A 230,686-nucleotide genomic window follows, 5' to 3' on the forward strand; every position below is an offset into this window, starting at 1 on the left:
CTGCTCTCGGCGGCATTAACCTGGCAGTAAGTCTGGAAACAGCGTATAAATTTCATTTTTTAAAATCCCGCTTCCGCCACCATAATGGGTAATCAGGCCGATGGAATAAGGGAGTTGCGATAGATAATCCGTTATTTCTTGTTCTTCCTGCAGCGAGAGCCCCGAGCTTAACAATAATACATCTACAGGATAATCAATCAGATGCTCTTTACAACTATCCAACTCTTGCAGTAACGTTGCGTTCCACGTAGGGGTGCTCTCAATGATTCTTTTTAGCGTAAGCAAAATTTCTTCATTTTTGCCAAATAAGAGAAATGTTAAGGTCTTCATAATGAACAAAAGTAAACATGAACCGATTCATTTCCATTGATGTAGTTTAATAAATACAGCAAGATGCTCTCCACATCTTTTCATCATGAAAGGAACGCCGCTGAGCGATTTGGATCGATGCGCGACATGTCAACAGAAAAAGAAAGGCTTGAAATAAGTACAATCACATAAATTTTCTTACTTTTAGTGATCGGATATATATAATTTTTTAGCGATTTTAATTATCATTTAGTTTATGATGAAGAGACTTTTACTTGTCGGGCTCTTTGCTGGTGTAACTCATTTTATGGCCTTCTCCCAAACGCACGAACTTCGTGTGGGTGTGACTTCTGGGGTGTCCAACTTTACAGGAGCAGGGAGTGAGGCCAAGAGCTTGTTGATTGGTTCCACCCAGCAGGACTTTTATACCAGTAATCCCTATGGAAAAAAATATGGAATAAACATAGGTGGGGCTTTAGACTACCGTTATATTTTTGCAAACAATCTGATATTAGGTCTCGAAGGCGCCTACGAAAGATTGCAGACAAAGATTGATTTAGCGGGAAGCGAATTTATGAATGGAAGCCGTGGTCAAACCCAACTTAATCAACAGTTTATCAATTTTAATCCGTTTGTCGGCTATCGCGTCTTTTTTGAACCCATGACGATGGATATTCAGTTGGGTATGGATATTGCCAAAATATTGAGCATCAAGGAAAAAGGTAGTATTGAGGACAAGCAGGGAAACAAGACAGATTTTGATCGTGACAGAGGGAAAATAATTGATATGGATCTGCGGCCACGTTTACAATTTAATGTAAATTATGACCGCTATACCGTGTTTGCTGGTTATTCATGGGGATTAAAGGATTATACTGGACAGATGCTGGGTAGCGACCCTGGTGCAGCGAGACTAAATGTATTCCGATTGGGCCTACAATATCAGTTAATAAGACCGATATTTAAAAATGACTAAAGTTTATTCCCACGTTTGCTTTCGATTATAGGTCATTTTTGTAAATAACAGATGGTGGCGCGAAGATATTAGTTGTATTGTTTGGCAATTTTCTTCTCGGGTTCGATATAAAGCATATATAAGAAAAGCAGAAATATATATTCTAAGGGTTTCATTAAAATATAAGTCATATTTGATGCACCGGTTGAATTGATTTTGATGGAGATGTTGAAACCATATTTATCATAGCAATACCGCACAAACCGGTGTATCGAAGGGGATAGATCACTCAGAATTTCTTCAAACGCATTGGCAATCTGAAGCTGTCTATTGACGATAATGGTATTGCCGTGCCTTTTGCCTAATCTCAACGGTTTAACAAGGGCAGGATTACCTTTCGCGGCGACTGTGCATAAATAGTGTCCTTTATGATCCAAAATGGGAGGATGCATTTTTTGTGAAAATGCCCAAGTAGTTGTCTCCGTGAATACTTTCACCATTGAATCGTGATCCTGCCCCAATAAGATGAGAATGATGGTCAGTACCACAAAGACCGGAAAAAGTAATATAATAGCCCATAAAGGATAATTCAGCTTGGAAGAAAGTAAGGTATTGATCTTTTTGAGGGTGGGATTGCTATAAGTTCTGCGCATGGCGTATCCCTTTTCTTCTAAGATAACTCTACGGATTAATCCGACACCGATAATCAAGCTGCAAATTGGTGTAAAAATAAAGTATAAAGTTCCTTCATTACCAACATACATATCCAGTGTAGATGTGTCGTGGTGACTGACCTGGATAAGTACAAATACACTCATCACGCTGCCTATCAATAACATCACCAGCATCATAACAAGAGGTAGGGGTGGGATTTTTCGTCCTTTTATCCAGATGGTTACTGCTGAAATATTGAATGCAACGAAATAGATAAACAGCGATAGGATGTGTTTGCCGCCGAAGGGAATATAGCAGTCTCCATCCACAGGGTCCACCGGTTGATTATATTGGCTCGAATGGAATACAAAGCCAATCCCTGCAAGTAGCAGTGCTAAAAGGTAAGCAGTCACAACGGTATATTCAACAAAGGATACATGCCGCTGTTGATTTTTGATGAGCGCGCGCAGCAGATATAAAATTCCGAAAAGCGTGAGTATAATGAAAAAAAGAATTAAAATCATAATATAATGAGCAGTTCTAATGCGAAAAAGAATATAGGCAAATCATTGTACCAGATTTAGATTCAGCGTGTAAATATATATACCGGAAATTATACGAGCCGATGAAATGCGGATATTTCCTTAAGCTTTTCAGTATTTTGGCGTAAATCAAAACACCAGGTTTCTATTTGTTTTTCTGAAATGGGGTGGTAACCGATATAATAGCCCATAATGACTTTTTTTTAACCTCTTTTATATTACTTACTAAGTTATTAAAAATTAAGATTTTGTACAATATGTACCGTTCTTATATCTCCCTTTATCATCGAAAAAGGGCAATGGAAGGAAAGGATATACGAAAGCCAGAGGGCGACGTGTTTTGCCCGTTTCATAAATATTAATTATTTTGTGAACAAACAATATGTATATATGAAGCAGTTACTCATTATTATTCTTATGCTGTCGAGCTTGTTTTTTACGGCTTGTCAATCCCCCAGTCCGGATAAGTTTTTCGGAAAAGTTGTTTTAAATACCAATCTTATTGCAGATTTTGTGCCTGAGCGCTACGGCAAGCACCTCGAGCAGGAGACTGTGGAATTTGCGGACATGCCTTCCACTAAGAAAGTAGGCGATGAAGCTCAAAAGTCAGTCGAGATTAAGATTCAGGTTGTCGAAAAGGCCTTGAAGGATATCAAAGAGCTGAATGTTTCCGAGGCGGAAGCGAAAGCATTGAAAGAACAGTCTATTGCATTATTCGAGAAAGTCCTGCCCGTTTATAAAAATGAATATACGGCCTATGCAAAGTTATGTGATCGTAAGGGTTCGGCTGAAGAAAAGCAGGCTTTACTTCAAAAGATTGAGAAGAATGACATGCCCGAGATCAACAGTGCTTTTGACAATGTATATACCTTAGGTAAAGCTTACGCGGAAAAGCACAACCTAAATGTGAATTGGGGAAACTAACACATGAATGAAACACATCTTTACAGAAATAAGCGAAAAACAACGCAATTGCTGCTAATTTCAGCAGCATTTTGTTTGCTACTCTTCATCATATTACTTTATAGTATTGGATTGTTTGATGGAGTTTTTAAAGCTAAGCCCACGATCTTTTCTGCCGGAGTATTGTTGGTACTTCTCATCTTGTTGATTGTAAACTTGCTGAGCCTTCGGGATAAATCAGCACAGATTGTTCTTAGTGAAAAGTGTTTTCTCGGAAAAACTACACCATTGGCAAAAGCTTTTGGTCAAGGGGAATGGAAAGATGTAAAGTCTATTGATTTGGAGAAAGTGGGTGGGGATACCATGATCATTGTTACCTTAGAAAATCCAGTTAAATATAAAGATAGACTCCCATCACTCCTTTGGAAGATGGCCTACCAGGAATCTGCTCAAGAATTGAATATCATGTATTCGGCGTCAACCATTGATCTGGAGCCTTCAGCATTGCATCAACTGTTTTTATCTTATTGGAACAAGCAAAAGTAATGGCTCGTTTTTTTTGTTAATTTTAGCCAAATTACACCAATGAAACTTAAAATATATATCCTTGCGATCGCTGGACTCGGGCTGATGGCTTCCTGTGGATCAGGAGCTCACAACAGTCAAACTGTTGCTGATACCGCTAAGAATGAAAAGTTTAAATCGTATGAAGACCGTTTTATGCTGCAGCTTTGGAAAGAAAATCCAGAATGGGCTACCCAAGTGGGTTTTCATCAGTATGATTCTTTGTTAGCCATACCAGATGCGCATGCCAGAAAGCGACGGTTAGAATTTTCAAAAAACCAGTTGGACAGCCTGAAAAGCTTTGATTTGAATTCTTTGAATTTATCGCAACAGACAGATTATCATTTGATTCAAAATTATCTTGAATCAAATATTTGGTCGATAGAGCAAGAGCGTGCCTATGAATGGAACCCGTCGTCTTACAACGTTGGAGGAACCATCGCTTTTATGCTTGCAGAGCGTTATGCACCGTTATCGACGCGGCTTAAAGCCATTCAACAGCGTTTAATAAAAATTCCGGCCTATTATGAGGCTGCAAAGAAACAGCTTAAAAACCCGGCTCAGGTATTGACCGATTTGGCCATTCAACAGAATCTGGGTGGTTTATCTGTTTTTGAAAGTGACTTACTGGATTCATTGAAAAAATCAGATCTATCAATTGCGGAAAAAGAAGCCATTGGGAAGGCATGCCAGGAAGCTGTTGCGGCGATAAACGGGTATGTACAGTTTTTAAAAGTAACGCCTAATCCTTCGCCACGGAGTTTTAGATTGGGGAAAGCGCTTTACGACAAAAAATTCGATTTTGATATACAGTCTGGATCCACTGCCGAACAGGTTTATCAGGCTGCGCTTGCACGGAAAACCTATCTGCATGGCGAAATGTATAACATCAGCAAGGAACTTTGGCCAAAGTATTTTGGGAAATCAGCTGTGCCTGCAGATAGTTTGGCTGTCATCCGAAAAATGATCGATACCCTTTCGGTAAATCATGTCAAAGCAGAAGACTTTCAGTCGGCTATCGAAGCGCAGATACCTAAATTGGTCGCTTTTGTCAAACAGAAAGATTTACTGTATATCGACGAGAGTAAACCGCTGGTGGTGCGTAAAGAGCCCGCCTATATGGCTGGTGTCGCGGGCGCATCAATCAGTGCGCCGGGGCCATATGATAAAGGAGGTAACACCTATTATAATGTCGGTAGTCTAAGTGGCTGGACGAAGGAGGATAAGGAGAGTTATCTGAGAGAGTATAACCATTACATCCTGCAGATACTTAATATCCACGAAGCTATTCCGGGGCATTACACCCAATTGGTCTATGCCAACCAATCGCCAAGTCTCATCAAGAGTATTTTAGGAAATGGTGCTATGATTGAAGGTTGGGCAGTGTATACCGAGCAGATGATGTTGGAAAACGGTTACGGTGACAATGCGCCCGAAATGTGGTTGATGTGGTATAAATGGCATCTGCGTGCTGTTTGCAATGCCATATTGGACTACAGTGTACATGTGAAGAATATGAGCGAGAAAGACGCCATGCATCTGTTGGTGGATGAAGCCTTTCAACAGCAGGCCGAAGCAGCGGGTAAATGGAAGAGAGTGTCGGTAAGCAGTGTTCAGCTGACTTCTTATTACACTGGGTATAAAGAAATCTATGAACTTCGGGAGGCTGTTAAGCAAAAAGAAGGTAAACAGTTCAATTTGAAAAAGTTCCATGAGACGTTCCTGAGTTTTGGAAACTCGCCAGTGAAGTATATCCGCGAGATGATGCTAAAATAGCCATCGCGACCAATGACTGAGCCACTCCCCCAGAGTGGCTCAGTTGTTTTTAGGCAGGGTGGGTGTGGGTATTTTGGTCTTTCCTTTTCGTTTGTTTTTAACTTTTACTATATTCATGTAACATATCATTGTTTTGGTATACTAACCTACTATTAACAGTTAAAATTAATTATGAATTTATCCATAGAAACCCTTAGTAAGACCTATTCGAATGGGGTCAAAGCGTTAGACAATGTAGACTTAGAAATCAGACCCGGAATGTTTGGTTTGCTGGGGCCGAATGGTGCGGGTAAGTCTTCTTTAATGCGGACGATCGCTACGCTTCAGAAACCCGACAGTGGCCGTATTACTTTTGGCGATATCGATGTGTTAAAAAATCAGCTGGATTTGAGGAAAGTTTTGGGTTACCTGCCCCAGGAATTTGGTGTTTATCCCAACCTCTCGGCTTCCGATCTGCTGCAATACTTTGCTAAACTCAAAGGAATCAAATCCAAGGCGGACCGCAATGCTATTATCAACCGCGTCCTTGAAGTGACTAATCTTTGGGACGTGCGCAATAAAAATGTAAGCGGTTATTCGGGGGGTATGAAACAACGTTTTGGTATTGCCCAGTTGTTGCTGAATGATCCAAAATTGATTATTGTAGATGAGCCAACCGCGGGACTTGACCCAGCGGAAAGACATCGCTTTTTAAATGTCCTACGGGAAATAGGTACAGATCATACGGTTATTTTTTCTACCCATATTGTCGATGATGTACGCGAATTATGTCATGAGTTAGCTATTCTAAATGGTGGTAAGATCCTTTTGAGAGGTACTCCGAAAGAATCGATCGACCAATTGGAGGGAAAGATCTGGGTACGTATCATCAGTAGAGATCAATTGGACGAGTATACTCAAAAGTTTAACGTCATTTCGACCAATTACAATCAGGACAATACGCTCAACATTAGGGTGCACAGTGATGAGCGTCCGGATGAGTCATTTGTGAATGCCCAAGGTCAATTGGAAGATGTCTATTTTGTTGCGCTAAAAAATGATCAACGCCATGTTTAAAGCTATCTTTAATTTTGAATTTACGCGCTGGTTTAAAAGTTCGGCTGTCTATATCTACATGGCGCTGTTCTTTGCACTCTCGCTGTTTATTATGCTTTCATCGCTGGGCATCTTTGACGGTGTAACGGCGACCACTTCATCCAACACCATCCGAAACTCTCCTTGGGCAATTAATGGTATGGTCAATGGGATGTCAACAATTATTTATTTTTTGATTCCCTCCATTGTTGGAGCCTGTGTCTATCGTGATTTTCAGTATCAGGTGCATACGATACTGTTCAGTTACCCCTTTTCAAAAACGGATTACCTGTTGGGCAAATTCTTTGGGTCGGTAGCCGTGGTATTGGTTATTGTATTGGCGTCAACCGTTGGTATTGTTGTGGCACAATTTGTACCAGGCATCAATCAATCCTTATTGGGTCCAGTGGATATTTGGGCTTATCTACAGACTTATATCGTACAGGTTATTCCCAATCTGGTTATTTTTAGTGCCATTATCTTCGTACTCGTAACGTTGACGAGAAACGTATACGTTGGTTTTGTTGCCGTGCTGATCCTTATTATTCTTCAGGTGCTTGTTCAGAGTCTGGCAAACAACATGGACAATCGTTTTGTCGGTGCATTGATCGATCCTTTTGGCGATAGTGCCATCTCGTATTATACCCAGTACTGGTCGCCAGAGGAGAAGAATGTCAACAATCTGCCCTTTACGGGAGCAGTTATTTATAACCGCCTCATTTGGCTCGCTGTCGCAGCCTTATTCATTGGTGGGTTTTACATGTTATTTTCATTCTCCCAACATTCGATTTCCTTTAAATCGACAAAAAAAGGAGCTCGTTTAACAAAGAATAACTTTGACAGTATCTTCCGGATCAATTTGCCTAAGGTCAGCTATGATTTTTCGACATTTCATTATTTGAAAACAACATGGACAATGGCACGATACGACTATCGGTATATTGTTAAAAATCCCGTTTTTTTAATATTGACGCTCGTCGGGGTATTGTTCATTATTTTGATGGCAAGTACCATCGGATCGATCTTCGGAACGTCGACATATCCCGTCACCTGGAAAATGCTAATGATCCCGGGGAGTACGTTTAAGTTTTTCCTGCTGATCCTGACTTTTCTTTTTATAGGACTTTTAGTCCACCGTGGAACCATTACGCGGATGGGAGGGCTACTGGATACTACAGCAGCTCCCAACTGGGCTTTTATGGGATCTAAAATTATCGCCGTCCTGCTGATGCAGTTGACCCTGTTGGGCGTTGTGATCTTAACTTGTATGGCTTTTCAGGTTTACCATCGTTATTACAATTTTGAAATCAAACAATATGTGCTGCATTTGATGGTCTATGGTATGCTGTCTGATGTGGTATGGCTTTTTACATCACTGTTTGTCCATACGGTTTTCAAAAATTACCTGGCTGGATTCTTTGTGCTACTGACCTTATTTATTGGATTGCCATTTTTGTCTATGGTCGGAGTTGAACAGGAAATCTATCAGTTTAATCAGGGGCCAGGTCTTGACTACTCCGATATGGACGGGTTTGGTTATGTACTTCCCTTTTTGACGTATCGGATCTATTGGCTGCTCTTCGCGGTTGTTTTTGCTACGCTCGCACTAGTATTGTGGCGGAGAGGTAGTTTTTCGGGCTTCAGGGAGCGCTGGGCTATTCTTAGGGCCAACTGGAGCCCGACGGCAGGTGCGATAGTGGTGATCGCTTTCTTAGGTTTTGTTGGTATCGGCAGTGCAATATACTACGAAAACCACGTCAAAAACCCCTATTATACAAGTTTGGATCGTGAAAAACAGGCCGTCGAATGGGAAAAGAAATATAAGAAATATCAATATCGTCCGCAGCCACGCGTCGTGGATATTCAGTTTAATCTCGATATTTTTCCGGATACGCGTAGTTTTAAAGCAACAGCAGCCTATGTACTGAAAAATAAGACCAATATCGCTATCGATTCTATTTTTGTCAATTATAATGATTACGACTATCAATTTTCTTTCAATGTGCCAAATAAGCTGCTTTCTGCCGACGATGTATATAATTTTAATATTTATAAGCTCGATAAGCCCATGGCTCCGGGAGATTCCATTGTGTTAAAATTTAGTACGGAAAGTCCAGCCAATACCTGGATAAATGAAAAGTCACCAGTGAAAGGAAATGGTACGTTTATCAATAATATGCTTTTTCCGAATATAGGCTATCTGGACCGGGGCGAGCTGGTGGATAATGATGTGCGCAAGAAGTATGGTCTACCGTTTCGAAATCGGATGGCCCCGCAGAGTGATCGAAGAGCACTGCAAGATAATTATATCTCCAACGATGCGGATTGGATCCGTTTCGAAGCGACCGTAAGCACCGCTAAAGATCAGTTGGCTATTGCCCCGGGATATCTGACGAAGGAGTGGGAAAAAGATGGCCGCAAGTATTATCAGTACAAAATGGATTCAGAGATCCTCAACTTTTTTGCTTTTAATTCGGCGCAGTATGAAGTCAAAAAAGATAAGTGGAATGGTGTTAATTTGGAGATTTATTACCATAAGGGGCATATCTACAACCTCGATCGGATGATGGCTTCCAGCAAGTCTTCTTTGGCTTACTATACCAAAGAATACAGTGCTTATCCGCATCGACAATTGCGTATTATTGAATTTCCGCGTACAGCGGGAACTTTCGCGCAGTCTTTTGCCAATACCATTCCTTTTTCTGAGGCAATCGGTTTTATTGCCGATGTCGATGAGAAGAAGGAAGATGCCGTCGATTATCCCTACGCGGTAACAGCCCATGAGATAGCCCATCAATGGTGGGCCCATCAAGTGGTAGGGGCTAATGTGCAAGGCGCGACCTTAATGTCCGAAAGTATGTCTGAATATTCATCGCTTAAGGTGTTGGAAAAAAGATATGGCAAAGGGCAAATGCGTAAGTTTTTTAAAGATGCACTTGACGGCTATTTGCAAGGGCGAAGTGCCGAAAAGCTCGGGGAGAAGCCATTGATGTACAATGAGAATCAAATGTATATCCATTACCAAAAAGGGTCTTTGGTGCTGTACGCATTGAGTGATTATTTGGGTGAGGATCTTTTTAACAAGACTGCGCGAGCTTATTTGCAACGCACAGCTTTTCAAAATCCGCCATACACAACCTCAACCGAGTTTGTGGATAGCTTTAGGCAGGCAACTCCAGACTCCCTACGCTACCTGATCAAAGATATGTTTGAAACGATTACTTTGTATAATAATAAAATTGACAAAGTGAGCGCTAAGAAACTAAAGAATGGTAAGTATCAGGTCGATATCCAGTTTGAAGTAGCTAAATATCGTGTTGATGGCAATGGAAAAAAAAGCTATAGTGACGCAGGGGAGCAGGCGCTCTCATTTAAAAAATCGGATCGGCTGACAATAAAGTCTTTGCCTCTTGCAGATTATATTGAAGTTGGCGTTTTCTCCGGTAAAAAAGCCAAAGATGGAAATAACCGGCAGGAACTTTATTTAAAAAAGCATAGAATTGATCGGATCAATAATACCCTGACGCTAGTTGTTGATCAAAAGCCCGAACAGGTAGGCATAGATCCTTACAATAAACTGATTGATATTGAATCCGATGATAATAGGAAGGAGCTATAGAAAAGGTTGTGAAATAGAAAAGGGTATGAAAATCCTCATCGCAAGATGAGGATTTTTTTATTCGGGCAATTTAGGAGTCATCATACGTTGTTGTGTACTACTACTGATTGCTCCCAGAAATTTGAGCACAGCATTAATCTCTTCATTGCTAAGGTTTAGCTTTTTGAGCTTTGGCGAATGTATAGGCCTTGTTTTTGGGTCTATCGTCACGCTGCGTTGTATTGGTTCGGGATTACCGAGGTTATAGAGCTGTACGACATCTAATAACGATGGAAAATTACCGTGGTGCATCCACGGGCCAGTTAGCGTAATCTCACGCAACGAAGGCGTTCGGAATGCGCCTATATCTTCCTGTTTACCACTAATATGGTAATGGCCGAAATCCTGCTGCTTGGTACCATATAACGTCTGTCCATCGTTGTGGAACTGATTATCTGAAAATAGAGGCGTATTGTGACAGTTGATACAACGTGCTTTTGTCCGAAAAAGATGCAGCCCCCATACCTCTTCATCCGTCATCGCATTCTTATTTCCCTGGACAAAGCGGTCAAACTTGCTGTTATAACTACGAATGCCCCTTTCAAAAGTTGCAATCGACTGTTGAATGCGCAAGATATTGACCGTACTGTCTCCAAAGGCCGATTGGAACAAAGGGGCGTAACCAGCGATCTCCTGAATATGGCGAACAGCTACTTGGTGATCGGTGTTCATCTCCACACTGTCGGTTAGCGGAAACAATACCTGCGCTTCCAATGAAGACGACCGTCCATCCCAGAAGAAGGAACGGTAGTAGCCGACATTGTAGAGGGTCATGGCATTTCGCTTTCCTACTCGTCGACTATGTCCATGGGCCACACTCTTGCCGTCGCCCCAGCCCAGTTGTGGATCGTGACAGCTCACACAGGCCAACTGTTTTGTAGCCGAAAGCCTGGGGTCGAAAAATAGTATTTTCCCCAGCGCCGACTTTTCCTTGCTAAACGGGTTATCGGCAGGATACTGAACATGGGGCAAGGTGCCAATATCGACAAAGTTTGCCTTTACATCATCATCCAGATGTGGTTTCGGCCATCGCCTGCTATCGCCTGAGGAATATAGTTTGCGCCATAAGGCGATATCAGGAATATCTTGATCCTGCACAAAAGACAGTAAGATCACGACGACGCCCAATAAACCAAATACAAGTAATCTTCGTATCATTTGTTATTTACAATTCTAACGCTTTGGTACTTAATTTATATTTACGGGTAACTTTATTGGATCCACCGATCGCTGTCTCGTTAAAATTAACCTCCAGGTCGATTAATCCCTGTTTTAAATCGTAGGTTCCCGCACCACTGATACTGATTTCGAAAAATTCCATATCTTTCCGTTCTGTGGCAGCTTCGGTTTTCTTGTAGATTTTTACCTGTTGCTCCTTTACAGTCACTTTACCGAGCTGGCTGTTATGCTGATCGGGTAAGAATTGCAATACCTGGTCTACATTGATACCTGCCGTTTTGATGTTTGTCGTACCGATCTTATCGCTGTATAGTGTGACCATCTGGAAAAGATTGACTCCACTATCGGTTACATAGGGATTGGTAAAGCCCATGTATGTGGTGTCCGTTTTAGACACTGTGGGATAATGTGCGCGGATACGTTTTCCCCAGGTTTCTGTGGCCTCATCAAAACGGTAGATATATAGTTCAAAATAAGGATCCGAACTCGTAAAGGTAGCGATAGCATTATTGTCTGGCTTAGGAACATATTCTGGCTCCGGAGCCACGGTACTATCTTTACTACAGGAGATGGTGGAAAATAGGATACTGCAGATAGTGACGAATTTGGATAACTTAAGGATTGCTTTTAAACTGTTCATGTCGTATTTTATTAATTTGTATTTTAGTGTTGCTGATTAATATTAATAGCCAGGATTCTGTATCATGCGCTTATTGGAAAGCACCGACTGCTTTGGGATGGGCAATACCATATGATCATTTGGAAAAGTGACGTTACAGTTTGTCCCTGTACAGTCATTGCGCTTAACAGATAGCCCCCTGCGCATCAAATCAAGGTATAAAAGTCCTTCAAGACAGAGCTCGCGGCGACGTTCGTCAAGGATCTCATTGATCAACAGATTTTTTGTATTGAAAACGTAAGCTCCGAGCTTCGGATTACCGCGGAGTCGGATGGCATTCAAACTCAAAACAGCCTCATCGGTATAGCCTAGTTCAGCTGCTGCCTCCGCGTGAATCAAGTACATTTCCGAGAGGCGGATCAACTTGACACTAGTTACTGCCGTTTGTAGTGTTGGATATTTAAATATCCCACCGGCTGCTCTTACATCATCTTGGCCAAACAGTCCGAGGAGATCCTGACTTGGCCTAAACTGATAATAGGAATTACTGGCCTCCTTGACATAGTAACTACCGATTGAGTTGCCGGAATAATTGCTCGGAACGGCCAGCTCAAGAATAGATTCTTTGGTATTGGCCTGTTTCCAGCTGTCGATGTACTCAGCATGGTTATAAAGGGAATAGTTTGCTTTGAGCAGTTCGGCGCTGAAGGCATAAGCCTTTTGCCAATCGTTGCGATTGAGGGCCAGCCTTGCCTGAAGCGCTTTACTTGCCTGTAGGCTCATGTATATTTTGGCATTGCCCTCAAATACGGTTTTGCTATTGGCAAATAACGAATCAGCCAGATTCAGATCACTTTCGATATGTTGGTATACTTCTGCCACGGTAGAACGTGCTATTTGTGCATCTTTGGGGAGAATTGTGCTTTTGGCAAGTATGATACCCATATGCGAAGCATCCTTTGTATAAAGATAGGGCTGCGCATAGAACTGTACGAGATCAAAATGAACCAATGCCCGCAAGCCATACGCCTGCGCCATGATATGGTTGCGTTCAAGTGTACTGATATTGGTTATTGCCGGGACGCGTTTGATGATATTATTGATGGCATTGAGCAGCGTGTACTGATAGCTGTATAGTTTGTTCATCGTATCATTGTCAGCATCAGTCTCAAATGAATAGACATCTAACAGCGTTGTTCTACCCGCTGCGGCAAATGTCAAATTGCCACCGAGTAGATCGGGGTAAACCATGCGTACACCATTGTAGTAGTCCGACTGAAATAGGTTGTTGTACACCCCTGCAAGGGCTGATTTTGCTCCCTGCATATCGGAGAAAATAAGGTCTACCGAAACCTCGTTTTCCGGTTCTTTATCTAAGAATTTTGAGCAGCTCATTGTGCTCCAGGCCAAAAGGAAAGCAACACTTAGTGTCTTTATGTTCATAACTCGAATTATTGAAAGATTAAAGTGTGGTTCGTAAACCAATCGAAAAGTTACGTGTCTCAGGATAGATAAATCGGTATTCGCGGATGCCGTTTCTGCCCGCCGGACTTTTGTCTTTGAACCAATAGAATACATTGGTTACATTGAAGCTCAATGCTGTCTGTCCTATACCCATCCGTTTCATTAAACGATCGGCCAAACGATAGCTTAAGGAAGCGTTGCTTAGCTTGATATAGGTCATGCTGTACAAATAGCGGGAAGAGTTATTAACTGGTGAGCTGGAGTTTAGCTTTGGAATTGCCGTGATATCGCCCACCTGCTGCCATCGATCCAGCAAATTGACCGACATATTGGAGTTTGACAGACTATTTCCATCCCGTAAATAGGTTGTGGCTACAAACTTGTTGCCACCAAGATTATATTGTAAATTGAGCGTAAGCTGAAATCCCTTCCATCCCAAATTGTTAATAAGACTACCCTGAAAATCGGGCATCGCATTCCCCAGCAATTGGTAGGCGCTCTGCCCCATAGCCCGTATTTCGGTTCTGTTGACCACATCACCATTGGGGGTGTAGAAACCTTCCTCCCCGGTATTGGGATCTACGCCGGCCCATCTGATCCCCCACAATGATGTAGCGCTGTATCCTACCCGCTGGCCTGCACCTATGTTATCTGAGGAGTTTGCAGCATACAGCTCAATCAATGGATTATTAAACGAAGTCACCTTGTTTTTATTCCAGCCACCGATAAGTGTACTGTTCCATGTGACCTTGGACTGTTTTAACCATTGGTAGGCAACGCTCAAATCCAGTCCTTGATTGTACATGTTTCCTGAATTGAGCGGCATACCACCATAACCTGTTTCCAGTGGCACACTGATATTTGCGATCAGATTGCGGATATTGTTTCGGTATAAATCCAGTGCCACACGTAACCTATTGAAAGCATTCAGGTCAACGCCAACATTAAACTTGATATTCGTTTCCCAGCCTAAGTCCGGATTTTCCGCCGCAGAAGAAGATGGGCTTGCACTTATCTGTCCGCCATAGGTCACATTGTTGAATTTGTATAAACCTCTCGACGCATAGGATCCAATCCGCGAATTGCCTGTCGTTCCGAAGCTACCGCGTAAACGCAAAAAGTCTATTGCCTGAATGGCTTGCATAAATTTTTCATTGCTGATATTCCATCCCAATCCAAGCGCTCCATTCAGCGCCACCTGTTTGTCGCCACCAAACATAGACGACTGATCTGCACGGCCACTGAGAGAAGCATAAAATCGCTTGTCATAGTCGTAGTTCATCTGGACATAGTTGGATACTGTCGCGTCCGAGATTTTCGACGAAGAAGACGTCTTGGTGCTTGCGAGCCCGATTGCGATGACGCGGTCGTAGGTAAATCCGCTACCCTGCCCAACTAGTAAATTGCTGTATTGATCTTTTAGCTCCATCCCCGCAATTCCGACAAAGCGGTGTCCACTTCGCCATTTTGGACTGTAGGTAAGCTGTAGCATGGAAGTCCAGCTGTATGTCGTTCGGTCATTGATGCGCAGACGCCCATCTTTGGCAATGGAGGCGCCGGCGATACCCGAAAGAAAAGTTTCCTGCTTGGACTGCAGCATATTTCCGCCTATCGCTCCGCGCAAGCTTAGAAAAGGTAAAAGTGCATATTGCAGTTCGATCCGTGCGGTCCCTGTAAAAGCCAACGCTTTATCCGTATTTTCGGCTAATGCTGCGACTGGATTGACGAGGCCTAAGAAGGTGCTGTAACTTCCATCTTCCTGATAGGGGGTTATATTGGGCGGCATATAAGCGGCATTGGCGAATTGGTCGAGACCTTCCCGCCGCATCAGTGCCGGCGATATGGTGGTGGTCATTTGAAGCCTGTCGCTAAACTGATTATAATAACGTATAGAGCTTGTGTATTGCTTCAAACCATTTCCAGGACTGGCGTTTTGCTGATTACGGTAGCCCATGGAAAGATAATATGTATCTTTACCTTTCCCGCCCGAAAGAGACAGATTGATATTATCATAACGTGCATTACGTGACGTCAGTCCAAACCAGTCGGTATCGATGGTGTTGCTACCTGCCTTTTTTGAGGCATCAGTTGCCGTTGAGCCCGTATTTATATAAAACTCTCGCAGTAATTCGTAGTATTGCGGTCCGGAGAGTAATTTCATTTGGTTGATAAACGTGGAGACCCCGGTATTGTAAGAGGCTGTTAGCTGTGCCTTGCCACTGCGACCAGATTTGGTCGTGATCAAAATAACACCATTTGCCGCGTTTGCGCCATAGATTGCTGTTGCGGCAGCATCCTTAAGTACTGAAATGGATTCAATATCCAATGGGTTGATTCCTGCGATCGGATTCAGCAAGGTCTCCCCCGTGAATAGTGAATTGGCATCGCCTATTTCCTGTTCTTGTACAACAACACCATCAACAACGTACAGCGGCTGCGAAGAGGTCGATCGTCCGGTATTGCTTGTTAGGTTTGTCAGTGTTCCCTGGCCGCGAATATGAAGCTTAACAGGGGTGCCTAGGGAAGTGCTGGGTTCGACATATAATCCCGGCACTAGTCCTTCCAGCATTTTATCTACGCTTTCTATTGGCCGGTCGGCTTGCAAATCCTTGGCGCTGATCGTATACACACTCCCAATCATCTCTTCGCGTAGTTTCGGTGCTTCGTAGGTGCTGCTGACAAATACTTCCTCAAGTTGTTGATCTAATGGAACCAGTTTGATCCGCTGAAATGCGGTATCCACCTTAATGTCGTAATTTTGATAGCCCAAGTAACGTATTCCAATTTCCTGGCCGCGATTTTCAGCTGCGGTCAGTATGCGATATCGTCCTAAACTATCAGTGCGATAGGTTTTGTTTTCTTTCCTAAGTATTAGCGTCGCTCCGGCCAATGGCAAGCCTTTTTTTGCATCTGTCACTACACCGTTGAGCAATATGGGCTTAGCTGCCTTGCTGACGGCAATAACGTTAGAGCGTTTGATTCGCTGAAAGCGCAGCTGATGTGTCGATGCTAGCCTAGACAAATACGTGTCTATGTTCTCTTTGGCCGTGGGAAGAGGAACACGGCGCTGCAGTCCGATGGAAGCGTCGTAGGAAAAATGTACGGCGTGCTGCTGGGTCAATAATTTAAAAGCAGTTTCCAAGGTTCCTTGCCCGGGCGTGCTTTGTGCGGAAACGGCCCCAGCGGATAGTAGGAAAATGGTGTTCAATAAGAAGGTTCGTCTTACTGTTTCTTTAATAAAGCACATACGTATCTTTTGCTATTTTTTTTGATGACAATTCTTTTGAAAAACAAATCGCGGCGAGTGCAGCCTCAACAGGCAGCTTCTCAAAATGCCCGGTATATCTCCATCGCGCATCGGGTTTGCGTAGGGAGAGGTGGATGCCATAATATTGCGTCATTTTCCGGGCGACTTCAGCGAAAGGAGCATTTTGAAAATGTAAAATACCTTCCGGAAAATTATTGATCTGTGTGGGCGCAAATTTATCGAGATGGATATTCGTAGTGGTGACATACCCCTGTTGCCCAGGATTGAGCAGAATTTGTTTTTTATTGTTGCGGTTGGTCAGTTTAATCTTTCCGGAAAACAAACTTACACGGGTGTTTTTTGAATCAACTTGCTCCACCAAAAATTGTGTCCCCAATACCGTCACTAAGGCATTATCTGTTTTTACTGCAAATGTGCGGCCTGCGTTTTTTGAAATATTAAAGTGTGCATCACCGTTCAGCAGAACACACATGGTATCCTTACTGAAATGTTTTGGATAATGTAGTGTACTTCCACCCATCAACGTAATCTGGCTTCCATCACTGAGGTTAACCTTGATCATTCTGCCATTTTTGGTAGCGACATGAAGCCATTCTTCAGTAGAGGTAGGATGTAAGGCGAGCGTAGGTTGAGTCGTGCCTTTAAGAAAAATCTGATGGAATGAAAATGCACCGATGAGTAGGATAGAAGCTGCAGCAATCCATCGCCATTTTCCTCCTAGCTGATGTGTTTTTGCAGTTGCTTTGCTTTCCAGCTTTGCAAATAGTTTATCTTTTTCAACTTGCAATTCCCCTTCGCTGATATGCACGTTTAGGGCATCCAACATCGTCCTTGCTTCAGTAACAAGATGTAATTTATCTGGATTTTCTGCAATCCATGTCGTCCAAAAATGAATTTCCGCTCGTTTTGCGTTTCCATTGTGATAAGACACAAAACTCTCATCGGTTACTAAATCAACGCTATCGTTGTAAATTTTTTTCATGTATATATGAGTGTAGAGGAGAGAAATCCAGTTTTTTACCGGATTATTTTTCATTTTTTTTCTTTAAAACCTTAATGGCTTCATAAACAAGGTTATAGATTGTTCGTTGACTATTTCCAGTTTCAGATGCAATTTGTTCATAAGACTTGTTTTGAAAAAACCTGAGATCAATCACCTGTCTTTGTTTCGGGGTGAGGGATTCCAAAGCTTGAATTAAACGGGTACTCGCTTCGCGAATGGATTCCTGTTGTATGAGGACCGTCTCGTGTGAAGGAGCATTGTCATTGGACCGATAATTTGTTATCGCCAATTTTTCATCCAATAACCGACGGTCATTCAGAATACGGCGCAACCATGTCATCAAATATGATTTGATATTATCGACAGGAGGCAGGCGGTCACGTTTTTCCCATAATTCTAAAAATAGATGTTGTATACCATCTTTTACGGCTTCACGCGAATATCCTAGCATCATGCCATAGGCAAAAAGCTCTCTGTATACTAAGTCATATAAGGATTCAAAGGCCTCACTCGACCCTTTCAATGTAGCTATCCAATGTTGTCTCATGGTGTGAATGGCGCAAATCTACATTTTTATTTAGAATAATTACAAATAAGATTGATGTTTGGATCGCGCTTGAATGGATATATTAGCCTCTTGCTGTTGATATCACCTAGCTTAGATCAAACGTATTTCTCATTCTTCCCGTCGATTAAATTTTGACTATTGTTAAAAAGTTGCCGCAAAAGCCTTAAAGGTCAATAGCGTATGATTGGCGGTTGGTGCGTTCAAAGACGATTGCTAGTTAAGCAGGTTGAATGGTCGGTTCCGATGGTTCTTTTGAGATCGTTTGCGTAGAAAAAATAGTAGAATACATTCGTAAAAAGCTATTTTTAACTGGTAACCAATTTTTAAAAAGTAGCAGATAAACCTAAGGCGTCATTTCATAGCATGCTGGCTATAGAAATGAGCTTAAGAATTTAAATGAATATTTTATGCTCGAATTTTATGATAAGAATTGAAAATAAAACGATTGGAATGAGTTGCCTGATCGCTTATATGACCTTGACTAGCTGTTTATTGGCATTCGGACAGAATTACACTTCTGAGGTGTGGCGTCCGGATCTTGGAAATGGAAAATTTAAAAATCCTATTATCCATGCTGATTATTCCGATCCGGACGCGATCCGTGTAGGGAAAGATTATTATATGGTTGCCTCCAGTTTTCATCACAGTCCAGGCCTTCCTATTCTACATTCCAGAGATATGATCAACTGGACGATTGTAGGTCATGCGCTGCAGCGGCAAGTGCCCGAAGCGGTATTCCGTAGCGTGCAACATGGCGGAGGAGTATGGGCACCTTCAATTCGATACCACAATGGCGAATTTTATATTTATTATCCCGATCCGGATTTTGGAATCTATCAGATAAAAACAAAGGATATCCGGGGAACATGGTCAGCACCAACGTTGGTTTTCCCAGGAAAGGGATTGATCGATCCATGCCCGTTTTGGGATGAAGATGGTCGTGCTTATTTAGCTTATGCCTATGCGGGGAGCCGTGCAGGCTTGAAAAGTGTTCTGGCAATAGCAACGATGAGTACTGACGGAACTCGTGTATTGGATCGCGGTACAATTGTTTATGATGGGCATGAATTGGACCCTACAATTGAGGGGCCCAAAGTATATAAGAGGAATGGATACTATTTTTTGTTTGCACCAGCGGGTGGGGTTTCCACGGGCTGGCAATTGGTTTTGCGTTCGAAAAATATCTATGGGCCCTATGAGCGTAAGGTGGTTATGGCGCAGAACAAGTCGGCAGTTAATGGTCCGCACCAGGGTGCGTGGGTAGATACTCCTTCTGGGGAGGACTGGTTTTTCCACTTTCAGGATAAAGAAGCCCTGGGACGTGTGGTGCATCTTCAGCCGATGGTCTGGAAAGAGAATTGGCCCATCATCGGCGAGGATAGCGATGGAAATGGCATAGGTACCCCCGTGACTACCTATAGGAAACCTAACGTCGGAAAGCAGGTCTCTGCTCCGGTCAATCCTCGGGAATCGGACGAGTTTGAGTCTCCTCATTTAGGATTGCAGTGGCAATGGCAGGCTAATCCGGATGGTACTTGGCTTATGCCATCACATGAGGGTAAGCTCCGGCTCTATAGCCAACAAGAGCCTCAAGGCAGTAAAAACCTAATGTCGGCGCCTTATATTATGACGCAAAAGTTTCCTGCAGAAAATTTCAATGCGACAGCAAAAATACGACTGCGTCCCAATGAGAAGGAACTTGGTGAAAAAGCAGGACTGGTGGTGGTCGGTGAAGATTATTCCCAGCTTTTTATACGTAAAGATAAAGGTCAATTTCAACTTTACTCTGGTCGTTGTTCAGGAGCCTATGCTGGTCATTCGGAAAATGTGCAGTCCGTTTCTTCTTTGCCGGATGACTTTGTGTATATCCGTGTAGTAGTCAAAGATGGAAATTCCTGTCAATGGTCATATAGTTTGGATGGCAAAAGATATATACCCGTGGGAGGTCAATTTCAGGCTAAGCCAGGGAAGTGGGTTGGTGCAGCATTAGGCCTCTATGCAAGTAGAGAAAAGCACAGCAATGATAGTGGTTATGCTGAAGTAGACTGGTTTAGAATAGAAAAATAAGGATGATGCTATCCTACTTTAGCCTTATTGACTATTTAGGGTAGTTGAAATTGTATGATAATATAATAAGCTCAGCAATAGGGTTTATGCTAAAAACACACTCATGAAGAGAAAAATAAATGTATTTAAGATGCTGCCTGTCGGCGTACTGTTGGGTATACTGTTCACCGTGCTAGGTGGGCGGGCTGCTCCTCCCGAATTGATTACAGTAGACCAACAGGGAAAGGGTGATTTTACAAGTATACAAGCTGCAGTAAATTCAGTTCGTGCTTTTCGCGGTGAACAGGCCGTTCGGATTTGGATCAGGAAAGGAATTTATCATGAAAAAATAGTGATCCCAACGTATATCGAAAATATTGAGCTTATAGGTGAGGATGCTATCGATACCAAGATTGTATTTAATGATTATGCGGGTAAGAAGGTTGACTGTCCAGATGAGCGAGGGGATCTTACGCTTGGGACATTCAGTAGTTATACCTTATTGGTTCGTGGGAGTAGGGTGCTCATCAAGGATTTAACGATCGAAAATGCAGCTGGTCCAGTGGGGCAGGCGGTGGCACTTCATCTGGAAGGTGACCAGATAGCATTGGTCAACTGCCGTCTTTTGGGTTTTCAGGATACTTTATATCTGGGTAAAAGCGGTGCAAGGAGCTATTTTTTCGATTGCAGTATCAGCGGAACAACAGATTTTATTTTCGGGCCGGGCATTGCATTTTTTCAGCAATGCCGGATTCTATCCCTGCGAAATTCGTATGTCACAGCTGCTGCTACACCTCAGGGGCAAAAGTACGGTTATGTCTTTGAGCAGTGTGATTTTGTCGCTGCAGATGCAGCTGTCGATAAAGTATTTCTCGGCAGACCATGGCGTCCCTACGCCAATACGGTGTTGGTAGATTGTACTTTGGGAGCTCATATTGTTCCTGAAGGGTGGAATGAATGGAAGGGTGATAGCTTGTTTCCAGATAAGCATAAAACCGTGTTTTACGCCGAATTGGGATCGAAAGGAGCCGGGGCATTGAATCTCTCCAAGCGTGTGGAATGGTCACATCAGCTTCCGGAAAAAAAACGGGATATATATAAGCTGGATCGTGTACTGGGCGATTGGAACGTTAAAAAGATGATCACGCCGTAGCTGTTGCACCAAAAAGGCGGTCGGTATGATAAAGCAAAAAAGCGGATTTTCTAGCTAGAAAATCCGCTTTTTTGCTTTGTGCTCCCACCTGGGCTCGAACCAGGGACCAAAAGATTATGAGTCTTCTACTCTAACCGACTGAGCTATAGGAGCAGGTCTGTAATTTTGTCAATTTAAACAGCTGTTGTGCACTTTTGACGATGCAATTATCGATATTTGTATCGATATTTCAAAATAATTCGATGGAAAAAATTAAAAATATTGTTCTTGATTATGGGAATGTGATCTTTATGATCGACTTTGTGAATTTGAAAGATGCTTTTACTCAGTTAGGTATAGGGAATGTAGATGCTGTATTTGCACATCATGGTCAAAGTGCACTTTTTGATAATTTTGATAAAGGAAAAATTGATTCGGCTCAATTTCGGGATGGAATAAGAGAATTGGCGCAAAATTCGGCATTGGCGGACGACGAGATAGACGCTGCCTGGAATAGCCTGCTGATTGGTGTACCAAAAGGTAATCATGAAATTTTACTTCAGTTGAAAGATCGATATCGGACCTTCTTATTAAGCAATAACAATGCTATTCACTATGCCTATTGTATGAATGATATCCAGCAGAAATATGGCGTTGCAGACAATGAAGTTTTTTTTGAAAAGACCTATTACTCTCATTTGGTGGGAATGCGTAAACCTGATGCGGAGATTTTTGAGTTGGTTATGACAGAACAACAATTGGACCCTGCAGAAACTTTGTTCATCGATGATAGTCCGCAGCACTTGGCAACAGCTAATCAGTTGGGATGGCATACGGCATTGTGTACCAAAGAGAAACCCCTTCAGATTTTACTGGAAGAATTCAAATTGTTATAAAAAAACAATTTTGTTTCCCTTTTTAAAAATAATAGCTTACCTTTGTCCCACTTTAAATTTAAAAGCGGCGAAAGGAGGTATATATAACGCATGATTATCGTAAATGTAAAAGAAGGAGAATCTTTAGATAGAGCATTGAAACGTTTCAAAAAGAAATTCGAAAAAACTGGAGTTTTAAGAGAGTTGCGTTCACGTCAAGCTTACGAAAAGAGATCTGTAACTCGTCGCATTCAAGTGAAAAAAGCGATTTACAAACAATCTTTGAATCAAGATCTAGCTAACTAGTTGATTCGTTGATAATTTCAAAATATAAAGGGAAAAGCAATGCTTTTCCCTTTTTTTTGTGCTTTTAAGTTTGTAATTTAAGCCATATAGCAAGGGAAAAATGTTGGAAAAGGAGTTTATTCGGTTTTTGCAAATTGAAAAAAGATATTCAGAACACACAGTTGTCGCTTATAAGCATGAGCTGGATCTGTTTCATTCTTTTTTGGGTCGGGAAGGACTGATGGTGCAGGATATCGTGTACCGTGATTTGCGGCATTATTTTGCGCAAATGGTGGAATCTGGAAAGAATGCCAGCTCCGTAAACCGAAGCATGTCTGCATTGCGAACATATTTTAAATTTTTGCAACGTGAGGAATGTATTGCCAAAAATCCCATGACACTTATTAAAGCGTTAAAGACTCCTAAAAAATTACCGGTAGTTGTCGAAAAGGAAAAATTGGTGCGCTTATTGGATCAGATGGAGCAGGAGCAGGATGGATTTGAATCCTGCCGTGATTATATGGTGATGGAATTATTGTTTGGTACAGGCATCCGATTAGCGGAACTGTTGAAAATTAAAGAACAGGATATTGATTTTTTTAATAAAAACATTCTTATATTAGGTAAAAGGAACAAAGAACGCCTCGTTCCGATCAATAATCTTTTATTGAAAGAATTGAAAAACTATTTACAACAAAAAGCGACACAATTTGTTGATACTAATAATAGCTTACTGATCGTTACTAAAGAGGGGAAGCCGGCATACGCCAAGCTGATCTACGATATCGTACATCGGCAGTTGACACTGATTTCCACACAAGGTAAGCGAAGTCCTCATATTTTGAGGCATACGTTCGCAACAGCCCTATTGGATAATGGGGCAGATTTAAATGCAATTAAAGAGCTGCTGGGGCATGCAGGACTTGCGGCAACACAAGTATACACGCATAACTCAGCAGAACGATTGAAGTCAATTTATAAACAAGCTCATCCAAAAGCTTAAAAAAAGGAGGAAAAATGAACATTACTGTGCAATCTATTCGATTTACTGCTGATCAAAAGCTAATCGATTTTATTAAAAAGAAAACAGGAAAATTGGAGCAGTTTTTGGATTCCATTATTGGTGGCGAATGCTATCTGCGATTGGAAAATGTCGATGATGAGGCAAACAAAATTTCGGAAATTAAATTGAATATCCCAGGAAGTCAGCTATTTGCAAAGGGGCAGGCAAAAAGTTTTGAAGAGGCAACAGATATTGCCGTGGAATCTCTTCGTAGACAGATAAATAAGCATAAAACAAAAACAAAAAATACCGTAATTAATAGTCGTAATGACGTTCTTGTAGTGGAGGAAGAAGAGGAAGAAGAATACGATTAAAAACGATAAAATAAAGTTATTCATGTAAGAGGTCAGTATCAACTGGCCTCTTTTTTTATGGATAATGAAGGATTAAAAGGCTTATTTATATTAAATCAAAATAATCTACAGTTTTACTTGGATTGATTATAAATAATATTTATTTTTGATCGATTTAAATGATAAGCGAAATAAAAATGTCAGAATTGGTTTGTCCGTTAGCACAGGTGGAGGAAGTTTTTTCAACTACAACAGGTAAAGTCTATCAATGTAGCCGCAAAAATTGTTTCTGGTTGGAATATAATAAGGAGACTACTTCTTTCTCGGTATCTGATTTTTTAATGTTCAAAAAACGTATAGATGCCATTGATGTCGAACATATGCTTCATGACACTACCCGTTCGTCGGATTTCGAAATCATCATGCCCTTCCGTACGGAAAGATGCTTCATCTTAGCGGTAGAAGATGTGCTTCAGTTACGTGAATTATTAGACGGAGCTAAATTTATGATCGAGCTGAATAGCGTAATCAGAACGTGTCTTCAGGTTTCGCCATTTGCAGTTTTTGCGTAGTCAATACATCAGACGAATCGTATTAAGTCAATTTTTATTTTAAACAAGCAGTTCATACTGCTGTCCTTTCTCTTTTGTTGCCATAGACTATTTTCAACAATAATGTCTCCAATCGTTTTAATTGATCGCTTATCGAAAGTATTGATGAGCCGTATTTGTAATTGTATTGATTCTAAACAAGTTGTGCTCGCCTGGCCTAATTTAGACTGAATTCGTATTACATATTCTTGATACAAATTTTAAAGTTCTGCTGTATCTTTGTGATACAATCAGGTGAGGATGTGTTTCACCTGTGCATGTTTTAGAATTTAAACTTAAGGTAAATATGAAAGATTTATTGAAATTAAAATCTTCTTTGAAAGAAGAGATCGAAAATATATTGAATGCGCAAATTAAAGTTGAAGCTCACTCTTCTGCATTATATTTGGCTATGTCATCTTGGTGTGATGATCAAGGTTTGGAAAACGCTTCAGAATTTTTTGCAAAGCAATCCAACGAAGAGCGTGAACACATGTTGAAGCTTTTCAATTATATCAACAATCGTGGTGGACGTGCAATTTCTCCAGAGGTGATCGGTATTCCTCAAGATTTTGAGTCGTTCCGTGGCGTGTTTGAACAAACACTGGAGCAGGAAATGTTTGTTACTGAACAATTCAATAACATCGCTGATAGATGTGCGAAAGCAAAAGATTATGTTACCTTTAATTTTGTTCAATGGTTCTTGGCAGAGCAGGTGGAAGAAGAGTATGTAGCAAGACGCATTCTTGAATTATTCGATGTAATCGGTGAAGAAGGTACTGGCCGTTGGGAAATTGACAAACACCTTCTTAAAGTTAGTTTTCCAGGTGAATAGTAATTTTTAAGAATAGGTATAAAAAAAACGAGCTGTTTATCCGACAGCTCGTTTTTTTATATACAAAATCACAACTTTTTACGTTAATAGCTTAAGAATTCTTATATTGAATTGTATTATCGCAAAGTCTGTTTGATGGAACTAAGGGACGGGAATATTATCCGGTTAGTACTTTTTTTAGCTATAACGAACTTGTTTTTTTTACCTAAAAGCGCCTTAGGGCAGGTGTCAAAAAAAGAGGTGTATGGTATTGTTGTAGATACAGCAGGAAAACCGTTAAATGGTGTGAGTGTCCATCTGACAAGCTCTCGCGATACCTTGTTCTCATCAACGTCCAATACAGGTTATTTTCATTTCAGCCGTGTGCAAGGTAATGATATTCGTATCAGTTGTAGTCAACTGGGCCTAAGTATATTGGAACGTAGCTATCCCTTGTACAATAGTACAACAGCGACATTGGATGTCGGAAAATTAACGATGTTCCCCCATGTATCCCTGCTGAAAGAGGTTATTGTACTGAAATATAAACCTATCGTCTATAAGCAGGATACCGTTCAATTTAATCTGGATGCCTTCCAATTCGATCACCGCGCGCTGTTGGAGGAGGCTCTCAAAGCGTTGCCAAATGTTCAGGTTTCAAGGGATGGTTCTGTCTATGCCTTTGGCAAACCTATATCCTCCGTTAAGGTCGATGGAAAAAAATTCTTTGGCGGCGATGTGCTCACAGCAACACGCAATCTACCGGCAGATTTTGTAAAAAGTGTTCAGGTGATCGATTTCTATGGGGATGAGGCTACAGCAAAAGGAATTAAAAGTGCTGAATCTGAAAAGATCCTCAATATCGTCCTCAAAGATGATAAGAAGAAAATTACTTTTGGACAGGCCACATTGGGCGGTGGTTCGGTCGATCGTTATCTGGGCAGTGCTGGGCTGAACCGCTTTAATGATGGAAGAGAATATTCTATTATCACATCAGTAAACAATACCAACACAAACCTCTTTTCTTTCGGTTCCCCCAATGGTGGAGAGCGGGAGCGGGAAATGGGCGAACTTGCTGACTTTGCAGACCCTACAGATGGACTGAATAAAATCGGATCTGTAGGAGGCAGTTTTTCCAGTCCGCTTTCTAAAAACGTGACCGCCAGTGGTAAATATTCTTTTACGCAGCGGAATAATTACATCCAGGGAAATTCTTTGTTGCAGTCCATATACGGATATGGGAAAGGGGGGAATAATTTGATCAGCAATTCTGAAAACTACAGCATAAAATCGATTGATCGTACACACAAAATGGACTGGGACTTTGATATCAAGCTGTCTCCCAAAGATCAGCTTAAAATATCGCCCAAATTATCTTATACCAATGCTACAAGCAATACGTTGAAAGATAGGAGGATACAAAATAATTTATTGAGTAGTACGGGTAACTATGATGCGGGCAGTATTACGGAAAGTCCGGCAGCAGCTTTAGATCTTTTTTATGTCAGAAGTTTTACCAAACCGGGGCGGAAAGTGCTTTATACGTTGCATACTGACTTTAATTCTTTGGATAAAGACGAGGAAGTCCGCGACTTTAATAAAGCAATCGATAGTAGCTCAAATTTGCCCAGAATAACGGAGACGTATCTCAATCAAGGCGTCCGTTCCAGCAGTGAAAATAAAAATATCCAAAGTCGCCTGTCCCTGGTCGAACCCGTTGATTTAGGAGGGACTTTGGAAATCAATTACGATTTTGACTATACCAAGATTGATGCTAGACGTTCCACTTTTGACAACAACTTTGACAATGGACCTCTCTTGGTGGATTCGCTGAGTTTGAAGTACGACTATGCTTTTGCAAGCAATAAAGTCGGTATGGTTTATCGGCAAGATCTGAGTGACAAAGTGAAAGTGAGTTTCGGCTTTGCGGTTCAGCCTTCGGAACTGACAGGAAGTTCAACAGACAAGCTGATAAAAACCTCCTATTCCAATGTGAACCTTGTACCTTCTGCCGGACTGAAATGGAAATTCAGCAAAGAGGAGGACCTTTCGATGGATTATTATGGGCGTAATAATCAACCTAGTTTCTATCAAATACAACCTGTGGTGGACAATACCAACACACAAAATATTGTGGTCGGAAATAAAGATCTAAAATCGGAATTTGCACATAGTTTTGTTTCAAAATACCGGAAATCAATTACACGCAGTGGTCAGTACTTAGAAGCTAGTCTTGCTCTTAATCTGGTGAATGATAAGATTGTTGCCAACCGTACAATTGATCCCAATTCGACCATACAAAAAACGACCTATCGCAACACAGAAGGATATTATGATGTTAAGAGTTATTACCTGTTTACAGCCTCGTTGTTGTCCGATAACCTGCAGATGAGCTTGAACGGAAATGCCGATTATTATAACAATATCTCGTATGTAAACGATAAGAAGAGCTTTGGTGGACACTTCTTGTTTACTCAAGCGATTCAGTTTCGCTATACCTGGAGTGATATCTTCGAAGCCGAATTAAATGGTAACTATTCCTTGAACAGGGCGACATTTGATTGGCCTGTGCAAGATAATATCACCGTGCATTCGGGTATTGTTGGACTGGGATCTAAAGCATATTTGGGTACACATTTTACGATGGGACTTGAGCTTTCTCAAAAGTTTAACGCAGGATATTCAAGCTCGTGGAACAATATTAGCCCGACGATAATCAATGCGTATATGGAATATACTTTTGGACGGAATAACCTCGGTATGCTGCGTTTTCAGGGATTCGATTTAATGAACCAGAATACCGGGATTTCGCGTGTCGTCTTAGGAAATGACATTTTGGATGTCCGTAATAATCGACTGGCGCGTTATTTTATGCTTTCCCTTAATATAAGATTACAAAAATACCCTAAAAAATCATGATGAAAGCTGTTATTATTACTGCACCCGGTGGGCCGGAAGTTTTGCAAGTTAGCGATGAGGAAATGCCGCAGCCCGGACAATACGAAGTTTTAGTGGAAGTAAAAGCGGCAGGAGTCAATAGACCTGATGTGTTCCAACGTAAAGGGAGTTATCCTGCGCCAGCCGGAGTAAATCCTCGGATACCTGGCTTGGAGATTGCTGGTATTGTCGTTGAGAAAGGAAAGGATGTCACCGACTGGAATATCGGCGATCGCGTCTGTGCACTCGTAGCGGGCGGAGGCTATGCCACCTATGCCAAAGTCTATCAAGGGCATTGTTTGCCTATTCCAGATCATCTGGACTTTGCCGAGGCAGCCTCACTTCCAGAAACCGTTTTTACGGTATGGGACAATGTTTTCCGACGGGGGAAATTGCAGACAGGTGAGCACTTTTTGGTACATGGTGGTGCTGGTGGGATTGGTAGTACAGCAATTCAGCTCGCGTCCTTGTTTGGTGCGGAAGTATATACGACAGTCAGCTCACCCGAGAAAGCCAGTTTTTGCGCATCATTGGGAGCCGTCAAAACTATAAATTATAAAACAGAAGATTTCGAGCAGCTGCTCGAGGGGCTGGGCGTGGATGTTATTTTAGACAGCATTGGTGGCTCATATTTTGAGAAAAATATCCGTCTCTTGAACCCCGATGGCCGACTGGTGTATATTAACGCGATGGAAAACGCAAAAGTTGAATTGAATTTGCTGCAATTGATGCAAAAACGCATCCTTTTAACTGGAAGTACACTGCGTTCGCGAGACCGCGAATTTAAGCAAATACTACGTGACGAGATCTGGTCTCAGGTATGGCCCAAGCTCAGTGCTGGACATTTTAAACCTTCTATATACCAAGTGCTTCCTTTTGCTATGGCCCCTGAGGCTCATCGGCTGATGGAAGACTCAAGCTTATTGGGTAAGATCGTCTTAAGCTTTTGATCGCTGAAAGTTGAGGGGAGTAGTGCCGGTTACGGTTTTGAAGTACTTGTGAAAGCTGGAGAAGTTTTGAAAACCGGCTTCAAAACAGATTTGCTTCACCGTCTGTTTGTTTTCTATTAATAAATTGCAGGCTGTCTTCACGCGCATTTCGATCAGAAATTGAAAGAGTGTTTTTCCGGTCTGTGACTTGAAAAAGCGACAGAATGAATTTGGTGTCATACCCGTTAGCGAAGCAAGGTCATGCAGCCGTATTTGGTCGCGGTAATTTTCACCTATAAAGTGCATCGCAACCTGCATACGGTTGGCATCCTGATCTTGCAGTTGGATGGTAAAAGTGGCGCTGGTCAATAAATCATGTTTTTCTTCGGCCGAAATGCACGTTAAGATCTCCAGTAAATGAATAATACGTGGTGTGCCGGTTGTCGTCAAAATAGCATCAATTAATTGCATAGTTTTTAATCGGCTATGCGCTGCTAATGAAATGCCTCTCTTGGATACGCGAATAAGCTCTTTGATGGCTTTATTTTCAGGTAAATTGATAAAATCATTTCCCCAGAAGTTCTCTTTGAAATGAAGTACACGGATATCTGCGCATTCTGCTTTTTCCTGCTGCAGATAAATGGCATCAAACAGCCAGTAATGAGGTAAATTTGAACCCACCAGTGTGATGTCGCCCGATTCAAAACGCCTAACGCTATCGCCAATAAATTGAGTACCCGAGCCTTTAGCAAAATAAATCAATTCCAGTTCTTCGTGATAATGCCAAAGGTTGTGGTATTGCGGGGTATTGTCTCTTCTGGCATTGAATGAATGCTCAGGGTTACTGTTTAAATGAAGCAGCTGTGCTTTCATAATTGTGAAATATATGCTGTAAAGTTACCAATTTGAGTTTGGCTATGGTAATATAGCTTAATAATTTGATAATATACTTGAATGTTGTCTAGGATTTTTAAGCTTATTTTACATAAATAACTACTTATAACCATTTGAAAGATATGACGAATAAAAAGAGTTACACATTTGCCTTGATTTTGGTGACATCCTTATTCTTTTTTTGGGGATTTATTCATAACCTAGATCCAATCTTAATTCCGCATTTGAGAAATGCGTTTAGTTTAACGCACTTTCAAGCTTCATTGGTCGATTCTGCCGTATTCATCGCTTATTTTGTGATGGCCATTCCTGCAGGTATTATTATGAAACGATACGGCTATAAAGCTGGCATTTTGATCGGATTGATCTTTTTTGCGATTGGCTGTTTTCTTTTTGTACCTGCTGCCAACACGATCAGTTATGTTTTCTTTTTAGGAGCCTTATTTGTTGTGGCCTGTGGTCTTACGATTCTGGAAACCGCTGCCAATCCTTACGTTGCTATATTGGGGGATCCGGCTTCATCGGCGCAGCGACTTAATTTTGCACAGTCCTTTAACGGTCTGGCAGCCTTTGTGGCTCCGATCTTTGGTGGGAAATTTATTTTATCTCATGAGCCTAAATCGCAGGAGGAACTGGCACAATTGGCTGAACAGGCAAAAATGGCTTATATCCAGTCCGAAACAGCTTCTGTAAAATTGCCTTATGTGGTATTGGGTATATTGATTTTATTGATCGCAGCCTTGTTTTTCTTTACAAAATTGCCTGATATCAAAGATGCGGAAGAAGAAGGTAAGGCAGGTTTTTTTCATGCTTTTCGTCACACAAATGTTCGATGGGCAGTGGTGGCTCAGTTCTTTTATGTCGGAGCCCAGGTTTGTGTTTTAAGTTTTCTGGTATTGTTTGCTACGGAAGTTGCCGGCATATCGGGTAAAGAGGGGGCTGACTACGCCGGATTTGCCGGACTGGCTTTTATGCTAGGACGATTTATAGGTACATTTTTTATGCGTTTTGTATCCGCTTCCAAACTGCTGATTATTTATTCCTTTATCGCCATCCTTTTATCCCTATTCGTCATCTTCGGATCAGGCATTCAAACCTTATATGCGCTAATTGGTATCGCTTTCTTTATGTCAATTATGTTCCCAACGATTTTTGCGTTTGGTGTACAGGGGATCGGAGCAGATACGAAGTCGGCTTCCAGTCTGATCGTCATGTCAATTGTGGGCGGTGCTTTGTTACCTCCAATTTTGGGTTTTATCTCTGATAAAACAGGAAATTTCCAATATGGTTATTTTGTGCCTTTGGTTTGTTTTATTGTTGTTCTGTTGTTTGCCTTTCAAAATAGAAGGGTCAGTATTGTGGAAACTGAAAGTCTAAAATCACATTAAATTAGTTAAAATGAAAAGATATGTTATGGCATTGGATCTCGTGAATGATCCGCAATTGATCCGGGAGTATGAGGATTATCACCGTGAGGTATGGCCAGAAATAAAACGTTCTATTCTGGATGCCGGCGTTCTGCAGATGGAAATCTATCGTTTTGAAAATAGATTGTTTATGAATATGGAAGTGGGCGACGATTTTTCATTTGAGCGAAAAGCAGCTATGGATGAAGCCAATGAAAAGGTGCAGGAATGGGAGCAGCTGATGTGGAAATATCAGGCTGCAATTCCGGGGACAAAGCCAGGGGAGAAATGGGTAATGATGACTAAAATTTTTGAATTAGTATAATGATGGCTATACAGCGCTATTTACAGATCCATCCAATGGATAATGTCCTCGTCGCTTTACAAGACTTGGACGAGGGAACAACGATTGTTTTTAATGGTAAAGAATTTCCATTAAAGCAAGCTGTTGCTGCCAAACATAAATTTACCATCCAGCCCATGGAGCAAGATGCTGAAGTATTGATGTACGGAGTGTTAGTTGGAAAATTGAATACCCCTTTAACTGCAGGTGAACTTATTACCACTGAAAACTTGCGTCATGCTTCGGAAGATTTTAGAATGGGTAACCGGAAGACTTCTTGGACAAAACCTGATGTTTCGGCCTTTAAGGATAAAACTTTTAATGGTTTTTACCGTTCCAATGGTACTGTGGGGACGGCAAATTACTGGTTGGTTATTCCGTTAGTGTTCTGTGAAAACAGGAATGTAATGACTTTAAAAACTGCTTTTGAGGAGAAACTCGGCTATAAAGTAAAAGCAAATAATTATGTTTCCGAGGTAGAGGATTTGATTGAGCGCTATAAGTCTGGTGTGGATATTAACGACATTCTTAACCACGAGCTACTGGCGAATTCGAGTGGGGGAGAGCACGACCGTCTGTTCAAAAATGTTGACGGAATCAAGTTTTTAAATCACGAGATGGGATGCGGTGGAACGCGTATGGATTCGGATGCGCTATGTGGCCTTTTGGCTGGCTATATCACGCATCCAAATGTGGCAGGGGCAACCGTGTTGAGTTTAGGATGTCAGCATGCGCAGGCGTCAATTTTGAAGGCGGAGATCGAAAAACGAAGTCCTGGTTTCGATCGGCCTTTATATATTTTCGAGCAGCAGAAAGAGGGAACCGAAAGGGAACTTATGCAAAAGGCGATCAAAGCAACTTTTGCAGGGATGATGCAAGCCGATCAAAATGAACGCAGACCTGCTCCGCTGGACAAATTGTGTATCGGCTTGGAATGCGGCGGCTCAGATGGCTTTTCGGGCATCTCTGCCAATCCAGCACTAGGTTTTGTGTCGGATATTTTGGTGACTTTAGGCGGTTCTGTGATTTTGGCGGAATTTCCAGAGTTATGTGGTGTAGAACAAGAGTTGAGTGATCGTTGTATCGATGAGCCTACAGCAGATCGTTTTATGTCGTTGATGCGTATATATAATGCAAAAGCCGAAGCGGACGGCTCAGGTTTCTATATGAATCCTTCGCCAGGCAATATCCGTGACGGTTTGATAACTGATGCCATTAAGTCTGCCGGAGCTGCAAAAAAAGGAGGAACATCACCTGTTATGGCGGTGGTCGATTATCCTGAACTCGCTAACCGCCCGGGATTAAACCTATTATGTACTCCTGGTAATGATGTAGAAAGTACCACTGCAGAGGTGGCAGCTGGCGCCAATATTGTCCTGTTTACAACAGGGCTGGGTACACCGACAGGAAACCCAATCGCTCCAGTAGTAAAGCTTTCGACCAATACTAAGACTTTTGAGAAAATGCCGGATATACTGGATCTAAACTGTGGTACGATCATCGAAGGAACAGAAACTATTGAGGAAGCCGCACACCGCATTTTGGATTATGTGATTGAAGTTGCTTCTGGCAGAATACAGCCAAAGGCCGTGTTGTTGGGGCAAGATGATTTCATCCCTTGGCGTCGAGGTGTTTCTTTGTAGCGATAAAATACCACAGGGCTTGCGCGGAAGCACCTGATGTTGGAAAAAATCGGTAAAGGAAGTACTTGCCGATAAATGAAAAAGTCAGGTGAAAAAGTACATGCCTTTATTGGAAAGTAAAACGATTGAATAGTCATAAAAAGAAAAGTCAACGCGAGAAATTTGCTGCATCGACAGATTAAGGAAATTTGGGGTTGACGCTAATAAGTAAATAGAAAATGGGAAAATTAGAACAAAAAGTAGCTGTTATCACAGGGGGTGGTAGTGGGATAGGCCGTGCGATCAGTTTGCAATTTGCTGCAGAAGGAGCAAAAGTTCATATTTTGGATTTAAATGAAGACGGGGGCAAGGCTGTAGTTACCGAGATCTTGGCTTCGGGAGGACAAGCTGTGCTTCATCGGTGCAATGTGACTGATCAGCAAGAAATTACTTCTATAGCACAAAATATCGGAAAAATTGATATTTTAGTAAATAATGCTGGCATTGCTCATGTTGGTAATTTAGAAAATTGTCAATCAGAAGATTTTGACCGTGTTTTTAACGTGAATGTCAAAGGCGCTTATAATGCATTGTCTGCTGTGGTGCCTTTGATGAAAGCGCAAGGTTCAGGAGCAATCCTTAATCTCGCTTCAATTGCTGCATGGGTGGGTATCACCGACCGTTTCGCGTATTCGATGAGCAAGGGCGCTATCCATGCGATGTCGATGTCTGTTGCTCGAGATTACATGGCCTATGGGATTCGTTGCAATAGTATTTCGCCAGCGCGTGTACATACACCGTTTGTGGATGGATTTATTGCAAAAAATTATCCAGGCAAAGAGGACGAGATGTTTGAAAAGTTATCGGCAAGCCAGCCAATAGGCCGTATGGCACAACCGGAAGAAATTGCGAAATTAGCCCTTTTCTTGTGCAGTGATGATGCAGCCTTTATTACCGGAAATGACTACCCGATTGATGGTGGTTTTATTAAATTGAATAATTAATAAGCTAAAAATAAATATCTATTATCTCAATACTATAAACATGAAATTAATACGTTTTGGAGCTCAAGGCAAAGAGAATATCGGTGTTCAGATCGATGGCGTAAATTACGATGTAAGCGCATTTGGTGGTGACTATGATGAACAATTCTTTGCAGAGAATGGTATAGCCCGTTTAGAAGAATTTGTAAAAGCAAATGATGGTAAGTTAATTGAAGTTCCCCAGAGCGAACGTATAGGAGCACCATTTGCCCGCCCATCCAAAATTGTTTGTATTGGATTAAATTATTTAGATCATGCCAAGGAAACAAATGCTCCTATTCCGGCCGAACCAATCATCTTCATGAAATCGACCACATCGTTGATTGGTCCATATGACGACGTAATGATTCCAAAAGACTCATTAAAGACCGATTGGGAAGTCGAATTTTGTATTGTCATAGGTAAGAAAGCATCGTATGTAGAAGAAGGTGAAGCGTTGGACTATGTAGCCGGTTATGTATTGCACAACGATGTTTCTGAGCGTGAATATCAGCTGGAACGCGGTGGTACATGGGATAAAGGAAAAGGATGTGATACTTTTGCACCTATGGGACCTTTTATGGCGACAAAAGAGGAGATCAAAGATATCAACAACGTACGTCTATGGTTAAAGGTAAACGGAAAAACCTATCAAGATGGAAATACGAAGGATCTGATCTTTTCGGTAGCACATGTTGTATCGTATGTGTCTAAATTTATGACCCTGTTGCCTGGCGACGTTATATCAACCGGCACACCTGCGGGAGTAGGTTTAGGGTTTAATCCCCCTATTTATTTGAAGCCTGGCGATGTGATCGAATTAGGAGCCGATGGTCTTGGTGAATCCCGTCAGACTGTTGTCGCCTATTCAAAAAACTAATTGCTCACAAGTTTTCTTTTCATTATGCGTATAGATACCCATCAGCATTTCTGGAAATTCGATCCAATTAGATATAGTTGGATTACAGAAGAAATGCAAGTTATAAAACGTGATTTTACCCCTTTAGATATTCAGTTCTTGCTGGAGCGGAATGGATTTGGAGGAAGTATTGCTGTTCAGGCGCAAGAATCTGACGAGGAAACCGCTTATTTGGTTCAATTGGCACACGAGTACTCTTTTATAAAAGGGGTTGTGGGCTGGATAGATCTTCAGGCTCAAGATATCCGCCAACAATTGGACGCGTATCAGTCGACTGCAATCATCAAAGGATTTCGTCATGTTGTTGAAGGGGAAGCGGATCCCGATTTTCTCATTCGTCCGGCAGTTTTAAATGGGCTGAAAGCTTTGGCGGACTACGGTTACACATATGATCTGCTTATTCGCCCACGTCATTACGCGTCAACGCTGGCTTGTGTAAGACAAAATCCAGAACTTCAGTTTGTGTTGGATCATATTGCAAAGCCTCCCATCAAATCAAAGGAATTTGATGAGTGGGCAGTATTTATTGATGCACTTGCCGCTTTTCCGAATGTGGTATGCAAAGTTTCGGGACTAGCTACAGAGGCCGATTGGGAGGGGTGGAAGCTGGATGATTTCAAACAATATGTGGAACACATATTTTTATGTTTTGGGAAGAAACGTATCATGTACGGGTCAGATTGGCCGGTATGCCTCCTAGCGGCATCTTACGAAGAGAGTATTGCCATCGTCGAAAATAAATTAGGGCAATTTACAACTGCAGAAAAGAATGCCTTTTGGGCAGAGAACGCTATACGGGTGTATAATCTTTAAAAAAGAAAAGCTTCAGCATGTTATGAAAACAAAAAATAGCATGTTGAAGCTTTTGTTGGTCATGAAGCTAGATAATAGGCATAATGACTTTAATATAAATTAATCAATAACCAGTGAAACATGTTCATTGTTGTTAACCACAATCAATGAAACAAACCATTCAATAAAAGTATTATGGATCTTCATTTAAAAGATAAAGTTATTATTGTTACCGGTGGAGCAAAAGGCATCGGACGCGCAGTAGTCCATGCTTTGGCTAAAGAACAGGCTATTCCGGTCATTGTTGGCCGTAAACAGGCCGATAATGAAAAAGTAAAGGCAGAAATCCAACAGTTTGGTATTGAGGCACTCTGTATTGAAGCAGAGTTGTCTAGGCCCGAAGATTGTGAAAGAGCGGTCCAAAAGACATTGGAAGTATACGGTCGCATTGATGGTTTGGTGAACAATGCCGGACAGAATGACGGTGTTGGACTAGCTTCTGGAAATTACGAGAAATTTGTTGCTTCTCTACACAAAAACTTAATTCACTATTACCTAATGGCCCATCATGCTTTGGATGCATTGAAAGCATCGAAAGGCAGTATCGTGAATATTTCTTCCAAAACTGGCGAAACAGGGCAGGGGAATACCTCAGCTTATGCGGCATCTAATGGCGGACGTAATGCGCTTACACGGGAATGGGCCGTAGAATTGTTGCCTTATTCGATTCGTGTAAATGCTATTATCGTAGCAGAATGCGCAACACCCCAATACGATACCTGGATCCAAACTTTAGCAAATCCAGAAGAGACATTGAAAAAAATAACGGATCGCATTCCGTTAGGGCATCGGATGACAACAGCTGCGGAAATTGCCGATACAACAGTCTTTCTGCTTTCCGATAAGTCAAGCCATACAACAGGACAGTTGATTCATGTCGATGGTGGATATGTGCATCTAGACCGTTCGATTATCGCTGAATCGTAGTAAACAGCGATTGGATGTTGGAAATTGGACTTTAGCATAAGTGAGACTTTCGTTCAATTTCCAAAATTTATGCAGTAGTGTATTATTAAAACAAAAAAAGCCTGTTCATTTGAACAGGCTTTTTTTGTGGTGCCACCTGGGTTCGAACCAGGGACACAAGGATTTTCAGTCCTTTGCTCTACCAGCTGAGCTATGGCACCAGTTGACCTTTTATTTAAATCTGTGATCATCAGATTGAAGCGTGGTGCCACCTGGGTTCGAACCAGGGACACAAGGATTTTCAGTCCTTTGCTCTACCAGCTGAGCTATGGCACCGCTTTTTGCTATGGGTTTGTTCCCCTATTGCGATGCAAATATAGTCTGATAATTTGAATTCTAAAACTTTTATGCAGATTATTTTCGTACTTTTTTCGAACATGTTGATTTTGATTGAGATAAAATTACAAGAAACTAACATACAGAAAAAGGAATAAGCTGTATCTTTGCACTTCAATAAATAGAGATGAGTAAAAGAGGAAGAGTTTTAGTTGCAATGAGTGGGGGGGTAGATAGCTCCGTTGCTTCTGTTATGCTCCACGAACAAGGATATGAGGTTATCGGTATCACGATGAAGACGTGGGATTATGCATCCGCAGGTGGTTCGTCTAAAGAGACCGGATGTTGTAGCCTTGATAGTATCAATGACGCTCGTACATTAGCCGTAAACTATGGTTTCCCGCATTATATATTGGATATACGCGATGAGTTTGGGGACTTTGTAATTGATAATTTTGTTGAAGAATATATTGCTGGTCGCACGCCGAACCCATGTGTATTGTGTAATACCCATATCAAGTGGGAGGCTTTAATGAAACGTGCCGACAAATTGGACTGTGAATTTATCGCTACAGGACACTACGCAAATATTCGCATGCACGACAATGGCCGCTATGTGATCTCCAAAGGTAAGGATGAGAATAAAGATCAATCCTACGTTTTATGGGGCGTTTCACAAGAAAACCTTGCGCGGACGCAGTTCCCTTTAGGATCTTTCACGAAAAAAGAGATTCGCCAAATGGCCTTAGATATGGGACAAAAGGAACTGGCCAATAAGTCAGAGAGTTATGAAATCTGTTTCGTTCCCGACAACGATTACCGTGCGTTTCTGAGACACAAAGTACCTACCTTGGATCAACAGATCGGTCCTGGTAATTTTATTCTTTCTGATGGTACTGTAGTCGGCAAACATATTGGTTACCCTTATTTCACCATCGGTCAACGTAAAGGCTTAGGTATTGCTTTGGGTAAACCCATGTTTGTGATTGAGATCCTTCCGGAAAGTAATACGGTGGTCTTGGGTGAAGAACATGAACTTGAAAAGTCACACGCTTACGTTCGTAATGTAAACTTTGTCAAATATGCAGGACTGGATCAACCGATGGAAGCTATCTCAAAAGTGCGTTATAAAGATTCAGGTGCTTTGTCGACCATTTCGCAAGAAGATGATAAAGTCCGTATCGACTTTGTGCATAATGTAAAAGGTATTGCTCCAGGGCAATCTGCCGTTTTCTATGAAGGGAATGATCTACTCGGTGGTGGTTTCTTAATGAAATAACAGGCATCCGTACGAGATTCAGAAGAAGAGTTTTAATCCCTATGCTGTAGATACAGTATAGGGATTTTTTATTCATTCTATATACTATCCATTTAAATTTACTATAGAGTAGACGAGTTTGATCGACCTATTTAATAGCAATTTTTAGCTTTACACCTTAAGGTTAAAAGTTAATATAATTATTACCTGTTTTGTTTTTACTAAAATAATTAGTAATTTTAACCTATGAATTCGTCGGAATATTTCAAGGGTAGAGGGGCACAGATTAATCCCAATAACAAGTTTTTTGTGAACCAATATGTGCAGGAGCATGTCGAGGGGCTGGATGAGGAATTTTTGGGTACTGCAAAAACGCAGTTTATTTCGACACATCCGAAATCGATTATATCCAAATCCAATAGTCCTGACCTGCGTTTCGAAAGGTCTATTAATCCTTATCAGGGCTGTGAGCATGGCTGTATTTATTGCTACGCGCGCAATTCACACGAGTATTGGGGGTTCAGTGCAGGACTGGATTTTGAACGGAAGATCTTGGTAAAGCATAATGCGGCGCAGCTGCTCGAACAGGAATTCAGGAAAGCGAGCTATCAGCCTGATTTGATTATGCTTTCTGGGAATACAGATTGTTATCAACCTATCGAACGAAAATTGGGCATCACTCGATCGATCTTAGAATTGATGGTTAAATACCAGCATCCTGTTTCTATCATCAGTAAAAATGTACTGATGCGACGGGATTTTGATCTCTTGCGCGAACTTGCGGCACTAAATCTGGTTTCCGTTGCCGTGACCATCAATTCGTTGCGGGAGGAGGTACGCCAGAAAATGGAACCACGTACGGCTACGGCATCGGCCCGGTTGAAACTGATCGAGGGATTGACAGGGATAGGTGTACCCGTCATGCTAATGATGGCGCCCATCGTTCCGGGGATCAATAGTGATGAGATTTCAGATTTGATTCGTGCGGGAGCAGATGCGGGGGCAATAACAGCCTCTTATACCATCGTGAGGCTCAATGGACAGATCGGCGGTATCTTTAAGGACTGGCTCTATCAGAACTATCCTGACCGAGCTGAAAAGGTATTACATTGGATTGAAGCCTGTCATGGTGGAAAAATTAATGATACCGATTTTGGACGGAGGATAAAAGGGGATGGCCATATGGCCGAAAGCTTACAGCATTTATTCAAGCTTTCCGTCAAGAAATATATGAATAATGGGACGCTTCCATCCTTAAGAAGGGATCTTTTTCGCTTACCAGATGCAGGCGCGCAGCTGGGATTGTTTTAGATGGTTGGAGCGGCAATTATGAATTTGCTATTCTCGAGAAGGAATATCTACATTAAATTTTAGCAAAAAAAAGCCTGATTCATGCAATGAATCAGGCTTTTTTTATTGATAAGATCGAAGTTCAGTGAACTAAGATCTCTTTCTTTTGATTAATACATAACTCACATAAAGTAATATAAGCCAAGCAGGAATCAGTTCTACCGGTAGTTTCATCCCCGTTAGCCACATAATGCCGAGCACTGCAATTAAAAAGATTAAACAGATGTAATTACTCAATGGATATAGAAAAGATGGGAATTTGGTTCGTAAATGCGCGTCGAGTTTATTTTTTCTAAAGTACAAATGTGTAATGGAAATCATGACCCAGTTGATAATCAGTGAAGACACCACCAGTGACATCAAAATCTCCAAGGCATTTTTTGGTGCGACATAGTTGACAAATACACAGACCGCTGCAAACAATGCCGAAACCAAAATCGCATTGATAGGAGCATGGTTTTTGTTGAGTTTTGATAGAAAACGAGGAGCATTACCCTGTTCTGCCAATCCATACAACATTCTACTGTTGCTATACACACTACTGTTATAGACAGACAATGCTGCTGTAAGGACAATAAGATTTAACGCATTTGCGATAATTTTAGTGAAATAAAAAGTCTTTCCAAAGAGGGCAAATTCGAATCCATTGAGTTTGTCAAACACCAGTACAAAGGGACTTGTATCGGCGGTGATGTTTGTCCATGGCGTCAAAGAGAAAAGAATGATCAAAGCGCCGACATAAAAGATCAGAATCCGATAGATCACTTGGTTGGTTGCTTTCGGGATATTTTTTTCCGGATTTTCGGCTTCAGCGGCGGTGATACCAACCAATTCCAGTCCGCCAAAAGAAAACATAATCAAGGCCATGGCAGAAAGGAGTCCTTCAAAATTGCCGTCCGTTGTTTCGCTAAACCAGCCTTTGGGGAAGAAACCGCCATGTGAAGTCAGGTTGCTGAAGCTTGCCTGCTCACCTCCCGTACCGCTTAGAAGCAGGTAAACACCAAAAACAATCATTGCAATAATGGCGACTACTTTAATAATGGAAAACCAAAATTCCGTCTCCCCATATATTTTTACGGAAGCCAGATTCAGGGCGTTGATCGCAAAGAAGAAAAATAGGCTTGATGCCCATAACGGTATTTCGGGCCACCAAAACTGTACATAAACACCTATTGCGGTCAGTTCGGCCATGCTTACCAAAATATAAAGGACCCAATAGTTCCAGCCCGAAGCATAACCGGCAAAAGAGCCCCAGTATTTATTGGCGAAGTAGCTAAAGCTTCCTGAAACAGGTTCCTCGACCACCATCTCGCCCAATTGTCGCATTATAAAAAAAGCAATAATCCCAGCAAATGCATAACCAAGGATAACGGCGGGTCCGGCCAATGTAGCTGCTTTTCCAATGCCTAAAAATAAGCCAGTTCCGATTGCACCGCCGAGGGCAATCAATTGAATGTGTCTATTTTGAAGACCTCTCTTTAACTCTTCCTTATTGTTCTGTTTCTCCATATGAATGGTTAATACGGTAACTAATCTGTTTTGATCTGGTTCTTGGTTCGGAAAGCCTCCAACCATAGCGGTAGCGTTCAGCCAGAATCAGGTTGTCCAAAATGAATACTGTCGAGCGAAATTGCGTTTGAATAACTTGGCTCCTCAGCCCATATTTTGTCCTAAGCGCATAAAGTTAATAAAACACTTAGGTATTTGTGCACATTATTGCTAAGAAACAGCAAGCGCCGTAATTTTCTTAAAAAAAACGGCGCTTTACTTTATAGTAGCTAGTGTGATTTTTGGCCACTCTAACTAATAACGAAATCTTATTTGCAAATGCTACTTAAAAGGACAAATTAATTTGCTTTTGAAGCTTTTTCAGCACTGCAGTCACATCCGCAACCTTTGGAACAGCTCGACTTGCCCTTTAATGATTTTCGGACATTTTTAACGACATACCATATAGCCGCCAAAACGAGAATTCCCACGATGATATATTGTACGGTTACATTATCCATAGCTCTTTTATTTTAAAAGTTGATAAGCGATTAATGCACTGAGGTAGGCTACGCCCGTCATAAAACCAAGTTGTATTAAAGTCCATTTCCAAGATCCTGTTTCCCTTTTTACCGCCGCGATCGTACTCATACATTGCATAGCGAATGCGTAAAACAATAGTAAGGATACACCTGACGCCAAATTGTAAGCGGGTAAACCGGTATTTCGGTTAATTTCACTTTTCATTTTGCCTAATACCGTTGTTTTAGACGCTTCATCTTCGATATCCACTTCATCTCCGAGACTATATACCGTAGCCATTGTGCCAACAAATACTTCACGTGCAGCAAAAGAAGAAATTAGACCGATGCCCATCTTCCAATCGTACCCCAATGGTTCAACTACAGGTTCAATAGCCATGCCAAGATAGCCCAGGAAAGAGTGCTCCAGTCGATAAGATGAAACTTCATGTTCTAAATCTGCTTCGGGTAAATTCGGGTTATTCTTTGTTACATATTCTTCTGCCCGGCTAAATTTGTCATTCGGTCCAAAGCTGCCCAATGCCCATAGTATAATGGAAATCGCCAAAATGATTTTACCAGCACCAAAGACAAAACTGGACGCTTTTTCCCATACATTTAAGGCAACGTTTTTCCAATCCGGAGTCTTATAAGTGGGAAGTTCAAAGATGAGAAATGATTTGTGCTTCGATTTAATCACTTTGGTAAGGATAATAGCAGATAGCAGGACTGCAAATATCCCGAGGAGATACATGACAAACAATACAATCCCTTGAATTTGAAATCCACCTAATCGCGTATCTGGTATCACCAGTCCGATCAGCACAATATAAATAGGCAGACGTGCAGAACAGGTCATAAAAGGTGTCACTAGAATAGTCACTAATCTCTCTTTGCTATTTTCGATGTTACGTGCAGACATCACTGCAGGAACAGCGCAGGCAACTCCGGAAATCAATGGAATGACTGATTTTCCACTCAACCCGAAGGGACGAAGCCAGCGGTCCATCAGAAAAACGACACGGCTCATATAGCCCGTTTCTTCCATAATCGAAATAAAGACATACAAGATGACGATCTGCGGAATGAAGATGACGATCCCGCCGATTCCCTTAATAATACCGTTACTCAACAAGTCTGTCAATGGTCCCGCAGGAAGTGCCGACTGTGTATAGGCCGCAAGATCGCCAAAAAGACCGTCTATAAAATCCATCGCAGGTCCAGACCACGTGTAAATTGCTTGGAAAATAAGAAATAAGATTCCAAAAAAGATCACATAACCAAAAATCGGGTGAAGCAGAATGCTATCAATCGCATTTGTTTTATTCTTATTTGAAGCCTCATCTTTTACATAGATTTCTCCAAGGCTATTATCTAATGATTTGCTGCGTAATATGGCCTCCTCTTTCTGTAGTTTATCAGCCCTTAATTGATATTTCTCGCGGATTTGCTGAATAGCCTGATTCTTTTCCTTCGACAAAAACGATACTTCGCCCTTAGCTAAATATTGCCAGGTATGGTATTCAGTCTCTAACGGGAAGAGACGTTTCGTTTCTTCCAATGCAGCATCCGCTTCCTTTGGTAGGCTAAACGTACTGATATACATTGGTGGAATAGCATCAAAGTTTTTGATTAACTGATCTACACCTTGCCCTGTACGTGCATTGGTTTGGTAGACCTTGGTATTTAACAAATGCTCAAGTTTTTGAACATCTATGGTAATACCTTTTTCCCTGGCTTCGTCGATCATATTGATGACAAAGATAGCCGGTAGGCCAAGCTCGCGAGCTTGCTGATAAAGGATGATCGACCGTTTTAGATTGGTGGGTTCGGCAACGACAACGACAAGGTTTGGTCTGAAACTACTATCTTTATTGACTAAAGTGTTGAAAACAACCTCTTCGTCCATCGAACTTGGAAACAACGTATAGGTTCCGGGTAAATCAATGATACGATACGTTTTACTGTTGGCTTTTACTTGCCCCTCACGTTTCTCGACCGTAATTCCAGGATAATTTCCTACTTTCTGATTTAATTTTGTAATCCGGTTAAATAGAGATGTTTTACCCACATTTGGATTCCCCAAAAGTGCAATAATCGGGTTATTCATTATTTCTGATCAATAAGGATGACTTTAGCTTCTGATTTGCGGATAGCAATTAGGGCATTATTAGCACGGATGTTTAAGCATATCGGCCCATCCAGTGGAGCGATATGTTTTACCTCGACCTCAGTACCGGGTATAAATCCCAATTCGAAAAATTTAGCTGGAATATCGTGTGATTCAAAATCAATAATTACCGCCTTTTCCCCTTTTTTTAGCTTATCTAAGCTAGTTCTATTACGCATCTGCCTGTTTTTTTTGAATTCCTCAAATATACAGAATTTCCGTCATTTAGAATGATTCTAATGTCATAGTTATGTATTTACTAAAAAACAGTTATCTTTATGCTATAAAACGATTAATTATCAACCAGAATGAAGATTGAGGACGAAATCAAAGTAAATAAATTCAGCAATGAATGGCACCGTTGTACAGTAAATATTCTCTACACCTACAATCGTATTAGTAATGCGCTCGAACAGCGAGCTGCTAAAGAAGGAATCACTTTGAAACAATTTAATGTCCTGCGTATATTAAGAGGACGATATCCTAAGCCTTCAACCAATAGTCTCATTAAGTCAAGAATGCTGAGTTTTACACCAGACATCTCGCGCATGATAGACCGTATGGTTTCAAAAGAACTGGTTTCGCGCTGTCAATCGGGAGCGGATAAAAGGGCCGTGGATCTGTTTATAACAAAAAAGGGCCAGGAAATTCTAAAAAGACTTGATGAGGATATGCTGATGATGGATATTTTGCCCAGCCGAATTAGTGAAGAAGAAGCTATTGCATTAAATGCGCTGCTGGATAAACTTCGTGGCTAAAATATTAGTGCGCATGATCATGATGCTCATGATCATGCGTTTGGTGATGCTGATCATGCCCATGGTCATGTTCTCCAACAAATAAGAAGCTTCCCAGTGCAATGGCAACTCCTGCTATCACAGCAATCATTTTCTTTTTATTGAATTTGTGATGGTCAATTGAGCCCGATTCAAACAATATAGTCGTGGATATGTGTAAGAAAATACCAATAACCACTGCCATAATTTTATCGAAATATTGTTGGATATTGCCCACTTCTCCGGCACTGATGGCTTTACTCAGTAAAAAACCAAAAGGGGTCATTGCCGCAAATAAAGCGAGCGTAATCAAGATGGTATTTTTCTTTAAATGCGTACTCAGTAAAATACTTCCCAATGCAAATGCTGCTGGAATATGGTGGATGGATATCCCCAGTGCAAGCTCTGTCTGGTGTGTTGCAGCCAAGGGCATACCTTCTAGGAATGCATGGAGGCATAGACTGAACATAATACCGATTGGGAAACGGTGGTTATGGTGGTCGTGATCATTGTCCGCATGAATATGACCATGTTCGATCCCCTGGGAAAACTGTTCAAGAAAAAGCTGAAAAAGAAATCCAGCTAAGACATAGATACCCAATACTTCGGGTGAGGTATTGGTCGACTGGTAAACATGGGGCATGAGGTGAAGTACGGTAATGGAGAATAAATAGGCTCCACTGAAAGAAAGGATTAGTTTTAGAAAATTAGTCCCTTTCTTTTGTACAAAAAATACGGCAATTCCACTTGCAAATGCAGGTACGAATAAAATTAAAATCAATAAAATTGAATTCATTATACTTGTTCAGTTTTAAAAAAGCTTGGTACAAATCGTTTGAATAAATAACCTGTTGCCAAGCCAACCAAGATGCCTAAAACGGCACCACAGAGGATATCAAAAGGGTAATGAACACCGACATAAATTTGAGCGACTGAAATCAACGTTGCCCAGGTAATACAAAGCCAAAGCACATGTTTCCACCTTCTCCGAAAGAGCACAATCCAGAAGAAAGCTAGGGAAAAATGATTGGCAGCATGCGAGGAAGTAAAGCTAAAGCCAGAGCCACAGCGCACCCGGATGTTAATATTTTCCTTAAACTCCACATCGTTACAAGGTCGAATACGTTTGACAGTTTTTTTGATCAAATGTGAAGACAGACCATCGGAAATTCCAAAAGTGGCCAGGGTTACGGCAACAATGAGTATACCTGTTTTACCGTAGGTTTTAATGAAAAATATGATCAGAAACAAATACAAAGGTGCCCATGTATATGGATTGCGCAATATAGGCAATAACCAATCAAACACAGGGTTGCTCAAGCCTTGATTGATGGCTAGAAAAATCTCTTGATCGATGTGTATTAACTGTTGAATCATAAATGTTGCTGATGACAATGAAATTCCCAAACTTTAAAAACTCGTTTTTCAAAAGTAAAAATAATTTCATTGCGAAGAACTGTTTCTTTTAAAAACAACTTTGTTGCAACAAATATACGGTAAATATTTATTATTTATAATTTTAATTCGAGATTTTATTGCCATTGTGCTAAATTTACGCGTTAATCAATTCAAAAGAAATGACTTTAATTAAATCAATATCAGGGATACGAGGTACGATAGGCGGGCGTGCTGGAGAGGCGCTTACCCCCATAGATATCGTTAAGTTTACAGCAGCTTATGGCAAAATTATTGTCAAGCAGAGCGGTATCAAAAAAATTGTAATCGGTAGAGATGCGCGTGTTTCCGGTGAGATGGTGAGTAATCTGGTGATCGGAACCTTGCAGAGCATCGGTGTCGATGTGGTCGATCTGGGCTTGTCCACGACACCAACAGTAGAGATTGCTGTACCGATGGAAAAGGCAGCTGGTGGTATTATTTTGACTGCTTCACATAATCCAGGCCAATGGAATGCGCTGAAACTGTTAAATGCAAAGGGTGAATTTATTTCAGATGCCGAAGGACAGGAAGTATTGGCACTTGGGGAATCTTTGGACTTCGATTTTTCAGAAGTGGGCGAATTAGGGCAGCTTCATAAAGACTATTCTTACATGCAGAAACATGTAGAGGCTGTTTTGGCTTTGGAATATGTCGATAAAGAAGCCATTAAAGCCGCTAATTTTAAGGTCGCTTTAGATGCAGTCAACAGTACTGGCGGTACCTTTATCCCTGCGTTGCTGGATGCGTTGGGGGTACAGACCATTTATAAGATCCATTGTGAACCCAATGGTCAATTTCCGCATAATCCCGAACCGTTGAAAGAACATCTTACAGATCTGTCTGCAGCAGTGGTCGAGAACAAGGCTGATTTAGGGATTGCTGTAGACCCAGACGTTGATCGGTTAGTCTTTATGATGGAAGACGGCGAATTATTCGGTGAAGAATATACACTGGTTGCCGTAGCAGACTACCTATTGCAGCATAAAAAAGGAAATACCGTTTCTAACTTATCTTCTACACGTGCACTGCGTGATGTGACTAAAGCACATGGAGGCGAATATTATGCAGCGGCCGTGGGTGAAGTCAACGTGGTTACCAAGATGAAAGAAGTCGATGCGGTCATCGGTGGAGAGGGAAATGGTGGCGTAATTTATCCGGCATCTCACTATGGCCGTGATGCGCTGGTCGGAGTAGCGATCTTCTTGACGCATTTGGCAAAACTTGGTAAAAAAGCCTCAGCATACCGTGCTTCTTTACCGCAATACTTTATGTCAAAAAATAAGATTACCCTAACTCCGGAATTGGACATTGACAACCTATTGGCGAAAATGCAGGAGAAATATAAACATGAAGACCATTCCACCATTGATGGACTGAAAATAGACTTCGAAAATGAATGGGTGCATCTACGCAAGTCGAATACTGAACCGATCATCCGCATCTATTCTGAGGGCCCGACGCCCGAAGCTGCTGAGCAGATCGCGCAGAAGATTATCCGTGAAATTGAAGAAATAATTAAATAAAAACAAAAAGCTGCATCTGCAGCTTTTTGTTTTAGGACTAATTTGACGAATACAAAATAGGCGTAGATAGAAAGATGTTTTAGAATTTATGATTAGAAAAATCATTTTAAGTATCTGTTGTTTTCTTCATGTAGTGTTATTTGCCTTGCCAACACGTGCCCAGCAAACTGTAGAAGAAATCAATAGGGTGTTAGACCAATGGCACAAGTCTTCGGGTGAGGTAAAGTATGGCCCATTTTTGAATGTTATTGCTTCCGATGGAATCATTATGGGTACCGATCATGATGAAAGGTGGGATAAAGCACATGCAAAGAAGTTCACTGATCAATATTTCAATCCCAAGAATGCATGGACATACACATATGACACTAGGCATATCAGCTTCAACGCAGATAGTACCATTGCTTGGTTTGATGAATCTTTTAAGATCAATACCAAGTCTTTTCGTGGTGTAGGCGTATTGAGCAAGCTGGATAATGCGTGGAAGATCCGCCAATACAGTATGTCGGTTTCGGCTCCCTATTCGGATGTGAAAGCTGCAGTAGGTGGAAAGGCTGGCCAGAAAATTCATAGCAATCTCTTATTGGTGATGCTGCTCTTTTTCTTTATGGCCATGTTATTTGTGCTCAGTCAACGCTTAAAGATCTCTTATCCAATTTTGTTAGTGATTGGAGGACTCGTGATTTCCTTGATTCCGGGTGTTCCCGTCATTAGTGTAGACCCTGATATTGTGTTTATGGTCTTTTTGCCGCCTTTACTTTTTGAAGCCGCCTGGTATACCAATTGGGGTAATTTTTTAAAGTGGCGCAGGTCTATTTTTATCATGGGCTTCGGTCTGGTTTTCTTCACATCCTTGGCCATTGCGTACTTTTCAGTGAGTATTATTCCCGGGTTTACCTTAGCACTGGGTTTTTTGCTGGGTGGGATCATCTCGCCTCCCGATGCTGTTGCGGCGAGTTCAGTATTGAAAGGTATCAGTCTTCCTAAACGGGGAATAGCGATATTGGAAGGAGAAAGTCTGGTCAACGATGCTGCATCACTCACTGTATTTCGATTTGCATCGATTGCCATCCTTACGGGCCAGTTTGTAATGACCAATGCGGCGACGCAATTTCTTGTATTATCGGTGATGGGCGTTGTGGTTGGCCTGGTCATCGGCCACATCCTGTATGTCTTTTTAAGATATGTGGCGAAATCGTCCAGCATATCAACACCTATTACGCTCATCGCACCCTACTTAATGTATATTGTCGCAGAACATTTTGAATGGTCGGGCGTTTTGGCAGTGGTAAGTGGTGGATTGTTTCTTTCTTTTCGGGCAGGGGATTATCTCAACTATCATACCCGTATTCAAACGAAAGAAGTATGGGCAACGGTAGGCTTTCTCTTAAATGGATTCGTTTTCATTTTGATTGGGCTTGAGTTACCCGTAATCATTAATGGATTGGGCGAATATTCGATGTCAGAGGCCATTGATTATGCGTTGGCGATCGCCGTGATCGTCATTATTTTGCGATTGATCGCAGTTTATCTTTCGGCTTTTGTTCCTAGAATATTATTCAAGCGGATTCGGATAAAGGAAAAAAGCCCGGGATGGAAACTGCCCTTGGTTATTGGCTGGGCAGGAATGAGAGGGGTGGTTTCGTTGGCATCAGCATTAGCGATTCCGTTGACGTTATATGATGGCACAGCTTTCCCACACCGTAATCTGATTTTGTTCATTACGTTTGTCGTCATTTTGGTGACGCTTGTCTTTCAGGGGCTAACATTACCCTTTTTAATTAAGTTGATAAAGATGGAAGATGTCGACGAGCAAGTTTCCATGGAAGAGCAGATTGATGAGATTCGCTTACGCCTTGGTAAAGAATCTATCGCCTATTTGGATAAGCACTATGCACAGGAAATGTTGGAGTATGAGACCATCGCCCGCGTTAAAGAGCAGATCATCCGAAGTGTAAATGCATCCGAACGTGCAAAAGAAGAAGATACACGTGCACAGCTTTCGGCAGTGAGAGGACTGTATAATAAAATAATGTTGGAACTTCTGGCCTTACGTCGTGATGGATTGTATAAGATCAAAGAAAGTAAGGCTTACGATAGCGATGTCATCAGAGAAATGGAGTATTCGCTTGACTTGGAAGAATCCCGTTTATCGCGTAAATAACCGGTATTAATACCATATCATCGGCGTATGCCCAACAGGGTAAGATCACGATGTGGCGAGCAATAGCGAAGTTAACTTACCATGTTAACTTCGCTATTTTTCCTTTATCTCCGGCCAGATATATGGCGCTGCCTCCTTTGGCTTTTTGAACGGCATTGAAGCTTTCCTTTCCGATCGCTATCCAGTTTTTACCACCGTCATTCGACAAGTCTGTGCCCGAAGTACCCGTGCTGATGAGTTGTTTTTTTGAGCGATAAACAACCGCGGATTTAAATCCAGCGGGTGCTGTGTGTGGTGCAAACCAAGTTTTACCGCCATCGTTGGTCAGAAAGCTGTTTCTGTCCTTGTTGGTGTCCTCTTTGTAATCTCCGCCAACGACAATTCCAGTCGTTGATGAATAGAAAGCAATTGAAAAGGGACCGGTGCTATTTTTTCCCTGCAGGATCGGGCAGCTGTAACGTGACCATGTGTCGCCTTCGTCGTCGCTGCGATAGATATTGGACACTGTACCCCCAGTGGCAATCCAGTATGTTCCATTGTTGTTGCAGTATATGGATGTTCCGCTAGCAGCAAAACCAGCTTCTCCATCAGTTATTAAAAAGGGCATATGTGCCGTGATATCCTTCCAAGACGCTCCAAAATCGACAGTTTTTAACAGCGGCATTTTACCTTGAATGGCATCGCCGAAAGCAATACCCACACCTTCTGATGTAAATGCCACACCGTCATAAAATATTTCTGGTCGCTTGTCACTGAAAACCTCCTTCCAGCTTCGGCCGCCGTCGCCGGTACGTAAGATGATGGCTGGTGAACCCGCGGAAATAACGATGGCTTCATTTTCATCAAATGCTTCAATATCTCTAAAATCTGTTTTTTCATAGCCAATCGGATTGACCCACTGCCAGTTTTTACCAGCATCGGTACTAAGCCCAACGGTACCGTTGCTACCACTCACCCATACGGTCTCATCGTCGACCACGCTTAGGCCTCTGTAGCTGCTGTTACGTTCTTGATTTACGATGTTAATTTTTGCTTGTTGAGCACTAAGCTGGCTCAGTAGGAAGGTTTGGATAATAAAGACCAGAAATAATGGTTTCATGTGGTTATGCTTTTTATTTAAACAAATCTACTCGTCTTTTTGAAATTTTTCCCTGTTTTTTTAAGATTGTTTTGCGGAGCTGAAGAAACCCGACGGTCATTTTCCGTGGTGATTTAAAATAAGGAATGCTCAATACGACCAACAGCGCGATGCAGGCAGAAGTGCCGAGGGCTCCACCATAACCAGTAAAAAATGTACTGGTATTGAGCAGAATTGTCGTAAAGATAACACCGGCAAGAGACAAACCGAAATAGGTTGATAACTGGCTTTTGGAGACCATCCCTATAAATGAGGCCCCAATAAAAACCGGAGGAATATATTGAGCCAGATAAGGGGTAACAGTTTGTGGAAAAAAATGAAGAAAGCCGGCAACAAGCAATGTCAGCAATGCCGAGGAACGTACCGCACCCTGGTGAAATTTGGTATTGACATAGTATGTCGCCGTGCTCGCGATAACACCAACGAGGTATAAAATGAATGTTTCCATATTACTTAAAAATATATAACAGCAGGTAAGTCAATGAAACCCCAAGAAAGGCCAATGTGCCTAATTTACCGCCGACCCCATTCAATAGACTTTTCGATACAATCAGAAAGATCGCTGTAAAAATACTGGCGGCCAGAACAAACGAGAAGCCATGAGCTACCTGGGCATTGGACATGCCTACAAATGCACCGCAATAAATTGCCGCGGGAAGATGAGGGAGATACGTTGAATCTTTATTGATATTGGGTATGAAGGAGCCCAGTGTACCTGTGAGTGCAGCACCCAAGACCGGACCTAACCCAAATGTATGATTGAAATAGTAAGAAATAATCGCTCCTACAGGCACCCAAACGGCAATTCGGATGGACTCATATTCATGTTTATGATGATGAATAGGCGAACGAAGGTAACTGTATAAAATAAGTAAGGAGAGTAGACCTATAAAAGCCAGTATAAGATAAGAACTTCTATTTTCTACAAAGATGGCCAATAAAAAAAGGGCCTGAATGACAAATAATAAGCAGATGCTTGCTGTCCTAAATTTGTGCCGGGCTTGCATTTAAAAATAATTTAGGCAAAGGTAGGCATTATTTGTCTATTCTATGGGTAGATTTTCTTTTTATCAAGACAGGATCAAGAACAATTTGCTCGATCGTGTCATAAGGACTTTTTTGTTTGACCATTTTCAAAAATAACTTTGCGCATTCTTCGCCCATTTTGTTGGCCTGTTGGTCTATACTGGATAGTGTGGGGGTAATGAAGGAGGAAAAGGTCTGGTTTGCAAAACCGATAACACCCGTTGCTGGAATATCAATATGGGCAGCTTTTAAAGCTTGGATAATCCCTACAGCTGTAAAGTCATCGCCTCCAATGAAGGCATCCGGTTGGATGGCAGATTGTAGAATCTGTTCCGTGCCTTTGATGCCGGCTTCAATGGATAAGTCGCCGCGGATAATAAAATCTTTGCGCGGTGAAATGTTCGCATCTTTTAATGCGGCTTCGAAACCGAGGTACCGATCCTGGAAAATTGCGATATCTTTGTCTGTTGTAATAAAGGCTATATTTTTGTAACCCTCTTCCAGTAGATGCTGTGTTGCAAGATAACCCGCTTTATAATCGTCGAGTTTTACGACGGGTGCAGGAATATTTTTGTGGGTACGGTCAAACACAACAAGGCATTTGCGCTGATTGATCACTTCCTGAAAGTGCTGTGTTTCTTGAGTTTCCAGAGACAAAGACGCAATGATCCCAGCTACTTGCGCTTCCAGTAAAGTTTTTACGCCATTGACCTCGTCGGCAAAAGATTCATTCGATTGATAGAGCAACAAACTATAATTGTGTTTCTTTAGTTCTTTTTCAATGCTGTGTACGGCTTCCGCGAAAAAATGAATTTGCATCGTTGGTACAATGACACCGATGGTATTGGACTTGCCCGAAGAAAGGGAAGAGGCCAGCTTATTGACACTATAATTTAATTCCTTTGCCTTTTCCAGCACTATTTTTCGTGTTGACTCACTGATCGTAGGCACATTGTTCAATGCGCGGGATACAGTGGAAACTGTTACTCCTAGCTCACGGGCGATATCGTAAATGGTTGTTTTTTTATTCACGCTCCAAAGTAAATAATTTTATTTAATATTTTGAATATTCAGAAACATGTCCTACTTTTATGCAACCGGTTGCAAAACGGACGCCGCCGGCGTTTTTTATAACCAATTAGAATTAATTACCATGTATTTGTTAGGTATAGATGTAGGTACTTCTTCTGTGAAAGTTTCAATTGTTGAAGCATCTTCGCAACGCAAAGTGTGCTCGGTGCAATATCCAGATGTAGAAGCTCCAATAATTACTGTCGAACCCAATTGGGCTGAACAAAATCCGCTCGACTGGTGGGATTACTTCAAACAGGCTCTATTGAAAGCTAATGCGCTGGGACTTTACGATCCTAAAGCAATCTCGGCCATTGGAATTGCTTACCAGATGCACGGATTGGTCGTCGTTGATAAAGAGCAGCAGGTGCTACGCAATGCAATTATTTGGTGCGACAGTAGGGCTGTGGAATTGGGTAATATCGCTTTTGAAGAAATTGGTCGGTCTTTTAATTTAAGCCATCATTTGAATTCTCCAGGTAATTTTACGGCGTCAAAGTTGGCCTGGGTCAAAGCAAATGAGCCTGCCGTTTATGAAAAGATAGACAAGATTATGTTGCCGGGAGATTTTATAGCGATGAAGTTGTCGGGACAAGTGACAACCTCCATATCGGCGCTTTCGGAAGGTATATTCTGGGATTTTAAAGATAATGCTTTGTCGCGGACAATCATGGACTATTATGGTTTTGATGATCATCTGATTCCAGAGATCTTACCTGTCTTTTCAACCCATGGTCAGATTAAAGCTGCTGTGGCCGAGGAACTCGGGCTGTCTGCTGCTGTGACCATCAATTATAAAGCCGGTGATCAACCCAATAACGCGTTTTCGCTCAATGTGCTACAGCCTGGAGAAGTTGCTGCGACCGCAGGTACTTCCGGTGTGATCTATGGGGTCAGCGACCAGCTGATCGCTGACCGCGAATCACGCGTCAATACATTTGCACACGTGAATTATCGCGAGCACGATATCCGAACAGGGGTATTGCTCTGTATCAACGGAACAGGTATTATGAACAGTTGGGGCAGAAAGATGCTAGGGCGTGATTTATCGTATGAACAGATCAATGCGATGGCCGGAGCTTCTCCTATCGGCAGCAAAGGACTACAGGTTATCCCATTTGGCAATGGTGCCGAACGCATGCTCAATAACCAAACCGTTGGCGCTTCAATTTCAGCGATAGACCTGAACAGACATGAGACCAGCGATATCTTGCGCGCGATACAAGAAGGAATTGCCTACGCCTTTCGCTACGGCCTGGATATCATGCGCGAGAACAATTTGTATCCAAATATGATTCGTGCAGGTTATGCCAATTTGTTTTTGAGCTCTGTTTTCAGAGAGTCATTTGTGGGGGCTACAAACGTTCCTGTAGAGATTTTCAATCACGATGGAAGTATAGGAGCCGCCCTCGGAGCAGGGATAGGAAGTGGGTATTATGCAGATTTTAAAGAAGCTTTTCGTTCATTGCAGCCTGTATATACCGTGGAACCCCAGTTTGTGGCGCAATATGAGGAGCATTATCAACTATGGAAAGAATTATTAAACAAACAAATAAATAGCAATTAAGATGAATGTTATCAAAGGGAAAAAAGAATTTTTCAAAGGCGTAGGCCAAATTCAATTCGAAGGGAAAGACAGCACAAATCCATTGGCTTTCCGTTATTACAACCCTAAGCAGCTTGTAGGGGGAAAGACGATGGAAGAGTATTTTAAATTTGCCTGTTCGTACTGGCATTCGTTCAACGGAAACGGATCCGATCCATTTGGCGGACCGACACATCAATTTCCTTGGGATGAAAGCAGCGACGTAATCACCAGAGCAAAAGATAAAATGGATGCGGCCTTCGAATTTATCAGTAAAATTAATATACCTTATTACTGCTTCCACGACGTCGATTTAGTGGATTATTCGGATAATGTGGTTGAAAATGAAAAACGCCTGTCCACTATTGTTGATTATGCAAAGGAGAAACAACAGGAAAGCGGTATCAAATTGCTTTGGGGAACAGCCAACCTTTTTAGCCATAAACGCTATATGAATGGTGCCGCAACAAATCCTGATTTTCATGTTCTAGCACATGGTGGCGCTCAGGTTAAGGCAGCATTGGATGCAACAATTGCCCTCGGCGGTGAAAACTATGTGTTCTGGGGCGGAAGAGAGGGTTATATGAGCCTTTTAAATACCAATATGAAACGCGAGCAGGAACATCTTGCGCAGTTTTTGCACATGGCCAAAGATTATGCCCGCAAAAACGGCTTTAAAGGGACTTTCTTTATCGAACCCAAACCATGTGAACCGACAAAACATCAGTATGATTACGATGCGGCTACCGTACTTGGATTCTTACGTCAGTATAATCTTTTGGACGATTTTAAATTAAATTTAGAAGTCAACCACGCGACATTGGCCGGACATACTTTTCAACACGAGTTACAGGTCGCTGTAGATGCCGGTAAATTGGGTTCCATTGATGCCAACCGTGGTGATTATCAAAATGGATGGGATACGGATCAATTTCCAAATGATATCAATGAGTTGACCGAAGCGATGTTGATTATTTTAGAAGGTGGCGGACTCCAAGGTGGAGGTGTGAATTTTGATGCCAAAATCCGTCGGAATTCGACAGATCCCGAAGATTTATTTTATGCGCATATCGGTGGGATGGATATTTTTGCCCGCGCATTGCTTACAGCAGATCGTATCCTGCAAGACTCGGAGTACAAAAAAATAAGGGCAGAGCGTTATGCCTCTTTTGATACCGGTCATGGCGCATCATTCGAAGGACAGGCATTGACATTGGAGAACTTAAGAGATTTAGCAGTAGAATTGGGAGAACCAAAAACGATTAGTGGTAAGCAAGAGTATTTAGAAAATTTGATCAACAGATATATATAGTTCTAAAAATATTTCTATATTAGGCGATCGAATTAAACCAATTACCATTACATGAATAATTATTTAAGCACAAAAGATTACATCGTTTTCCTGATCTACTTTGTCATTGTAGCCGGTTACGGATTATGGGTGTATTATCGCAAGAAATCTGAATCTGTAGGATCTAAAGATTATTTTCTGGCTGAGGGGTCATTGACCTGGTGGGCTATTGGGGCATCACTGATTGCATCCAATATATCTGCAGAGCAATTTATCGGTATGAGCGGTTCCGGATTTAAGATGGGATTGGCTATTGCGACGTATGAGTGGATGGCGGCCATCACGCTGATTGTTGTTGCCGTATTTTTTATACCGGTATATCTAAAGAATAAGATTTTTACGATGCCACAGTTTCTCCATAAACGTTATAATGGAACTGTTGCGATGATTATGGCCGTGTTCTGGTTACTGTTGTATGTGGTCGTCAATTTGACTTCTATCCTTTATTTGGGCGCAATTGCAGTAAGCAGTATCTCGGGTATCAGTCTTGAAGCGTGTATGTATGCCATAGCAATTTTTGCGGTTATCATTACCTTAGGTGGTATGAAGGTGATTGGCTATACGGATATTATTCAGGTTTTCTTTTTGGTATTGGGAGGTTTGGCGACAACTTATCTCGCCCTCAACCTTGTTTCGGAGCACTATGGTGGCTCAGGCGTATTGGAAGGTTATCACTTGATGACCGAAAAGGCTTCTGACCACTTCCATATGATTCTGGATCGTAAAAACGAGAACTATCTCGATTTACCGGGGCTAACTGTATTGATCGGGGGGATGTGGATCGTTAATTTGAACTACTGGGGATGTAATCAATACATCACGCAACGCGCACTTGGAGCAGATTTGAAAACCGCGAGAAACGGTATCTTGTTTGCCGCATTTCTGAAGTTATTAATGCCTATTATTGTGGTGTTGCCAGGTATTGCAGCTTATGTCATGTGGAAAGATGGCTTGTTTCAAAATGAAATGATGCAACATGGTGAGGTCAACCCGGATCATGCTTACCCAGTTTTGTTGAATTTGTTGCCGGCTGGTCTGAAGGGTTTGTCTTTTGCAGCCTTGACAGCGGCGGTGGTTGCTTCTTTGGCGGGTAAGGCAAACAGTATTGCAACAATCTTCTCCTTGGATATTTACAAGAAAGTATTCAATACAGAAGCTTCGGACAAGAAATTGGTCAACATCGGCAAGCTAACTGTTGTGGTTGCCATGATTTTGGGCGTACTGATTGCGCCACATCTAGGTATTGATAAAAAAGGTGGATTCCAATATATTCAGGAATATACAGGTTTTGTATCTCCAGGTATTTTTGCGATGTTCATTTTAGGATTCTTCTGGAAGAAAGCAACTTCAAATGCGGCTTTGTTTGCAACAATTGGAGGTTTTATTTTCTCCATCATCTTCAAAAAATTGCCGGATTGGGTCGATCTGTCATTCTTGTCATCAACAGGTTTCTCCGTTCCAAATCCAACAACAGGAGTGTACGAAATTCCATTTTTGGATCGTATGGGATTTGTCTTCATTATCTGTATTATCGGTATGATTCTCATTAGTATCATCGACAATAAGCGTGGTGTCGTGCCTGCTGGATTGGAAGTTGATACCACGATGTTTAAACCACACCGGGCGTTTTTGGTCATCGCATTGATCGTAGCGCTATTGGTTACAGCCTTATATTCTATTTATTGGTAATCCAATAGCAAATAAGATTTTAAAAACTCCTGTCAACCTCGGTTGATGGGAGTTTTTTGTTTGTTTTAAAAATACCTATCTTGGTTTTACTAAAACCTTTGCTTAACGAAAGATTACTTAACGAAAGATTGCTGCTATGAAAAGAACATCCTCCTTGCTAATGACGACGCTGTTTGGATTGCTTACTACCGGTACGCCGATGCTGAGTTCAGCTCAGCGCACACAGAAACCGCCTTTACATGGAAAACATTGGATGGCAATTACCGGTAAGCCCTTGGCGGCAACAGCGGGTGCCCAGCTATTCCAACAAGGCGGAAATGCGGTGGACGCTGCTTGTGCCATGCTCGCAGCAACTTGCACCATGTGGGATGTACTGAGTTGGGGCGGAGAGATGCAAGCGTTAATTTATCATCCGAAACTAAAGAAGGTCATTGCGATAAATGCCTTGGGCGTAGCACCCAGTGGAGCGACAGTCGATTTTTTTAGGTCAAAGGGCTACGAATTTCCACCAGAATATGGTCCTCTTGCTGCTGTCACGCCAGGTACACCCGGCGGATTGTGCTATATGTTGGCTCATTATGGAACGAAAAGTTTAGCAGAAGTATTAGCTCCTGCTCTTGAAATGGCTGCAGGGTACCCGATTGACGCGCAAACTGCAACGAGTATTGAACGTGGCAAAGAGCGCATTAAAGAATGGCCATACAGTAAAAAGGTATTTTTAGTACATGAAGGGAAATCCTGGGAAGCTCCCGAAGCGGGAGAGGTTTTTGTGCAGCAGGATCTGCATAAGACCCTGTCCAAATTGATAGAAGCGGAAAAGAAGGCTCTTGCAGCGGGTAAAGATCGGAAGGCAGCAATCATGGCTGCTTATGATCGGTTTTACACCGGCGATATTGCAGATGAATTTGTCCGTGGCAGTAAGGAGCAAGGAGGCTTAATCACGAAAGCAGACCTAGCCAATTGGAAACCTATTGAGGAGGAACCATTGCATGTCAATTATAAGGGCGTTGACGTGTATAAATTACAAGAATGGACGCAAGGTCCAGCCATGCTGCAGAGTCTGCAGATGCTGAAAAACTTTGATCTAAAGGCAATGGGCTATAATTCTGCTTCTTATATTCATACACTCTATCAGGTGATGAACTTGGCCTTTGCTGATCGGGATTTTTATTACGGTGATCCCTACGGTAAACCTAAGACACCAATTCAAGGCCTTTTGAATGAGTCCTATGCTAAGACTAGGGCCGCAACCATTGATCTTAAGCAAAATAACCCGAATGTACTTCCCGGAGACCCTTATCCATACGAAGGTAAGCAGAATCCGTATCTTTCGTTACTGGAGCAGCGTAAGAAAGAGTTTACGCCACATACGGAGCTGAAAAATGATTTTGTCCCTAAACATGACGCACGCTCAAGTTCGTCTGTGAAGGACTTGTCGGCGGCGGCGCTTATGGCTTCGCTATCCGTTGATAGTGCATATATGGACCGCTTATTACGGGGAACCACCAGCGTTGAAGCTGCGGATGAAGAGGGTTGGGTCGTTTCCATTACGCCAAGTGGCGGCTGGCTACCCGCCTGTATCGCAGGTAATACCGGAGTGGGTATGAGTCAGCGTTTGCAGAGTTTTGTCTTAGATTCACTGATTAACCCGTTCAATGTGGTCGAGCCCGGCAAAAGACCGCGTGTAACGCTTACACCTTCGATGGCGTTGAAAAACGGAAAATCTTACCTTTCTTTTGCCGTGCAGGGCGGAGATACACAAGATCAAAACCAACTGCAGTTTTTCTTGAATATGGTTGAGTTTGGTATGACGCCACAACAAGCCAGCGAGGCGGCCAATATCAATAGCAATCAGCTTTGGCTGTCGCTGGGTGGAACCAAGACCGATGATCGAAAACCGCGCTCAGGAAGCCTGCTATTGGATAAAAATACAGCACCAGCAATTATTGAGCAATTGAAGAGCATGGGCTACAGTATTCAGCTAGGCGAGCGTACCAGCGGACCTATCAACGCGATTTATTTCGACCAGCAACACCATACGCTTTGGGGCGGTAGTAGCAATAATGGAGAGGATTACGGCATCGGTTGGTAAGCTGTACTGTTGTTTAAAAGGCTAGCCTTAAGTTTTGTTATCTGCACGGTATTTGTTATCTTACCTACTGATCGAAAATTGATTTTTGTTATGGAGGGTAGTGTCAATACATATTCGTTTGTTTTTCAACCTGATGAAGCTGGTATTGTTATGGTGGATGGTTTGAAGCGACGGTTACGTGCGTCGTTGGCCGAACTATTTCCCGACGAAAACAAAGGCTGGTATACCAGTTGTAATGCCAAAGCCCATGTCACAATATGTGCTTTCAAAGCCGAGGAGAGTAAACTGGCCAGGGCGATTGAGGCTTTGCAGGAAACCTTGGTGTACGAACGAAGCCAATATGTTTACTTTGATCATTTTTCGTCGTTTTCTGGAGGAGCTTTTTTTATTGCGCCGACGGTACATGCGCGCAGTTACCTTAAGGATCGCGCGAGAAAGGTTGTTCAGACCTTAACGGAGTTTGATTTGATTGATATTAGCGACGAACCTCATATCTCAATCGGGCGGCAGCTTGAGCCAGAATGGCTGGAGATCGCCAAGCAGCAATTCAGATCAGTTGACCTAAGCTTTATGTGCAAGGGTGTGCATGTGCGCGAGTTTAAATCGGATTTAGGCCAGTACGAAACCATAGATTTTATACCATTTGGCAACCAGTCAAAAGAGAATTCTGGCCAGCTCGCATTTAAATTCTAATTATATCACTGTTTAATTGCCAAATCGTTTAAAGCTTTTTATCTTTAAGGCAGACAATAGACGATATTGCACTTACAGTACCTTATGCATTACGACGAATCCCATCATAAATCCCTTTCTGATATCCACGAAAGTGTAGATGTCAATAAAGGAAAATCCAAATTTAAAAAGATACTTAGTTTCTTTGGGCCTGCTTATCTCATTAGCGTAGGATATATGGATCCAGGTAACTGGGCAACGGATCTTGCCGGCGGGAGCCAATTTGGCTATACCCTGATCTGGGTTTTACTGATGAGTAATATCATGGCTTTAGTGCTCCAGAATTTATGTGCACGGCTCGGTATTGTGCGCGGCAAAGATCTTGCGCAGTGTAATCGGGAGACCTATCCTAAGCGGATGAATTTTGTATTGTATGTGCTCGCGGAAATTGCCATCGCAGCCTGTGACCTGGCCGAAGTGCTCGGTATGGCCATCGGTCTTAACCTCCTTTTTGGTATTGATCTGATCTGGGGTGTCATGATCAGTTTTGCAGATACTTTCTTATTGCTCTATCTCCAAAAGCTGGGGATGCGAAAAATGGAACTTTTTATCATTGGACTGATTGCACTTATTGGCATGTGCTTTATGGTGGAAATGTTTTTGGCTAAGCCAGATTTTGCAGAAGTGGCCACCGGATTTATACCCAGTATCCCCAATAGTGCCGCACTCTACATTGCTATAGGTATTATCGGTGCGACGGTCATGCCGCATAATCTGTATCTGCATTCGGCTCTTGTGCAGACGCGCAAAATTGATCGCGATGACAGCTCCATCCGAAAATCGCTCAAGTATAATTTTTGGGATAGTGCTATTGCTTTAAATCTGGCCTTTCTCGTGAATGCGGCGATTTTGATCCTTGCAGCATCTGTTTTTCATAAGAATGGTAGGCATGACGTGGCCGAACTCGAAGATGCGTATCATCTATTGGGCAATCTTCTTGGAACGGAATGGGCATCGAAATTGTTTGCTGTTGCCTTGATTCTCGCCGGGCAGAGCTCGACCGTGACGGGTACATTAGCTGGCCAGATTGTCATGGAGGGATATTTACGCTTGCGTATCAGCCCGACCTTACGGAGGATTATCACCCGGCTGTTGGCCATTATACCGGCGATATTGGTTATCCTGATTTCCGGCGAAGGCCGCGTGGGGCAGCTCCTCATCTTTAGCCAGGTCATATTAAGTATGCAACTCGCCTTTGCAGTTATTCCGTTGATCCATTTTGTTAGCGATAAAGTAACCATGGGCGACTTTGCCATCAAGCCGTTAACAAAGGCAGTGGCCTGGCTGATTGCTGCCATTATCGCTGTGCTGAATCTGAAATTGGTGTATGACGAAGTGGTCGGCTGGATTGGCGAAGCTAATAATATTGTAGTAACGGTGATACTGATAATGGGCGCCGCAGGGTTGTTCGCTTTGCTAGTCATGACGGTATTATATCCAATTTTACTAAAATCTAAAACGATGAATCTGGAGGTCCATCCTCCATTTGAGGCGCTGCATGTTGAACATAAAAGCTCCTTCAAGAAGGTGGTTATTGCGCTGGACTTCTCCAGTTCGGATCAGAAGATCATTCAATATGCTTTGCAGCTATCTCATAAAGACACCGCGTTTGTCTTGGTACATATTGTTGAGAGCGCCTCCGTAAAATATACCGGAGAGTCGACAGATGATTTTGAATCGCGTCAGGACTTAGAGCGTCTGAAGTTGTATGCTGACTTTCTCGTATCAAAAGGGTATCAGACGGAATACGAATTGGGGTATAATAACCGGATTAAGAGTATCGCAGCAGTTTGCGAAAAATATGCGGCTGATCTGTTGGTGGTCGGCAGTCATGGGCACAGCGGTTTGAAGGATTTTATTTTTGGGGAGACGGTCAACAAGCTGCGACATGCAGTAAAAGTACCTGTTTTTATTGCGAAATAGGTCCTCAGGAGCTTTGATGAATACCCTCTGTCTATTCACTGTAATTTTATTGCCTAAAAAGTGAGCCGGTAGATCGCTAAGTGCCAAATAATGCTTACTTTTGCGACATCAAATCAAGATATGAGCGACGCTATTAAACACGAGTGCGGAATCGCACTAATTCGCCTGTTAAAACCCTTATCTTATTATCAGGAAAAATATGGTACGCCATTTTATGGCATCAACAAATTGTACCTATTAATGGAAAAACAGCACAACCGTGGACAAGACGGGGCTGGGATTGCAACCATTAAATTTGATGTAAAACCTGGAAATCGTTACATTTCGCGTTACAGAGCTATGGGCTCAACTGCCGTGGCAGACATATTCGAATATGTGCAGAAAAAATTCGCTTCCGTTCAGAAAGCGTTTCCAGAGGAGTCAAAAGATACCCAATGGTTAAAAGATAATGTAAGTTTTACCGGAGAAGTACTTTTAGGACATTTGCGCTATGGAACACATGGCAAGAACAGTATCGAAAGCTGTCACCCGTTTTTAAGACAAAACAACTGGATGTCCCGTAATTTGGTTGTAGCAGGTAACTTCAACATGACCAATGTGGATGAGTTGTTGCAACAGTTATACGAGTTGGGACAGCATCCGAAAGAAAAGGCAGATACGGTGACTGTTTTGGAAAAAATCGGTCATTTCCTCGACGATGAAAATCAAGATCTATTTGACCAATTCAAAAAAGAAGGTTATTCTAATGTTGAAATCAGCTCGCTGATTGCTAAAAATATTGATGTATCAAAGATTTTGAAGCGTTCGGCCAAAACGTGGGATGGCGGTTACACCATAGCAGGTATCTTTGGCCATGGCGATGCGTTCGTTATGCGCGATCCGGCAGGTATTCGTCCGGCGTTTTATTACCAGGACGAGGAAATTCTGGTGGTCGCATCAGAAAGACCTGTTATCCAGACAGCATTCAATATCCCTATCGGTGCTGTGAAGGAAATTAAACCGGGTCATGCCCTGATTGCCAAAAAAGATGGGACCGTATCTCAAGAGATGTTTAGACAACCCGTAGAACAACGTTCTTGTTCTTTCGAAAGGATTTATTTCTCCCGTGGATCGGATGCTGATATCTATCAAGAACGTAAAGAATTGGGGAGATTACTGGTACCTCAGGTATTGGAATCTGTCAAAAATAATATCAAAAATACCGTATTCTCATTCATTCCGAATACTGCAGAAGTATCTTATTATGGCTTAATGGATGGTATTAATACTTATGTTCGTGATTTTCAAAAAGAGACTTTATTGAATCGTTCAGAAAAGATTTCTGATGAAGAATTGGATGAAATCTTGAGTATTAAACCTCGTTTTGAAAAGCTTAACGTGAAGGATGCTAAATTGCGTACATTCATTACGCAGGACGCAGACCGTACCGATATGGTGCAGCACGTTTATGATACCACCTACGGTATTGTGAAAGATCATGAAGATACGATTGTTGCCATTGATGACTCGATCGTTCGGGGAACAACACTGAAGCAAAGTATTCTAACTATCTTAGACCGTCTGAATCCGAAAAAGATTGTCATTGTTTCTTCGGCCCCGCAGATTCGTTATCCCGATTGTTATGGTATTGATATGTCACGTATGGGTGAATTTGTTGCATTCGAAGCAGCCATCAATCTCTTGAAACAACGTGGTATGGCACATGTTATCGATGAGGTTTATCAGAAGTGTGTGTTGTCGATGACGCAGGATGTCAACGAGATTGAAAATTATGTCAAAGCGATCTATGCGCCGTTTACCGATGAGGAGATCTCAGAAGAAATCGCTCGTATCGTCAGACCACACCACCTCAAAGCTGAACTGGAAGTGGTGTACCAAACCCTAGACAATTTACACCAAGCTTGCCCAGACCATAAGGGCGATTGGTATTTTTCAGGCGATTATCCTACACCTGGTGGAAACAAGGTGGTCAACAAAGCGTATATGAACTGGATTGAAGGAAAGAATGTGAGAGCATATTTCAGTAATTAAGTTCAAAAATATCAGTGGAAGGGATGCATTTATGCATCCCTTTTTTTTATCTTCGTACTCAGAAAAATCTGAATCCTAAATTAAAAGACCGATCAATAGCAAAGGGAATTGCTGTCAGTAAATAAACCGATCATGAAACATATTTTTAAGAGCCTCTATTTTCAAGTTGTGCTGGGTATACTGTTGGGTATCATCTGTGGAATCTATTACCCTGACTTTGCTGTTAAGCTAAAGCCGTTGGGCGATGCTTTCATAAAACTGATCAAGATGGTCATTGCGCCATTGATTTTCAGTTCCATTGTAATCGGTATCGCTGGAATGCAGGATACAAAAAAAGTGGGAAAAATCGGCCTGACTTCAATTATCTATTTCGAAATCATGACCACCATCGCCCTGATTATTGGTCTCGTCTTTGTCAATTGGATACAGCCGGGTACCGGGATGAATGCTGATCCGGCAAGTCTCGATGTCTCTTCGGTATCCCATTACATTTCAGAATCCAAAGAACCGCACAGCTTCATGGATTTCATCATAGGTATTATTCCAAGTAACGTCATCGCTGCAGTAGCTTCAGACAACATGTTGCAGGTGCTCGTGTTTGCAGTCCTTTTTGGTATTGGAATGACAAAAATAGGGGAGAAAGCGTCCGAGCCTGTACTCCATGTGTTGCAGTCGTTTCTAAAGGTCCTTTTTTCCATTATCAAAATGATCATGTATCTCGCTCCGATTGGAGCAATGGGAGCCATGGGCTTTACGATCGGTAAGTTTGGAATTCAGGCCTTGTCTAAACTGGGTATGTTGATGGTGAGCTTCTACCTGACCTGTTTCATTTTTGTGATTATCGTCATTGGAGGAGTATTGTATTTCTATCTCAAGGTAAACGTATTTAAGTTCTTAAAATATATTAAAGAGGAAATTCTGATTGTATTGGGTACTTCGTCCTCCGAGTCGGCATTGCCTGGTATCATGCAAAAGATGGAAGATGCCGGCTGTGCGAAACCTGTCGTCGGGCTAGTCATTCCTACGGGCTATTCTTTCAATCTGGATGGAACAAGTATCTATCTGACAATGGCTGCGGTCTTTATTTCACAGGCACTCAATATGCACCTTAGCTTGGAGCAGGAAATTACGCTATTGTTGGTCTTGCTGTTAACTTCCAAGGGAGCAGCCGGTGTTACTGGAAGTGGTTTTGTGACCCTTGCTGCAACATTACCTGTTGTTGGCCATGTGCCTGTAGAGTCGGTTGCGTTGATCTTTGGCGTAGACCGTTTTATGAGTGAAGCTCGGGCAATAACCAATTTAATCGGAAATTCAGCGGCAACACTGGTCATTTCGAAGTATGAAAACAGTTTGGACGAGGAGATCCTGCATGAAAAGCTAGGCTCAAAAAGATAAAAAAGCCCGGAAAATCCTGTTTCCGGGCTAATTTTAATCGATGTTCATTTGAGAATTCGTTAATTCTCTTTTTTTGTATTTTCTACATCTTGTGCCAAATTGATGGCACCGATTACTTTTTCTTCCAAGAGGGCGAGTTTGATCACCTGAGCCATTTCAGTCACATAGTGGAACTCCATGTCTTTGATATAATCTTCCTTGATCTCCAGAATATCTTTTTCATTGGATTTGCAAAGGATAATATCCTTGATATTAGCGCGTTTAGCGGCAAGAATTTTCTCCTTGATACCACCCACGGGCAACACCTTTCCGCGCAGGGTGATTTCTCCTGTCATGGCTAATTTTTCCTTCACTTTGCGTTGCGTAAAGAGCGATGTCAGCGCCGTGAGCATGGTGATACCGGCCGATGGACCATCTTTTGGAATGGAGCCCGCGGGAACGTGAATGTGAATATCCCAATGGTCAAATACGCGATAGTCTATTCCGAAATCAGCAGCGTGCGCTTTGAGGTACGCCAGTGCAATCGACGCAGATTCTTTCATCACATCGCCCAGATTACCCGTCAGGCTCAAACGGCCTTTTCCCGGACTTAGTGAAGACTCTATAAATAAGATGTCGCCACCTACGGATGTCCAGGCCAATCCAGTCACCACCCCAGCCACATTGTTATTTTCATACATGTCCTTATCAAATATTGGCGCACCTAGGATATCGAGCAGGTCTTGTTCACTGATACTTGGGTTATAATCTTTCTCCATCACAATGCGTGTCGCAATACCACGGACGACAGAGCCAATCTTTTTTTCCAATCCACGTACACCAGATTCACGTGTGTAGTCCTCGATTATTTTCTCGATAATTTTACCTTTTAGGCTGACATTCTTAGAAGCCATCCCATGCATTTCCCGTTGTTTTGGCAAAAGGTGTTTTTTGGCAATTTCGATTTTCTCCTCGATGGTGTATCCATTTACTTCAATAATCTCCATCCGATCCAATAAAGCTGGCTGAATAGAACTCAATGAATTGGCTGTTGCAATAAACATCACTTTGGAAAGGTCAAACTCCATTTCCACATAGTGATCATAGAAATGCGTATTTTGTTCGGGATCCAATACCTCCAATAAGGCCGAAGAAGGGTCTCCTTTAAAGTCTGCACTCATCTTATCGATTTCGTCCAAAATAAATACAGGATTTGCCGTCCCGGCTTTTTTCAACGATTGAATGATACGCCCTGGCATTGCTCCGATATAAGTTTTGCGGTGACCCCGGATTTCTGCTTCATCGCGCACACCGCCTAACGCCATGCGGGTATATTTACGGCCAAGCGCTTTGGCGATAGATCTTCCCAACGATGTCTTACCGACTCCCGGAGGACCTACCAAACAAAGAATAGGCGCCTTCATATCATTTTTTAATTTTAATACCGCAAGGTATTCAATGATACGTTTTTTTACTTTTTCCAGTCCGTAATGGTCTTTATCGAGTACTTTTTGTGCTTTGTTTAAGTCAAAATTATCTTTTGTTGTTATCATTCCAGGGCAGATCCAAAAGGAGCTCGAGGTAATTGAGCTGTACCGAATAATCTGCCGCAGCAGGATTAATGCGGGAGAGTTTCTCCAGTTCCTTTGTAAAATGTTTTTCAACTTCAAGACTCCACTTCTTTGACTTACCGCGTTTTTTAAGCTCTTCCAATTCAAGATCCGGCGTATTTCCACCCAGCTCTTCCTGAATCGTTTTCAGCTGCTGGTTTAAGAAATAATCGCGTTGCTGTTTGTCAAGATCCACACGTACTTTATTCTGAATCTGATGCTTTAGTTCCAGCATCTGGATTTCAGTCGTCAACAGCTCCAATAAAAGTTTTGCGCGGTTCTCTACTTTCGGTATTTGAAGCAGCTCCTGTTTTTTTGTCATTTCGACATTGATATTCGACGAAATGAAGTTGATCAGAAAAGAAGGGCTTTCAATATTTTTAATCGCGATACCAGCTTCACTAGGCAAGTTTGGCGACAGTTGGATGATCTGCAGCGCCATTTCTTTTAAAGTGGAAATTGTCGCTTTGAAGTGCTTGGTCATCTTCGGCTTTGCCTCGTTGAATTTCTCGACACGTGCCTTTAAGTAAGGCTCAGTTCCGACAATTTCCAACAAGTTGAACCGCTGTTTTCCCTGAATGATGACGGTGGTATTACCATCCGGCATTTGCAGTACTTTAATGATATGAGCAACGGTGCCCACTTTGTTTAGTTCTTCAAATCCTGGGTCCTCTACGGTCATATCCTTTTGAGACACGACACCGATAGTCTTGCTGCCCTTATAAGCTTCTTTGACCAATTTGATGGATTTATCTCTACCTACGGTAATCGGAATAACAACACCGGGAAATAATACGGTATTACGTAAAGGCAAAATTGACAATGCTTCTGGAATTTCAGCATTCGCCATATTATCTTCATCCTCTTGCGTAAGTAAGGGAAAGAATTCGGTATCCTCTGCAACGATTGGAATTGCTTGACTGAAATCAAAAGTTTCGAATTTGCTCATAGTGTTTATTTTGTGTATTTGGCAGTCGCTGACATGTTGACGGCAGACTTTCAAATTTTAAGCTTCTAATAATGTTTCCCCTGTATTGCAAGCGGAGTGCCAATTGCTAGAAGTCAGCAAAATTACAAATCTATTTTCCAGAATAGGAAAAAAAGGCAGGTTAAATAAAATTTATCTGCCATTTATTGGAGAAATAGGCATAATAATTGTAATATTGGAGTGTGAAAAGGCGCTGATGGCAGTTTCTGGTGTTACGGAAATCATACGGAAGCTATTTTCAGAGACGTAGAAACGATCGCTAGCGATCATTATGAAGTGAATATAAAAAAGTAACTATTTAGATATGAATTTAAAATCATTTAAATTGGGTTTGTTTACTGGGGTTTTTGCCTTAGTTGCTTTTAGCGCAAATGCACAACAACCAAAACAGGCCGAACATAGCAACGCTAATGTGAGAATGGGGCAAAAAGCTCTTTTGGATGGTGATTTCAAGAATGCCGAGTCATACTTGACAAAAGCTCTGCCTCAAGAAGGAAAAGATCCGGATGTATTATATATGTTGGGTTATTCCCAGTTTCAAAATGGTGACTATAAGAAATCAGCAGAAACTTTTGGTAAAGTGGTTGCGTTAAATGGTAAAAATGCAAATGCTTTATATTTCAAAGCAAAAGCGACGAACAATCTTGCTGTTCAATCGACAAATAAAGCTTCTGTCGCGAATAAAGAGCAGTTGTTGAAAGGAGCTATCGAAGATTATACAAAGGCAATTGCCATTACACCAAACGATTCTAAATTCTATCAGAATAGAGCGATTGCTAATCGTGACTTAGGTATTTTGATTGGTACAGCGGGCACGCCAAACTATAATAAGGCGATGGCAACCGATGCTTATAATAATGCAATCAAAGATTACGAAAAAGTACTAAGCTTTGATTCGTCTAAAAAAGACATCCAAACCGAAATCAAAAAAGCAAAAGTATATAGAGATAATTTAAAATAGTATCACTAGTACGTATAGAGAGGGAATTCCAGCAGGGATTCCCTTTTTTTTGTCTAAAATTTTAGCGCTTTATGGTGTAAAAATAAGTTGGTTCACTATTTTTTCTTTATCAATATAAAAACGAAAGGCTGTATTATTCTGTTCTTATTCTAAATCAAACAAGTAATAAATATGGAAACGAATCGATTGTCAAAAGAAATGCAAGAAACTTTAATCAAGCAAATGACTAAGGAAGCTGAAGCGGCACAAATTTATTTGGCATTAGGGGTCTGGGCAGATGATCAGGGGTATGGTGGAGTGGCCAATTTCCTGTATAGACATGCACAGGAAGAGCGTAACCACATGACGAAGATTATGGGGTATATCCTGGAACGGGGTGGCCGGCCAAGAATTGAAGCCATTGCACAACCTCCAGCAGATCCGCAAACGTTGACAGAATGTTTTAACCGCGTTTTCAAACACGAAGTAGATAATACCGAAGCGATTTATAACATTGTCAATTTAGCAATGGCCGAGAAAGACTGGGCAACGTGGAATTTTGCACAATGGTTTGTCAAAGAACAGATCGAAGAAGAGAAGCTAGCGCTGGAATTGATTGATAAATTGAAGATTGCCGGTGGAGACCGTGCTTCGGACGAATCCTTATTTGCGTTGGATTCCTCTTTGGAAGCTATGCCAGACGAAGTGACGCTAGCAAGAGAAGCAACTGCTGACGATCCTAAATAATACTAAACTGTATAAAAAAAATGAGGAATCCTTTTCAGAGATTCCTCATTTTTTTTATTTGATGTTAAGCGGTAGATAGACACCGAATGTGATGTTTCTGCCCATATTGTAAACGCCAAAATTTGGATCTTCTTGCGATAGCCGACCCGGGCGCAATCGGCTTAACGCATCGTAATAACGCTTGTTGGTCAGATTGGACGCTGCCGCAAATATTTTCAGTTGCTGCTGCCCGAAATGTAATGTCGTACCGATTCCGGCATTCAACAATGTGTATCCGTCTGCTGGAGTTTCGAAGGTTTCGTCAATGCGGCTCTGTTTAAAATAATTGTCTAACCCCACTGATAAGTAAAAGGCATTCAATCCGCTTATTTTAGGCTCGAGGCGCAGGGTATTGTGCACTACGCCGGCCGGGATCAATGCCAATGGTCTGTCAAAGGTTTTATTCTGTGCATGCGTATAACTAAACGTGTTGTCCAGGTGAATCCAGTTCAACAAATGAAAATTCAAGCTTCCTTCAACACCATATAGATTGGCGTTGACCTGTCCATAGCGGTATACGTCATAAGTATGTGAATCGCCATCTTCACCAACCACAGTTTTTGTATCCCCTTTTGTTGCCGAGGCATAAATAAAGTTGTGAATATAGTTTTCGTAGATTCCGATACTTCCGGTAACGATGCTATGGCCAAACTCGAGTGTTGCATCCGCTTGATAGCTTCTTTCGGGTTTCAGGTTCTCATTACCGACCTCATACCGCGAAGTACCCTCATGAACACCATTGGAGCCGAGTTCTGCGGGGTTGGGCGCTCTAAATGCTGAGCCCGCATTTGCTTTAAAGTTGAGATCCTCATTGAAAATATGCGTATAACCAAGAGCACCACTGACGTTACTGAAGCTATTTTTAAAACCAGGAAATTGCTCTTCATCTTCAACAAACAGCTGTTTGCCTTTGTTGTTGACATAGTCATAGCGTAAACCGACATTAAACGTGTTTTCACCCCAGCTTTTCTTTGCATAACCAAAAGCTCCCAATTCCAGCTGGTCATAGGCTGGGATTAAGAACTCGCTCCCTTTATTTACACTGTGTTCCTGACTTGCGCTAATACCAAATACGTGTTGCCAGCCGTTTCTTTCACTTAAAGAATACTTGGCATCGAGGGAATAGGTATTTAGGTCAAAGAACAGGGATGGGGTAGCTTCTTCCAATTCTCGACGTTGATTCTTTTGGTAGCCCAAGTCAAGTTTTAAATTGCCCGACCCGATAACAAAGCTGTTGTTGAGGGCCAATTTATAGTGACGGATGTCCTGTTTGGGGAAATCCAATGTACGGCTTTTAGCGTTTGTGTAAAGCGGGTCGCCCGGTTCGGCATCGTAAAAACCGATGTTATTTTTTAGGTAAGAAAAATTAAGGTGCGAATAGCCCCATTGCTTGTTTAGCCCGAGCATACCGCTTAAATTGCTGTTGTTAAAGCCGCTATTGCCGTATCTTCCTGCAGGGGTATTATAAGAATACGCATTCTGATACGATCCACGACCACGCCATACGAAGCCATTTTCATTACCTGTTAGCATAACAGAACTATTGGTCATTCCATTGTTGGTCGCATAGCTTGTCAGTAATTCGCCTTTAATATGTCCCTCGGTAGGAACATTGGGCTCCAGTACATTGATCACACCACCGATGGCATCAGATCCGTACATCAATGAAGCCGCACCACGTAAAACCTCGACACGGTCGGGTTGATTTTGGTCGATTTCAATGCCGTGTTCGTCGCCCCATTGTTGTCCCATCTGTTTTACCCCATCGCTTACCGTGACCACCCTATTATAGCCCAGACCCCGTATAACAGGCTTTGAAATTCCTTGTCCAGTGGTGATCTGACTTAGTCCGGGAACTTGTCGCGCAAGCGCATCAATAAGATTTGTTCCATTTCCCTGCAACTCATCTTTGGAAATAACAGCTACTGAGGTGCTGTTGCGACGGCTCTGAGAAGTGACGAGTGTGCCTGTAACGACTACTTCATTCGTTTCAATAATGCTTTCTGTCAAGGAAAAATCAAGGGAAAGATTTTCCGACGTTAAATCAACGGCCTTGACAACGGACTGATAACCCAAAAAACGGACCTCAACCAAGTAGCGTCCATTTGAAGGAAGAGATTTAAAGCTATAATGACCTTGTTGGTCTGATGCCGTGCTCGAACGAAGCTGTTGCAGTGATATGGTAGCACCAGCAATTGGCAGGTTGGTTTTGGCATCCGTTACTTTACCGCTAATTGTTGAGGCAAGCGCCGGAAGTATGGAGAAATAGGAGACAAGCATAAAAATGCAGCCTATAATTTTAAGTTTCATCTGTACTATAATTTCTACGTATGTAATATCAGCGGTACAAACGACAAAGCTTGAATCAGCTACCAAGGCGTTATTGTGCCAAGGTTGAACCGATAGCTGGTCGTATGCATCGTTTGACTGTTGAGTTGTAAAGACCCTTATGGAGTCCTGGTAGCAATAGTGGTCAACTTATGTTAACACGCACTATTGAAATTAGCATAGAAATGAATAGAGGGGTGGGCCTCGATTGCCAGAAATCAATGATCTGACTATCTGGTCTCCAATGATGAACAGACCAAATTCAACGATTTTAACAGGAAGTATGAATTCACCCTGCGTAAAATTAAAAACCAGTTGAGGATGTGAATTTTGGTCGCAGATAGCACATTTGGGGTGATCAGCCTGATGTTTTTTTGCTGGGCTATCTACGATATGCAGTGCAGCCTGGGGATGTTCATGACTGTACACAATGAACTGACCAATTAAGAAGGTCATCAAGAGCACGAATGCTGCGAATTTGTTCAATGAGATATCTTTCACGCTGAAATCACTACGTTTAAACCCAAGCTGTCACTCGGATCACTTTATTAATCGGGTCAAAGATAATGAAAATAAAATATAAAGCAATCGTGTTGCATTTATTAATATGATAGGATCATAAAATTCGCCGCTGAATCAAAGACTCAGCGGCGAATTTTGCTGATGTATAAGACTTATCGTATTACTTTTTGGGATGAACAAACTTGCCGACAATTTCATATTGATTGGCATCTAGTCCCTGAACGTCTTGCAATTTGACAATGCGATAAAGCGAATCGCTGAAGTAGTCTAAATTTTCCTGACTATCGTATAAGCTATTTGTTATCTTTTTATCGATATGGATGTGTTTTACCTTTTCGTTCTTATCAAATTCGATACGCAGTTTCTGTATCTGCAGATCTTTCTTTTTCGCTGTAAATTCGGTCACACAGTCGACAGCTTTGACTTCATACAATGTGGGATCGAAATTTTTGCTGATATCAGCAGCTTGAAAAGCGGACAGTTCATTTTTCCAGCTTCCAATTTTCAGCTCGCGCTGTTCTTTTTCTCCATCTTTGCTGACAGATTTTAGCACGGCGGGATTGAGCTGTTGCAAGCGATTGACTTCTGCATTAAAAAACGAGTCGACAGAAAATATGTCGGAAGATTTTTGAGGGCTTTTTGTTGCGGAAGGTGATCCACAACTCCAAAAAAGCAGCGCACTACCCGCAAAAAAGGAGCGTGCGCTGCTACTGATTTTATGTACGTTACTATTCTGATACCAATACATTTCCTGTCATTTCAGCGGGGATATTGACGCCCAAAATTTGTAAGACGGTTGGGGCAATATCACCTAATTTACCGTTGGCTATTTTTTTGTACTGATCGTCAATCAAGATACAGGGAACCAAATTTGTTGTGTGCGCGGTGTTTGGCGATCCATCTTCATTGACCATAAATTCCGAATTGCCATGATCGGCCAAAATTATAAAGGAGTAACCATTTTTAAGACCAGTCTCTACGACCGTTTTGGTACATTGATCCACAGTTTCTACGGCTTTAATGACAGCATCAAAAACTCCTGTATGACCTACCATATCTGGATTTGCAAAGTTCAGACAGATAAAATCAGGCTGAAGTGTTTCCATATCGTTAACGATAGCCGCTGTAATTCCTTGAGCTGACATCTCGGGTTGAAGATCGTAAGTTGCCACTTTGGGGGATGGAACCAACAAACGGTTTTCACCTTTAAATTCTTGTTCACGGCCTCCTGAGAAGAAAAATGTGACGTGTGGATATTTTTCTGTTTCGGCGATACGCGTTTGTGTTTTATGGTTAGCCTCCAATACTTCACCCAACGTGTTGGTTAAGTTATCTTTTTGAAAGACCACTCTCACATTCTGGAACGTTTCATCATAAGACGTCATGGTCACATAATATAGATCCAACGGTTTCAGATCATATGCTGGGAATGCTTTTTGAGTTAGCGCAATTGTAATCTCGCGGCCACGATCCGTTCTGAAATTATAGCAGAATACCACATCGCCTTCTTGTATTGTAGCCACAGGCGCTCCGTTGGCGTCTACCAAGGCAATTGGTTTCACAAACTCATCCGTTATCCCTTCATCGTATGATTTTTGGATAGCGGCCACCAGGTCATTGGATTTTTCACCTTCCGCTTTTACTAAAAGATCGTATGCTAATTTTACCCGTTCCCATCTGTTGTCGCGATCCATCGCATAGTACCGACCGATTGCCGATGCGAAGGTACCTGTTGTTGTTGTCAAATACGCCTGTAAGTCTCTCACGTAATTAATGCCCGAGTTTGGATCCGTATCACGGCCATCCAAGAAAGCATGTACAAATACTTGTTCACTGCTCAGTCCAGCATGTTTTGCGGCATCACATAAACCCTTTAAGTGCTTGGTGTGCGCGTGTACGCCACCATCGGAAAGCAAACCGATAAAATGTACCTTTTTGTTATTTGCTAAAGCATATTTAAATGCGTCTTGAATCACTGGGTTCGAATTGAATACGCCGTCATTGACCGCTTTGTGAATACGTCCCAATTCTTGGTAGACAATTCTTCCGGCACCAAGATTCATGTGCCCTACCTCAGAGTTACCCATTTGGCCGGCAGGCAAGCCAACAGCTTCGCCCGAAGCTTCTAAAGTTGAGTTTGGATATGCTTCTAATAAATGGTCTAAAAATGGGGTGTTTGCAGCTTCAACTGCATTTGATTTATCATGTTTTCCATATCCTAGTCCGTCTAGGATCATGAGTGCAACTTTTTTCTTATTCATCGTATAACAAAGATAATCTTAATTTTAGAATCTATCAACGCATCTTAAAAACTTCCCTTGTTAATCACCAATATTTTTATAGGTTTGTGGCATCATTTGTGTTCCATCATAAATGGAACTGCCTAAGGATTGATTTTGATTACAGAATCTGTTCTATACATGTTAAGCTATATGAAACTTTTAAGCCATTGCGGATTTATACTTATTACGAATCTTTTTTTACACAATGCTGCGTTTGGTCATTTTTCGATGCCTGTAAATCCACGGATGGAAGAAAACTTGCCCGGGGCTGATGATTCTTTGGAAAGAATTTCGGAAGAGCTAAAATCATATTTGAAAGAGGGTAATGCAAAAAACATAGCCAAGTATTTTGCCTCAAACATCACCTTGTCGATTTTAGGGGAAAATGGTATTTATACAAAGTACCAATCAGAAATCATGTTGGGGACATTTTTTAATCAGCATAAACCCAAGACAGTAAAACTGACGCAGTCGAGCAATGCCAACAATGGCTATCAATATTTTACCTTTTCTTTAGCCACAGAACAGGCCAACTATCGGGTCTTTGTAAAGATAGGAGCAGGGAGTAATAACCATTCCATCGAAGAGTTGAGGATCGACAAAAATTGATCCTGATCCTATTTTTTTTATCAATCTATTTTTCGATTAAAAAATTATTCCACATCTTAGCCCAATAAATAGCATTTATGGAGAAGGAAATCAAGGACTATTTGGCCCAGTTTGTAAAACAAGCTGTCGCGGAGGATTTGGGCGATGGAGATCATACCTCATTATCGACAATTGAAGCCGGCGCGCAAGGTGAAGCAAAGTTGATTGTGAAGGATAATGGTGTACTGGCAGGTGTCGAAGTAGCGCAGGCAATTATCGCCTATGTGGACGACAGTTTAGTCTGTGAGGTATTTATCCAGGATGGAAGTCGGGTTAAAATGGGTGATATTGCTTTTTATGTCAGGGGAAATATCCAAAGTATTTTATTGGCCGAACGCTTGGTGCTGAATGTGATGCAGCGTATGAGTGGTATAGCCACAACAACCCGGCAGTATGTGGATCTGTTAGCAGGTACAGATACAAAAATTTTGGATACGCGAAAAACGACGCCCCTGTTACGGGTGCTAGAGAAAGAAGCCGTGCGCATTGGTGGAGGCACCAATCATCGTTTTGGTCTTTTTGATATGATTTTAATTAAGGATAATCATGTAGACTATAGCGGCGGGATTATACCTGCGCTAGCGCGTGCAAATGCCTATAGAAAGAGCCTAAATAAACCAATAGAAATAGAAATTGAAGTCCGAAATTTTGTGGAACTTGATGAAGTTCTTAACTTTGGCGAAGTGGATCGAATCATGTTAGATAATTTTTCACCGCAAGATGTTGCCAAAGCTGTTCAGATTATCGACCGTCGGTTCAAGACAGAGGCCTCTGGGGGAATAACTTTTGACATGATTAGGTCATATGCGGAGGCCGGGGTAGATTATATCTCAGTAGGTGCTTTGACACACAGTGTGAAGAGCCTTGATCTTAGTCTGAAGGCCAAATTAATATAAGAACTAATTAATTAATGATATCGATTTATTTAGTAATTGCAGTATTACTAGCGTACTTGTTTGGGTCCATACCAACGGCTGTTTGGTTGGGACAGGCATTTTATGGGGTAGATGTTCGTGAGTATGGTAGTGGTAATGCTGGGGCGACTAATACCTTTCGTGTGTTGGGACCGAAAGCGGGATCGATTGTGATGTTTGTCGATATTTTTAAAGGCTGGACAGCAACCAATCTAGCTTATTTAATAGAACTGGGGCAAAATACGAGCGATGTTCAGTTTGTTAACTTTCAGTTGGCATTGGGCGTTATCGCGGTATTGGGACATTTATTTCCTGTATTTGCGGGATTCAGAGGAGGGAAGGGCGTAGCAACGCTCTGTGGTATGATTCTCGCGATCCATACGCCTGCAGCCTTGGTTTGTGTTTCTGTATTTGTTGTTATCCTGTTGACCACCCATTACGTTTCATTGGGGTCCATTTCGGCAGGATTTGCATTTCCATTCAGTTTGGCCTTTATATTCAAAACAACGATACCTTCCGTACTCCTGTATGGAATAGCGATTTGTATCCTCTTGTTGATTACCCACCAAAAGAATATAGAGCGTCTGTTAAAGGGGCATGAGTCCAAGATCTACCTTTTTAAGAAAAAAGCGAAGGAAAAAGAATAGGCACAATAATTGCATCCGCTACGATGGATTAATAAATTATTGTAAAATATCCATGTTGGATGCGCTGAAAAGCGATTATCTTTCGCTTTGAAACTCCATATGGCCCTTGAAATAAAATATAAACTATGAACGGAATGTTTAAGTATTCAGCTATGGTATTAGCGTGTGTAACACTGGCATCGGGGTTGTCAGGTTGTGCAACTTCTGCTGTTACCGGGAAAAAATATTTGAAATTGGTCAGTGCTGATCAAGTGAACGAGCAAGCTGCATTGGCTTATAAAGATTTTTTATCGAAGAATAGTTCAAAAGTAGTCACTGGGACTGCCGATGCCACAATGGTTAAACGTGTGGGTAATAGACTGGCCACAGCGGTGAACCAATATTTGCAAAGCACCGGTCGTGCCAACCAATTTAACTTCAATTGGGAATTCAACTTAGTAAGGAGTGATGATGTGAACGCTTGGTGTATGCCTGGTGGTAAAGTGGCAGTTTATACCGGAATTTTGCCTGTTACACGTACCGAAGCAGGACTTGCCACGGTAATGGGGCATGAGATAGCCCATGCGATTGAGGAGCATTCCGTAGCGCAGGCTTCGAATCAGATTGCTTTGCAATTGGGCGGACAGATTTTAGGTTCCGCAGCCGGCGTATCTGGCAACAGTACTCTTGGAGTTTTCAATAATCTTTACGGTTTGGGAGGAAATTTGGCGCAGTTGAAATTCTCCAGAAGCGATGAATCCGATGCAGATGCTGCCGGATTGATCATCATGGCTTTGGCGGGATATAATCCAAATGAAGCGGTCGATTTTTGGAAACGTATGGCCTCGGGAAGTCAGAAAGGGCAGCCAGAGTTTTTGAGTACGCACCCTAGCGATGAACGACGTATTGCGGATATCCAAAAATTGATTCCGAATGCGATGAAGTATTATAAAAAATAAACGATTGATAGGATACGAAAAGAGGGATTTGCGTGAGCAGATCCCTCTTTTTTTGCATTATATTTTGATCAAGTTACACCCCGGCTAGCGCATCGCTAACGCCAAGTACTACACCGATGACCAATCCCATAAAATTAAAAGCGATGGTAATGATGACCATGATGCCAATAAATTTGTAGTGTTTTTTTAACGCATCCAAGCAAAGCTCCAGCTGAATGGTATCGCGGTTTTCAATTGCTTTTTTCGCTTTAGATCCGAAATTATACAGAAAATAGATGGGAAGGCAAAAGAAAGCAAGAAAGAGCAGGTACAGGACACCGAATGTGGATAAGGCGCCCGCTGTGACATATTCGTCAGCACCGAGTGACAAGGCGCTTGCGCCAAAGATCAGGCTAACCATGGTGATGGCCGAGATGCCGATGAAAATAAAACAGACGATGGCCAAAAAATTGGCCCATTTGGCTGCTGAAGCTAAAAAAGCGAGTCCTGCTGGAGACAGTTTAAGGTCTGCAGGTTCTAGAAAAGAAGAATTTTGAATACCGTCTTCCATGAAGCGTAAAATATTAGGTGTGCGAATTTCAGAAATGTTCTTGGCTTTTGAAACAAGTTTTTATACAAAACGTCCAGCGTATACAATCGTTTAGATTTTTTCAATTCGTTAGGCACTAGTCGTGCAATTGCTACAGGAAACTGAATTGTATAAGGTAATTTTCAACTGTTAGGAAATTAGCTAAAATTTTTTAAAAAATTAAATTCCGATTGGAAGAATGTTGTTACAAAAAAAAAATCCAGAATTGATGTGGAAAACTATTTTTGATCAGATAATTAGAATGTAAATGCTGGTTTAAAACATCTTACAACGTTTTTTTTCGTGATAAATTATCTATTGATGTCTAATTTTTGTTGTGGATTTCATGAAATGGGTGTGGTTTAGTGTGTTAAGTTTATATTAAGTCCTTTGTAATTTCAAATCTCTTAGTAATTTTGCTTAACATTTTTTAACAAATCACATTATATGAAAAGATCTTTACTCTTTTTCGCTCTTGTTATGGCTAGTTATGGTGCTGTACAAGCTCAGGTTACAACAAGTAGCGTTACAGGTATTGTAAAAGAGGCTAATGGACAGTTCACATCGGGAGCAACAATTAAAGCTACGCACGTGCCATCAGGAACTGTTTATTCTGGCTCGGCTAACGCTGCAGGTCGGTTCAACTTAGCTAATATGCGTGTTGGCGGACCGTACAAAATTGAAGTAACCTATGTAGGACAACAACCTATCGTGTATGAAGATGTTTATTTGCAATTAGGTGAACCATTCGTAGTAAATCCTGTTTTTGGCGATTCAGCGACTAATCTTGAAGAAGTAGTTGTTACAAGAGCTGGCGTCTTAAAAGGAGAGCGAAATGGAGCATCTACTATTGTTGGGCGTCGTCAGATCGAGAATTTGCCTACAATTACTAGAAGTGTAAATGATTTAACCCGTTTAACTCCTCAAGCTAACGGTACTGCTATTGGTGGGGGAAATTACCGTGCCAATAATTTCAGTGTTGACGGAGCGAATTTCAATAACCAATTTGGTATTGGCCAAAATATTCCAGCAAATGGGTCTCCAATTTCTATTGACGCGATAGAGCAGATATCGGTAAATGTAACTCCGTTTGATGTTCGTCAATCAGGTTTTACAGGAGCGTCTATTAATGCTGTAACACGTTCTGGTCGTAACGATTTCTTTGGCTCAGCTTTTTATAGTGGTCGTTCTGATAAACAACAAGGAAATCGTGTAAATGATGTGGTGTTTACACCTAATGATCTAAGTGTAAAACAGTATGGTGTAAGTTTAGGTGGTCCAATTATTAAAAACAAGTTATTCTTCTTTGTGAATGTTGAACAACTGAAGCAAACTGAACCAGGACCGACCAAAGTTGCTTCTGTAAAAGAATCTGACTATGGAACTACAAGTTATTTTGCAAGACCTACAGTTGCTTTTATGGATGAAGTGAGTAATTATTTGAAAAATACTTACGGTTATGATCCTGGTGCTTACCAAGGATATTCTTCGAAAAGTAATAATGATAAGATTTTTGCTCGTATCGATTGGAACATTGCTGATAATCACAAAATCAATTTTAGATACAACCAAGTTAAAGGGAAATCTCCTTCTAATTTGAGCTCATCGTTTAGTGGATCTAATATTGATACAAAGGTGTATCCAATGAATAGAACTGGAAATAATGCGTTAAGTTTTCAAAACTCGAATTATTTCCAAGAAACAAATTTATATTCTGCGACAGCTGAGTATAACGGAAAGGTTGGTAATTTGAATCACTCCGCCCGTCTATCTTATGTAAATCAAGATGAGCCGCGAAGTGTCTCTGGAGATATATTTCCTTTAGTTGACATACGTGATGGTATTGCTGGTACAGGTGGTAACATACTTACCTCTTTCGGAACAGATCCGTTTACGTACGGAAATCTTCGCTCGGTCAAAACTTGGACTGCAAATTATGACGCTAACTATACCTTGAACGATCATTATTTTACTGGAGGTCTTCAGTTTGAGACGTCTCGGACAGTAAATGGGTTTCAACGTTTTGGAGCTGGGTACTATATGTATAATTCTTGGCAAGACTTTATTGGGGGTAAACCTGCTGTAAACTATGCGTTGACTTATCCATTAACTGCAGATGGTTCGCAAGCTATGCCAAGCTTCAAGTTTAACCAGTGGTCACTTTATCTACAAGATCAGTTTACAGTAAATGAAAAACTGAAATTAACGGGGGGAGTGCGTTTAGAACTTCCAACGTATCCAGATGTTTCAGAAATGAAAACTCACCCACTGTTGCAGAGCCTAGAATTTGCTAACGGACTTCATCTAAATACAGGTGCGATGCCTAAAACAAGAGTAATGGTATCTCCGCGTTTTGGATTTAATTATGATGTTAATGGTGATCGTTCATTTATTGTTCGTGGAGGTACAGGGGTATTTACTGGTCGAATTCCTTTTGTTTGGATTGTTGCTCAATCAGGAGATTCCGGTATGCTTCAATATACAAAGACTTATGCTGCTGGCGATGCAAATATGCCATCATTTAGCCCAGATATTAAAGCAAACTACCCAGCCACGCCTGATGCAGCAGGAACTTCATTGCCCGGAAATATGTCAGCGATGGATGTTAACCTTAAATTTCCTTCAACTTGGAAATCAAGTGTAGCTGTTGATTACAAGTTACCTTGGGGAGTAGTGGGTACAGTAGAGGCTATCTATAATAAAGATATTAATGCTGTAGTTGCAAAAAATGTAAACTTGGTTGATCCAACGGCAATGAATATCGCTGGATATGGAGATACTAGATTTATCTTTCCGAATGCAAACGCAGATAAATACCTATATACAATTGACTCAAAAGGACAACCTGTTAAAGGATCTTCAGGACAGTTTATTCCAACGTACATGACCAATGCGAAAGGTGGACATTATTATTCGGTAACTGCTCAATTGCAAAAAAGCTTCGATAAAGGATTTTCCGGAATGGTTGCATACACTTATAGTGGTGCTAAAAATTACGGTGATGGAGCTGGAGATCAAATTCAAAACCTATGGTCTATTCCTCTTCAAGCAAATGGTAACTCCAATAATCCTGAACTGGGATATACTACCAATATTGTTCCTCATCGTTTAATGGGATCTGTGACTTACACCAACAATTGGATTGGTAAATTGAATACTTCGATGACATTATTCTATAGTGGAAGCTCAATGGGTAGATTCTCTTACTATTATGGTTCTGATTTTAATCGTGATGGTCAAAATAATGACTTAATCTATATCCCGAAAGATGCTTCAGAATTGAAATTTATTGATATAGCAGCTGGTAATAGTAACTATGGTAAAAAAGCATACACTGCGCAGGAGCAATCCGACATATTTTGGAGCTTAGTGGATGGCGATAAGTACCTTAGCGAGCACAAAGGAAAGTATGTTGAACGTAATGGCGCTGTTGCACCATGGAGACACCAGTTTGACTTCCATTTGTCACAAGAAGTATTTAGAGGAATTGGCGGCGGAAATAATTCGTTAGAATTCTTTTGGGATGTGATGAATATTGGTAACCTATTTAATTCTTCTTGGGGTACTTATAAAATTAATAACAATATTTTATTGACTCCAAAAAATATTGATAAAGTAGAAGCGAATGGTACTACAGTTCCAACATTTAACTTGGGCTATGCAAATGGCGATGTAATAAAAGAGTTGAATCGACCGAACGAATCGATATCTTCAACTTATTATATGCAGTTCGGTGTTAAATTTAAATTTAACTAAGAATAATATATAGTAAATTAATCAATGGCACCCCAAAAGCTTGATGATAGCTTTTGGGGTGTTTTTATTATAAAATAGCTGATAATGAAGTGGTAGACTTGTAAATAAAATTGGCAGTAGTAAATCAAGCAGCTTTTTCATTTAATAATAGCTAGTATTTTGAGACTGTAAAAGAACTGTGTTGGAATAATAAATTACTTGTTACAATAATTTTCCTGAACTTTATTTGAAAAATCTTTAAAAGAAGTTATCCTGTAATAATCCAAAATATGCTCCATGCTCAGGGATGGAGTGATGTGCGGACGAAGATTCAATAACTGAGCCCTTTTGATTACAATGAACATAGCAGCGCATTAAAGGATTTGAGAAATGTAATCCTAAGAATAGCTATCTTAGTGATGGTGATGATGTTTCTTCCGTGAACTATTGCTCAGAAAAATTAAATGAGAGATGATTATCACCACAACCCTAAACATTGAATACTGGGGAAATAAATTTTAGACATGTGTTTAGCTTCAACAAACAGTGATTTTGTAATCACTTCAATTTTAACCTATGTTTATATTGTGGGAAGATTTAAAGCTGTCCATTTTTTCGTTTATAGGTGGTCTAATAAAAGGGGCATCACCGGATTTTCAAAGATGCCCACAAATGTTGATACTGCGCAAATGGTTATCCTTTCGTCATAGCTTGTAAAATAGCGAAAGGTATAGATCTTAAAAAATTCACGACTGAAATGCTTGTTTATAGGAAGTATTGGACTTATTGGGAGCTCTACCAACTCCTAAATGGTTAAGATTCTCTGAGGCACTGTGCAATCCGTTACTGATATCACGAACTGAATCTGTCAGAAAAATGGCAAAATAACACGCTCGCAAGATGCGTCCAGCTCTTGGTCCCTTTTTGGTGTCTGTAACTCTAGTGTTTAGCGACCAAATCTTTGAAGAATTCGCGGTTCACAAGGGATAAAAATCTGATTAAAAACGTTTAACTTTACAATTGGCAGTGTGTTAAAATTTGGCGATTTAAATATAGCAACTTTGCTTTATCAAAATGCCGCCACTTTATTAACGTTTATGACGAAGGTGATTGTATATTGTAGTCAGCAAGTTTGGCCAAAATTTAGATTTACAAATTAGTTGTTTCAAGAAAATTGGAAATAAAATCACATTTTATAAAATTGTAAACTTAAATAACGAAATTAGATGAAAACCTATTTAAACTGGCTAATCATTGTTTTAATTATTTCATTAAATTATTCTTATGCTCAGAATAAGGATTTCCAGATATCTGTTGGCTCTCATTTATACATTACTAAGTTAGACTGGTCGATTGCTGGGAATATTAATGGAACAGACCCAAATGTACTTTCGGAATTAAAATACGATAACATTCTTACAATTGGGCCTGAATTAAAATTGATATATCCTGTCCAGCAAAAAATTAGTGTTTTCTTTGCTTATCAAAGAGGTTTTACTATTTCTGGAATGGCTAAGGATCGTGATTATTCAGGTGATAACCGCACAGACATGACCTATGATGAATCTTTTTCGAGCAATAAAGGAAATCAAAGTTCAATAAAACTTGGTGGACGTTATACTTTTTTAAATTTCAAAAAGATATCATTTAATGCAGGTACCCAATTTATTCAAAATAAACATAGATTTTATCTACTTAAAGATGAGATCCCAGACCTCAAGACAACTTACGACTCTAGATGGAAGGCATTATCCCTAAATCTTGGTGCTGACTATTTTATTAATAATGCTACCTCTATTAGTTCAGAGGTGACCTATTCATTTTTCAAATACTATTCTAAAGCAAACTGGAATCTGATCAAAGATTTTCAGCATCCAGTGAGTTTTGAACAAATGGCTAATGGCAATGGATGGTCGATAAAAATACAGGTTGAAAGAAATATTTCTGACCAATTTAATTTATATCTAAGTATGCTATCGGGTAAACAATCTTCATCAAAAGGGGTTGATATCTCTTATTATAAATATGGTGATAATTCCACAACTCGATTTAATGGGGTGTCTTATTACGCCACAGGGATTTCATTGGGTTTAATTTACGGTATCTAAAGATTTTTTTCCAATTTATTTTTTACAAGGATGGCAGGGTCGCCGCGGTTTATTCTTGTCATTAATTTTTCTTGACCTTTTCCGTCCCTTAACGGTTTACATTCAGATATAGCTTTTCATAGAAAACTGTTTTACTACTATTTGTCTGTCCCGCTTTCAATTCGTCAAGAGGAAAACCTTCATTATCATAAGTTTTTGATTAATGAGAGCCTCATTTTTTTCCTTGACGACCTCTACCATAGTTATTTGATTAAAATAAAGCTCGTTGTTTTCTGAGCAACCTAAATAGCCAATAATCCGCCGAAAATTAAACTTAGATTCGCCCATATCATTGCAGTCTAGTTTTATTAAATGCCGTCCAAAACGAATGGAAAAAAACTATAAAAAAGTTGAGTATTTGTGATTTCAAAAAATCTTTTATTGAAAGGCCTCAGCAGTTGAACACATCTTGTGAGCATGTTATTTGTCATTTTTCTGGCAGATTCGGTTAGTGATATCATTAATGGTCTTCGAAGCACTACAGGCAATATTAACCATATTGGTATTTCGGAGAAATGGAATTTGAATTTCTCACTAACAACATGTACTGGAAGCGGGGTATGGTAGCGATAATGTACAAACAAAGCTGGCAGATAAAGATCTTTTTCAAACACCTAAGCAGCTTGCTTAAAGTGGCCAGTTTTGCGGGCATATCAAAAAATTCCATACGAATACAGATATGGGCCGCATTGATCAGAGTATTTTTATTGAAATATATACAGAAAAAAGTTATCTACAGGTAGAATTTGTTTATTTTGGTGAGTTTTATACGAGTGAATTTCTTTTAAAAAATTGATTTTTAAAAGTGGGCTAACGATCCTTTTATCTATAAAAAAATGCCTGATAAAAACGGGCGGTTTGGGGTATTTTAAACATCAGGAGGATAGACAATGGTTGTATATAGAAACATAAAATTTTTGACAAGAAAGAATTCCTTTTTATATATTGCTAATTTTATTTAGAATGATAGTGATAATTTGTTTTTAATTTGTTATCTTAGTATGTGGTCCGTGTTTTTGAAGATAATTTGTTTCCTTGGATAATTGTGGTTTTTCTCCATTTGAGAGAAGAAAGAAAATACTGATTTCTCCAACTGGAAAATTGTAGTTTGGATGTACTTCTTGACGACTTTTTTGAAAGCTAAATGACTGTAAAATTAACCTATAAATAGTCTATATAGTTAATCTAAAATAATGATGAATATGAAAAGAAACATTAAAAAACTTTCTTACTTTATTTTACTAGCGGTCTCATTAGTTAGTTGTACAAAAGAAAATGAAATTAATACAACGAAAATTGAAGAAGTGTCACCTGCTGATTCTACAATTCATAAGTTTAATTTACCAGGGGGTAGTGAAATTAAGGTCTTAGAAAAGAAAGGTAATTACTATATCGCAGATGATATTCTTCTTAGCAAGAAGCAGTTTTTAACTTTAAAAAGCTTGAGTGGCTCGACTTTACCAAGAAGTGCGGTTATGACAAATCTTGTTAGCAAATGGCCAAACGGTGAGGTTCCCTATTTAATAGAAAGCAATTTCTATGATGTACAAAGAGTTAGTGACGCAATAAGTCGTTATCATAATCAAACTCCTGTTCGATTGGTTCCAAAGCAGCCTTGGCATAATGATTATGTCATATTTGTTAATCACCCATCGACGAGCATGTCTAGCTTGGGCAAAATTGGAGGTGTACAACAAATACATATATCTACATCTGCAGGGTACGGGACTGTAATGCATGAAATAGGTCATGCTATTGGCTTATTTCATGAGCATACAAGGTCCGATAGAGATCAGTTTGTACAAGTGGATCCAAGTGTTGCGAATAATATTAATTATCAAAAATATGATACAAATTTTTTAGGGTTTGATGTTGGTTTTTTTGATTTTAATTCTATAATGATGTACCCTATGAGTAATGTTTTAAAAAATAAATCTGATCCCACTTATAATTGGCCACTTAATAGAAGCGATTTTTCGACAGGTGATATCTCCGGGATCAATTATATATATGGAGTTTCTCCTTATATAGATGTGCGCTTAGATGTTACCGATTATCAATCAACTCCTGACGGATCTGAAAAGACTTACGATGTATATGTGGATTTCTATCAAAACGCCTCCAAAACAATACCATTAACTACAACTCATAGTATTAAAATATATTTTGAACAAGTTGAAGAACGAAAATCAAATAAAGCTAACCCAATTGAAGTAATTAAATTTAATTCAAGTAATATTGTTCCTGCAGGAGTCAGTTCATTTAAACTTGTTAGCGGGTTGATAGAAAGCAGATGGTATGAATATGGCGACTTAGATTTTTTACTTGATCAAAGAATCAATGTCATTCAAAAATCCGGATATCAGTTTTAGTTTGAAGAAATTATAATGAAAAAATATCTGTATATTTAATTTTGCTATTTTACTTCATATTGGAGTTAATGATTGTGAACTAGTGTTTAAATATTTTTTGTTAAAAATTAACCTAATTATCACATCAATAACATCAATGTTTGAAGAAAACTTGTCGCAACTTGGTTTCGGTCCCATATCACAACCTCGGCAAGCCCGGATCTCAGGCAGTAGCAGATGCGGGAGAGCCTAAATTAGATACGAGAGATCGTAATCTGTTGGAAGCTCAGATTATAGGCCTGTATTTATGACAGATTTGGAGAGCAGCCTATTCATTAATCCTTAAATGACTTTAAATATTATTTTATGGGGCTATCTCAAAATATGAAATGGCCCCTTTTTCTGTCTATACTTATTAAGTAATTGAAATTCAATTATTTGTATAATATATCAGAAACATTTATGGTCAAACGTAATAGTTTTAAGCCCTACTACCAAGACCAGCTCATGGTAATTCCTTCAATTTTGGATGAACTGGTTTCCAGGTTGAATCCTGTACGGATTGTAAACGATGTTATCAACCGTATCAATATTCAGAGGCTCCTGGATGCCTATAAAATAAAGTGCAGTTCCAGTTATTACACAAAGATGTTGTTGAATATGCTGGTCTATGGCTATATCAGCAATGTTTGCAGCAGCCGCAAACTTGGGGTAGCCTGTCTGGAAAATATCAACTTCATGTGGCTGAGCGGGATGAGTTTTCCGGCTCATAATGCCATAAAAAGATTTCGTGGCATCCGTTTAAAGGATGTCCTTCGCAATATATTTGAAGAAGTTGTTAAATTACTGGCTGATGCAGGATTGTTGAAGACAGTAGTTATCTAAACAGATGGCACCAAGATCGAAGCGATTGTCAACCGTTATACTATTGTATGGAAAAAGACCATCCTGAGCGTATTCAGATCTGAGGATGAGCTTCCCCGAACCTCTGGGCCTGATAGAAATTTACAGGGCTAAGTTCAGGCCACGGTGGATAGACTGAACTGTGCTGGAAGGGAATGCCTGGGTCAACAAATAGATACGGGCGATGTTGCGTTACGCCGCCAAAATTTATCTAGACAAAATAGCGCATTGCCATCGGGGGACTGTGCTGGTGAAGCGGAACAGTTGCAGCGGGACTGATAAGGGTGCAACGTTCATGCATATGAATTATGACCATATGAACAATGGCCAGCTCAAGCCGAGGTACAGTGTACACATATCCACTTACAAATTTCTAATCAGTTCACTGTCAACTTGACCATCCACTCAAATCCTTGTGACACTGGCCCATTGCCCTTAAAGAGCTTTTGCACTCATATATATACAAGTTTGGCAGTGTTCATTTATACTTCTTAACAGGTTTCGCAGAATGGTTTTTTCGGTATTGTTTATAATTTCCATGTTTTTCATATTCCAAGGTTCCTTCCTTACAGTAACCGCTGAGATAAACTGAGAATTTATTGCTTTGGTCTTTGTTGGCATTCAGCTGTTGGATGATATCAGAAACACGACGGGGTATCTCAAAGAAGTTGGAATTATAAACAAGGTCATCCAGTTCTTTAGTCAGTTCGATACGGCGTTTTGACTCTGGGGGAATATTGTAGAGCGGCGTTAAATCAATCTCTTTTCTGAATATCTTATGTGGTTGAATTTTGAGCGCACGGCAGATCAGAATAAAGTTGTTCAAAGAAGAACCTTTTCCTTTTTCAATAGCCGAGACCGTATTGGTAGTCAATCCAGTCATATTCGCAACATCTTTCAAGGTATAGTAGATTTTTTCCCTTTGAATGCGCAATTCCTCACCAATTTCCTCCAGTATGTTCTCGTTAATATCTGCCATATACAAATGGAAGACTTATTTGCGCATAATTTAAATAATAATATTTTTTATTTTATTTGCGCAAATAAATATTAGTATGTATATTTGTTTCAACGAAAGCCGATAAACTAAATGTGAACTGTGAACCATACCAATAATTGTTGAGTCATAATGCAATACTAATATGGTATGATTAAAATGCAAATAATGAGAAAATTAAGTATTAAAAATATAGCAAAGTCACCGGAATAAAACTCATTACTATTTTGTAGATTAGTATCTAGCATCCTATGTTGATAACCCCTATTATTAACGTGAACTGCCATTCAAAGCATAGGATTAAGAAAAATAAAATTATTTGAATCGTTGAAATAGACTCGGTATTGAGTTTATTCAAAAGCTGTGTTTGCGCAAAAATAAAGTAATTATTTTGCGTTGAGGATGTTCTTTGACTTGTTGGTATTGAATAAGGAGAATATAAAAATTTAGGCTGATCGGATGTTTTGCTGATCAGTTTGATTAGAATAGGAGGCATCTTGTTATGCCGTAGGGTGAGCGCAATGGCGACTCACTAAATACCCTTTTTATTAAAATGTTGGGTAACATCCTGCGTTATGTTCTTGATTGTTATTACGATAATAGGTGATAGGATGTTAATAGTCTCGAAATGTCGGTTAGTAACAATTTTTCAACGCGTAACTTTTTTCAAAGAGAGATGTTAACGATCTCAAAAAGTTAGGTATACACAACATTGCTCTATTCGAGCGTTCGTAACTTAAGATGTTGATGACCTTAAGATGTATGGTATATTCAATAACGCGAAAAAATCGCAATTGGGGAAACTATCATGTTAATGATAGCAAAAAGTAGGGTATACACAACTACACCTTGTGACCCCTCATTCAATCGCGGATGTTAACGGTCTCACAATGTAGGATCTATTCAACAACGCGATCCGGCATCCCAAATAAACTTAGATGTTAATGACATCTAAACATAAAGTATACACAAGAAAGAGCTTTTTAAAAAACAGCGTTATGAAGATACAAAAATTTAGGGGATACACAACTGATATATTTACCAGTAGAATGAATCGTCTAGGATAAAGATGATTTAGAATAAAGGGTATACACAGCTGGACCGCGTAACGACAGTATCTCCCATTCAATGCCAATAAGTTTTATTAACAATTTACACTTACCCAGCTTCGGTTTCCATAAAATCCGTCAAATTCCGCCGGAGTTGCGGTAAGTGATTTTCGCTTTAACCAAGAAAGGACGAATTATGAAACTACTTTTACGAAAACAAGAGACCATACGCGCATTAGAAAACCTCCGCCAAGGTGAAGAAAGGGGGCTTAAATTCTTCTACCAAAAATTCTATAAACATTTCCTTTTTCGTGCACACCGCGCAACAGATGACGAATGTACAGGCGAAAGTATTGCCCAAGAGGCCTTTCTACGCCTTTGGCTGTTCCGAGAAAATGTACATTCCGAAACTGAAATCTTCGACTTTCTGAAAGTTCAGGTGAAAACCGCGGTTCAGGCTTTTTACAAAAAATCAAAAAACAAATTTCAGCGAAGCTTACTGCGGCTCGATAGCATAGAGGATTATCAGGAGTTTATGCTGGGCTATGAACTGGAAGAGGAAAACGAAGACGATGTGCTCTATATCGAACAACTGGAATTGGAAAAGAAAAAGAGAATGGATCAGCTTAATGCTATTCTTCCAAACCTCAACCGCGATCAACAACTCTTTATTCGTCTCTGCCTCAAATATAGTTTTAACTATGAACGTATCGCGTACTATATGGGAAACATATCAGATTATGAGGTTAGTCTACAAATTGAAAATGCAATCGAATACCTACGTGCCATCGTCCATAGTGAAGAGAAAATGCAGCTTGTAGCCAAGCCGGTCGAATTTAAGTTAAATGGTGAAATGACCGAAGAGGAAGCTGAAGTATTTCGCATGCGCTACGAATTGCAATATTCCTTCGACAAAATTTCGGAAGCATTGCAGCTGGATGGGGGACAGGTAAGGACGTTGTTTATTAATGCGCACGCAAAAATTAAATCAAAAAAAATAGCATAAAAAAAATAAAAGCAATATGGCAGCTGATACAATGGTGTTGACCCGGAAAATACAGGTGTTCGTGGATTGTGACGATAAAGAAAAACGGTCGGAATATTTTAAAAAACTCTTTGAATGGCAGGATCTCGTATTCCGTGCCGCTAATATGGTCATCACCCACCAATATGTGCAGGAAAATCTGAAAGACCTGATTTATTTGCAAGATGATGTTAAAATTAAACTGGCCGATAAGGCAAAGAATCCCGAAGGTGTATTGAATACTTCACGCATGAACACTACTTACCGCGTGCTATCTAATTATTTTAAGGGACGAATTCCTACGGATATTCTATCACAAATAAACACGGCTTTAATCAAATATTTTCAGGCAGATCGTCTCTCCTATTGGAAGGGTGAAAAATCACTTCGCAATTACAAAAAGGATATGCCCATTCCCTTTCCTGGAAGACGAATTAACTTGAGTAAAGATGAGAATGCTAGAGATTTTAAATTCACATTATTCAAAATACCGTTTCGCACCTACCTCGGTAAAGACCGGTCGGATAAACGAGTGCTGCTACAACGTGCATTGGTCGGACAAATCAAAGTCTGTAGTAGCGCAATCAAAATCGTCAAAGGTAAAATCTTTCTGCTGTTGGCCCTCGAGCTCCCAAAGAAAATCCAAGAATTGAAAGATAACATTATCGCCGAAGCGTCGCTTTCAATCGAACATCCCATAGCAGTCACCATCGGAAAGGAGTCCTTTCAGATCGGTAATAAAGAAGAGTTTACTTACCGACGTATGGCCATCCAAGCCGCACGGCATCGCTTGCAAAAAGCTGCAGCATTTGATAAAGGTGGGCGTGGTCGTAAGCGAAAAATGAAAAGCTTGGAGCACTTCAACGAAAAGGAGAAAAATTATGTAGACACCAAGCTCCACCTCTATAGCCGCCGATTAATTGAACTTTGTGTGAAAGCACAGGCAGGCACCCTCTTGTTGGTCAACCAATCCAATAAGGAGGAAATTGCCAAAGGCGATAAATTCTTACTGCGAAACTGGAGCTACTACGGTCTTATCGAAAAAATTAAATACAAAGCTAAAATGGTCGGGATCAACGTTATCATCGAATAGATCAATCCAATTTTTTCCCTTTATAAAACTTGCTCCATGCATCCCCGGCATAGCCGTTATCCAAATATTCAAAGGTGGAAGCACTCGCCCCCTTCAGCTCCTGGCCGCGATAGAAAACCGTCCAGGAGTCTTTCGCATACCCTCCTCTAAGTGCTGTAAAGGTAGATGCCGAAGCGCCGTTAACTTTTATTCCCTGATAGTAAACTGCCCAGGCGTCTTTGGCATAGCCATCACCCAAATATTCAAACGTTGAAGCAGAAGCCCCTTCCACTTTCTGATTTTTATAAAAAACAGACCAACTGTCCTTGGCGTATTGACCGCCGAGAGGCTGTGTGGTAGCTCCAGCAAATCTATCGTTCTTTTCGCCCCTATAATAGCTGTTCCAATTATCTTTCGCATACCCCCGACCGAGATTTTCAAAGCTCGAAGCGTTTGCCCCATTAATTTCCTTGCCTAAATAGTAGACTTTCCACGCGTCTTTGCTGTAACCATTTCCCAGTGTCTGGAAAGTAGAAGTTGTTACGTTTGACAATGGCTTGCCATAAAAATAAACTTTCCAGGCATCGCTAGCATAACCGTCTCCAAGAAATTGGAAAGTAGATGGGCTGGCATCAGTTAGTATTGACCCTCGAAAATATACTTTCCAGGTATCCTTGGCGTAACCCGAACCTAAAAATTGAAACGAACTGGCGTTGGCGCTTGGAATTTCTTTGCCACGATAATAGATACGTGATCCGATTTTGCTGTAACCATCACCCCGATGTTCCTGAAAGAAAAAAGTAGCAGGATTGGCATGCACTACTTTAGCACAAATAGCCTGTGTGGCAGTAGTCAACAAAAGAAGAACGAGCATGGTTTTAAATGGGACTTTTGACATCATATAGGGCATCGGGTTAAATTTGAAAGCAAATGATCATATGTTACTCTTGTTAATGAGACCCAATAATCACAATAAAGTTTAGTCATCAATTAATTATTTATTTCTTGGAACTAATGCGATTGAAAATAGAAGGTCATTATTTCGCATGCTTATGTCTTCAACTAAATTCCAACCGTTTAAGCGCTCACGCTGCGGTTATAAAGATAATAGTTTTTATGAAATTGTCGACTCCGACGAAAAAGCGATTGTCCTGTCAGATCTTTGTCAATACGAACGGTCAAACTCGGAATATTTGGTCAAGTCGTATTTTTTTTGTATATTGCTGGTTATGAGTTTTAAAGAAAAATTAGAGAACTGGCGCACGTCAATCAATCGCGCCGGTAGTGGTGAGGAATTGTATATTTTGCTTTTGAACTACAAAAAGTTTATCAATAAAAATTGGATGGACGATTTTGGCGATCCAGGCAACTGGAAATCGGAATTAAATCAGGTCATCAGCAAAGTAAGAATGAAAGTGGATGTGGCAGAAATTCAAAATTGCGACGATCTCTCGTCCTACAAAGACGACGCTCGGCAAACAGCCCATTCGCTCAATCATACATTAAGATATCACCACTCATTGACAAAAGAGTAGGCTAGGCCTACTCTTTTTTGTCTATAAAGCAGCATTACTGTAAAGGGATCAGGACATTCTGTTCCAAGCGAACAGGTACCTGCTTCACCGAAGTAAAACCATCTTCTTTGGAAATAATATTAGAAAGATCAAGCCCCCTTTTTGAGAACGTACTGATTAAAGCTGTTCTGAAAGTAGCTTTCGATGATCCCCAGCCTTGTCCTAAGATGGTGTCGTTGTTGAGCTGGATCAGTTCATCTGTGGAGTAATAACTGAACTTTTCCAGTAAATGTTGGTAAAGATTTGTTGTAGTAGCCATACAATTTAAAAATTTAAAGGATTAAACCATAAACTGTATCCAGATCTTATTGGGAAAATAATCGTTTTGCGACGTTTATTTTGGTCGAAACCCGTATTAATTTACCACCGCGGTGCCTCCACTCGGTTGGTATTGCATCATGCAATTCTGAATACTCTACAAATATAGTAGATTATTTTTTATAATAAAATTTTTTTTGTTTTTAGGGGTAAATGACCTTTAGCAACAGAAATAGGAAGGTCAAAGCGAGGCGCGGTGTTGACTGTGATTTGGTTATAAAGCGGTTAGCTGGATGGGAAATTTATCATGTTACTGTAATCTCATCGAAAATACTTTAAAAAGCAGAGATAACACAATACTTTTGCGCCATGAATAGAATTGCGGAAATTAATGAATACATTGCTGCTGAACGCGAAGTATTATTGCAACACCCTTTATACCGTAAAGTCAAAACGATCAAAAATTTACGTTCTTTTACCGAAGGGCATGTGTATGCTGTATGGGATTTTATGTCTTTATTAAAAGCTTTACAGATTAAATTGACCTGTACCACACTTCCATGGTTCGCCAGTGAACATCCTTCAACGCGCTATTTGATTAATGAAATTGTATTGGCAGAAGAGTCGGATGAATATATCGATGGACGCCGATTAAGCCATTTTGAGATGTATCTCGACGCAATGTCCGCTATGGGAGCCGACCTCCATCTGATCAATAAGTTTATTGCCAATGCCAAAAAATCGGATAATATATTCGATGCTATAGCATTGACAACATTGGATAAGCGAATCAAAGATTTTCTGAATTTTACATTTGAAGTGATTGCCGAAGGCAAAGTGCATAAAATTGCGGCGGCATTTACCTTTGGACGTGAAGACCTCATTCCCGGAATGTTTACCTCTATTTTAGAAGAAATTAAAGCGAATTTCCCTACAGCCAATTTAGACAGTTTTATTTATTATTTTCAACGCCATATTGATTTAGATGGCGACGAACATGGTCCATTGGCGATGCAGATGATAACAGATCTTGCGAAGGACGATGAGGTTAAATGGACGGAAATGAAGGAGATTAGTAAAGTTGCGCTGCAAAAAAGAATTCAACTGTGGAATGCAATTGAAGATTCCTTATATGGATAATACGTTAAGCAGATCTTTGAGAACGGCCTTTCAGATCATGATCTGAAAGGCCGTTCTATGTAGATTATAACAAGTCTTTATTTATCCGTTATCTTGTAAGATCGCGCACGAGCTGTTTATTGAAATCGCGTTCTTTCGAAAGCCAGTCGATTACTTCAAAAAGTCTGGCGATTGATAGGCTGGATTGGGATAGGTATAGAACCCTTCTCCGGTAGCGACGCCTAATTTGTTCTTGTCTATAAAATGTTCTTTGAGATAGGCTACAGTTTTGATCTTTATGGGATCATTGGTTGCCTCGGCACTCATTTTGTTAATATTATAGGCAGTTGTGATGCCAACGATATCGAGTATGCCAAAGGGGCCTGTTGGCGCTCCCGTGGCAACCATCCAAGTCTTGTCGATCGTTTGGGCATCGGCTACTTCGTTGACCAAAAGATCCGTTGCTGCCGATAGTAGCGGAACAAGTAAGGAGTTTACAATATAGCCAGGCTGCTCCTTATGCAGTGGCAGTGCAACCATCCCAATGGATTTTGAAAAGTTGACCACCTGCTCAAATACTGTTTTGTCTGTGCCTGGATGGCCCATAATTTCTGCTGTATTGTGCTTCCAGATCTCATTGGCAAAATGTAGGGCCAGGAACTTCTCCGGACGGCCAGTTTCTTGGGCAAACTGACTTGGTAGTAGGGTGGAAGAGTTTGTTGCAAAAATGGTTTTCTCCGGAGCGACTTTCGCTAACTCCTGATAGAAACCTATTTTAATGGCAGGGTTTTCGGGAACGGCTTCGATCAGAAAATCTGCGTTCGCTACTGCCGAAGCAAGGTTTGAATCGTAACTGAGCCTGTCAAAGGTTGAAGCCAGTTGTTCCTTACTCGCATGAAGATCTTTCTCGAATGCCTGCGCCATAAGATCAAATTTAGCTTTTGCTTTTTCAAGTACCTCATCGTTGATGTCATATACGGTGACATCATAGCCATGAAAAGCAGCTTGGAAAGCGATCTGATAACCTAAAACACCGCTTCCTGCAATCGTTATATTTTTAAAGTCCATCCTATTATTATTATTATTATTTAAATTCGTTTCTGTTATTTTCTGATTTTTATCCTTATCCTTTGATTCCCTTTAACCAATCTTTGAATTTGCTGATCTGCTCTGTGAGAAAGGATTCATGCTCTTCTTCGTCAGCGGAACCAAGCGGTAGGATATGTTCAAAATAAGTGCCTTTCAATAGTTTACGCAGTAAACCTTCTCCTATAAACGGTTTATCGTCATTTAACGTTTTGGCCGCCTTTAAGAGATGACGGATGTCGTATTGAAGGGGATTGATATCTGGAACCTGTTTATTTAAGTTTAAAAGTTCATATACGGCAATCCGTGCTGTACGTACTGAGCTTTCCATGGTAAAAACCACATCGTTATTAGTTTCGACAAACTGACCGACCAAGCCAAGATTTTTGCAGCCTTCAGGGACAACTCTTGGACGGTCACCCTTTGCTCTAGGCATAAACATAGACGTAATGTAGGGCATAAACGCCGTGCGCACAATGGTATTTGTGATAACATCGTCCAGTTGCTCAATAATGCCCAGATGGTAACATAACTCGGCTAGAATTTCATCTCCCGTACATTGGGGCATTGGCTTTTTAATGTAATTTCCTTCTTTATCCATAAATAAAGCATATACCCACAAGACAAGAACATCATCCGGTTGGCCAGGGAAGTGTGGCTGTCTATTACAGGTGAAACTCATCAGCCAATCGGAATCGGTAATGGTGATGATACCGCCAGTAACTGTTTTGCCGGAATAAGGGTCGTTGACGGAATATTCTTTTAGTTTTTCGACTAAAGCCGAAGGCTTACAAGTCAGCGTTGCAGACTCCCAGGCTGATTTTTCGATGTTACTACAGAACTTTTCGGGTCTACCAAATATGGTCGATTTGGCAGCAAGGTTTTTCCAGAGCTTCCAGCCTGCACTCTGACCGCTGCTGCTGTTGTCGATACCGATAATCGGCGCATTTTTGTTGTCCCCGTAGAAAGTATCTTCTGTCATTGATCCGGTCGTTACAATGACGAAGTCGTCTTTTCCGACCGGAATTTTTACTTCTTTGCCATCTTGTTCTGTAATTAGGGCCTCCACTACTTTTCCATCGATATTGCTTTGGATATCCAGGTCTTTGACCAATACATTGAACCGAATGTTTACACCTTTGCTTTGGAGTACTTTGCGCAATGGGGTCACAAAAGTATCGTATTGATTGTATTTAGGGAATACCAATGACGAAAGGTCGTTCAATCCATCTATTGCATGCAAAAAGCGGTGCATGTACAATTTCAGCTCAAGTAAACTGTGCCAGTTTTCGAAAGCGAACATGGTACGCCAGAACGTCCAGAAATTGCTGGATAAAAATGATTCGCTAAAGTAGTCTTCGATGGTTAAGTCATCTAATTCTTCTTTATTTTTGAGGAGCAATCGAATGATGGCCAGTTGATCTAGCTTACCTAGGCCAAATTTACTGAAGTCTTTTATCTCACCCAGTTTATGAATGAGCCTGGCTTTCGAGTAATTGGAATCATTATCATTGATCAAACGGTATTCATCCAGGACACTATAGGGCGCAGGCATCTCCAATGCAGGAATGTCCTGAAACATGTCCCAAAGATTTTCGTAGGTCATATCCATTTCCCGGCCCCCACGGATGACATAGCCGTCGGTTGCATTACCAGCCCCATCTAACGAGCCGCCTTCCACATGGAGCTGTTCGAGAAATGTGATGTTCTCCGCAGGAACATGACCATCGCGGATAAAATAATAAGCCGCAGACATCCCTGCGATACCACTTCCGACGATGTAGATTTTACTGTCTTTATATGATTTTGGTGGAATGCCTTTATTGCGCTGATAATTACCGATCTGATCAGAAAAAGGCATCGATTTCTTTGGTATATTACGTTGAACCTCTTTGCTCGAATCAGGTTCATGATCAACGTTTTTATATTCGGCAGATGTATTCAAAACTTTGTCGAATTTGGAGGTGATTTCTTTCATGATACGTATGTTTTTTAATCCTTGACTAAAGTTACTAAGATCACCCTAATCATTTGTGCCCTCAAATTCGCTATTGTTCTACCGAATTTCCGCTATCTACATATTTTGTCGCTTTCGGTACTCTGATGGTGATAAAGTGGCGTATTTTTTGAAAAAACGACCGAATGCCGAAATGGAATGGAAGCCGATTTCATACGAAATTTGTGAAATTGTTTTTCCCGGGTTTCCGAGCAGTACATAGGCTTCTTTAAGTACATACTCGTCAATAATTTCATGCGGCGTTTTACCGGATGCTCTTTTAACAACCTGAATGAGGTATTTGTTTGAAATAAACAACTGGTCGGCGTAATATTGTACATCTTTGTATTGGTTGCTATGTCGCTGCACCAGGTCTGTAAACTTATAGAACAAATGATTTGTTTCTTGGGTACTATCTACAGCAATCTGGTGTTCGGTAGCCAATTCGTCGGCGATTTCCAATAATAAATTAAAGATGATGGTCCGAATGATGTCTGCTGTAAAACGTGTCGTCCGTAACGTAACATCCTTAAAGTAGCCTATTAATTTGATTAATTTGTCAATGAGATTATCATTAGCGCTGACTATAGTAAAAGTCGAGTTCTTAAAAAATCCCAGTTGCTCAATAAAAAATGGATTGGCAATATGTTTGAGAAGAAATGCTTTGTCAAAGAAGATCAGCTTCATTCTAAAGTTGGCACTGACCTGTGAGAATTTGATAATTGTTGTCGGTGCCGATACGAGAATCCTATGTTTTGAGAAACGGTATTCCTGATTATCGATTTCAATCGTGATATCTCCTTCTGTACAGATACAGATTGCATAGAAGTCGATGCGAAAAGCATTACTGGGGTATTCAAAGATGGGATTTCCAGAAGAAATGTAATAGGGGCGGTGGCAATTGACGCCAAAGAATGATAAGGTGTCTTGAAGACTTTCTTGTGTGTAGCAGTTTTTCTTCGCCTTAAGCTTCATGGATTTTTTATTTGACTCGGACATGGGCTGAGAAGATTGTTTCTAATAAACGAATGGGCTTTGCTTATTCAGATACTGTTCGTTTAAGGATAAGTTTCTCGGTCGCTAAAGCATCCTCTACCCCAACGAAGAAACTTTTGAATCCGAATTTGTTCAGTAGTCGTTTCGATGCGGTATTATCGGGATCAATAATACCGATCACATCTTTATCTGGATTTAATGTTGTTGCAAGGGCCAGCATCGACTCGCAGATCTGCGTTCCCAAACCTTTTCCCCAGTGTTCTTTGCGGAGCAAATAACCAATTTCAAATACGGTTGCATCTTTTTTGTAGTTAACAAGCTTACAGTCGCCCAAAAGCATTAAAGAATCCGCTTCGATTACTTTGAAATAACCTAAATCAGGATCTTGATTGATTTCTAAAATCGAATCGAATTTTTTCCGCGCCTGTCCAGCGGATAATCCTTTGCCAGTAATGTATTTCATGACATCATCCGCTTTAACCAAGTCGTGGAAAGCGTCAAAGTCTTCCGGGAGATATTTTTTGAATAGAAGTGTATTGTACATGGCTAATGCGTTTATTTACAAGATAAGGTTGTTTTCTCTGAAATCAAATTATAGGAACCTAAATCATCATCTTTCTGTCTTATTTAACTTTTTCATGATTTTAGTTCTCCAATTTAACTTACATTGCCTTTCTGTAAAGCGGAAGGGAAGCTATTATAAGAATGCTATCCCGTAGCGATATGGTGTAAATAAGAATTTTTAGAGGGAGATAATAGGTATGGAAATAAGAGCGGCAAGTGAAGCGGACTATGCGGCAATCCTGCGCATATGGGAAAATTCGCTTCGGGCAACACATGATTTTTTGAAGGAGGAGGATCTTCAGTTGTATAAGAGACTGATCCCAACCGAGTATTTACCACAATTAAAGGTATATGTAATCGATGACGATGGACAGCCTACCGCTTTTTTCGCAGTCTCTGATGATAATCTGGAAATGTTATTTGTGGATTCAGCCTACAGGGGAAAAGGTATTGGGACTGTGGCACTACAGCATGTGCTGGGTAGGCTACAGGTGTATAAAGTTGATGTCAATGAGCAAAATCAGCAGGCTGTTGATTTTTATCTGAAAAAAGGATATCAGCTTATCGGGCGCTCAGCTGTAGATGGTATGGGAAAACCCTATCCGATCTTGCATTTACATCACGAGAGCGCTATCAATGGATCGAAATAATTTTAAAATGAAATAACTTATGATACAAGGTTTATACGAAACGCATATTCAGGTGCGTGATTTAGCTAAATCTGTCGCATTTTATACAGAGGTATTGGGATTACGAGTGGCACATCGGGATCCGACACGTCCCATTGTTTTTTTGTGGATTGGAGCGGGAAAAGACTATATGTTGGGGTTGTGGCAGGAAGAAACAAACTTTCAACCGAGACACTTTGCTTTTAGAGCGGATAAAGAAGATATCTTGAATTACGCCGTGGACTATCTGAAAACTCGTGACCTGACACCTTATAATTTTTTAAATGATGGGATTGAAGCACCGATGGTCTTTGCATGGATGCCGGCATTGGCCATTTACTTTAATGATCCGGATGGCAACCAATTGGAGTTTATCGCAGTTTTGGAAGGAGCGGGTAGGCCTGAACTAGGCGTGTTGTCTTATGCCGATTGGATCGATCGTACAACACAATAAGTCGCTTTTTCGCGGCTTATTGTGTTGAATTCCATTCTTCGGCAAGGATAGCAAAGACCACATCATCTTCCCATTGACCGTTCTAGACTTTCTTGTTACTTTGTGGTCTGCTGATATAGTCTAATGATTTCATCAATGACCAGATCCTGTTCATCGTAAAAGACATGATGCTCTGCATGTTGAGCCAAAAGATAACCACGGTTGCTTTTTTGATCGGCAAATTTTTTAAGGGCAGCTACAAATAAACTCCGGTCGGGTTCTTCAAAAGGTGATTTTCCTGAACCAATGACAGTCATGGGAACATTAATTTTTCCTGCAGCCTCATGTAGAACAGCCGTTGAAGCTTCGTAGTTTAAAATGAGATGATAGAATCCTAAGCTTTCTTTTTTGATGTTATTAAGTTCACTGGCATATTCTCTCTTTAACGATTTGGATCGCTCCATAGTCATGAAATAAGGGGAGACAATATCGATCATTACTGTGCCAACAACCTGACCGGGATTGGTCGTTATAAATTTCATCGTATAGTTACCACCAAAAGAATGGGCGACGAAGAAGTACCGATCTCGGTACCCCAATTGCTGCAATGCAGTTTTAAGATCTTTGACTTCATTTGCTAGGCTAATGTTCACCGTGTCAATTTCACTTTTCCCAAACCCCGCCCGGTCGTAGGTAATCAAAGGAGCGCCCATTTTGTTGGACAGTGGTTCCAATAAGCATCGCCAAACAGAACCGTCATTTCCCGCTCCGGACTCAAAGACGATAGGGACTCCTTTTCCTTTCATTAAAGTAAAATGGAGATTATGGTTTCCCACATTGATCAGCGTATCCCTAAGCTGGGCTTTTAAGACGAGCCCGGAGGCCGCTAGCCAGACTATAATAAATAGACGGAGTTTATACATAAGCCCTCACATCGTTCATTTTAAGTGTCATGCTTGTCGCTTCTGTTTCTATCCATCTTGTATATTCCTCAATAGCCTGCAAGCGAAGTTCGTCAGTAATATAACCTTCGATGACCATTTGTCGCGACTGGGCCACTTTGTTCCAGATGGCTAAGTTTACTCCAAAATTGTCTTCTCCTCTTTTATAAACTTGATCAGCATTGATCACCTGAATTGCATTGAACCCTGCTTCCTGTAGAAGTGCGGCTACTGTATCGGCAACCCGATTATTCATGCCTGCATCTTCTCGCCATCTAAGGAAAGTACGATAAAATTCAAGCATGCTCTCTGGTGGAGCGGGATTCCACTCGATCGTGGTATGGTTGTAATCTAAAATAGAAATTTGCCCAGCAGGCTTTAGCCAGGATTTGAAAAGATCCAGTGCTTTAGGAATATCGCTTAACCACTGCATGGTGCGCGCTGTAATAATCAAGTCAAACTCATGTGGCGGCTGGTAGTCGAAAATATTACAGCAGACAAGACTTAAATTTCTAGTGCTAGCATACAGCTCCTTTCCACTGTCTATAAAAGCAGCAGTGTTATCCAGACCGATTATTGTCCCGTCACCGATATGTGCCGCAACCTCATTGGTCAGTGTACCTGTACCGCAGCCTACATCCAATATTTTCATTCCAGGAGACAGTAAGGGAATAATCGTTCTATAATCGGAAGATAATGTCCTTCTTTCAAATATCTTATTGGCCTGTTGATCCTTTCTGTCGATAAATTTCTCTTTCATGAACATGGGTTTAGGTTTTTGTAAATATAGCTTTTGCATTCGTTTTAAAAAAGTCGCTATGCATCACTAAAATTCCATGCTTTCTAAGCAATAGTAAAAGCACCCTATTATTTACTTGATACCAAAGTTATACCAATACCTACATTAACCGTGATATAACAGGAATACTACGCGGGGATAGCAGGGGGTTAACAGGGATATATCCCTGTTAACCCCCTGCTATCCCCCTGTTAACCCCCTATAAATACCTTGTTAGTTTACCAGTTGGTATTGTTTTAGTGTCAATTGGTGCACAACACAATAGCATCCCTATTAATACAGAAAAATGTCCTTTTAAGAGAGAAATAATCAGATTTTTTTTATATTATTTCACTGTATTCTTTAGAATAATTTTTATATTGTTGAACAACGATTCTATTACCGTTATAGTTGCACTAAAATATCCTGATCTTATGCGAAAAGTATTTAAAATGCTCATGCCGATTTATTGTGCTGTTTTTCTTTCAGCCTGTTCTTCTAACTACCTCATGACATTCAACGGCGAGAATGTAAAGAAAGATGAAGACAAAGGAACATTTTCTTTTGATAATGATACGCTACAAATCGATTATTCCTTTGCCGACCGAGATGGTCGAATTTATCTGCGGATAGAAAACAAAATTGATAAGCCGATCTTATGGGATCTTAAAAGTTCGGCCTTGGTTATTAACGGTAAAGCGGTAGGCTATTCAGCCGAAAAAGCCGATTTTAACGGAAAGGTGAACGCCTCTGTTTCCAATATAGATACTCGAAATACAACGTTATTCAACGACGCATGGGTTAATGGTTATATTAAGGGATCGGTAAGTTTACCTAAAGATGTGGTACTTATCCCACCACATGCCTATGTGGATGGGCATTATTTTGATTTTAAAAATGATGTTAAAGCCATTGTACGATCATCTCGAAAAGAGAAAGTGTATATGTATGATATGAATGGGGAGAGTTATGCAGTGAAACTTGCGCGATTTGAAGGTGCTGAATCACCATACAGTTTAAGGAGCTATCTAAGTTATTCTATTTTGGAAGATGGTAAAGCAGTTCCTAAAACTACGGAGCAAAGATTTTATGCTGCCCAGCTTTGGCAGACGGGTGCTGTAGCGCTTAACAATATAATTGAATTATATAATAGGCGTGGGGATGTGGTGGCTGTTAAAGAGAAAAAAGGACAAGGAGCGATGATTGTTGGGGGAGCCTTGGCGCTCACTGCAGTGGCTGCCGCAATTGACCCGAAAGAAGAGCAATAGCATCCAGACTTAACCATGAAAGCTAGATTGACCAATAATAAAGGCACTCCGATTTGTTGAATTCGTATAGCCATTTCAATGTATGGAAATTTAGGAAATTTTAAGAACCGAACCCGTCTCAATCGGGTTCGGTTTTTTTTAGTTATGAGAACTTCAAATTCATGAGCGTCTTAGTTGACCGACGTACCATCTATAATCTCTTCATCTGCTTTGCTGACCAGCGTAACGCCCTCCTTTAAGTCACCAAAAATTTCGGTCTGACCATTTATGCTGCGCCCTTTCTGAACCGGGAGACGTTGTGTTTTGCCAGCAACAACAGCAATTACAAAACTCCCTTCACCGGATGTAAATACCGCTGATTTTGGCACAACGAAAGTGCTGTCTTGGGAAGTCAAAGGCAATTCGACCTCGGCGACCATACCGGGCAATAGCTTGTTGTCGGTATTGATAATATCAATTTCTACCCGTTCAGCTCTTAACCGGCTGTCTAATGCCCCCGATTTACGTGCGATCTTACCGGAGAATGTTTGTCCAGGCAATGATTTGACCGTAAATTGTAAGGGCTGGTTTTCCGCTAAAAAACCCGAATATTGTTCTGGAACAGCAACGGCTAACCGGAGTTTACGTTGTTGTTGAATGGTCATGATCGGCATTTCCGAACCACGGCCAGCAGGACCAACATAGGCACCCTGATTGACATTTCTTGTTGCGATTACACCGTCGAAGGGTGCTCTGATTTCCAAATAGTTCAACAGGTTTTGTACCTCTGCGTAGGCCGATTTAGCGGCTTGGTACTGCGCAAAATCAGCATTCTTTTTTGACTCAGCAACCTCAAGATCCAGTCTAGCCACCGTTCCCTCTACTTTGCTGGTTTCGAAGAGTCTGTCGTAAGTGCTTTTTGTAGCCATATAGACCGCCTCCTGTGATTTCAGCCGCGATTTGGCTGCTGACAGCTGTGAACTCAATTCGGGAGCCTCCAATACAGCCAATAGTTGACCGGCATGCACTTTACTTCCGATGTCCACGTTAAGACTTTTGACGTAACTGCTTACCTTGGCGTAAATCTCGACCTGCTGGAATCCCGTGATTTCCCCGGGGATCTGCATTTTATTTGTTAATTTCTGTTTGGTGGGTACAAATGTCTCCATTGCCGGAGCTGCAGCTTCGGGACTTTCTTTTTTTGCATTTTCCTCAGCAGCCGAATGGCATCCGGCTAAAGATGCGATCAGACCGGCGATAGCTACTATTTTGAACAAATTATTTTTCATATTTTATAGATGATACTGCTTTTAAGATAAAGGTTTTAATGCGGCAATATAGTGCTTGCTGTCTTTGTCTTCAGGATCTAATGAGATCGATTGTGTGCTGCTTTTTTCTTGCGCCCAGGCAAATATGAGCGGTAAGATGACGAGTACGGCAAAAGTCGAAAACAATAATCCGCCAATGACGGCCCTACCGAGTGGTGAAACTTGTTCGCCACCTTCACCATGGCCAATGGCCATCGGGAGCATACCGACAATCATGGCCAAACTGGTCATGATAATAGGCCGGAGCCGTAAGGATGCTGCCTCACGCGCTGCAGCTAGGGCATCGCCATGATGCCGACGGATATGTTCGGCATTGGTGATGAGCAAAACAGCGTTCGCAATGGATACACCCACCGACATGATAATTCCCATATAGGATTGTAAGTTGAGGGTAGATCCTGTCAACAACAGCAGAAGCAATGAGCCCAGCACAACCGCAGGCACTGTGGTGAGCACAACCATAGAAACTTTGAACGATTGAAAGTTAGCCGATAGCATCAGGAATATAACAATAATGGCTACGGCCAGACCCGATTCAAGGCTGCTCATGGTCTCTAACAATACTTTTCCAAGTCCTATTTGCTCCATCGATAAACCACGAGGAAGTTCACCAAGGGCTTTGATACTGCGCTGTACATCCTTGGAGGCTGTTTTTAAATCGGTATGATCAATATTTGCTGTAACTGATACATAGGGCATTGCCCCTAGATTGTCGTTTTCGCCATAGGTGAAGGACGGTGTGATCGTTGCAACGTCGCTCAGAATAGGACGCGCTGAATTTTTCAACAGAGGAATTTCACCGATTTCTTTCTCATCTTTCATTTTATCGATAGGAACCTGAACCTGGACGTTATAGGAAAGCCCGGCTTTTTCATCGATCCAGGTGTTCTTTTCCGTATAGCGTGAAGAAGAAGTAGAAGCGATGAGTGATCGTGTGACTTCGCTGAGGTCAACGCCCAATTGTGCAGCCCTAATGCGATCTATCTTAATGTCGTACGAAGGATATTTGATGGATTGTGCTAGTTGCACATCTCTAAAGTAAGGGATTGTTTTTAATTCTGCAATCAATTTACCGGCGTACTTCTCGTTGTTCTTTTTGTTTTTTCCTGCAATCCGAACTTCAATAGGTGTGGGCGATCCTTGACTTAACACTTTATCGGTAAGTTCGATCGGTTCAAAAGATACTTGCACATCTGGCAATGCAGCTTTAAGCCGCTTGCGGTACTCATCACGGAAACTGTCCATATCGTGATGGTAGTCTTTCAGTGCAATCTGGAAAACGGCTTCATGAGGACCAGCCATAAAAAGATAGATTGGTGATACTGAAAACTGCCCGGGGTGTTGACCGATGTAGACGGAAGATATGCTGATATGTTCTTTCCCAACGAGTTTTTCCAGTTCGGCCAGCGCTAGTTTTGCTTTTTCTTCGGTGCGCTCGATCCGTGTGCCTTCCGCTGCACGAAGACGCATTTGGAACTGTCCCGAGTTGACCCTCGGAAATACATCCTGACCGATAGTGGAAAGTAAAATGACAACAAGACTTATTGCTCCCAGCAGATAAACTACAGTAATGGTTTTCTTCCTTTTGAACAAACGGTCGATCATTTTCATGAATCTGTTTCTGAATCGTTCAAAAATACTCAGCTTTCCATCGTTGTTAAAGTCTTCCCGTTCCACCAATAGTTTCTTCTGATCCAGGGTATCCTGCTCGGATGCTACGGTCAGTCCAGTTGCAGCAAATTGCGCTTCATCTGCATTTAAACCCTCGGATTTGGTCGCATGTGGAGCCTTATGCGCATGATCTTTCATCAGCCAGTTGGCCATGATGGGAACAAATGTCTGCGAAAGGAGAAAGGATATGATCATGGAGAAGCCAATGGACAGGGCCAAGGGAAGAAATAACGAACCCGGGATGCCTGTCATGGTAAATGCTGGCGCAAATACGGCTAGTATACAGAGCAGGATCAATAATTTGGGTAAGGCGATCTCTTTACAGGCATCCCAGATCGCCAGGGCTTTGGGTTTACCCATATCCAGATGCTGGTGTATATTCTCGATCGTTACCGTACTTTCGTCGACCAGGATACCAATAGCCAAAGCCAGTCCGCTGAGGGACATGAGGTTGATGGTCTGCCCGAAAAGTTTCAGAAAGAGCACGCCGGATATCACGGATATCGGTATGGTTAGGATAACAATCAGCGCAGCTCTCCGATCACCTAAAAATAGGAGCACCATAAGTCCGGTCAGGATAGCGCCGATGGCACCTTCGGTAATCAGACTCTTTACGGAATTGATGACATAGACGGATTGATCAAATTCATAGGATAATTTGACGTCGTCGGGTAAATTCTCCTGAATCTTTGGTAAGGCTGATTTTAAATTCTGCACGACCTCCCAGGTTGAGGCGTCGCCGGCTTTGGCAATACTAACGTACACAGAACGTTTGCCGTTGACCAAAGCATAGCCTGCGGTAACGTCGGCACCATCTTTTACGGTAGCAATATCGCCAAGGTAAAGATTTTGTACTCCACCTTTAAATAGCGGGATTTTTTCAAAATCTTTGACCTCTTTGATCGTATTGTTCGTTGGTGTAATGTAGTTTTTGTCCTGAATACGTACGTTTCCTGCCGGAGCGGTTTGATTGTTTAGTCTTAGCGCTTCTACGACCTGATCGGGCGTCATATGGTGGCTACGCATTAAATCGGGATCAACGTTGACCTCAATGGTACGTGGACTTCCCCCAAAAGGAGGTGGCGACAATAAGCCGGGGATTGACGTAAACGATGCCCGGACATAGACGTTGGCCAGATCTTGCAGTTCATTATTGGATCGTTTGCTACTGCTCAAAACCAGTTGACCTACAGGAAGCGACGAGGCATCAAAGCGAATGATGAACGGCGGTTGCGAGCCTGGAGGAAAGGAGGCCTGGATCCGATTGGCCAGGGCGCTTAGCTCGGCTGCAGCCTGTGCCATGTTGGTGTCTTCGTAATACGATACTTTCATTAAGGTCAGACCTTGAATATTCTTGGTCTCAATGGACTTGACCCCATTGGCAAACAGAAGGATATTGACATAGTTTTTGGCAAAATAAGATTCCATCTGATCCGGCGAATAGCCACCAAATGGATGGGCAATATAAATAACCGGAAGGTTCATTTTTGGCAGGATATCCACCTTGATCGATCGAACGGCACCTATGCCAAAGACAATAAGTCCCAATACGAGTACGAGGATGGATATTGGCTTGCGTAAGGCAAAACGTATTAAATTCATGTAATGTTATTTATAGTTCGTTGTTGAAAATATCAAAATCTCCCGCAGCTGCGGCTTTGAGTAAAAGCGACTGCCAAAGATTGATGTGGACGATCTCTCGGTCGGTTTCGGCTCTATTGAGTGTATAAAGGGTCTGTGTAACGTCTACAAGTGTCGCTAGACCGTTTTTATACATCGTCATTTTTTGGTGGTAAGCTTGCTGAGCTGCCGACACTTGTCGCGGAGCTTCTAAATCACTTTTTAGGGCCAGTTGGATTTTCACATCAGCAGCATCCAGCTGTGCGGTCAATTGGGCTTCGGCAGTTTGGTATTCTTCTCTTAGGGCATCGTTCGTCAAGCGTTGTGCACTGATTTTTTTATTGATACGCGCAATCGAAGTCAGATTCCAGTTGATACCCAATCCCAAAAGATAATTTTGCCTACTGGGACGAACCCCTTGCCAATAATTTGTGCTGTAGGCTTGTAAATCCGTGATGTAGTCGCTCTTAAAACCAGAACCCCTGGTCTGGAAGACACCAAATGCGCTTACCGTAGGAAGATACTCTTTGGTGGATAGTTTTATTTGTTGGTCGCCAAGGTCAATGTTACTTTGATAAAATTGCAGCAAAGGGTTGTTTTCAATCAAATTGTTGGAAAGAGGTGTGCGCTGGACAGGTGTTTTCTCCACCAGGGCAGTATCTATTTGCAGGTCCTTGGTTGCAATCCCCATTAATACCGTCAACTTATTGTTTTGCTCCTTCACATTTTCGCTGGCCTGGTTGAGGCTGATTTTTGCACGCGATACTTCCGCTGAAGCGAGTGTAGAATCTACCCCGGGCAATAGTCCATTTTTTACTTTGGTAGCAGCAATATTTAAAAATACGAGTGCACGATTGAGATTCATCTGTTGATTTTTTTCCAATCGTTTACTGGCCAATAAATTGAGGTAAGCTGCGGCAATCTTGACTTTATGCTGGAATCTTTCCTGAGCGAGATCCGCCTGTCGTCTTTTAACGTCAGATTTAGCCAATTCGATGCGTTCTTTTTTTCGTCCAAAGGTGTAAATGTCCCAATTGACATTGGCTAAGTAAAGTGCACCAAATGCAGCATTCCAATTTTGTTCCGGAAGGGCTACTCCCGACGAAGCCACACCAAGTCCACCAAATCCATACAGCGGGCCATTTTGTCCATTGACTGTTCCAAAGTCCTGTTGCGCTACGATGTTCAGATTGGGCCAAAAGTCGCGTTTGACTTGTTCATTGGTCTGCAGGGAAGACTGGAGATAATATTCCTTTGCCTTGATATTTCCATAATTTGCAAGACCCTGTTCTACGGCGTCGCGCAGTGTAAGCGTCTGAGCGAAGGAGGAGGATGTCGCAAGTGACACAGCCAATGACAGCACTAAATTCAATTTCAGCATAGGTTATCTATCATTTTATGGACACGAAGATAGTAAGGACAGCAACCCCGATGTCCCTTTAAAATGATCTATGGCATTTAAAAGTGACCAATTTAATTCGTCATTTATTTTTCTCCTGTTTTAAACTTAAAGCTTTTACTTTGTAACAGAATTTTAACAAAATAAGGATGATGAGAAAGGTTTTAGAGAACAAGATAATACAAGAGATCGTTCTATTGATCTTTTCATTTATCCTTTTTACGTTGAACGACTGGATTTTGATCTTGAGCTGGAAGGGCTTTTTGATGGGCGTGTTCTATTTTATGATCCTGTATGCGCACGCTCAGTTAAATCGTTTCTTTCTATTACCGCTGCTACTTAAGAAGAATAAACCCTTGTTGTATGTGTTCGCGTCGGTGGCAACCCTGCTCATTTTTGCAATCCTATTAAAAGAGCTAACGGACAACGTGATTTACAAGAATTGTTTTCTCTATAAGAATCTTGTACAGAAAACATTCCATTATCAATTTGGTGTATTATTGGGCTCGTTGATCTGTATATTGGGCAGTATCCAATTTATCGAATTTTATCGCTTTCAACGGGTGAAGACCAGACGCGAACTGCTTTCCAATCAAACGCAACTGTCGCATTTAAAAAAGCAGCTCAACCCACATTTTCTATTCAACACGTTAAATACCATTTATGGTATTAATCTAAAGTATCCGGAACGTACTTCTGAATTGATCATCAAAGTATCTCAGCTGCTTCGTTATCAAATGGAGAGCAGTGAACGGGAGTATGTGCCTATGGATGATGAAATTGATTTTATTTCAAGTTATATTGAACTGGAACGCGAGCGGTTAGGCTATCGAACGAAAATTGAATTCGATTATCAAAAAGAAGAAGATATCAATTATCAGATCGCACCTATGCTGTTGATTACCTTCGTAGAGAATGCTTTTAAACACGGGACCTGTAGTATTGAAGATTGTTTTGTATATATTTCGATCAAGATTGAAAAAGGCAACTTATATTTGCATATACGGAATTCTGTACCCGTCAAGAAGAGGAATGTGTTCTCAGCAAAAATAGGTTTGGAAAATACGATCGCTCGATTAAAGCTCTTGTATCCTAATCGCTACGTATTGACCGCAGATTCCAGGAAAGAAGAGTATGAGGTGTCATTGGTTATCAATCTTTAAACAATGAGTAAAAGCAACTGTATTATAGTTGATGATGAGCCCGCAGCACATTATGTACTGGTAAATTATATTGAAAGAAGTACGGATCTGCAGTTGGTCGCTCAGTGTTATAATGCTTTTGAGGCATTGGAGTTTCTTCGGCAGAACAGTGTGGATTTAATCTTTCTGGATATTGAAATGCCCGAAATTAATGGCATGGAATTTCTTAAAATGCTGGATCATCCACCCAAGACAATTTTGACAACAGCGTATTCCGAATACGCACTGGAAAGCTATGATTATGGCGTTGTTGATTATTTATTAAAACCCATCTCGTTCCCCCGTTTTTTTAAGGCTGTTCAACGCTTTTTATCGTATAAGACGACGTTGTTGCCTCAAGAAGAAGAACCGAAATCGATTACTATACGCATGGATGGACGTGTCATTGATGTCAAATTAGCTCAGATCGATTTCATCCAAAGCTTTGGCAATTATGTGAAAATTGTCACTCCAAGCCAGACTTTTTTAACAGCAAGCACCACCCAACAAATACTTACACAGGTGCCGGCATCAAAATTTATCCGTATCCACAAATCCTACATTGCTTCGATCAATAAGGTGATCAAATATGAGCATGGAATGGTACAGATCAATAATACCTCCCTACCGGTCGGTATTACTTTCCGTCGGGAGTTACAGGAGCGGCTAGCCAATAAATAGGTCTGAGCGAATAGAGGTCTTATTGCTATAAGAGAGTCAGGTGACTACCATTTCTCTTTTAGCAGTTTTTCCAATTGACCAATTTCCGCTTGGTACATGGTTTTCTTTCTCGTTCCGAAGTAAAGTATATTTTCGACGGGAGAAGTCCCTTCCCAGATCAGTTTTATTTTCCCGGAAGCAAGTGCTTCGGCACATAGGAAGTCGGGAACAATGGAAAAGCCCGTGTTGTTACTCAAGCAGCGTATAATTGAACTAATATTTGGAACGATATAATTGGGACTGAAGTCTGGATGCTCTCCAAAGTGTGTGGACCAGTAGTTTTTTAGATGATCCATATCGGCAGCCGTGCTGTACCACAATTGTTTTTTTAGCAAGCGGGCAGCTTCTTTAATTTTGTCTTCTGCCAAGAGTTTCTCTAGTTCGGATGTATCTGTTTGACAACCCGCAATCAAGACAATACGCTCTTTTGAGAAAGCTTCATATTGCAGATTCTGCTGGTTTCCTTTCTGAGGCGTAATAATAAGATCCAATAGGCCATTGTCAAGGTCGTGCTGCATCTGAGGATATTCTCCAAATTTGATAATTAAATTAAAGGGTAGTTGCGCAATATGTTCCTCCAGGGTGTATTGAAAGGTCTCAAAACACATTCCGATACTAATTGTAACGCGTTCATCCAATGCGCGTTTGTGAAAATGCTGTTCGCCAGTTTCTAGTTTTTTAAGCGGGTCAATCACATAGTTGTACAAGATTTTGCCCTTTTCGGTCGGCACCATTCTTCGCGCAGATCGATCAAAAAGCTTGTGCCCAGTAAACGCTTCCAGGGAATTCAGATGTAGGCTGACACCAGGCTGAGAAATAAACAATTCCTGTGCTGCAGCAGATAATGTTCCGGTTTCATAGATTGCCTTAAATGTACGAAGCCATTCTAAGTTCCATTTCATAGTTATTATTTTTATGATACAAATATACAATTTAAGTTATTTGTGTGATTTAAAAATATTATAGAAATTTGTGTTATCAATAAGAAAAATGATAGAAATGAACATATTTATTATCAACGGCGGACAGAAATTCGCACACTCGGGTGGTTCTTTCAATACCACAATAACAAATTGGACTGTCGAAACACTGGCAGGAAATGGATTCGAGACTCGGGTTACCAATATCAACGATGATTTTGATCCAATGGTTGAAGTTGAAAACTTTAAATGGGCAGACATTATTGTTTACCATTTCCCTGTATGGTGGTTTCAGGTTCCGAACCGTCTGAAGCGCTATATCGATGAAGTTTTTACGGCGGGTCACAACAACGGTATCTATAAAAATGATGGTCGTTCACGTAAAAACCCAGCCATTAACTATGGTACAGGAGGTTTAATGCAGGGTAAAAAATACATGGTGACTTCGAGCTGGAATGCTCCTGAGACAGCCTTTACGATGGAAAATGAGTTTTTTGATCAGCATTCCGTTGATGCAGGTGTTTTATTCGGTTTTCACAAGATGAATCAGTTTGCAGGATTAGAACATCTGGGAAGCTTCCATTTTCATGATATGGAGAAGGGTGCGTCTCAAGAACGTATTGACAATTACGAAAAGGAATATAAACAATATTTGGAAGAGGTGTTCCATTTGGAAACGACGTTGAACTAAAAATTTATTGAGCGATAAATCGCTTTATCCGTGGCAGTATTGTGATGAGAAAAAACGGTAAAAAAATAGCGTGTATTGTAGGCCGTGCGCAGGAGGAAGGTATTAACTAGAATTGAGGTATTGCGGTGGGTGCCAAAATCATTTGTGTTGCCTTGAATAAGCTTGTTTTATTCTGATTTAGTGACACGAATGATTTTGTTGGTACCTTGCTGAACAGCGACATCAACTTTATTTCGTTGCGTGTAGCTCTGTTGCAGGAGTTTTAATTTTTTGGTCAGTTGACCATCCTGATTATCTAACCAGAAGGTGGCTGCCATAATACCAATTTGAACTCTATAACTGGAGTCCGTTTCTAGAACAAGCTGCTCGATAACCTGATGTTGATACCAAGTGAGGTTTTTGTTTTCTTTTTGGGAAACACAGGCGTGTAAAAGAAATGCCAGAAGGGCTAGATAGCCGATTTTTAAAAGTTGACTACGTATTAGGTTCATCACTAGTTTTTTTGTGTTGCACCAAATCTACTATTTTTGCCCAAATAATGATTAACGTTGTGAGTTTTTACGCTCCCATTTAGACAGATACGCTTCACGTATTGACTAGGCTTCTTGCGTATGCGCCTTCAAGTAAATCTAAAAATGTATGAAGTTTGCTGTTCATTTCGCTGTAATTATAAGCCTGAATTTCGTCAGGTGATTGCACAAACTGGAGCGATTGGCTTTGAAGAAAGAGATCTTCTTCTGCAGCGATCAAAAGCCGGACGACTTCAGGTGTGAGTTCCATATGGCATTGAAATCCGTAGACGAGATTTGTATAGCGAACAATTTGCCGAGGGCAGCCGACGCTGCTTGCTAAGATTTTACTTTCTGGGCTAAGTCCAGGCATATCGCTGTGCCAATGTCCGACTGGTATCGGGCTGCCAAAATGAGCTATTTTGCTGTCTTGAATTCCTTCTGCTGTGAGCATGATCGGGAAAACTCCAATTTCTTTTTGCGGACTGTGTTCGTATGTTGCCGACAGCGCTTCGCCAATCAATTGTGCGCCCAGGCATATACCGACAACAGCCTTGCCTGCATTGATACATCGGCGGATAAAAGCGATTTCGGCTTTAGCGTCGAAATAAGGATATTCGATTTGGGATGAATCTGGACTTTGCGGTCCGCCCATAATGATCAACACATCGATGGAATCGATTTGTTCTGGCAAATGGTCCTGTCTATAGACGTGGGAAAAGGTGACCTCATGCTGTTGTTTTTCTGCCCAGGCTAAATAAGCTCCGGGTGCTTCAAAAACTTCGTGTTGTATAAAATGTATCCGCATTGCTTTTTATCTTATAGATTCTCATTCCAGTAATAACTATCCGGAGTAGGGCGCTGTCCAAAAATTGCCGTTCCTACCCTGACAATCGTCGCACCTTCCGCTATCGCTATTTCTAAATCCCCGCTCATGCCCATCGACAGTTCTTTCATCGATACATCAGGAATAGCTAGGGCTATAATTTGTTGTTGAATATGTTTAAGCAATTTGAAACAGGCTCTTACCTGTTCGGCCTCGGCACTCAATAGACCTATCGTCATCAGTCCTTTAATTTTTAGTGTGCTAAATGTGGCTATTTGCTGAACCAGATCGATGACTTTCTCTGGAGCAGCCCCATATTTGCTCTCTTCGAAGGAAGTGTTTACCTGGATGAGCACTTCCATGGTTTTATTTTCTTTTAAAAGGCGCTGATGCAATTTTTCGGCAAGATCTACACGATCTATTGAATGGATGCAGGATACATTATATTTGAGAATATCCTTGATTTTATTGGTTTGCAGGTGGCCAATAAAATGATTAACATGGGGAATAGCTTTTAAATACTCAAATTTGTCTTTCAGTTCCTGCACTTTATTCTCCGCTATCAACGTTTGTCCTGTACGTAGTGCAATTTCAATACGTTCGGCAGGTACAGTTTTAGTCGCTAGCAATAATTTTACTTCTCCGGGATTGCGCTGGTTTGCTTTGCACGCTTTGTCGATACGCTCTTGTATGATGCGTATATTTTCCGTAATAAACTCATCCATGTTGCGGTTGTATTGTTTGTTATTGAAGTCAAAATTACAGCCAATTATTAAGAAAAAGCTAGTCCAATTTAGCTAATACAAGCTGGTCCAGTACGAGCGTCTTTACACGAGTGTTTTTAGGTAGACTGCTCGATCGGGAGCGGCTATTACCGAGATTAGTTTTCTTGCGTTTTGCCGTGCATATTTGGATTATATTGCTGTACATGTTCTGCCTTAGCATAGATATGAGGTCCATTCATATCAATTCCTGCGGTTAAAAAGTCGTCAAGAATTAACTGAAAAATTTCAGATCTTGCAAATTCAATTTCCGCAGATCTTTCAATAAAGACATTCAGCTCATAGAGTACATAAAAATCATCTAACTGTTTTTGTAGCACAAATGGTGCGGGATTAAGTTTAACTCTTTTTACGCGCGGTGGTATGTTTAAAAGCAACTCATGGATCCGTTGCCAAGGCTCTTCATAACCGACCGTTAATTCCACCTGAAAGCAGATTCCATCCTCTGAAAAGGTCGAGTAATTCACTGTATTTCCGGAAAGAACAGAGGAATTGGGAATTGTAATCTCCTCATTCTTTATGGTTCGAAGCCTGGTTACCAAGGGTGATTTTTCGATAACAACACCTGTTTTGTCGGCAATGGTGATGCGGTCTCCGATCCGGAAAGGACGCATATACGTGATTACAAGACCTGCAATGATATTGGAAATCGCAGAAGATGACCCTAAAGAGAACAGGATACCAATAAATACGGATATTCCTTTAAAGATATCTGAATTTGCTCCGGGTAAGTACGGGAATATGAGCACCAGCGTAAATGCGTGAAGCAGGAAACGAACGATGGTAAAGGTTGGCATGGCAAAATCACGGTGAAAACCGTTAATCTCTAATTTGCCCTTGTCAATTTCGCTAAAAATATATTTTATAAATCGAACAGCATAGCGCATGACGGCAAGTATCACTAAAATTGTGATCAGATTTGGAATATAATGCCATATGGCCAAGACTGCGGTTTTGAGCGGTTTTGTGAAAAGTCCGATCAGATTGGAAGCCCAGCTCTGTGTAAATGGGAAAACACTGAAAACAATAGGCAGCACGATAAAGGCGATTAGGATGATCAATCCCCAACGTAAGATATTAATCGCATGAATAAACATCCGTGTTTTTTGTACCGAAGTAACGAGTACGTAATTTTTGATCTTAATGTCTTTAATCCGCTGCGTTCGTTCCGTTAGTATGCGTCGTGTCCCGTATGCTTTTAACCTATTTATTAGTAAGATCAGAATAGAAAAAACAATGAGAATAAGGAGTACGAGCCCAATTCGGGTAAGAAGTTTTGTGATGCTGTTCGCGGCACGTTCAGCTGTGATGCTATCTTGAATCTTTTTTAGATAGTTTGCCGCAATTTCTTCTTTGCTTTTTCCTTCAAGAAGTGCATCAAGTTCGGTGACGGAAGTTATGATGAGATCTTTATAAACGATGTCGGCGCTGATTTCGCTGTTTTCGATTTTAAATGAATCTACTTTCACAAAATCATCTTCGTAGAGATTGTGGATTCTGCTAACCACGTTGGAAGCGCGATCTTTGGCTAATGACGATCCAAGCTTATTGTAGATATAGAATAACGTGTCTTGAAACGGCGCGACCGCGTATCTTTTTGTGTTTTTTTTGATCGAGTCTACTTTGACTTTCAGTTGCTGCTGCCGAATCGTATTTTCTTCGTCAAACTCATTGAGCTGCTGTTTTAAGTTCTCCTTTTTGGGACTATTTTGACTTTTAAGGTCGGCAATTTCGTGCTGCAGCTTTACCCGTTCGAGCGAATCATTGATTTGCTGTTGCCTGATTCCATTCAGTAGGGAACTCAGATCCAGCTCTTTTTTATTGACCGAATCTATTTCTTGTGCATAGAGCTGTAAGCTTGTTGACAAAAGATAAGATAGGGTCACGAAGAAATAAATAGAAATACTTCTCATTGTGTTGTTGGTAAAATTGAATGCCGATTTTTATTAGGTCATTGAGCACATAACGATCGGACGGGTTCTCAAAGATAATAATTATCTTGATTAGATGGCAGCATGTCAATTATGATATAAATTGAAGGTAAAATGATACGATGCGACAGCTGAATTCCAATTATTCCAACTTTCTTTGTTAAAAGGATTGGGCAAATGCTCAATAGGGAAAACTGTATAGCTAATTTTATCCAAAAAATATGATTAAACCTTTTCAAAAATCTATTTATGCAATGAACAAACTTGGGAAGATGGGTCTCTGTATTGTTGTGGCCTGTGTTTCCGCTTTTTTAGATGGACAAGCCCAAGAACGCAAAGCTCCAGCTTATCCATTGATTACACACAACCCCAATTTCAGTATATGGTCCATGACGGACCAGCTTCATGCGTCGACAACGAAACACTGGACAGACGCTGATCATTCACTGTTGGGTTTAATTGATGTTGATGGCAATACTTATCGTTTTCTTGGCAAAGAAGAGCCTAGTTATGCGGTCATTCTACCGACTTCGGAAGATAAATCTTATACGGTACAGTATACTGAATCGAAGCCTCAAGGCGGCTGGGAGTCATCCGCTTATAATACGAATACGTGGAAATCGGGACTTGCACCCATCGGTGATGATGCGCAGCAGGTAAAGACACTTTGGAAATCAGACGATATCTGGGTGAGACGTGAGTTTTCCGTTGCGGATCTGAAGGGTATCAATGAGCTGTTTCTAAAACTCAATCATGATGATAATATCGAAGTATTTTTGAATGGGAAGAAGGTTTACGAAAAGGTAGGTTGGACCAACAGCTTTCAATATTTGCCGATTGACAAGGCTAATTTAAAGACCGGGCAAAATCATATTGCCATCCATTTGAAGAATACTGCTGGCGGTCGTTACCTCGATTTTGGATTGGTTGACAGGCTTAAAGAGCGTGGGCCACGGATTCAGGAAGCGGTGCAAAAAGATGTGGAAATAACAGCGACGCGTACGGTCTATAATTTTCAGGCCGGTAATGTGGATCTAAAATTAACCTTTACGTCGCCTTTGCTGATGGATGATCTGAATGTATTGGCTCGCCCCGTAAGCTATATCACATACAACGTAAAAGCAAATGATGGCAAGCAGCATGCGGTGAAAGTTTTTCTAAGTGCATCCTCAAATATTGCGGTGTATAAACCTTCACAGGAAGTAACCGCCGAAAAATATGAGACAGAAAAATTGTCTGTCCTAAAAACGGGAACGGTCGAACAACCCATTTTGCAGAAAGGGGCCGATGATATGCGGATAGACTGGGGGTATTTTTACGTTGCTTCGCCGAAGCGGGATAAAACGCAACAGTTTATTAGTCCGAGGGCCGGAGCTGTAGATGCCTTTAGAAAGGGAACGACGACCGCTGCAAAAACCGTTAAGGGTACATCACTTGCGCTGAACACGGTCATTCCATTTGGAACTGTGGGGGCGAAAGCGGAGGAGCGTTTTGTTGAGGTTGGCTACGATGAGATTTATGCGATTCAGTATTTCAACAATAATCTGCGGCCATGGTGGAACAATTCTGGCAAAGAAACGATGGAAAATCAGCTGTCTTTGGCTGCAGATGAGTATCGTAATGTGCTCGATAAGTGCGTGGCATTCGACAAAGCGGTTTATGCGGATGCGCTCAAATCGGGTGGAAAAGAGTACGCACATCTTAGTATTCTAGCTTATCGCCAAAGCATAGCAGCACATACCTTGGTAAAAAGTCCGCAAAATGAACTATTATGGTTGTCGAAAGAAAATAATAGTGGTGGTTTTATCAATACGGTGGATGTCACTTATCCTTCAGCGCCCTTGTATCTGATCTATAATCCGGAGTTGTTGAAAGGGATGTTAAGTGGAATATTTTATTTCAGTGAGAGCGGTAAATATCCCTATCCTTGGGCCGCGCACGATTTGGGTACGTATCCATTGGCCAATGGTCAAACCTATGGTGAACCTATGCCTGTGGAGGAATCGGGCAATATGATTATTTTAACTGCGGCAATCGTGAAAGTGCAAGGAAATGCTGACTATGCCAGGAAGCATTGGAAAACCCTTACTACTTGGGTAGATTATCTTGTTAAAGACGGTTTTGATCCGAAGACACAGCTTTGTACAGACGATTTTGCCGGTCACCTTGCTCGAAATACGAACTTATCTGTCAAAGCAATTGTTGGTATCGCTTGTTATGTGCAGCTGGCTGAAGCAATTGGTGAAACAGCCATTGCAAAAAAATACCGTGCAATTGCGGAGGAAATGGTTCCAAGATGGATGGAAATGGCAGATGCTGGCGACCATTATGCGCTGACATTTGATGATAAAAATACTTGGAGTCAGAAATATAATTTGATCTGGGACAAAGTATTGGGATTAAATCTATTTCCTCAAAAGGTCTATGATACGGAAATTAAATATTACCTAACCAAGCAAAATAGATTCGGCATACCATTGGACAGCCGCAAAGCCTACACCAAAAACGACTGGATTCTTTGGACAGCATCATTTGCTCCATCAAGGGAAGCGTTTGAAGCTTTGGTAAAACCAGTGTATAACCATGCAATTCAAACGGAATCCCGCGTCCCTTTGAATGATTTTTATGATTCCAATACTGGAATTCGTGAAAATTTTAAGGCGCGTAGTGTCGTTGGAGGTTTTTATATGAAACTTTTAGCGGATAAGATGAAACAAAAATAAATAAGAACAATAAGCAAACTTCTAACGAAGTATTTAGTTTATGTTGTGAATAAGACGGCGGGCAATCGAAGAATTGCACGCCGTTTTTTTCGATAGATTGAATTTATCATTTAATTTCAAATAGCGTGTAAAATCGCTATATTTAGTAGGACTAAGGCTAATAGGGATATGGAGATTCAAAAGTCATTAAAATCGGTTTTTGCTGGTAGCATTGGTTTAGTCACGCTATTTGCCCTTGTTGGGCAATTTATATTAAGTGCTTCTATTTCGAAGCTCGGCACAACCGATTATGTAATACAGTTTTTTAGCTATTTCACGATTTTAAGTAATGTTTCGGTACTATTATGTTGTTTTTTTACTGTTTTCTTGGTAAAAAGCCGAATGGGCTTATTCTTCACTAAATCCCAAACAATTACTGCCGTCACACTCTACATACTTATTGTCGCACTTATTTATAATAGCTTACTTCGCTTTTTATTACATCCAAGAGGGCTACTCAGTCTGATAGACGAATTATTGCATGTTGTCACGCCTTTAAGTTTTTTTATCTTTTGGTGGCTATTCTGTAACAAAAGGGCGCTTCTTTGGAACCAGATTTTCTATTGGTTGATTTTCCCATTAGGCTATTTATTGTATACCTTGTGGCATGGGTGGGTTTCCGGATTTTATCCTTATCCTTTTATGAATGTTTCTGAGTTGGGCATAGGAAGAGTTATTTTGAACAGTTTGGGAATGACTCTGGTGTTCGTCCTCATCGCCATGTTATTGATTGGATTGGGAAAATGGCAAAATAAATAGCGTACTCAACGTATTGAAAAATAAGAAAACTCAAAGCTGTTCGATATTGTTATATGACAGAACAGTTTCTATTTTATACTTTAATTGAATTGAAAATGGTTATACGATTTTTTATCTGTGTCTCTCTAGTGTTATGTACGATATGTTGTTTTGGACAAGTCGATGTTGATAAGATGAGATCCGATTATGCGAGCGCCGTTCAAAATAAGAAGCTTTGCGAAACGAATCTGAAATTATTGGAAAAATCCGCCAATTCGGCAACAGAGAAGGGGTACCTAGCTGCTTATGAAATTTTATGGGCCAAACATATGGGCAACCCATTTTCGAAATTGGGTCAATTTAAAAAAGGGAAGAAGCTTTTAGAAGAAATGATCATGAAATATCCAGATAATATCGATTTACGTTTTATAAGATGGAGTGTTCAGACACACGCACCCTCTTTTCTAAGCTATGGTAAAGATCGATTGCGCGATAAGGAATATTTAGTAAACAATTTGCATAAATTGCCCAACCCAAAAGGCAGGGAGGTGATCTACAAATATTTAAAAGAAGCCAATAGTTATCTTAAAGGTGACCATGCATTCTCGCAGGCCGAACTCAATCAGCTTGCAAAATAGAACGTATACTGGTAGAGTATCTGGGACTTACGATCACGAGTGTATCTTGTTAATTTATGGAATCTATCGAGCTATGATCACCGTATTTGACAAAGAAAACACGCATACTGCTGATTAACATTGTTCTACGGGATTGCATTTAATCCAATAACATGCTGATGGGGCTTTCGTGATACTTGTAGGTAATACGTTTAAGAAGAACGCTATTTAAGTAAGCTGCATATACATATGATAATATTCACTACCGGCAACGGACGTTTTCTTCCCAATATTAAAGCCGATCCTTTCATAGAGCTTTCGCGCATTTGGATTCGCGAGGTCAACAAGCAGGCCAACCTGATTAAAGTGGTTTTCTTTGGCATGTGTAATGGCATGGTGTAAAAGTTTGGTTCCAATACCTTTACCTCTTGCAATGGGGGCAACGGCGATGGAATCGATATAAAATTCGCCACCGGCTGTTTCAGTTTCTGGAATCAAATTATTTGCGTAGTGATCCGCTATAAGATCGAGAATAGGCTGTCTTAATTCAATAAACCGGTCACCATCGTAACCTGTCAACGAGCCTATAATCCGGTCATCGATGTCAACGGCCACAAAAGTGTTTTCATAACTGTAAAGATTTCCTTTTTGTTGGAAAAGCTGCGTTAAAAACTGTACGGCTGCCTGTTGATCTTCTTTTAAAATTAAGCGGAATATCATATCTTCCATTGCCTGAAGCATAATTTCAGGAACACGGTGCGAATCGCTTGCTGTGGCTTTTCTAATTTTATAAGGAGTATCCATGCTGGTAACAATAAAAACGAAGTTAGTAAACTTGATTGACTTTACTTAAACGATTTCATTTCCCTGATTTGCGTCGGATATTGGATCAGGACAGTTGAATATTGATCTGCTTATATTTCTAAAGTATTTCTTACTATTTTTAAAATGTGTTGTCGTATCTTAATAGAAGAGACGACAGTTTTTTGGATTAAACAAAATATCATGAGTGTAAGAGTCACAATTTCTGCTTTTTTGGTTGCTACTTTTAGTCTCATAGCGACCCTCCTTGTACATGAAGCAGATTTAAATATGATGTATGCGGCTTTCTGCTGTTCGCCATATTTTATTATTCTCGCATTGATTTATTTTCATTTCGATGTCTTTAGGAAGAAATTTAGTGGGCTAGTGAAACGAAAAATCGTTTTTGAATGTGGTTACGGATTTCTATTTTATTGCTTTTTTTCTTTCTTGCTTCCAGTATTCCTTTATTTATTTACATTGGATAATGCGTATGAACATCGTTATTATGCGGATTTAGTCGGGGTAATTAAGGAAATGCTGCCCTGGATGTTAACACTCAGTGCATTTCTTTCCTTATCCAGTGGGATGATGATAACCTGGGCATTAACATCGTGGAAATATGTAATGTTTACGCTATTTGGACTACTGGTTTCACTTCCGGTTATGTTTGCATTATCAACGACTATAAGAACATTTAATGAACTCCGGGAGGAACGTCTCACACAGGAAGATAATATCAAGAACGGACGCTATACATGGTCCTGCTCGATGAGTAATCCAACAGCTTATCCGGTTCAGCTATATAAAGGACGTTTTGTCTTTCCAAAAGATGAAGATTACGAATTTACGTTTAGCGAGGGCAATATTGTAAACTATCGTGGCGTGTGGGGACAAGCAGGGGGCGGTTCGTATGAGCAAATGATGGCATTGCCTAAAGCATTGGATGTAACTTGGTATTCATTCGTTGAAGATACTTTTTATCGGATGGAGGGTGCAATTGATTACAATACATTGCGGACACTTTTCAGCACGTCGTTTCAAGAAAAAGGAGCGAACAAAACTATTGACGAACATTATAATAAAATTATTTTGGGTTTTGCTCCGGGGGGCGTACTGGTGATATGGGTCACAGGCACAGGACGTCGTCAAATTGAAATCGGCCGATATCAAGCTAAAAAAGTAGTGATCAAAGCTACGGATGAATACAAGGGAAATGGGGCGTATGGAAATATTTTTAATAAGCAATGGCGAGAAACGGTATTGTCCGACACCTCAATTATTCCTTCGGAGATTCAGCAAGCACTTGCGACTAAACCTATTCCGTATGGTTATTGGGATAAATTGCGTATCCGCTATCAGTTGCAGCCAAAATTTATTTTTTCTTCCGACATTAAAGCTTTCGATGCAGACTTTGAATTTTATAATGCAGAGCGTTTAGTCTTTGATGAGAGCCGCCGGTATATGGAAATGGAGGATCGAGGCCTTCCGAAAGACATTTACATCAAATGGTATGATCAGCATAATAACCGCTGCGCCGCCCGGTTTATTTTTGATGAAGATGAAACTTTTAAAAACTTTGCTTCATTTTTCAGTGATAAAAGGGGGGATAGCGCCGAGCTAGCGATCAGTGTCGATACAAAGACTAAAATAGCAACAGCGACATTGAGCAATCAAACTGGGAAAAAGATGCTTTTAAAAACCGAAATAATCGACTATGGAGCCCATTTTTAGCGCGTTAAGCGCCTCGGAAGTATATTTACGACATCCAATACATCTCGACAGGTTAGGTTTTCGCCGAAGTACCTTGTAGGGTAAGTACTGGAGTTTTTTTTCAATCCTTATTGAGTCATAAGCAAATGGTACAATTGAGTTTAAAATTTTTTAGATTCATCATTCTTTTTAATCTATTCGTGACCGTCTGTATTCTTTGGCAGTCGCAAGGCTTTATGTTAAGATCCATTGATACAGCCTTGTTCTACATGTTGATATTCTGGTTGAAGGTTTTCGGTACTATCCTATCTATTGCCGTCGAATATATTTTTCACCTTTCTAAAAAGAAACTATTTCTTAAAAATCTCCACTTTTCGCCGATGTGGATGCTTATAAGGCTTACTGGAACGGATTTATTGTTATTTATAGTACTATGCCTGATATTGAAATGCTATACGATCGTAATTTATACATAGATAGTCTTTCATTTAGCCGTGGTGGAAGAAAGATAATATCAAGCCTTTTTCTGACTTTTGGTCCGAACGAGGTGATTGGAATATTGGGGAAAAATGGAAGTGGAAAGTCTACACTAATGAATATCATATTTGGAGAGATCAAACCTGACTTTGCATTTATGCGTTGCCTCGGTGTAAAATTTGAAAAGGGATATCGAACCAAGGAGATTGTATATCTACCCCAAGAAGGCTTTTTACCTCGAGAATTGCGGCTTTCTGAAGCAATTCGTTTTTTTGAAATAGATGATCCTTATTTACTGGACCTATCCTGTATTCAAGAAAATTTAAATAGGCGTCTGAGGAACCTCTCGTCGGGGATGATCCGTTTTATTGAAACTTTAATACTATTGCATACCAAACATTCTTTTGTTTTACTTGATGAACCCTTTGTCGGGCTTAGTCCTATTTTTATTGAGGTGGTTAGTGCGCATATTGAACACGTTAGACATCGCAAAGGAATATTGATTGCTGACCACAATTTTAGGCAGGTAATGAATGTAAGCGATCGGTTATATCTACTAAAGGATTCACATTTGATCCATGTGTCGGATCAGGAGGATCTCGTATTTGAAGGGTATATAAAAGAAATAGATTAATCAGGTAAGTTCTACTTGATTAATCTATTTGATGTCATGAATGACTTATTGCTATTAAAAATTATTTTGCATTTTTTGCAGTAACATTGAGTTCGATGTCAACGTTTTGTGCAATCATCCAATCTTGTGGATTACCTTCTGTACCGTAAGTAAGTCCCCAATCTTGTCTTTGGATCGTAAATTTCGAGTAGAATGTTACCTCGTCACCATTAAAAGTAATTTTTGCAGGGAACGTTACATTCACCGTTTTATCTTTGATTGTCAAATTACCACTAACTGTATTTGTTGCGTCAGCAACAACACTTTTTCCTTGTGCCGCATCGAATGGGCCGACTTTGGTGATTTCAAATTTCGCAGTAGGATATTTGGCTACGTCAAAGAAATCAGCACTTTTTAAATGCGCATCCAAATCTGATGATTTTTTACCACCTGACGTTGTAGGATCTACCGAAGCAGAATCGGTAAGAATAGAATTCACATCGATGTTGAAAGTACCACCTGTGACAGCATTATTTTCGACGGATAGCGTACCTTCGCTTTTCAAAACACCATATCTTGGATTTAAACCACCTTTGTGGTATCCAGTCCATTTCAATGAACTTTTATCTGCTTCAACAGTGTAAGTTTGTCCTGTTTGTTCCGTTACTTCCTGTGCAGTTGTTGTTGTTGCTTTATCTCCATTTGTGTTTTGACAAGACGCCAACAATAAGATAAGGGCTAAACCCGAAATTAATTGCTTTTTCATTTTTTTATCGTTTTATTGTTATATGTTATATACGATTTGAACTTTGACAGCATCAACGCGGCCAACCTGAGCTTTTGATGCTGCTGGTACAAAGGTAGAATATAGCTAGTTTATTTTTGGTATCAGTTTCCTTGAAGAAACTACTTTCCAAAAAGATAGTGCCTTATCACTTTATAAATCTGTATTTTTGTTGGAAATTTAGGTTGACGAAACGGAGACGCTCAGTCAACTGATCTAAGAATGATCGTCTATGGGAATAAAAATACCACGGGCGGCCGGCAGTAGAAGAATAAAAAATAGTGAAATGAAAAAGGAAGCAACTTTAACGTCGTCGGGTGTATGTAAAACGCGCATGTTAGCCATCAATGATAGCATGGAAATTTTAGCAGGAAAATGGAAATTCCATATCATCGGTACTTTATTGTTAGTGGAGAAATTGCGTTTTATGGAGCTATTGCGCGAAGTTGACGGGATTGGAGCCAAAATGTTATCTAAGGAACTTCAGGATCTGGAAATGAATCAATTGATCAGAAGGACGGTGCTCAACACTAAACCTTTAACTGTTGAATACGAATTGACTGAATGTGGTAAAACTTTGGGACCCATCATCGACGAAATTGCCAAATGGGGAATTACCTACCGCAGCAAGCTGCACACAAAACAGGAGGATGTTGTGTCTGAAATGTAGTGCCTGAAATCAAAACCGCGATCGAAATGTGCTCGTTAAATGAAAACTGCTGCCGAATAGCGCCTACTGAGGTCGACTAACATGTTCTAAGCGGGGAAGGGTTCTCAAGCAGTTCAGCTATGCGATTTTCCAGGTCTTCCAGATCGAAAGGCTTGGCAAGGTAGCTGTCGGCTCCAGCCCGCTGTGCCAGCGTTTCAATATCGGTATTTGCGGATAAATAAATCACTGGGATATCGCGATATAAAGGATGATTTTTGAGTAGCCGGGTGGCTTCAACACCGCCTATTTTTGGAATCCAATTGTCCATTAGAATTAAATCTGGAAGTACCTCCTCCACTTTTTCAATGATGTCATGAGAGGTTTGTGAAACGGCTATATTATAACCATTTGTTTCAAGAATTATTGTACATATTTCTAGGACATGCTTATCATCGTCCAACATCAGTATAGTTTTGCTTCCCATGGTATAGCTAAAAAAAGTGGTGCTAAATTAAATAAAAAGCTTTATGCAAAGCATAAGGTAAAATACCGATTCGAATAAGTAGAAATCCGTATTTTTAGCATGGTTTATTAACTTAAGGTGAAGCTGAGGTTACCCATTTTGCTGCTGCATTTTTTTGAAATTCACTTGGAGTTAGTCCAAAAGCTGTTTTAAAGCAGGTGGCAAAATAACGGGGGTCGGAGAAGCCTGTTTCAAAGGCGACTTCACTAACAGCGATGGATCGGTCTTTTTCCATGATCTGACACGCATGTTTTAGCCGTATATTTTTAATAAATTCACTGGGAGATACATTCAGCAGGACTTTGGTCTTTCGATATAGCGTTGATTTGGATAGGCCCAATAGATCTCCCAGTTTGATCACGTCAAATTGGTCATCGGCAAGATGTTCTTCGATAACTTGAATCATCTTCTGGACAAATTTTTCATCTAGAGGTGTATGGTCGAGTGTCGAAATATTAATCTGCGTGTTATGCTGAAAAACGAGTTGGCGACAACGTTTATTAATAATGAAACTTTGGATTTTGGCTTCCAGAACCTTAATCTCAAAAGGCTTGCTAATGTAACCGTCTGCACCGGCTTGATAGCATTCTATACGATCTTCAATACTATTTTTGGCAGTCAGGAGCAAAATAGGGATATGATTGAACTCTGCATTGGATTTGATCGTCTTGCACAACTGGAGTCCATCGAGTTCAGGCATCATAATATCGCTCACAATGATATCTATTTCAGTATGTTCGAGCACTTCCAGACCTTTTAGTCCATTGTCAGCACTATGTACCTGATATTTTTTTGCTAAAATCCGCGCCATAGTCGAACGAAGCTCTTCATTGTCTTCCACCAATAGGAGGTTGAGCTTGGATTGTGTTGCATTTTTGGGTGTACTTTCATCAACAGTATTCGATTCCATAATGGTAGCCTTGATTTCTTCAACAAAAGGTTGCTCCATGACAGCGATCCCTTGGTTATGATAATACACTTTATCTACCGGAACCGTGATTTGGAAGTTACTTCCGATATGGGGCTGGCTTTCTACATCGATTTTGCCATGATGCGCTTCTATCAGCTGTTTGGTCACGGATAGCCCTATACCATTACTTTCAAGATGTTTTGTCGAAGTATTGGTGTAGAAAGCTGTGAAAATTTTCTCCATATCTTGGGGATAAATTCCTATACCAGTATCGCGAACATCGATGAATAGTCTGTTGCAGCCCATGCTTTCCGCTACATGATAGGAGAGTGTAATCTTTCCACCTTGCTCTGTATATTTAAATGCATTGGATAAGAGATTGAACAAAATTTTGTCAATTTTGTCAACGTCATAGAAAAGGATTTTAGGACAGTCTCCATGTTGAATTTCAAAGTCGATTTGTTTCTTTTTGGCAATGGGGCCAAAATGCATGTCGCCCAATTGGGTAACAAAAGAAGGGAAATTAGACGCGCTGATTTGCAGCTTTATGCTGTTATTTTCCATTCTTCGGAAATCTAAGATTTGTTGGAGCAGCCGTTTTAGACGACTGAGGTTAAGACGCATTTTATCGAATTGCTCCAAATTATTCTTTGTAGTCATCTGCACATCATCAACTAAACAGGAGATAATTGTGAGCGGCGTTAGCAGATCGTGTGATATATTGGTGAAATAACTGAGCTTGGACTGCGCAAGTTCTTTCGTCTTTTCCTTTTCAATCTGCGCTATCTTTAAATCACCGCTCAATTTAAGACGTTTGACAGAATAACTAATAAAAAAGAAGGCAATCCCGGTAAACGCGCAGGCGTATAGAAAATAGGCTAAATTGCTCTCATAGAAGGCAGGCTTTTTTATGATTTCAATTTGAGTAGAAGCTGTATTCCACTTATTGTACAAATCGGTCGACTTGACTAAAAACCGGTACTTTCCTTTACTTAAATTGTTGTATGTCGCAAAAATACGATCTCTCGGAGCGTAGATCCATTCTTTATCTACTCCTTCTAATTTATAAGCATAACGTATTTTTCCATTCTGGTTAAAAGGTAGGGCAGAAAACGATATTTCGATATTTTGGTCTTGTGGATTCAGTGTTAGATTAGCAATATCATCGCCAAACAGTTCCTTTTTTGATTCCAAAACAATGGATCTATTGTTGATTTTTATATCTGAAATAAGGACTTTTTCGTTAAAATCCGGTAAGTTGCTGTGATCATCCAGTTGAACAATTCCATTGTACCCGCCAAAGTAAATGGTATTGGAATTCGTGTCCACAGCAAAAGCCCGTTTTGAGAACATGTTGACTTGGAGGCTGTCAGATGCAGAAAATTCACTTATATGCTTGTTTGCATGGTTGATCTTGTATAAATTTCGTGTTGTAGACAGCCAGGTGTAGCGATCGAGGCAGACAACATCAAGAAGCTGGTTTTTCTCAAATAATGTGCTGTTGGCGATCTCTGACACTTTTTGGTCCGCGAGTTGATAATTCAGTAATCGATTATCTTTGGTGCCAAGCCACAGATTACCGGCCCGATCAACATCCATCGTTTCAATCTGATCCGTTCGTAATCCTGGAGTCTCCTTTCCAAGGTGTCTGATTGTGGACTGTAAATCACGGTTATCAATACAATAGATGCCATTTTCTTTGGTTGCGATCCAGATATGGTTTTGCTTTCCTTGGGCAATCGCTACAGGCTGATCCTTTATCTTAGTAATCATCGTGATAGGTTCCGATTCCGACTTTTTTAGGAGGAGGCCCTGCGTCGTTGCAATCCACAGTCGTTTTTGCCTATCCGTAAAGAAAAACGAAGGTTTCCCTTGATGTCCGATCTGTTGAACTAAATTGATCTTCCGTAAGAATTTGATCGTATTGCTTTTCTTCTGAAAAACATTGATCGAAGCTTCATAGGCAGAGCCGACCCATAGTTCCTGTCCAAAATCTGTGGCACAGGTAACGGCACGGATCGAAATTAGATCCCTGAAATTGGAATTGCTGTATGTGTTGAGCTGATTTGTTTTCGGAGAGAGGCTACCAAATCCAAAACGTTCCAGATTGAACCAAAAGATTCCGGTTTGATCGCGATAGAGCATATTTAGATTTGGGGAAATACTATATAATGCTTTAATCTCTTTGAAACTATAGTTTTTAACAATTGGTTTGTCAAAGCTAAACATAGACACCCCCTTACCACCTACAGCGAGCCATAATGTGCCGTGTTTATCTTGGTAGATATCGTTAAAAATATTTGTCGTGTTGTTGAAGTGGCTCGAAAGATCAATTTCTTTTAATTGACCATTTCGATATTGAAGTGTCGATATGCCCGAGAAAGACAACACCCAAATATATCGGCGGCTTCGATCCTGAAGAATGTTGTAAAAAAGATCCTCTTTACCGCCATGTCGGCGCTTATTTTTTATTTCAATTTCTCGGTAGGGATTAGTCGCCTGCATCGGATCGAATAAATAAATTCCGTCTCCCCAGGTGCATATCCATAGTTGTCCATGGTCGTCTTCCATGAGTTTGAACGGATTGTTGCGTTGTCCTAGTCTAGGATAAGACTGTAATTTGTTGTTACCCTGACTTAACCTAAATAAGCCATCTCCCCAGACACCCAGCCATATCCGAGCCTGGCTATCCTGAAAGATCGTATTGACGGTTTTGCCTCGCATGCTATTAGTTAGAATAGAAGCCATTTGGGCATCTGTTAAAGGCTTCAATGTGCTATCGTAGATATAGATACCATCATCTGTGCCGATCCAGAGCCGTTTTGATCCGTCAACCAACAGGGTGTTGACGCGAACGTTGGCTACTCGTGGATCGTTCAGTGGGAGAACTTTATAATTACGCTTATTTAATACATAAACACCCTTTTCTGCCCCTAAAATGAGTTTGTTTTCTAATTCTATCAGCGTACGGATCGCTTGTTGACCGCTGGCTTTCCCGGCGGCATCCTTCAATTTAAAATTTAGGATATTATAAGCATCGTAACGACTTAAACCCTGCGTGGAGGCAAACCAGATGTATCCTTCCCGATCTTGTATCGTCTGATTGATCGTGAGAGAGGGAAGTTCATAATTTTTTGTTACGGGATCAAGCCCCATCTGTTGGCTATAAACAACAGTAGTCAAGGATAGATATAGTTGCAAAAATGCTATAATCTGCCGAATACGTGCGCTCATCTTAATAATCATTTAATCCACCTCTTTCAACATCCAGTTTAGTTAGCATTCTTATCCATCAATAGCTGCTTGTGCTTCATTGACCAAAGCGGGCGGCAGTGTGTCTTTTTCCTTCTAGGTAGCTGTGCCACTGGGCGCATAGCGGGAATCCAACTGAAAATTTTTAGGTTTATAGGGATTAAAGATACAAATGTTTTTTAAATAAGTGTATATTGTACGTTTATTGAATCTGAGCTACTCTAATTGATTTTTGGGCTTTCCAGATCCAAAATGATCCCATTTTGGGTCATGATTAGTCTTTATTCAAACATCGACGAAATCGATTTGTAGTAGCTTTGTTTATCCCGGTTGGGGATCAATTTATAAATCTCAAGACATGCGTATCAATTTTATTTTATGCCTATTGCTTATAGGGCATTTTTCTTTTGGACAGAAACTCAAAAAAGAAGTTGTCCTTTCTCAACTCAAAAGTGCGAACGATTATTGGCAATCTCATCACAAGCCTCAAGTTTGGGCATTTTGGGACCAAGCGGCCTATCATACTGGTAATATGGAATTCTATAAGATTTCCAATTCAAAAAGTGATCTGAAATATTCTGAGGACTGGGCCAAATTCAATGATTGGAAAGGTGCGAAATCGACCAACAAACAACAGTGGAAATATAGTTATGGTGAAACGGATGATTATGTTCTTTTTGGAGACTGGCAGATTTGTTTCCAGACCTATATTGATCTTTATCATTTGTCGCCAAGTCCCGAAAAGATAGCGCGTGCTAAAGAAGTTATGCACTATCAGATTCATACACCCAATACAGATTATTGGTGGTGGGCTGATGGTTTGTATATGGTCATGCCGGTGATGACCAAGATGTATAAATTGACGCAAGATCCTCTTTATCTTGATAAAATGTATACCTATTTGCGTTACGCCGATAGTATTATGTTCGATCAGGAGGAGCATTTATATTATCGCGATGCCAAATATGTCTATCCCAAACACAAAAGCCTCCACGGTAAGAAGGATTTCTGGGCGCGAGGTGATGGTTGGGTGTTTGCAGCCTTGGCAAAGGTTCTTCAAGATTTACCCAAGGAGGATAAACATTATCACTATTACCAGGAAAGGTTCAAAAAAATGGCACATGCAATCGTGAGCTGCCAGCAGGAGGAAGGGTTTTGGACGCGAAGTATGCTGGATCCTGAACATGCTCCCGGGCGGGAGACAAGCGGTACAGCTTTTTTTACCTATGGTTTACTTTGGGGACTCAACCAAGGGATACTTATTGATCCGAAGTTTTCGAAAGCGGCACTTAAGGGATGGAGCTATCTCAGTGAAATTTCACTGCAAGCTGACGGAAGAATCGGATATGTACAGCCTATCGGTGAGAAAGCTATTTCCGGACAGGTTGTGGATGCTCATTCTACTGCTCCATTTGGTGTAGGTGCATTTTTATTGGCCGGAACAGAGATGTACCGTTATTTGAATAAAAAATAAGTGCCGTATGACAATGATAAATCGGGTTGTATTTTTCTTCCTTTTGCTGTTGGCAGGTCAATCTGTTCAGGGACAAACTGTAAAAAAGACGTCTACTGCGCCTGATGAGACAAGTAGAACGTTCTGGCTCCAGGAAATGGACCGTATGCTACGGCCCGTATTAAGGAGTTTAGCACAGGATAGTCTTCGATTAAAAATGCCTCAGATGACATCCACGCAGGTGGATGACAGAGCACATCGGATTAAAGTGCAGTACGTTGAGGTATTGGGGAGGGTATTGTCGGGTATTGGTCCGTGGCTTTCATTGGATGGAGGGTCCAAAGCAGAAAGAAACCTCCGCGATCAATATAGAGCATGGACTGTTCAGGGACTAAAAAATGCGTTAGATAGCAATGCGCGGGATTTCATGCGTTTTGATCTGGGCGGACAACAGCTTGTCGATGCATCTTTCATTGCTTTAGGTTTTATCCGGAGTCCGTGGCTGTGGGATCACCTTGATGAACGAACCAGAAAAAATTTGATTGCATCGATCAAGATAACGCGTCAATTTCGGCCTGCCTATTCCAATTGGCTGCTATTTTCGGCGATGAACGAGGCCTTTTTAGCCAAATACTCTGCTGATTGGGATGTAATGCGGGTAGACTATGCGCTGCAGCAGTTAGAGCAATGGTATGTCGGAGATGGTATGTATATGGATGGTCCGCATTATGCTTTTGATTACTACAATAGTTATGTTATTCATCCTTTTTTGGCCGGCATCATGGACATGATCCAATTGAAGACAAAACATTACGATAGCATGTTTGCTAAAATCAGCCTTCGTAATGAGCGATATGCCATCATCCAAGAGCGGTTAATCAATGCAGATGGTAGTTTTCCGCCAACGGGAAGATCTGTAATTTATCGTGCTGCAGCCTTTCATCACTTAGCCGACATGGCGTTCAAGAAACGACTTCCTCAAGAGCTGACCAACGGGCAGGTGCGGGGTGCGCTGTCTGCTGTGTTAAAAAAGACAACAGAAAGTCCAAGTACCTATCAAAATGGCTGGTTGACATTGGGCTTGTATGGTAGCCAGCCTGGCCTGGCAGATTCGTATAATAATCAGGGTAGCCCTTATCTCTGTTCGGTTATTTTCTTGCCTTTAGGCTTGCCAGATGATGATCCTTTCTGGACAAGTGAAGTTCAGGACTGGAGTGCCAAACGGATTTGGTCGGGACAGGATTGGAGTAAGGACTATAGTAAAACTATTCAATAAGATAGTGGCTCTGAAACCAATATTTCAGGCTCAATTAACAGAATGAATGAAAAGATATCGGATTCAAATAGGTAGAATTGGAATGCTGTGCGCTGCATTCCTCTTGATTCTTTGTGCCGTGCAAGGACAAGAAGTTAAGGAAACAATAGCCGGATACGGATGGGCTAAGAATACGGTCAACACCGCTGTATTTCGAAAAAATTCCCTAACCAGCAACGGCAAATATCAATATATAGCCTATTACGATGGGCAGGGATATGTCGTCTTAGGGCGACGCCTACTTTCCGGTAAACTTTGGCAGCTGCGTCGCACAGGTTATACCGGAAATGCCAAAGATGCACATAATGTGATCAGCATCATGGTGGACCAGGAAGGGTATCTCCATGTGTGCTGGGATCAGCACAATAGTCGATTGCGCTATGCGCGATCTATCCATCCGAATAGTCTTGTGCTTGGTGAAGAGCGGATTATGGTAGGTCAAAATGAAACACGGGTGACTTATCCTGAATTCTTAAAAATGCCCGATGGTCAGCTGTTATTTCTATATCGGGATGGTGGATCCGGGAATGGCAATCTTGTGGTGAATAGTTACGATAGTAAACAGCAGCAATGGAAACGTATCCATAGCAATTTAATTGATGGAGAGGGAAAGAGAAATGCCTATTGGCAAAGTTATGTCGATAAACACGGGACGATACACCTCTCTTGGGTTTGGCGTGAAAGTCCAAATGTAGCGAGCAATCATGATATGGCTTATGCTTGTTCAAAGGATGGTGGATTAACATGGGAGCGAAGCGACGGAATAAGATATGACCTGCCCATGAACGCATCTACAGCAGAGTATGCTGCCCGGATTCCGGAACGGCACGAATTAATCAATCAGACTTCCATCGCTGCTGACGATAGCGGGAATCCTTTCATTGCAACGTACTGGCGTTCTCCAGCATCAGACATTCCGCAATATAAAGTAATTTATTTAGAGGATGGTCAATGGAAGGTGCGATCTTTTGATTTTAGAAAAACCCCATTTAGCTTAAGTGGTGGTGGTACAAAGGAGATTCCTATTGCAAGACCACAGCTATTGGTTCGGGGTAAGGATAAAAAGATTGCATTAACATTGATCTTTCGTGATCAGGAAAGGGGCAGCCGGCCTTCGATTTTGACGTTACAGGGGATGCAGCAAGAATCCCCGAAGATTACTGATCTTTGTCAGGAATCAGTAGGGGCTTGGGAACCAACTTACGATACCGAGTTGTGGCGAAAGAAACGTAAAATTGCGCTGTTTGTACAGGCGACGGAACAGAAAGATGGGGAGGGATTAGCAGAAACGGAGCCAACTGCAGTAAAAGTGCTGGAATGGCGCGACAAAGGGAGAACAAAATGATAACATTAAGCAACATGAAAATAAAACAGGGCCTACTTAGACTGCTGGTGTTTAGCTGCGTTTTTCTTGGATGCGCAGCGGCGGCTCTGAGCCAGAATAGTTCAGTTTTCGAACTGAAAAATCCAGATTTTAAAAAAAGTCCTTACACTGGACTGACACGCCAGCATTGGATGGATGCTGCATCCTATCTGTTGGAAGGGGCATTTTCTGTCGTTAGCGACTTAAATAGTCCCATGTTGTTTCCCAAGCAGCCTGGACGTAGCTACCCCAGAGATGGTGTGCACAATGAAACAGAACGATTAGAGGGGCTTTGCCGTACGCTTTTCATCGCTGTGCCGCTTTTAAAGAAAAATGCCGACTACGAGATCCGAGGTATTCGCGTAGCAGATTATTATCGGCATCAACTGGAACTGCTATTACATAAGGGTTCCGAAAGTTATATTGCCCCACTTCCAGAAAAAGGCGGACCGAGTCAAAAGCTGGTCGAATTTGGAGGTTTGGCTGTGGCGCTAATGGCAGCGCCTGAAGTGCTTTGGGATCCGTTGCCACAGCATACTAAACATGAACTCGCACAAACGATGCTGAGTTACGGGAATGGACCAACGATACAGATGAATTGGCGATTTTTCAATATTATGATTCTAAGCTTTTTTAAAAGTAGAGGTTATCCTGTTCGGGAGGAGTACCTGAAGGATTTATTGGAAAAATGTCTTCAAGATTATAGGGGCGATGGCTGGTATAATGATAGTCCTTACTACGATTACTACAGTATGTGGGCTTTTCAGTTGTATGGATCGCTTTGGGCTGCTAACTATGGTGCGACGATGTACCCTGAACTTGCTGCAAAATTCAAATCGAATTTGCATGATGTGGTGAAAAGTTATCCCTATTTATTTAGCCGTAATGGTGAAATGATTATGTGGGGGCGTAGTATTTCATATCGTATGGGGGCTGCAGTCCCCTTTCCATTATTAGGGTTATTGGATGATCCTTCCATCAATTATGGTTGGATGCGGAGAATTGCTTCGGGTACTTTGTTGCAATTTTTAACGCATCCGGATTTTCTTTCGGACGGTATTCCCAACTTGGGCTTTTATGGCGCTTTTGATCCGGCGGTACAGGAGTATAGTTGCCGCGGAAGTGCGTATTGGCTGGGAAAATTCTTTTTAGGTCTATTGGTTCCGGAAAATAGCAATTTTTGGACCGCTTCAGAAAATCAGGGTGCCTGGGATCGTCAGATTCCAGATGCGAAGGTGTTGAATACCTATGTGGAGGGGGCGCAAATGTTGATCACTGATTATGATAGTATCGGTGCCTCCGAAATCCGATCTTGGAACACCAGTAGGGATATTGGCTATTATCAAGGGACGGAAAATTACAATAAGCTTTCTTATAATAGTGCTTTTCCTTGGCAGGCCGATGGGAAGAACGGGGAAATTGCCATGAATTATACCTTTCAGACCCAACCAGACAAGTGGGAATCACTTCGTATGTATCAATTTAGTGGGTACGAGGAGGGCGTTTATCGCCGTACGGCGACCTTGGCTTCGGACACGAGTATACATCTATTCTTGGCAGAACGGACAATAGCAAATGGAATTTTGAGATGTGATCAATTACTTTCCGAAAAGCCTTTGGCCTTGCGGCTGGGGCATTATGCCCTCCCAAAATGGAAGAATCATCCTATCCATTCAGAAAAAATTAAGTATAACGGCAATGAGGCGATGATTTTAGATAATGGTCAATATCAATTGGCTATGGTAAGGCTCATGGGTTGGGAGGGAATGGAAAGCTTAAGTTGCCGAGGACTTCATCCTGTAGCGCAAGAGAGTGCTGTATTGAATTGTTTTGTAGGTGGAGGAAAGCCGCCGGGAAAACGGTATGTCACCTTGCAGCTGTGGAAGAAATCGGGAGAAAAATGGACGAATGAAGAGCTTTTTCCGCAATTGGAAGCAACGGATAAGAAAGTGGAAATTCGCTGGCGGAACGGAGAGAAATACATCTTTCCTACGCGCATTTAACAAACAGTAGCTATAAAATATACGAGGGTTGCCAAAAAAAATGGCGACCCTTTTTTTATGGTCAAAGAAGGCTACTCTTATCGCCTGTGTTTCCGATTGCCGTGGCTTTTTAAGCTTGGCTGTTTAGGCTATCGCATCGTCATGGAAGTGGCTTATTGTTGTTAAATATCGATTTTTCAGCATTTTGAAGCGAATTTCAACTCAATTGAACTAAAATCGAACACCAAAATCTCGCTTCAAAGCTACTTTTGTCTTGAGCTCAAAACAATGTTGGGCCGAATTATTCACTTGTTTTTTTTCTAAGATTAGCGCACTATTTTTTGAAGGAAACAAGGACACCAATTATAAACGACAAGCTATGAATTCAACTTGAGAAGCGTATGCATTGGACATTCTGGCATTGCTAGGTTGATTCCAGAATCATTAAGAATGTGAAAAACTAACCAAATCATTTATTAATAAATTATGTTAAAACATTATTATAACCGATATTCAAAAAAGGGCATTTTATTGAACAGCCTTTTTCTGATAGCCCTATCCAGTTACGGGCAAAGTGCAAATGTGAAAGGGGTTGTTAAAGATACCTCGGGCAAGGGAATTGCAGGTGTTACCATTCGTGTAAAAGGTGGTGCGGAAACTGTGCAAACTAATGGACAGGGGAATTTTTCAATTCAGGCATCCCCGGGTAGTATCTTAATCATCACCTCCGTTGGCTTTAAAGAGAAGCAAGTCACCATAGGGCAGCAGGCCAATCTGGACGTTGCACTGGTACCTGCAGAAAATGTTCTGGAAGAGCTTGTGGTGGTGGGCTATGGAAGTCAGAAACGATCGGATATAACCGGTTCGGTCGCTTCAGTTCCTAAAGACCGTCTATCAAAGATCCCTGTCAACAATGTTATGCAGGCCATTCAGGGTGCGGTGTCTAATGTGACGGTATCCCAGGCATCATCCATTCCTGGTGAAGCGCCCTCGGTGCAGGTAAGAGGAAGAAATTCGCTTAGTGCAACAACGGAGCCTTTTATTGTTGTGGATGGAATTCCATTGACAAAAACAGATGGCTCTATTAATGATATCAACCCCAATGATATTGAATCTGTCGAAATCCTAAAAGATCCTTCCGCTGTGGCTATTTATGGTGTAAATGGTTCGAACGGTGTAATATTGATTACCACAAAGAGAGGAACAACCGGTAAACCGTCCATTCGGTACAGTGGCTATGGCGGGGTAGAGCATGTGGCGCACATCCTAGAACCTGTTTCTGGCGAGGAACTGTTAAAGCGTTATGCGGAATATGCCCGTATCACCAACACGAGTTTGTACAATGGCGGTCCGGTGCGCAATCAATACGAGTATGACAATTATAAAAATGGCGTAACGACGGATTGGCTGGATGCGGTAATGCAGACTGGCGTCATACAGAACCACAACGTCAGTTTATCGGGCGGTAGTGAAAATGCCAAATATTTTGTGTCGGGCGATTATTTAAATGAAAAAGGAGTTTTGTTGGGTTACAATTACAAACGTTACTCTTTTCGGACAAATACCGATTTTAAGGCCACCAAATACCTTTCGGTGGGTACATCCTCCTTTATCGTTGCACACAATAGAGATGGCGGCCGGGCTAATTTGTTGCAAGCTGCGGCAATGAGTCCCTACGCCAGAATGTATAATGAGGATGGCTCTTTAACACAATACCCGATGTACTCTGAGCAACTGTGGTCCAATCCTTTGTTGCCAACAACCTTAGATCCACAGCGCCGGCAATTTAACATTAGCCTGAATGGCTATGCCGATTTAAATTTTGGTGAACTGTACAAGCCATTAGCAGGGTTGAAATATAAGTTGAATGCAGGGTATTCCTTTGTACCGGTTAGAAACAATGAATACGAAGGTGAGTCGGTATATAATTTTGCTGGTCTTGGACGTATAACCAATAATGAAACACAGACTTATACCTTAGAAAATATATTGACCTATACCAAAGACTTTGGTCAGCACCATATTGACTTCACTGGACTATATGCGGCAAAAAGCAAATATTGGCAACAGGCAATTGCAACAGGCGAGGTATTTCCCAATGATGCACTTGGTTGGGGAAATCTGGGTGCCGCGTCAACACAAAAGGTTTCTTCGATTGCAGATTTATACCGTACAATTTCGCAAATGGGTCGTTTAAATTATGCGTACGATAGTCGTTATATGCTGACCTTGACCGTTCGCCGGGATGGCGCATCCGTTTTTGGCAGAAACAATAAGTATGGTGCTTTCCCATCGGCGGCAGTAGCGTGGAATTTGCATAACGAATCCTTTATGCAAAATGCCAAACAGATTGTCGATAATTTAAAATGGCGTATTTCTTATGGTCTTTCTGGAAATGAAGCGATCCCTGTTTATCGCACCCAATTTTTAATGGATTCAAGTCCAATGGCAATGAATGGCTTGTCAAATACGGCCTTAACGATCCGAACCTTGATGGGGAATTATGATCTGCAATGGGAAAAAACAAAGGGCTTCAATACAGGGGTTGACTTTGGTTTATTCAATAATCGGGTCTCAGGTAGTATTGATATGTACAAATCCAGTACCTATGATCTACTTCTTGAACAACGTCTACCCAAGCTAACTGGTTTTGCTTCAGTATATTCGAATATTGGTAAAATTGAGAATAAAGGCATCGACCTGACATTGAACACTAAAAATATCGTAAAAGATCAATTTAACTGGTCGAGTACACTGGTTTTTTCCCGTAATAAAAATAAGATCACAGAAGTATATGGCAACGGGAAAGACGACTTAGGCAATAGGTGGTTTATTGGACAGCCCATAGGAGTCATCTATGATTACACGAAAGTGGGTATCTGGCAGGTGGATGAGATTGCATCTGGAGCGAACAAAGGATGGGATGATGCTGCGCAGGCGGGCGACCTTAAATTGGCCGATCTAAATGCCGATGGAAAGATTGATGACGGTGACCGGTCTGTTCTTGGGCAGACAGCACCGAAATGGACTGCGGGTTTAACGAATACGTTCACTTATAAAGCATTCACCTTAAATGTTTTTATCAATACTGTCCAAGGTGCATTGCGTAATAATCCGCAAATAGGCGCCGCCTCGGACGAGATGGGACGTCGAAGCACACCTGCGGCCCTCGGATATTGGACGCCGGAAAACAAAAGTAATGAATGGCGTTCGCTGGGGAATCATTCCAATGTTCATGGATATGGCTTCCCTTCTAACGCAAGTTTCACCCGTTTGAAAGATGTAACCTTAAGTTATACAATGCCACAACCACTTGTGGAAAAAATTGGTGTTCAGGGGCTGACAGTATATGCGAGCGGTCGAAATCTGTATACCTGGACCAATTGGCTGGGCTGGGATCCGGAGGCTCGCGATATTACAAGGGGATCCACGAATGATGCAATTAACTATCCAATGGTGAGGACGTATGTTTTAGGCATTAACCTTAGTTTTTAATGCTTAGACATTTATTTTTCAAAAATCAATTACATACACATGAAAAAGACGATTAACAATTATACCACCTTATTTTCCATATTGGCTTTGTTATCCGTAGGGGCCAGCTCTTGTGGTAAAGGCTATTTGGATGAGAAACCATATTCTAATTACGATGCAACGAATGTTGATCCGACGACAGTGGAGAACAGGTTGCTGGGTTTACATTATAACTTTGCCCAGCTTTGGGGCTACAGTGGCAGGCAAGGATTTCTTTCCTGTTGGCAGATCGGGACAGATATTACGAGTGCTGGATCGACAGAGGGCGTTGAGAATCCTTTTTATCAATATGCCGATCTCAATTCAGAAAATGGAGGCGTAAGTTTCTTGTGGGAAAAATGCTATGCATTTATTAATAATGCCAACCTCATCATTGACGGAGTAGGCGATAGCAATCCGAAGGCCGCCGCTGAAGCACGATTTTTTCGCGCATACGCCTATAATATGCTGGTTACATTGTGGGGAGATGTACCTTTGCTGACCAGCTCCATTAAAGTGCCTTCATTTAATTATACACGAACCGCTGTTGCTGAAATTGACAAGGTTATCGCCGATGATTTGAATTATGCGGTTAAAGAGCTTCCTGATCTTGCTACAGCGAGCACACCTAGCCGAATCAATAAGGATATGGCGAGACAGCTTGCTGCAGAAGCTTTTTTACGTATTGGTATGCGTGACGCAAGCTATTTTGCACAAGCTGAAACGATGGCAACCGCTATTATCAATGGGGGTAACTATAAGTTGATTGAGGCACGTTATGGCAAATACCTGGCCGAAGGTGGTGATTACTTTAGGGATATGTTTCGTCAGGGAAACATGCGCCGTAGGCAGGGAAATACCGAGGCCATCTGGACTTTTGAGTTGGAGTATAACCGAGAGGTTAATGGTGGTACAATAGATAACCCACAGCAGCGCCGGGTATGGCAGCCGGCTTACCACAAATGGGATGGTATGGTCAATGCTGATTCGCTGGGCGGAAGAGGAAATGGCCGTTTACGATTGAGTAATTTTATGAAATATACGGTATGGAAAGGGCTGAAAGGCGATATCCGGAATAGCAATTTCAATATACGGAGGACAACCAATTATAATCGTCCGAATTTCAGCGCAGAAATTGGTGTTGATGCGGATGGTTATCGCGTTGCAAAAGGTGCAGGAACTAAAAACATCGTCATTAAAACTGGAGATAAGGTCGTTCCTTTCCGTACCGATAGTTTGGAAGTCTGGTATCCATTTCCAACCAAATGGGGTGGTTATGATCCACTCGATGATTTTGGTTATGCGCTCGTTAAAGATTGGCCAGTGATGAGATTTGGGGAAACCTATTTGCTGCGCGCAGAAGCTCGGGTGCGGCAGGGAAATGCAGCCGGTGCTGCAGAGGATATCAATAAGCTGCGTGATCGCTCATTTAAAGCAGCACGTGCAGAGTCTGGAAATAATCAGTTAGGCAAAGTGGCCTCAAGTGATTTAACGGTAGATTTTATCTTAGATGAACGCGCCAGAGAATTGATTTCAGAAGAGAACCGTCGGATGACTTTAGTTCGAACCAATAAACTGAAAGAGCGGATTTTACGCAATGGGGATGCAGGACCTGCAAATAAGATAACAACTGGTTTTCAGGATTATAATGCTTTATTACCTATCCCCTTAAGTGAAATTCAGCTGAACAATATAGACGGTGACAACCTGAAACAAAATATGGGCTATAAATAGTATTTTTTTGCGGATTAAACGTTTATTGTGGGGGGTGAAAGACCCTATTTGCAGGCAATGGGCTAATTCTCGAATCAGCTCATTGCCTTTTTTTAGGATTAATGCTATTTTCGTATAAACAAAAGTGATATGAGTATAGCGTTAATCCTCAATCGAAGCAGGGCTGAGGAATGGAAGGTCGAAATCAATACGTATTTGCCAGAAGTGAAAGTGGAGATCTTCCCTGATATTGAAAATTATAGCGAGGTTGAATTTGCTCTTTGCTGGAAGCCTGAAGGGGATTATTATACTTATTTTCCCAATCTAAAAGTTGTACAGTCTGGGGGTGCCGGAATAGATCACCTATTCCCCCAAAATATTCCATCTCATCTCCATATTTGTCGGATTATTGATCCCATGTTGAAAAGCGATATGTTTGAGCATGTTTTGACCTGTGTAATGCATTCGATGAAGAACTTTTCGACATATATAGATGAAAAAGATAATAAACATTGGCGTCCCTTGTCGTATAAATCAATTGGAGAAACGAATATAACGGTATTAGGATTAGGTGAGATTGGGGGGTATGTGGCTGAGCAGATGTTTCGGTTGGGTTTCCAGGTGAAAGGGTGGTCAAACTCTACAAAGGATTTTCCCGGAGTAACGTCGCTTACAGGAGCGGCAGGACTGGCTTTGGCGGTAGAAAATGCGGATTTTATCGTCAATATTTTACCATTAACCGATGCTACTTACGGTATTTTGGATCGTAATCTTTTTAATTTGTGCGCCAAAGGAACTGTCCTTATAAATGTTGGCCGAGGTGACCATCTCGTGGAGAATGACTTGTTGCATGCAATTGCCGAGAAAAACATTGCTGAAGCTTATCTTGATGTATTTCATCAAGAGCCATTGCCGCAAGATCATCCGTTTTGGGACTGCCCCGCTATTATTATAACCCCGCATGTTGCGAGTAGAACAAATATAGGCTCGTCCGTCTTACAGGTGGTGGATAATTATTGCAGAATGGCTGATGGGCGACCTTTGCTCAATGAAGTTTCTTTGGAAAAAGGGTATTAGAAATTTGAGCTTTAAGCAATTTCTGCGATAGCAAGCTTGGTCGAGATTCGGTGGAATACATTGGCGATCTGATTTCTGATGATTTAATGCAAATGGATTTTATTTTTTAATCTCTGATAGGTTATTCTCGGCGATCCAGTATGAGCAGATACCATCACCTTTAGCCTTAACCGAATTTACGGAGGATTTTGAAAAGCGGATAGATCGGTACGCGTTTGATCAGAAATTCAATGACTTTTACGACTATACTCATCCCGTACGAAGTGGTGCGTCCCCGCTATCCCAAAAGCAGATCCAACCATCGTTTAAAGAACTATTTGCCGAAAATAGAGTTGAAGCGCTTTATGAACTCAATAGTCTGAAAAATGATCAACATGTAGTTGAAGCAATTAGTAAGGGTGAAATAAAGGTAAAAACGCTCAGAATTTGATGAAAAATATGAGGACTTCCTTGCGTTTAATAGCGATTACGAAGCTGGAGAAATCCAATATAATGAGATGGTAAAGAACACTGCTTTTTTATATCAGGCGCTTCCTTTTTCCGATATTGAATCTAAAATAAGCGATCTTAAAACAAGCGAAGAGAAATTTAAGAAGCATCTTGCGGTCTTGCTCGAACTTCCTGATAGCAAAGACAACTTAGAACAGGGTTTGTTCGATTCCTTAGTTAGCTATACAAACAGTGAACAGTTATATTTTTATGTAGATCGCTATAATGAAGAGAATTTAAAAACCCTGTTGAGTGCCATTTCCATGTCCAAGAATTTGTTGGAAGATAATCATTTTGCGAAGAAAAAGTGCTTGTTAAATTTTATGCTTGTGCTGGACGATAATAAGGGAAAAGATAGTATGGTTAACGTTGCGGTGTAATGCTCCGCTTGAAGACTGGAAGTTTTTGAAGAAAACCTACACTTTTTGAAGGAAAGTGTAGGTTGGGTTAACCCACTTTTGGCCTAAAAATTCTGCGAATCCGCAGAGGGGCCATAACTCGCTGGTAAAGGAATGTCGTTGAGCCTATAATACACGCCTAATTGTGCTCTGTGATGTGTGATCTGATTTAATGCGTGACGAATCGCTTCATATTTGCTCCAACTTGCCAATATATGGCCGTCATTTTTAATTGCCCAGTTTCCGGTCAAGTCTGACTCTTGCGCTTTTTCTAAGGCGTCTATTCCCGCTTCGTATGCTTCGTCCAATTTTTTTAAAAGATCTTCGGATGTAGCTAGGCTTGTAGGGACGTAAGGAACTTTGGCAAAATCAAGTTCTGAAGTTTTTAAAACGGTACTTGGCCATTCAAAAACCTCGACTATGTGCGTTGCCAGACGCATCATTTTCATACTTTTCTGATGTGGTGCATACTGATTCTTTCCAACTGGAAAAAGTGCGATAAAGTTTCTTGTAATTTGATACTCATTCGCTAACTCTGCTTTTAATTGTTGTAACGTATCCATTTTTTTTTGATTATGATTTTAAATTTGATTCTACTTCCCACTGGGTTATGAACAAAGATAAATCCAACAAATGACAAGTGTGTGTCAGCATAATCGCTGCCTCCGTTCGGGCGCTGTTGATTTTTCTTCAGACACTGAAGTTGCAGTTTCGATTAAAGAGCGGTTGAAGTTGTATTTTTTCTTCATTTATGGAATAATGATATTCTCAGCATCCCTGCACAAAAGTTGAAGTGCTGGATGAAAGAATCTAGTGCTTGGGTTTAGTTAATTTTATTTATTTTTAAAAGAATTTAGCCAGTATCTAAACATGAAATGGAAATCAATTGTAGTATGCCTTTTAGCTGTGTTATATGCTTCTGTACTTTGTGGACAATCGAGCTTATTCGATAGTCCACGCGGTTCCGCTGACTATTATATTTATAAGCTAAGCCCTGAGATTTTAAAAAAGATTCATTTGGATGGAAGAAAATTCGATGAAACTATGCTCAGCAATTTTGTTGTAAAATATAAGGTAGGAGATCCAAATCCGGTGTTACCACGGGGTAACTATGTACAGGTCCGCGCTAATAAAGCAGATCTCATGTATCGGGAGTTGATCAGCGATAACCTGTATGTCAAAATTATTCCTGCGAAAGCTTTTGCGATTTGTCTATACGATTCTTTGGGAACGATTATAAAAGACGCGCAGGTAAAAGTGAACGGACGTCGCATGTCACTCGATAAGAAGTTCCATTATTATACAGCTGCCAATGCAAATAGTGACGATATCGTCAGTATTGAACATCAGGGTGTCTATCATTATCTGACTGTAGAACGGCGCTGGCCCCATAAAGTTAAGGTGTCATTATGGAAAAAAATCAGCAACAGCTGGCTCAGAACTCGGTTTAAAATTAAGCGAATCTTTCATAAAATAGAAACTGGTGGTACAGAAAGTTTTATGGTTTTTAATAAACCGATGTATAAACCAAATGAGCAAGTTAAATTTAAAGCGTATCTGGAGAAAACAAAATGGAAACCTTACCGCGATTCTATTACCGTACGTCTGACTGGAGGCTATGGTTATGCGGAGGATACCATTTTGGCTCGCCTAGCGCCTTATCGTCCGGGCATGTATACCTTTGCATTTGACTTGAAAGGGCTGGGCCTTACTTTGGATAGAAATTATTGGATTTCGTTGGAATCTCCAAAAACCAAACTAGTCTTGCATCGACAGCATTTCCGATATGAAGACTATGAGTTAAAAAGTCTAAGCTTTACGATGACTTCTGAAAAGACAGATTATGCCAAAGGGGACAGCGTGCGGCTGAAACTAAAAGCATTAAATGAAAATGAAATGCCCATATACGATGGTAAAGTCGATTTACAGGTGGTGGCTAGTCCGGTTTTGATGCATGATTTAAAAGCCAATAAGGTCAATTTTATTCCAGATACCTTATGGCAAACAAGTGTTTCGCTTGCAGATGTGGCAGAAAAGGAGATTGTATTACCGGATTCAATTTTTCCGCCTGACATTGGTATTTCCTTTCGCGTTATTGGTACTTATTTAAGTTCGGATAATGAAAGAATAGCGCGAAGCCTTGATCTCAATAGACTTAACCGCGAAAAGGAAATCCGCATTACGGTCAAAGATGGACATGCAGCACTGAACTATGTGGAAAAGGGCATTGAGCAACCAGCATCTGCTGAGCTCAAGATATTAGGAGAGCATGATGAAGTGCTAAAGGCTGAAAATTTAAGTTTACCTAATCTGGTTTCAATTCCTTGGCAGGCCAAAGAAATTGTTGTCAAATCGAATGGCTTTAGTAAAAGTGTTGATCTGGAGGACCAGCAGCAGGTACAACTGAATTATCAATTTTACCGCACTGTGGATTCGGTACTATTGCATGTCGATAACCCTGCTAGGATTCCATTTTGGTATCAAGTTCATCGTGGTGGTCGTATGATTGCTGCGGGCTATGAAACCGAATTGAATCGTGCATTTTTAGCCCGTGGAAAAGAGGGGTATAACCTGGAGATCACCTACCTTTTTGGAGGAAAATCCAAAGTTATTCGCGAGGAATTGCCCTATGTGGAGAAAAATTTAAATTTGGAAGTTACTACCGCCACGACAGTATATCCGGGGCAGAAGGCTGTGTTCGAATTTTCTGTTACGGATAAGAAGGGCAAACCCTTGAAAGATGTCGATATTACAGCCTATGGTTTTACCTCAAAGTTTAAGTCAGCCGCGGCACCAACGATTACCGTCGGTGGTCTGATGCGCAGGGCGGCGGTCGAGCAAAATCTTCATGTTAGTTTGGAGGATGATGAAAAAGTTTATCAGGGAGCGCTGCAAGATTGGGTGAAATGGTCTAAAGTAATGCAGTTGGATACGATTCCCTTTTATCAATTCTTATATCCAGATGTCTATTTTCAGGAGTCTCTTCCACTCGATGCTGTTAAGAGTCAGGTATCCCCTTACATCGTGGTAAACGGTGCTGTGCAAGGTATTCATTTGGTTTGGATAGACGGTGTACTGACCTATGCGAAGCAAGATCAGCAAAATAATCCTACTATTTTTGAGGTTGCTCCAGGGCAGCATGATTTTAGGTTTAGAACCAAGGATCGTGACATTCGGGTAGAGGGTTATTACGTTGAAAAGGGAAAAAAGGTCATTGTTTCCTTTAATGCTTCACGAGATACGATTGGTTTTGATTACCCCGACAAAGCATGGAGAAAGGGCCATATTTCGGTTCTTCGATTGCCAAAAGAGCAACAGGGTAAGCTTTTCGATAAAGAAGTGGCCGAATTGAAGCGACAGTTGATCACCGTGACCAACAATTTTGGAGCCTGGCAATTACCCAATAGTAATGTGCTGATCGAGCGACCAGCATATATCCAAACAGCTGGAGATCTCTATTACCTCAATCCGGTACAGCGAACCGTTTACAATAATCGGTTGCGGACACAGGTTCCCGTTCCGCTGATGGCAGGGCCATTTCCAAGAACAGAAATGTACAATGGTGTGTCCAAAATAGGTATGCTTATGGTAGATACAGCGAAAATTGGCCGGTTTGAAATTGAGGGCGGCTATCAATATAGCATCTATAAAAACTATCAAAAGCAAAAAAGCTGGGATGGTAATCTTATCCGGCTGGATCTGTATGACTATAAACCAAGTTTAGATTTTCGGGAGAAAGTATGGTCGGTGGAGGATATCAAGGCAAATGTCGAGCAGCGTTTTAGGGAGACGATGCAAAACAGTGCTGGACTTGCACAGTTTGCTACGGTGAAAAGAGAACGTGAAGATGCTGGTTTTAAACTTAATTTAATGTTGGGCAATGATGCTTCACAAAAAAGCATTCGACCTACATTGATCTTTATCGAACCGACGAATGTCGAAGAGCGGATGTATTTTAGGCTCTTTTATGGTGGACATCGAACGTTTGAAGATCTTCCAGTCGGCGAGGTTACTTTGCATATTGTACAGGATGATTCAACTTCCTTTAGTTTGCCAGTCGAGCTCAAAGCCCATGGAATGAATTATTTGAAACTAGACGCTATCCAATGGAGTAAGACATCCCAGGCAGCCCGGTTAGCTTACAAACTTGTACGGGATGAAATTATTGTGCGTACCGTGGACAATCCATTGCGGGATGCTATCCAGACTGGACAAGAAAACGATCTGCAGGGCTTAAAAATAGACCGGGAAGGCTTTAGCGCGAGAAGAAAGAGCAACACGGCTGCGCGGATCCTGGTTTATGACGGTGATACGCCTTTAATTGGCACTAAAGTGCTTGATCGGGCTACGAAAAAGCAATATTTTACCAGTTTTGACGGTAGTCTGGAAATTGAGCTCTCCAACGATAAAAATACGGTACTTGAGATTGCTGCTTTAGGGTACAATACCGCTACGGTCAAAGTCTCCAGTGGCAAAGATTATTTTGTGGAGTTAAAGCCAAGCGAAAATCAATTGGATGAAGTGGTTGTGATGGGGTATGGCGTCCAAAAAAGGCAATCATTGACTGCGGCAGTGAAATCGATCAATGCTAGGATGGATGGGGTGACTACAGCTATGCTGCAGGGGGCTGTAGCAGGGATTCGTATTCGTGGCGCTGCTAGTCCGGCCCCCAATGAAAAACCATTGATTTTAGTGGACGGGGTCCCTTTTGAAGGTGATATTTCAAGTCTTGATCCATCGACTATCGCGTCATTGAATGTGATTAAAGATCAATCTATGCTGGGATTGTACGGTGCGCGGGCCGCCAATGGCGTGGTGATGGTTCAGATGAAAGCTGGAGCATCTGCGACATCGACAGGTGCTGTGGATATGCCCTATTTGGAATCTGGAAATACGATGCGTGTGAACTTTAGTGATGATGCATTCTGGCAGCCAAAACTCACTACTGATGCTCAGGGAAGAGCTAATTTTGAAGCGACCTATCCGGATGATATTACCAATTGGCGAACATTCTTTATCGCTAAAGGAAGTAAAAATTTCGCCGACATAAAAGAGCTAAATGTCAAATCCTTTAAAGCTGTTTCGGCACATTTGGCAACCCCTCGATTTGCGATCAGAGGTGACCAGTTTACAGCCATGGGACGGGTTGTTAATTATCTTAGCGACAGCTTACAGCTCGCGCGTACCATTAATAATGGGCTAACAACACAGGAGGCGACGTTGAACATTGCGAAGTCCTATCGGGATCCTATACCTGTTATTGCCGCTCAGGGGGACAGCATCCAACTTGCTTATTCGATTGGATTGTCCAACGGATATTTTGATGGTGAAAAACGCAGCATTCCGATTTTTGAAAAGGGGCTTGAACAACATGAAGGAGATTTTAAAGTGCTCAACGGTACGGCAGAGTATATGCTTAAAACTTCTCCTGCGCTAGGCGAAATCATTTTGCATGCCGAAGCAAATTCACTGGAATTTTTACAACGGGAAATCGAATCGATCGATCGTTACAAATTTCTATGCAATGAACAGATGGCTTCCAAATTGAGCGCGTTACTTTCTAAAAAAGAGCTTACAAAATTGATCGGAAAGCCTTTTACAGAGGATAAGAAAATAAGGGATCTCCTAAAAGAATTACAGAAAAACAAAAATGCCAATCAGGGCTGGGGTTGGTGGAACAAGAGTGAGACTGTGACCTGGATCAGCAACTATGTGATCGGGGTACTGTTGGATGCCCGAGAAGCCGGCTACCAGGTTGAGATCGATACGGAGATTTATGCAGAACGTGAAAAGACCCTATTGAAAAGCAGCTTGGCTTCGCTGGATGTTCTATTGGATAAAGATAAGCTTCACGGGGCCAAAGAGAATTTATTTAGCTCCTTGATATATCTACTCCGATTGGATCCTAAAACAGATTACAAAAACTATTTCTTCGAAATCGACACAAAACTTAAAAGTAAAACCATCAAGGATAAACTGTTGAAATATCTCTTGATTTCAAAACTGGGTCTTAAAGATTCACATGCTGCAGATACCGTTCTTAAATACGCGTCGAAGGCTGTGTTAGGTGGACTCTATTGGACTTCTGGAACTTCAACAGATCAGAAAGGCAGATTTTTTATGCGACCTACGGAAACCAATACTGAGAATACACTGTTGGCTTATCATGTCTTAAAATCAATTGGTGGTCATGATTCGTATTTAGAAAATATCCGTAATTACTTTTTCGCGCAGCGGCAGCAAAACCAATGGTATAATATCTACGAATCTTCGCGTATCATACGAAGCATTCTCCCTGATGTACTGAAAGAGGGTGAGTCTTTCCAGGCACCGGTAATGGTCATCAATGGCAAACGTATCACGACATTTCCATATACGCAAAGCTTTAGGTCGGATGAACAGATTAAAGTGCGGAAAGAAGGGACGGGGCCTGCTTTTGTGACAGCCTATCAAAATTTTTGGAATCCAAATCCTGCCGTAGAAAAGGAAAAGGGCCTTGCCGTGGCAACGCGATTTAAGGACAATGGTGCTACGGTAGCGGCGCTCAAGGAAGGGAAGCCTGTAAAACTTGAAGCAAGCGTAACGTTAATCGGTGAAGCGGAGTATGTGCAGATCGAAGTTCCGATACCGGCGGGATGTTCGTATGAAACCAAAACCAATGGATACTCTAGAAGCGAGGCGCACCGAGAGCATTTCAAAGATCGTGTTGTCATTTTTTGCAACAAACTGGGGAAAGGTACGCATACCTTTGAAATCGAACTTTTACCTCGTTATACCGGGACATATACTGTCAACCCCGCGAAGGCTGAATTAATGTATTTCCCGACATACTATGGAAACGAGAAAATGAAAGAAATTGTGGTGGAGTAAATATGCTTTTACAAAAAAAAGGGACTTATCACACGATAAGTCCCCAACATATAAAAACTAAAATGAAAAATGTGCTATTGATGATCCCATCCACCACCTAGGGATCTATATATCGCTACGCTTGCTTTGAGTTGGTTGACCTTCTTCTCAACAAGCTCAAATTTGGATTCCAGGGCATCGCGTTGCGTTAGCAGAACTTCCATATAATCTGCGCGGGCGTATTTAAAGAGGTCGTTGGAAATACCGATAGACTCATTTAATGCATCAACCTCCTTGGTCTTAATTTGTAGGCCATTCTCTAGGTTTTTAATTTTAGAGAGCTGGTTTGCAACTTCAATATAAGCAGCCAGAATCGTCTGCTCATAATGGTAAACAGCCTGAACCTGACGTGCGTTTGCGCTGTAATAAGCGGCTTTAATTGCCCGTTTGTTGATTAAAGGAGCCGTGAGTTCACCAACAAGTGAAGATAGAAAAGACTCTGGTTTAATGAGATAAGTTGGATCAAAGGCCTGAAATCCAACCCCAGCGGCAATGTCCAACGAAGGATAGAACCGCGCTTTGGCCGATTTGATGTCCAGTTTGGATGCAGCAAGTTCATACTCCGCCTGCTTGATATCTGGCCTGTTCTCCAATAGATCGGCCGGGATGCCGGCATAAACGGTTTGCGGAACCAGCTTGTCAAAGGATTGTTGATCCCTTTGAACCGGTTGTGGAAATCTACCGACGAGATAATTTATTCTATTCTCGGTCTCTGTGATCTGCTGTTTGATGTCATACTGCATACCTTGGGTCTTCAAGATCTGCGCTTCAAATCTTTTGACGGCAAGCTTGTTGGATCGTGCATTTTTCTTCAAGTCATTGACGACAGCCAGCGCATTGTTTTGAATCTTAACATTCTCATTAATAACCAGGAGTTCATTATCCAGTGCAAGCAGTTCATAGTAGGAATCTGCAATTTCAGCGATCAGGTGAGTGACCATAAAGTTTTTGCCTTCTACGCTTGCAAAATACCGCTGTAACTGGGCCTTCGTTGCGTTATGGAGTTTACCCCAGATATCTGTTTCCCATTGTGCTTGTACACCGACTTCGAAATCGAACAGTGGTTCAGGCATTTCGCGGCCGGGTTCGATTTCTGTATTCTTTTCCATCGCTCCAATATTTGTGTAGCGACTTACTTTGTCGACTCCGGCACCAACTTTTACACCAACAGAAGGTAGATATTCACCTTTTTTGGCACTCACCTCGTTTTGGGCAATTTGAATTTCCTGAAGCATAATATGTAGCTCTTGGTTGTTTGCCAATGCCTGGCTGATAAGTCCTTGAAGATTGGGGTCCTTAAAATAGTTTTTCCATTTAATTTTTCCAGTATTTAAGGTGTCGCTTTCAGCATTACTATATTTCTCAGGTACGTTTTTATTTTCAGTACGTTGTTTTATTTCGAGTGGTTTGCAGGCCGCAAGACTAAGCAAGAAAAGCGCGAAACCTGTATAGTGATATAATTTATTCTTATTCATAATGTATCATGTCTTCGCTTAGTGGTGAATCTTCTTCGGCTTGAATCATTTTTCTTCCGTCAGCCAATTTTGCAAAAATATAGTAGAGTCCAGGGATAACGATAACGCCAAAGATTGTTCCGACGAGCATCCCCCCAAGTGCGGATGCACCTATGGTGTGATTACCTATGGCACCGGCTCCGCTGGCAAAGACTAGTGGAACAAGTCCAGCGATAAAGGCAAACGAGGTCATGAGAATAGGTCTAAAACGTGCTCTTGATCCCTCAATTGCTGCCTCTAATATACTGTCGCCGGCTTGTCGCCTTTTCACGGCAAATTCTACGATAAGCACTGCATTTTTACCCAATAAACCAATAATCATAATCAGCCCGACCTGTGCATAGATGTCATTTTCAAGACCCATAGCTTTTAGGAGGAAGAAGGAACCAAATACACCGACAGGTAGTGACAAAAGAACCGCAAATGGAATGATGAAACTTTCATACTGCGCAGCAAGTACAAGATATACGAAAACTAAGACGACTAGAAAGACATAAATAGCTTCGTTTCCACGTTGCGCCTCATCATAAGACAAGCCCTCCCAGGCAACTTTATAGCCGTGCGGTAATGTCTGAACCGCGGTTTCGTTGATTGCCTGAATAGCATCGGCCGTTGTATATCCATTGGCCGGAAGCCCGCGGATGGCGGCCGAATTGTACATATTGTAACGTGTAATCTCATTTGGCCCCTGTGTTTTTTTTAAGGTCATAAAGGCCGAATAAGGAACCATCTGGTCATGATCGTTTTTGACGTAAAGGTTCAGGATATCAGAAGGCAACCTTCTAAATTCTGGTGAAGATTGTACATATACCTTGAAAAATTGACCAAAACGGATAAAGCCCTGTTCATAGGTACTACCGATGAGGATATTGAGGTTGTCCATGGCTTTACCTATAGAGACTCCCTTCTGCATAGCCGCATTATTGTCAAACACCAATTCGTATTGCGGGTAGTTGGCGGCAAAGAAAGTAAAGACTCCAGTCAGTTCCTTACGTTTCTTGAGATTGGCGATAAATGCTTTATTCACTTTATCGAAATCTTGGTAATCGGTGGTCCTATTGAGGTCGAGTAGGCGCATGGAGAAACCACCTGAAGAACCAAAACCCGGAACAGCGGGAGGTTCGAAGAACTCTACTGTGGCGCCTAAATCTTTAGATTTTTCTTCCAGTTCTTCCATGATCTCCTTAACAGAATGTTCACGTTCACCCCAGGTTTTGAGGTTGATAAGACAGGTTCCGGCATTCGATCCACGGCCTTCGGTCATGATTTCATAACCTGCCAGTGATGAGACAGATTCAACGCCATCTACCCCTTGACAGATCTTTTGGAGCTCTCTGGAAAGCTTATTGGTCTGTTCCAATGTTGATCCTGGAGGAGTCTGAATAATGGCATATATTGTACCTTGGTCCTCACTCGGTATAAAACCTCCTGGAAGCGTTTTGTTAATGACGAAAATGCCGACACAGAATGCGATTAAGATACCCCATGTAATGACTCTTCGGCTGGCAATTTTGCGCAGTAAAGTGGCATATTTGCCGGTTATTTTATCGAAAGTTCGGTTAAAAACGTCAAGGGATTTTGTAAATATATTCGATTTTTTGGGTTTACCGTGGTTATTTTTTAATAACATTGCGGCAAGCACAGGAGTAAGGGTTAACGCGACTACTGCCGATATCACGATGGAACTGGCCATAGTAATTGAAAACTGCCGATAAAATGTTCCGACAGGACCCGTCATAAACGAAATAGGAATGAAAACGGCTACCATAACAGCTGTGATGGCGATAATAGCACCTGCGATTTCGGCCATGACCTCCTTAACGGCCTTATATGGGGAGATCGAACTTTCTTCCATTTTGGCATGTACGGCTTCAATGACCACAATGGCGTTGTCTACGACAATCCCGATGGCAAGCACCAATGCAAACAAGGTCACTAAGTTGATCGACATACCGAACCATTGGATGACGAAGAATGTACCGATCAGCGAAACGGGCACGGCGATGATTGGAATCAAAGTCGAACGCCAATCGCCAAGGAAAATAAACGTAACAATAGCAACTAAAATAAAAGCATCGCGTAGGGTATGCATCACCTGTTCGATAGAAGCATCCAAGAATTGGGATACGTCATAACTGATTTTATAGTCTATACCTGGAGGAAAGTTACCTTTCATCTCAGCAAGTTTGGCCTTTACATCTTTAATAACGTCATTAGCATTACTGCCATAATTCTGTTTCAACACAATTGAAGCCGAGGGATGCCCGTCTAAATTGGAATAGATATCAAAAAATTCACTTCCCAGTTCGACTTTAGCTACGTCTTTTAACTTGATGTTTTCACCTTCGCCATTCGCGCGGACGATAATATTGTCGTATTCTTCAGGTGTATTGTATTGTCCTTTATAAGTTAGGACATATTCGAGGGATTGCGCTGCAATACCCGAGCTTTGTCCCAGTCGACCGGGACGGCCGATGATACTTTGTTCTCCTATCGCTTTCATCACTTCATCTACTGATAAGCTATAGGCACGCATACGATCGGGATTTAACCAGACGCGCATGGCATATCTACGGCTACCCAAGATTTGTGATTTGGCGATACCATGAATACGATTGATTTCAGGAATGATGTTTACTGTTGCATAGTTGTACAAGAACTTTTCATCCATACTTTTATTCGTACTGTAAAGATTCACGTACATCAGCATACTGGGCTGAATGGGATTAACGACGACCCCTTCCTTTTGAACAAGTTCAGGCAATAGGGGCATGACTTGATCTACCCGGGTCTTGACCAGTACTACGGCATCGTTGGGATCTGTGCCGGGGTCAAATACAACGTTTACGGTCGCTTCACCGGCGCTGGTTGCGTCGGTAGCGATATAGCGCATTCCCTGTACACCATTGATTGCATTCTCCAGTGTAATCAGGGAGGATTTTACAAGTACATCGGCACTTGCACCAGGGTAGGCAATGGATACCGCCACTGTGGTCGGTGCGATTTTTGGAAATTGCTCAGTAGGAAGCTGCTTGATGGCCAAACCTCCGATAAATAGGATGACAACCGATATGACAATAGCAAATACCGGTCGATGTATTACTTTTTTAAACATGATGCTGTTTTTTAGTTACTCTGCATATAAATCTAAGTTTGACATGACTTTCTCCGGAGTCTGATATTTGGATTCAATGGTCTGGTTTTCCTGTACCATGCGAAGTCCATTCAGCAGAATCTTTTCGTCCTTGCTCAATCCGGAAGAAACAACATAGATATGCGGCAGTTCGGCAGCAACTTTTATTTCTCTAGCTTTTACTTTGTTATCTTTTGTAATAACATATACGTATTTTTTTTCAAGCTCCTCGAAAGTCGCTTTTTGGGGGATCATAAGCGCATTGTTATAGGGTGAAGTAATGACAATATTCCCTGTCTCGCCATAACGTAATAAGCCCTTTGGATTCGGAAAAGTCGCTCGGTAGGCAATATTTCCCGTTTCATTATTGAAGTCTGATTCGATGGTCTCGACAATTCCCTCATGACCGAATTCTTTTCCATTGGCCATATTTAGCCGTACATGCAGCGGGCTATTGTCTTTTTTTGCGTCCATTTGATTGAGATATTCCACTTCGGGGACATTGAAGTAAACCCACATCTTACTATTGTCGGACAGTTCAGTGATCAACTCGCCCTCATCCACAAGACTTCCTTTACGCACATGTAGCTTACCCACGATTCCGGAAAACGGTGCTACGATGTCCGTAAATTTGAGATGCGTATTCATCGCGGCTAGTTCAGCCTTGGCTTTTTCATATTTTGCTTTTGCCATTTCAGTTTCCTGCGGAGCGACAATATCTTTTTCTGACAGATTTTTGGTGTTCTGATATTCGATTTCAGCATATTTTACCTCTGCTTTAGCACGATTAACATCGGACTCATAGAGGTTGGGCATGATTTTAAAGAGGGGTTGTCCTTTTTGTACAAATTGACCTTCATCGACAAATATCGATTGAATATAGCCTTTTTCCTGCGCGCGGAGTTCAATATGGTTGATCGAACGGATTTGGGCGACATAGTCTTTATTGACGATGGTATCCTTGACCAAAGGAGTAGTGACGTTGAAAACTGCAGCTTCTTTTTTCTCTTTTTTTTCTGACTGGCAGCTTGTCGATAGCATAATAAGGCACAGGCTTGTATACATGAAGCTTTTCATGAACATGATGATAGTTTTTAATTATTTTCGAAAAATTGAACAATAGTGTGACCTGCTTCCAAGTGATTTTGAAAGCTTTTTTAATGTTTTTTAAGAAAGTATTAAAAAATCACAGCCTGAATACACTGTAATGGATATACAGAGCGTTTTTTCGAGAAGTAAGCTGGTTGGAATTTGCAAGCGAAACTGCTGTGCGTGTATTTTGAAATTGAAGATGGATATACGATATTATATTCCCAAAATCATCCCCGGTAAGTGCAAATAAGTTAGGGCTATTGGAATCACTTGCCGCGTCATCATTTTCATTGTCATTTTCTGAAAAATATGCCCTTAATTTTTCATGCCGAGGACGTTTAGTTTTGCGAATAACTTTGGTGTCATAATCTTCGCTTTTTACTTGCTTGTTGAAGTGATTGACAGCGTGAAGATTGCAGGAGGGGATATTATTTGGTGTTGGCACATGATACCAGCCAAAACTGATAAGTATTGCGCAAACTACGCCGAACAGATATTGATGGAATTTTCCTTGCATCCTTGAAAGCAAATGTAATTAAACTTTAAAAATGATACAAGTGCTTTTGGTCTACAAATTTTAAAGTTTAAGCGAATTGTTACAAAATGTTTAAATCGCATGTTAACGCGTTTAAACGCCTTATTTTCGAAACAGCTCATTTGTTGACTGATAAAAAATCTGATGCCTTTTATATGATCTTAATCCTTTCGATATGAACTAATGTATTCGTATTTTTGACAAGTTTTATAACTTGTTGTCTAAGCTAACAACATGATGAGCTTTTGGCGAATGCTCATGACGGACAGCGTTTTGTAAATCCCAATCATAATCGTGCGGGTAAAATGAGGGATAATGTAGGATATAAAGTTTAGTTCAAATGTTTAGACACCAAGGAAGAGGAAGGAATTACATCCACAATTTGAAGTTAGCCTCTATTTTATCCTGTGTTGCGGGGCTGGTTAATATTACGGGAGTTCTTTCACTTAACACGTTGACCACAAATGTCACGGGGCACTTTGCTTTTTTTTCTGAGCAATTGATTTTGACAAATTATAAAATGGCCTTGATTTATCTATGGTATATCGGCTTCTTTTTATTAGGTGCTTCCGTTTCAGGTTTCATTATTGAATTGGCCTCAAAAAAGAAATCCCATAACGCCTATATCATCCCAATTTGTATAGAATCTATTATTTTGATTTCTGCAGGGCTTCTCCCAGTTTTCATCCGAATAAAACCACCGGTTTTAACGTTAATTTCATTCGCCCTGCTTTTTGCGATGGGACTTCAAAATGCCTTAGTAACGAAAGTCTCTAAGTCCGTTGTCAGAACGACACATTTGACAGGATTGTTTACTGATTTGGGGATCGAAATTTCACAGTTGTTTTTTTATAAAGATGTTGGTGAACGCGTGAAACTAAAGAAAAGTATTTTTCTTAAACTGATGATTATTGCAGGTTTTTTTATCGGGGGGATACTCGGAGGTTTTATGTTTCAATTTTTTAAACTGAAAACATTATTACTACCCGCAGTAATGCTTTTGTTTGCTTTGTGGTACGATCATATACTGCTTCAGTTTTATCATCTTAAACGAAGTTTAAGACACGATGAATAGCGTCGGTTAACGAAAGTTTATTGCGATCACTAAATTATCTTTGGAGCCATTTGCACTTTGGCAGAATCTTTGTGTCTCGTCGTTAACGATATTGAGTAATATAGCAATTGATATGAACATAAGACTAACAGCCCTTCCATTTCTTCTATTTAGTTTCCTGTTTTTGGTGGGATGTCATAATAATCAACCGATCAGAATGATTGATAAAGATGGAAATACACATTTATTGACTAGAGAAGGTGATCGAAAAGGTGAATTAGGGCTAGAGCGAATTATCGCACGTGGCAATGACACGGTAATAACCATTGACGGTACAGGCCGTAAAATGATTTGGACAGCTTCCGATGTGACAAATATAGACACGACAAAGATTCAATACTATCTTAAAAAGAGAAATGGAAACAGTGTTCATATTTATACACCGGTCGATGTCAATCAAAATTTTATAAATGCTGAGGATAGTCAAAATGTTTTGTCCGATCCTTATGATCATAAAGAAGAGAAAAAATCCCTACTATAGCTTTTTGGGAAAAAGCACAATTTGATTAAAAAGAAATCCTAGCAGGATAAATGCTAGGATTTCTTTTTAGGAACTTTGGTACCTTCTTTCCGGGCTTCGGATAAGCCAATAGCAACAGCCTGTTTTTTAGAGGTTACTTTTTTTCCGCTGCCGGATTTCAATTTTCCTTCCTTCATTTCATGCATCGTCTTTTCGACTTTTTCAGATGCTTTTTCTGAATATTTTGCCATAATCGTGTTTTTTAAAATGATCATTGAACACTTACTGCAAAAAGAACAGCGGTCTAAGTCCGATGGTTTGAACATTTTTTAAACCTATTCATTCAATTCATTTCCAGCGTTAATCACGGCTTTGTTTGCTACTTTAATTTTTTCGAGATCCATTTTTTGTATCTTACGGTCGTAAGTCAACAGTCCATTGACTTCGTGTTCGACGTCGGTCGTTTGCGTATAAATTGCGACACTAAGACCTTTGTATCGGAGCAATTGCTCGACATTATCCATGAGGAATATATAGCGGTCGGTAAGTGCACCGATCGTGGGTTCGTAGGCATAGGCATTATTTTCGACAGGCCACATATGACCGCGGACAAATAGACCTACACCACCAAATTCACCAAGCGAGGCTGCTCTTTTGCCGTCAGGTTGTGAAGCACCTTGAGGACCAACATAGATATGCGTATCCACAAAATCACCATTTCCGGGGTCTCCATACGCTTTTTGATAGGACGGATTGTTATTAAATCCGGAGTTCCCGTTTACTAATCGAGAAGGGTCGTATTGTTTGGTCCACGCTGTAATATTGCGTACATCGAAGGCACCCCAATTCTCGTTAAACGGCACCCAAGCAATGATGGATGGCGAATTGTAGTGGTCGTCAATGATGGCTTTGTATTCATCACGGAAAGCTTTTCGATAAATCGTTGTATCTTCTTCCGGATACCAGAGGCAGGGCATATCCTGCCACACGAGCAGCCCCATTTTATCTGCCCAGTAATAGAACCGCTGAGGCTCAGTTTTCATATGCTTACGTATGAGATTATACCCAGCTTTTTTTGTGAATTCGATATCATATTTTAGGGCCTCTTCGGTAGGAGCTGTTAAAATTCCGTCAGGCCAGTATCCTTGATCTAGCAAACCAAGCTGCATAACAAATTTGTTATTCAATAAAGGCCTTACAATTCCGTTTACCTGACCAAGTTTAATATCACGCATGCCAAAATAGCTCTTAACTTCATCGACAATTTCTCCATTCTTGCCGTGGATACTTAATTTTAAATCGTATAAAAAGGGCGAGTCAGGAGACCAAAGTTGAGGATTATCTATCGGAATACTAGACGGAATACCGGCTTGTAGTACCGTTTTTGAGATTTCTTTCCCGCCTACCGAAACGATGGCTGTAACTTTTGACTTTTGGGAAGTATTGACCTGTAGTCTTAGCTGACTTTCGGCTACTTTAGGCAACAATTTGATCCCCTGTATATGGCATTTATTTACTGGTTCAATCCATACCGTTTGCCATATTCCAGAGGAAAAAGTATAGTCACCGCGAGGTCCATTTTTGCCCGAAGGGTATTTACCGTCATTCTTATCGTGGGCAGCTACGACAATATTATTGGTGCCAGGCTTTAGAAACTCAGTGATATTGATCCAAAAGGAATCGTAACCACCTGAATGATTACCTGCCTTTTTTCCATTTACAAATACGGTCGCATCGTGATCCACTGCACCAAAGTGAAGGATAATATCTTTCTCTTTCCAATGTTTAGGTAGTTCGAAATTCCTGTGGTACCAAAGGTTGATTTCTTGCTTGCGCTGTATTCCCGATAAATAGGATTCTGGGCAATAGGGGACAAGAATACTTTCCTGACTCTTATCAAAAGAAATCGGCATCACAGGGTTCAGCGCATTTGGAGCATCCTTACCTCCGATATAATCCCATTTACCATTTAGACATAGCCAGTCGTTCCTTTCCATTTGAGGACGGGGATATTCGGAAAGTGGAATCTGTGTTTTATGGGCTGTTTCGGTCCATGGGGTAGAAAGTTGGGGATATTGTGCCAAAGCATTCATCCAACTGAAAAACGATAGTACTAGCGCAAAAATTGAGGTTTGGGTTTTTATCATGGTATACTTAATTGGTAATTCTATAGTGAATATAAGTATACTAAAATGATTTAGTACATTATCAAAGAAATGTTACTAGTGGGGCTTTCGATATAGGGGTAGGTTGGTTCAAAAAAGAAATAGCTGTTGGATTAGACAAAACGATAGGAGCTGCCTTTTTGGGCAGCTCCTGTATACTGCTTATTACCAGATTTTGATACGTTCTTCTGGAGACTTGTAGAGTTTGTCGCCCTGTTTAATGTCAAATGCTTTGTAAAAAGCATCCACATTGATCAATGGAGCAAAACTTCTGAAATATCCAGGGGAGTGTGGATCAGTCTTAACTTGGTTGATCATATATTTTTCACTGGATAGGGTTCTCCATACAGTTGCCCAACTGAGGAAAAATCGCTGATCTTGCGTATATCCACTTATTTCGCCTGGATTTCCCTTATCTTTTAAATACATTTGAAGGGCATCATAGGCGATGTTGACCCCGCCTAAATCTGCAATATTTTCGCCGTTTGTAAAGGTTCCGTTAACGAACGTACCTTTTACAGGTTCATATTTATCGTATTGGGCAGCCAGTGTTTTTGTTGCTTTTTCGAAATTTGCTTTATCTTCAGGTGTCCACCAGTCTACCAAGTTTCCGTCCGCATCAAATTGCGCTCCCGAATCGTCAAATCCATGGCTCATTTCATGGCCAATCACAGCGCCTATACCGCCGAAATTGACCGCCGCATCAGCTTGTGCGTTGAAAAATGGAGGTTGCAGAATAGCGGCTGGAAACACAATCTCATTGTTCACCGGATTGTAGTAGGCGTTTACTGTTTGCGGAGTCATGCCCCATTCTGATTTATCAACCGCTTTTCCAATTTTAGCCAGATCCTTTTCATATCGCCAAGTGGTAATATGTTGAAGGTTAGTATACAGATTACCACCTTTGTTTTCGGATAGAATGTTTAATTTAGAATAATCTTTCCACTTGTCCGGATAGGCGACTTTTACGGTAAATTTGTTGAGTTTGTCAAGCGCTTTGCCTTTTGTGACGGAAGACATCCAAGTCAAATCGTTGATATGGACAGCAAAGCTTTTCTTTAGGTAGTCGATTAATTCGACCATTTGCGCTTTAGCTTCTGCTGGAAAATATTTATCCACATAAAGTTTTCCAAAAGCCTCGCCCAATGTAGAATTGATCAGTTCAAATCCTCTTTTATTTAATGCGCGTTGTTCTTGTTGACCTCTTAAATATTTGCCATAGAAAGCAAAGCGCATATCGCCTAATTTTTCACTTAAATAAGAAGCACTGCCATTGATCATATGGAATTTTAAGTAATCCTTGATGATAGGAAGGTTTTGAGCATTGACCAACTTGTCGAAGTTTTTGTAATAACCTAACTCTCCAATAATTACTTTTTCGGTGTTGACACCTACTTTTTTAAGGTACTCAGGTAGATTGACATTTTTAACCAATGCTTTTAGTTCATCCATAGTCTGCGGGTTGTACTGCAGCGTATTATCTCGGCTCTGTTCATTGGTCAAGTAGGTTTTTGCAATACTTTTTTCGTAGTCAACGATGCCTTTTGCGGCAGCATCACTATTTTTATAGCCCAATTCTTTTAACATTGAAGCTACATATTTTTGGTATTCTGCAATAGCTTCTGTATTTTTTTCATTCTCTTTTTGATAATAATCTCTTCCTAATCCTAAAGTCGCATCGCCTAAATAGACCGCATTCATTTTAGAATCTTTCAAGTCAGCGTACACGCCCCAACCATAAAAGTTGTTTTCACCTTCTTTTGTTACCGATATTAAATAATTCTGAAGATCTTTTACGTTTTTGATGGCGTCGATTTTGCTTAAATTCGCCTGAATAGGCTTAATACCTTCGGCATTTCTTTTCTGCAAGTTCATATAGGAAGCATACAAATCTTGTATTTTTTGGCCCTCACTGCCTTCCGGAAATTTATCTTTTAATAAAGAGTTGAGAATTTTCATTGAATTGTTATCCGTATCTTCTGCCAATTTATTGAAGCTTCCCCAAGTGGGTTTGTCGGAAGGGATTTTAGCAGTTTTCATCCAGGTCCCGCTCACATAATTGTAAAAGTCATCTTGTGGACGTACGGATTTGTCCATTAAGCTCAAATCAAGACCTTTGTCGGAATTTGTATCTCCTGTTTGCGCTTCCGCATGCTGAGTGTAGATTCCAGCCAAGAAAATTAGGGCAAATGTTAGTTTTTTCATTGTTTTTTAACGTTGTATGATTTCAATAATTCAATCTGGAGATACGCACAAAATACGAATAAAATCGGGTATATTATTTGCTTCGATTAATGCAAGCTGTATCAATCCTATCATTAATAATGAGCTGCGATTTTTTAAGCTAAAAAATCGACGACACAAATGACGGTAAATTCTAATTCAGCAGCAAGTAAATTTGATCATTATCGCTAATTTTACAAAACATAAGGCAACGAAAAGCAGTTTTTTTTAATGCCAAACGATAGCGAAGCGATGTTTGGCACATTCACCGCTGAACGGATTTGTCTCACAACAAAAGGATGGCAGATTAAAATTAGTTGGCGAGAAGATTTTGTCGACTGCTCATAAAATATTATATTTTAGTAATTTTAAAATTAAGAAACATAAATAGAAATGTCGTTAATAAATTTATCAAGACGCGTGGCGTTGGGAATAGATATTGGGGGGACCAATACGAAGTTTGGCGTGGTCAATCATCGCGGTGAGGTGCTTGAAAAGGGAAGCATAAAAACAGATGATTATGAGACTGTAGAAGAGTTTATTGATGCGCTGTATGAAAAAGCACTTCCTTTAATTGGAAATTTTGGTGGCAAAGACAGTTTCGATGGAATTGGAGTTGGCGCCCCAGATGCAAATTATTATACTGGAACAATAGATCATGCGCCCAATCTTCCGTGGAAAGGCGTCATTCATTTCAGCGATTTAATGACTACCAAGTTTAGTATTCCTTGTACCATCACTAACGATGCCAATGCGGCGGCTTATGGTGAGATGCTTTTTGGTGCAGCTCGAGGAATGAAAGATTTTATTATGATCACCTTGGGGACGGGTGTCGGAAGCGGTATTGTGGCTGGAGGAAAGCTTATTTATGGGCATGACGGATTTGCGGGGGAGTTAGGTCACACGATCGTGAAACCCGGGGGGAGAAAACATTGGAGCACAGGTTCTGAGGGGAGTTTAGAAGCTTATGCTTCTGCTACGGGAATAACCATTACGGCAAAGAAAATGCGGGCTGAGTTTCCCGAATCGATGTTAAATCAATATCCTGAAGATGCTATAAATTCCAAAACCGTCCATGAATGCGCGTTGAAGGGTGACGCAATAGCTATCGAAGTATTCCGATATACAGGGCAGAAGCTTGGTGAGGCCTTGGCTAATTTCGTTATGTTTTCATCTCCTGAAGCCATTCTTTTATTTGGCGGTGTCATTAAAGCCGGAGATTTTATATTGAAGCCGGCTAAATTGCATATGGAAAGAAATCTTTTTCCTTTGTTTAGGAATAAAGTGAAACTTGTCTTCAGTGAATTGGAAGAAGCCGATGCAGCAATTCTAGGGGCCAGTGCATTGGTTTGGGAAAAATAAGCATTCCTTTCACTTGCGCCATAGACTACAATTATCTTTATACTGGCTAAAGGCATAGTCTTTGCGGATGGATTGTTTTAAACTCACAAATTATATGAAAAAGATCGTATTTCTTTCCCTGTTGCTATGCGCAGCTTTATTTTCGAAAGCAGACCAATTGCAGGCCTTAACACAGAAGCAGGCTGAAGCCGCTGTTGTTTACCTAAAGAAAGAGCCTGTTATTATTTTGTGGTGCAGCTGCTGCGACAATCAAATTCCCAAAAAGATTTCGGTAAATGAAGTTTTTTATAAGAAATATTCGGACGGAAAATATTATTCTGTTATCGTGAAAGGCCGAGATGAAAGTGGGATGGAAGTAGAAGAATATGTGGATTTGGCTTATGTATTCGTAAAAAAAGGTAAAAAAGCCAAAAGTTTAGGGAAGGTCTTAAAATTTGAATGCGATCCTTGTACCAAACCATTCGAATGGTCTGCCTAATTGACGGAGCGAAGAGGGCATTCTAAGAAAAAATCCCGAGCGTTACGTTCGGGATTTTTTTGTGCGGAAGAAGGGACTCGAACCCCCACGCCTCGCGGCGCCAGATCCTAAGTCTGGTGCGGCTACCAATTACGCCACTTCCGCATTAGGATTTCTTATGGGACAAATATAGAAACGAAAGTATGATATTGCAAGTATGGAAGAGATAATCTGTGCTTTAAATACGGATCATCCTGTTTATGAACACAATATTTTTCACCATAATGCTTATTTTTTTTATCATCGAGTTTTCAAGTAACCTTTTCAGGCCATTTCTCCATTAAAATACGTACTGATTGATGAAAATCTTATTAGATAAGCAATGTTTAAAAAATTATAGTTGTTATAAAGTCCTTTGCGCAAGCATTTGTTCTCCGAACCAGTATGATACGTATTTATACTTGTTTAACAGGGACTTTAACTTATTTTATTTTAGCTCTTTTTTTTTTCGATTTTTAATGTTCATCTTTAGTCTATTATAAGCATAAAATTTGAGTCCATTACACAATCTTTCTGAAGAGACATTAATTCTTTTATTAAAAAAGAAGAATCAACAGGCTTTTAGTTATCTTTATGATCACTATGCCGATGCACTCTTTGGGGTGGTTTGTCGTATCGTTATATCAACTGAGCATGCAGAAGAAGTAATACAAGACGTCTTCGTCAAAATTTGGCGGTATATCGATGTCTTTGATGAGTCGAAAGGCCGTCTTTATACCTGGATGATTAACATCGCTCGTAATACCGCACTCGATCATCGAAAATCAAAAGCGATTATTAACGAGCAGAAAAACCAACCACTTTCAAATATCGTAAATAGGGAAGAAGAACAGGATCAAAGTCAGGGTGGGCTACATATAAAATCAGATTTTATTGGTTTTAGTACTATTTTAGATAAATTAAAGCCTGAATGGCGTATCTTGATTGAAATGGCTTACTATGAAGGTTATACACAACAAGAGATTGCTGAACAACTTGATGTTCCGCTTGGTACGGTAAAAACCCGTACCAGAGCAGCATTTATACAGTTACAACAACTACTAAAAGAGTATCGTTAATTTTGGACATTAAAGCATACATATCATCGGGGATTATTGAATCGTACGTTTTGGGGCTCGCATCCGAAGAGGAAGTCAGTATCTTAAACTGTATTCGAAAAAATAATATCGAAGTGGAGCAGGCCATTGCAGACGCAGAGGTAGCACTCGAAGCGCTGGCCGATAACCAAGCGATTGAAATGCCTATGCAGTTGAAACAAAATATCTGGAATAAGCTCATTGCAGAAAATCTAGTACCAAGCGATGTTGAGGAAGTTAGCGAACCAGAAGCAGATGCCTTGGCCGACCCTCATGAAGTGGTTGTTATGAATGCCGATAGGAAAGTATTTGTCAAACGATCTTACACTTGGGCCATTGCAGCAAGCGTATTGCTCGCTGCTAGTATTGGTACAAATATATTCTTATATCAACTTAAACAAGAGTCAGTCAATAAATTGAATCAGACAGCGATCTTATTTGATGCCCAACAAGACCAGCTTGCGATATTGCAAGATAAATGGGCACTTGTTGAAAATCCTACGATTAAGACAATCCCTCTTAAGGGAGTAGAGAATAAAGTGGATTATCGGGCCTTGGTATTTTGGGATCAGTCATCAAAGACAGTCTATCTGAGCATTGATCATCTCCCTCCGGCACCCAAAGGAAAGCAATATCAGTTGTGGGCAATGGTTGATGGTAAGCCCGTTAGTGCAGGAGTTTTCCCACTCGATGTAAAGGCAGATATCGCAAGTAAGATGCTGGACATTCCAAATGCCCAGGCTTTTGCTATTACACTGGAGGATGAAGGTGGAAAAGACGTGCCCACGCTCAGTGCTTTATATGTGATGGGTAATATCTAAGAATAAGCTGAGCAATGACTGATTGACCACTCCACTATTATTGCTTCCAAAAATCCGGGCTTTTCTGATTGAATGCACACTTTGGTGGACACAGCGTTACTAAAATCCCAGTTGATAAATTTTGATAAGTTCATTGCAGAAGGGAGTTTTAGTTTTTTTTAAATAAAAACTTTTTTAAAGTAGAGCTGTTCATGTCTATATTTACTATGCTATTTCCTCTTTTGATCTGCCTTGTTTTATAGAGCACAGTAAGTTAACTTAAAATCTATGTAGGCGGGGAAAAGGGATGATTGAACCAAGCTATACCTGAGGACCTATAAATACGTAGATAAAATAATTGATAACCAATCCGGGCTTTTGAATGAATGCTAAATTATCTCCAGGAAATGAATCAGATCGGATACGTGTTTTGCACGAATACGAAATTCTAAATACAGCAACAGAAGAAGAGTTCGACCGCATCACTAAAATTGCATCGTTAGTATGTGGTACGCCTATTTCTCTAATTTCATTTGTTGATAAAGATAAGCAGTGGTTTAAATCGCGCGTAGGCTTAGATACTGAAGAAACAAAAAGAGAAGTTTCGTTTTGCCAGTACACACTTTACGAAGATCAGTTAATGGAGGTGGAAGATGCCGAAAAAGACGAGCGTTTCAAATCCAATGAATTGGTCACTTTAGAACCAAATATTCGTTTTTACGCAGGCTTACCACTAATTGATCCCAATGGGTATGCATTAGGCGCACTCTGTGTTATCGATCGTGTTCCTAGGCAGCTCGATCAATATCAAAAGGAAATTTTAAGACTTCTGCGAGATGAAGTCGTCACACTTATCGTCAATAGAAAAGAAAAAGAGAAGTATAAGGAAAGTGAACAGACGCTGAAAGCATTTTTCGAAAACTCTCAAGGACTGATGTGTACACACGATCTGAATGGTAATTTCATGACTGTGAATGATGCGGGGGCCAGAATTCTGGGCTATACAAAAGAGGAGATTCAGTCACGATCACTTTTTGATATTGTTCCCCCGGAGGGACATCAAAATTTACAAGATTACCTATACGCAATTGTACAACGAGAAATCATCAAAGGGGAAATGCGTACCATCACACGTTCGGGCGAGACGCGTGTTTGGATGTTTAATAATATTCTACAAAACAGTACAAACAAAGTCCCGTATGTGATTGGAAATGCCGTGGATATTACTGAGCAGCATTTTCTGGAAAAGAAACTTAAACATGCACAGGCAACTTTGATGCGCACTGGAAGGGTAGCCAGGATTGGTGGTTGGGAATATACACCTACTGACGGGAAGATTGTATGGTCGGAAATTACCAGAGAAATTCATGAAGTACCTGACGCGTATGAACCGAACTTAACAACTGCACTGAACTTTTATAAAGAAGGGGAATCTAGGGATAAAATAAGCCTTGCAATTGAACATGCACTCACCACAGGAGAGCCTTGGGATTTGGAACTCGAAATTGTCACATTCACGGGGCATGGCCTTTGGATACGTGCGTTGGGAAATGCTGATTTTGAAAATGGGCAATGTGTTCGTTTATTTGGTACTTTTCAAGATATTGACAAACGTAAACGCATAGAAGCAGAATCTTCGCATTCCAAAAAAATGCTTACAGAAGTGTTGGATGCTACCTCCGCAGTCGCCATTATAGCAACTGATAAAAATGGCGTAATTACATTATTTAATACCGGTGCCGAAAACCTTTTGGGATACAGCAGTGAGGAAGTCATTGGTAGATTAGGCCTAGCACATTTTCATTTAAAAGAGGAACTCGTTTTGCGGGCTAAAGAAATGGAGGTAGAATTGGGGTACGCAGTGGATGAAAATGGTATTTTTTCGGATATTGCTGACTTACATGGCGCAGAACAACGAGAGTGGACCTATTGTCGAAAAGATGGAAGTAGATTACATGTTGCGTTAGCAGTTACTCATATACGGGATATAAACGAAGATGTCATTGGTTACCTTGCTATCGCAACAGATATCAGTAGAATTGTCTATCAGCGTGAGGAGCTTGAAAAGGCTAAAATAGTGGCAGAGCAGGCAAGTGTAGCAAAAACGCAATTTTTGACGAACATGAGCCATGAACTTCGCACGCCTCTAAACGGAATTGTTGGCTTTACCGATTTATTGCTCGGAACCGCACTTGAGGATACGCAAAGGGAGTACCTCACTATCGTGGATCAATCTGCCAATATATTGCTGGGAATTGTTACTGATATCCTCGACTTTTCTAAAATTGAAGCAGGCAAATTGGAACTGGATGTCGAACAGACCGATCTTTATGAATTAGTTATTCAATTGACAAACTTTCTTAATATACAGCTCAAAGCCAAAAGACTGGAGTTTTATTTGAATATCGCACCCAATGTGCCAAAATACATCTGGGTTGATGCACTGCGCATCAAGCAAGTATTGATGAACTTGCTGAGTAACGCGACTAAATTTACGGAGAAGGGCACTATTGAACTCAGCATCTCAGTCGTATCAGAAGGTCCTGACCAAGCTGTGTTGTGTTTCAGCGTAAAAGATACAGGTATAGGTATCAAAAAAGAAAAATTAGAAAAGATATTTGAAGCTTTTTCACAAGAAGATAACTCGATGACTAAACGGTATGGAGGGACTGGTTTGGGACTGACCATATCGAATAAATTGCTTCATATGATGGACAGTGAATTGAAAGTGGAAAGCATTTTCGAGGTAGGAAGCCGATTCTTCTTCAATCTCCAAGTACCTGCTATTTGGGAAACAGATGATTGGGAAGGATTGGGGAAAATAAAGGACGTGCTCGTTGTTGCTGAAGAAGAGTCCGAACGAAATGCTTTGGCTCGGATGCTGTCTTTGAAAAATATTAATGTGACCCAGGCAAAAACTGGATTTGAAGTAGTACAAATGTTGAAAGGGGGACGCTATTTTGATGCTATTTTGATTGATAACCAATTGCCCATAATGAGTGGTATTGAAACTATACAACATATTCGTGACAGACAATACGATAACAATTTTGAACAGCATATTATTCCTGTTTTTAGTGCTGACGAGCGCGACATAGTGCAGCTTTCTCAGCCTCTTGCCATAAGTTGTTGGTTAGTCAAACCTGTTACGCAGCAAGCCCTTTATGCAGCGTTAGTAAAAAAGTTTATTGTCTAGTATTAACTAACTGTGTGTTTAGCACTATTGACTGTCTTTGCATGTTGTGTTAATCTATAGCTGCTTTTGTACTTCACGTAGTCTTTAACCAGGATGAAATATCAATAATGGCTATTAATTTTCAACGATCCAATTTATTATCTTCCATGAATCAAGAGCACTGCAATTATCGCAAGTTTCGGATTTTTTAAGGTTCTCTTTTAATATAGTTTTGTGGGAACTAATAACTATAACACTATGCAAGTTTTTAAAGATAAAACCATCTTGGTTACAGGAGCCAATAGAGGAATAGGTAAATCACTGGTGAGTGCACTGCTTAATCATGGAGCAACAAAGATCTATGCCACCTGTAGAAATTTGAAATCGATGCCGTTACTCGCTGATGATCGAATAGTACCTTTACAACTAGACATTACGGACGATGAACAAATAGCGCAGATTGCAAATGTAGCTCTCGATACAGAAATTCTGATCAATAATGCCGGAACCTTAAATCCAGGGAACATGCTACAAGGTGAACTTTTGGGGATGGAACACGATTTAGCGGTGAATTATTTTGGGACAATAAAAATGATGCGTGCATTTGCCCCAATTCTTGTTAAGAATAGACCGTCTACTATGATCAATATCGTTTCCATTACGGCATATTCTCCGTTACCCTCAATTGCTGGCTATGCGGCCTCAAAAGCAGCGCTCTATTCGGCTACACTATCCGTCCGTATCGAATTGGCTAAAGATGGTGTAACCGTTTATGCCGTGAACCCTGGGGCTATTGATACTGATATGAACAAAGGAAGCGATTGGGAGATGCCAGATCCAGATACTACAGCGGTGAAAATATTGGACTATGTCTCCGCCGGAAAACTAGATATCGTTCCGGATGATATGGGGCAAGGTATGTATGCCGCATGGAGAGAAGATCCTGAGAAATTGTCAAAAATGTTTTCGGATCTTTATTACTTAGAAAAATAATTGTGTATAAATTGTTCCGCGTCTATAAGCTTCTGTATAGCACCGAATAGCTAGCAGGGGATAAAAAATAAGCAATTCACAGCGAGTATCAGTTACGATCGGCATAATCTCGTAGGCGACATAATCGCTGTGAATGCGGTTACCACCAAATGTGAATATTATTCTTTTGATTGTAAGTAGGGGAGTCGGTATTGCTCATCAAATCTTTTCTTGTCATCCCTATAGCTACTAACTGCTCCTAGCTTATGCATTATTTTGATATAACACCACGCAAGGTCAATTTGGTATGGTTTGAAACCACTACGTGCACTCTTGGGGTATAAATGATGGTTATTGTGCCATTCACCTGCTACAATGCCAGGCCATAATTGATTTATGGATTTATCCTTCTCATTAAAATCGACGCCTTCCCGTTGTTTGTCTTCGCCTTTTGCATGACCTTCATAGTTGAAGGTTCGGACGCCGACAGCCCAGAAGCCTGCTGCGCCAAAGAGTGTGCAAGCAAGGGCATGACCACCAATCAGATAGAATATGGCATACCAAAAGGCCCAATTAAGGATCCACGACCAAACCGCGTGCGAGGGATTGACATATGATCCCCACTTTTTATATTGTGCATAGCTATTGGCTGTAACACCTGTGTGTCGCATAAGTAATTTTACCCGGTTATATGAATTTTCCGTCAGGTCCTTAGCAATAGGCTGATGATTTACATCGGCTAAGAAACAGTATAGAAAACCCGCTTGCGCATTGTAAGGATCACCGGGTTTATCCGATTTGGCATGATGCACATGATGCGAAATCACATAAATTTCTTCGGGAATGACATTGATGGTCAGATTTTGTGTGACGAAGCGCCAGAAACCGTTACGGAATTTAAATGCACCATGTGTGGCAAATCGATGATGCCATATCGTGCCATGGGTTCCCATAACAATCATACTATAGAGGAAGGCTGCCAATACTGTCCACCAACTGAAGTGATATACCAAAAAGAGTATAAAAAAGGGAATTAGGCAGGCTACCTTTAACCAGCTAAAAAAGGGCAGCCAATTTCGTTTATCCTTAAAAATATTGAGACGTTTGAAGAATTCTTTGACTATTTCTCTTTTGGTTGGCTTTACGAGGTTTCCATCGGCGTCTTTCCATCCGTAGGTAGGAACTTGCAGAACGTGGTCTAAAAAGGGCATTTGTGGTTGATGTAAATTCTAATTTTTGTTAAAGTTACTATATTACATGGTTAAAAAGTGTTAATCTTAAAAGTTTAACATATCCTTAAGATGTATTTTGGCGTAGTGCTGTACGATTGCATCGGTATTTTTGACTAGAGATCTGATAAATTGAAGCGTCAACGTATGGGATACAAACAGATGTCCTCCTTTGGGAACATTGAAAGCGTCTGCTTTAAACTGTCGGCAACCTTATCGTTTGGCTATTCGCAAAACGCTTACATTGTAGGAAAGACGTCGGATAGCAATTTTAAAGATTGACACTTTAAAATATTATGCAAACTTTTTAAAGTTATGCAACGTTTATAAAGGGAAAAACCACAAAATTTATTTAAATGTCTAATAACAGTATACCGCAGAAGGTGAATGACCATCTTGCTAATGAACGGACTTTTCTCGCTTGGATACGAACCAGCTTAGGGATTATGGGTTTTGGATTTGTAGTCGTTAAATTTTCATTATTTATTCGTCAGATAGAGCTCATTTTAAAGAAAGATGTCGTTGTCGGCTCCCAGCATGAATATTCTGGCGTTGTGGGCGTTTCTATTGTGGTTATTGGTGCATTGACGGTTATCGTTGCTTTCTTTAAATACCGTAAGACAAATAAGCAAATCGAGGAGGAGAACTTCGTTCAAACTTCGAATAGTATCACAATTGTAGCCGTATTGATTTTTGTCATCGGTCTTATTCTGAGTTGGTATCTTATTGACGGTCTTTAGGGCGCATAAAGTTTTGCATTTTTTCAATCAATGAAACGACCTAACTTGATAAAATAAAAAACCGACTCCTATTTATATCAATCTGTTTGCAAATAGGTCTTCCGCAGCGTCTTAAAAGCCCAGTCGGTATCCAAATCAAATTTTATTTGATTTGGAATAATCGGTTATTCCAAGCTTATTTCCGAAAGGATCATTAAATTCCACGGCTAGACCTGTCATGATATCAAATGGCTCGCTTAAAAATACGATCCCCTTTTGCTTTAAAGATTCATAGGTTGCCTTAACATCTGCAACGGTAAACCAAATACTTGGTTTTGCCTGTTGTGCCGAACTCAGTATGATCGCTGGTTCATTGTCGCCCACTTTAAACGCAGTCATCCCTTTTGCCGGAAAGTCAAATTTAGTTTCGAGTCCAAGTTGGTCTCGATAAAATATCTTGGCTTTATCCAGGTCATCGACCGGTATAAAGAAATTATCGTAATCCAATAATAGGTTCATGGTAATTAGGATTTAATTTGTGATAAGTCTATTCCAAATGCTTTCAATTGCGATTCTCCAAGTTCAGTGATATAGAAGTTTTTACTTGTGGGATCTTTTTTAGCCAACCAACCCTTCGTTATTAAAGCTTCGAGCAAGAGCTGACCGAGTTTACCGCCGATATGTTCATAACATAATTTTGCGGGTTTCAATTTATCGTTTTTGTTCATTTTTGTCTTTTTGTTACCGTTTACTTTTTGATTTATAATTCCTTAGCTGTAAAATTATGAAAATGCGAAGGACTGAAAAATGATAGAGATCATTCATTCTAGTGGCTCTTTGACACGATGTAAAGCATATCTCTTTTGCTTTTGAAAAACAAAATGTATCCCAACTTGGTATCTAGAAAGGGGATTTTATTATATATGGAAAAGGAAAAGGATAGCGAGTCGCAGGTAAAACGTTTATTTGAACGTTTTAATACTCAAATAGCAGACCCAGCTTATATAGATGTTGATTTTTTGGTTTCACTGGTGGACGTCGTCCGTCCAAAGCATGTCAATTTATATTATCAGGCCGACATTCAATTTTTACTAGCCTATTTTGAAGCATCACCTGAAGAACTTCAATCCTTTCAGCTTTATCTTAAAAGAATCCTAGTTGCCAAGGATTTTGATCAGCTGATTTCTGATACGGGCATCATTAGTTATGCAGATTTTTTTTACGAACTGAAAAAAAGGATTACAGAACGGTATCTACCATTTCAGCCGCCGAAGTCTACTTTACAATATCTTTTAAATCAAGTTTTTTATAAATCTAGCGATGCCGAATGGATCGCAATGATTCCCCAGGATCAGGTTGATAAGCTGTTTTGTTTATGTGGATTTCAAACGATTTATGACGATGAAACTGGCTTTGGAATGATTGAAATATTGTATGGACTGGAATTGCTGGTCCAACGTATTACAGGCCGTGCTATGGAAACAGATGTAAATAAGATGGTACCGGAGTTTCAAAATTTTGATAGTCCATTTATTGCAATCATGCGGGAATTTACCGAATTGAATGATCGTCTTTTGCAATCCAATGTTAAGTTTATCCCATCCAACGATCTATCTTATAAGCAGATTTTGGTATTACATAGACAATGCGAGGCGTATATCGAAACAGCATTCGACAATTCACATCGTTTTGGAATTTCTATCAAAGTGAATCAATCGCTTCTGCGCATGCGGCAACAATTAGAAAGGATCCGAGAAATTCTATATTTTTTGGTGATTGATCATTCGGATGAAAAGAAGCAAAAGACAATCAAACTGGCAGTAACACTCCTTGGATACAATTCCGGGAAAAGCAACATTCGCAAATTAGTTGGACAGAGTACACAACTTCTGGCTTACGAGATTACACATCATACCGCACAGACGGGTGAACACTATATTACCTCAAGTGAAAAAGAATATTGGAAAATGTTCCGATCGGCCTGCGGTGGTGGCCTCATTGTAGGCGTAATGTGTATCTTCAAGTTATTGTTGGGGAAGATACACACCAGTGAATTTGGTCACGCATTTTTATATAGCCTGAATTATGCGATAGGTTTCACGTTAATTTATCTTTTTGGTGCAACTTTAGCAACCAAACAGCCCGCCATGACAGCATCTGCATTGGTCAATGCAATTGAGCAGGGAGCTTCCGGAGCTGGAAATAACAGACATCGTTATTGGATGTTTGCTGAATTATTTGGAAGATTATTTCGGTCTCAGTTCATTGCTTTTGTTGGTAATGTTGTGATGGCTTTTCCGATGAGTCTTTTTCTTGTGTGGTTGATTCAGCAGCTGTCTCACGTTAATATTGCGAGTGCGCAGTGGTCACATCTTGTTAACGACCTTAACCCGGTGAAAACACCTTTAGTTTTTCACGCATCAATCGCAGGAGTTTTTTTATTTCTTTCGGGAATTATTGCCGGAAGTATCTCAAATAGAGACAAGCATAATTCAGTTTATTATCGCATTCAGGAGCATCCGATGTTGAAAAAAGTATTTGGACAGCGGCAGACAAACAAAATAGCTTTGTTCTATGAGAAAAAATGGGCAGGTATCGTATCTAACGTTTGGTTTGGAATTTTTATGGGAACTACAGCTCCCGTCGGACTTTTTTTAGGTTTAAATCTGGATATTAGGCACATCACATTTGCGAGCGGGAATTTAGCATTGGGCTTATTTGGGAACGGTATGGAGTTGCCTGCCAAGATCTGGTTTTGGGGGATCTTGGGGATTGGATTGATAGGTTTTTTCAACTTTATGGTTAGTTTCTCCCTATCGTTGATTTTAGCTTTTCGTTCGCGTAACTTATCCTCGGGAGAATTGATTAAAATGGGGCGAGCCGTTTGGATCTATTTTAAGATAAATCCAAAGCTGTTCTTCTTCCCACCTCGAAAAAGTTAAGTTCTAAAAAGTTAAATTCTAATGAAGGCCAGCAACCCTTAATCAATCCCTGCCAATACAAGGATAACAGGCTGATTTCCTTCTAAACATTGATGTCACCGGAAAGATCGGGTGTGTCTTCGTCGTCTTTTTTTCTCTGCGCGGCCTGTTCTGCATCCTTATTATGGGTACGATCGTCTTTAATACCTGATAAATCGGTATTAGGACGCTTTATACGTTTGGAAGTATCATCTTTATGATCTTCGGACAACGCATTGTTTGACTTCTTTGAATCTTCCTCAGAGGACGTTATCATCATAAAAATAACTATGCTTGCCGTACGAGATTTATTTTTCAATCTATGCATTTGACATGTTGTTTTTTAGTAGGGAACAGCGTTCGTAGCGTTATCGTTGGCGCAAACTATAGCTTACTTTCGCCAGCAACAATTTCAATAAGGTTTTCAAGCAAGGAAATTTTTATTTGCTGGCCGCTGTAACTCCTGCATTCATCATCGATGTGTATTTTTTTGCCTTCCCATTCCATGGTCAACTGACTAGCTCGGATGGGTTTTATTTTCAATGCTACATTGGATCCATTCAATAGCCCGTCAATATAGTCTATAAGTTCCTGCCGTTGCTTTTCAGTTACAATGATGATGTCGAATTGTCCGTCGCCCGGATCAGCATTGGAAGATAAGATTAGTCGAGGCCCCATGCTTGGAATATTCATAACTTCGGCGAGAATACATGCTGTTTCAAAGTGACTTTCTCCTACCTTTATTTTCAGTGTTTTGGCCGGAAACGTTTGGACCAGTTCGCGTAATTGCTGGAGTGCAATTTTTATTTCTTCTTCTGCACTAAGATCTTCATCTAAACTCTTTTTGTCCATTTTTTCCATCAATAAAGGGAATACGCCGAAACCGATAGATTCTATAAAATGGAGTGGCTTTTCTGCTAATCCCAAAATCATTCCTACATCGAATTTTTTAAGTTTACAGTCGTTCCAAAGACCAATGGCTTTTTCACAGTCAAGAGGAATGCCAAGAGAGATAGCAATATTGTTTGCAGTTCCTTGTGGCAGTATGGCGATTGGTCTTTTAAATTTTAGTTTTTTTTCCAATAGCGCTAAAACTGCAGTTCTGATCGTGCCATCACCGCCGGCCAAGGCAATAATATCAGTCTGCGGATCGATCTTCTTGACAGCATGCTGTTTTGCGACTACTGTACAATTGTGTCCAAGATTTTCAATCAATTGACATAGTTCATCTTTGTCCCCATTCGTATCATCCCCAGCGGTAGGGTTATGTACTAATCTTATGTTTTTGCCATGTTCTTTCATAACAATTGAACAAAGCATGGCTGAGATTGGTTTTTAAACAAATGAACAACTATGAATATACTTATTACTAACGACGATGGCATTTATTCGCCTGGTATCGCAGCACTGGCAAGAATAGCGAAACAGTTTGGCACGGTAAAAATTGTGGCACCCGATGTGGAACAGTCTTCAATGGGACATGCGATTACGCATTCCCGGCCGCTAAGTTACCGGCGTGCCCCTATTACTTTCGAAGATATTGAAGCTTTTAGGGTCAATGGAACTCCGGCAGATTGCGTAGCATTGGGTTTACATATGTTTCCTGATACGCAGGTTGTACTTTCCGGTATCAATATGGGACCAAATCTTGGTAATTCCATGTGGCATTCGGGTACACTAGCTGCTGCAAAGCAGGCCACTCTTCTTGGCATTACGGGTATTGCGTTGAGCACCCCTGTCGGAAAGACTGAACCGGATTTTGATGGCTTATCTGAATGGACAAGGGATGTGCTAAAAATATTAATTGAAAATAAAGAACCCTTTGAAAACAAAGAACCCGCTCTGTACAATGTGAATTTCCCAGCCCAACCTCAGGGCATAGCATGGACAAGGCAATCAGTAAGGTTGTATGATGGTAGGGTTGTCGCTGGAGAAGATCCTATGGGAAGGGAAAACTATTGGATCACTGTCATACCTTTAGAACCTGCTGATAAAGGCACAGATCGCTGGGCAGTAGAACACAATTTAGTGTCCATTACACCTTTACGTCTTGATCTTACTGCGCATGATGAACTTGCGGAAAGAGTGAAACACGAGCAAAGTTAATTCAATGGAGCTAATCGAACGGGAAAATTAAACATTAATGGAAAAAGATATGAATGCAACAGAAAATTTAATGCAGAAGGAAAGATTTCGTCCAGTTGATAAGGCAGGATTGGGAGGCGTAGCTTTAGGTAATGGATTTCAGCACCATACTGATTATGAATGTTTGAAGACAGTAGAAGCGGCGTGGAAGGCTGGAATACGACTCTTTGACACTTCCCCATGGTACGGTTTAGGTATAAGCGAACGTCGAATGGGCTTATTTTTAAAAGATCAACCTAGGGAAAGTTTCACTTTGTCAACAAAAGTGGGTAGACTCATGTTACCTCAAGAGGATTTTAACATGGACCAGTTGCTGTGGAAGGGGAAATTAAATTTTGGGTACCGTTATGATTATACTGCATCAGGTGTAAGAAGGAGCTTAGAAGACAGTTTACAACGCTTAGGACTGTCTTCGATAGATATGGTATTTATTCATGACCTTTCACCAGACAATGGAGATATGAAAGACAGCTATGCTTATTATTTTGAGCAAGCTGCTAACGGTGCGATGCCTGAATTGACTAGGATGAGAGAAGAAGGGCTTATTAAAGGCTGGGGGCTGGGAGTTAATACCGTAGAACCGATTTTACAGACATTGGACGTTGCAGACCCAGATGTTTTTCTTTCAGCCTGTCAGTATTCGCTGATAAAACACGAGGAAGGGCTGAATGAAGTTTTTCCTAAAGTCGCTGAAAGAGGTGTTTCAATTGTTGTGGGAGCGCCATTATGTGCTGGATTTTTAGCTGGGAAAGACCGTTATCTCTACGATGGAAATTTCCCTGCGGGTGTAAAGGAAAAACTAAATGCATTGCATCAGGTCGCAAAAAATCACAACGTCGATCTTCGCACAGCAGCATTGCAATTTTCGGCCGCTCCTGAAGAAGTATCTGGGGTGATACCGGGTGCACATACTGCTGAGCAGGCGGTAGAAAATGCAAATTCTTTTAACGCTAAGATCCCCACCGACTTTTGGAGCGAGCTAAAACATGAGAAACTTATTGAACAAAACTGTCCAGTACCAAACATGTGATTACTTGACAAGATTTAGGGTGTGATTGGCACACCCTCTTTGAACCGATGTGAATTGGGCATTATTTTAGATCAGCTTAAATATATGTCATGGAATAGACCTCGTGAAATCTGCCGGGATAAGCAGTTTGAAAGTAATTTTACTGTTGTCTAAGTGAACGGTTATGGTCCCTTTGTGAAGTTTTGCTATTTCACGTGCAATAAATAATCCTAATCCCAAACCTTTGCTATTGGCTCCTCTTGTAAACGGTTCGAACAAGTTTGATAAATCCGACATGTGCTGTGGGAATATGAGGTCATTCGTAACGCTAAAAATAAATTGCCCATCATCAATGCATGCGTTGATTTCTATGTTTTTATTAGGATCCCCATGCTTTATTGCATTTCCGACTAAATTTGCAACGGCTCGTCCCATCTTATGTTGATCACAGCGTATCTCAGTCGGAAGATCGATGTTGGCAATTAACTTTTGATGATGCAAAAACTCATATTCTGATAGGATTTGTCTAATTACCGTATCTATTCGGAAACATTCATTAATTATTGAGGGTTTATTTTCAAGACGAATACTACTAAAATCCAATATATCATCGATCATCCCTTTCATCCGAAAAGACGCTTCTTCTATTTTCTTTATTAAGCGTTTTTGGTTATCATCTTTTACACTTCCCACCAAGTATTGTGATATCACCTTTACGATACTGACAGGGTTATTTAGATCGTGGGCCAGGGCTGTTAAAATGAGTTCTCTGTTTTTAGTGTAACTAAGCTCCTGTTTTAATGCACTTCTCGCGTTATTTAAGCCGAATATCGTGTTAAAGTCTAGTGCAATTAAATCACTGCAAATTGGGAGAAGCGTTTCCAACTTGTTTCGGTCCAAATGTACAGGTTCCGCATGCATAAAACTCATGTGCCCCACAATAGCGTCATTCTTGTTAATTATTGGATAAGAGATATAACTTTTTAAGCCGAATTCCTGCAGCACGTGAGCCCATTGATCAACAGTACATTGTGCGCTATCATCAATGTAAATAGGGGAAAAACCTGTTCTGATTTCCTGATATATTTTAACATAAGTGTCACTATTTTTATCAACTATTTGTTGAGACTGATAATCATAAACGCACCAATTTCCCCATTTTAGTCCATCTTTCTTACGTATCAACCCATATCTCATTTTGGTCTGACTACAAAGTTCCTCCAGAATTCGTTGACAGGTATTGAAGTCGCTTTTATTGGATGTGCTGTACGGTTTATTTATTTGATTTGGGATGGTCATTTTTTTTTGCGTTGTTAGCTACGTGAACCCATCAGTGGGTAATCATTTCTCAGTGAAAATACAACATAGTTTCCATATTATTTTTCCAATTTCGCAATTTGCTCGATTAGGCCTTTAAATATAAAGGCGTGAAAGGGTAGCACGGCATACCAATATAGCCTACCTGAAATTCCCAATGGCCTAAAAGTCGCAGTTTGTATCAACGTTTGTCCTTCGATTTTAAATTCGAGCCATGCTTCGCCCGGTAATTTCATCTCTGCATAGAGAAGTAGTCTTTTCTGTTTTTTATCTGCAATTAGGACACGCCAAAAATCAAGGGTGTCACCTGCGGAAAGATCAGTTTTGCTTTTCCGCCCTCGTCGCATGCCGACCCCACCAACCAATTGATCCATAAAGCCTCTAATTTTCCAAAGCCAATTGCCATAGTACCAACCCGATTGTCCGCCTATAGACCAAATTTTGTTTAATGAAGTGTCACTGTTGCCGAGTGTCACGCTACGAACATCTTTAAAGCAACCATAAGCCGGCACTTCCAACAGTCTGCTTAATCCTCCAGATAGAATAGTACTGGTCTGCGCATCTTTCCAGCTCGAAATCACATGGTTACTTTCAATTTTTTGGAAAGCCAATTGGATAGCCGTTCGGTAGTTTATCAGTGATATGCCAAGTTGCTCGGCAAGGCGATTTGGTTTACATATCACTTCTACTTTCATGCTGTCAACTAAGTTTTTAGCCAAATTGTATGAAGTGGAAGTAACAAAATAGAGCCAGTAGGAAGATAGCCTTGGCGTCATAACAGGAACAATATAAATATGTCTCGTAAGCTTTCTCTCAGCGGCATACTGCAAAAGCATTTCTTTGTAAGTAAGAACATCCGGACCACCAATATCATAACTTTTATGGTATGTTTCAGCGTTTAGTACAACACCTACCATAAATTCAATGACATTCCGGATGGCTATTGGCTGGCATTTCGTTTTAAGCCATTTTGGCGTGACCATAATCGGCAGTTTCTCTACTAAATCGCGTATGATTTCGAAAGAAGCGCTACCTGACCCGACAATTATACCAGCCCTTAATGTTGTAATGGGAATTGAACCACTTGCTAATACCTTTTCTACATTTTTCCTTGAATCCAGGTGTTTGGACAGCTGGTTGGAATTACTTATTCCACTCAAATAGATAATCTGCTGTGCTTTGGTCAACTCAATGAAATTTTTGAAGTTGGTGGCGCATTCAATTTCCATGCGTTGAAAGTCACCAGTTTGGGTAGCCATCGAATGTATCAGGTAATAAGCTACGTCAAAGTCAGTTGGCAAGTTTTTGAGTGTCTCTTTATCTAGAAAATCTACTTCGATAACTTTTATATTATGCTGTTCAGTTGGAATATTGAGCCGATCTTTATCCCTCACACAGCAGATAAGCTCATGTCCTTGCTCCAATAATACGGGTCAGAGGCGTTTGGCAATATAGCCCGTCACACCTGTCAAGAGAACCTTCATAAGCCATTACATCTTTTATTTGTGTTGTTTCCTATATAAATATCCTAAAATTTAGATAAATATTTAAATTTACTTCGCGGTTTAGCTAGTTATTCTTTCCTGAGCATTGTACAAATCTGCCTTTTTTTGTAAATAGTCGGGGCTTTTACAAATAGAATAAATATAGCTTTTCCATTATATGATGCGTAGGGGAGTTTCGGTAATAACTTATTCCTCAGATCTGCTAGCCTCGCGGCTCCCATTAACCGTTATTGCACGAAATATAAAGGTTACAACGGCCAGAATTAATAAAACATGAACAGTATCTTCTGTTACGAACCCGCCAAGAAAAGTAACCGCCCAAATAATGATTATGCTAACGGCTATCGAATACAATAAATCTTCCATATGCTATTTCTTGATTGGAGAACAATATCCCGATGAAATCGTTTAAAATTTGATCGGAAAAGATAACGCTCAATTTCGATATTTGGAGGAGATATATATTTCTTGTACGATTAAAATTAATCAATGCGTACTCGGAATATAGAAGTTTAAAAGCGTGATTCCCTTATGCTACCCAGCAGATAAAATGGAATTCATATCGCGGCACAGGATTTGAAACGAGAAATGCCCGATTGTTCGGGCATTTCTCGTTATTCATTATTAAGCAGATTCATTTACGCCTGAAACAGCAATTTCTGTCAGTAATGTATCTGTTTCCTTTTCTTCATCAAGTGTTTGTTGAAGCAATTGCTCTGCTTCTGAATGTTTCATCAACTTTGCAAAGGTAACCAGACATCCGTAACTTGCAATTTCATAATGTTCAACTTTCTGCGCTGCAGAAATAAGCGCAGCATCCAATGCTGGGTCTCCTTCAAAATGCTCGATAATCTCGTCAGCTTCCTCTAGAAGCCCCTCCATGGCTTTGCATTTCTTACCTCGAGCAGCGATTCCCAATACTGAAAACACTTCCTTAAGCCGCTCTATCTGCTGTTCGGTCTGGCCGTGATGTTTTTCAAACGCTTGTTTTAGTTGTTCATCTTCGGCTGCTTTGCTCATTTTCTTTAAACCTTTTAAAAGTTGTTTTTCAGCACCCAAAATATCTTTTAATTCGTCTACAAATAACTCATGTAAATGCTCATTTGGCATTTGTTCCTGATTTTGATTCGATTTTGCCATAATTCTTTTTAGAGATGGACATCTGTCAAAATGAGATCGTTTTTAAAATCTCATTTTCATTCCCTTATTGTCGCTCGTAGGAATCAATTGGGAGGATTTAAACCCTTACATTCATTTACTCAATCAAGTCAAAGTGAGTTTAATCGTAACATTCGGAACAAAATTTAATACGTATGCTGTCTATTTGATCTCTATGGCAGATTGTATCGTTGTTTTTTAGTATATTACGAACTAATAGTATATCAGATTAAACTTTAGATTATTCTGATTGGTTTAATTTTATTCCAAAACAGTCCTTTATTTTTATACATAAAACTATAATAGTATATTAGTGTTCTAATTTGCATGTATGAAGTATAAGCTTTTAAAAGAAATCATTGGATTAGTCGAGGAATTTGACGCGGAAACAGAAGTTACTGATAGCTTTAGCGATGACTCCGATGGATTTAAGCGTTGGATAACGGCAAAGGAAACAGGAACTTCTGTTGAGCCCTATTGGGAAGGAAAGGAAAATGGGCGCACGCCAGAAAGTGTAATCAGCACATTACTTGTGCATATGAATAGGTTTGCAAAAAGCTATTCTAAAGCGGCTATATGGGAATCTGATTTTTCAACCCAGGAGGAATATATATATCTTATTACCCTTAGGTCATTTGGTGAGATGACAAAAATGGAGCTAATCAGGAGGAATATTCATGAAAAACCAGCGGGTATGGCCATTATTAACCGTTTAATCAAACAAGGATGGATTAGCCAGCAAAGTTCAGAATCGGATCGTCGAAGTAAAGTGATTTATATTACGGAAAATGGTCGATTAGCTTTAGATCAACAAATGGAAAAAATACGGCATGCAACACAAATTGTTTCAGGTAATTTGACATACAGTGAAAAAATAACATTAATAAGTCTATTGGATAAACTGAGCAGATTTCATCAGGTAATTTACGATAAGAATATTTCACCAGATAAACTGTTGGAGCAGATCAATATAGCGAAATAACATCCTTAGTTTAATTAACATCAGTGAAGAAGAAGGAATCAAATTAACATAAATGAAGAAGAAGGTAGCAGTTATAGGTGCGGGTTTTTCAGGTCTTTCAGCTGCGGCTTATCTCGCTCAGGCTGGATGCGATGTACATGTTTATGAAAAGCATACGGTGCCCGGTGGGAGGGCGAGGCAGTTTGACACTGTTGAAGGATTTAAATTTGATATGGGACCAAGCTGGTACTGGATGCCTGATATCATTGAGTCATTTTTTTTAGATTTTGATTGCAGTACAGCTGATTTTTTTGAGCTCGTTTCGCTCAATCCGCAATTTGAAATGATATTTAGTTCAGGACAGATTAGCGTACCCGAATCTTATCCGGAATTAAAGCAGTTGTTTGAGCAGATCGAACCTGGAGCGGGTGAGCAGCTGGATAAATTTATGGAGGCTGCCAAATTTAAGTATGAGGTAGGCATGCGCGACTTTGTCAATAAACCCTGTCACAATTGGAGTGAATTTCTGTCCCCTAAGATTGCTCTTAGTGCTTTTAAGCTCGATCTGCTTTCTAATTTTAGATCCTATGTTGCTAAATATTTTAAGGACCAGAGGCTACGCACATTAATGGAATTTCCTGTTATATTTTTGGGTGCTTCACCCAAAGATATTCCGGCCTTATATAGCCTAATGAATTATGGCGGTTATGCATTAGGTACTCATTATCCAAAAGGAGGTTTTTTTCAATTGGTGCTAGCGATGCAACAGGTGGCTGAGAAGCAAGGCGCAACTTTTCATTTCGATCATAATGTCGCTGGAATGAAGGTTAAAAATAATACGATCAGTTCGCTGGAGATTAACGGAGTGTATCATGATTATGATGTTGTGGTTGCCTCGGCAGATTATCATCATATTGAAACATTATTAGATAAAGAGTTCAGAAACTACCATGAGGATTACTGGAAAACCAGAACGTTTGCACCATCCAGTTTGATATATTACTTAGGTATGAAGTCTCCTATTCCTAATTTAACGCATCACACCTTGTTTTTTGAGCATCCATTGGATGATCATATTGAATGTATCTATGGCGAAAAGAAGTGGCCTCAGAATCCTTTGTTTTATGCTTGTTGTCCATCCAAAACGGATCCCAATGTGGCGCCTGCAAATACGGAGAATCTTTTCTTATTAATGCCATTGGCTACAGCTATTTCGGACGATGAAGAAACGCGTGAAAAATATCTTATTCATATGTTAAAGCGTCTAGAAAAGCATACTGGTTCAAATATGTTATATGAACAGATCGTATATAAAAGAAGTTACTGTGTGAGCGACTTTGTAAGCGATTATAATGCTTATGGCGGAAATGCTTATGGATTAGCAAATACATTGAAACAAACAGCGGTATTGAAACCGAAGATCAGGAATAAGAAAGTTAAGAATCTTTTTTATACAGGGCAGCTGACGGTGCCCGGCCCCGGGGTACCTCCATCCATTATATCGGGTAAAATAGTCGCCAAAGAAGCCATTGAATTATTGCGTAAATTATAAGATCATGAAGAAACTATTTGATGAACTCGCTTATGAAGTGAGCAAAAAAACAACTGAAAAGTATAGTACAAGTTTTTCGCTTGGTATTTTGGCTCTAAAGCCGAGCATTCGGGCAAGTATTTATGCGATATACGGTTATGTACGACTGGCTGATGAAATAGTCGATAGTTTTCATGGTTATGACAAGCAACGGTTATTGGGACGACTTTATTTGGAAACTACCAATGCTTTAAATGAAGGCATTTCGTTAAATCCCATCCTGCAGTCTTTTCAGGAAACCGTACGCAAATATAATATTGATATGTCCCTTATCAATCAATTTCTTCATAGTATGGAGATGGATCTGAACAAAGTTGAGTACAATTCAGAACGCTACAAAGAGTATATTTATGGCTCTGCAGAAGTCGTGGGACTGATGTGTTTACAGGTTTTTTGTGAAGGTGACCGTCAGCGCTATGAGGAGTTAAAGCCTTATGCAATGAAGCTCGGTTCGGCATTTCAAAAAATTAATTTTTTACGTGACCTAAAAGAAGATTATCAGGTGCTTGGACGTACCTACTTTCCAAATTTGGATATGGGGCAATTCGATAATATCATGAAACGCTGTATCGAGGAGGAAATTCATACCGAATTTAAAGAAGCACTTTTGGGAATCAAGAAGTTACCTGCGTCGTCTAAGTTTGGAGTTTATTTAGCTTATAAATATTATCTTTCTCTCTTTTCACAGATCCGAAAAAAATCTTCTGAGGAAATCTTGGAAAATAGGATTAGAATACCTAATATTCAAAAGGCTTATGTCGCCGTTAAAAGTTACGTGCGCTATAAGGCGGCTTATTTATAAATCCATCAGCTTATTGCAATATGAACTTGTTTATTATACTGTTCACTTTTATCGCCATGGAAGGCGCTACCTGGTTAATTCATAAATATATTATGCATGGCTTCTTATGGGTACTCCATAGGGATCATCATGATCATAGTAACCAGGGATTTTTGGAGAAGAATGATTACTTCTTCATTATTTTTGCTGTTCCTACCATCGCCCTAATGTATTTTGGCTCTTTAAGAAATTACAATTATCTTTTTTATATTGGCATTGGGATTATGCTGTATGGCATGGCTTATTTTTTCGTTCACGATATTTTTATACATCAGCGTTTTAAATGGATGAGTAAAACAAATAATCGTTATTTTTTGGCTCTTCGGCGTGCTCACAAGCAGCATCACAAACATTTGGGCAAGGAAGAAGGCGAATGTTTCGGTTTTCTATATGTTCCGATGAAATACTTTAAAATGTATACTAACAATGAAAAAATATGATGCAATATACTTATTCGCTTATCTTATTTTTTACGGTAGTAATCTGTTTTGTCGCATCCTTCGACAAGCGGCTTCGATTCGACCGTGAATTTTTTCCATTCTTGAAATCGGCTGCACTTGTTGCTATATTTTTTATCGCTTGGGACGTGTGGTTTACAAGTGAGGGCGTTTGGTGGTTTGACACAAGATATACTTTAGGACTGGTAATAGCGGGACTGCCAATAGAAGAGTGGCTGTTCTTTATCTTCATTCCTTTTTCTTGTATTTTTACTTATTTTTGCATTGATAAATTTTTTAGACTGCAATCCCTTTCCGCGTTTAACAACATCGTTGTTTTTGTAAGTATCATTATATGCGCAGTGGTGGCTCTTCGTTATACCGATCGAATTTATACCTTGGTAACCGCTGTAGTCACTATTTTAACACTGGTGATTTTCCATTTTGTTTTACGCGTGCAATGGATTACGCAAGCCTCTTTGGTTTTTACCCTGCTCATGTTGGGATTTTTACCTGTGAATGGTATACTCACGGGAACTGGATTGGAATCGCCGATAGTGAATTACAACCCAATGGAATTCATGGGCATCAGGATACTGACTATTCCTGTAGAAGATGCGGTATATGGCTATACACAATTTTTATTGGTTCTCTATTTTTTTAAAAAATTTCAAAATAAAGGTGTGGATCCAATAGCGAAGTGAGATGCATTGGATCAATCGGATTAGGGAAACGTATACTATATATGTCGTAGACAAGCTGATTCTGACTTAATTTCGTTATTTCGTTTCTACATGCTTTAAGTGAAAATTGTTTTGTTGATCAATTTCTATCGTGTAATTACTATTGAGTTCTAGTGTCCATCCGTCCCCCTTAATGAGATTTTTCTCAATGGATGTGGGTTTAGTGATGGATACCTTTTTCCAATCAGGACTAATTAAAGCCCCATTTTTGACATCTAAAATCCCCCAAACATCGGTAATTCGGGTAGTGGGGTAGTATGTGCCCAAGTTTTCGATCGGAATGATGGTTCTAGGGTCGAAAGAATAGTTCATTTTCTCGAATTGAATTTCAAAATGAGCAGATTCCACAAACTTATTTTTGTAAGTTTTGACTAAGCGTTTATTTTCAGTATCCCTTTTATTTTCTTCTTCAAAAATTGCAGCTGCGTTATATGTTTTGGAAAGATTCTTAAAATTTTGTTCAGTTGGCGGAAGAAGAGAAATTGCAAACTCCCGAATAAATAATGCTGTTAGATCAGTTTCTTTATCTATTTTTTTATTCCAATTTTTATCCTTTTTATACAGCAGATAACCATAAGTTGGCGTCGTTTGGTAGGCAAATGATCTTACAAAGGTGCGATTGTTTTGAGATCGGTTGATACCATTTATAAGATATTGTTTTGTCGATTCATCGCTGCGGGCACTGACTATTATTCCTGTAAATTCGGCAATTCCTTCGTTAATTTCCAATAAATTCTCATTTTTAGCAGCTTCATCGAATAGGACGTATCTATATTTTCTAAAAAATAAGGCATTGTTAAGATGACGTTTCATATCATTTTTATGTGTTGACATTAAAGCTTGTTTTAGAGCCTCAAATTCAAGACGTAAGCTAATCCGGCCATATTTTTCGTCGAGGTGATTATTGTTCGCATTATTTAATGAGAAATTCAAATCGGGTTGTATGCGATGAAAGGACTCATGTGCGAGCAGATTTACACGATCATCCCTGTTTTCTGGAAGAGGCAACATGACCATTGCCCACCTCTTGTCATTCCAATCGAGTGCCGTGTTGGAAAAATTGACCTCCTGAGGTAGAATTCCAGTGTATAGGTTCGCTGATGGTTTTAAAGTTTTTTTTCCATCCAATTCGTTGGCATAGATCGTGCGTGTGGCGGGATCAATAAGAAGAATTGGTCCGTATATATTTTTATTCCACAACTTGAAACTCTTATCTGAAGCAGTTTTGAGCTCTTCAAACCATACGTTTATATGGGCTGTTTCATATTGCTTGTGTTGTGCATAACCCTGTGCAGTAAGATGGATAACAAAGAGAAGAGTGAATATTTTTTTCATAATTGTATGGGGAATAATTGACTTTCAAAATAGGCTGGCCAGTTTAAATTAGCGTGTGTTAAGGGAGGATCTCTTGAAAAAATGTATCATGATAGGTTTTGCCAATCGCGATTTCATATTTGTCGATAAAAACGTCATTATGGTCAAATGAATCTATTTTATTTTTATTGATGATATATGAGCGATTTATTCGTAAGAAAATAGATTTTGGAAGCCAGTCATGTATATTCTTTATGGTCATACGTGTAATCACGCGTTGATCTTCCATTTGGAAAATGACATAATCTTTAAGTGATTCAATAAAAAGAATTTCGCTGAGATTGATCTTAAAAAATCTACGGTCGGATTTTACAAAAATATAATCACCCGTGATTTGCTCTAAATTTTTATTCTCTTCATCCAAAAGAAGGCCGTGATAAACAATCGCCTTATCTACAGCTTTACGAAAACGAACGGCGTCTATAGGTTTAACAAGATAATCGATTGCATCGACTTCATAGCTATCTACAGCATATTCGGAATAAGCCGTGGTAAAAATCACAAGCGTATTTTTGGGAATATTTTGTGCAAACTCAATTCCGTTAATTTCTGGCATATTGATATCTAGAAAGATTAAATCAACAGCGTTTTGTTGTATGAATATACCCGCAGAAACAGCATTGTTGAAACTTTCAAGAAGTTCAAGAGATGCAATCTGATCGACTAGTTTCCGTATTCCTTTACGCGCTATAGGCTCGTCATCTACAATGATACATCTCATAATAGTAGCGTTAATTTTACGATATAATTTTGTTCTGTTTCTTCTATTTCTAAAGCATGTCGATTTTCGTAAAGCAACTGTAATCTACGGACAATATTACTCAATCCGATGCCTCCCCTTTCTGTTTGCCTTTGGTTTATAGATTTCGAATTTTCGCATATAAAAATAAGGGAATCTTTTTCTAATTGAAAGGATATATTAACATAAGATATGCCATTACTGTTTAGGTTGTGTTTAACTGCATTTTCCACAAATGGGATGAATAACAGCGGAGCAACAATTACTTTATTGCTGTCTCCCCAAATTTTTATATTGAACTCAAATTGGTCCCTTCTGACTTTCTCCAATTCCAGATAGTCTGTCAATAGACATAGATCGTCAGACAATGAAACTTTATCGTTGGTGTTGTTAGTGAACTGGTATTGCAGTAAGTCATCCAGTTTGGTTAAAATATGGGCTGCCATGTTTGGATCTTCATCCACCAGTATATTGGCATTATTAATCGTATTGAATAAAAAATGAGGATTGATTTGACTCTTTAAAAATTTGAGTTCCGATTCAGTAGTTGCTTTTTGTAACTCCTGCTGCTTTATTTTGCTTTTTATTAAAGGCTTAAATAGTAAAAGGGATGAAGTGCCGACAATAAATAGGATGATTGCCAATAGGCTAGATGCTAAACTCAGAAATATAGCTGTAGGGCTGGGATCGTTTCGGCTGACTGCGATATCGTAGAACATATGTTGTAGGATCATCACGATCAATAGCGCAACTACGGAAAATGACACGGCAGCAATTAAATAATGTATCAGCCTATCTTGGGCCAAAAAGTAGGGGAATAACAGGTAAACGTTTACATAAACCAGCATATTCATAAACAAATAGTAGGATACCCAACCGCAAGTTCTGTCGAAAGATAGGTTTAGTTTATCAGGCGCATCGAAGAATATCCCAATTGAAATTAACAGCATAAATAGTTGCATACAAAGATGCCTTTGTATGCTGTAGCGATCTTCAATTAAGAAAGCAATTTCTTTATTTTCTACGGCTATTTCCATTCCTTTAGATCGAGTTGAAGACTGATATTTCCGGATTCCATTGTAAATATGTATAAATCAGGATAGAGCATATTTAATTTGTCGGCTATTTCCATTTTGTATTCCGGGGGTAATCGATAAGTGTTCTCATAGTTTACGATAAAGCGTATTTTTTTTTCTGAAATTTCAAGGTTAATACTTAAGCTTTTAATTTCATTTGCTATCAGTATGGACTGTATCAATACGATGAATAAAAGGGGGGAAATCAGCAAATTGTTGGTTTTTCCCTTTACCTCCAAAACATATTCAAAACAGCTATCTTCAATAATTTTTTTTAATTGTAGTAAGTTTTTTAGGAAGATTATTTCGGAATTAAGGAAAACTTTATTTCTATTGCAGTCATAGAGTTGGTAGCGCAGTAAATGACCAAGTAACATCAATATCTGCGACGCTTTTTGCGGATCTGATGCGGTTATTAAGGCAGCTTTACGTAAGGCTCTCGACATAAAGATTGGCGAAATTTGCCCTTTCAGTTTGTTTACTTCTGTTTCAAGGAAATTCTGCTCCAGCATCATCACATCTTCGTTCTTTTTATTCCATTTGCGAAAGAGTTTGATAACGGACATGCTCCATAGGCAGATTATAGTCATTGCTGAGGAAGATAGGCTGTCTATCAGGATGATTGGATTGCTATAGGATGTTATGCGATGCGGTAGGCTCAAAATTGTGCGTATGGCGTATTCCAAAAAAAGCGTGCAGCCCATAAGCGCTACCACAATAACTATTAACAAAACGATATAAATGGTATAGTTTTCGTTTAGTAGGAACTTTGGTATGAGGTAAAAATAATTCAGATATGTTGTTAGTAGGTAAGTGACAAATGAAAGAAAACAAATTAAAAAGATAGTGTTTCCCAAAGAAGACAGATTGTCTTGATACACTATAAATGTTTGATTAAATGTAATAATAACTAGGGTAAAAATAAAGGTCAGATGCCTCCATAGTCTATAATTGGAGTTAAATAAAAAATGATATGGTATGTTTTGGCTCATTTAGGTACTAAAATTACATTAAAAATCCATTCTATACAGTATATTAAAAAGTGATGTTGCCTGTTTTTTAGGCTCTATGATTCCTGTCTTTAGATTGTATTGATGCCCATAATACTCTTTGGCGCCAGTAACATTCAGCCATTTGATTGCAATCTCGTGCGATCGATTCAATCTGTTAAGTCTATAACTTATCGAATAATTAGCGATAAACATGGGGGAGAATTGTTTGGCGAATGCATTTTTTTCCTCGTATTGGATTTCTTTATCGGGATGATTAAGGGAAGATTTTTCCAATACTGGAGCATATCGTTCTCCGCCTTGTAAGGTCAATTTCAGGTTAACACTTAGTAGATCCCGTTGCTGTTTGTTCATAAACCATTCTTTGCCTGTCAATCCATTTATGATAAAACGCCTGTTAAATTTGCCGTTATGCCAAATGGCGTCACCTCCCGCAAATTTTGCGTCAAATAGTGTGGCTGTCAACATATAATAAACACCTTTCTGTAAGTAGCGCTCGATTGTAATATCCAATCCGACATGCTGTCCTTTGCCGCGGTTTACCAAGGCATCTTCCACGTAGAAAAGGTTGCGGTTAAGGATGGAATATGAGCTATCCGCAATCACTGGTACATGGAAAAGATATTGATAAAATGGCTCTAGTTTGATACGCATGTTATCCGACACTTTGTATTGATAGGATAAAGACAGATGGTGTGCTTTGGTGAAATCAACATCCTTGTTTAGTGGTTGGCCATTGGCTTTATCTCTTACAAGATATACGTCCATCTTTTCCATACGGCTATGTAGGCCATAAGCCATAGCAATTGAGCTTTTAGGTCCTGAAGACCACCGGATAGCTGCCCGTGGCTCAACGGTCCAATGGTTATTCAGGGTCAATAACTGTGCATTTAGCCCTAATGTAATATAGATTTTCTTGTTAAATTCAATTAATGAACTGCTGTAAGCTGAAAGCAATGTGGTTGTCCCTTTTCCTTCGGAAATTGCCTGCAATGGTTTTCCTACAAAAGGTGAACGATCCAGCAGGGTATTATAATACATGTTCGTTACCGTAAAGCCGGTTTTATTGCTATGCTTCTCCGCATATTTTTTATCAAAAGACGATGTTAAAATCAAATTGGTATAGCGGTTTCTTAAATTTAAGTAGGGCATTTCGGTACTATCACTGAAGATATCTTCAGTTGCCTTATTATTCGAATAGGTCGTGGCCAAAGTGGTACGAAGAACTCCTCCATTCTCAAAAAAATAGCGGTGGGTAATTCCGGCTGCTGCAGACATCTGATCTGTTTTTGAGGATTTATGATCATCCGTATATTTCCAGCTTGATTCCGGTTCTTTTTTTGTACGAAACCTATCGACTAATGCGTTTCCCCACATTGAAAAGGTTCCTTTATGCTTACTCGGAAAATTTAATTTAAAATTTAGATCCTGATAATCCAATAATTGTCCATTAGTTTCCCCAGCGCTAAGTTTGCTCATTAAGCCTGTTGTAGAATAGCGGTAATTAATCAAATAAGAGTCATCATTATTCCTGCTAAGAGGTCCTTCCGAAGCGAAATCCAAGCCAAGTAAGCCTGCCTGGAAGGTATGTTCATGTTTTCTATTATTTCCCGTCCGCAATTTGAGGTCAAACACCCCTGATACCGCATTGTTATATTCTGCAGGAAAGGCGCTATTATAGAAGTCCGAATTGGCTAAGACATTTGTGCTCAATGAAGTCAGTATGCCGCCGCCCAAAGTTGCTATATCTGCAAAGTGATTTGGATTTGGTATTTCTATTCCCTCAAGTTTCCATTGAAGCATACTTGGAGCATTTCCATGAACTGAGATGCCATTATTTCCAAGACTTGTAGATACTCCGGCAAAAGAACTAACCAGGCGGGCGGGATCGTCCATTCCGCCGGCATACCGATTAACTTCCTCAATCCGAAGTAAACGCCCACCAGTAAGTGCCATTTTATTAGAAGCTCGTTCCTTATTGGCTACCACGACCACGTCATTCAAGGTATAATGTGTCGGATCCATCGCAATTTCTAATGCCACCTCTTTTTGAGAAGTTAACATAATCTCTTTAATCACTGTAAGCTCGTAACTTAGGCAATAAGCCTGTACGGTATATCTTCCGACTGGCAGATTAGTAAAAACGAATTCCCCTTTGTCGGAGGTTACTGCAACCAAATCTGGTTTTTCCATTACTCGGATAGATACTGCCGCGAGCTGCTTGCCGGATAATCGATCTGTAACAACTCCGCCTATTTTTTGCGTTAGTGAAATCTGACCATGAACAGCCGTAGAAATTAAGGTAAAAAACACTATAATAACCATTTTATCCTTTAATTTTTCCATAATTTTATAGAGCAAGTTGAAGCTATACCGAAATCCTTTTTTTTTCGATAATTTTTGGCCAAGCACGATTTTGAGGGCATTGAGCACTTTATCACAGTCGGCAGCTGCTACTTGGGATAGTTTCGAGATCTGTTCTATTGTTTCTTTTTTATTCATTCTTAAAAATCTGATTACAATTCAAATTTATCGGTTCAGCGAAGTTGTGTTAGGAATATGAGATGAAATGCGTGTGAGTAGCGACAGAAATATGTATTGCTAGGTTAAATGAGATAGCATAGGTAGTTCCCCACAAATTGCAGATCGTTTTATAAAATAGGGGTACAATCAAAAGGAGACTGAATAGTAATGCTTATGCATATCTAACCAATGATTAGATTGATCAAAAAAAATTACTATTTTTGAATTAAATTTTATCTACTTAAACTGAAAAGCAAAAACGGCTCAAATTTATAAATGAACTCTGATCAACAGATTTGGCAAATGTTTCAAGTTGGACATGAACCTTCGTTCAAAATACTTTTTGAACGCTACAACCACCTGTTGTTCAATTATGGATTTAAATTTACGCAAGACGAAGAAATCATCGAAGATAGTATTCAAGAGCTATTTGTAAAACTATGGTGCAATAGGGATACCTTAAGTGCGGATGTTGCTGTAAAGAACTATCTTTTTAAAGCGTTTCGAAGGACGTTGATCAAGAAAATAGAACAATCGCTGCGAAGGGCAGATGTTGCTCAATCTTCCCTCGATTATTTGCCCTTTACCATCGAATTACCTCACGATCTCAGTATGATACGTCAAGAGCGTGCGCAGGAAATTAGAGATAAGCTTGATCAAGCACTTCAGCAGATGACAACACGCCAAAGAGAAGTTATACATCTCCGGTTTTTTGATGAATTGCCTTATGACGAAATCGCCGAAATTATGGGACTCTCTACTAAAGATACTTACAAATTGTATTATAGGGCTCTCGATAGTTTGAGAAAACACTTTGGTGCATTTGGTTTATTGGTATTACTGCACATACTTAACACGCTACGCTATCCTTAAATTTTTCACCTATCTTCAAATTTCACTCGAATAAATAATAGGCAGTATTTACAATCATAGTCCTTGTTAACGCTGTTTAATGATGATTTGGTTGAGGAATTCTGTTTTTTTTAAAAAAAATATAATTTATTGGGGTAAAATTCTGTCGAGAGGTGTAACCTATATAAAACAGTATGAACTCTCGATTATCAAAATATAAAGATTATAAGTCAGCAGATTTTTTTGCGGATGAGGATTTTGTATTAGCGGCTTTAATGCCGGCAGACGCCTCAACCGATTTTTGGTCTGAACTTATTCTTCATTATCCACATCTTTCGGATGAAATGGCTCTTGCCAAAACATGGGTCTTATTGATCCAAAATCAGACCACTGCAAAAAGTACCTTAAGTAGTGAACAGCGCTGGGCGAGGATTCAAGCACAAATTCCAATTTACGAAAGTAAAAAACAACGTAGTCGGATTGTACGCACTTTGTTACGGTGGACAGCCTCTGCAGCAGCCATCTTGGTATTTACAATGGTGGTATATGATGTTAGCCAATTTGGGACTAAAGAAACAACTACGGCCTTCGGTGAGCAACGTATCCTTTCCCTTCCGGATTCTTCTATCATCAGACTAAATAGTAATTCTCACATTTCATACGTGCGAAGTTGGAAAACGGATAAACCGCGCGAAGTTTGGCTTGAAGGAGAAGGGATGTTTGAGGTAAAGCATACTGCCGTTAAAAATCGCATGCGCGAAAGCGACTTCTTTGTTGTACATGTGGGCGACCTTTCATTAACTGTTTTGGGGACAAAGTTTAATGTAAAGGACCGTCGTGGGCGTATTGAAGTGGCGCTGTTTGAGGGAAGTGTCCGTATTCAGGGACAAAACGGTGAAGATCGTATCCTAAAACCAGGAGAGACGTTCGTCTATGATACATCTGCAAAGGAAAATCGTGTTGTTACTAACGATGGCAATAGGGTGCTATCCTGGACGCGCGGTGAACTCAGTATTGAGCATAGCAGCTTAGCAAATATTGTAGATGTGTTGGAAGATAACTATGGCTATCAAGTTGTAGTAGAAGATCCATCATTGCTCAATAAGCGATTTACAGGTGTTATACCGGTCAAAAAAATAGATGACATCCTCTTTGTTATCAAACATACTATGAATGTAAACATCGAAATGAAAAACAAACAAATAATAATAAAACCTAATTAAAAACGAGCACTAATCAATCGAAATTTATGAAAACTAAATTACTTGTGCCTATAGTCTGCCTGTTGAGTACCACGGGTAGTTTTGCGCAAAAAAGAGCGAGTCTCAGTCAGGCTCTTAGCGAAGTTACCCGGATCTACGGAACTAAATTTTCCTATGAAGAGGGGCTGATCCGGGATGCCTTTGTTAACAGTGAGGATATTCCAAAAAACAAAAGGCTTCCTGTGGAGACAGTATTGAAGGAACTGCTCTATCCAAACAATTATCTTTTCCTGTACGTTCAAAATAACTACTTTACCATTATTCGTGACAATAGAGATAAGGGAAGTAAAGATGGTAATGACCTGTATTGGAAGACTATTTCAGGCTTTGTGAAAGATAGTAAAGGTACGCCCTTGGTTGGTGCTACAGTCATGTCTGATGGACATGCCGTGCGTTCGGGAGTGACATCCAGTAGCGACGGAAGTTATACACTACGTCTTACAGAACCTGCTGATGCCATTATTTTTTCTTACATGGGAATGGAGCCGCAGCGTAGGGTAATCGGCAGTAGCAACCAGATTAATGTGACAATGGAGGAGGTAGTCAGTGTGTTGGATGATGTTGAAGTTGTGTCTATGGGATATACTAAAATACCCAAAGATAGAGCTACTAGTTCATTTGGAAGTGTGACGTCCAAGCAATTACAGGAAACACCAGCGATTAATATTCTTGAACGAATACAGGGTCTTGTACCGGGAATGTATGTAGATCCAAGAACAAATAACATCCAGATACGGGGTATAAATACTTTTGGGACTGGGGGAACTCCAAAAGAACCATTGATCGTAGTTGACGGATTCCCGATGGCAGAAACAGTTGATGCCCAGTTTTCGCTTACAAATAAAGGCAATACACAGAGCTCTGGTGGTGCGGTATTAAGCCGAATAAATCCGAACGATATCGAAAGCATAACTGTATTGAAGGATGCTGCGGCATCTTCAATTTGGGGGGCCAAAGCCGCAAATGGGGTAATCGTTATTGAAACTAAAAAAGGAAGAGTTACCCCAACATCAATCAATTTCGGTACTTCCTTAAGTATCGCCTCTCCAGCTGATCTGAATAAAATGGACAGGATGTCTTCGTCGCAATATATTGACCTTGAAAAACAATTGGTCGAGGAAGGCTTTATAGCAGACAATATCGAAAAAAATAGCTGGGACGCATTTAATAGTAGCAAACCTCACTCTGAATCACTCGAATGGATTTTTCGTGCAATACGGGGGACAGCTACTGAGCAGGAACGCGATGCAGCACTCTCAAGACTTGCATCTACTGATAATCGTAATCAAATCAAAGACTATCTATTGCAGAAAGCGACTTCCCAACAGTATAATCTTTCGATCTCGGGAGGAGCCAATAAGAGCACCTACTTTGTCTCCACCAATTATACAAAAGATGTCCCCGTGTTTCGCGCAAATAAAGCAGAAAGCTTCAATACAACGGCTAATCTTACCAATATGCTTTTCAACGACCGGGTTAAGTTAGCTACCGGTATTACGTATAATTATGGGAATTCCATTGGTAATTCTGCCGTAATCAACGCTCTATCATCAAATATTAGTTCAGGCGGCCTCCTCCCTTATGATCTGTTGAAAGATGAGAACGGAAATAACATACGACGCTATATTCAATTTAGACCTGAGGTCTCACAGGATTTTGAGAAAAAAGGTTATATGGATTGGGCTTATAATCCAATAGAAGAGCTTACTGCTGCAAATTATAATAATCAAAATCATGGGTTGCGGATGCATATGGATATCAATACCAAACTGGCCAGTTGGGCAGATCTCTCGGTAATGGGGCAATGGCAGCGGCAGCTGAACAATACGGAAAATGTTGACGGGGTAAATAGTTATAGCCAGAGAAATCAGATCAATGTCGGTACAACTTTCAATGCTAATGGAAATTATGTATATGGCTATCCGATGGGAGGTCGATTGGGCATTCAAAATTACAACGGCTCCCAGTACGTTTTCCGTTCGCAGCTGAATATCAACAAAGCTTTTGGCAGGTCTATGGAGCATAATTTGAATTTTCTCGCCGGTGCCGAATGGAAACAAAATAATTACCGGTCATCCGGAGATAACTATTTAGGATTCAACGCTGATACCTATTCATTTGCCGTTATAAATCCAACAGGAAGTTACGCAACGATTTATGGTTGGGATAATTATTTCAGTTCCAATGCTGCCATTGCAAAGAATAGAAACCGAGCGTTATCTTACTATTCCAATGGCGCTTTTTCGGCTTTTAACGGTAAATATGTACTTTCTGGAAGTATTCGATTTGATGATTTTACGCTAGTTGGTGCTTCTAAGAGTGAGCGCGGTAAGCCACTTTGGTCTGTAGGTGGAAAATGGGATGTTAAAAAAGAAAACTTCTTAAAAGAATCGACATGGGTAGATGCTTTGGGGATTCGTATGACCTACGGAGTCAACGGTATTTTGCCAACAGGTGCAAATAGGGTGGTTGTGATCAATACAAGTAATGATAACATTACAAATGAAGTAACGGCAGAAATTGTATCTCCTGCTAATAGTCAGATTAGCTGGGAAAAAGTCCATACACTAAATATTGGCGTAGATTACGGCATCTGGCACAACAGACTACAGCTTAACGTAGATTATTATACGAAGAAATCTTCTGATATTATTTATGATTTTCCGTTCAACCCAACCTATGGCTGGACGCGTCTGAAATTTAATAGCTCGACAATGTCGGGACAAGGTGTTGATTTAGGCTTAAGGGCTGTTTGGTTGCAATCTAAGGTGAAATGGAATACATTATTCAATTTTGGTTATAATACCAATAAAGTCACAGATTCGCGTTTCAGCAATCCGACTCGGGTGCTTGACTACATCAATGGAACTATTCCGATTGTCGGAAATTCAATAGATTATGTCTATGCCTACCGATGGGCAGGATTAGATAATCAAGGACGTTCGCAGGTATACAAACAAAATGGAGAAATTGTCAATGCTGATGCACCTGCTACAGCTCTTTCACCCGAAGACCTTGTGAAAGTGGGGCGTACCACACCGCCCTATTTTGGTGGACTATTCAATACATTCTCCTATCGTAATTTTACCTTAGGAGTTCGTATAACTTACGAATTGGGACATGTATTTAGACGACTTTCCGTACAAAACTATCCAGATTATGCTCCCTATTCTGGAGTCATAGGTCTTCAGTCTGATTTAGCAAAGAGATGGCGTCAACCTGGAGATGAAGCTTTCACAAACGTGCCAGGACTTAGTAAGCAAGGTTACCAATACAATAGTTTGTCACGTTATGCTAATTCGGATGCGTTGGTAATCAGTGGTAGTAATGTTCGCTTGCAACAGATTGATCTAGGTTATAGTTTTCCATTCAAAACCTTGGAAAATACACCGTTTAAATCTGTAAACGTAAATGCGAGTGTTCGCAATCTGGGCTTACTTTGGCGAAAAAATAAAGATGGAATTGATCCAAGTTATCGGACATTGAATAGTTATTCAAATCTTCCGCCCTCACCAACGTATTTTATGAGTCTAAACCTATCTTTTTAAACTTGAAATCATGAAAATTAAAAATATTATCCTCTATAGCCTACTATCCTCGAGCGTATTATTGGCAGCTTCATGTAGGAAATTTGTAGAAGTAGATCAGTATGATAAACGTACCCTGAAAACAACCGACGATTTTCGTTATCTTCTAAACAATAAGGGTAACTTTGAAAGTTCGTATATTCTGCCACTTATCACAAGTGATAATATCGCTGCGGAAGTCCCAACTACAGCTTCATTGTCCTGGGGCGAGAATTACCAAAGAGCTTATATCTGGAATGATTATTTCTATGTAGATAATCAGCAAGATGTAGCCTGGAATAATCTGTATAAGCAGATTTACATTGCCAATGAAATTCTTGACGGGGTGATGGAAAGCCAAAATGGCACAACGGCACAAAAGCTTGCCGTAGCTGCTGAAGCTCGTGTTCATCGCGCGTTTGCCTATTTTTCTTTAGCCAATCAGTATGCCCAAGTATATGATCCCACAAAGGCTGAGAGCCAACCCGGATTACCATTATTGCTAAAAGCAGATCTTTTTGAAAACCTAAGCCGTGTGTCGTTAGCTCGGATTTATGAACAGATGATCACAGATTTAAGCTTGGCTACGGAAAATCTACCTAATTATCCGACTTTTAATTACCATCCTTCCAAAATTGCCGCTTATGCCTTGTTATCAAGAGTATACTTGACAATGCGTAATTTTGAAGAAGCTGGTAGATATGCCGACTTGGCCTTAGCTTTAGATCCTACAGTGTATAATCTGGAGGACTACGTTTCAGGCTCCTATCCTCGGCTGATTGATGATAAGGAAGTACTCTTGTCAAAGTTAAGCTCAGGATTTATACGCGGCCCAATAAATCCTGAGCTTATCGCACTGTACAAAGCTGATGATCTTCGGCTGAAATTATTCATTGGTACCGATGTCAATACATACAAAGGATCTGTATATATCAAACCTTTATTTAATAACCCTTATTATTACAACTCTTATGTAGGTTTGAATAGCCCCGAAATCATTCTTAATCGAGCAGAAGTATACGCTCGTCAAAATAATGTAGCCAAAGTAGTCGAATTGCTAAATCTATTGCGTAAGAAGCGTTTTGCAGCCAGTAAATACATCGCACTTTCACCGACAGATATCAATGGTGACTTACTGCAGTCGGTAGTCGACGAGCGTCGTCGCGAATTTGTTGGAACGGATCTACGTTGGTACGACATGCGCCGCCTTACGTTGGATGGTAATTATTTTAAATCTGTTAGCCGTACTTTAAACGGACAGACTTATACCTTGACGGCTTCAAGCCCACGTTTAATATACCCCATCAACCAGGAAGTGTTGACTCTCAATCCTGAAATTGGCCAAAACCCCAGATAATTTATATAAGATGAAAAAGCAGATAATTTTTTTAGTGTTGTTGTTTGTCCAGGCTGTGTCGTATGCGCAGCCTCGATTTGACAGCAGTCTTTTCAAACCAGCCAAACCTAGAACATCTGGACCTGTCGAGGTAGTTTACAATGCTAAAGATAAGGACCTCGAATTTAGTGATGCGATAAATGCGGCCTGTTTTCTTTTCGAAGATTTTTCGTGGCGGCAAATTAGTCTTCCCATGCAAAAAAATGCAGCAGGGCTATGGACAGTAATACTACCAGTCAAATCGACAACAGCTTTTATTGCTGTAAAATTCTATCAGGGCGATTTTGACCATCCCGACGTAACAGATAATAATCAGGATCGGGGCTATGCGGTAGCTTTAAGTGATGCAAAAGGAAAAGCTGTTCCTGGCGCCTACCTTGGAGAAGCTGCTTTCCAGCAACCTGAGATCGCTGGCGGTGGAATTTTTTCATACTATAATACGCAGCCGGCTGCGATGCCTGCTGACTATATGAAAAGTTTAGCGGATAAGGAGTTTGCCTTATCAGGTAAACAACACCTTCGCTATTTTCAGTCATTTATGAATTTACAAAAATTGGCTTTGGGGGATGCTTTTCCTGCATATGCCCAAAAACTGATCACGCAGCAATTACAACGAAAAGATTTGAGCGATGAAGTGCTTGGTCAGCTTTATTCGTTTGCGAGTTCAAGACTAAAAGACACTGAAGTGATACAATTGATCGAGAAGCGTGTAAATACGGATTACCCAAGTGGAGCGACAGCTCGTTTTATTGCTTATAGTAATACGATGAGTGGCAATCCGAGTAACGCTGAAATAATCACTTCCTATGAAAAGTTTTTACAACGTTTTCCTGTTCAGCAGTGGCGCCAGCGTCCCAATGCTCAGGGATTTATTTATTATGCGATATACCGCGGACTAGGATCGGCATACTTCGAAACCAAACAGCTCGACAAGTTTGCTAAGTTATACGATGATCTCGATTTTAGAACAGGAAATGAGTTGATGCGCTGGAATATTATGCGTGCCTATATGTTTAAAATGGTCGGTAAAGATAGCCTCTATCAAGTGTCTGAAGCAATCCTACCCAAAATGATTGCTCGCCGTGGCGATAATTCCTACAAAGATGATTTTGATCGTCAGGCTCAGGCAGATTCCAATGTAGTGAAAAATTTGGATGACCGTCTTTTTACGCATATTTCTTTGTTAAACGATCTTAAAAAATATGCGGAAGCGAGAAAATATTTTCTGCTGCTCTCTGAAGATGGCAAATACAGTAATGCGGATCTTAACGAAATTAATCTACAAGTACTGGAGGGACTCAATGATGAAAAGCAAATTTTGCCTTTACTAGAAATGAGTGCCCGTTACAATGCGATGACTCCGCGGATGTTTGATAAACTAAAATCAATTTACTTAAAAGGACACCCCAATGATGAAAGTGGGTACCAAGCTTATCTGGCGGGATTGAAATCGGATGAACAAAAAGCCGCAATGCAAGCCTATGTAGACCATAACTGGGTCAATCATCCGATGCCCGACTTTCGTTTGGAAACGGCTGAAGGACTATTTATCACACCAGAAGACTGGAAAGATAAAATTGTTGTTGTGGATTTTTGGGCTACTTGGTGTCGCCCATGTATCATGGCATTTCCGGGAATGCAGCTTCTAGTCGACAAATATGCACAGGATAAAGAGGTTGCGATATATATGCTAGGAACCATGCAGACTGGAAACTATAAAGATAAGTCTGTCAACTATGTTCGTGGGGAAGGGTTCCGTTTCAACTTATTGCATGACAGTGTCAATCCTAAGACGAACGAGCAGGATTTGTTATTCAAGCAGTTGGTTCCTTTATTTGGCGATTCATCCATTCCGCGCAAGATCATTGTTAAAAACGGTCGTGTGCGCTATTGCTCAGGCGGATATTCAGGAAGTCCCAGCAAATTGATGGATGAACTATCCCTTGCGATTGAAATCCTTAAAAACGAAAAATAGATTTAAATCAAGATACAATATGAATAGGAAAGCAACGAGCTTACTCGTGGGAATGCTTGGTGTGGGGCTGTCGCTGCAGGCGCAGATGAATCCAAAATATAAATTTGAAGAGGCACTGAAGCTTATTCAGCAGAATTATGTCGACCAGGTCAATGAAGAGCATTTGGTGGATGCAGCGATCAGAGCGATGATATCGGATTTAGATCCCCATTCACGGTACACTAGTCGTGAGGAAGCGGAGCAGATGAATGTGGCCATGAGTGGAAGTTTCGCTGGAATTGGCATCCAATTCCTAAAAGACAATGAGCAAACTTTCGTCTCTAAAGTAAATGCTGATGGGCCAGCCATGCGTGCAGGATTACGTGTGGGCGATCAGATACTCCGGATCGATGGCGAGAGCATTGTTGGGGAAAAATGGGGCAACCGCGAGATTATGGAAAAATTGCGTGGCGAAAAAGATGTGCCAGTGGTATTAACAATAATGTCTACGGGAAGCAAGGAAAGTAAGGAGATAAGTATTATTCGTGAAAATATACTGGAGAGATCTGTTCGCGAAAGTTATATGGTCGACAATCAGATTGGTTATATTTCCCTTTCAATTTTCAATCAGACTACGCGTCAGGAAATAGATGCTGCCTTAAAGAGTCTTAAAGATCAGGGTATGAAAAAATTGATCCTAGACTTGCAGAGTAATGGCGGCGGGTATGTGCAATCTGCTATTGGTGTCGCTGACGAGTTTTTGCCCAAAGAAAAAATTGTGTTTTATTCCGTACCAAACCAAGGCGGAAAAGATTACTACTTCACTGGTGGTTATGGTCAATTTTATGATGGGGAATTGGTCGTCCTAATTGATGAGTCCACGGCTTCAGCCAGTGAAATCGTTACAGGAGCACTTCAGGACTGGGATCGTGCCGTGGTCATCGGTCGGCGCAGTTTTGGAAAAGGGTTAATGCAGAAACCCGTTCCATTATCCGATGGTTCACAAATGCAGCTTACCGGCGCACGTTACTATACCCCTTCCGGTCGGTCGATTCAGAAACCTTACACAAAAGGAAAGGAAGATTATTTTCAGGATTTTAATCGCCGTATGGCATCCAAAGAGCTGCTGGAAGAAGGACATATTTCTTTTCCAGATTCCTTAAAGTATAGCACATTGGGAAATAAAAGAACGGTGTATGGGGGCGGCGGAATTATGCCGGACCGTTTTGTGCCTATCGATACCAATGAATATAGCACGTGGATGGCGCAGCTGATGAACAACGGTATTGTCGCTAAAGGAGGGATTGAATTTGTGCAGCAGAATCGTACAGCGCTTCTGAGTGCATATCCGAACTTTGATGCATTTAATTCCCGCTTTAAAGTCCCTAAAGAAGTTCACCGCCAACTTGTTGCCGGAGCACATAAGCGATCCATTACTATCCCGCCGGAAAATCATCTAGACGCTCATGATGCCATTGATATTGAATTTAAAGCACAGGTTGCTTCTTTGCTTTACACCGGTGGCGATTATATGGCACGTGTCAGAAATGAGTCTAACAAGAGCTTCAGGGAGGCCTTATTAGTCCTTCGTGATGATAAGCTTTATAAACAACTTTTACAGACAAATATCGTTGGGCAAAGCATAAAAAAAGGCGTGACGAAAGTGTCTAAATAGATTTTAAAATAGTACAATAATTATTATATCAATATGAAGAATATAAAATGGGCTTTAGCTTTAGCCTGCATATTGCCAGCTTTGGGATATGCGCAACAAAATTATACTTTACAAGGAACTGTAGGTAAACTAAACAAACCTGCAAAAGCTTATCTTCGTCTTAACTATGACGGAAAAGAACGCATTGATTCCGTAGATATGAAAGACGGTAAATTTGAGTTTAAAGGAAGCATTCCTTCACCGATGGAAGCACATTTGCGTATCATCCACGATAATGCTCCTTTTGATCCCGCCAAACCACCTAAGCAGGATATATTAGCATTTTTGATAGAAGGAACAACGATCAAATTCGCAGCTGCAGATTCTATCAAACATGCGAAAATAACTGGATCGCCTTTGAATGCTGAAAATGAACGCGTTAATGCCATGCTGAAACCAATATATGATCAGTATGAGGGACTTGAAAATGAGTATAAATCCAAATCGCTCGCAGACCAACAAGATCCCAAATATATCAAAACCCTAGAGGATCGGGCTAATGCGATACAACAGCAGACAATAGATGCAAAATTGGATTACGTCGCCAAAAATCCCAAAAGCTACATGGCGTTGATGGCTTTCAACTCCACATTACCGCCCGAATTTGATGCCATCAAAGCCGAAAAAATATTTGGCACATTGGATCCGAGTTTACAGAGCTCTATCCTCGGAAAGGATCTCGCTAAGCGTATCGCTTTGGTTAAAAAAACAAGCGAAGGGGTAGAAGCACAAGATTTTACACAACCCGATGTGGACGGTAAACCGGTCAAGTTATCGGACTACCGTGGAAAGTATGTCCTCATTGATTTTTGGGCATCTTGGTGTGCCCCTTGCCGTCGTGAAAATCCAAATTTAGTAAAAGCCTATGCGAAATATCAGAAACAAGGCTTTGAAATTCTAGGCGTTTCCATGGATAAAGCCGCGGATAAAGCAAAATGGTTAAAAGCTATTCAAGATGATGGGCTGACTTGGAAACAGGTGGGGGATCTCAAAGGATGGGAAAACGAAGCTGGAGCAATGTACGATGTTAAGGCTATTCCTATGAATTTCCTGGTTGATCCAAATGGAAAAATCATTGCTAAATATTTGCGTGGTGAAGAATTAGATAAAAAACTAGCTGAAATTTTTGCTAAGTAGTTTATAGGTGCACGCTAAAATCCTATAGTTAAGACCTAATTTTTATTTAGTTGGTACGGCTGTAAACTCAAGGCAGCCGTATCGACTTAAAATAGCGTAATTATCTCCTTAATCGACTAATATAATCTATTCTTAAGTTTCAAAAAACAATATTCCATTTCAAGCTGTCTTATCTATGTTAAATAGATAAACAAGATGAATTTTGATATTATTCAGTGTGAAGACCTGAAGCAGGCCATACATATACCAAACACAACGACAGACCATAGTGAAGAAACTTGGTTTGTTAAATTTGGAGAGGAAATAATAGGGGTAGGACTTTTTCCATTACAAAGCCAACATTGTTCCTTAGCCATTGTTGGAAATAACTATGATGATAAGAAAATACTGGGCGATATTGACGCACACGATACAACAATCATCGAGGGATTGAATATTGCTTATGAAGGCTATTTAAGATCCATTGTTGGCGACATCGTTATCGGTGAAAAGCGAGTAGACGATTGAGCTTCCACGCCAATTTGCTCATGATTACATTAGATACACGTGCCTTTTAATTTTTTTTTCGTAATAAAATTCTTTCATTTGTAAAGAAGAGAAAGTCGTGATGATAAGAAAAGATCTTTTGATCGAAATAGCTGAAGAGCTCGAAGATTACTGCACCAATGAATCAGCAAATGGCACACTTGATGATTTCCTAAAATACATGTATCTCAAAAATTCGATTGGGATGACTCAAACACGAGAAGTCGGGGGAGAACATGCGCTTGTAGAAGATAGGGACGTTCCAGCAGAAGATTTAGGAAAACTACTTTTGATGATGAACCGTTATGCCAAACATTATATCAAACTGGCATTTGAAGGGACTCATCTACAGTCTCCAGAAGACTTTACCTTCTTAATGGTGTTATTTTCTTATGACAAACTTCTTCAAACAGAACTGATTCGAAAAAATGCTGTCGAAAAGGCCTCGGGTACTGAAGTCATTCGAAGATTAATGCGTCTTGGTTTAATCGAAGAGGCACCCAAAGTCTCTGATAAAAGAGCTAAACCAATATGTATATCCGATGAAGGGCGAACTGAATTATTTAAGGTGCTGCCTAAAATGAAAATTGTAGGTAATATATTAATTGGAAATCTTTCCAATGAAGAACGTGATCTATTGATCATATTACTTGCAAAGCTTGATCATCATCACCATACTTTGATTGACAAGAAAGAAGTGAGCCATCTCGAACAGTATTTAATAAAAGATTAGGCTTGGCTTAATCTTTTTATTAGATACGTATTCCCTAGTTTATTATTGTATAATCTATTGATTATTAAGTGTATATTGGTCTTTTTAGCCATGTTGTTATAATGATTTAGAGGTAGAATATGTGCCTTCAACCATTTTACTGTTAATTTACTCGTTAATTTAGTATTTTTTAATACTAAATTGGAGTTTTAATAAACTATATTTGAAGAAGAATTTTAAGAACTTCTTTATGACTAATAAAATAACGGTAATAAAATTCATTGAAGTCTTATGCCATTTCTAAGTAGTATCAGCAGCTTTATATTATAGCGCATGATAATGTATACGAAGATTAAGATTACAAAATATTGGGTTTAGCATTATTTATTGTTTTAGTTTGTTTTTGAACTTAAAAAAGTGTTTTTTAAATTTATTTAAACAATAATGGTATATTTATGGTCTATTTAGATTGAGCCGTGATCATGCCAGCGAATGATTCGTTCACTATAGGCTGTAAATCGAGTTGAGTAATAAATGGATGTTATTGCAAATTGATTAGAGGGTGTGGGCATTGATTAAGCCGTATCTGAGGTAAATAAGTTGAGTAATGAAAGAGATTTAAATAAATAGATATGAATATTAATAACTATTTTATCATGCTGTTTTGTATGTTGTTTGGATTTACAGCATATGGACAAAATAATAAATATCAATTGTCAAGTCACATTTTGGATATTGCTAAAGGAAGTCCCGCACCAAATGTCAAAGTTGATTTGGAAAGACTGATGCCGAATAAGGAATGGATTACTATAGCCAGTGAAGAAACGGATAGTAATGGTCGTATCGGTAATTTTTTAGTCGTTGGAAAGGGTGATAATAAAGGGATATATAAACTTAAGTTCTATACAGAAAACTATTTTATCAGTCAAAAGCTGGAAACCTTTTATCCTTTTATTGAAGTCATTTTTGAGATAAAAGACGATAAACATTACCATGTTCCAATCACTGTAAGTCCATTTGGATATTCTACATATAGAGGTAGCTAGGTGAAATGAAAGCGACTTTTTGATCTCAAATTATTCATTCTAGCGTGCAGTTAGATCCTAAATTATTAGACCATGAAGAAACTATTTGATGAGCTCGCTTATGAAGTAAGCAAAAGAACGACCGAAAAATATAGTACCAGCTTTTCACTCGGTATCTTGGCACTAAAACCGTGCATTCGCAATAGTATTTATGCAATCTACGGCTATGTGCGGCTCGCAGATGAAATAGTAGATAGTTTTCACGGTTATGATAAAAAGCGCCTTTTAGCACGCTTATATGCCGATACAAACTGTGCTTTAGAAGAGAAAATTTCGTTAAATCCCATATTGCAATCTTTTCAGGAAACTGTGCACAGGTATGCGGTAGATCCTGAACTGATTCGTCAATTTCTTCATAGTATGGAAATGGATCTGACCAAGATCGATTACAATGCCGAACGCTATAGAGAATATATCTATGGTTCGGCAGAAGTTGTGGGACTCATGTGCTTACAAGTTTTTACGGAGGGAGATAGCGCGCAGTATGAAGAGTTAAAACCTTATGCGATGAAACTCGGATCTGCATTTCAGAAAATAAATTTTTTACGTGATCTTAAACAGGATTATCATATTCTTGGACGAACGTATTTTCCCAATTTGGATATGACAGTTTTTGATAATGCGATCAAAAGTCAGATTGAGCATGAAATTCACAGTGAATTTAAGGAAGCGCTTTTGGGAATAAAAAAACTGCCTGCATCTTCAAAGTTTGGGGTTTATTTAGCTTATAAATATTATCTATCACTTTTTGCCAAGATTCGTAGAAAATCTTCAAAAGAAATTTTAGAAAATCGGATTCGGATACCGAATTTTCAAAAAGGCTTGGTTGCAGTAAAGAGTTATTTACGGTACAAAATGGCGTATTTATAAATTGAAGTATAAATTTCGAGGCAGAAAGTCACTTGTCTCTTCTCTAAAATTACAGAACTATGGATAGAAATCATGTTATCCTTGTAGATGAAAGCGATCAACAACTCGGTCAGATGGATAAGCTGGCTGCTCATAAAGAAGGACTATTGCACCGTGCTTTTTCAATATTTATTTTTAACAGTAGCGGACAACTCCTGCTGCAACAACGGGCGTTGGATAAATATCATGGGGGCGGCCTTTGGACAAACACATGTTGCTCGCATCCCCAGATTGGCGAGGATGTCCTAGATAGTGCTCAAGAGAGGCTTTTTTTTGAAATGGGCATTACTTGTGAATTAAGTTTTTCTTTTTCCTTTATCTATCATGCTAAAGTGGAAAATAATTTGATTGAGCATGAGTATGATCATGTGTTCATAGGATGTATCGATACTGATCCAATACCTAATCCATCAGAGGCCGCTGATTTTAAATGGTGGTCGATTGAGCAAATTTTAATGGATATTTCTGTTCATCCCACACGTTATACATATTGGTTCAAAGCCGCGCTTCCGCAGGTAATACAGAAGGTTAAACGAGCTAGCATATGAAAAAGATCTTGATCGCAGGAGGTACTGGTTTTGTAGGTGGTTATCTCGTTTCCCACCTCACAGACCTTGGTTATGAGGTACACGTCTTAACACGTCAGTCTCTCGCTGAACCTGAGGAGAGCGGAGCAAAGTTTTTTAAGTGGGATTTGGAAAAGAGCTACATCGATCTTAAAGCTTTCGAGGGAGTGGATACCATTATTAATTTAACAGGTGAAAATATCAGCGCCGGGAGATGGACGTCTAAACGGCGTTTGGAGCTGATCGAAAGCCGGGTGTTGTCACTGAATTTAATTTACAAATACATCGAGCATCATGCTATTGCGATTGATAAAATCATTTCATCATCGGCAGTTGGCTATTACGGTGCACGTACAACCAATACAATATTTTCGGAAGATGCTAATAGCGGAAGTGATTTTTTGGCAGACATCTGTAAGTTATGGGAGAAGGCAGCAAGGCAGTTTGAAAGCCTAGGCGTCAAAACTGTTATATTGCGAAAGGGTATTGTCGTGGGTAAAGCGGGAGGGATGTATGCTAAGCTTTCACCGTTGGCAAGACTTGGTATTAATGTGTCAGTGGGCGACGGAAAGCAATACCTTCCTTGGATCGATATCCGTGATTTGGGGCGTTTATACGAGTTTATACTCCATCAAGAGGATCTCCGAGGTGTTTATAATGCTGTTGCTCCTCAACATATTACTATGAATGATTTTTCTTATTCCCTCCTCAAATCATTTGATAAAACAAGCTTTTTACCTAATGTACCTGCCTTTATGTTAAAGCTATTGTATGGCGAAATGGCGGCTATGCTACTGCAGGGGTCGCGCGTCAGTGACGAGAAAATTAGGGGTGTGGGGTTTAACTTTTATTATGACACGATAGAAGCGTCACTGCAGCGTGATGATGAATGATTCGAAGATGGTATAAGCTGACTTTAAAACTTTTTCGTTTTATTTGCTTCATATGTGGTTATTCGTTCACATGATTTTATATATATGATGCTTTACAAAAATTATGCAACCTCCGTACTGAAAGATCTAAAGACCGCCATAGATGAGCAGATCGCAGATTTTGTTGAGCTGGTCAAATTTCCAAAGAACACCTTATTATTATCACCCGGACAGCGAAATTTGTATTATTATGTGGTGGAGACCGGAATCTTAGTGAACTATTATATGAGAGACACGGAAGAAGTTGTTACAAGCTTCACCTTTCCTGGAGATATTGTAGCGGATTTTAGAACAGCCGTGTTTAAAGTCAAAAGTACCGACTATATTAAGGCACTTAGCCCCGTGACGGTTTATCGTATTTCTGTAGCTGATTTTGATATGTTGAAAAAAGACAATACTATTTTATTAGCGTTGGAGAGAAAACTAATTATTGCCTACACACTTCTTTTAGATGAACGTTTACGATTTATTCAGCATACAACAGCTTTGGAACGATATCAATTTTTGATGGATCATTATCCACAGTTAATTTCTACCGTCAGTACCCGATATATCGCATCTTATATCGGCGTTAAAGTGGAAACCTTGAGCAGGATTCGCGGCAAAATTTAGACGCAATTTATAGGTGCGTCTGTCTACTGATTTTATTGACAATTGTCATGTTTATTGGTGTTTTAATTTCAGTTTTTTGTATTTATGGAAAACAAGAAAGTAAATAAGACAGATGCTGCCCGCGTGGTAGATGTTATATGTAGTTCATTTGTAGATGATCCTTGCTTTAAGTGGATGAAAAAAAAAAAAACTTTGAAAAAAAGATTTATTTTCTCGCAAATTATATCGTAGAAGAAACATTGATTAATGGCGAGATATTTATTGATCCAACCAGAAATGCTGTAGCATTGTGGCAATCTCAAAACAAAACGCGTCTAACAGCGGCACAACTATTTAGAAATCTTAAGTTCTTACTTTATATGGGGCCTTCGACAGTTTTCCGTTCACTCAAGCTGTTGAAACTTAAGGATGCGCACATAAGCGATCAAAAACCATATTTATATTTGGCATGTATCGGTGTAATGCCTTCGCGACAGGGGAAAGGCTTGGCAAAAGGATTATTGGATCCTGTTTTGACTGAGGCCGAAAATTCTGGAAAAGATGTCTATCTGGAAACTGCTAATCCATTGAATGTAAGAATTTATAGGAAAAAAGGTTTTGAGATTATTGACGAAGTGGCGTTATCCGATATCAGAATGACGTTTATGGTAAGGCGCAGTTCAACTATGGATAAGACCAAGAGTGTCATTAAAGATTAGTAAAGGGCTGAAAGTTTCATTGAAATCCCCATACAGCTCTGTATAAACAACCAGTAAAATTAGCAGCTATTGGAAAAATAAAAAAATAAATTTTCCTACCCTGCTTCTGAGTAAAATACTGCTCACTAAATGCTGTTAAGACGTATAAATGGCCTTTTACCAGGTTTTGTATAGGTAGGGAAGTCAAAACAATATCTATTTTAGCTTGTTTTTAAGGGTAAAATATACTGTGCTTCTATGAATAAAGACAATAAAATTGAAGACTTAACTCAACTCAACGAAGACCTGGAAAATTATTTTAGCAATACCATCGTCCCACAATTATTTGTGGATGCGGACTTAATATTAAGGAAGTTTACTCCGCCAGCGATGAAGCAATTTGATCTTAAGCCAGAGTTCATAGGAATGTCCCTTGAAAATGTAAGGGGAAATTTTCGATTTCCGACTTTTATCAATAATATAAATACCGTTATGGCAACTGGTAAAATCCTGGAGAAAGAGATACAGACAACAGATTTAAGGTGGTATCAGATGAATATACTTCCTTATCATGTTCGTAAAGAGAACCGGACAAACGGTGTGATTATTACATTTGTCGATATTACTCCGAGGGTGAAAGATCTTAAGGAACAAGAACGGCTCGTTTTGGAGCATGAGTTGCTGCTAGATACGCTAGCCCATGATATCAAAAATCCATTATTAGTACTCAACCTTACATTTGGGTTAATGAAGGAAGTAAAGGATAAAAATTCCCAGAAATTCCTGCCTTTAATGCAAAATCACGAAAAAAGCTTGATAGAGATAAAAAAAATAATTCACGATCTGACCGAAAGTCGTTGGGAAAAGCAAAAGTATCAGGCATCATCTGAATTGGTCGATCTTCCTAGTATTTTAGAAGACGTACGTTTGAGTTTAGCACAGCAGCTTATAGAAACCGATGCGATTATTCGTGATGATTTAGCTGTTTCGGAATTTAATTTCGTAAGGCGTAAGCTGCGTAGCGTGCTCTATAATTTAATCCATAATGCGGTGAAATATACCCCAGAGACACGCCCTCCGGAAATTCTAGTGAGATCATTCATCGCGGGTGACTATATTGTTGTGTCTGTCAAGGATAATGGGATCGGTATGGGAGCTGAGGATAAGCAAACAATTTTTGAGAAATTTACGCGGGCTACCAAATTGGTTGATGGATCCGGAGTAGGGCTCTATCTGGTAAATACTATTGTCAAGCAAGCGGGTGGAAAGATAGACTTAATCAGTGAACCTGGACAAGGGACTGAAGTAAAGATCTTTTTAAAGCAAAGTTAGTTTAAATTGTTTACAATTGAGACTATTTACTTATAGCACCTTCGACAATGCGATAATTCCTTCTTCCAAATCTTTTTCAGATAGTGATCCATAACCTAACCGGATGCCTGTTACCGGCTTATCGAGGCTATAAGTATTGGGTAGAATGATTTGAATTCCGACGCTGTCTAATTTCCCAGCAACATACGACCAATCCACGTCCTTATTCGGAACTATCCAAAATGCTAAACCACCTTCGGGGAAGGTAAATGTTGCTTTGTCGGCGAAATGTTTGTTTAACAGACCCGCCATAAAATCCCTCTTAGTTCTGTAATAATGACTTGCCTTTTTGATATGACGCTTAATCGTACCATCCTTGATAAGTTGTAACACTGCCTGCTCCATAATACCATCTCCCTGAACATCAATTATTTTTCGCAGGCTGCCCGCATTTTTGATTAAGCCAGTGTTATTGCTTACCAGATAGCCAATACGCAATGCTGGGGCTACTACCTTGCTTAGCGTACCGATATATACATAGTTTTTTAGTTCTGAAAAACCTGACAACGGCAATAGCGGACGGTATCCGAAGTGAAACTCATTGTCATAATCATCTTCAATAATAGTAAAACCATAGGTGTTGGAAAGCTGTATTAATTCCAATCTTCTCTTTAAACTCAGGGTTGCCGTCGTCGGATATTGATGGTGCGGCGTTACGTAAATAGCCTTTATTTTTTTATAAGATTTCAGATAGTGACTCACCTCTTCCATGATTAGACCGTTGCGATCTACATTAACTGGCAACAGCGTGGCCCCCGCATGTTCAAATGCTTCCCATGCGGGTTTGTAACCAGGGTTTTCTATCATCACATAGTCGCCTTTAGTAAAAAGACATTGTGAAGTGAGATACATCGCCATTTGACTTCCTCTTGTGATGCAGATATGATGTTCGTTTACCTGCATCCCCCTTTGATGATTGAGCATTTGAACAATTGTTTTACGAAATTCAAAATCTCCAAATTCATTGCCATAGCCCATCATCTGCCACTTAGCTTTTTGGTTGAAAATTTGACGATAAGCGCGAGCTAGCTCACTAATAGGAGCAATTTTAGTATCCGGATGCCCATCATCAAACCGTAAATGATAATGCTGGTTTGCAGTACGCTGTATAGTTCCAGTTAACTTATCACTACTGTGCCCATCTTTAAAATTAGGCAATGTATCAGCGACAAATGTACCCTTTCGTTCCTTAGAAACAAGCCAGCCTTCAATCAGCAGTACATTCAGCGCTTCTACAACCGTATTCCTATTGACTTTTAATAGTTGTGCCAAGTTTCTGCTTCCGGGTAAAGCATCACCAGGATGTAATCGTCCCGAATGAATATCTTTTATTAGAGCATCGGCAATTTGTAGGTAAACAGCCTTACGCAATTTCTCATCTAATTGTATTTCAAACTTCCAATCGCGTAACATCTGGACTATCAATTTTTGTAAAAACTGCATCATTAATACAGTCCAAAGATACAATACTTTTGTCATGCAATAGTGCAAAAAACAAATAATAATTTCAGTAATGGCAAAATTAGAAACAGCTGCAGAACTAAAGAAGTCTATTCATGAAGAGCAAAAACAATTCAGTTCAAAAGATTTTCATCAAACATTTGCCCGGCCAACATATGTAAAGCCATCACATGTTATCCATAAAAATGTTGAGAACGCTGGGGTACATAATCAATTTTCGGAGGAAAGAAAGCATCCGGTATTCTTTGTGGATCTGCCAAGTAAGAATGTGAGTATGACTATCGGTGGTTTACTGTCTGGACAGAAAACGCATTTACATCGCCACACCTATGAGACCGTTTTGTATGTGCTCGAAGGTAAGGGTTGGACAAAAGTGGAAGATGAAATTGTGGAATGGGAAGCAGGTGATGCGGTCTACATTCCGTCGTGGGCGTGGCATCAGCACCAAAATCTGAGCGATAGCCAACCAGCAAAGTATATTGCCTGCGAAAATGCGCCACAACTTCAAAACCTCGGAGTAGCACTCCGTGAAGAAGAAGGAAGAGATTTTTAATTTTTAAATGAGATTTACACAATGAGCACAGTACCATTTAAAGGTGTGATTGCCTATCCCATTACACCATTTGACAACAACGAGCACATCGATATTCCCTTGTTTAAAAAGCAGGTAGAGCGATTAGTGACAGCTGGAGTACACGGTATTGCTCCCTTGGGGAGTACTGGCGTTATGCCTTATCTGAATGATGGTGAAAAAGAAGCCATTACGGAAGCTACGATGCAACAGGTGGCAGGCAGATTGCCTACACTGGTAGGGGTTTCAAATCTTACAACGGAGCGAACCGTTTATCATGCAAGATTTGCCGAAAAAGCAGGAGCAACAGCGGTAATGATTATTCCAATGAGCTATTGGAAACTTACCGATGACGAAATTGTAAAGCACTACGACAAAGTGGCGTCCAAAATTTCTATCCCTATTATGGCATATAACAATCCGGCTACGGGCGGCGTGGATATGTCGCCTACATTGTTGAAACGTCTACTGGAGATTCCAAACGTCACGATGATTAAGGAGAGCACTGGAGATATTCAGCGAATGCATTATTTGAGAAAGGTATTGGGCGAAGAAGTCGCTTTTTTCAATGGTTCGAATCCGCTGGCTTTGGCCGCTTTTTCTGCAGGTGCACGGGGTTGGTGTACCGCTGCGCCTAATCTGATACCTGAACTGAACATAGCGCTTTATGACGCCATTGAGAAAAATCATCTAGACCGGGCGAGAAGGGTTTTCTACCAGCAGATTGAGCTGCTGAAATTTATTGTCGCCAAAGGTTTACCACGCTCCATAAAGGCAGGTCTGGATTTGCTCGAAGTAGGTGGCGGTGGATTTAAAAGCCCTATTCAGTCCCTCGATGAAATGGAAATAGCAGAACTGGCTGGCATACTTTCAGCTATGGAAAACGAAGTTTATCAAAGTTAAAGCTTGCTGGTGTACAACCTCTTTTCAGCATTGTTACCGGCTAATGCAAATGTAAGTCTTGTAAAAGCCCGGGAGCCTATTCAGAGCTTTCGGGCTTTATATGTTCAAATCTGATTATAAACAGCGTACAATAACGTCAAAAGCAGACGAGTAATTCATGTAAAGCCCCGGATAGCCCATTCAATACAATTAGGATCAATGTAAGATCGAAAGCTGTAACCAATTTTAAGCACTGGAACACCAGTTTTTTAATAAACTGTACCACTAGGCCCAGCTCACTATCATCTATTTTTGTACCATCAATAAAAATCATAAAAAATGGAGTTTAATATTAAAAAAGTAGGTCTCAACGAATTAGACGAAACCGCAGAACTATTTAACCTTTACCGGATTTTTTACCGCCAGAACGAAGACTACCAGCAATGTAGAGAGTTTGTGCGGGAACGAATGATTCACGATCAATCCACTATTTTTGTGGTATATGCAAATGATAAAGCTGTTGGTTTTGTACAGCTATACAAATTGTACCATTATATTAAACTGGCGAAGCAATATTTGTTGAGTGATCTGTTTGTGCATCCTGATTATCGCGGACACGGTTTATCGGTAGTATTAATAAACCAAGCAAAACAATGGTGCGTCGATACGGAAGCCTGCGGATTGATGCTTGAAACTGAAAAGACAAACGATATAGGTAATAAGCTCTATCCACGTTGCGGTTTCGAATACGATGGCAATCATAACTATTATTACTGGTGGAAGTAAAAAAATACAACAGCAGTACATACTAGTATTAATGGGTTGGCAATGAGGGTTTTTGTTGTAAAACAGTTCGCTCAAGTACCGTTAAATTTCAGCCAAAAGTTCCACTTTTAGAAAAGGCTAAAAAGGAGTAGAATGCAGTAGCTTTCTACTCCTTTCTTTGTTATTAAGGCTGTTTGTGTTCGATGTGATCCTGCTTGCTATCCGGAAAAATCTACTGTTTAGCTCCTATTTCAAATGGTATAACAGGATTCCCTATTTCATTCCAAACGATTCGGAATTAAGTGATGAGCGTGATTCGCACTATTGTTCAGAAAATTAGTTTTCGGATCAGCAACCAAAAATGTAGTTAACGAATAACACGGTTGCTTGGGAAAAAAAGAATAATATAGGCAAAACCGTTTTAGTTTTTAGTACATTTGCATATAACCATCTTAGATAGTCCTTATGCAAGTTAAACGATAAAGGGGGAACGGCAATATGATGAAATATTCGTGCTTCACGTAGTTATCTTGTATGGCGCTCACTAATTTATGAGCCTTACTAGTTTATACCATAACTTTTAAGATTGGAAATAGATAACCAAATACAATAAACGTTTAGCAATATTTGCTATCGAGGAAAGGGTAAAACTTGACCATGGATACACAAAAATACGACTACGCTGAAGAGAAGTCTGTCTTGATCTCCCTTCGTTCCGGCTGCCAGCGTGCTTTCCGGCAGGTCTACAGTATGTATAGTGGGCGTATTTATCTCAACATCCGTAAGATGGTCAAGTCTGAAGAAGATGCAGTCGAACTGTTACAGGAAGTATTTATTAAAGTATGGGATAAGCGGGAGTTGATTGATCCCGAGCAGCCTTTTCGATCTTATCTATTCCAGATCGCTAAATATACTGTCTATAATTTTATCCGACGAAATAACCTCGAAAAACAAGTTCAGGCCTATCTCAGCCTTCACAATACAGCCTTATACAGTCACGTCGAAGAGGAACTCTATGAAAAGCAGTATGAAGAATGGCTGTCACAGACCATTGACCAGCTGCCGCCGCAACGCAAACTGATCTACAAGCTTTGTAAAATTGAGGGCAAAACCTACGCCGAAGTAAGCGACTTATTGAGTATATCGACTTCTACAATTAACGACCATATCGTAAAAGCTACGAAATATATAAAAGAGAAACATGGGATCCTGGATAAATCCACATTGCTCATTATTTCATTTTTACTTCTCCAACAGCATTAACGCATAAAATTTTCATTGCACAGAAAAAAAGTAAAATAAATTTGCAGACAGAGCAGATGATCTATACCGCTGAAGTGTATTAGCTGAAAAGAGAGTAACCAATTGTGGAAAAGAAAACACTTCAATATACGCTAAGGCAGTATATACAGGGGAAACTTAGCGAAGAAAATTCCCGTGCGTTTTTGTCCTATGTAAAATCAGGCAAGGATAAAATATTACTTCAAGAACTCATTCAGGAGGTTTTGGAAGATCCCATCGATCAACATCTGTTGGATGATCCAACCTTATTGGCTGTACTGGATAATACCTGGGACCAATTGCATCTTCAGATCAATAAACCGAAAACAAGATCGCTGTGGGATTGGAAACGTATCGGCGCAATCGCAGCGGCTATTATTGGACTGTTTTTTATTGGTCGCTGGTTTTTTGCCGTTGAACATAAAAGCGTAGCTCCGCAAGCTGCACAAAATGTAATATCGCCGGGAAAACAATCCGCCACCTTAACGCTGGCCAACGGCAAGCAGATTCGTCTACATGAAGCACAGAATGGTCGGCTTTTGGAACAATCGGGCATAAGAATCTCTAAAACAACGGATGGCCAACTGATTTACGAGGTCAGCGGTAAGACGCAAGGCGATAGCGAACATAATACCTTATCGACAACCAAAGGAGAAACCTATCGGATTAAACTACCTGATGGTACACTGGTATGGCTCAATGCGGCCTCTTCGCTCAGCTATCCCGTTAGTTTTGCCAATCAGAAAGACAGAACTGTCGCACTGACCGGTGAAGCTTATTTTGAGGTAGCGAAGGATGCCAAACAGCCCTTTATTGTTCAGGCAGCAGATCAGCAGGTCAAAGTGCTCGGTACTCATTTCAATGTAAACAGTTATGCCGACGAATCGGCGGTACAGACTACTCTTCTTGAGGGTCGTGTGCAGGTCAGTTCCCATAATCAAAAATTGCTATTAGCGCCGGGAGAGCAGTCGAGCCTTACAGCGCATGGGGTGCTAAAATCCCATCCAATAGATACAGCTCCGGTTATTGCCTGGACAAACAACGAATTTATGTTTGACGAAGATGATATCGAAAGCGTGATGCGCAAGGTTGCACGCTGGTATAATGTCGAGGTCATCTATCAGGGTAAAAAAACAACCGAGAAATTTGGTGGCGGAATATCGCGTTTTGATGATGTTCAAAAAGTCTTAAGCCTGCTCGAAAAAACGGGTGCCGTACATTTCAGAATAGACGGAAAAAAAATACATGTACTTCCGTAATGATCCTGTAAATAATTAATTACACAATAACCTAAATAAACGAACCGATGAACAAAAAACGACAAAACGAATAGCCACAAAGGTGGGGGTATAAAAAAGCAACCAAGATCCTGAAGGGACTCGGTTGCCGTTAGGGACAATTAAATTTAACTATCCAATCTGCAGTATGTTTCTGTTTTGGACGACTCGAATACACTGCAAATAAACCTTACAAATGTATCAAAATTATATCAGAAAAAAGGAGATAGCGTATCTGCTATTCCGTAAACTATGGCTTATTATGCGATTGACAACCATAATTATCTTGGTTACTTTTATGCAGGTTAGCGCTACCACCTTTGCACAAAAGGTAACATTAGAATACTCCAACATGAGCCTTAAGAAAATATTTAGGGAACTCAAATCCCAGACGGGATATAATTTTCTGTACACGGAACGGCAGATGGTAAACGCGAAGTCTGTTGACATAAAAGTTAGGGACCGTCAATTGTCGGATGTATTGGACCAGATTTTTAAAGATCAGCCATTGTCTTACCAGTTGGATAATAAGACTGTGGTCATTTATGATAAGCCAAAAGCTTCTATAAAGTCCGCACCGATGGCGTTTACGATGACCCCAAATCAGGTTCCTGTAAAAGGACGGGTGACCAATGACCGTGGCGAACCGCTCGCAAATGTCTCTGTGCGGGTCAAAGATAATGAATCTATAGGTACTACCACCAATGGTGATGGTCTATTTACGCTCACAAACCTTTCGCCCAAAGCGACCCTGATATTCTCCTCTGTTGGTTATGATGCATTGACCGGGGAACTGTCCTCCCTGCGGACCGATGGATCGGGGCAGCTCAATGTAATCATGAAAAATAGCAACAGTCAGCTCGAAGAAGTTATCGTAATCGGCTATGGTACCACGACACGTCAGCGTGTTGTCGGCGCCGTTGATCAGATCAGTGCGAAGACTTTTGAAAACCGACCTGTAGGCAATGTAACGCAAGCTCTTCAGGGAGCCTCGCCCAGCTTGACCATCCAACAGAAAAGCATGGACCCCAACGATAATTCGATGAATATCAATATTCGTGGGATATCTACCATAAACAGTAATGCACCGCTGGTGGTGATCGATGGAATTATTACAGAAGGTGGAACGCTCAATAAGATCAATCCGGATGATATCGAAACGGTGTCGGTATTGAAAGACGCAGGTTCTACGGCGATATACGGTTCAAGGTCTGCCAATGGCGTTATTTTGGTAACCACCAAAAGAGGACGCCAAAATCAGCGGCCTGCAGTGACTGTCGGCACACAGTGGGGCGTGCAAGAACCCAAAATTTTATTTTCACCGGTTGCAGGATATGAAAATGCGACCCTTCGTAATCTTGCGCTGACCAACTCAGGAATGGATCCTCAGTTTTCACCAGCGGCTATCGCAGACTTATATGCCCATCAGGATATCGAGCGGTGGAACTTGCCGGAAATCATGAAGAACTCTTTCCAGCAAAAATATAATATCAGTGTGGCCGGGGGCGGCGATAAAAGTTCCTATTTGTTTTCAGGCGGCTTCTACAATCAGCCCAGCAACTTTGTCGGACAGGACTTTGGCATTAAGCGGTACAATTTGCGGAGCAACCTCAGTACAGAGATAGGCCGTTTTAAACTGACCTCAATCTTAGCCTATACACGCAACAACAACATGAGCAATACGGCCGGAAGTGCCATTATCAATGCTTCCAGACTTCCGCCTTATTACTACTATCGCATGCAGGCTGACAATGGAAAATATCTTGTCAACAATGCACTGACAGATCAAAATCCTTTGGCTGAACTGAATGAAGGCGGCTATATCAAAAACGATAACGACTATTTTAATATCAACCTGAATCTCGAAGCAAAACTCTTCGAAGGTTTAAAACTGCGTGGTATCTTCGGAGCGGACATCTATGCCGATCACCGTTCTATCCGTAGAATCCAGGTGCCATTATATTCCAGTCCGGACGCCACGCAACCTCAGGTCTACGTCAATTCAGACCGTAATACGGAAGATTTTAACGAAAAAGCTTCCTTACTGAACTTTCAGCTGCTCCTGGATTATGACCGGACTTTTGGCAGTCATCATGTATCAGGTCTATTTGGAGCATCCAACGAATCCTATACACGCCGACAAAACGAACTGAAAATGAAATTTACTGATCCTATCCTCGGTACACCTACCACAGGAACAGTTATTGACCCTGTGAGTGCCCGTGTAACACCAAATGGGACACTGCAAAATAGTATCAATTCGATCTTCGGTCGTGCCGGATACGACTTTGCAAGTAAGTATTTTGCCGAATTTAGCTTTCGCTACGATGGCTCCTCTAAGTTTTCGAAAGCTAATCGCTGGGGCTTCTTTCCTTCGGGATCCCTCGGATGGCGGGCATCCGACGAAGTATTTATGAATTGGTATAAACAACATGTCGGTAGCCTAAAAATCCGATCTACCTATGGTGTTCTTGGCAATCAGGCCGTAGACGACTACGCGTATTATTTTACCTATGAATCCTATCAGAACAGTTATGGATTTAACAACAAACCTGTTTCTGCTGCAGGATTTAATTATGCCAGTCTGGATCTACGCTGGGAGAAAACCTATAATTTCAATGTTGGGTTGGACGCCACCTTTTTTCATGATAAATTGACGGCCAGTTTCGATTATTTTAAAAAGCGTACGGTTGATATATTGATGTCGCCACAAATACCTTCCACATTCGGAACCTCCCTAAAGAATCAGAATTTAGGTGAGATGAACAATGAGGGCTGGGAAATCAATCTTAGCTACCGTGCTACAACAGGCGATTTCCAACACACGATCAATGCGAATATGGGCGATAGTCACAATAAGATTATTGCGATGCCCGGCGATGACCGTATTTCGACAGTCGATAACATTACTAAATTGACGCGTGTTGGGCTACCTTATAATTCCTATTATGGGTACAAGATGGCCGGATTCTTCCAAAATATAACGGATATTGAAACTTCGGCCTTACCGAGCGGTATTGCTGCAGCAGATCTGCGTCCCGGCGATGTAAAGTATGTGGATCGGAATAACGATGGAATTATCGATGCACGGGACCGCTTTGTGTTGGGCAACGGTTTCCCGAGGTTTACATTTGGGCTGACCTATAACCTGAATTATAAAGATTTTGATTTTAGTATGTTCTGGCAGGGGGTAGGCAAGCGCGATATGATGATCCGCGGAGAATTGATCGAACCATTTCATCAGAATTATTCCTATACCATTTATCAGCATCAACTCGATTACTGGACACCGACTAATATTGATGGACGCTGGCCACGATTGACTGCAAATGGATCAACAGCGTCGACCAACAATTTTGGGAAAGATTCTGATCTCTATCTTTTCAACGGGAAATATGCCCGATTGAAAAATATACAGGTAGGTTATTCGCTGCCAAAAGAACTAGTGTCGAAATTGGGATTGCAGCGCGTTCGCTTTTTTATCAATGCCCAAAACTTGCTGACTTTGAGCAAAAACTCCTGGATAGATCCCGAATCCTCCGAATTTGATTCTAACATGGGTGGTTCGGCCAATAGTGCCCGCAATTATCCGACGTTGAAATACTATGGCGGTGGATTAAATATTCAATTCTAACCTTTTATGTAATGAAACTATATAAGATACTTGTAGGAGGCTTGAGTTTAATGGCAATTCTCCAATTAACATCCTGTAATAAGTTGGATACGCTGCCAACAGACCGCTTTACCGATGAAAATTTTTGGGACTACGCAGACAATGCCGAAAAAATCGTCAATATGGCCTATAATCAGCTGTATTCAGCAGATCGTATGTGGAATGATGAAGCCCTGAGTGATAATATTTTTGAGGGGCGCTCAAACACAGACCAGCGTGCAATCCGTAATGGAACTGCCGATCCGACACTGGGCCGCTTTGGGGCAGAGTGGTCCGATCTCTACGGCGGTATTAAGACCTGCCATGTCTATCTAGAGAATGTGGAGCGTGTACCCGGAATGGACCCGGCACTCAAAAAACGCCGTACTGCCGAGGTGCGCTTTATACGTGCATTTCTCTATTTTAGACTTGTTAATTTCTATGGCGCTGTGCCTTTCTTCACGAAAGATATCTCACTGGAAGAGTCCAAGGCTCTCCCACGGACAGAAAAAGCGACTATTATGGCATTTATCCATCAGGAGTTGGATCAATGCATGGCCGATCTACCGAACAAAGATGCTTTACCGGCAGACGACCGCGGCCGGATTACCAAGGGCGCCGCTTCAGCCTTTCAAGCCCGGGCCTACCTGTATGAAAGTAATTGGAATAAAGTAATAGAGTACTGTGAAAATCTGATGAAAAAACAAACGGAATTTGGAACTTACGCATTATTCCGCAGTTATCCCGAGTTGTTTACTGCAGCCAATGAATATAATGCAGAGGTTATTCTGGATTATGCTTATGTACCTCTTTTAAAAACCTGGAATAAGTTATATGATGCAGCACCGATCTCTGCACAGGCACGTTTGAACGGTTATGCACCATTACAAAGTCTGGTTGATAATTATTTGACACTGGGCGGAAATACCATTGCAACGGATCCGCAATATAACGACAGTAATCCCTATGTCAACCGCGATCCACGCATGGCCGCAACCATCGTCTTTCATGGCGGACAATGGACTGATTTTGACGGTACAACACGCAAGATCTTTATCAAACCCGGCTCGGGCACAACCGACAAGGAACGCCTCGACGAATATCAGGGGGCCAGTGCCAACGCTTCCGCGACAGGTTATTACGTAAAGAAATACTACGATGTAACAGCAACGGTAAAATATGATGCCGGATTGAACATCATCATGTTCAGGTACGCCGATATCTTATTGATGTATGCAGAAGCAAAAGAAGCACTGGGACAACTGAATGCCGCAGTATGGGACATGACGATCAGACCTATTCGTCGGCGGGCAGGTTTTGAAGCATCAAAAGCGCTGGACTTCCCGACGACCGGGGACTTAAAAACAATGGTCCGAAATGAGCGGAGAAGCGAGCTCGCACTTGAGGGATTGCGTTACTATGATATCATGCGCTGGAAGGCGGGTAAAACTTATTTGGACGGCCAGGTATTGGGCGCTAAATATGGTGGTAACAATAGTAATATCAAACTGGATATTCGTCGATTTGATGAAAGTAGAGACTATCTCTGGTCGATACCACGAACCCAGATCGATCTAAATAAAAATTTATTGCCTAACAATCAGGGCTACTCAAACTAAATTAATTAAAAAACAAGCGCAAACGGCGCATTAAAAAAATGCACGTTTCGAACCATAAATAATGATAAAGACATGAAATGGTATTTTAAAGTTATAGCAATGGTCGCATTGGCTGCGAGCATCGTTTCCTGTAAAAAAAACGATATGAAATACGCTGACGCAGAGGTGTCTGCTGTTGAGAACCTATATGCCCCTGCAGATGGAAAAGCTGTCAAATTATTAAGTTCCAGCTCCGCAGCGCTGTATTTTGAGTGGGAGTCGGCCTTGGTGGCCGACGGTGGGGCAGCTCAATATGAAGTTGTCTTTGACAAGTCCGGCGGCGATTTTAGCAAGCCTCTATATACAGTCACCTCGGATAATAATGGAAACTCAAACGGCGCCAATATCAGTCACAAAATATTGAATCAGGTAGCAACAAAAGCGGGGATCAACCCTGGTGAGAGCGGCGATGTAATCTGGTCAGTCTATGCTATCCGTGGAATGAAACGGGTGTTGAGCAAAGCTAAGAAGGTATTGAACATCAAAACACTGGAAGGCTTTGCGGAAATCCCGGATGAATTATTTATCACTGGAGAGGCAACTGAGGGTGGGACGGATGTTGCCGCATCTTTACCTTTTAAATTGGTGGGGAATGGTGAATATGAGATCTTTACAAAATTGGAAGCCGGAAAAAAATATATTTTTACGGATCGCAAGTCTGCTGAGGGACGTATTTTCTATTCGGAAGATCAAACCAAAATAAAAGAAGGTGAAACCGGAAGTAACAGCATTGCTAAGACGGCAGTATATCGTATTCGAATTGATTTCAATGTTGCAGCAGTGACCTACACCGAGATCAAAAACGTGGGCGTTTATTTCTCGCCATCCGGAGCTGTGGTGTTGGATCTACCTTATCAAGGGAAGGGAATTTGGTCTGCTACAGGTATCATCAATTTTAAACAGGAAAGTTGGGGCCGCGACCAACGGTATAAATTCCAAATGGAAACCGTCAAGGCCGGAAAGGCTGAAACCTTACAGCTGGGAACTCAAAACGGTACGGACAGTCCTCCAAATAGTTCATCAGCTCCTTCTTATTATTTCGTTCGCATATTGCCCAATCTCTCGCAATGGGACGATAAATGGAAATTTGCGGATGCCGTAGACGGCCATCCAACAAAAATAGCGATGATTTTACAAGGCGACAAAGACTATACGCATACTGTAGTACCAAATTAAAGGAGGAGACCCGATGAATAAAATGATTATACTGTCATCCATAGTGTTTCTACTCTTTGGATGCACCAAGATTGAGGACAGCTACCCGTATGAAGACTCTGTACAGGAAAGCTGGACAGCTATTGCAACACAGGTTTCCGATAAGATGATTGCAGGGTTCTGGAATGAGTCCGGGTATTTTAACAATGCGATCAATCAATCCGATCTGGGATTTCAATATTGGCCCAACGCACATGCCATGGATGTTGTTATCGATGCTTATCTACGGACGAAAGATGCCAAGTATAGTGCCTATTTCAGCAAATGGTTTGAAGGTGTGAAGATCAAAAATGGCAATACTTATTATAATGTATTCTATGATGATATGGAATGGAATGCATTGACCATATTGCGCTTATATGAAATTACCAAGGAGCAAAAATATCTCGATACGGTATCACTTTTATGGAAAGATATTACCGGTGCATGGGATGAGCAATATGCAGGCGGCGGATTGGCTTGGAAGAAAGATATGCGCTATAGCAAAAATGCTTGCTCGAATGGGCCAGCTAGCATTCTGGCAGCTAGATTATATCGTTTGACAAAAGATGAAAACTACCTGACCTGGGCAAAGAAGATCTACGAATGGCAAAAGGCAACCTTGTATAATCCGTCAACAGGTGCTGTTTATGATAATATTAATGGTCAGACAGGTAATGTGGATATGACGACCCTTACGTATAATCAGGGAACGTTCCTTGGTAGCGCGGTTGAGCTTTTTAAGATTACGAATGACCAGCTTTATCTAGTTGATGCGCAAAAAATTAGTTATTACACGATCACACGTTGTATCGATGGCGGGAATAATATCTTGCGCGACGAGGGAAATGGCGACGGCGCATTGTTTAAGGGAATATTTATACGATATTTCGTAGACTATTTAAATCAGGAAGGAATTGATGCAGCCTACCGCAGTAAGTTTGAGAAGTTTTTGGTCAATAATGGTAAAATTGCCTGGACTAAGGGAACGAGTCTACCGACGTTGTTCTTTGGCCCATCCTGGGCGCAGCCACCGATTGGCAACAGTGAAATTACGGCCTATACAAGTGCAGCCATGCTCTTTGAAGGATTAGCAAGCTATCAAAATAAATTAAAATAATTGAACGAATACAAAGAAGCCTTCGTGATCCAACAGGTTCCGAGGGCTTCTTAAAGAATTATATGCAGATGAAACAAATTACTAAAATAACGACCACTGTATTACTGTCAGGCTTATGCTATCTTACCAGCAATGCACAGCGCAGCAAAGGACAGTCTGCTGAAAGAGCCCAAGAGACTTTAACTGTTATTTATGCTAAATATTGGAAATGCGAACAACCAGCTGTTGACGGAGAAATTTCCATATGACGAAAGCTTTAAAGCAGACTATCTTGATAATCCCGAACAGGCAGCCGGGCAAAAGAAATATGCCTACCTATGGCCATTCTCGGGAAGCTTTTCCGCTGTAAATACATTGATGGAGCTCCCGAAGAACAAAGCTCTTTATCAAAAGATCCTGGACCAGCGCGTGCTGCCGGGATTAATGGAATATAGGGATCATTCCAGGGAGCCTGTTGGTTATGCGTCCTATATCAATTCTGCTCCGGCATCAGACCGGTTTTATGATGACAACGTTTGGCTCGGAATCGATTTTACCGATAGCTATGTGCAGACAAAAAAGATTGATTACTTAAAGCATGCAGAAGAGATCTGGACTTTTGTGAAAAGTGGTGAAGATGAAAAGCTTGGCGGTGGAATCTATTGGTGCGAGCAGAAGAAAGAGTCTAAAAACACCTGTTCGAACGCTCCTGCAGCAGTATTTGCACTCAAACTGTTTGAGGCAACAAAAGACAAAGAATATCTCAATGAGGGGCGACGTCTGTATGAGTGGACGAAAGCAGGACTGCAAGATCCAAGGGATAACCTGTATTGGGATAATATTCAGCTCAATGGAAATATAGGTAAAGCCAAATATTCCTATAATTCCGGACAGATGTTGCAAGCAGCGGCATTGTTATATAAGCTGACTAAAGAAAAAAAGTATCTCCTTGATGCACAGGTTCTAGCAAAATCCTGTTTAAGCTATTTTTTCCAAACTAGGGATGGGGAAAATTTCCCAATATTAAGGAATAGTAATTTATGGTTCCATGCCGTAATGATGCGAGGGTATGTTAGTTTATTTGAACAGGATGCTAATAGAACCTATCTTGACATTTTCGCTAAAAACCTTGACAGGGCTTGGTACAAAATGAGGGATCAATACGGACTGTTTGATGTTGATTGGACTTTAGAGAAGAAGCAAACGTCTAAGTGGCTATTGGATCAATGCGCTTTTGTGGAAATGTATGGACGTTTAGCGCAGCTAGGGTATTAGTCAAGCTTAATATCATCATTTACCTATGTTAACACCGACATAGACATATTTACCTCATTTGTATACTTAGTGGCTAAACAGCAACGTTTTGATTGGGTGCTGTCCAGTTTGTCCGTTACTATCTAAACGGACAAACTGAAAACATACGCTACACCAAAGTTTTTTTACACCTACTTTTTAGCCACCTTTTTCTCCAAATATCCGCTGAATAATACCATTAAATAAGCAAGTAAATCAAATATTAAGGTAAGCCACGGAGTGTAAGCTAACCCTTTGTTAACAATAACCCACCGGCCAATAGTTGTCACAATAGTTATACCTCAGTTTAACCGATCATGTAATCAATGGTTAAACCCAGTAGAAGAACCATTACTGAAAATGTGATTAATCCTAAAACATATGCAGCCAGTGCTTTAAAGTAATTTCCTGCCTTTTTAGCGTCGAAGAATTGTCCTATTGCCCAAGAGCAATATACGATCCCTACAATGCCGCCAACATTAGCAATACGCATATGAGTGACACCTTGCAAAATGGAAAATACGGCATAAATGAGCATGCCCATTCCCATGACAAAGCATAGTAAGATTAA

The 230,686-nt window shown here is 40.6% G+C and carries 183 protein-coding genes, 4 tRNA genes, 1 pseudogene and 1 riboswitch (1 of these 189 running past the window's edge); of the genes and pseudogenes, 115 read left to right on the top strand and 73 right to left on the bottom strand.

What is annotated here, in order from left to right; translation table 11 throughout:
• Positions 1-15: 15 nt before the first annotated feature.
• Positions 16-330: a hypothetical protein gene (locus QE382_RS06975; RefSeq protein WP_307185252.1), complete on the bottom strand. Its 315-nt coding sequence runs from the start codon at positions 328-330 to the stop codon at positions 16-18.
• A 235-nt stretch (positions 331-565) separates the two neighbouring features.
• Here QE382_RS06975 and QE382_RS06980 point away from each other — a divergent pair, with 235 nt between their 5' ends.
• On the top strand, positions 566-1,285 hold the full coding sequence (locus tag QE382_RS06980) for a porin family protein (protein WP_307185253.1): 720 nt from the start codon (positions 566-568) through the stop codon (positions 1,283-1,285).
• 68 nt (positions 1,286-1,353) lie between these two features.
• On the opposite strand, the gene QE382_RS06985 is transcribed toward QE382_RS06980, so the two are convergent.
• Positions 1,354-2,442, bottom strand: coding sequence for a DUF6688 domain-containing protein (locus tag QE382_RS06985; protein WP_307185254.1), 1,089 nt, complete (start codon positions 2,440-2,442; stop codon positions 1,354-1,356).
• A gap of 408 nt (positions 2,443-2,850) precedes the next feature.
• Between QE382_RS06985 and QE382_RS06990 the strand changes: the two genes are divergently transcribed.
• The 5 genes from QE382_RS06990 (at position 2,851) to QE382_RS07010 (ending at position 10,396) form a co-directional block, all read left to right on the top strand.
• A complete protein-coding gene (locus tag QE382_RS06990) occupies positions 2,851-3,384 on the top strand; it encodes a hypothetical protein (RefSeq protein ID WP_307185255.1) in 534 nt (177 codons plus the stop codon).
• Between the two features lie 3 nt (positions 3,385-3,387).
• Positions 3,388-3,909: an STM3941 family protein gene (locus tag QE382_RS06995; RefSeq protein WP_307185256.1), complete on the top strand. Its 522-nt coding sequence runs from the start codon at positions 3,388-3,390 to the stop codon at positions 3,907-3,909.
• Positions 3,910-3,948: 39 nt separating this feature from the next.
• Positions 3,949-5,703: a DUF885 domain-containing protein gene (locus QE382_RS07000; RefSeq protein WP_307185257.1), complete on the top strand. Its 1,755-nt coding sequence runs from the start codon at positions 3,949-3,951 to the stop codon at positions 5,701-5,703.
• A gap of 171 nt (positions 5,704-5,874) precedes the next feature.
• A complete protein-coding gene (locus tag QE382_RS07005) occupies positions 5,875-6,759 on the top strand; it encodes an ABC transporter ATP-binding protein (protein WP_307185258.1) in 885 nt (294 codons plus the stop codon).
• Entirely contained in the window at positions 6,752-10,396 is a 3,645-nt protein-coding gene (locus QE382_RS07010; RefSeq protein ID WP_307185259.1) for a M1 family aminopeptidase, read from the top strand. The genes QE382_RS07005 and QE382_RS07010 overlap by 8 nt, the downstream gene beginning before the upstream one ends.
• Before the next feature lie 57 nt (positions 10,397-10,453).
• Here QE382_RS07010 and QE382_RS07015 read toward each other — a convergent pair whose 3' ends face one another.
• Genes QE382_RS07015 through QE382_RS07040 form a run of 6 tightly spaced genes read right to left on the bottom strand, consistent with a single transcriptional unit; the run spans position 10,454 to position 18,515 of the window.
• On the bottom strand, positions 10,454-11,593 hold the full coding sequence (locus QE382_RS07015; protein WP_307185260.1) for a cytochrome-c peroxidase: 1,140 nt from the start codon (positions 11,591-11,593) through the stop codon (positions 10,454-10,456).
• A gap of 7 nt (positions 11,594-11,600) precedes the next feature.
• Complete coding sequence (locus QE382_RS07020) at positions 11,601-12,254, bottom strand: hypothetical protein (protein WP_307185261.1); 654 nt, start codon at positions 12,252-12,254, stop codon at positions 11,601-11,603.
• 42 nt (positions 12,255-12,296) lie between these two features.
• Positions 12,297-13,676, bottom strand: a complete 1,380-nt coding sequence (locus tag QE382_RS07025) for a RagB/SusD family nutrient uptake outer membrane protein (RefSeq protein ID WP_209577842.1) — start codon at positions 13,674-13,676, stop codon at positions 12,297-12,299.
• Between the two features lie 19 nt (positions 13,677-13,695).
• The gene (locus QE382_RS07030; RefSeq protein WP_293882975.1) at positions 13,696-16,944 is read right to left on the bottom strand and encodes a SusC/RagA family TonB-linked outer membrane protein; all 3,249 of its coding nucleotides are present in this window, start codon (positions 16,942-16,944) and stop codon (positions 13,696-13,698) included.
• On the bottom strand, positions 16,931-17,947 hold the full coding sequence (locus QE382_RS07035; RefSeq protein WP_293882972.1) for a FecR family protein: 1,017 nt from the start codon (positions 17,945-17,947) through the stop codon (positions 16,931-16,933). The genes QE382_RS07030 and QE382_RS07035 overlap by 14 nt, the downstream gene beginning before the upstream one ends.
• Positions 17,948-17,990: 43 nt before the next feature.
• Positions 17,991-18,515, bottom strand: coding sequence for an RNA polymerase sigma factor (locus QE382_RS07040; protein WP_209577845.1), 525 nt, complete (start codon positions 18,513-18,515; stop codon positions 17,991-17,993).
• A gap of 441 nt (positions 18,516-18,956) precedes the next feature.
• Here QE382_RS07040 and QE382_RS07045 point away from each other — a divergent pair, with 441 nt between their 5' ends.
• Positions 18,957-20,603, top strand: a complete 1,647-nt coding sequence (locus tag QE382_RS07045) for a glycoside hydrolase family 43 protein (RefSeq protein WP_307185262.1) — start codon at positions 18,957-18,959, stop codon at positions 20,601-20,603.
• A 103-nt stretch (positions 20,604-20,706) separates the two neighbouring features.
• Positions 20,707-21,735, top strand: coding sequence for a pectinesterase family protein (locus QE382_RS07050; RefSeq protein WP_307185263.1), 1,029 nt, complete (start codon positions 20,707-20,709; stop codon positions 21,733-21,735).
• 79 nt (positions 21,736-21,814) lie between these two features.
• Here the strand turns inward: QE382_RS07050 and QE382_RS07055 are convergent.
• Positions 21,815-21,888 (bottom strand) — tRNA-Ile (locus QE382_RS07055).
• Positions 21,889-21,977: 89 nt separating this feature from the next.
• On the opposite strand from QE382_RS07055, the gene QE382_RS07060 reads away from it, so the two are divergent.
• The 8 genes from QE382_RS07060 (at position 21,978) to QE382_RS07095 (ending at position 29,521) form a co-directional block, all read left to right on the top strand.
• Entirely contained in the window at positions 21,978-22,610 is a 633-nt protein-coding gene (locus QE382_RS07060; protein WP_209577847.1) for an HAD family hydrolase, read from the top strand.
• A gap of 90 nt (positions 22,611-22,700) precedes the next feature.
• Positions 22,701-22,895: a 30S ribosomal protein S21 gene (gene rpsU, locus QE382_RS07065; RefSeq protein ID WP_209577848.1), complete on the top strand. Its 195-nt coding sequence runs from the start codon at positions 22,701-22,703 to the stop codon at positions 22,893-22,895.
• A gap of 100 nt (positions 22,896-22,995) precedes the next feature.
• Positions 22,996-23,877, top strand: coding sequence for a tyrosine-type recombinase/integrase (locus tag QE382_RS07070; protein ID WP_293938778.1), 882 nt, complete (start codon positions 22,996-22,998; stop codon positions 23,875-23,877).
• 14 nt (positions 23,878-23,891) lie between these two features.
• Complete coding sequence (gene hpf / locus QE382_RS07075; protein ID WP_209577850.1) at positions 23,892-24,251, top strand: ribosome hibernation-promoting factor, HPF/YfiA family; 360 nt, start codon at positions 23,892-23,894, stop codon at positions 24,249-24,251.
• Positions 24,252-24,427: 176 nt separating this feature from the next.
• A complete protein-coding gene (locus QE382_RS07080; RefSeq protein ID WP_209577851.1) occupies positions 24,428-24,802 on the top strand; it encodes a DUF6686 family protein in 375 nt (124 codons plus the stop codon).
• 325 nt (positions 24,803-25,127) lie between these two features.
• Entirely contained in the window at positions 25,128-25,655 is a 528-nt protein-coding gene (locus tag QE382_RS07085; RefSeq protein ID WP_307185264.1) for a ferritin, read from the top strand.
• 225 nt (positions 25,656-25,880) lie between these two features.
• Positions 25,881-28,553: a TonB-dependent receptor gene (locus QE382_RS07090; protein ID WP_307185265.1), complete on the top strand. Its 2,673-nt coding sequence runs from the start codon at positions 25,881-25,883 to the stop codon at positions 28,551-28,553.
• Positions 28,550-29,521: an NAD(P)H-quinone oxidoreductase gene (locus QE382_RS07095; protein ID WP_307185266.1), complete on the top strand. Its 972-nt coding sequence runs from the start codon at positions 28,550-28,552 to the stop codon at positions 29,519-29,521. The genes QE382_RS07090 and QE382_RS07095 overlap by 4 nt, the downstream gene beginning before the upstream one ends.
• On the opposite strand, the gene QE382_RS07100 is transcribed toward QE382_RS07095, so the two are convergent.
• Positions 29,510-30,373: an AraC family transcriptional regulator gene (locus QE382_RS07100; protein ID WP_293938782.1), complete on the bottom strand. Its 864-nt coding sequence runs from the start codon at positions 30,371-30,373 to the stop codon at positions 29,510-29,512. The genes QE382_RS07095 and QE382_RS07100 overlap by 12 nt on opposite strands.
• A gap of 143 nt (positions 30,374-30,516) precedes the next feature.
• On the opposite strand from QE382_RS07100, the gene fucP reads away from it, so the two are divergent.
• From fucP to QE382_RS07135, 7 genes are all read left to right on the top strand, one after another.
• Complete coding sequence (fucP, locus tag QE382_RS07105; protein ID WP_209577855.1) at positions 30,517-31,782, top strand: L-fucose:H+ symporter permease; 1,266 nt, start codon at positions 30,517-30,519, stop codon at positions 31,780-31,782.
• Between the two features lie 10 nt (positions 31,783-31,792).
• Positions 31,793-32,125: an L-rhamnose mutarotase gene (locus tag QE382_RS07110; RefSeq protein WP_209577856.1), complete on the top strand. Its 333-nt coding sequence runs from the start codon at positions 31,793-31,795 to the stop codon at positions 32,123-32,125.
• Positions 32,125-33,786 carry a UxaA family hydrolase gene (locus tag QE382_RS07115; RefSeq protein WP_293938783.1) on the top strand — a complete coding sequence of 554 codons (1,662 nt, stop codon included), beginning with the start codon at positions 32,125-32,127 and terminating at the stop codon, positions 33,784-33,786. Before QE382_RS07110 ends, QE382_RS07115 begins: the two co-directional genes overlap by 1 nt.
• 218 nt (positions 33,787-34,004) lie before the next feature.
• Entirely contained in the window at positions 34,005-34,769 is a 765-nt protein-coding gene (locus tag QE382_RS07120; RefSeq protein ID WP_209577858.1) for an SDR family NAD(P)-dependent oxidoreductase, read from the top strand.
• 40 nt (positions 34,770-34,809) lie between these two features.
• Positions 34,810-35,667: a fumarylacetoacetate hydrolase family protein gene (locus QE382_RS07125; RefSeq protein ID WP_209577859.1), complete on the top strand. Its 858-nt coding sequence runs from the start codon at positions 34,810-34,812 to the stop codon at positions 35,665-35,667.
• A gap of 24 nt (positions 35,668-35,691) precedes the next feature.
• Positions 35,692-36,519 (top strand): amidohydrolase family protein, encoded by an 828-nt coding sequence (locus QE382_RS07130; RefSeq protein WP_209577860.1) that lies wholly within the window; start codon positions 35,692-35,694, stop codon positions 36,517-36,519.
• 174 nt (positions 36,520-36,693) lie between these two features.
• A complete protein-coding gene (locus QE382_RS07135; protein ID WP_209577861.1) occupies positions 36,694-37,485 on the top strand; it encodes an L-fucose dehydrogenase in 792 nt (263 codons plus the stop codon).
• Between the two features lie 127 nt (positions 37,486-37,612).
• Here QE382_RS07135 and QE382_RS07140 read toward each other — a convergent pair.
• Together QE382_RS07140 and QE382_RS07145 are read right to left on the bottom strand one after the other, a co-directional pair.
• Positions 37,613-37,685 (bottom strand) — tRNA-Phe (locus QE382_RS07140).
• Positions 37,686-37,727: 42 nt separating this feature from the next.
• Positions 37,728-37,800, bottom strand: a tRNA-Phe gene (locus QE382_RS07145).
• A 187-nt stretch (positions 37,801-37,987) separates the two neighbouring features.
• Here QE382_RS07145 and mnmA point away from each other — a divergent pair.
• Together mnmA and QE382_RS07155 are read left to right on the top strand one after the other, a co-directional pair.
• Positions 37,988-39,079 (top strand): tRNA 2-thiouridine(34) synthase MnmA, encoded by a 1,092-nt coding sequence (gene mnmA, locus QE382_RS07150; RefSeq protein ID WP_209577862.1) that lies wholly within the window; start codon positions 37,988-37,990, stop codon positions 39,077-39,079.
• Positions 39,080-39,304: 225 nt separating this feature from the next.
• A complete protein-coding gene (locus QE382_RS07155) occupies positions 39,305-40,369 on the top strand; it encodes a PA0069 family radical SAM protein (RefSeq protein WP_293938786.1) in 1,065 nt (354 codons plus the stop codon).
• A gap of 129 nt (positions 40,370-40,498) precedes the next feature.
• Here the strand turns inward: QE382_RS07155 and QE382_RS07160 are convergent, their stop codons facing one another.
• The 4 genes from QE382_RS07160 to QE382_RS07175 form a co-directional block, all read right to left on the bottom strand.
• Complete coding sequence (locus QE382_RS07160; RefSeq protein WP_293938788.1) at positions 40,499-41,917, bottom strand: amino acid permease; 1,419 nt, start codon at positions 41,915-41,917, stop codon at positions 40,499-40,501.
• A 338-nt stretch (positions 41,918-42,255) separates the two neighbouring features.
• The gene (locus QE382_RS07165) at positions 42,256-42,417 is read right to left on the bottom strand and encodes a FeoB-associated Cys-rich membrane protein (protein ID WP_209577865.1); all 162 of its coding nucleotides are present in this window, start codon (positions 42,415-42,417) and stop codon (positions 42,256-42,258) included.
• Between the two features lie 7 nt (positions 42,418-42,424).
• On the bottom strand, positions 42,425-44,527 hold the full coding sequence (feoB, locus tag QE382_RS07170) for a ferrous iron transport protein B (RefSeq protein ID WP_293938790.1): 2,103 nt from the start codon (positions 44,525-44,527) through the stop codon (positions 42,425-42,427).
• Positions 44,527-44,766: a FeoA family protein gene (locus QE382_RS07175; protein ID WP_209577867.1), complete on the bottom strand. Its 240-nt coding sequence runs from the start codon at positions 44,764-44,766 to the stop codon at positions 44,527-44,529. The genes feoB and QE382_RS07175 overlap by 1 nt, the downstream gene beginning before the upstream one ends.
• 129 nt (positions 44,767-44,895) lie before the next feature.
• Between QE382_RS07175 and QE382_RS07180 the strand changes: the two genes are divergently transcribed.
• Positions 44,896-45,345 (top strand): MarR family winged helix-turn-helix transcriptional regulator, encoded by a 450-nt coding sequence (locus QE382_RS07180; protein ID WP_307185267.1) that lies wholly within the window; start codon positions 44,896-44,898, stop codon positions 45,343-45,345.
• A 4-nt stretch (positions 45,346-45,349) separates the two neighbouring features.
• Here QE382_RS07180 and QE382_RS07185 read toward each other — a convergent pair whose 3' ends face one another.
• Positions 45,350-46,159 (bottom strand): ZIP family metal transporter, encoded by an 810-nt coding sequence (locus tag QE382_RS07185; protein ID WP_307185268.1) that lies wholly within the window; start codon positions 46,157-46,159, stop codon positions 45,350-45,352.
• Positions 46,159-46,740, bottom strand: coding sequence for a phosphatase PAP2 family protein (locus QE382_RS07190; RefSeq protein WP_307185269.1), 582 nt, complete (start codon positions 46,738-46,740; stop codon positions 46,159-46,161). The genes QE382_RS07185 and QE382_RS07190 overlap by 1 nt, the downstream gene beginning before the upstream one ends.
• Positions 46,741-46,940: 200 nt before the next feature.
• Between QE382_RS07190 and glmM the strand changes: the two genes are divergently transcribed.
• Positions 46,941-48,323 carry a phosphoglucosamine mutase gene (glmM, locus tag QE382_RS07195; protein ID WP_307185270.1) on the top strand — a complete coding sequence of 461 codons (1,383 nt, stop codon included), beginning with the start codon at positions 46,941-46,943 and terminating at the stop codon, positions 48,321-48,323.
• Positions 48,324-48,411: 88 nt separating this feature from the next.
• The gene (locus QE382_RS07200; RefSeq protein WP_307185271.1) at positions 48,412-50,487 is read left to right on the top strand and encodes a Na+/H+ antiporter; all 2,076 of its coding nucleotides are present in this window, start codon (positions 48,412-48,414) and stop codon (positions 50,485-50,487) included.
• Positions 50,488-50,563: 76 nt separating this feature from the next.
• Here the strand turns inward: QE382_RS07200 and QE382_RS07205 are convergent, their stop codons facing one another.
• Genes QE382_RS07205 through QE382_RS07220 form a run of 4 tightly spaced genes read right to left on the bottom strand, consistent with a single transcriptional unit; the run spans position 50,564 to position 53,683 of the window.
• Complete coding sequence (locus QE382_RS07205; RefSeq protein ID WP_307185272.1) at positions 50,564-51,586, bottom strand: WD40/YVTN/BNR-like repeat-containing protein; 1,023 nt, start codon at positions 51,584-51,586, stop codon at positions 50,564-50,566.
• Positions 51,587-51,599: 13 nt separating this feature from the next.
• Positions 51,600-52,073 carry a hypothetical protein gene (locus QE382_RS07210; RefSeq protein ID WP_307185273.1) on the bottom strand — a complete coding sequence of 158 codons (474 nt, stop codon included), beginning with the start codon at positions 52,071-52,073 and terminating at the stop codon, positions 51,600-51,602.
• 1 nt (position 52,074) lies between these two features.
• Positions 52,075-52,632, bottom strand: a complete 558-nt coding sequence (locus QE382_RS07215) for a hypothetical protein (protein ID WP_307185274.1) — start codon at positions 52,630-52,632, stop codon at positions 52,075-52,077.
• Between the two features lie 28 nt (positions 52,633-52,660).
• Positions 52,661-53,683 carry a LacI family DNA-binding transcriptional regulator gene (locus QE382_RS07220; protein WP_307185276.1) on the bottom strand — a complete coding sequence of 341 codons (1,023 nt, stop codon included), beginning with the start codon at positions 53,681-53,683 and terminating at the stop codon, positions 52,661-52,663.
• Positions 53,684-53,804: 121 nt separating this feature from the next.
• On the opposite strand from QE382_RS07220, the gene QE382_RS07225 reads away from it, so the two are divergent.
• From QE382_RS07225 to dctA, 8 genes are all read left to right on the top strand, one after another.
• Positions 53,805-55,289 (top strand): xylulokinase, encoded by a 1,485-nt coding sequence (locus tag QE382_RS07225; protein ID WP_307185277.1) that lies wholly within the window; start codon positions 53,805-53,807, stop codon positions 55,287-55,289.
• Position 55,290: 1 nt separating this feature from the next.
• Positions 55,291-56,619 (top strand): xylose isomerase, encoded by a 1,329-nt coding sequence (xylA, locus tag QE382_RS07230; RefSeq protein WP_209577877.1) that lies wholly within the window; start codon positions 55,291-55,293, stop codon positions 56,617-56,619.
• A 51-nt stretch (positions 56,620-56,670) separates the two neighbouring features.
• Positions 56,671-58,347 (top strand): sodium/sugar symporter, encoded by a 1,677-nt coding sequence (locus QE382_RS07235; protein WP_307185278.1) that lies wholly within the window; start codon positions 56,671-56,673, stop codon positions 58,345-58,347.
• A 136-nt stretch (positions 58,348-58,483) separates the two neighbouring features.
• Positions 58,484-60,439 carry a gamma-glutamyltransferase family protein gene (locus QE382_RS07240; RefSeq protein ID WP_307185279.1) on the top strand — a complete coding sequence of 652 codons (1,956 nt, stop codon included), beginning with the start codon at positions 58,484-58,486 and terminating at the stop codon, positions 60,437-60,439.
• Positions 60,440-60,529: 90 nt separating this feature from the next.
• Entirely contained in the window at positions 60,530-61,132 is a 603-nt protein-coding gene (locus QE382_RS07245; RefSeq protein WP_307185280.1) for a 2'-5' RNA ligase family protein, read from the top strand.
• Between the two features lie 84 nt (positions 61,133-61,216).
• Positions 61,217-63,094 (top strand): Nramp family divalent metal transporter, encoded by a 1,878-nt coding sequence (locus QE382_RS07250; protein WP_307185281.1) that lies wholly within the window; start codon positions 61,217-61,219, stop codon positions 63,092-63,094.
• Positions 63,095-63,214: 120 nt separating this feature from the next.
• Positions 63,215-65,125 carry an amidophosphoribosyltransferase gene (locus QE382_RS07255; protein WP_307188016.1) on the top strand — a complete coding sequence of 637 codons (1,911 nt, stop codon included), beginning with the start codon at positions 63,215-63,217 and terminating at the stop codon, positions 65,123-65,125.
• A 132-nt stretch (positions 65,126-65,257) separates the two neighbouring features.
• Positions 65,258-66,520 carry a C4-dicarboxylate transporter DctA gene (dctA, locus tag QE382_RS07260; protein WP_307185282.1) on the top strand — a complete coding sequence of 421 codons (1,263 nt, stop codon included), beginning with the start codon at positions 65,258-65,260 and terminating at the stop codon, positions 66,518-66,520.
• A 59-nt stretch (positions 66,521-66,579) separates the two neighbouring features.
• Here the strand turns inward: dctA and lon are convergent.
• Positions 66,580-69,058: pseudogene (gene lon, locus QE382_RS07265) on the bottom strand (endopeptidase La).
• A gap of 343 nt (positions 69,059-69,401) precedes the next feature.
• Here lon and QE382_RS07270 point away from each other — a divergent pair.
• On the top strand, positions 69,402-70,058 hold the full coding sequence (locus QE382_RS07270; protein ID WP_209577883.1) for a tetratricopeptide repeat protein: 657 nt from the start codon (positions 69,402-69,404) through the stop codon (positions 70,056-70,058).
• Between the two features lie 171 nt (positions 70,059-70,229).
• On the top strand, positions 70,230-70,784 hold the full coding sequence (locus tag QE382_RS07275; protein WP_293879461.1) for a ferritin: 555 nt from the start codon (positions 70,230-70,232) through the stop codon (positions 70,782-70,784).
• A gap of 54 nt (positions 70,785-70,838) precedes the next feature.
• On the opposite strand, the gene QE382_RS07280 is transcribed toward QE382_RS07275, so the two are convergent.
• From QE382_RS07280 to gpmI, 3 genes are all read right to left on the bottom strand, one after another.
• Positions 70,839-73,133, bottom strand: a complete 2,295-nt coding sequence (locus QE382_RS07280; protein ID WP_307185283.1) for a TonB-dependent receptor — start codon at positions 73,131-73,133, stop codon at positions 70,839-70,841.
• A gap of 700 nt (positions 73,134-73,833) precedes the next feature.
• Positions 73,834-74,421, bottom strand: a complete 588-nt coding sequence (locus tag QE382_RS07285) for a hypothetical protein (protein ID WP_307185284.1) — start codon at positions 74,419-74,421, stop codon at positions 73,834-73,836.
• Positions 74,402-75,934, bottom strand: a complete 1,533-nt coding sequence (gpmI, locus tag QE382_RS07290) for a 2,3-bisphosphoglycerate-independent phosphoglycerate mutase (protein WP_307185285.1) — start codon at positions 75,932-75,934, stop codon at positions 74,402-74,404. Before gpmI ends, QE382_RS07285 begins: the two co-directional genes overlap by 20 nt.
• 171 nt (positions 75,935-76,105) lie before the next feature.
• On the opposite strand from gpmI, the gene QE382_RS07295 reads away from it, so the two are divergent.
• From QE382_RS07295 to QE382_RS07310, 4 genes are all read left to right on the top strand, one after another.
• A complete protein-coding gene (locus tag QE382_RS07295; protein ID WP_307185286.1) occupies positions 76,106-76,564 on the top strand; it encodes a DUF4783 domain-containing protein in 459 nt (152 codons plus the stop codon).
• Between the two features lie 77 nt (positions 76,565-76,641).
• Entirely contained in the window at positions 76,642-77,499 is an 858-nt protein-coding gene (gene nadC / locus QE382_RS07300) for a carboxylating nicotinate-nucleotide diphosphorylase (protein ID WP_307185287.1), read from the top strand.
• A 14-nt stretch (positions 77,500-77,513) separates the two neighbouring features.
• Positions 77,514-78,164: a glycerol-3-phosphate 1-O-acyltransferase PlsY gene (gene plsY / locus QE382_RS07305; RefSeq protein WP_307185288.1), complete on the top strand. Its 651-nt coding sequence runs from the start codon at positions 77,514-77,516 to the stop codon at positions 78,162-78,164.
• 152 nt (positions 78,165-78,316) lie between these two features.
• Positions 78,317-79,102, top strand: coding sequence for a M48 family metallopeptidase (locus QE382_RS07310; RefSeq protein WP_307185289.1), 786 nt, complete (start codon positions 78,317-78,319; stop codon positions 79,100-79,102).
• 73 nt (positions 79,103-79,175) lie between these two features.
• Here the strand turns inward: QE382_RS07310 and QE382_RS07315 are convergent, their stop codons facing one another.
• The gene (locus QE382_RS07315) at positions 79,176-79,652 is read right to left on the bottom strand and encodes a hypothetical protein (RefSeq protein WP_293888528.1); all 477 of its coding nucleotides are present in this window, start codon (positions 79,650-79,652) and stop codon (positions 79,176-79,178) included.
• A gap of 465 nt (positions 79,653-80,117) precedes the next feature.
• Between QE382_RS07315 and QE382_RS07320 the strand changes: the two genes are divergently transcribed.
• The 5 genes from QE382_RS07320 to QE382_RS07345 all read left to right on the top strand — a co-directional run bounded on the left by QE382_RS07320 (position 80,118) and on the right by QE382_RS07345 (position 88,788).
• Positions 80,118-83,426 carry a TonB-dependent receptor gene (locus QE382_RS07320; RefSeq protein ID WP_307185290.1) on the top strand — a complete coding sequence of 1,103 codons (3,309 nt, stop codon included), beginning with the start codon at positions 80,118-80,120 and terminating at the stop codon, positions 83,424-83,426.
• A gap of 1,205 nt (positions 83,427-84,631) precedes the next feature.
• On the top strand, positions 84,632-85,513 hold the full coding sequence (locus QE382_RS07330) for a hypothetical protein (protein WP_307185291.1): 882 nt from the start codon (positions 84,632-84,634) through the stop codon (positions 85,511-85,513).
• A gap of 1,241 nt (positions 85,514-86,754) precedes the next feature.
• Complete coding sequence (locus QE382_RS07335) at positions 86,755-87,924, top strand: M12 family metallopeptidase (RefSeq protein WP_307185292.1); 1,170 nt, start codon at positions 86,755-86,757, stop codon at positions 87,922-87,924.
• Between the two features lie 140 nt (positions 87,925-88,064).
• On the top strand, positions 88,065-88,214 hold the full coding sequence (locus QE382_RS07340; protein WP_307185293.1) for a hypothetical protein: 150 nt from the start codon (positions 88,065-88,067) through the stop codon (positions 88,212-88,214).
• A 127-nt stretch (positions 88,215-88,341) separates the two neighbouring features.
• Positions 88,342-88,788, top strand: a complete 447-nt coding sequence (locus tag QE382_RS07345) for a transposase (RefSeq protein ID WP_307185294.1) — start codon at positions 88,342-88,344, stop codon at positions 88,786-88,788.
• A gap of 496 nt (positions 88,789-89,284) precedes the next feature.
• On the opposite strand, the gene QE382_RS07350 is transcribed toward QE382_RS07345, so the two are convergent.
• The gene (locus QE382_RS07350) at positions 89,285-89,785 is read right to left on the bottom strand and encodes a helix-turn-helix domain-containing protein (protein ID WP_307185295.1); all 501 of its coding nucleotides are present in this window, start codon (positions 89,783-89,785) and stop codon (positions 89,285-89,287) included.
• Positions 89,786-91,048: 1,263 nt separating this feature from the next.
• On the opposite strand from QE382_RS07350, the gene QE382_RS07355 reads away from it, so the two are divergent.
• Together QE382_RS07355 and QE382_RS07360 are read left to right on the top strand one after the other, a co-directional pair.
• Positions 91,049-91,858: an RNA polymerase sigma factor gene (locus QE382_RS07355; RefSeq protein WP_294346548.1), complete on the top strand. Its 810-nt coding sequence runs from the start codon at positions 91,049-91,051 to the stop codon at positions 91,856-91,858.
• A gap of 16 nt (positions 91,859-91,874) precedes the next feature.
• Positions 91,875-92,969 (top strand): hypothetical protein, encoded by a 1,095-nt coding sequence (locus QE382_RS07360; RefSeq protein ID WP_307185296.1) that lies wholly within the window; start codon positions 91,875-91,877, stop codon positions 92,967-92,969.
• 1 nt (position 92,970) lies between these two features.
• On the opposite strand, the gene QE382_RS07365 is transcribed toward QE382_RS07360, so the two are convergent.
• Positions 92,971-93,849 carry a DKNYY domain-containing protein gene (locus tag QE382_RS07365; protein WP_307185297.1) on the bottom strand — a complete coding sequence of 293 codons (879 nt, stop codon included), beginning with the start codon at positions 93,847-93,849 and terminating at the stop codon, positions 92,971-92,973.
• 328 nt (positions 93,850-94,177) lie between these two features.
• Here QE382_RS07365 and QE382_RS07370 point away from each other — a divergent pair, with 328 nt between their 5' ends.
• A complete protein-coding gene (locus tag QE382_RS07370) occupies positions 94,178-94,483 on the top strand; it encodes a hypothetical protein (protein ID WP_307185298.1) in 306 nt (101 codons plus the stop codon).
• 34 nt (positions 94,484-94,517) lie between these two features.
• Here QE382_RS07370 and QE382_RS07375 read toward each other — a convergent pair whose 3' ends face one another.
• Positions 94,518-94,781, bottom strand: a complete 264-nt coding sequence (locus QE382_RS07375; protein WP_121125014.1) for a 5-oxoprolinase — start codon at positions 94,779-94,781, stop codon at positions 94,518-94,520.
• Positions 94,782-94,847: 66 nt separating this feature from the next.
• A riboswitch (SAM-I-IV-variant riboswitch) is annotated at positions 94,848-94,941 on the bottom strand.
• 208 nt (positions 94,942-95,149) lie between these two features.
• On the opposite strand from QE382_RS07375, the gene QE382_RS07380 reads away from it, so the two are divergent.
• Positions 95,150-95,920 carry a DUF3050 domain-containing protein gene (locus QE382_RS07380; RefSeq protein WP_307185299.1) on the top strand — a complete coding sequence of 257 codons (771 nt, stop codon included), beginning with the start codon at positions 95,150-95,152 and terminating at the stop codon, positions 95,918-95,920.
• A gap of 150 nt (positions 95,921-96,070) precedes the next feature.
• Here QE382_RS07380 and QE382_RS07385 read toward each other — a convergent pair whose 3' ends face one another.
• The 4 genes from QE382_RS07385 to QE382_RS07400 all read right to left on the bottom strand — a co-directional run bounded on the left by QE382_RS07385 (position 96,071) and on the right by QE382_RS07400 (position 100,521).
• On the bottom strand, positions 96,071-96,967 hold the full coding sequence (locus tag QE382_RS07385) for a 3-hydroxyacyl-CoA dehydrogenase (RefSeq protein ID WP_307185300.1): 897 nt from the start codon (positions 96,965-96,967) through the stop codon (positions 96,071-96,073).
• Between the two features lie 55 nt (positions 96,968-97,022).
• Positions 97,023-98,963 carry an oleate hydratase gene (locus tag QE382_RS07390; protein WP_307185301.1) on the bottom strand — a complete coding sequence of 647 codons (1,941 nt, stop codon included), beginning with the start codon at positions 98,961-98,963 and terminating at the stop codon, positions 97,023-97,025.
• 96 nt (positions 98,964-99,059) lie between these two features.
• The gene (locus QE382_RS07395; protein ID WP_307185302.1) at positions 99,060-99,956 is read right to left on the bottom strand and encodes a helix-turn-helix domain-containing protein; all 897 of its coding nucleotides are present in this window, start codon (positions 99,954-99,956) and stop codon (positions 99,060-99,062) included.
• 64 nt (positions 99,957-100,020) lie between these two features.
• The gene (locus QE382_RS07400) at positions 100,021-100,521 is read right to left on the bottom strand and encodes a GNAT family N-acetyltransferase (RefSeq protein WP_307185303.1); all 501 of its coding nucleotides are present in this window, start codon (positions 100,519-100,521) and stop codon (positions 100,021-100,023) included.
• A gap of 217 nt (positions 100,522-100,738) precedes the next feature.
• Between QE382_RS07400 and QE382_RS07405 the strand changes: the two genes are divergently transcribed.
• Positions 100,739-101,191, top strand: a complete 453-nt coding sequence (locus tag QE382_RS07405; RefSeq protein WP_307185304.1) for a GNAT family N-acetyltransferase — start codon at positions 100,739-100,741, stop codon at positions 101,189-101,191.
• 19 nt (positions 101,192-101,210) lie between these two features.
• Entirely contained in the window at positions 101,211-101,663 is a 453-nt protein-coding gene (locus QE382_RS07410) for a VOC family protein (protein ID WP_307185305.1), read from the top strand.
• 95 nt (positions 101,664-101,758) lie between these two features.
• Here QE382_RS07410 and QE382_RS07415 read toward each other — a convergent pair whose 3' ends face one another.
• Positions 101,759-102,565: an alpha/beta fold hydrolase gene (locus tag QE382_RS07415; RefSeq protein ID WP_307185306.1), complete on the bottom strand. Its 807-nt coding sequence runs from the start codon at positions 102,563-102,565 to the stop codon at positions 101,759-101,761.
• Complete coding sequence (locus QE382_RS07420) at positions 102,558-103,343, bottom strand: class I SAM-dependent methyltransferase (protein WP_307185307.1); 786 nt, start codon at positions 103,341-103,343, stop codon at positions 102,558-102,560. Before QE382_RS07420 ends, QE382_RS07415 begins: the two co-directional genes overlap by 8 nt.
• Positions 103,344-103,795: 452 nt before the next feature.
• Here QE382_RS07420 and QE382_RS07425 point away from each other — a divergent pair, with 452 nt between their 5' ends.
• Entirely contained in the window at positions 103,796-104,629 is an 834-nt protein-coding gene (locus QE382_RS07425; protein WP_307185308.1) for a YgdI/YgdR family lipoprotein, read from the top strand.
• 170 nt (positions 104,630-104,799) lie between these two features.
• On the opposite strand, the gene QE382_RS07430 is transcribed toward QE382_RS07425, so the two are convergent.
• The 3 genes from QE382_RS07430 to QE382_RS07440 are packed head-to-tail and all read right to left on the bottom strand — an operon-like array spanning position 104,800 to position 110,608.
• Positions 104,800-105,897 carry an efflux RND transporter periplasmic adaptor subunit gene (locus QE382_RS07430; RefSeq protein WP_307185309.1) on the bottom strand — a complete coding sequence of 366 codons (1,098 nt, stop codon included), beginning with the start codon at positions 105,895-105,897 and terminating at the stop codon, positions 104,800-104,802.
• Positions 105,898-105,918: 21 nt separating this feature from the next.
• Positions 105,919-109,209 carry an efflux RND transporter permease subunit gene (locus QE382_RS07435; protein WP_307185310.1) on the bottom strand — a complete coding sequence of 1,097 codons (3,291 nt, stop codon included), beginning with the start codon at positions 109,207-109,209 and terminating at the stop codon, positions 105,919-105,921.
• 10 nt (positions 109,210-109,219) lie between these two features.
• Positions 109,220-110,608, bottom strand: coding sequence for a TolC family protein (locus QE382_RS07440; RefSeq protein WP_307185311.1), 1,389 nt, complete (start codon positions 110,606-110,608; stop codon positions 109,220-109,222).
• Between the two features lie 167 nt (positions 110,609-110,775).
• On the opposite strand from QE382_RS07440, the gene QE382_RS07445 reads away from it, so the two are divergent.
• The gene (locus QE382_RS07445) at positions 110,776-111,789 is read left to right on the top strand and encodes a sensor histidine kinase (protein ID WP_307185312.1); all 1,014 of its coding nucleotides are present in this window, start codon (positions 110,776-110,778) and stop codon (positions 111,787-111,789) included.
• Positions 111,790-111,792: 3 nt separating this feature from the next.
• Positions 111,793-112,488 carry a LytR/AlgR family response regulator transcription factor gene (locus tag QE382_RS07450; protein ID WP_209577941.1) on the top strand — a complete coding sequence of 232 codons (696 nt, stop codon included), beginning with the start codon at positions 111,793-111,795 and terminating at the stop codon, positions 112,486-112,488.
• Positions 112,489-112,532: 44 nt separating this feature from the next.
• Here QE382_RS07450 and QE382_RS07455 read toward each other — a convergent pair whose 3' ends face one another.
• A complete protein-coding gene (locus QE382_RS07455) occupies positions 112,533-113,429 on the bottom strand; it encodes a LysR family transcriptional regulator (protein ID WP_209577942.1) in 897 nt (298 codons plus the stop codon).
• Positions 113,430-113,526: 97 nt separating this feature from the next.
• On the opposite strand from QE382_RS07455, the gene QE382_RS07460 reads away from it, so the two are divergent.
• The gene (locus QE382_RS07460; RefSeq protein ID WP_209577943.1) at positions 113,527-114,138 is read left to right on the top strand and encodes an NAD(P)H-dependent oxidoreductase; all 612 of its coding nucleotides are present in this window, start codon (positions 113,527-113,529) and stop codon (positions 114,136-114,138) included.
• Between the two features lie 167 nt (positions 114,139-114,305).
• Here the strand turns inward: QE382_RS07460 and QE382_RS07465 are convergent, their stop codons facing one another.
• The 4 genes from QE382_RS07465 to QE382_RS07480 form a co-directional block, all read right to left on the bottom strand.
• Complete coding sequence (locus QE382_RS07465) at positions 114,306-114,629, bottom strand: hypothetical protein (RefSeq protein ID WP_307185313.1); 324 nt, start codon at positions 114,627-114,629, stop codon at positions 114,306-114,308.
• 94 nt (positions 114,630-114,723) lie between these two features.
• Complete coding sequence (locus QE382_RS07470) at positions 114,724-115,455, bottom strand: glutamine amidotransferase-related protein (RefSeq protein WP_307185314.1); 732 nt, start codon at positions 115,453-115,455, stop codon at positions 114,724-114,726.
• Positions 115,456-115,466: 11 nt separating this feature from the next.
• Entirely contained in the window at positions 115,467-116,198 is a 732-nt protein-coding gene (locus QE382_RS07475; RefSeq protein ID WP_307185315.1) for a YggS family pyridoxal phosphate-dependent enzyme, read from the bottom strand.
• A gap of 155 nt (positions 116,199-116,353) precedes the next feature.
• The gene (locus QE382_RS07480; RefSeq protein WP_307185316.1) at positions 116,354-118,168 is read right to left on the bottom strand and encodes a mechanosensitive ion channel family protein; all 1,815 of its coding nucleotides are present in this window, start codon (positions 118,166-118,168) and stop codon (positions 116,354-116,356) included.
• Positions 118,169-118,440: 272 nt separating this feature from the next.
• Between QE382_RS07480 and QE382_RS07485 the strand changes: the two genes are divergently transcribed.
• The 3 genes from QE382_RS07485 (at position 118,441) to QE382_RS07495 (ending at position 122,324) form a co-directional block, all read left to right on the top strand.
• Positions 118,441-120,909, top strand: a complete 2,469-nt coding sequence (locus QE382_RS07485; RefSeq protein WP_370877890.1) for a glutaminase domain-containing protein — start codon at positions 118,441-118,443, stop codon at positions 120,907-120,909.
• Positions 120,910-121,077: 168 nt separating this feature from the next.
• Complete coding sequence (locus QE382_RS07490) at positions 121,078-121,707, top strand: Pr6Pr family membrane protein (RefSeq protein ID WP_307185318.1); 630 nt, start codon at positions 121,078-121,080, stop codon at positions 121,705-121,707.
• A gap of 173 nt (positions 121,708-121,880) precedes the next feature.
• Positions 121,881-122,324 carry a hypothetical protein gene (locus QE382_RS07495; RefSeq protein WP_307185319.1) on the top strand — a complete coding sequence of 148 codons (444 nt, stop codon included), beginning with the start codon at positions 121,881-121,883 and terminating at the stop codon, positions 122,322-122,324.
• Between the two features lie 207 nt (positions 122,325-122,531).
• Here QE382_RS07495 and QE382_RS07500 read toward each other — a convergent pair whose 3' ends face one another.
• Complete coding sequence (locus tag QE382_RS07500; protein WP_307185320.1) at positions 122,532-123,107, bottom strand: GNAT family N-acetyltransferase; 576 nt, start codon at positions 123,105-123,107, stop codon at positions 122,532-122,534.
• 201 nt (positions 123,108-123,308) lie between these two features.
• Between QE382_RS07500 and QE382_RS07505 the strand changes: the two genes are divergently transcribed.
• Together QE382_RS07505 and QE382_RS07510 are read left to right on the top strand one after the other, a co-directional pair.
• Positions 123,309-124,838 carry a DUF2931 family protein gene (locus tag QE382_RS07505; RefSeq protein WP_307185321.1) on the top strand — a complete coding sequence of 510 codons (1,530 nt, stop codon included), beginning with the start codon at positions 123,309-123,311 and terminating at the stop codon, positions 124,836-124,838.
• 412 nt (positions 124,839-125,250) lie between these two features.
• A complete protein-coding gene (locus QE382_RS07510) occupies positions 125,251-125,928 on the top strand; it encodes an ATP-binding cassette domain-containing protein (protein ID WP_307185322.1) in 678 nt (225 codons plus the stop codon).
• Between the two features lie 61 nt (positions 125,929-125,989).
• Here the strand turns inward: QE382_RS07510 and QE382_RS07515 are convergent, their stop codons facing one another.
• Complete coding sequence (locus QE382_RS07515) at positions 125,990-126,673, bottom strand: YceI family protein (RefSeq protein ID WP_307185323.1); 684 nt, start codon at positions 126,671-126,673, stop codon at positions 125,990-125,992.
• 250 nt (positions 126,674-126,923) lie between these two features.
• On the opposite strand from QE382_RS07515, the gene QE382_RS07520 reads away from it, so the two are divergent.
• Positions 126,924-127,361 (top strand): winged helix-turn-helix transcriptional regulator, encoded by a 438-nt coding sequence (locus QE382_RS07520; protein WP_307185324.1) that lies wholly within the window; start codon positions 126,924-126,926, stop codon positions 127,359-127,361.
• Positions 127,362-127,437: 76 nt separating this feature from the next.
• Here the strand turns inward: QE382_RS07520 and QE382_RS07525 are convergent, their stop codons facing one another.
• Positions 127,438-127,824: a response regulator gene (locus QE382_RS07525; RefSeq protein ID WP_307185325.1), complete on the bottom strand. Its 387-nt coding sequence runs from the start codon at positions 127,822-127,824 to the stop codon at positions 127,438-127,440.
• A 112-nt stretch (positions 127,825-127,936) separates the two neighbouring features.
• Entirely contained in the window at positions 127,937-132,007 is a 4,071-nt protein-coding gene (locus QE382_RS07530) for a response regulator (protein WP_307185326.1), read from the bottom strand.
• 376 nt (positions 132,008-132,383) lie between these two features.
• On the opposite strand from QE382_RS07530, the gene QE382_RS07535 reads away from it, so the two are divergent.
• From QE382_RS07535 to QE382_RS07570, 8 genes are all read left to right on the top strand, one after another.
• On the top strand, positions 132,384-133,499 hold the full coding sequence (locus QE382_RS07535; protein ID WP_307185327.1) for a glycoside hydrolase family 88/105 protein: 1,116 nt from the start codon (positions 132,384-132,386) through the stop codon (positions 133,497-133,499).
• A 7-nt stretch (positions 133,500-133,506) separates the two neighbouring features.
• Complete coding sequence (locus QE382_RS07540) at positions 133,507-134,754, top strand: DUF2264 domain-containing protein (protein WP_307185328.1); 1,248 nt, start codon at positions 133,507-133,509, stop codon at positions 134,752-134,754.
• A gap of 46 nt (positions 134,755-134,800) precedes the next feature.
• The gene (locus tag QE382_RS07545) at positions 134,801-136,138 is read left to right on the top strand and encodes a BNR repeat-containing protein (RefSeq protein WP_307185329.1); all 1,338 of its coding nucleotides are present in this window, start codon (positions 134,801-134,803) and stop codon (positions 136,136-136,138) included.
• A gap of 14 nt (positions 136,139-136,152) precedes the next feature.
• Complete coding sequence (locus QE382_RS07550) at positions 136,153-138,159, top strand: DUF2264 domain-containing protein (RefSeq protein ID WP_307185330.1); 2,007 nt, start codon at positions 136,153-136,155, stop codon at positions 138,157-138,159.
• A gap of 465 nt (positions 138,160-138,624) precedes the next feature.
• Complete coding sequence (locus tag QE382_RS07555; RefSeq protein WP_307185331.1) at positions 138,625-141,633, top strand: SusC/RagA family TonB-linked outer membrane protein; 3,009 nt, start codon at positions 138,625-138,627, stop codon at positions 141,631-141,633.
• Positions 141,634-141,672: 39 nt separating this feature from the next.
• Positions 141,673-143,385, top strand: coding sequence for a RagB/SusD family nutrient uptake outer membrane protein (locus QE382_RS07560; RefSeq protein ID WP_307185332.1), 1,713 nt, complete (start codon positions 141,673-141,675; stop codon positions 143,383-143,385).
• A gap of 129 nt (positions 143,386-143,514) precedes the next feature.
• Positions 143,515-144,441: a 2-hydroxyacid dehydrogenase gene (locus QE382_RS07565; RefSeq protein WP_307185333.1), complete on the top strand. Its 927-nt coding sequence runs from the start codon at positions 143,515-143,517 to the stop codon at positions 144,439-144,441.
• 497 nt (positions 144,442-144,938) lie between these two features.
• On the top strand, positions 144,939-145,310 hold the full coding sequence (locus tag QE382_RS07570; protein WP_307185334.1) for a hypothetical protein: 372 nt from the start codon (positions 144,939-144,941) through the stop codon (positions 145,308-145,310).
• An 83-nt stretch (positions 145,311-145,393) separates the two neighbouring features.
• Here the strand turns inward: QE382_RS07570 and QE382_RS07575 are convergent, their stop codons facing one another.
• On the bottom strand, positions 145,394-145,891 hold the full coding sequence (locus QE382_RS07575; RefSeq protein ID WP_307185335.1) for a DinB family protein: 498 nt from the start codon (positions 145,889-145,891) through the stop codon (positions 145,394-145,396).
• A 307-nt stretch (positions 145,892-146,198) separates the two neighbouring features.
• Here QE382_RS07575 and QE382_RS07580 point away from each other — a divergent pair, with 307 nt between their 5' ends.
• On the top strand, positions 146,199-152,198 hold the full coding sequence (locus tag QE382_RS07580) for an alpha-2-macroglobulin family protein (RefSeq protein ID WP_307185336.1): 6,000 nt from the start codon (positions 146,199-146,201) through the stop codon (positions 152,196-152,198).
• A 74-nt stretch (positions 152,199-152,272) separates the two neighbouring features.
• On the opposite strand, the gene QE382_RS07585 is transcribed toward QE382_RS07580, so the two are convergent.
• The 4 genes from QE382_RS07585 to QE382_RS07600 all read right to left on the bottom strand — a co-directional run bounded on the left by QE382_RS07585 (position 152,273) and on the right by QE382_RS07600 (position 158,493).
• Complete coding sequence (locus QE382_RS07585) at positions 152,273-153,712, bottom strand: TolC family protein (protein WP_307185337.1); 1,440 nt, start codon at positions 153,710-153,712, stop codon at positions 152,273-152,275.
• On the bottom strand, positions 153,705-156,866 hold the full coding sequence (locus QE382_RS07590) for an efflux RND transporter permease subunit (protein WP_307185338.1): 3,162 nt from the start codon (positions 156,864-156,866) through the stop codon (positions 153,705-153,707). Before QE382_RS07590 ends, QE382_RS07585 begins: the two co-directional genes overlap by 8 nt.
• 15 nt (positions 156,867-156,881) lie before the next feature.
• Entirely contained in the window at positions 156,882-157,961 is a 1,080-nt protein-coding gene (locus QE382_RS07595; RefSeq protein WP_307185339.1) for an efflux RND transporter periplasmic adaptor subunit, read from the bottom strand.
• Positions 157,962-158,070: 109 nt separating this feature from the next.
• The gene (locus QE382_RS07600; RefSeq protein WP_307185340.1) at positions 158,071-158,493 is read right to left on the bottom strand and encodes a hypothetical protein; all 423 of its coding nucleotides are present in this window, start codon (positions 158,491-158,493) and stop codon (positions 158,071-158,073) included.
• 358 nt (positions 158,494-158,851) lie between these two features.
• Here QE382_RS07600 and QE382_RS07605 point away from each other — a divergent pair, with 358 nt between their 5' ends.
• The gene (locus QE382_RS07605; protein ID WP_307185341.1) at positions 158,852-159,586 is read left to right on the top strand and encodes a YoaK family protein; all 735 of its coding nucleotides are present in this window, start codon (positions 158,852-158,854) and stop codon (positions 159,584-159,586) included.
• A gap of 112 nt (positions 159,587-159,698) precedes the next feature.
• Complete coding sequence (locus tag QE382_RS07610) at positions 159,699-160,106, top strand: hypothetical protein (RefSeq protein ID WP_307185342.1); 408 nt, start codon at positions 159,699-159,701, stop codon at positions 160,104-160,106.
• 53 nt (positions 160,107-160,159) lie between these two features.
• Here QE382_RS07610 and QE382_RS07615 read toward each other — a convergent pair whose 3' ends face one another.
• The 3 genes from QE382_RS07615 to QE382_RS07625 form a co-directional block, all read right to left on the bottom strand.
• Positions 160,160-160,336, bottom strand: a complete 177-nt coding sequence (locus QE382_RS07615) for a DUF6496 domain-containing protein (RefSeq protein ID WP_307185343.1) — start codon at positions 160,334-160,336, stop codon at positions 160,160-160,162.
• An 84-nt stretch (positions 160,337-160,420) separates the two neighbouring features.
• A complete protein-coding gene (locus tag QE382_RS07620) occupies positions 160,421-162,232 on the bottom strand; it encodes a glycoside hydrolase family 2 protein (protein ID WP_307185344.1) in 1,812 nt (603 codons plus the stop codon).
• Between the two features lie 183 nt (positions 162,233-162,415).
• Entirely contained in the window at positions 162,416-164,455 is a 2,040-nt protein-coding gene (locus QE382_RS07625; RefSeq protein ID WP_307185345.1) for a M13 family metallopeptidase, read from the bottom strand.
• Between the two features lie 411 nt (positions 164,456-164,866).
• Here QE382_RS07625 and QE382_RS07630 point away from each other — a divergent pair, with 411 nt between their 5' ends.
• Positions 164,867-165,835: an ROK family protein gene (locus QE382_RS07630; RefSeq protein ID WP_307185346.1), complete on the top strand. Its 969-nt coding sequence runs from the start codon at positions 164,867-164,869 to the stop codon at positions 165,833-165,835.
• Positions 165,836-165,929: 94 nt separating this feature from the next.
• Entirely contained in the window at positions 165,930-166,313 is a 384-nt protein-coding gene (locus tag QE382_RS07635; protein WP_293889506.1) for a hypothetical protein, read from the top strand.
• A gap of 62 nt (positions 166,314-166,375) precedes the next feature.
• Here QE382_RS07635 and QE382_RS07640 read toward each other — a convergent pair.
• Positions 166,376-166,457: transfer RNA gene (locus QE382_RS07640), tRNA-Leu, on the bottom strand.
• Positions 166,458-166,843: 386 nt separating this feature from the next.
• Here QE382_RS07640 and QE382_RS07645 point away from each other — a divergent pair.
• From QE382_RS07645 to QE382_RS07660, 4 genes are all read left to right on the top strand, one after another.
• A complete protein-coding gene (locus QE382_RS07645) occupies positions 166,844-167,410 on the top strand; it encodes an RNA polymerase sigma factor (RefSeq protein ID WP_307185347.1) in 567 nt (188 codons plus the stop codon).
• 2 nt (positions 167,411-167,412) lie between these two features.
• Positions 167,413-168,249: an anti-sigma factor gene (locus tag QE382_RS07650; protein ID WP_307185348.1), complete on the top strand. Its 837-nt coding sequence runs from the start codon at positions 167,413-167,415 to the stop codon at positions 168,247-168,249.
• 361 nt (positions 168,250-168,610) lie between these two features.
• A complete protein-coding gene (locus QE382_RS07655; RefSeq protein ID WP_307185349.1) occupies positions 168,611-171,424 on the top strand; it encodes a PAS domain S-box protein in 2,814 nt (937 codons plus the stop codon).
• Between the two features lie 237 nt (positions 171,425-171,661).
• Positions 171,662-172,396, top strand: a complete 735-nt coding sequence (locus QE382_RS07660) for an SDR family NAD(P)-dependent oxidoreductase (RefSeq protein WP_307185350.1) — start codon at positions 171,662-171,664, stop codon at positions 172,394-172,396.
• A 158-nt stretch (positions 172,397-172,554) separates the two neighbouring features.
• Here the strand turns inward: QE382_RS07660 and QE382_RS07665 are convergent, their stop codons facing one another.
• Positions 172,555-173,586, bottom strand: a complete 1,032-nt coding sequence (locus tag QE382_RS07665) for a fatty acid desaturase (protein WP_307185351.1) — start codon at positions 173,584-173,586, stop codon at positions 172,555-172,557.
• Between the two features lie 374 nt (positions 173,587-173,960).
• Between QE382_RS07665 and QE382_RS07670 the strand changes: the two genes are divergently transcribed.
• Entirely contained in the window at positions 173,961-174,344 is a 384-nt protein-coding gene (locus QE382_RS07670) for a YidH family protein (protein ID WP_307185352.1), read from the top strand.
• Positions 174,345-174,479: 135 nt separating this feature from the next.
• Here the strand turns inward: QE382_RS07670 and QE382_RS07675 are convergent, their stop codons facing one another.
• Together QE382_RS07675 and QE382_RS07680 are read right to left on the bottom strand one after the other, a co-directional pair.
• Positions 174,480-174,842 carry a VOC family protein gene (locus tag QE382_RS07675; protein WP_307185353.1) on the bottom strand — a complete coding sequence of 121 codons (363 nt, stop codon included), beginning with the start codon at positions 174,840-174,842 and terminating at the stop codon, positions 174,480-174,482.
• Between the two features lie 5 nt (positions 174,843-174,847).
• Complete coding sequence (locus QE382_RS07680; protein WP_307185354.1) at positions 174,848-175,051, bottom strand: hypothetical protein; 204 nt, start codon at positions 175,049-175,051, stop codon at positions 174,848-174,850.
• Between the two features lie 195 nt (positions 175,052-175,246).
• Here QE382_RS07680 and QE382_RS07685 point away from each other — a divergent pair, with 195 nt between their 5' ends.
• On the top strand, positions 175,247-177,265 hold the full coding sequence (locus tag QE382_RS07685; protein WP_307185355.1) for a transporter-like protein: 2,019 nt from the start codon (positions 175,247-175,249) through the stop codon (positions 177,263-177,265).
• A gap of 82 nt (positions 177,266-177,347) precedes the next feature.
• On the opposite strand, the gene QE382_RS07690 is transcribed toward QE382_RS07685, so the two are convergent.
• Together QE382_RS07690 and QE382_RS07695 are read right to left on the bottom strand one after the other, a co-directional pair.
• Positions 177,348-177,563, bottom strand: a complete 216-nt coding sequence (locus QE382_RS07690) for a hypothetical protein (protein ID WP_307185356.1) — start codon at positions 177,561-177,563, stop codon at positions 177,348-177,350.
• Between the two features lie 104 nt (positions 177,564-177,667).
• The gene (locus QE382_RS07695) at positions 177,668-178,585 is read right to left on the bottom strand and encodes a diacylglycerol/lipid kinase family protein (RefSeq protein ID WP_307185357.1); all 918 of its coding nucleotides are present in this window, start codon (positions 178,583-178,585) and stop codon (positions 177,668-177,670) included.
• A 51-nt stretch (positions 178,586-178,636) separates the two neighbouring features.
• Here QE382_RS07695 and surE point away from each other — a divergent pair, with 51 nt between their 5' ends.
• On the top strand, positions 178,637-179,389 hold the full coding sequence (surE, locus tag QE382_RS07700; RefSeq protein ID WP_307185358.1) for a 5'/3'-nucleotidase SurE: 753 nt from the start codon (positions 178,637-178,639) through the stop codon (positions 179,387-179,389).
• Positions 179,390-179,426: 37 nt separating this feature from the next.
• Complete coding sequence (locus QE382_RS07705; RefSeq protein ID WP_307185359.1) at positions 179,427-180,458, top strand: aldo/keto reductase; 1,032 nt, start codon at positions 179,427-179,429, stop codon at positions 180,456-180,458.
• Positions 180,459-180,545: 87 nt separating this feature from the next.
• Here QE382_RS07705 and QE382_RS07710 read toward each other — a convergent pair whose 3' ends face one another.
• The 4 genes from QE382_RS07710 to QE382_RS07720 all read right to left on the bottom strand — a co-directional run bounded on the left by QE382_RS07710 (position 180,546) and on the right by QE382_RS07720 (position 184,399).
• Entirely contained in the window at positions 180,546-181,736 is a 1,191-nt protein-coding gene (locus QE382_RS07710; RefSeq protein ID WP_307185360.1) for a GAF domain-containing sensor histidine kinase, read from the bottom strand.
• 77 nt (positions 181,737-181,813) lie between these two features.
• A complete protein-coding gene (locus QE382_RS07715; protein WP_307185361.1) occupies positions 181,814-183,148 on the bottom strand; it encodes an SDR family oxidoreductase in 1,335 nt (444 codons plus the stop codon).
• 297 nt (positions 183,149-183,445) lie between these two features.
• Positions 183,446-183,625, bottom strand: a complete 180-nt coding sequence (locus QE382_RS23530) for a DUF5670 family protein (RefSeq protein ID WP_370877874.1) — start codon at positions 183,623-183,625, stop codon at positions 183,446-183,448.
• A gap of 258 nt (positions 183,626-183,883) precedes the next feature.
• A complete protein-coding gene (locus QE382_RS07720) occupies positions 183,884-184,399 on the bottom strand; it encodes a YciE/YciF ferroxidase family protein (protein ID WP_307185362.1) in 516 nt (171 codons plus the stop codon).
• A gap of 349 nt (positions 184,400-184,748) precedes the next feature.
• Here QE382_RS07720 and QE382_RS07725 point away from each other — a divergent pair, with 349 nt between their 5' ends.
• The 5 genes from QE382_RS07725 to QE382_RS07745 are packed head-to-tail and all read left to right on the top strand — an operon-like array spanning position 184,749 to position 188,951.
• Complete coding sequence (locus QE382_RS07725; protein ID WP_209577997.1) at positions 184,749-185,399, top strand: MarR family winged helix-turn-helix transcriptional regulator; 651 nt, start codon at positions 184,749-184,751, stop codon at positions 185,397-185,399.
• A gap of 52 nt (positions 185,400-185,451) precedes the next feature.
• Positions 185,452-186,930, top strand: a complete 1,479-nt coding sequence (gene crtID, locus QE382_RS07730) for a bifunctional phytoene desaturase/3,4-desaturase (protein ID WP_307185363.1) — start codon at positions 185,452-185,454, stop codon at positions 186,928-186,930.
• A 4-nt stretch (positions 186,931-186,934) separates the two neighbouring features.
• Entirely contained in the window at positions 186,935-187,771 is an 837-nt protein-coding gene (locus QE382_RS07735) for a phytoene/squalene synthase family protein (RefSeq protein ID WP_307185364.1), read from the top strand.
• Positions 187,772-187,791: 20 nt separating this feature from the next.
• Positions 187,792-188,250 carry a sterol desaturase family protein gene (locus tag QE382_RS07740; protein ID WP_307185365.1) on the top strand — a complete coding sequence of 153 codons (459 nt, stop codon included), beginning with the start codon at positions 187,792-187,794 and terminating at the stop codon, positions 188,248-188,250.
• Positions 188,247-188,951: a lycopene cyclase domain-containing protein gene (locus QE382_RS07745; protein WP_307185366.1), complete on the top strand. Its 705-nt coding sequence runs from the start codon at positions 188,247-188,249 to the stop codon at positions 188,949-188,951. Before QE382_RS07740 ends, QE382_RS07745 begins: the two co-directional genes overlap by 4 nt.
• A gap of 75 nt (positions 188,952-189,026) precedes the next feature.
• Here QE382_RS07745 and QE382_RS07750 read toward each other — a convergent pair whose 3' ends face one another.
• The 5 genes from QE382_RS07750 to QE382_RS07770 all read right to left on the bottom strand — a co-directional run bounded on the left by QE382_RS07750 (position 189,027) and on the right by QE382_RS07770 (position 195,691).
• Positions 189,027-190,325: a hypothetical protein gene (locus tag QE382_RS07750; protein ID WP_307185367.1), complete on the bottom strand. Its 1,299-nt coding sequence runs from the start codon at positions 190,323-190,325 to the stop codon at positions 189,027-189,029.
• A 58-nt stretch (positions 190,326-190,383) separates the two neighbouring features.
• Positions 190,384-191,085 (bottom strand): LytR/AlgR family response regulator transcription factor, encoded by a 702-nt coding sequence (locus QE382_RS07755; RefSeq protein ID WP_307185368.1) that lies wholly within the window; start codon positions 191,083-191,085, stop codon positions 190,384-190,386.
• The gene (locus tag QE382_RS07760) at positions 191,082-192,140 is read right to left on the bottom strand and encodes a sensor histidine kinase (RefSeq protein ID WP_307185369.1); all 1,059 of its coding nucleotides are present in this window, start codon (positions 192,138-192,140) and stop codon (positions 191,082-191,084) included. Before QE382_RS07760 ends, QE382_RS07755 begins: the two co-directional genes overlap by 4 nt.
• Positions 192,131-192,910 carry a histidine kinase gene (locus QE382_RS07765; protein ID WP_307185370.1) on the bottom strand — a complete coding sequence of 260 codons (780 nt, stop codon included), beginning with the start codon at positions 192,908-192,910 and terminating at the stop codon, positions 192,131-192,133. The genes QE382_RS07760 and QE382_RS07765 overlap by 10 nt, the downstream gene beginning before the upstream one ends.
• A gap of 279 nt (positions 192,911-193,189) precedes the next feature.
• On the bottom strand, positions 193,190-195,691 hold the full coding sequence (locus QE382_RS07770; RefSeq protein ID WP_307185371.1) for a TonB-dependent receptor: 2,502 nt from the start codon (positions 195,689-195,691) through the stop codon (positions 193,190-193,192).
• Positions 195,692-195,988: 297 nt separating this feature from the next.
• Between QE382_RS07770 and QE382_RS07775 the strand changes: the two genes are divergently transcribed.
• The 16 genes from QE382_RS07775 (at position 195,989) to QE382_RS07850 (ending at position 214,943) form a co-directional block, all read left to right on the top strand.
• Positions 195,989-196,585: an RNA polymerase sigma factor gene (locus QE382_RS07775; protein ID WP_307185372.1), complete on the top strand. Its 597-nt coding sequence runs from the start codon at positions 195,989-195,991 to the stop codon at positions 196,583-196,585.
• 173 nt (positions 196,586-196,758) lie between these two features.
• Positions 196,759-197,787: a FecR family protein gene (locus tag QE382_RS07780; protein ID WP_307185373.1), complete on the top strand. Its 1,029-nt coding sequence runs from the start codon at positions 196,759-196,761 to the stop codon at positions 197,785-197,787.
• Positions 197,788-197,813: 26 nt separating this feature from the next.
• Positions 197,814-201,374: a SusC/RagA family TonB-linked outer membrane protein gene (locus QE382_RS07785; RefSeq protein WP_307185374.1), complete on the top strand. Its 3,561-nt coding sequence runs from the start codon at positions 197,814-197,816 to the stop codon at positions 201,372-201,374.
• 10 nt (positions 201,375-201,384) lie between these two features.
• Positions 201,385-202,749, top strand: a complete 1,365-nt coding sequence (locus QE382_RS07790) for a RagB/SusD family nutrient uptake outer membrane protein (RefSeq protein WP_307185375.1) — start codon at positions 201,385-201,387, stop codon at positions 202,747-202,749.
• Positions 202,750-202,759: 10 nt separating this feature from the next.
• Positions 202,760-204,763, top strand: coding sequence for a TlpA family protein disulfide reductase (locus QE382_RS07795; protein WP_307185376.1), 2,004 nt, complete (start codon positions 202,760-202,762; stop codon positions 204,761-204,763).
• Between the two features lie 19 nt (positions 204,764-204,782).
• Positions 204,783-206,417: a S41 family peptidase gene (locus QE382_RS07800; RefSeq protein WP_307185377.1), complete on the top strand. Its 1,635-nt coding sequence runs from the start codon at positions 204,783-204,785 to the stop codon at positions 206,415-206,417.
• A gap of 33 nt (positions 206,418-206,450) precedes the next feature.
• On the top strand, positions 206,451-207,593 hold the full coding sequence (locus tag QE382_RS07805) for a TlpA disulfide reductase family protein (protein WP_307185378.1): 1,143 nt from the start codon (positions 206,451-206,453) through the stop codon (positions 207,591-207,593).
• Between the two features lie 195 nt (positions 207,594-207,788).
• A complete protein-coding gene (locus QE382_RS07810; RefSeq protein ID WP_307185379.1) occupies positions 207,789-208,100 on the top strand; it encodes a hypothetical protein in 312 nt (103 codons plus the stop codon).
• 100 nt (positions 208,101-208,200) lie between these two features.
• A complete protein-coding gene (locus QE382_RS07815) occupies positions 208,201-208,851 on the top strand; it encodes a MarR family winged helix-turn-helix transcriptional regulator (RefSeq protein WP_307188017.1) in 651 nt (216 codons plus the stop codon).
• 611 nt (positions 208,852-209,462) lie between these two features.
• Complete coding sequence (uraH, locus tag QE382_RS07820; RefSeq protein WP_307185380.1) at positions 209,463-209,876, top strand: hydroxyisourate hydrolase; 414 nt, start codon at positions 209,463-209,465, stop codon at positions 209,874-209,876.
• A 72-nt stretch (positions 209,877-209,948) separates the two neighbouring features.
• Positions 209,949-210,785 carry a phytoene/squalene synthase family protein gene (locus tag QE382_RS07825; RefSeq protein WP_307185381.1) on the top strand — a complete coding sequence of 279 codons (837 nt, stop codon included), beginning with the start codon at positions 209,949-209,951 and terminating at the stop codon, positions 210,783-210,785.
• Between the two features lie 59 nt (positions 210,786-210,844).
• Positions 210,845-211,372 carry an isopentenyl-diphosphate Delta-isomerase gene (idi, locus tag QE382_RS07830; RefSeq protein ID WP_307185382.1) on the top strand — a complete coding sequence of 176 codons (528 nt, stop codon included), beginning with the start codon at positions 210,845-210,847 and terminating at the stop codon, positions 211,370-211,372.
• Positions 211,369-212,283 (top strand): TIGR01777 family oxidoreductase, encoded by a 915-nt coding sequence (locus QE382_RS07835; RefSeq protein WP_307185383.1) that lies wholly within the window; start codon positions 211,369-211,371, stop codon positions 212,281-212,283. Before idi ends, QE382_RS07835 begins: the two co-directional genes overlap by 4 nt.
• Positions 212,284-212,367: 84 nt before the next feature.
• Positions 212,368-212,934 (top strand): Crp/Fnr family transcriptional regulator, encoded by a 567-nt coding sequence (locus tag QE382_RS07840; RefSeq protein WP_307185384.1) that lies wholly within the window; start codon positions 212,368-212,370, stop codon positions 212,932-212,934.
• Between the two features lie 170 nt (positions 212,935-213,104).
• Positions 213,105-213,632 (top strand): GNAT family N-acetyltransferase, encoded by a 528-nt coding sequence (locus QE382_RS07845; protein WP_307185385.1) that lies wholly within the window; start codon positions 213,105-213,107, stop codon positions 213,630-213,632.
• Positions 213,633-213,869: 237 nt separating this feature from the next.
• Complete coding sequence (locus QE382_RS07850; RefSeq protein WP_307185386.1) at positions 213,870-214,943, top strand: sensor histidine kinase; 1,074 nt, start codon at positions 213,870-213,872, stop codon at positions 214,941-214,943.
• A 30-nt stretch (positions 214,944-214,973) separates the two neighbouring features.
• Here QE382_RS07850 and pdxR read toward each other — a convergent pair whose 3' ends face one another.
• Positions 214,974-216,395 (bottom strand): MocR-like pyridoxine biosynthesis transcription factor PdxR, encoded by a 1,422-nt coding sequence (pdxR, locus tag QE382_RS07855; RefSeq protein ID WP_307185387.1) that lies wholly within the window; start codon positions 216,393-216,395, stop codon positions 214,974-214,976.
• 100 nt (positions 216,396-216,495) lie between these two features.
• Here pdxR and QE382_RS07860 point away from each other — a divergent pair, with 100 nt between their 5' ends.
• The 10 genes from QE382_RS07860 (at position 216,496) to QE382_RS07905 (ending at position 230,097) form a co-directional block, all read left to right on the top strand.
• Positions 216,496-216,996, top strand: coding sequence for a cupin domain-containing protein (locus QE382_RS07860; protein ID WP_307185388.1), 501 nt, complete (start codon positions 216,496-216,498; stop codon positions 216,994-216,996).
• Positions 216,997-217,017: 21 nt separating this feature from the next.
• Positions 217,018-217,917: a dihydrodipicolinate synthase family protein gene (locus tag QE382_RS07865; RefSeq protein ID WP_307185389.1), complete on the top strand. Its 900-nt coding sequence runs from the start codon at positions 217,018-217,020 to the stop codon at positions 217,915-217,917.
• A 318-nt stretch (positions 217,918-218,235) separates the two neighbouring features.
• Entirely contained in the window at positions 218,236-218,682 is a 447-nt protein-coding gene (locus QE382_RS07870) for a GNAT family N-acetyltransferase (protein ID WP_307185390.1), read from the top strand.
• Positions 218,683-219,318: 636 nt separating this feature from the next.
• Positions 219,319-219,924: an RNA polymerase sigma factor gene (locus tag QE382_RS07875; protein ID WP_307185391.1), complete on the top strand. Its 606-nt coding sequence runs from the start codon at positions 219,319-219,321 to the stop codon at positions 219,922-219,924.
• A 104-nt stretch (positions 219,925-220,028) separates the two neighbouring features.
• The gene (locus QE382_RS07880) at positions 220,029-221,201 is read left to right on the top strand and encodes a FecR family protein (protein ID WP_307185392.1); all 1,173 of its coding nucleotides are present in this window, start codon (positions 220,029-220,031) and stop codon (positions 221,199-221,201) included.
• Positions 221,202-221,415: 214 nt separating this feature from the next.
• Positions 221,416-224,853, top strand: coding sequence for a TonB-dependent receptor (locus tag QE382_RS07885; protein ID WP_307185393.1), 3,438 nt, complete (start codon positions 221,416-221,418; stop codon positions 224,851-224,853).
• A gap of 11 nt (positions 224,854-224,864) precedes the next feature.
• A complete protein-coding gene (locus QE382_RS07890) occupies positions 224,865-226,490 on the top strand; it encodes a RagB/SusD family nutrient uptake outer membrane protein (protein WP_307185394.1) in 1,626 nt (541 codons plus the stop codon).
• A gap of 72 nt (positions 226,491-226,562) precedes the next feature.
• The gene (locus QE382_RS07895) at positions 226,563-227,705 is read left to right on the top strand and encodes a SusE domain-containing protein (RefSeq protein WP_307185395.1); all 1,143 of its coding nucleotides are present in this window, start codon (positions 226,563-226,565) and stop codon (positions 227,703-227,705) included.
• 13 nt (positions 227,706-227,718) lie between these two features.
• On the top strand, positions 227,719-228,843 hold the full coding sequence (locus QE382_RS07900; RefSeq protein WP_307185396.1) for a glycoside hydrolase family 76 protein: 1,125 nt from the start codon (positions 227,719-227,721) through the stop codon (positions 228,841-228,843).
• Between the two features lie 192 nt (positions 228,844-229,035).
• Positions 229,036-230,097 (top strand): glycoside hydrolase family 76 protein, encoded by a 1,062-nt coding sequence (locus QE382_RS07905; RefSeq protein ID WP_307185397.1) that lies wholly within the window; start codon positions 229,036-229,038, stop codon positions 230,095-230,097.
• 325 nt (positions 230,098-230,422) lie between these two features.
• Here the strand turns inward: QE382_RS07905 and QE382_RS07910 are convergent, their stop codons facing one another.
• Positions 230,423-230,686 carry the 3' portion of a DUF3667 domain-containing protein gene (locus QE382_RS07910; RefSeq protein ID WP_293884857.1) on the bottom strand. The gene runs 450 nt beyond the window's last position, so 264 of the gene's 714 nt are visible here — the last part of the coding sequence; the start codon falls outside the window, past its right edge; it ends in the stop codon at positions 230,423-230,425.

The organism is Sphingobacterium zeae (genome assembly GCF_030818895.1).
Classification (GTDB): Bacteria; Bacteroidota; Bacteroidia; order Sphingobacteriales; family Sphingobacteriaceae; genus Sphingobacterium; species Sphingobacterium zeae.

Bases quoted from the DNA above. Each gene is read 5' to 3' on its own strand.
- QE382_RS07615 (WP_307185343.1), bottom strand. From the start codon at position 160,336: ATGGCAAAATATTCAGAAAAAGCATCTGAAAAAGTCGAAAAGACGATG.
- QE382_RS07560 (WP_307185332.1), top strand. From the start codon at position 141,673: ATGAAAAAGACGATTAACAATTATACCACCTTATTTTCCATATTGGCT.
- QE382_RS07490 (WP_307185318.1), top strand. From the start codon at position 121,078: ATGGAGATTCAAAAGTCATTAAAATCGGTTTTTGCTGGTAGCATTGGT.
- QE382_RS07810 (WP_307185379.1), top strand. From the start codon at position 207,789: ATGAATTTTGATATTATTCAGTGTGAAGACCTGAAGCAGGCCATACAT.
- QE382_RS07360 (WP_307185296.1), top strand. From the start codon at position 91,875: ATGGCAGCTGATACAATGGTGTTGACCCGGAAAATACAGGTGTTCGTG.
- QE382_RS07725 (WP_209577997.1), top strand. From the start codon at position 184,749: ATGAAGTATAAGCTTTTAAAAGAAATCATTGGATTAGTCGAGGAATTT.
- QE382_RS07505 (WP_307185321.1), top strand. From the start codon at position 123,309: ATGAGTGTAAGAGTCACAATTTCTGCTTTTTTGGTTGCTACTTTTAGT.
- QE382_RS07795 (WP_307185376.1), top strand. From the start codon at position 202,760: ATGAAAAAGCAGATAATTTTTTTAGTGTTGTTGTTTGTCCAGGCTGTG.
- QE382_RS07035 (WP_293882972.1), bottom strand. From the start codon at position 17,947: ATGAAAAAAATTTACAACGATAGCGTTGATTTAGTAACCGATGAGAGT.
- QE382_RS07760 (WP_307185369.1), bottom strand. From the start codon at position 192,140: ATGGAAATAGCCGTAGAAAATAAAGAAATTGCTTTCTTAATTGAAGAT.
- QE382_RS07495 (WP_307185319.1), top strand. From the start codon at position 121,881: ATGAGATCCGATTATGCGAGCGCCGTTCAAAATAAGAAGCTTTGCGAA.
- QE382_RS07745 (WP_307185366.1), top strand. From the start codon at position 188,247: ATGATGCAATATACTTATTCGCTTATCTTATTTTTTACGGTAGTAATC.
- QE382_RS07740 (WP_307185365.1), top strand. From the start codon at position 187,792: ATGAACTTGTTTATTATACTGTTCACTTTTATCGCCATGGAAGGCGCT.
- QE382_RS07515 (WP_307185323.1), bottom strand. From the start codon at position 126,673: ATGAAAAAGCAATTAATTTCGGGTTTAGCCCTTATCTTATTGTTGGCG.
- QE382_RS07905 (WP_307185397.1), top strand. From the start codon at position 229,036: ATGCTAAATATTGGAAATGCGAACAACCAGCTGTTGACGGAGAAATTT.
- QE382_RS07600 (WP_307185340.1), bottom strand. From the start codon at position 158,493: ATGCAAGGAAAATTCCATCAATATCTGTTCGGCGTAGTTTGCGCAATA.
- QE382_RS07385 (WP_307185300.1), bottom strand. From the start codon at position 96,967: ATGGACTTTAAAAATATAACGATTGCAGGAAGCGGTGTTTTAGGTTAT.
- QE382_RS07520 (WP_307185324.1), top strand. From the start codon at position 126,924: ATGGGAATAAAAATACCACGGGCGGCCGGCAGTAGAAGAATAAAAAAT.
- xylA (WP_209577877.1), top strand. From the start codon at position 55,291: ATGAATGTTATCAAAGGGAAAAAAGAATTTTTCAAAGGCGTAGGCCAA.
- QE382_RS07455 (WP_209577942.1), bottom strand. From the start codon at position 113,429: ATGAAATGGAACTTAGAATGGCTTCGTACATTTAAGGCAATCTATGAA.
- fucP (WP_209577855.1), top strand. From the start codon at position 30,517: ATGACGAATAAAAAGAGTTACACATTTGCCTTGATTTTGGTGACATCC.
- QE382_RS07240 (WP_307185279.1), top strand. From the start codon at position 58,484: ATGAAAAGAACATCCTCCTTGCTAATGACGACGCTGTTTGGATTGCTT.
- crtID (WP_307185363.1), top strand. From the start codon at position 185,452: ATGAAGAAGAAGGTAGCAGTTATAGGTGCGGGTTTTTCAGGTCTTTCA.
- QE382_RS07110 (WP_209577856.1), top strand. From the start codon at position 31,793: ATGAAAAGATATGTTATGGCATTGGATCTCGTGAATGATCCGCAATTG.
- mnmA (WP_209577862.1), top strand. From the start codon at position 37,988: ATGAGTAAAAGAGGAAGAGTTTTAGTTGCAATGAGTGGGGGGGTAGAT.
- QE382_RS07330 (WP_307185291.1), top strand. From the start codon at position 84,632: ATGAAAACCTATTTAAACTGGCTAATCATTGTTTTAATTATTTCATTA.
- QE382_RS07205 (WP_307185272.1), bottom strand. From the start codon at position 51,586: ATGAAACCATTATTTCTGGTCTTTATTATCCAAACCTTCCTACTGAGC.
- glmM (WP_307185270.1), top strand. From the start codon at position 46,941: ATGACTTTAATTAAATCAATATCAGGGATACGAGGTACGATAGGCGGG.
- QE382_RS07335 (WP_307185292.1), top strand. From the start codon at position 86,755: ATGAAAAGAAACATTAAAAAACTTTCTTACTTTATTTTACTAGCGGTC.
- QE382_RS07570 (WP_307185334.1), top strand. From the start codon at position 144,939: ATGGTAAAGAACACTGCTTTTTTATATCAGGCGCTTCCTTTTTCCGAT.
- QE382_RS07720 (WP_307185362.1), bottom strand. From the start codon at position 184,399: ATGGCAAAATCGAATCAAAATCAGGAACAAATGCCAAATGAGCATTTA.
- QE382_RS07115 (WP_293938783.1), top strand. From the start codon at position 32,125: ATGATGGCTATACAGCGCTATTTACAGATCCATCCAATGGATAATGTC.
- QE382_RS07215 (WP_307185274.1), bottom strand. From the start codon at position 52,632: ATGCAAGCCCGGCACAAATTTAGGACAGCAAGCATCTGCTTATTATTT.
- QE382_RS06995 (WP_307185256.1), top strand. From the start codon at position 3,388: ATGAATGAAACACATCTTTACAGAAATAAGCGAAAAACAACGCAATTG.
- QE382_RS07005 (WP_307185258.1), top strand. From the start codon at position 5,875: ATGAATTTATCCATAGAAACCCTTAGTAAGACCTATTCGAATGGGGTC.
- QE382_RS07565 (WP_307185333.1), top strand. From the start codon at position 143,515: ATGAGTATAGCGTTAATCCTCAATCGAAGCAGGGCTGAGGAATGGAAG.
- QE382_RS07605 (WP_307185341.1), top strand. From the start codon at position 158,852: ATGTTTAGACACCAAGGAAGAGGAAGGAATTACATCCACAATTTGAAG.
- QE382_RS07690 (WP_307185356.1), bottom strand. From the start codon at position 177,563: ATGATGATAACGTCCTCTGAGGAAGATTCAAAGAAGTCAAACAATGCG.
- QE382_RS07040 (WP_209577845.1), bottom strand. From the start codon at position 18,515: ATGAGACAACATTGGATAGCTACATTGAAAGGGTCGAGTGAGGCCTTT.
- QE382_RS07395 (WP_307185302.1), bottom strand. From the start codon at position 99,956: ATGAAGCTTAAGGCGAAGAAAAACTGCTACACACAAGAAAGTCTTCAA.
- QE382_RS07285 (WP_307185284.1), bottom strand. From the start codon at position 74,421: ATGTATTGGTATCAGAATAGTAACGTACATAAAATCAGTAGCAGCGCA.
- QE382_RS07030 (WP_293882975.1), bottom strand. From the start codon at position 16,944: ATGTGCTTTATTAAAGAAACAGTAAGACGAACCTTCTTATTGAACACC.
- QE382_RS07685 (WP_307185355.1), top strand. From the start codon at position 175,247: ATGGAAAAGGAAAAGGATAGCGAGTCGCAGGTAAAACGTTTATTTGAA.
- QE382_RS07125 (WP_209577859.1), top strand. From the start codon at position 34,810: ATGAAATTAATACGTTTTGGAGCTCAAGGCAAAGAGAATATCGGTGTT.
- QE382_RS07100 (WP_293938782.1), bottom strand. From the start codon at position 30,373: ATGAAAGCACAGCTGCTTCATTTAAACAGTAACCCTGAGCATTCATTC.
- QE382_RS07480 (WP_307185316.1), bottom strand. From the start codon at position 118,168: ATGAGAAGTATTTCTATTTATTTCTTCGTGACCCTATCTTATCTTTTG.
- QE382_RS07320 (WP_307185290.1), top strand. From the start codon at position 80,118: ATGAAAAGATCTTTACTCTTTTTCGCTCTTGTTATGGCTAGTTATGGT.
- QE382_RS07900 (WP_307185396.1), top strand. From the start codon at position 227,719: ATGAATAAAATGATTATACTGTCATCCATAGTGTTTCTACTCTTTGGA.
- QE382_RS07755 (WP_307185368.1), bottom strand. From the start codon at position 191,085: ATGAGATGTATCATTGTAGATGACGAGCCTATAGCGCGTAAAGGAATA.
- QE382_RS07885 (WP_307185393.1), top strand. From the start codon at position 221,416: ATGTATCAAAATTATATCAGAAAAAAGGAGATAGCGTATCTGCTATTC.
- gpmI (WP_307185285.1), bottom strand. From the start codon at position 75,934: ATGAATAAGAAAAAAGTTGCACTCATGATCCTAGACGGACTAGGATAT.
- QE382_RS07155 (WP_293938786.1), top strand. From the start codon at position 39,305: ATGAATTCGTCGGAATATTTCAAGGGTAGAGGGGCACAGATTAATCCC.
- QE382_RS07870 (WP_307185390.1), top strand. From the start codon at position 218,236: ATGGAGTTTAATATTAAAAAAGTAGGTCTCAACGAATTAGACGAAACC.
- QE382_RS07270 (WP_209577883.1), top strand. From the start codon at position 69,402: ATGAATTTAAAATCATTTAAATTGGGTTTGTTTACTGGGGTTTTTGCC.
- QE382_RS07530 (WP_307185326.1), bottom strand. From the start codon at position 132,007: ATGAGCGCACGTATTCGGCAGATTATAGCATTTTTGCAACTATATCTA.
- QE382_RS07660 (WP_307185350.1), top strand. From the start codon at position 171,662: ATGCAAGTTTTTAAAGATAAAACCATCTTGGTTACAGGAGCCAATAGA.
- QE382_RS07380 (WP_307185299.1), top strand. From the start codon at position 95,150: ATGAATAGAATTGCGGAAATTAATGAATACATTGCTGCTGAACGCGAA.
- QE382_RS06990 (WP_307185255.1), top strand. From the start codon at position 2,851: ATGAAGCAGTTACTCATTATTATTCTTATGCTGTCGAGCTTGTTTTTT.
- QE382_RS07130 (WP_209577860.1), top strand. From the start codon at position 35,692: ATGCGTATAGATACCCATCAGCATTTCTGGAAATTCGATCCAATTAGA.
- QE382_RS07180 (WP_307185267.1), top strand. From the start codon at position 44,896: ATGAAGATTGAGGACGAAATCAAAGTAAATAAATTCAGCAATGAATGG.
- QE382_RS07630 (WP_307185346.1), top strand. From the start codon at position 164,867: ATGTCGTTAATAAATTTATCAAGACGCGTGGCGTTGGGAATAGATATT.
- QE382_RS07415 (WP_307185306.1), bottom strand. From the start codon at position 102,565: ATGTATAAACTCCGTCTATTTATTATAGTCTGGCTAGCGGCCTCCGGG.
- QE382_RS07775 (WP_307185372.1), top strand. From the start codon at position 195,989: ATGAACTCTGATCAACAGATTTGGCAAATGTTTCAAGTTGGACATGAA.
- QE382_RS07430 (WP_307185309.1), bottom strand. From the start codon at position 105,897: ATGAAAAATAATTTGTTCAAAATAGTAGCTATCGCCGGTCTGATCGCA.
- QE382_RS07315 (WP_293888528.1), bottom strand. From the start codon at position 79,652: ATGGAAGACGGTATTCAAAATTCTTCTTTTCTAGAACCTGCAGACCTT.
- QE382_RS07670 (WP_307185352.1), top strand. From the start codon at position 173,961: ATGTCTAATAACAGTATACCGCAGAAGGTGAATGACCATCTTGCTAAT.
- QE382_RS07635 (WP_293889506.1), top strand. From the start codon at position 165,930: ATGAAAAAGATCGTATTTCTTTCCCTGTTGCTATGCGCAGCTTTATTT.
- QE382_RS07190 (WP_307185269.1), bottom strand. From the start codon at position 46,740: ATGATTCAACAGTTAATACACATCGATCAAGAGATTTTTCTAGCCATC.
- surE (WP_307185358.1), top strand. From the start codon at position 178,637: ATGAATATACTTATTACTAACGACGATGGCATTTATTCGCCTGGTATC.
- QE382_RS07610 (WP_307185342.1), top strand. From the start codon at position 159,699: ATGAACATAAGACTAACAGCCCTTCCATTTCTTCTATTTAGTTTCCTG.
- QE382_RS07025 (WP_209577842.1), bottom strand. From the start codon at position 13,676: ATGAACATAAAGACACTAAGTGTTGCTTTCCTTTTGGCCTGGAGCACA.
- QE382_RS07390 (WP_307185301.1), bottom strand. From the start codon at position 98,963: ATGAAAGAAATCACCTCCAAATTCGACAAAGTTTTGAATACATCTGCC.
- QE382_RS07255 (WP_307188016.1), top strand. From the start codon at position 63,215: ATGAGCGACGCTATTAAACACGAGTGCGGAATCGCACTAATTCGCCTG.
- QE382_RS07540 (WP_307185328.1), top strand. From the start codon at position 133,507: ATGACAATGATAAATCGGGTTGTATTTTTCTTCCTTTTGCTGTTGGCA.
- QE382_RS07175 (WP_209577867.1), bottom strand. From the start codon at position 44,766: ATGCGTAATAGAACTAGCTTAGATAAGCTAAAAAAAGGGGAAAAGGCG.
- QE382_RS07020 (WP_307185261.1), bottom strand. From the start codon at position 12,254: ATGAACAGTTTAAAAGCAATCCTTAAGTTATCCAAATTCGTCACTATC.
- nadC (WP_307185287.1), top strand. From the start codon at position 76,642: ATGGAGAAGGAAATCAAGGACTATTTGGCCCAGTTTGTAAAACAAGCT.
- QE382_RS06980 (WP_307185253.1), top strand. From the start codon at position 566: ATGATGAAGAGACTTTTACTTGTCGGGCTCTTTGCTGGTGTAACTCAT.
- idi (WP_307185382.1), top strand. From the start codon at position 210,845: ATGGATAGAAATCATGTTATCCTTGTAGATGAAAGCGATCAACAACTC.
- QE382_RS07095 (WP_307185266.1), top strand. From the start codon at position 28,550: ATGATGAAAGCTGTTATTATTACTGCACCCGGTGGGCCGGAAGTTTTG.
- QE382_RS07790 (WP_307185375.1), top strand. From the start codon at position 201,385: ATGAAAATTAAAAATATTATCCTCTATAGCCTACTATCCTCGAGCGTA.
- uraH (WP_307185380.1), top strand. From the start codon at position 209,463: ATGAATATTAATAACTATTTTATCATGCTGTTTTGTATGTTGTTTGGA.
- QE382_RS07475 (WP_307185315.1), bottom strand. From the start codon at position 116,198: ATGGATGAGTTTATTACGGAAAATATACGCATCATACAAGAGCGTATC.
- dctA (WP_307185282.1), top strand. From the start codon at position 65,258: ATGAAACATATTTTTAAGAGCCTCTATTTTCAAGTTGTGCTGGGTATA.
- QE382_RS07080 (WP_209577851.1), top strand. From the start codon at position 24,428: ATGTCAGAATTGGTTTGTCCGTTAGCACAGGTGGAGGAAGTTTTTTCA.
- QE382_RS07590 (WP_307185338.1), bottom strand. From the start codon at position 156,866: ATGTTTAAAAAAGTAATACATCGACCGGTATTTGCTATTGTCATATCG.
- QE382_RS07815 (WP_307188017.1), top strand. From the start codon at position 208,201: ATGATAAGAAAAGATCTTTTGATCGAAATAGCTGAAGAGCTCGAAGAT.
- QE382_RS07355 (WP_294346548.1), top strand. From the start codon at position 91,049: ATGAAACTACTTTTACGAAAACAAGAGACCATACGCGCATTAGAAAAC.
- QE382_RS07185 (WP_307185268.1), bottom strand. From the start codon at position 46,159: ATGAATTCAATTTTATTGATTTTAATTTTATTCGTACCTGCATTTGCA.
- QE382_RS07350 (WP_307185295.1), bottom strand. From the start codon at position 89,785: ATGGCAGATATTAACGAGAACATACTGGAGGAAATTGGTGAGGAATTG.
- QE382_RS07865 (WP_307185389.1), top strand. From the start codon at position 217,018: ATGAGCACAGTACCATTTAAAGGTGTGATTGCCTATCCCATTACACCA.
- QE382_RS07800 (WP_307185377.1), top strand. From the start codon at position 204,783: ATGAATAGGAAAGCAACGAGCTTACTCGTGGGAATGCTTGGTGTGGGG.
- QE382_RS07735 (WP_307185364.1), top strand. From the start codon at position 186,935: ATGAAGAAACTATTTGATGAACTCGCTTATGAAGTGAGCAAAAAAACA.
- QE382_RS07050 (WP_307185263.1), top strand. From the start codon at position 20,707: ATGAAGAGAAAAATAAATGTATTTAAGATGCTGCCTGTCGGCGTACTG.
- QE382_RS07835 (WP_307185383.1), top strand. From the start codon at position 211,369: ATGAAAAAGATCTTGATCGCAGGAGGTACTGGTTTTGTAGGTGGTTAT.
- QE382_RS07460 (WP_209577943.1), top strand. From the start codon at position 113,527: ATGAACATATTTATTATCAACGGCGGACAGAAATTCGCACACTCGGGT.
- QE382_RS07450 (WP_209577941.1), top strand. From the start codon at position 111,793: ATGAGTAAAAGCAACTGTATTATAGTTGATGATGAGCCCGCAGCACAT.
- QE382_RS07000 (WP_307185257.1), top strand. From the start codon at position 3,949: ATGAAACTTAAAATATATATCCTTGCGATCGCTGGACTCGGGCTGATG.
- QE382_RS07245 (WP_307185280.1), top strand. From the start codon at position 60,530: ATGGAGGGTAGTGTCAATACATATTCGTTTGTTTTTCAACCTGATGAA.
- QE382_RS07895 (WP_307185395.1), top strand. From the start codon at position 226,563: ATGAAATGGTATTTTAAAGTTATAGCAATGGTCGCATTGGCTGCGAGC.
- QE382_RS07410 (WP_307185305.1), top strand. From the start codon at position 101,211: ATGATACAAGGTTTATACGAAACGCATATTCAGGTGCGTGATTTAGCT.
- QE382_RS07045 (WP_307185262.1), top strand. From the start codon at position 18,957: ATGATAAGAATTGAAAATAAAACGATTGGAATGAGTTGCCTGATCGCT.
- QE382_RS07585 (WP_307185337.1), bottom strand. From the start codon at position 153,712: ATGAATAAGAATAAATTATATCACTATACAGGTTTCGCGCTTTTCTTG.
- QE382_RS23530 (WP_370877874.1), bottom strand. From the start codon at position 183,625: ATGGAAGATTTATTGTATTCGATAGCCGTTAGCATAATCATTATTTGG.
- QE382_RS07785 (WP_307185374.1), top strand. From the start codon at position 197,814: ATGAAAACTAAATTACTTGTGCCTATAGTCTGCCTGTTGAGTACCACG.
- QE382_RS07365 (WP_307185297.1), bottom strand. From the start codon at position 93,849: ATGATGTCAAAAGTCCCATTTAAAACCATGCTCGTTCTTCTTTTGTTG.
- QE382_RS07850 (WP_307185386.1), top strand. From the start codon at position 213,870: ATGAATAAAGACAATAAAATTGAAGACTTAACTCAACTCAACGAAGAC.
- QE382_RS07405 (WP_307185304.1), top strand. From the start codon at position 100,739: ATGGAAATAAGAGCGGCAAGTGAAGCGGACTATGCGGCAATCCTGCGC.
- QE382_RS07780 (WP_307185373.1), top strand. From the start codon at position 196,759: ATGAACTCTCGATTATCAAAATATAAAGATTATAAGTCAGCAGATTTT.
- QE382_RS07160 (WP_293938788.1), bottom strand. From the start codon at position 41,917: ATGGAGAAACAGAACAATAAGGAAGAGTTAAAGAGAGGTCTTCAAAAT.
- QE382_RS07770 (WP_307185371.1), bottom strand. From the start codon at position 195,691: ATGAATAAAAAAGAAACAATAGAACAGATCTCGAAACTATCCCAAGTA.
- QE382_RS07165 (WP_209577865.1), bottom strand. From the start codon at position 42,417: ATGGATAATGTAACCGTACAATATATCATCGTGGGAATTCTCGTTTTG.
- QE382_RS07375 (WP_121125014.1), bottom strand. From the start codon at position 94,781: ATGGCTACTACAACAAATCTTTACCAACATTTACTGGAAAAGTTCAGT.
- QE382_RS07500 (WP_307185320.1), bottom strand. From the start codon at position 123,107: ATGGATACTCCTTATAAAATTAGAAAAGCCACAGCAAGCGATTCGCAC.
- QE382_RS07465 (WP_307185313.1), bottom strand. From the start codon at position 114,629: ATGAACCTAATACGTAGTCAACTTTTAAAAATCGGCTATCTAGCCCTT.
- QE382_RS07425 (WP_307185308.1), top strand. From the start codon at position 103,796: ATGCGAAAAGTATTTAAAATGCTCATGCCGATTTATTGTGCTGTTTTT.
- pdxR (WP_307185387.1), bottom strand. From the start codon at position 216,395: ATGTTACGCGATTGGAAGTTTGAAATACAATTAGATGAGAAATTGCGT.
- QE382_RS07400 (WP_307185303.1), bottom strand. From the start codon at position 100,521: ATGTACAATACACTTCTATTCAAAAAATATCTCCCGGAAGACTTTGAC.
- QE382_RS07440 (WP_307185311.1), bottom strand. From the start codon at position 110,608: ATGCTGAAATTGAATTTAGTGCTGTCATTGGCTGTGTCACTTGCGACA.
- QE382_RS07860 (WP_307185388.1), top strand. From the start codon at position 216,496: ATGGCAAAATTAGAAACAGCTGCAGAACTAAAGAAGTCTATTCATGAA.
- QE382_RS07535 (WP_307185327.1), top strand. From the start codon at position 132,384: ATGCGTATCAATTTTATTTTATGCCTATTGCTTATAGGGCATTTTTCT.
- QE382_RS07445 (WP_307185312.1), top strand. From the start codon at position 110,776: ATGATGAGAAAGGTTTTAGAGAACAAGATAATACAAGAGATCGTTCTA.
- QE382_RS07620 (WP_307185344.1), bottom strand. From the start codon at position 162,232: ATGATAAAAACCCAAACCTCAATTTTTGCGCTAGTACTATCGTTTTTC.
- QE382_RS07275 (WP_293879461.1), top strand. From the start codon at position 70,230: ATGGAAACGAATCGATTGTCAAAAGAAATGCAAGAAACTTTAATCAAG.
- QE382_RS07550 (WP_307185330.1), top strand. From the start codon at position 136,153: ATGAAAATAAAACAGGGCCTACTTAGACTGCTGGTGTTTAGCTGCGTT.
- QE382_RS07010 (WP_307185259.1), top strand. From the start codon at position 6,752: ATGTTTAAAGCTATCTTTAATTTTGAATTTACGCGCTGGTTTAAAAGT.
- QE382_RS07060 (WP_209577847.1), top strand. From the start codon at position 21,978: ATGGAAAAAATTAAAAATATTGTTCTTGATTATGGGAATGTGATCTTT.
- feoB (WP_293938790.1), bottom strand. From the start codon at position 44,527: ATGAATAACCCGATTATTGCACTTTTGGGGAATCCAAATGTGGGTAAA.
- QE382_RS07665 (WP_307185351.1), bottom strand. From the start codon at position 173,586: ATGCCCTTTTTAGACCACGTTCTGCAAGTTCCTACCTACGGATGGAAA.
- QE382_RS07250 (WP_307185281.1), top strand. From the start codon at position 61,217: ATGCATTACGACGAATCCCATCATAAATCCCTTTCTGATATCCACGAA.
- QE382_RS06985 (WP_307185254.1), bottom strand. From the start codon at position 2,442: ATGATTTTAATTCTTTTTTTCATTATACTCACGCTTTTCGGAATTTTA.
- QE382_RS07890 (WP_307185394.1), top strand. From the start codon at position 224,865: ATGAAACTATATAAGATACTTGTAGGAGGCTTGAGTTTAATGGCAATT.
- QE382_RS07015 (WP_307185260.1), bottom strand. From the start codon at position 11,593: ATGATACGAAGATTACTTGTATTTGGTTTATTGGGCGTCGTCGTGATC.
- plsY (WP_307185288.1), top strand. From the start codon at position 77,514: ATGATATCGATTTATTTAGTAATTGCAGTATTACTAGCGTACTTGTTT.
- QE382_RS07705 (WP_307185359.1), top strand. From the start codon at position 179,427: ATGGAAAAAGATATGAATGCAACAGAAAATTTAATGCAGAAGGAAAGA.
- QE382_RS07595 (WP_307185339.1), bottom strand. From the start codon at position 157,961: ATGAAAAGCTTCATGTATACAAGCCTGTGCCTTATTATGCTATCGACA.
- QE382_RS07485 (WP_370877890.1), top strand. From the start codon at position 118,441: ATGAACAAACTTGGGAAGATGGGTCTCTGTATTGTTGTGGCCTGTGTT.
- QE382_RS07225 (WP_307185277.1), top strand. From the start codon at position 53,805: ATGTATTTGTTAGGTATAGATGTAGGTACTTCTTCTGTGAAAGTTTCA.
- QE382_RS07750 (WP_307185367.1), bottom strand. From the start codon at position 190,325: ATGAAAAAAATATTCACTCTTCTCTTTGTTATCCATCTTACTGCACAG.
- QE382_RS07370 (WP_307185298.1), top strand. From the start codon at position 94,178: ATGAGTTTTAAAGAAAAATTAGAGAACTGGCGCACGTCAATCAATCGC.
- QE382_RS07695 (WP_307185357.1), bottom strand. From the start codon at position 178,585: ATGAAAGAACATGGCAAAAACATAAGATTAGTACATAACCCTACCGCT.
- QE382_RS07875 (WP_307185391.1), top strand. From the start codon at position 219,319: ATGGATACACAAAAATACGACTACGCTGAAGAGAAGTCTGTCTTGATC.
- QE382_RS07435 (WP_307185310.1), bottom strand. From the start codon at position 109,209: ATGAATTTAATACGTTTTGCCTTACGCAAGCCAATATCCATCCTCGTA.
- QE382_RS07470 (WP_307185314.1), bottom strand. From the start codon at position 115,455: ATGCGGATACATTTTATACAACACGAAGTTTTTGAAGCACCCGGAGCT.
- QE382_RS07525 (WP_307185325.1), bottom strand. From the start codon at position 127,824: ATGGGAAGCAAAACTATACTGATGTTGGACGATGATAAGCATGTCCTA.
- QE382_RS07210 (WP_307185273.1), bottom strand. From the start codon at position 52,073: ATGGAAACATTCATTTTATACCTCGTTGGTGTTATCGCGAGCACGGCG.
- QE382_RS07580 (WP_307185336.1), top strand. From the start codon at position 146,199: ATGAAATGGAAATCAATTGTAGTATGCCTTTTAGCTGTGTTATATGCT.
- QE382_RS07805 (WP_307185378.1), top strand. From the start codon at position 206,451: ATGAAGAATATAAAATGGGCTTTAGCTTTAGCCTGCATATTGCCAGCT.
- QE382_RS07085 (WP_307185264.1), top strand. From the start codon at position 25,128: ATGAAAGATTTATTGAAATTAAAATCTTCTTTGAAAGAAGAGATCGAA.
- QE382_RS07280 (WP_307185283.1), bottom strand. From the start codon at position 73,133: ATGAAACTTAAAATTATAGGCTGCATTTTTATGCTTGTCTCCTATTTC.
- QE382_RS07200 (WP_307185271.1), top strand. From the start codon at position 48,412: ATGATTAGAAAAATCATTTTAAGTATCTGTTGTTTTCTTCATGTAGTG.
- QE382_RS07545 (WP_307185329.1), top strand. From the start codon at position 134,801: ATGAAAAGATATCGGATTCAAATAGGTAGAATTGGAATGCTGTGCGCT.
- QE382_RS07625 (WP_307185345.1), bottom strand. From the start codon at position 164,455: ATGAAAAAACTAACATTTGCCCTAATTTTCTTGGCTGGAATCTACACT.
- QE382_RS07310 (WP_307185289.1), top strand. From the start codon at position 78,317: ATGGTATTAGCGTGTGTAACACTGGCATCGGGGTTGTCAGGTTGTGCA.
- QE382_RS07710 (WP_307185360.1), bottom strand. From the start codon at position 181,736: ATGACCATCCCAAATCAAATAAATAAACCGTACAGCACATCCAATAAA.
- QE382_RS07825 (WP_307185381.1), top strand. From the start codon at position 209,949: ATGAAGAAACTATTTGATGAGCTCGCTTATGAAGTAAGCAAAAGAACG.
- QE382_RS07680 (WP_307185354.1), bottom strand. From the start codon at position 175,051: ATGAACAAAAACGATAAATTGAAACCCGCAAAATTATGTTATGAACAT.
- QE382_RS07510 (WP_307185322.1), top strand. From the start codon at position 125,251: ATGCCTGATATTGAAATGCTATACGATCGTAATTTATACATAGATAGT.
- QE382_RS07235 (WP_307185278.1), top strand. From the start codon at position 56,671: ATGAATAATTATTTAAGCACAAAAGATTACATCGTTTTCCTGATCTAC.
- QE382_RS07295 (WP_307185286.1), top strand. From the start codon at position 76,106: ATGAAACTTTTAAGCCATTGCGGATTTATACTTATTACGAATCTTTTT.
- QE382_RS07655 (WP_307185349.1), top strand. From the start codon at position 168,611: ATGAATGCTAAATTATCTCCAGGAAATGAATCAGATCGGATACGTGTT.
- hpf (WP_209577850.1), top strand. From the start codon at position 23,892: ATGAACATTACTGTGCAATCTATTCGATTTACTGCTGATCAAAAGCTA.
- QE382_RS07120 (WP_209577858.1), top strand. From the start codon at position 34,005: ATGGGAAAATTAGAACAAAAAGTAGCTGTTATCACAGGGGGTGGTAGT.
- QE382_RS07675 (WP_307185353.1), bottom strand. From the start codon at position 174,842: ATGAACCTATTATTGGATTACGATAATTTCTTTATACCGGTCGATGAC.
- QE382_RS07840 (WP_307185384.1), top strand. From the start codon at position 212,368: ATGATGCTTTACAAAAATTATGCAACCTCCGTACTGAAAGATCTAAAG.
- QE382_RS07575 (WP_307185335.1), bottom strand. From the start codon at position 145,891: ATGGATACGTTACAACAATTAAAAGCAGAGTTAGCGAATGAGTATCAA.
- QE382_RS07135 (WP_209577861.1), top strand. From the start codon at position 36,694: ATGGATCTTCATTTAAAAGATAAAGTTATTATTGTTACCGGTGGAGCA.
- QE382_RS07420 (WP_307185307.1), bottom strand. From the start codon at position 103,343: ATGAAAGAGAAATTTATCGACAGAAAGGATCAACAGGCCAATAAGATA.
- QE382_RS07555 (WP_307185331.1), top strand. From the start codon at position 138,625: ATGTTAAAACATTATTATAACCGATATTCAAAAAAGGGCATTTTATTG.
- rpsU (WP_209577848.1), top strand. From the start codon at position 22,701: ATGATTATCGTAAATGTAAAAGAAGGAGAATCTTTAGATAGAGCATTG.
- QE382_RS06975 (WP_307185252.1), bottom strand. From the start codon at position 330: ATGAAGACCTTAACATTTCTCTTATTTGGCAAAAATGAAGAAATTTTG.
- QE382_RS07070 (WP_293938778.1), top strand. From the start codon at position 22,996: ATGTTGGAAAAGGAGTTTATTCGGTTTTTGCAAATTGAAAAAAGATAT.